This window comes from Pseudomonas oryzihabitans (assembly GCF_024652905.1).
Classification (GTDB): domain Bacteria; phylum Pseudomonadota; class Gammaproteobacteria; order Pseudomonadales; family Pseudomonadaceae; genus Chryseomonas; species Chryseomonas benzopyrenica.
Genome location: NZ_CP102428.1, coordinates 4,561,218 through 4,789,872 on the forward strand (window position 1 = coordinate 4,561,218; position 228,655 = coordinate 4,789,872).

Here is a 228,655-nt window from a genome sequence, read left to right on the forward strand (position 1 = left end):
CAGCACGCGCTGCTGTTCTGCCGTCGTGTTCTGTTCGGACAGGGGCGTCAGCCGCGATGAGAGGGGCATGATGGTCATCCTCGACAGGTAGGGCACTCATCCAATACCACCTCAGGTCTCCAGGGCAAGGTCTCGCTATCGCGCTCAGGCCGCGTGCCAGAGGTCGCAATCAGGCTGGCGGCATTCCCCTGGCTCTGGTCACAATCGGGCTTGACGTTACAGAGGAATCAGCCGATGACGCAGAGTTACACCACCTTCTACCTGGAGATGACCGCGCCGACCGAATTGCGCGAGAAACCGCCACGGCCTGACCTGCAGATCGTCGAGTGCGAGGTGCCGCAACCCGAACTCAATCGCTTCCTCTATGCCCTGGTCGGCCAGGCGTGGGATTGGAGCGATCTCGACAGCTGGAGCGACGCCCAATGGCGCGAACTGGTGGAGCAGGAAGGCCACCGCACCTGGGTCGCCTATCACCGCGGCGCCATCGCCGGTTACTACGAGTTGTACCGCCCCGATGGCCGCAATGCCGAGATCCGCTACTTCGGTCTGGCCGGTGCCTTCATGGGCCTGGGTTTCGGTGGACCGCTGCTGAGCCATGCCCTGCGTTCCGCCTGGGACTGGCCTGGCACCGAGCGCGTCTGGGTGCATACCTGCACCCTCGATCACCCGGCCGCCCTGGCCAACTACCAGGCGCGTGGGCTGCGGCTCTACCGGCAGGAAGACACGGCGCTCTGAGACACCGGCATAGCCGCTCGCCCGCCGAATGCCAGACCGCGGTCTTTGCCTACTCAACGGCTAGGGCGCTTCCGCCGTCGCGGGCGTCACCGCCGAACCGGCCAGCAGGCCGCCGTCCAGATTCAGCTCGCTGCCGGTCATGTAGCCGGCCTCGTCGGAGGCTAGCAGCAGCGCCACGGCGGCCACTTCTTCGGGCCGGCCAAAGCGCCGCAGCGGCGTATCCCGCACCAGCGCCGCCATGCGTGCCTCGCGGTCCGGTCCGGCGCCGAGCATGGGCTCCCACATCGGCGTGAGGATGGCGGCGGGGTGGATGGAGTTGCAGCGGATCGCGAGGCCTTGCTCCGCGCAATAGAGGGCCACCGTCTTGCTGTGGTTGCGCACGGCGGCCTTGGACGAGGCATAGGCCGCCGCGCCGGGGATGCCCACCAGCCCGGAGCGCGACGAGATATTGATGATGGCGCCAGCCCCTGCCGGCCGCATGGCACGGATGCCGTATTTGCAGCCGAGAAAGACGCCATCGAGATTGGTGCGATGCACCGCGTGCCAGTCTTCGAGACTGGCGTTTTCCGGATCGTGGGCCACCAGGCCCTGCTCGAAGCCGGTGATCCCGGCGTTGTTCACCAGCACGTCCAACCGGCCACGTTCTGCGAGGATCTGCCGCGTGACCTGCTGCCATTCGGCTTCCAGGCGCACATCCAGATGCAGGTAGCGGGCACCGTCTCCCAACTCAGCGGCGACGGCGCGGCCGAGGTCAGCGTTGAGGTCGGTGACATAGACGAAGGCACCCTCCGCCACGAAGGTCCGGGCGATGGCGGCGCCTATGCCCTGGGCCGCGCCGGTGATCAGGGCGGTCTTGCCGCTGAGTTTGGCTGCCATACGAGTACGCCCTCCAGATCGTGACTAGCCTCCGAGGGTAGCCCAGGAGGTCGGGTCAGGGGGCCAGCATCACGCTCGAGCGCTGACCCCGCCGGTGCTGTCGCCGGCCTTCTTCAGGGCTTCGGTATAGGCGGCATAGGCGTTCATCAGCGCCGCGCTGGCGGCGGCCACATTGGCCTGGGCGGCTTCGCGCGCGGCCTGGCTGGCCTCGTCAGCCTTACCCTTGCCCTTGCTCTGGGCCTCCACCGCGCGCAACTGCTTTTGCGCCAGCTCCAGTTGCCGCTTGGCCATGTCGATGGCCTTTTGCAGGGTATCCAGGGTCTTGTTGCCGGTGCTGCTCTTCTCGCCGCCAGAGGTGGCGTCGGCTTCGGCCTGGTCCTTGATCTGGTTCAGCGAATTGGGCTTGCCGATCCCCTTGGTCTTGCTGGCTTGCGTGGCCTTGGCCGCTTCATCTTCGGCAGTGGACTTGGCCGGTGCGCCACTCAGCGTGAGCGTGGCCGGGCGCAAGATGCCATGGCCAATGCCATTCACCGACAGCGTGCTGGACATCGCGGACTCCTTGAAAGGTACATCCCAAGGATAACGGCCGCGTGAGGCAAAGATTGAGAGCGGGCGGGGCAGAGAGAACCCGCATACGCTGCCAGCGCGCACGGTGCCCGGCCCCGCTGATCTCAGGTTACTGGGTAATGACGGCGTGGTTGGAGAAGCCGCTCTGGGTGATGCTGATGGCATTGCCCGCCGTGTTCTGGGTCAGATTGGCGGTGTGCTGGTAGCCACTCTGGCTGGCGGTGATGCTGGAGGCGTTGCCCTGCACGAAGGCCGTCACCCCGAGGTCGTTGCCTTGCTGATCGACCTTCAGCTGGCCGTCGTTACCGAGGTAATAGGCGGTGATGCCATTGCCGTCGCCATTGGACACCAGATCCAGCTGGTTGCCCTCGCCCGAGACGGTGGCGGAGGCGCCATTGCCGTTACCGCTCTGCGCCAGGGTCAGCTGGCTGCCGACGCCATAGACATTCACGTCCGCACGGTTGAGGTCACCGCGCTGGGCGATGTCGACGGTGCTGGGCCGCGAATAGCCGCTGGAATGCCGGACCCGGGCATCGTTGCCGTTACCCTGTTGCACCACGGTGGAGTCGGTTCGCTCGCCGGCCTGCTTGAGGCCGATGTAGTTGTCGTTGCCGCGCTGTTCGACGATCGTCGTGGAGTCCTCGCCGTTCTGGCTGACCCAGGCCGCGTTGCGTAGGCCGAAGCTGGTCACCTGCAGGTCCTGGCGGTCACCGTGCTGAGCCAGGTCCAGCTTGCCGTCGAGTCCATCCTGGCGCACCGTCAGGGTGTTCTGGCCCGCGGCATAGCTGTCCTGCTCGATATCGATCCGGTGATTGCCGCCGTCCTGGTGGACATAGGTGTCCTGCCGCAAGCCACTCTGCCGCACCACCGTCTCGTTGCCGCTGCCCGGTCCCTGGTCGACCTGCACCCGGTCATAGCCACCATCGCGCTGCTCGATATCCACCAGACGCCGCGAGCCCCAGGCCTGGTTGACCTCGACAGCGCTCTTGCCATTGGTCTGCAGCACCCGCACGCGGTCATCGGCAGCGTTCTGCTGGGTGACCTGAGCGTTGAGAAAACTGCCGCTCTGCTGAATATCCGCCTGGTTGCGCGCCGACAGCTCGCCGCCTTGGTTCAGGTTCACCACATTGAAACCGCCGTTCTGCTGGACGTTGGCGGCGTGGGATTCGGCCCAGGCGACGCTGGTGTTGGCCAGTAGCAACGCGACCATGAGGGAGCGGGAGGTTTGCATGGGGACGGTCCTTTTAGCCTATGTATAAAAGCAGCCGAAAATTTAAGTGATAAATCAGTTCCGTAGTATCCTCGCTAATAATGTTGAATGTGCAATCAGTCAAAAGTTTGAATTTTTTGAAAGTGCTAGGGTTGCAAGAGGCTAGGACGCAGATTCAATTTCTCTTTGGATTGAGAGTGATAATCTGTCCAGTGTTCTTTGTTGTAATAAAAAATACGGCTCCGATATTTGCGAAAATTGTTTTCCTTCAAAGTCTGAAGTTAGAAATTCAAAATAGCTTTTTGTGGTTGCAGAATTTAGATGAAGGTGGTCTATGTCGTTGCGATAGACCTTTATTCTATGTAGGACTGGCCAAAGGTGTTCATACGAGGTCTTTATGTCATTCCAGAAATATTGTTTTTTGCCTATGTCTGCTCCGTATTTTTCGATGGATTCAACAAAGCATCTGTTTAAAGTGTTTATAAAGGCAGAGAACCCGTCTTTATCTTGAGCTACTTTTGTATCGTATAATCTCCCGCCTTCAGGAAAGGAATTAGCACCAAAGAGCTTGCAAGGTTTTGCCCCTTGGTTTGCTAGTCGCTCTAAGACGCTGAAGTCAGTTGATATTTCTTCAATTCTACGCTTTAGCCAGCTGCTTCTGTTGTCCTTATCTATGAGCGGGTAGAGCAGTTCGCGTCCATCTTTTTTCATCGAGTCGAGGGCAACTCTTTGAGCGATGACAGGGATGTTTATCTCGTAGCCATGGTCGCGTTTTCTTATAAGTTGGTAGCTGCAGAGATGAGATGTGTATGTGGTTTCTTTTGAAAGTTCTTCAAATTCTAGTTCTCGGCCAGTTGCAAGTAGCTCAAATAGGTAATATTCATCTGGATAAAATTCGCGAATTTCGGAAATAGCATGATTGCTATAAAATGTAAGTTCTTGATCGATTCTTGGCTTCAGTGCATTGAATGTATTGGTGTCAACTTTAAATGGGTGGTCTTGTGTTTCCGCCATAAACGAGTTTAGTGTGCTGCACGCTTGGCGAATGAGGAGTGGATGTCCGCCGTACCAGTCTCGAATGCAACCACAAGCATCGTATTCAAAAGTCATTCCCATGCGCTTGCCAAGTTTGCGCAACATGATTTTGGCTTCTTCTTGACTGAAGCCCGTTAGATATTTGTGGGGTACTATGCCAAACAAAGGATTCTGAACGCCATCAACTAAGTCCGACTCAACAACGCTAGGATTAACTCCTGCAATTATGAAGCTAAGGCATTTGAATTGACTTTGCGATGACCATAAGGTCTGCCAAAGTTCTATGTAATCGTCAACCCAGTGTTTGTCTCGAGGCGAGATGAATGAAATGTATTCAATCTCATCAAACATAATGCATATTCGATGGCCAGCATCTCTGCACTCCTTTATGAGTGACACAAAGTTTTTAGATGCTTGACGTTCTGTGTAGTTACCTATTTTTGGTATGCTAAGTTTGTTAGAAATCTCTGCGGCTAGATCTTCAAGCAATTCAAACCAACGAGCCTTCCGCACATGAGGCTGTTTGCAGTCAATATAAAAAACAGAGGCTACTTTTTCTGACTCACATAGGCGCTTTATCTTGAATAAAAGTGATGTTTTTCCCGTTTTTCTCAGTCCAAATATCGCCTTGTTTTCACTCTGCTTGATGGAGCCGTAGTACTCCATTACCGAGTTTTGGCGGCCGAAAAAGTATGTGTCCTCTACAAGTGGTAATGAATAGTTGAATAGGTCTCTTCCAAAAAAAAGTTTGTTGAGGCGATTTCTTACAAACCAGTTATCTCCCTTTGCCTCATCTAGTTCAGAAACGGAAAATGGTACAATTATACGTGCTTCTTGACGTGATGACACATATGAGTCAAGCCATTTCGCTACGTTTTCATCATCTGATACTAAAAAATAGTTAAGTGTTTCGACTCTGCCCTTCGCAGGTGAAGTTGAAAATATCTGCTCTACCGCCTGAAGTGTTCTTGGTTCCATGTGCGAAAATGGAGAATAAATAAGTAGGATTTCATTTTCAAATCCGTAAGACTCTTTATAGTGCTTGTCTGGGGAGAGAAAGTACATCGATACTGTGGCATTGTAAGCTCTGGTCTTTTTTCCCCATGTCACATCAAAGCCATCTAGAAAGGGTAGAAGAATCTCCCTCTCTTTTGGGTGGGTTGAAAGATGTTGCTCTTCAACTTCTATTTTTATACTTCCCATGGGTGTCCTTTATTTGGCTGAAACGCGCAAATTGGTTTTATTTTATTTAAATGCAACAATTTCGAATATCTAATTTAGTTGAGATTTTATATAAATTTCTCTGGATTAGTATTTTTGATATGTTGCTGAGTAAATGGTGGCGCAAAGGTAGGAGTGAGTGTTGTTGATTTTAGTCGGCTAGGCTTGAACTTTATATAATCTTTAAGAGTGCGCTGTTTTTGGTGTTCTATTGGTGGTTTTGTTGGTTTCATAAAATACTCTTATCTTAGGTGACTTCGGTGCTGTATCTACTTGGTTAAGTTAAATCTCTAGCTACTGGGCATGAAGGAGACTGTGATGAATTTTCCAGATGACGCTATAGGCTTTCTGATTACGCAGCGATTCTAGCCAGCCTGATGCTGTTGGATCCAATTTAATTGCCTTGGGCTTTCAGCGGGCAATAAAAATTACAATGCGCGCAAGAGTTGGATCTACTTCTATGCCATGAAATAATTTAAGTAAGAGCAAGGCGGCAAGCAACGGTAGCCAGATAAATAGCAGCGAGATGCAATGAATCTTATGGCGGAGCTAATCAGAAATAGTATCGAACTCGCCGCTAAGAGCGCCGTGATGGTCCTACGTGGTCTTGCCCTAGCAGTGTTTGGTAGGTGCATGGCGGCGTCTTGGCCCAAGGTGAAGAGTATCCTAGTCGATCCCCTCCTTTTTCTGGGTTTCACGTTAGGCGGCAGGTTTGAAAACGTCAAGTCGGGTAGGGCGCCGCATCAAGGGGCTTGCTGCGCTGAAGTCCATCGGTTACTACGGAAAACAACCTAAATCTCGCACGTGCTGCAGTTGCGGCTAACAAAAAAAAGGGAAAATTGGGCAATGTTAAAATGAAATGTCCGACGAACTGCCCCCGCGACCACCCGAGCGGTCGCAGGGGCATGGCTTAATCCACCGCCTTGACCATCTCCTCGATGACCTTCTTGGCATCGCCAAAGACCATCAGGGTCTTGTCCAGGTAGAAGAGTTCGTTGTCCAGGCCCGCGTAGCCGCTGGCCATGGATCTCTTGTTGACGATGATCGTCTTGGCCTTGAAAGCTTCGAGGATGGGCATGCCGGCGATGGGTGACTTGGGGTCGTTCTTGGCGGCCGGGTTGACCACGTCGTTGGCGCCGAGCACCAGCACCACGTCGGCCTGGCCGAATTCGGAGTTGATGTCGTCCATCTCGAACACCTGGTCGTAGGGCACCTCGGCTTCGGCCAAGAGCACGTTCATATGGCCGGGCATGCGTCCGGCCACCGGGTGGATGGCGTATTTCACCGTCACCCCGTTGTGCACCAGCTTCTCGGTCAGCTCCTTGAGCGCGTGCTGGGCGCGGGCCACCGCCAGGCCGTAACCGGGGACGATGATGACGCTGTCGGCGTTGCCCAGCAGGAAGGCGGCGTCGTCCGCCGAGCCGGATTTGACCGGACGCTGCTCCTGGCTACCGCCACTGGCCGCGGCTTCCGTCGCCCCACCGAAGCCGCCGAGGATGACGTTGAAGAAGGAGCGGTTCATCGCCTTGCACATGATGTAGGAGAGGATGGCGCCGCTCGATCCCACCAGCGAACCGGCGATGATCAGCATGGAGTTGTTCAGCGAGAAGCCGATGCCGGCAGCGGCCCAGCCGGAGTAGCTGTTGAGCATGGAGACCACCACCGGCATGTCGGCGCCGCCGATGGGGATGATGATCAGCACGCCGATGACGAAGGCCAGGGCCACCAGCACGGCGAAGGCGCCGAGGTTGCCGCTGAAGGTGAACATCAGGCCCAGGGCGAGAATGGCCACGCCAATGGCCAGGTTGAGGATGTGCTGGCCGGCGAACTGCACCGGGGCGCCCTGGAACAGGCGGAACTTGTATTTGCCCGAGAGCTTGCCGAAGGCGATCACCGAACCGGAGAAGGTGATGGCGCCGATGGCCGCGCCGAGGAACAGCTCCAGGCGGTTGCCGCTGGGGATCGGATGGCCAAAGGTGGCGACGATGCCCAGGGACTGCGGCTCGACCACCGCGGCGATGGCAATGAACACCGCGGCCAGGCCGATCATGCTGTGCATGAAGGCGACCAGCTCGGGCATCTTAGTCATTTCCACGCGCTTGGCCATGATCGCGCCGGCACTACCGCCCACCAGCAGGCCGACGATGACGTAGCCGATGCCCTGCACCGCCAGCTCGCTGCCGAGCTTGTGGATCAGCGCCAGGGTGGTGAGCACGGCGAGGGTCATGCCGGCCATGCCGAAGGCGTTGCCGCGGCGTGAGGTGGTGGGGTGGGAAAGGCCCTTGAGCGCCTGGATGAAGCACACCGAGGCGACGAGGTAGAGCAGGGTGATGAGGTTCATGCTCATGTCAGGGCTTCTCCGCCTGGGCCTTGGGGGCCTTCTTCTTGAACATTTCCAGCATGCGGCGGGTGACCAGGAAGCCGCCGAAGACGTTGACCGCCGCCAGGGCCACGGCCAGGGTGCCCATGGTCTTGCCCAGCGGGGTGACGGTGAGGGCGGCGGCGAGCATGGCGCCGACGATGACGATGGCGGAGATGGCGTTGGTCACGGCCATCAGCGGGGTGTGCAGCGCGGGGGTGACGTTCCAGACCACGTGGTAGCCGACATAGATGGCCAGCACGAAGATGATCAGGTTGTAGATGCCGTCGGAAATCAGATCCATGGGGGCAGTCCTTTAAAGGCAGAGGGGCCGGGCTGGGGCTCAGGCGTTCTTGCGGCGCAATTCGCCGCCGTGGCACATCAGGCAGGCGGCGACGATGTCGTCCTCCAGGTCGAGGTGGAAGGCCCCGTCCTTGAGCACCAGCTTGAGGAAGTCCAGCAGGTTGCGGGCATAGAGCGCCGAGGCGTCCGCCGGTACCCGGGCGGCCAGGTTGCCGTAGCCCACCAGGGTGACGCCGTGCTTGACCACCACCCGGTCCAGCTCGGTCAGCGGGCAGTTGCCACCCTGGCTGGCGGCCAGGTCGATGACCACGGAGCCAGGCTTCATTTCGGCCACGGTGGCTTCGTGCAGCAGGGTGGGCGCGCGGCGACCGGGGATCAGCGCGGTGGTGATGACGATGTCGGCCTGTTTGGCGCGCTCGTGCACGGCCTTGGCCTGGCGCTCCATCCAGGTGGCCGGCATGGGCCGGGCATAGCCGCCGACGCCTTCGGCGCACTGGCGCTCCTCTTCGGTCTCGAAGGGCACGTCGACGAACTTGGCACCGAGGGATTCGATCTGCTCCTTCACCGCAGGGCGCACGTCGGAAGCCTCGATCACCGCGCCGAGGCGTTTGGCGGTGGCGATGGCCTGCAGCCCCGCCACCCCGGCGCCGAGGATCAGCACCCGCGCGGCCTTCACCGTGCCGGCGGCGGTCATCAGCATGGGCATGAAGCGCGGATAGTGGTCGGCCGCCAGCATCACCGCCTTGTAGCCGGCGATGTTGGCCTGGGAGGAGAGCACGTCCAGGCTCTGGGCGCGGGAGGTGCGCGGCGCCGCTTCCAGGGCGAAGGCGGTGAGGCCGCGGGCATTGAGCTGGTCCAGGGTCTCCTGGGCGAAGGGGTTGAGCATGCCGATCAGCACGGCGCCAGGCTTCATCAGCGCCAGCTCGGCGGCATTGGGCGCCGCGACCTTGAGCACCAGGTCGGCGCCCAGGGCCGCGGCGGCATCGCCGAGCTGGGCGCCAATGGCGGCATAGGCCGCGTCGGGCACGCTGGCGCGCTCGCCAGCACCCTGTTGCACCACCACCTGGTGGCCCTGGCCGATCAGTTTCTTGAGGGTTTCGGGGGTCGCGGCCACGCGCGTTTCCCCCGCACCGGTTTCCATCGGGACGCCGATCAGCACGGGTGTTACTCCTTGTTATTCGTGCCGCCACAATGGGACCTGGGGCAGCGGAGTGGCTGTCCGGAAACGACGGGTAGCTTTTGAAAAAGCGACAGGCGCGCCGCTGGGGCGGCCTGTTTGGGACTCAGCTCAGCCCCGGTGAGCGGGGCAGGGCGGCGAACCAGTCCAGGGCGCGGTCCCACAGGGGCTGGGCGCTGGCGCGGAAGTAACCCATGTGGCCAATGGCGCCGCCGTGCTGGCGGGGGTCGAGGTCTTCGCGCTGCAGGTCGACGTTGCGATAGGCCTGCATGAAGGCATCACGCGAGCGCGGCGTGGCCCAGAGGTCGTCCAGGGCGTTGACCGCGACGATGGGCGTGCGCACCTCGGCATAGCCCGCTTCGATGCCCCGCATGGCCGGGTCGTCGAAGAAGTAGTGGGGATAGCTGCACCAGTGGCGCCACTGGCGATAGACGTCGCGTGGCAGGTCTTCGCCCAGGCCCAGGGCGCTCCAGGGGCAGTAGCCTTTCCACCAGGTCAGCACCGGCAGCACCAGCTTCCACATGGCCAGCACCTTGAGGCGTTCGAGCGGCGGCATGTAGCCGTGCCAGCCAGCGCTGGTGCCGAAGACATAGAAGCCGGCGACCTTGGCGTGATTGGGCAGCAGGCCGAAGGCATGGCCGCCATAGGAGTGGCCGACCAGGTAGAGGGGGACGTCGCCCTGGGCCATGGCGTCCACGGCGGCGGCGAGGTCCTGGCGCGCCCAGTCCAGCAGGTCCATGCGAAAGCCCTTGAGCGAGGCGGGTGCGGAGCGACCGACGCCGCGATAGTCCAGGGTCAGGGTCTCGAAGCCGCGGGCCGCGGCGTGCTGGGCGAAGCGCCGGTAGAAGCCCTGGGGCACGGCGGTGGCGCCGGCGACGATTAGCCGTCCCTGCAGCGGCGCCTGGGCGGGATAGCGACTGGTGCTGAGGCGATAACCGTCCGCGGTGATCAGGTCCTCGACGAGGGCGTCGCTAGGCATGGGGTGGTCCCTATGACAGTTGTTATAATGCCTGGACGGTAGATTATGACGACTGTCATAGCAAGGAGAATGAATGACCGAGCAGTCGACGGTGCGGGAACGGGTAGTGGTGGCCGCGTCGGCCATGCTGGCGCAGCACGGCCTCAATGCCACCAGCATCCGCGAGACCATCAAGCGCGCCGAGGCGCCGCTGGGGTCCACCTATCATCACTTTCCCGGCGGCAAGCATCAGCTGGTGGTGGAGGCGGTGGAGCTGGCCGGTGCCCAGGTCAGTCGCGATCTAGAGCGGCAGCTGCAGGCCGGGGCGCTGGCGGGGATCCAGGGCTTTTTGCAGCTGTGGCGCGACATCCTGCTGGACTCGGACTTTCGCGTCGGCTGCCCGGTGATGGCGGTGGCGGTGGAAGAGCCGGTGGACGAGATCGCCCAGCGCGAGCTGGACGCGGCAGCGGGCATCTATCGCCGTTGGGAGGCGCGCTTGCAGGTGGCGTTGGTCGAGCATGGGCATTCGACCGAGGCAGCGACGGGGCTGGCCACGCTGCTGGTGGCGGCGGTGCAGGGGGTGATTCCGCTGTGTCGCGCCCAGCGCAGCATCGAACCCTTCGACCGGGTCGCCGAACGTCTGGTGGCGCTGGTCTAGCGGGAACGCCGCAGGGGCCGGGAGACTCCACCGAAGGCACTTCTTTTATCGGAGTACCTCATGAATCCCGAACCCGCGGACGACAAGCAGACCCCCCACGACTACGACGAATACGGCGACGTGCCGGATTCGGCGAACACCACCACCACCGAAGAGCGCGAGGACCAGGACGACAGTCCCTTGAGTCCCAAGCGATAGCTGATTCGGTGTTTGGCGCGTGGACAAGGCTGCCCCGTTGTCCACCCTACGGGGTGCCACGATGCCGGCCCCTTGTTGGGCTTCGCTGCGCTCAGCGCCAACCTACGTCGAGTCTGGCGTAGGGTGGAAAACCGCATGGCGTTTTCCACGCGTCGCTGCGCTCGGCTAACGCCAAACCTAAAGGCTATCCACGGAGCTGCCCTCTCTCCCTCTGGGAGAGGGCTGGGGTGAGGGTGCTCACCCTTTGTTGGGCTTCGCTGCGCTCAGCGCCAACCTACGTTTAGTCTGGCGTAGGGTGGAAAACCGTAGGGCGTTTTCCACGCATTGCTGCGCTCGGCTAACGCCAAACCTAAAGGCTATCCACGGAGCCGCCCCCCTCTCCCTCTGGGAGAGGGTTAGGGTGAGGGCAGCCGCCCTCCGCTGGGCTTCGCTGCGCTCAGCGCCAACCTGCGTTTAGTCTGGCGTAGGGTGGAAAACTACGCAGCGTTTTCCACGTAGTGAGGTTCTCTGATTACTCCACGCGTGCTCTTCATCGGCATGACCATTTCCTCACCCCCCGTGCCCGTTCAAAACGGGCACGGCGATGTCAACGCGGATGAAGGGAGCTTTCAGTCGGCGGCGACGGTGCGCTGGTGCTGCTCGCCCAGGCCCTGGATGCCCAGGCGCATTTCCTGGCCGGGCTTGAGGTACACCGACTGCGGCTTGACGCCCATGCCCACGCCCGGCGGGGTACCGGTGGAGATGACGTCACCCGGCTGCAGGCTCATGCAGCGGCTGAGGTAGGCAATGATCTGGGCCACCGTGAAGATCATGGTGCGGGTGTTGCCGTTCTGGTAGCGGTGGCCGTCCACCTCCAGCCAGAGGTCGAGGTTCTGCGGGTCGGCCACTTCGTCGGCGGTGACCAGCCAGGGGCCGAGCGGGCCAAAGGTGTCGAAGCCCTTGCCCTTGTCCCAGGTACCACCGCGCTCGATCTGCCACTCGCGCTCGGAGACGTCGTTGACCACGCAATAGCCGGCCACGTGATCCAGGGCATTGGCCTCGTCGATGTAGCGTCCGGCCTTGCCGATCACCACGCCCAGCTCCACTTCCCAGTCGGTCTTGGTCGAGTCGCGGGGGATCTGCACGGCGTCGTTGGGGCCGCAGATGGCGCTGGTCCACTTGTTGAACACCACCGGCTCCTTGGGCACGTCCAGCCCGGATTCGGCGGCGTGATCGGCGTAGTTGAGGCCGATGCAGATGAACTTGCCGACCCGACCCACGCAAGGACCCAGGCGCGGTGAGCCGTCCACCAGCGGCAGACTGTTCGGGTCCAGCTGACGCAGCCGGGCCAGGGACTCGGCGCCGAGCGCCTCGCCAGCGAGATCGGCCACCTGGCCGGAGAGATCGCGAAGCCGGCCCTGGGCATCCAGCAGACCGGGTTTTTCCTGGCCCTGGGGGCCGTAGCGCAAGAGTTTCATCGGAGCTCCTATGAGGGGCGAAAGGGTACAGACGAAAAGCGGCGTCAGACGCTCCAGCCACCATCGATCACCTGGGCGGTCCCGGTGACGAAGGCGGCGGCGTCGGACGCAAGATACAGGGCGAGGGCGGCGATCTCTTCCGGGCGGCCCACGCGACCCATCGGCTGGCGGGCGGCGAAGGCGGCCTGCACCTCGGCTTCGCTGCGGCCTTCACGGGCGGCCTGGTCGGCGATGCGCTGGTGCAGCGAGGGGGAATCCACGGTGCCGGGGCAGATGGCGTTGCAGCGGATGCCCTGGCCGACATAGTCGGCGGCCACCGACTTGGTCAGGCCGATCACTGCCGCCTTGCTGGCGCCATAGGCGCAACGATTGGCCACGCCCTTCAGGCTGGAGGCGATCGAAGCCATGTTGATGATGCAGCCGCCGCCCTGGGCCAGCATGCCGGGTAGCACGGCGCGGATCATCCGGTACATGGCGGTGGCGTTGAGTTCGAAGGAGAAGCGCCAAGCCTCTTCGTCGCAATCGAGGATGCTGCCGGCATGGACGTAGCCGGCGCAGTTGAACAAGACGTCGAAGCTGCCCAGCTCGGCGACCAGAGCCGACACGGCCGCGGCATCGGTGACGTCGAGCACCCGGGTCTGCAGGCCATCCAGGCTGTCCAGGGCGGCGGCATTGATGTCAGTGGCGATGACCTCGGCACCGGCGCGATGGAAGGCGAGGGCGGTGGCCCGACCGATCCCCTGGCCGGCGGCGGTGACCAGAACGCGTTTGCCTGCATGACTCATGCGGGAGACCTCTTGGCTGGCTTTTGTTATGGATCGCCTGACCGCCAATGGTCATGGGTCAGGCCGTCGGTCGTATTGTTTAGACCCCGCCAGGTTCACAGGCAAGGATTTTTTCGCGACACAATGCGCGACCTGAACGAGGCGGCAGTACCCCTTTCGGTGATCGGAAAGGCCAGGTTCCAACGATAGATCGCTGTCCGACTCCGCGTCCTCACCGCCGCCAAGTAGCTGCCGGGCAGCTTCTCTTCCGACACCCATCTGTACGGACCTTTTCGCGGCTTGGCTGTGGCTGGTCCGGCCTGGGCTCCACCGGTGACAATCGGCTCTTTGTCCCCGGAGCCCGCCGCCATGTCCCTCGTCTTTCATCAGGTTGATGTCTTCGCCCAACGCCTCCTGGAGGGCAATGCCCTGGCAGTGGTCTGCGGTGCCGATCAGCTTTCCACCGAACAGATGGCCGCCCTGGCGCGCTGGACCAATCTGTCGGAGACCACCTTTCTCCTCGAACCCACCGATCCAGCCGCGGACTACCGGGTGCGCATCTTCACCCCGGTCCGCGAACTGCCCTTCGCCGGCCATCCGACCCTGGGCAGTTGCCATGTCTGGCTGCGCGAAGGCGGACGACCCAAGGGCATCGAGGTGATCCAGGAGTGCGGCGCCGGCCTGGTGCCCATCCGCGCCGCCGGGGACGAGCTGGCCTTCGCCGCGCCGCCACTGCTGCGGAGCGGGTCGGTGGCGCCCGAGGTGCTGGCGTGCATCGCCCGTGGCACCGGCCTTTCGCCCGAGCGCTTCCAGGCCAGCCAATGGGCCGACAATGGCCCCGGCTGGGTCGCCGTGCTCTTGGAAAGTCGCGAGGAGCTGCTGGCGATCCGCCCGGACTACGCGGCGCTGGAAGGCCTCAATGTCGGCCTGATCGCACCCTGGACGGGCAGCGCTGCCGAGGCGCAGTTCGAGGTACGTGCCCTGATGGGCGAGGAGTTCGCCGAAGATCCGGTCACCGGCAGCCTCAACGCCAGTCTGGCGCAGTGGCTGATCCCGGCGGGCCTGGCCCCGGAGCGCTACCTGGCCAGCCAGGGCACGGCCATGGGTCGCCGTGGTCGGGTGCGGGTGGCCCGCATCGCCGACCGCATCTGGGTGGGCGGCGCGGTGCAGGATTGCATCCGCGGCACCCTTACCCTCTAACCGCGGATCAGAGCCCGACCGAGCGTCCCTTGAAGCCGGCGGCATCGAAGTAGCGGGTGCTGCCGACATTCTGGGTCTTGAGTCCGGCGACCAGGCCGCTCGCCGCCGGCGCAGCACGCCGCACCTGGTGGCTGGCCTTGACCCGCTTGTTGTCCTCCAGACTCTCGCCGAGCACCCGACCAGTTGCCCCTTGGCTGGGATCTCCAGGGGCAGCAGGTGGGCCAGGGCTCTCTACGGAAGCGAAGACAGCAGATATATAACAAGAGACTGCTGAATCTTCATGATGATAGCCCCATGGCAGGGAGCGGCATCCTTTGTGCAGCGTTCCGGCCTCTTCCCAAGGAGCAACCCATGGCCCACGCCTTCGAGAGTACCGACGCCACTGCCCATCAGCTTGATCTGAATACCCCAGCCATCCGCCAGGCGCGCATCGATCTTGCCGCCTGCTTTCGCATGGCCGCCCGCCTGGGGCTGGGCGAAGGCATCTGCAATCACTTTTCCTTCGTGGTGCCGGGCCACGACGAGCTCTTCTTGGTCAATCCCTATGGGCTGGCCTTCGCCGAGGTGACCGCCTCCTCGCTGCTGATCTGCGACTTCGACGGCGGCGTGGTCATGGGCGAAGGCGCGCCCGAAGCCACCGCCTTCCATATCCACGCCCAGCTGCATCGGCTCAATCCGGGCGCACGGGCGGCCTTCCACACCCATATGCCCCACGCCACGGCGCTCTGCCTGCTGGAAGGCGACCCCTTCGTCTGGGCCGGGCAGACCGCGCTGAAGTTCTATGACCGCCTGAGCGTGGACGAGGACTACAACGGCCTGGCGCTGGACGCGGCCGAGGGCGAGCGCATCGCCCGGGCGGCGGGTGACGCGGCGGTGGTCATGCTGAAGAATCACGGACCCCTGGTGCTGGGGCCGAGCATCGCCGAGGCTTGGGACGATCTCTACTACCTGGAGCGCGCCGCCGAGGTGCAACTCAAGGCCATGGCCAGCGGCCGACCACTCAAACCGGTGGCGCCAGCCATCGCCCACGCCGCCTGCCAGCAGATGCTGCAGGGCAATGCCGACAGCGCGCGCCTGCACCTGGACAGCGTGAAGCGTCAGCTCATGCGGTTGGAGCCGGATTATCGGGACTGAGCGGGGCGGTCAGCCGCCGCGGAGGCGGCGCTGGGGCACGGCCTGAGGCTGAGGGGTAGAGCGGTCCAGGGAGTCGATTACGACACTGGGCAGCTGGGCATCCAGCTGCTCGACCAGGCGCTCGCGCAACTGGCGCTTGATCGTGCGGCTCAGGTCGAGCTGTCCATGATGATCCAGGGCCAGAAAGCCCTGCCGGAGCATCTCGATGGACAGGGACGGGGCCTCCGCGCCGAGGGGGCAGACATCGAAGGCGAGCGACGAGGCGGTGGCTGACGGCATCCTGGTGATCATGGCTGTCCCTCCTGGACGAGAGCCTCATGATGCCAGGGCCGGCGAATGTCGCTGCAGTGGCAAAGCGCGGACCCGTGGACTGTTGCGCATTTTGTCGGCGCGAAAAAAAGCCCGGGATCCTCCCGGGCTGAAAGCGCAGATGTCAGCTTCTACGATGCCTTTCGGCACGAGGTATAGCTTGCCATCGTCCGGCTTATGGCTGGCTTAACGTGATTAGCGAATCAACGAGGCCAGCAGGGCCATGCAGGCGATCAGGGTAAAGATCAGCAGCAGGTGAACCAGAGAGCGCTTGTCTATAGGCTTCTCGACAACAGAGGGCACTGAAAGAAGTGATGGCGAATAGTAGCAAAAAGCCATTATTCGTAATCGCTCAGGCTGGGTTCAGCGTTCGTCGAGCAGTAACTGGATGCGTCGCTCCAGCGTATCCAGGGTGAAGGGCTTGGTCAGCACCCGCATGCCCGCCTCGAGATCCCCGGCACCTATGACATTGGCCTCGGCATAGCCGGTGATGAACAGCACTGGCAGCTGCGGCTGCAGGCCGCGCAAGGCATCGGCCAGCTGGCGACCGTTGAGCGCGCCAGGCAGGCCGACGTCGGTGACCAGCAGATCCAGATGGTGGTCGGGCGGGAGCAGCGCCAAGGCGGTGACGGCATCGGCCGCTTCCAGCACCCGGTAGCCCTGGGCGGTCATGGCGTCCACCAGCAGGGTACGGATGGTCGGTTCGTCGTCGACCACCAGGATGGTCTCGCCCTGGCCGGGCAGGTTGGGTTCGGGCTCGGGATGGACCGGGGGGCTGATCACCGGCGCCAGGCCATGGCGCGGCAGATAGAGGTGTACCCAGGTGCCCGCGCCGGGGGCGGAGTCGATGCGGATCTCGCCCCCCGATTGCAGCACGAAACCATGCACCATGGAGAGCCCCAGTCCGGTGCCCTGGCCGAGGGGCTTGGTGGTAAAGAAGGGATCGAACACCCGGGCGAGGACCTCGTCGCTCATGCCGCTGCCGGTATCGCCCACGCTCAGGCGCACGAAGTCGCCCGGGGGCAGCGCCTGGTGCTCGGCCTGGGCTTCGTCGAGACACTCATTGCCCAGGACGATGCGGATGCGACCGCCGTCCGGCATGGCGTCGCGGGCATTGAGGCAGAGGTTGAGCAGGGCGTTTTCCAACTGGGAGGCGTCGATGTGGGTCAGCCACAGCTGGGGATCGGCTTCGCGCTCCAGGGCGATCTGCGGGCCGATGCTGCGCTGGATGAGGTCTTCCAGACCGATCACCAGTCGTTCCAGCGCCACCGGTTGCGGATCCAGAGTCTGGCGCCGGGAAAAGGCCAGCAGCCGGTGAGTCAGGGCGGCGGCGCGCTGGGCGGCGCTGCGGGCGGTGCCGATGTAGCGATCAAGGTCCTGCAACCGGCCCTGGCGCAGACGCAGGTCGAGCATCTCCAACGAGCCGAGGATGCCGGTCAGCAGGTTGTTGAAGTCATGGGCGATGCCGCCGGTGAGCTGGCCGACGGCCTCCATCTTCTGCGACTGGCGCAGGGCCTCTTCCATGACCTGGATGCGCTGTTGTTCTTCAAGGCGCTCGGTCACGTCGTAGGCGAATTGATAGGCACCGATGGAGCGTCCTTCGGCATCGTGCAGCGGGCTGAATTGCAGTTCGTAATGGCGCCGGCCCGGCCCTTCGCCCAGCGAGATGATCTCGCTGAAGGTCTCGCCGGCGAAGGCGCGGCGCCAGTGGGCGAGGATGCCGTCGCGCAATTCGGGCCGCTGCCTGAGGCTTTCGCTGAAGGAATCGCCGATGCGCGGCCGGACCCCGATTTCCTGCTCGAAGACATCGGCGCCGGAGCCGTTGATCGCCAGCCAGCGGAAATCGAAATCCAGCACCTGGATCAGGGCGGCGGCGCCGTCCACCACGTTGGCCAGGATGCGATTGGCCGCCAGGGCGGCCTGTACCCGTTCTTCGAGGGTCTCGTTGAGTTGCCGCAGGGCCGCTTCGGCCCGCTTGCGCGGGGTGATGTCCTGGAACAGCACCGCGACCTGCCGGCGACTGGCCGGCTCGATGCGAAAGGCGGTGACGTCCAGATAGCGGCCGGTGGCCACCAGCTCCTGCTCGAAGCGGATGGCTTCGCCGGTCCGCAGCACATGGCCGTAGCGATCGAGCCAGGCCTGGGCCTCGTCGCCGACCATGTCGCGCAGCTTCTGGCCGACCACGTCGGGGATGCCGGCATGGGCGGTATAGGCCGGGTTGGCCTCGACATGGACATAGTCGCTCAGCGGTCCATGGGGGCCGTCGATGAATTCGATGACGCAGAAGCCCTCGTCCATGGCATTGAACAGGAACTGGTAGCGCTCGCTGGCCAAGGTGACGGCGCCTTCCCGGGGCGCCGCGCACGTGTCCAGTTGCTGACGCAGGTGACGATTGCTCTGCTCCAGCTCGGCGAGGCGCGCCAGCAGGGAGGGGGTATCGGCGAAGGACACGGCAGGCTCGGCAGAAAAGATGAGGCGACGGCTTCGCTTCAAAGATGGGGCATTAGACGTCCGCGGGCGCGAAAGTGCCAGGCGCGTCACAGATCCTTCGCCCTCATATTTCTCGCTTGCCCGCGCCCATTCGAGGCACAGGGAGGACAGAGTCGGGCAGGGTGTTTACCCCCAGACGAGAGGGTTGACCACTCTGCTTTGGGTGGATTGACACCTTTGAAAGTCACTCATACGATGTCATATGAATATCTGGTAACAGCTTTCCAACGACCCCGGTTCACCCCGGTCAATAACAACAAGTCAGGAAGCCCATTCAATGACTATCCAGGTCACTCCCGAGACGGAGTCCGCCCTGCGGCCGCAGGACACGCCCGTCGCCGCTACCTCACAAACCTCTCGTTTCACCCGCTATCGCTGGCTGATCTGCGCCCTGCTGTTCGTCGCCATCGGCATCAACTATATCGACCGCCAGATGATCGGCATCCTCAAGCCCACGCTGCAGGCGGACCTGGGCTGGACGGAGACCGACTACGCCAAGATCGTGTTCTGGTTCCAGTGTGCCTATGCCATCGGCTTCCTGACCTTTGGCCGCATCATCGACAAGGTCGGGGTGCGCATCGGCTACGCCCTGGCCTTCACCATCTGGACCATCGCCAGCATCGGCCACGGCATCGCCCACACCGTCACCCACTTCGTGCTGGTGCGCTTCACCCTCGGCTTCGGCGAGTCCGGCAGCTTTCCGGCCAGCCTCAAGGCGGTCTCGGAATGGTTTCCGCAAAAGGAACGCGCCCAGGCCACCGGGTTGTTCAATGCCGGCACCGCCATGGGACCTATCATCACACCTTTGCTGGTGCCGGCCATCACCCTGGCCTGGGGCTGGCGTGCGGCCTTCATCTCCATCGGCCTGGTCACCGCCCTGTGGCTGATCGCCTGGCTGCTGATCTATCGCCGTCCCCATGAGCACCCCAAGGTGAGTCGCGAAGAGCTGGCCTACATCCAGGCCGACGACGGCTCCCCGGTATCGGCCAAGCCGGCCGTCGAGACCAAGATCTCCTGGTTCAAGCTGCTGACCTTCCGTGAGACCTGGGCCTATGCCGCTGGCAAGTTCCTCACCGATCCGATCTGGTGGCTGTACCTGTTCTGGCTGCCGGACTTCCTCGGCAAGACCTATGGCCTGAATCTGAAATCCTTCGGTCCGCCGCTGATCGCCATCTACATCCTCGCCGATATCGGCTCGGTGATGGGCGGCTGGGGCTCCTCCAAGCAGATGAAGCTCGGTCGCAGCGCCAACCTGGCGCGCAAGACCACCATGCTGCTCTGCGCCCTGGCGGTCATCCCCATCGTCACTGCCCAATTCGTCTCCAGCCTGTGGCTGGTGGTGGGCATCATCGGCCTCGCCGCCGCGGCCCACCAGGCCTGGTCGGCCAACCTGATGACCCTGCCGTCGGATCTCTTCCCCAAGGAAGCCGTGGCCTCGGTGATCGGCATCGGCGGTACCGCCGGCGCCATCGGCGGCATGCTGATGACCACCTACAACGGCTACATCCTGGAGATCTTCAAGTCCTACCAGCCGATCTTCATCGTGGCCGGCAGCGCCTACCTGGTGGCCATCGTGGTCATCCATGTGCTCACGCCGCGCCTCAAGCCGGTGCCGCTGGAGCGCATCTCGGTAGACTGATCGTTAGCGTCCGAGGCACACACAGCCGCCGGGTCATCCCCGGCGGCTTTTTTCATGCCGGTGGCTGTCCGGATCGCGCAGGGCGCTGTCCTGCTCGCGAGCGCAGCGGCCAGGGTGGCCGGTCAGACTCTGGGGCCTAGCCCTGGAGTCTCCCATGCTCAAGCAACCCCAGACCAAGTACCAAGCCTTCGCCGCGCCCCACCTGCCCGATCGCCAATGGCCGGGCCGTCAACTGACCGAGGCGCCGCGCTGGTGCTCCACCGATCTGCGCGACGGTAACCAGGCGCTGATCGAGCCCATGGGACTGGAACGCAAGCGGCGCTTCTTCGCCTTGCTGCTGGCAGTGGGTTACCGGGAAATCGAGGTGGCCTTTCCGGCTGCGTCCCAAACCGATTTCGCCTTCGTGCGCGAACTGGTCACGGCGGACGGGCTGCCGGACGATCTCTGGCTGCAGGTGATGACGCCAGCGCGCCACGAGCTGATCGACCGCACCTTCGCGGCCCTGGTGGGCGTACCCCGGGCCATCGTGCATCTCTACAACGCCACCGCGCCGCTGTTCCGCCGGGTGGTGTTCGACCAGGATCGCGCCGCCACCCTGGCCATGGCGGTCGCCGGGACCCAACGCGTGCGCGCCCGGTGCGATGCCCAGCCGGAAACGGCCTGGACCTACCAGTATTCACCGGAGACCTTCTGTTTCACCGAGGCGGACTTCGCCCTGGAGATCTGCCAGGCGGTCCGCGAGGCCTGGCAACCGTCGGCGGAGCGCCCGCTGATCCTCAATCTGCCGGCGACGGTGGAGGTGGCCACCCCCAACGTCTATGCCGATCAGATCGAGGGTTTCATCCGCGGCCTGGGGCCGGCGCCCCATGTGACCATCAGCGTCCATCCACACAATGACCGGGGCACCGGGGTCGCCTGCGCCGAACTGGCCCAGCTGGCCGGGGCGACGCGGGTGGAAGGCTGCCTGTTCGGCAATGGCGAGCGCACCGGCAACGTGGACCTGGTGACCCTGGCGCTGAATCTCTACAGCCAGGGCATCGCGCCGGGGATCGACTTCTCCCGCCTGGAAGAGGTGGCCAGCGTGGTGGAAGCCTGCAACCAGCTGACGATCCACCCGCGCCATCCCTATGGCGGTCGTCTGGCCCTGGCTGCCCGCTCGGCGCAGCGCGCGGCCCTGGGGCTCATCGATCCAGCCGAGCTGGGCCGGGTGGCGGGCTAGGGACGACGGGCAGTCCCGTCTGGCCCCGATAGGCCGAGGGCGACACGCCCAGCACCTGGCGGAAGCGGGTGGCGAAGGCGCTGGGACTGGCATAGCCGTGATCCAGGGCCACGTCGACGATGGCATGGCCGGCGGCCAGCGAGGTGAGACTGGAATCCAGTCGCGCCCGCTGCAGCCACTGGCCAAAGCTCAGGCCGGTCTCCTTGAGAAACAGCCGGCTCAGGGTGCGTTCGCTGACCGCCAGCCGCGTGGCGGCCCGGGTCAGCGTCCAGCGCTCGCCCGGGTACTGGCGCAGGTGGCGACAGAGGTCGGCGAGCGTGGCATCCACCGGCCAGGGCAGGTGCAGGCCGGCGGTGGGCGAGCCCTGCAACTCGTCGAGCATCAGCTGCAGGATATGCCAGGCGCGACCCTCGGCCGGTCGGTCGACCGGCAGGGGCAGGGCGGCCAGGATGAGTTCGCGCAGCAGCGGCGAGACGGCGATCAGCTGGCAGCGCGTCGGCAGCTCGGCGCGCACCCCGGGATCGACGAACAGGGTGCGCACCTCGACCCGGCCCAGCAGGTGCAGGTCGTGCTCTTCGCCGGCGGGCACCCAGACCCCCCGCCCGGGCGGCACCACCCAGCGGCCCTGGGCGGTGTTGACGATGACCACGCCGCAGAGCGCATGGATCAGCTGCGCCTGGCGATGGCTATGGGGCGGCACCCGTTCGCCATGGGCGTAGTCCTGGGCCACGGCGTGCAGGCCGTTGCATGAGCTGAAGTCGATGAGCCTGGTCATCAGCAGAGTGCGCGACCGGCCAGCCACTTGCCCAGCAGGGCATCCAGCTGCTGCTGCTCGGCCTCGCTGAGGGTGGCCAAGGCGCGGCGTTCGTTGTCGACGTGGGCGGCCATCAGCCCGTCGATCAGGGCGAAGCCCGCAGGGGTGAGCGCCACCAGGGTGCTGCGGCGGTCCTTGGGATTCTTGCGGCGCTCGATCAGGCCGGCACGCTCCAGGCGATCGAGGCGATTAGTCATGCCGCCCGAGGAGATCATGGCCGATTCATAGAGCACCGTCGGACTCAGGGCATAGGGCTCGCCGGCGCGCCTCAGGGTCGCCAGGACGTCGAATTCGCCATAGTGCAGCCGGTGTTCGTCGAAGAAGGGCTGCAGGACATCGCGACTGAGCACCTGGGCCACCTCGCCCAGCCGACCCACCAGGCGCATGGGCAGGGGATCCAGGTCGGGGCGCTCGCGGTGCCACTGGTCCACGGCGAATTCGGCGCGATCGGCCATCGGCTTACCTCGGGAATATATCTTGATGTTAAGATACTTCTCGTCAAGAGAAATACCGCGTCACTTTGGAGATTGTCCATGCTTTCCGCGTCATCATCATCCCCGACCACGCCCGCACCGCGCCAGGATGCTTTCCTCGCCGTGCTCTTGGTGCTGCTGGTCGGCCTCAATCTACGGCCCATCCTAGCCGCCATCGGTCCGCTGCTGGATGGCATTCAGGCTGCGACCGGCCTGGAAGGCAGTGGCGCCGGGGCGCTGACCACCCTGCCCATCGCCGCCATGGGGTTCTGCGCCCTGGGTGGCGCGCGCTTGCAGGTCTGGCTCGGTGAGCGCCGCGGCATCGCCCTCGGCCTGCTGCTGCTGGCCCTGGCCAATGCCTTGCGCTGGGAAGAGCCGAGCGGCCTGGGGCTGATCCTCACCGCCGCCCTGGGCGGTGTCGGCATCGCCCTGGTACAGGCGCTGATCCCGGCCTATATCCGCCGCTGCCATCCGCAGCGCACCAGCACCCTGATGGGGCTCTACACCACCGGCATCATGGGCGGCGCGGCCGTGGCGGCGGCCACCGCGGCACCCCTGGCCGAGCAGTGGGGCTGGGCCCAGGGCCTGGCGCTCTGGACCCTGCCGGTGCTGCTGGCGCTCGGCGTCTGGCTGGCCCTGGCCCGTCCGGATGCGCCGGCGCAGGATGCTGCACCTCGCGCACAACCCTGGCGTCAGCGCCAGGCCTGGCTGTTGCTGGCCTTCTTCGGCATCGGCACCGCGGCCTACACCCTGGTGCTGGCCTGGTTGCCGCCGTACTACACCGGCCTCGGCTGGCAAGCCGCCGACAGCGGGCTGTTGCTGGGCGGCGTGAGCCTGGCCGAGGTCAGCGCCGGTCTCTTGCTGTCGGCGACCATCGCCCGGCTGCGCAATCGCCGGCCGCTGGTGCTGGGCGTGCTCGGCGTGGTGCTGGTGGGGCTGCTGTGCCTGGCGCTGGCACCGCTGCAACTGGCGGTGCCCACCGCCATCCTGCTCGGTCTGGGCATCGGCGCGCTGTTTCCGCTGTCCTTGATCCTGGCGATGGACCAGGTGCGCGATCCCACCGAAGCCGGGGCCCTGCTCGGCTTCGTCCAGGGCGGTGGCTACCTGATCGCTAGCCTGGCGCCGCTGGCCGCCGGCATCCTGCGCGACTACCTGGACAGCCTGGCCAACGCCTGGCTGCTGATGGCGGTGGGCGTGGTGCTGCTGATGGGCCTCGGTCTGCGTCTGACCCGACCCGCGCGGCCGGTCTTGGCGCGCGGTTGCCAGCAGGCCTAGCCGTGTAAACCTAGCCCGCGCGCGGCAGGCGCAACTCCACCCGGAGGCCGCCCCGGGCGCGATTGCTGAAGCTCAGGGCACCGCCCAGCCGGCGGGCGATGGTCTCGACGATGGCCAGCCCAAGCCCGGCGCCCTGGGGATTGCCGGCACTGTAGAAGCGATCGCACAGCCGCGTGAGCTCGGCCTCGTCCACCCCGGGGCCGCGATCCTCCACCCGCAGCAACACGCCGTTGTCCTGGCTGGCCTCGATGCCGACCTCCACCGCACTGCCGGCAGGGGCGAAGGCCAGGGCGTTGGTGACCAGATTCTGCAGGGCGATGGCGATGGCATCCGGATCGCCCAGCACCGGTGGTCCGGCCTGGGCCGCCAGCACCAGTTCCACCTGATGCTTGAGTGCCAGGGGCGTCAATTCCGCCAGCTCTTCGCGCACCAGGGGTTCCAGGTCCAGCGCCTGGACCTGGGCGGCGCCGGGTTCCAGCCGCGCCAGGGTCAGCAACTGGCTGGCCAGACGGGTGGCTCGACCGACGCCCTGGCGCAGATAGCCCAGGGCTTCCTCGCGTTCTTCCGCCGTCTCGGCGTGCTGGGCGTTCTGCGCATGCAGATCGAGGATCGCCAGGGGGGTACGCAATTCATGGGCGGCGTCGGCGATGAAGCGGCGCTCGCGCTCGAGCAGGGCGCGCAACTGGGCGAGCTGGTGATCCAGGGCGCCACGCATGGGCTGCAACTCCGGCGGCAACGGTCCGGCCGGCAGCGGCGCCAGGCTGTGGGGGTCGCGCTCGCGCAGCTTGCGGGCGAAGTGCTGCAGCGGGCGCAGGCCCCAGCCCAGCAGCAACCAGAGCACCCCGACCAGCAGCGGCAGGCCCACCAGGGTCGGCCAGAGGGTATGGCTGACGATGCGCTGGATCAGGTCCTGGCGCAGGTCTTCGCGCTCGCCGACCCAGATGCGCAGGCCGCCATTGGCGGTACGCACCAGCATTCCGCACCATTCGCGACCGTTGTCGAACACCTCGTGCAGCCCCTCGGGCGGCACCTCGGCCAACCGCGGCGCCTGGCCGGACCGGGCCAACAACTGGCCGTCCGCGCTCCAGATCTGGAAGGTCAGCTGATTCTCGTAGGGGTGCGCTGGTACGCTGCCGGGAACGGGTTGCATGGCCCGGTCGAACACCCGGATCAGCTCCGGCCAGCGATCCGCCGCCGGCGTACCGGCCTGCAGCAGGCCTTCCAGCAGGCGCGCGCCCTGGACCAGCTGGGCGTCGTAGATGCCCTCGATCTCGCGATGGCTGTCGCGCAGGGCCAGCAGCGCGAGGGCCAGACTGCCGGCCAGCACCAGGGCCAGGGTGGGGGCGAGGATGCGGGTACGGATGGCGATCATGGCTGACGCTCCAGCAGATAGCCCACCCCGCGCACGGTGCGGATCAAGCCGCTGTCGAGCTTCTTGCGCAGGTTGTGGATGAGCACTTCCAGGGTGTTGCCCGAGGCCGCTTCCTGCCAGCCATAGAGCGCATTGCTCAGCCGCTCGCGGGTGATGACTGCGCCCGGTCGCAACAGCAGCTGGTGCAGCAGTTGATACTCCATGGGGGTCACCATCACCTCGGCGCCGCGATAGTGCACTGCCTGGCTGGCCGGATCGAGGCTGATGCCAGCGTGCTCCAGCAGCGGTTGCGCCCGGCCACAGCTGCGGCGGATCAGGGCCCGCAGGCGCGCCTTGAGTTCGTCCAGGTCGCAGGGCTTGACCAGATAGTCGTCGGCGCCGGCATCCAGGCCCTGGATACGATCGGCCTTGGCATCGCGGGAGGTGAGTACCAGCACCGGCACCTGGCCGTCGGGTCGGCTGCGCAGGCGGCGCAGCAGATCGAGGCCGTCCAGCCGTGGCAGACCCAGGTCCAGCAGCACCAGGTCGAAGCGCTCGGACGCCAGGGCGTGCTCGGCGGCCAGGCCGTCGGCCACCCAGTCCAGGGTATAGCCCTCGCCGCGCAGGGCCATGCGGATGCCCTGGGCCAGGGCCGCATCGTCTTCCACCAGCAGTACCCGCACGCCTGTCTTCCTCGCTCTGCCATGCCGCCAGCCCGTCATCATCGCCGCGAACACCGGGCGCCGGCGAGGGCGACTGTTACCGGGCGTTGCATGCCGGGGCTGGTCTGAACAGTCGCCGAGCGAAGATCAGGCGAGGCGCAACGACCAACGGGAGTAACAACCAATGGCTGGCCCGAAGGGTGAGCCCAGCGAATCACATCCATGATGAAACGGATCGGCCTCGCGCGCGAAGTTACGAGTGGTAAATGAGCATTCCGACCCAGCGGATTTTTAACGCAGCCTGGGCTGGCGCAGGCACTGTTCAGACAAGCCTAGGCGCAGTGCCCGTCGAGGGTGCCGGGCGGATCCACCTGCACCGTCACGTGCTGCAGTCCATGGCGACTGCGCAGCAGCTCGCCCACCAGGGTCGGCAGACGCAGGGGGTCGCTGCCCGGCGCCGGGGTGATGTGCAGGGTGGCGATGCGGGTTTCGTCGGTCAGCGTCCAGACGTGCAGATGACCAACCTCGGCCACCTCCGGCAGGGCACGGACCGCCGCCGTGGCACCGGCCGTGTCGAATTCCCTTGGCGCGGCCTGCAACAGCACCGCGCCGGCATCGCGCACCAGGGTCCAGGCCGATTTGACGATGAGCAGGGCGACCAGGATCGACAGCGCCGGATCCAGCCAGGTCCAGCCGGTCCAGAGGATGCCCAGGGCGGCGACGATGGCGCCCACCGAACCCAGCAGGTCGCCGGCCACGTGGAGCAGCGCGCCGCGCAGATTGCTGTCGTCCTTGTGCCCGCCGTTCAGCACCAGGAAGCCGACGATATTGACCACCAGACCGATCACCGCCACCACCAGCATGGGGCCGGACAGCACCTCGGTGGGCTCGCGCAGCCGTATGATGGCTTCCCAGCCGATCCACAGGACCAGCAGCAACAGCGCGACGCCATTGGTCAGGGCGGCGAGGATGCGTACCCGGTGGAAGCCATAGGTGAAGCGGGCATTGGCCGCCTTGGCCGCCACGCGGTAGGCCACCAGGGCCAGCAGCAGGGCGGCGGCATCCGAGACCATGTGCCCGGAATCGGCGATCAGCGCCAGGGAGCCGGACCACCAGCCGCCCACGGCCTGGACGATGGCGTAGCCAAAGGTCAGGACGAAGACCAGCTTGAGCTTGCGCTCGTTGGCGGCGGTGACCCGCGGGGCATGGGCGTGACCATGGCCGTGATCGTGGCCATGCTGGTGATCGTGATCGTGATCGTGATCGTGATCGTGGTGCGGGGTGGAGCCACTCATCTACAGGTCTCCGAAGGGTTGAGGAGGCAGCGGGCAATAGCCTTTCTGTGACCATCCTGAAGCCTGAAGTGACTTCAGGGTCAAGCCGGCCGCCTACCGGCTGACCGCCTGGTCATCTGTTACCGCGCATGAGCCACTAAGACTTCATTAAGGTTCGCCCCTCAGGGTAGCGGCTTCCTGTCATTGGAGCCCGCTCATGGCCGCTCGCCTTCGCTTCCCCTTGCGCTTGCGCAGGGCCCCCTGATGCTGCTCGCGACGTTTTCCCGCCCCCGCGCCACGGGTTGGCGGCACTGGCGCAATCTGCTGGCCTTGAGCAGCTTGAGTTGCCTGCTGTTGCTGGCCGACGACTTCCTGCAGCAAGGCTTCACCCCCAACAACCGCGCCGAGCTGGAGGCGGGCTATGTCGCCGCGCTCTGGGTGTTCAGCCTGGCGCTCTGGTTGAGCCATTTGCCACGCCTGGCAGTGGCCATCCTGCTGGGGTTCGCGCTGATGCAGCTGCTGCAGCTGGGCAACCTCAGCTTTTTCGGCGAGCCGCTCAGCGCCATCGATATCCAGGCTTTACTGGGCGACACCGCCGAGGTGCGCCACACACTCTGGCTCAGCCTCCCCGAGCACTGGCCAGTGCTCCTCTGCGTGGGCCTGCCCTATGGGCTGCTGATCGCCTTGCATCTCTACCTTCCGAGCCGGGTGCCGCTGCCGGCCAGTCGCTGGGCGCTGCTGTTGATCGCCGCGGTGCTGCTGTCCAAACCCTATCGCGCCACCTATCGCAACCTCGATGCCTTCGTGCCCAGCCCCAGTCGCAGCGGCCTGCACAACAGCCTCAATGCCTTTTCCGCCTGGGCGGTGCGCCTGGCCGGGCGTGACGACGTCGTCCTGCCGCCCACCGCCTATGCGCCCTATGGGCTGGCCCAGGTGCCCAGCACCGCGCGACACGTCTGGCTAGTGGTGGCCGATTCCCTGCGCAGCGATCGGCTGGGCGCCTTTGGTTACGAACGCAATACCACCCCTAAGCTTTCGGCCTACCTGGCGGACAATCCCCAGGCGCTGATCCGGCCCGGGGTAGCGGCAGGGGTGGCCACCGACGTCAGTCTGCCCTATCTATTGAATCCCATCCGCGAGCCGGGCCAGGACCAGCGGTTGCGCAGCGGCGAGATCAATCTGTTTCGCTTCGCTCAGGCCGCCGGCTTTCGCACCCATTGGCTGTCGTCCCAGGAATCCAAGTTGCTGGCGCACCTGGGCAGTCGCCATCTGGACGTTTCCATCACCCGCGAGGACCATCCGCTGCGCTTTCTGCAGCGCCAGGATCGCGCCCTGCTGGAGATCCTCGACGAACAGCAGTGGGCGCCACGCAATTTCGTGGTGCTCAACCTGCGCACCGCGCACCTGCCCTATGCGCAGAACTATCGGCACGAGCCCACGTCCGCGCCCTGGCCGGACAGCGGCGCCGAGGGCCAGGCCAATGCCTACGACAATTCCCTGCACTACCTGGATGGCCTGCTCGCCGAGATTCTCGCCGACTTCGATCGTCTGGACGGCGAGCGCTATCTGATCATCACCGGCGATCATGGCCAGCGGCTGGGGGAGGGGGGGCACTGGGGCCACAACGACCTGGTGCCCGAGGTCAGCGATGTCCCAATGATCGTGGTGGCGCGCGATGCCCCGACCGAGGCCCTGGCCGAGCTGCAGGACGAGCGCTGGATCAGTCACTACGAAGCCGGCAGCTGGCTGGCGGAGCGCCTGGGTACCCGCATCGACAATCCCAATCGCCGCCCGGGCGAGTACTTCGTCCATGGCAAGCTCCTGTTCAGCGATAACTTCGTGCAGCGCGTCTGCGAATCGCCCACCGGCCTGGTGCACCAGGCGCCGCAGCAACTGAGTAAGTTGCTGCTGGACACCTCGGCGGCGCCCTGCGGTTAGTGCCGTTGCCGTCTTACCCTCGGCAACGGGGCACCGCTACACTGCCGGCGCCTTTTCACCTCAGTAGCAGGACCTCCTCATGTCTTCCGCCTCTCCTGTTTCCCGCTATGCGCGCAGCGCCCGCTTGCTGCACTGGCTCATGGCCCTGCTGGTGCTGCTGGCCTATGTGCTGATCACCAACCGCGGCCAGTTCGAGCGGGGTTCCCTGGAGCGCCAGTGGGTGGTGCTCAGTCATTTCTGGGTCGGTCTGCTGGTCCTGGCGCTGGTCCTGCCGCGACTGCTGGTGCGCCATCGCCATCCGGTGCCGCCCATCACGCCGCCGCTGGCTGCGGGGCTCGCGCAGGTGAGCCGACTGACCCACTATGCCCTCTATGCCTTTCTGCTGGCCCAGCCGCTGCTCGGGCTGTTCACCGTCTGGCTGACCATCGGCGCGGTGAAGATTCCTTCCAGCACCTGGGCCTTGCCTTCGCCCTTTCCCGTGGATCCGGAACTGGCCAAGTCGCTCAAGGGCGTGCACCTCTGGCTCGGCCAGGCCTTCTACTGGGTAATCGGCCTGCACGTGCTGGCCGCGCTCTGGCATCACCTGGTGCGCAAGGACGACACCCTGAGACGCATGCTCTAGCGCGGATCGAGGGCGATGATGCGGTCGCGCCCGCCTTCGGCCAGCAGGTAGCCGTCGCCTCGCGGCAGCAGCGCCTGGGGTGCGCGCAGGAAGGTCAGGATGGCGCGCGGGGCTGACTGGCGATCCCAGAGCAGCAGGCGGGCGCGGTGGGTGGAGTCTTCGCTGATCCACAGGCCGCGATGGTCGCAGAGCAGAAAGCTCGGTTCGCGCAGATCGCTCAGCGCCGGCGGATCACGGCCATCGTCGCTCAGCTGGCGCACCAGGCCACGGGATTTCTCGGTATAGAAGGCACTGCCATCCGGGCAGCGGGTAAAGGACTCCGCCTCGTCCAGGTGGTCGCGCAGCACGGTCAGGCTGCCATCGGCGGCGTCGTAGCGCAGCAGGCGTCCCTCGCCCTTGCGGTCTTCCACCGCATAGAGGCGCTTGCCTTCGGCCCAGAGGCCCTGGGCGTTGATGCCGATGAACAGATCACGACTGCCAGTGGCGTCGAACCAGCGGATCGGATGGGTGCCGCCTTCCTGGCTGTAGGCGAAACCCTCTTGGTAGGGCACCAAGCCATCGGGCTTGTACAGGCCCGCGCTGAGCACGCTGCGCCGGCCCTGGGCATCGATGCGCAGCAGGCGACCCTTGCCGTCCTTGAGTTCTTCCGCGGTGAGCAGGGCGTCGCCCTGCCAGGCCAGGGCGCTGGCCTTGGCGATATCGGCATGGGCCACTTCGTAGCGCCAGCCAGGCGCGGCCTGGGCCGGCCAGAAGCGTTGCCAGGCGAGAAAGCCCAAGGCTGCCAGTAGCAGGGCGACCAGGACGAGGAGGGCGCTACGCCACAGCGGGGCCATCAGGCGGCGACAGCGGCCAGGTGTTCATGGAGGATGGCCGCGCCGATCACGATCAGCACCACGCCGCCGAGCATCTCCGCGCGCTTGCCCACAAGATTGCCCATCACCCGGCCCAGCATCACCCCGGTGGTGACCATGACCATGGTGGCGAGCCCGATGGCCAGGGCGGCGGTAATGATGTTGACGTCGATGAAGGCCAGGCCCACGCCCACGGCGAGGGCGTCGATGCTGGTGGCCACGGCGGTCAGGGCGAGCAGCAGGAAGGAGTGCTGGCGGGGCTTCTCGGCTTCGGCTTCGGGCGCGCCGAAGCCGGCCCAGATCATGCGCAGGCCAAGCACGGTGAGCAGGGTGAAGGCGATCCAGTGATCCCAGGGCTGGACGTACTGCGCGGCGGTCAGGCCGATGGCCCAGCCGATCACCGGGGTGATGGCTTCGATGACGCCAAAGATGGCGCCGGTGCGCAGGGCTTCACGCAGGCAGGGCTTGTGCAGGCTGGCACCCTTGCCGACGGCGGCGGCAAAGGCATCGGTGGACATGGCGAAGGCCAGGAACATCAGGGAAGCGGGGTTCATCGTCACAGCGCCGACCGGGCTCGATCCACAAGACACCCCCGCACGCCCGGCATGGCGCGGTGATGCCTCTGGTCTCGCCAACCCTGACCGGCTGTCCTGACCACGGCGGTTGCCGAGTATGTTGATCAGAACGCTTTCCACCGCAGTGGAAGCAGGCTACTCCCCAAAGAGGCCGCCACCTTACCCATCCGGATAGAGAAAGTCTATCTTGTAGATAGTTCTAATATATATAGCCTTGGCTAAATTCCTGCTGCCAATTCGATCGCGCGGATGCGCCGGGAGGCCTGCAAGGCCCGCCATAACTGGATCGCGGCCACAGCATAGGCTGCCGGGACGACCGCGGGCGGCGGACAGGCGTGTCGTCTGGTGACCGCCGGAGGTCGCCGGTGGAAGCCGACCAGAAGGTAGGCGGCCTCTTTGCCATCCGCAGCCTAGGGCGGATGAGTCCGAGCGGTCTGCTGCAAGGCCTGGGTGCGGACACCTTCGCTTGCCAACGCAGGAGCTGTCGCCGCCGCTCTCAATGATGGCGCTCTGCCGTCCCCGTTTCGTCATGCCGCTGACACTTAATTGTCACATTTCGGCAATAGCCTAGCGCCAGCCCTCACTAGGTAATGGAGCCACCATGAAACGCACGTTCAGCCTCTCTCTGTTGTTGTCGGCCTTTTGCCTGAGCACCGCCGCTCACGCCGTGGATGTCACAGGCGCCGGCTCGAGCTTCGTCTTCCCCGTTCTGTCGAAGTGGTCGCAAGGCTTCAGCGAGAAGACTGGCAACCGTATCAACTACCAGTCCATTGGCTCCGGCGGCGGCATTGCCCAGATCAAGGCCGGCACCGTGGACTTCGGCGCCACCGACGCCCCCATGAGCACCGACGACCTGCAGAAGGGTGGCCTGGGCCAGTTCCCGACCATCATTGGCGGCATCGTTCCGGTCGTCAACGTGGAAGGCATCGAGCCCGGCAAGCTGAAGCTCGACGGCCCGACCATGGCCAAGATCTTCATGGGTGAGATCAAGACCTGGAACGACCCGGCCATCGCCGCGCTGAACCCCGGCCTGAAGCTGCCTGAGGGCGCCATCACCGTGGTGCGTCGTTCCGACGGCTCGGGTACCTCCTACAACTTCACCAACTACCTGGCCAAGGTCAGCCCGGAGTGGAAGGAGAAGTTCAACTTCGGCACCACTGTCAACTGGCCGGTTGGTGTGGGTGGCAAGGGTAACGAGGGTATCGCCGCCTACGTGAAGCAGATCAAGGGCTCCATCGGCTACGTCGAGTACGCCTATGCGCTGACCAACAAGATGTCCCATGTGCAGCTGAAGAACGCCGCCGGCAACTTCGTGCAGCCCGACGCCAAGAGCTTCCAGGCCGCCGCCGCCACCGCCGACTGGAAGAGCGCCAAGGACTTCAACCTGCTGATGACCAACGCCCCGGGCGCCGATGCCTGGCCGATCACCGCCACCACCTGGATCGTGATGTACAAGGAACCCAAGAACGAAGAGCGCAGCAAGGTCGCCTTCGACTTCTTCAAGTGGTCCCTGGAGCATGGCCAGAAGGATGCCGCGGCCCTGGATTACGTCCCGGTCCCGGATGCCCTGGTCAAGCAGATCGAAGGCTACTGGGCGTCCGACTTCAAGAAGTAAACACGCCTGTCCCGCCGCCTGGATCCCCTGGGGTCCAGGCGGTTTCGCGCGTCCTTCCAGGTAGACGGAAAGCTCCATGACCGACCAGACCCTGCCCCTCTCCGCCGCTCAGGAACAGCGCATCCGCCGGGATACCCGCGCCGATGTCTGGTTCCGGCGGCTCCTGTTTTCCGCCGCGCTGCTGGTACTGCTGGTACTGGTCGGCGCCGCCGCGTCCACCCTCTGGGGCGGTCGCCACGCCTTCATGACCTTTGGCCTGGACTTCATCACCTCGGCCGAATGGGATGTCGGGGCCGAGAAGTTCGGCGCCCTGGTGCCCATCTACGGCACCCTGATGACCTCCTTCATCGCCCTGCTGCTGGCCGTGCCTACCGCCTTCGGCATCGCCCTGTTCCTCTCCGAGATCGCCCCTACCTGGCTGCGCGGTCCGGTGGCCACGGCGGTGGAACTGCTGGCCGGTATCCCTTCGATCATCTACGGCATGTGGGGCCTGTTCGTCTTCGGCCCCTTCATGGCCGCGCACATCTCGCCCTTCATCAACGACTACCTCGGCGCCATCCCGGTGATCGGCGTGCTGTTCCAGGGACCGCCGCTGGGCATCGGCATGCTGACCGCCGGCATCATCCTGGCGATCATGATCCTGCCCTTCATCACCTCGGTGATGTACGAGGTTTTCCGCAGCGTGCCGGCCCAGCTCAAGGAATCGGCCTATGCGCTGGGGTCCACCACCTGGGAAGTCTGCTGGGACATCGTGCTGCCCTACACCCGCTCGGCGGTGGTCGGCGGCGCCTTCCTCGGCCTGGGTCGCGCCCTGGGCGAGACCATGGCGGTGACCTTCGTGCTGGGCAACGCCCACCAGTTCTCCCTCTCGCTGATGATGCCGAGCAGTTCCATCGCCTCGGTGATCGCCAACGAATTCAACGAGGCCTACACCGATCTGCACCGCTCTTCGCTGATCGCCCTGGGCTTTTTGCTGTTCGTGGTGACCTTCTTCGTGCTGCTGGCGGCACGGCTGATGCTGACGCAACTGTCGCGCAAGGCAGGTAACTGATGCACATCGACGCCTATCTCTATCGCAAGCGGCGGATCAAGAACGGCATCGCGCTGATCTTTGGCAGCGCCGCCGCCGTGCTCGGCCTGGGTTTCCTGGCCTGGATCCTTGGCACCACCCTGATCAAGGGCGTCAGCGCCCTGAGCCCGGCCATCTTCGTCGAGATGACGCCGCCACCCGGCGCCGCCGACGGCGGTCTGGCCAACGCCCTGTTCGGCAGCGTGCTGATCACCCTGCTGGCGACCGCCATCGGTGCACCCATCGGCATCCTCGCCGGCCTCTGGCTGGCCGAATACGCCCGCCACTCCAAACTCGGCCTGGTGGTGCGTTTCGTCAACGACATCCTCTTGTCGGCGCCGTCCATCGTCATCGGCCTGTTCATCTACACCGCCGTGGTGGTGACGCTGAACCAGTACTCCGGTGGCAGCCTGGGCTTTTCCGGCTTTGCCGGCTCCCTGGCGCTGGCCATGCTGGTGGTGCCGGTGGTGACCCGTACCACCGACGAGATGATGCAGCTGCAGCCGCCGGCCATGCGCGAAGCGGCCCTGGCCCTGGGCATCCCCCAGTGGAAGGTGACCCTGCAGATCCTGCTGCGTGCCTCCCGCGCCGGCGTGGTGACCGGGGTGCTGCTGTCGATCGCCCGCATCACCGGCGAGACCGCACCGCTGCTGTTCACCGCCTTCGGCAACCAGTACTGGAACGCCGACGTGCTCAAGCCCATGGCTACCGTGCCGGTGACCATCTTCCAGTTCGCCATGAGTCCGTTCGAGAACTGGCAGCACCTGGCCTGGGCCGGCGCCCTGCTGCTGACGCTGTTCGTGCTGTTCCTGAACCTCTCCTCTCGCTTCTTCTTTCGTAACCGGGATTCCAAGTGACTACCATGCAGACGCAGATACCGGAACTGCAGGCGCGCGACGTCGGCTTCCGTTACAAGGGCCACCAGGCGCTCAAGTCGATCAACCTGGACATCGCGGCCAAGCAGATCACCGCCATCATCGGCCCGTCCGGATGCGGCAAGTCCACGCTGCTGCGCATCTTCAACCGCATCTACTCGGAATACCCGGGGCTGGAAGCGACCGGCGAGATCCTCATGGACGGGGAGAACATCCTCGATCCGAAGTACTCGCTGAGTCGCCTGCGCAGCACCATCGGCATGGTGTTCCAAAAGCCGGTACCGTTCCCCATGTCCATCGCCGACAACGTCGCCTATGGCATTCGCCACCACGAGCGCCTGTCCCGGGTGGAGCTGCAGGATCGGGTCGAGCAGGCCCTGCGTGGCGCGGCGCTGTGGGATGAGGTCAAGGACAAGCTCAATCAGAGCGCCCTGGGGCTCTCCGGCGGTCAGCAGCAGCGCCTGTGCATCGCCCGTACCATCGCCCTGCGTCCGCGGGTGCTGCTGCTGGACGAGCCGACCTCGGCCCTGGACCCCATCTCCACCGCGCGCATCGAGCAACTCCTGGCCGAACTCAAGCAGGAGTTCACCGTGGTCATCGTCACCCACAACATGCAGCAGGCGGCGCGTTGCTCCGACGTCACCGCCTTCATGTACCTGGGCGAGCTGATCGAAGTGGACAAGACCGACAAGATCTTCACCAAGCCGGACAAGAAGCAGACCGAGGACTACATCACCGGTCGCTTCGGCTGAAAATCTCGCCGGATCTCGCCAGATCTCGCAAGGCCACTCCCTGGAGTGGCCTTTTTCATGGGCGGCTGAAAAGCGGCGAGCCAGGGCCTCTAGTCGTCCTCATCCTTCCCGGTCCGCAGCGGAGCCGTTCGGAGCGGATGAATCTTTGGTTAAATTTTGCTTTAGATTCAGTGACTTGAATTAAAACCTTTATGTTCCTGCAAGCAAAACGACATCTCTTCTGCCGAGACTGACCCAGCTTTGTGACGGGCTGCACCGCCAGCCACTACCACCTGGATTGTCTTGAAAGGAGATCTGCCGATGTCTGTTAACCCTTATCGATTCACGGCGCTGTTCTCGGGCTTGCTCCTGGCCACCTGCTCGGCCACCGCGAGTGCCGCTGTCGATGAGAAACTGCTCGACATGCTCAAGGCCAATGGCTCCATCACCCCGGCCCAATACAGCGAATTGCGCGGCGACCTGCAGCAGGAGCAGCAGGCGCGTGCCGCCCAGGTCGCTCAGCAGCAGAAGACCTCCGACTTCGAGAAGAAGCTGGCCTGGGCCGCCAAGACCCAGATCAAGGGCGACGTGCGGGTGCGCCACGAGAGCATCGACATCAGCGGCGAGCCGGACAACGGCCGCGACCGTGACCGCCAGCGTATCCGCGCGCGGCTGGGTGCCTATAGCGAGATCAATCCGCAGGTGAACACTGGCATCCGCATCGCCACCGGCGGTGGCGACGACGCCCGCTCCACCAACCAGGATCTGAACAACTACTTCAACAAGAAGCAGCTCTGGCTGGATCAGGCCTACATCGACTACCACCCCACGGCAGTGCCGAATCTGCACCTGGTGGGCGGCAAGATGGGCCAGCAGTGGGTCAGCACCGGCGACGTCATCTGGGACGCCGACATCAATCCCGAAGGCCTGGCCGGCACCTACAAGTACGACCTAGGCGGCGGCGCCGAGCTGTTCGGCAGCACGGGCTACTATGTGCTCAAGGACAACGTCGACGGCGAAGGCTATGAATTCAAGCATGACCTGCGCCTCTACGCCGGTCAGCTGGGCAGCCGCTTCAACCTGGGCGATGCCGCCAAGCTGATGGTGGGCGGCAGCGTCTATGCCTACGACAAGGAGCAGGACAGCGCCTGCCCGACCACTGGTTCGGTTACCGCGCCCTGCGCCCTGGCGGTCAATGGCAACACCACCGACCGCTTCCAGCTCTACGAGGGCTTCGCCCAGTTGGACCTGACCAAGCTGTGGGTGCCGCTGTCCTTCTATGGCCAGTACGTGGTCAACGACAAGGCCGACGACGGCGAGGACACCGCCTGGCTGCTGGGCGCCAAGACCAAGCTGATGCAGCGGGTCGGGCTGGAATACAACTACCGCGATGTCCAGCGCAACGCCGTGGTGGGTGCCTTCACCGATTCCGACTTCGGCAACGGCTCCACCGGCGCCCGCGGCCATAAGCTCAAGCTCGGCTATGAGATCGATAAGAACTTCGGTGTGGGCCTGACCTACTTCCTCGCCGAGTCCGATACCGCCAGCCGCTTCCGCCGCGATGCGGACGTCAAGACCCTGCAGCTGGACCTGGAAGCCAAGTTCTAACCACGGCCCTAGGTCGTGCTCCTCTTGAACCGCCCTCGGGCGGTTCTTTTTTGCCTGCTCGGTGGAGAGGCTCGCCTGAAAAATGTTGGGCTTCGCTGCGCTCAACCCAACCTACGTTGGAGTCGCTTTGCCCCCTCTCCCTCTGGGAGAGGGCTGGGGTGAGGGAAGCTCCCGCCCACTACCGCTCGACCCTGATCTCCACCAGCTTGCCATCGATGAACTTGAGGTGGCGGGAGGCGCCGTTCTCCGGGCCATAGGTCCAGAACTGGGTCTCGGCCGCATTGAACTTGGGCACGTTGTTGTTGCGCAGGGCAGGGGGATTGACCTTGCGCTCGGCCGGGGCGCCGCAGGCGGCCAGGACCTGCTCGACGCTGTCGCCTTCTTCGACGAGATTCTGCCCGCAGCGCAGGCTGGCCTGGGCCAGCAGGGGCAAGAGCAGGGCAGTCAGCAGCAGGTGACGAGCGCGCATGGGAACTCCGAGAGGTTGTGGCAGAGGCCGTTGCCTTCAGCCTAGCCGTTATCGCTGGCGTGGGGCGCTTTGGCAAAGCCGCGACTCAAATAACGCGAGCTGGCCAGACCGAAACGCCAGGGCACCTCGCGCGCGCGACTGATGCCGATGCGCGGGCCTGCGATCACCGCCACCGCGGCGGTCGCCGGCTCCAGCAGAAAGGGCGGCTCCGCCAGCGACAGGCCGTCGTGACTGCCATCAATGCCCAATGCCTGGCACAGCCGGCCGGGACCGGCGCAGAGCAGGCGATCGGCCAGCCCGCCTCGGCGTTCGCGCATCACCTCCAGCCCCCACAGCGGCTCCAGAGCGCGGATCAGCACCCCCGCGCCATGGCCAGCCTCACGGCAGACCAGGTTGAAGCACCAATGGATACCATAGGAGCGATAGACATAGGCATGCCCGGGCGGACCGAACATGGCCTTGTTGCGCGGCGTAGGGCCGGCAAAGCTGTGAGAGGCCGGATCTTCGCCGTCGTAGGCTTCGGTTTCGACGATCAGGCCGCCCACACCTTCGAGCCTGAGCGTGGCGCCGATCAGTTGCCGGGCGACCTCGTCCACCGGGCGGGTGAAATCCAGGTCGCTCACGCCTCGGGCTCCGGCTCTTCCAGGATCAGCGCCGCATGCACCATGGCCAGGTGGCTCAGGCCCTGAGGGAAGTTGCCCAGGGCCGCGCCGTCACGGGGATCGCGCATCTCGGTCATCAGGCCGACGCCATTGAGACTGGCGGCCAGGACCTCGCGCATCAGCTCGCGCGCCTGGTCCACCTCGCCCAGCACGGCATGGGCCTCGACCATCCAGTAGGAGCAGGCCAGGAAGGCACCTTCTTCCTGCTCGGCACCGCTATAGCGATAGACCAGAGGTCCATGGGCCAACTCGCGGCGGATGGCCGCCAGGGTGCTGACCGAGCGCTCACCGCCGTCGAAGCCGAAACGGATGCCGAGTAACAGCCCGGCGTCCAGGCGCTCGGTACCGGCATAGAAGGTGTAGGCCTGCTTGCGCTCGCTCCAGCAATGTTCGTTGACCCAGTCGCGGATGCGGTCGCGCTCGCGCTCCCAGCGACCGCACATGGCGTCGGGGATATGGCCGTCGCGGGCCAGGGTCACGGCGCGATCCAGGGCGAACCAGCAGCCCAGCTTGGACAGGGTGTAGTGGCGCTCTTCAGGCAATTCCCACATCCCGGCATCCGTCTGCCGCCAGCCATCGGCGCAGAGGTTTGCCAGATCGGTGAGCAGGCTGGCGGTGGCGAAATCCAGCACATGGCCCTTGCTGGCATAGAGGCGGAAGGTCTCCAGCAGATCGCCATAGAGACTCAGCTGACACTGGGCGCTGGCGCGATTGCCGACACGTACCGGCTGGGAGTCGCGATAGCCGGGTACGGGGATGGTGCGCTCTTCCGGTGCCAGTTCGCCTTCCAGGGTGAAGCAGGTGTGCAGGCGATTGCCGTGGCGGCGGATGACGTTCTGAATCCAGGCCAGGGCCGCCTGGGCCTCGCCAAGGGCGCCCAGACGCAGGAAGGCCTTGATGGTAAAGACCGCATCGCGCACCCAGGCATAGCGGTATTCGTAGTTCTTGTCGCCGTCGATGCGTTCCGGCAGCGAGGTGGTGGCGGCGGCGACGATGGCACCGGTGGGCGAGTAGAGCAGCAGCTTGAGCGCCAATGCCGAGCGCTTCACCTCGCTGAGGAATTCGCCCTGATAGGCAAAGCCCTGGGCCCATTCACGCCAGGCCTGATCGCTGCGGTCGATGCGCTGGTCCACTTCGTCCAGGGACGGCACCACGAGGGGTTCGTTTTCGGTCGCGGTCAAGGCCAGGACACTGCGTTGCCCGGCCTCCAGTACCAGTCGCGCCACCAGCCGGCGATCGTCGCATTCGAGTATTTCCAGCCGTTCGCAATAACGCAGGGTGGCCATCACACCGTCGACATGCATGACCTCGCCATTGGGCGTGCTGCGCATCCAGGGCGAGACGGTCTGGCCCTGGGTGCCCGGCACCAGCTCGATACGCAATTCGACCCGTCCGGAGAGGCCTTCGACGCGACGACCCAGTTCGCACCAGGGCAGGCGTCCGGCCGAGCCGCTGTTGAGCGATTCGGTGAGGCGCACGCTGCCCTCGGCGGTGTGAAAGCAGGTTTCCAGGACGTTGCTGTCTTCGCGGTAGGCCCGCTCCACGCGATAGTGGGCGACCGGGGCGATCGAAAAGAAACCGCCCGCTGGGGCGTCCAGCAGGCGGTCGAACAGCGGTGCGGAATCCATGTTGGGGACGCACCACCAATCCAGCGAGCCATCCGGCGCCACCAGGGCGACCGAACGGCCATCGGAGAGGGCGGCGTAGCCCGCCAGGGGCGCGTAGCCGTCCTGGCGAGCGGGGTCGAAGGCCGCCACGGCCGTCAGCCCATGCCTCCGGTAGCGCCATAGACCTCACCGGTCACATAGCTCGACTCCTGGGACGCCAGCAGCACATAGATGGGCGCCAGCTCCGCCGGCTGGCCGGGGCGCTTGAACACCGTCTCGCCGCCGAAGGTGGGGATCTTTTCCTGGGGCTGGCCGCCGCTGGGCTGCAGCGGGGTCCAGAAGGGGCCGGGGGCCACGGCGTTGACGCGGATGCCCTTGCTGGCGACCTGCTTGGCCAGCGCCTTGGTGAAGTTGGTGATGGCCGCCTTGGTCGAGGCGTAGTCCAGCAGGAACTCCGAGGGCTGGGTGGCCTGGATCGAGGTGGTGTTGATGATGGCGGCACCGGCCGGCAGGTGCGGCAGCGCGGCCTTGCATAGCCAGAACAGGGCGTAGACGTTGGTCTTGTAGGTAGCGTCGAACTGCTCGGTGGTCAGCTCGGCGATGTCCTGCACGGCGGTCTGCTTGCCAGCCACATTGACCAGGATGTCGAGGCCGCCCAGGGCCTCCTTGGCCTTGCTCACCAGTTGGGTGCAGAAGGCTTCGTCCTTCAGGTCACCGGGAACGCAGATGGCCTTACGACCCTCGGCTTCCACCAGCTTGACCACTTCCTGGGCGTCGGCCTCTTCCTCGGGCAGGTAGTTGAGCACCAGGTCGGCACCTTCCCGGGCATAGGCGATGGCGGTGGCCCGACCGATCCCCGAGTCCGCCCCGGTGATCAGCGCCTTGCGCCCGGCCAGACGACCGAACCCCTGGTAGCTGGTCTCGCCATGGTCGGGGCGGGGCTGCATGACCTGCGCCAGGCCCGGGGCTTCCTGGGGCTGCTTGGGAAATTCCGGCTGGGGATACTGGGTAAGGGGGTTTTGCATGCGGTATTGGTTGTCGCTGGACATGACATCTCCTGAAGGGGGCCGAAAGGCGCCCGTTTGGCATCTTTTCGATGACGTTCAAGGAAATGGAGCAACAACTCGCGGGAGAGGTTCCCACTGATAGGTGATGGATGTCTCGGCTCGGACGGCTTTATCAACCTGCCTTTAAAGGCTGCGCCGATTTCGGAGCCGCCTCGATTCAGACGTCGAGTGGCTCCAGACGCAAGGCGACACCAGTCCGCTGCAGGGTGAGGATATCCGCCTCGCGGCAACCGATCAGGTGGCCTTCGGCGGTACGCAGCTGATCGTCTTCGAGCTGGGCATAGGACTGCGGTTGCTTTCCATCGCCGGCGACCATGATGTACAGCTGCCCACGCAGCAACTGACCCGCCAGACGTCCGTCGTCCAGGCCGATCAGGCGATAGCTGCGGCGGGCATCGTAGGTAAAGCGCATGGGAGCATCCATTCAGGGGGTTCAGATCAGAGCCGCGCTGGCGGGCAATGTTCAATTCCCCGTCCCAGGGTATTGAACCGGGAGGGCTACCGCTGCGCTTGCGGCCTGCCGCTCACCGGGGTGAGGGCAGGTCGTCCGCTGGTCGGAAGTTTCCTGGATGACCGATCAATAACGGAATTGCGCGACCAGGCCCTGGAAGGAATTGGCCAGTCGCGACAGCTCCTGACTGGACGCGGCGGTCTGCTGGGCACCGGTGGCGGTCTGGGTGGACAGGTCCTGGATATTGACCAGATTGCGGTCCACTTCGCGGGCCACCTGAGCCTGCTCCTCGGCGGCGCTGGCGATCACCAGGTTGCGCTCCTCGATCTGGGCGACCCCGGTGGTGATGCGGTTCAGGGCTTCGCCGGCACGGTTGGCGCGCTCCTGGGTATCCCCTGCCAGGGACTGGCTCTTGTGCATGGCGCTCACGGCTTCTTCGGCACTGCTGCGCACGGCGCTCATCATCCGTTCGATTTCGCCGGTGGACCCCTGGGTGCGATGGGCCAGGGCGCGAACTTCGTCCGCCACCACGGCGAAGCCACGACCCTGCTCGCCGGCGCGGGCCGCTTCGATGGCGGCGTTGAGCGCCAGCAGATTGGTCTGCTCGGCGATGCCACGAATCACTTCCAGCACCTTGCCGATCTCGCGTACCTGGCCTTCCAGGGTCTGCACCTTCTCGGTGGAGTCGGTGATCTCGCGGGTCATCACTGCCATGGCCTGGGCGGCCTGCTGCACCTGTTCGCGACCCTGTTGGGCTTCGCGACTGGTGTCCTGAGAGGCGGTGGAGGTGGAAGCGGCATTGCGCGCCACCTCTTCCACGGCAGCGGTCATCTGGTTGACCGCAGTGGCGGCCTGCTGCACCTCGTCGTGCTGGCGAACCTGGCCACGGGAGGTCTCCTCGGTCACGGCGTGCAGCTCTTCGGCGGCCGCGGCGAGTTGGCTGGAGGCGCCGGCCATGCGCTGCACGGTGTCTTTCAGGCTGGCCTGCATGCCACCCAGGGCTTGCAGCAGCTGGCCGGCTTCATCACGCCGGGAGCTCTGGATCGTCTGGGTCAGATCGCCCTGGGCGACCCGTTCGGCACTGGAGACGGCCTGGCGGATCGGCATGACGATCATCCGCGTGATGACGAAGCCCAGCGTCAGGGCGCATAGCGTGGCCAGCAGCAGCCCCAGGCAGAGTACCCAGAAGGCCTGCTTGTAGGCAGCGTGGGCAGCGTCACCGGCCTCGGCACTCTGGCGCTTGTTGGATTGCATCATAATCTTGAACGAGGCCATGGTCTTGCGGTAGGTGGGTTGCACCTGCTCGTTCAACAGCTTGGCGGCACCGGTTACATCCTTGGCCGCAAGGCGTGCCAGGATGGCGTCGGTACCCGCGACATAGCTCTTCCAGTCCTGCTCGAAGGCATCACCGGCCTGCTTTTCATCGGCCTGCCGCGGCGTGGCGCGATAGGCGGCGAAGGGCTTCTCCGCATCGGCCTGATTGTCACGCATTGAGGTGATGACGGCCTGTTGGTCGCTTTGCGGTGCTTCGCCGTAGGCCATGGACAGCACGCGGAAGAGATCGCGATTGTGGCCGATGACATTGCTCTTGGCATCGTTGAGCAGGGTGATGGAGAGCAGCGTGTCGTTCAACACGTTATCCAGCTGGGCGTTGACGCTTCTGATGCCACTCAGGCCGACGGCGCCGATGCCCAGGGTGATGGCCGTGCACAGGCCAAAGGCCACGGCGAGTTTCTTCGCCAGCGCCAGATTGTTGAACCAGACCATGGAGCCTTCCTTTCTGCGAGGTGGGTTTCAGCCAAGTTGCGCTGGATACCTTCGCTATCGGCACCTGCTGTCCGACCTTTAGGTGAGCAGGTCAGGCTTCGCGATCGTTCGAAATCGCTTTCAGCCGCGTCCATAGAGTCGATCGAGCAGCTGGTTGGCCACGAGCGCATCCGCCAGGGTGGCCAGTTCCGGACGTGGTTTTCCGAGTAACTGATCGAATACCGCCTGGGCCCCCTGAGGCACGCCGGGGTCGACGCCCTCGGCCAACGTCTGGCGATTTCCCTTAGCGTCGTGCAGTACCAGCCGCCTCGCGGAGAGCGCCAGGGTTCCCTCGTTGCCGTCCAGGCGAACGGCCAATCGCGGACCGCGCAGGGTGGCGCTGGCGCGCAGCTGGACTGGCAGGTCGCCGGCCCGGAGCAGCGCCTCGCCGCTGTGATCCAGCGGCCAGCGGGCATCGCGCTCCAGGCGGCAGTACTCGACCGTCAGGGCTTCACCAGTCAGCCAGGCGCTGAAATCCAGCAGATGCACCGCCAGGTCACCAAAGGCGCCATAGCCCATGCGCGTCTCGTCCAGATGCGCGGGCCAATCGCTCAGCCAGCCCTCCAGCAACCCGGGGTGCCCGGCGGTGAGCGACAGGTGGCTGAGGCTGCCGATGGCCCCGTCCCGCGCCAGCTGGCGCAGCTGCCGCAGGGCCGGATCGGTACGCAGATAGAAGCCGCTGAAGCAGGAACGTCCGGCCAGTTGCGCCGCCAGCGCCGTCGCGCGTTCAGCCGAGACGGCCAGGGGCTTTTCCACGAACAGGTGCCGGGCGCGCGGGAGCAGGGCGCTCACCGCCGCTTCGTGATCCTCGATGGCGGTGGTGACGAAGGCCAGATCCACCTCGGGCAACTGGGCGAAATCGTCCAGTACCGGCAGGCCATGGGGGGCGGCAAGGCGCCGGGCGCGGGCGGGATCGCGTTCGCTGGCCACGGCCACCACCCGCACGCGCGGATCGGCCAGGCTGGTGTCCAGGTAGTCCTGAGCGTGGATCTGTTCGCAACCGACGATGGCGACGCTGAGCATGAAAAAGGGTCCTCTAACGGTGGTCGTACCGTTATGGACCCCAGGTGCGCCGTTAGGCTTCGTCGATCAGACCGGCTGGTAGGCCTTGCCGAAGCGGTTGGCCAGGAAGGCGTCCATGTCCACCTGCTCCTGGGCGATGAAGCCGCGCTGTGGCAGCTTGCCTTCGCGGAACAGATCCAGGGCGGTGCAGATGCCAGCGGCGGTGGTGATCTGGATGGCGCTGGTCAGGCGGCCATCACGCTCGGCGGCGAAGATCTTGCGGCTGAACACCTCCTGCACCAGCTTGCCGCCGCGCATCCCGCTGACGGTGACGAACACCAGCACCACGTCCTGCATGGTGGTGGGCACGGCGCCGCGCAGGATGTTCTTGAGTTGCTCCTGGTCACCGGCCAGACGCAGGTCTTCCAGCAGGAACTTCATCAGGTCGCGGTGACCCGGATAGCGCACGGTCTTGTAGTCCAGGGTTTCCACCTGGCCCTGCAGGGTCTCGCAGAGGGTGCCCAGGCCGCCCGAGGTGTTGAAGGCCTCGTATTCCACGCCGTCCAGGGAAAAGTGCTCCAGGCCTTCCAGCGGCTGCACCAGTTGCAGTTCGCCGTTGCGCACCGCTTCGCAGGGGTGGCAGTACTCGTTGACCAGGCCGTCGACACTCCAGGTCAGGTTGTACTTCAGGGCATTGGTGGGAAATTCCGGCAGGGCGCCGACGCGCATCTTCACCTCGCGCACACTGTCGAAACGCTTGGCCAGGGAGTGGGCGGCGATACCGATGAAGCCAGGCGCCAGACCGCACTGGGGCATGAAGGCATTGCTCGCGCCCTCGGCCAGCTGGCGGATGGTCTTGGTCGCCTTGACGTCTTCGGTCAGGTCGAAGTAGTGGGTGTTGGTGGCCTTGGCCGCCTGGGCGACGGGAATCGCCAGGTGGTAGGGCAGGGCGTTGAGCACCACGTCCTGGTCGTCCAGGGCCGCGGTCAGGGCGCTGGCGTCGGACGTGTCCAGGGTGCGGGTCTGCACGCCCAGGGCCGCGATGGCCGCCAGGGCACGTTCGTCACGATCCGCCACCGTCACCCGGTAGTCGCCACTGGCGTGCAGCAATTGCGAAATGGTGTAGCCGATGTGGCCGGCGCCGAGCAGGGTGACGTTCATGGCGGATCCTCCGTGGTTGAGGCTCCAGCTTAAAAAGCGGCGCTGCCAGATGTGAGCGTCAGAGCGTCGAAGTGTCGTCCCTTATTTGACGAAACGTCGAGTACCTCGACGATTCGACCAGGACCTTCTTTTCATCCGTCCTGTTGCTTATCGCTCTAGGCGAAAGGCTGTCGATCCCACCACAGGAATCCGGACACAGGTCTGCACCACTTGGCGACGCCTTCTATAAGCCAGTAGTCGGCCACGGTGGGTGGCCGCTTCAAGGAGGAAAGACCATGGTCGTGGACAATGCAGCGCGGGTGAACGCCTGCTATTGGGGGGTGTTGGGCCGTGCCCCGGACGCGGAAGGCTTCCGTTTCTGGGTCGCCAAACTGGACGAGGGCCTGGGCAATGAGCAACTCGTCCGCCTGTTCCTCAACGGCGCCGAGCGCCTGCAGGCGCAACCGGCCGAGGAGAGCGCCAGCGCCTTCATCGACGGCTGCTATGGCGACCTGCTCGGACGCAACGCCGATGCCGACGGCAAGGCCTTCTGGCTGGGCCGACTGGAGACCCTGGGCAGTACCCAGCAGGACGCCAGGGCAGCGGTCATCGTCGAGATGATCGATTATCTGAGCCGCCCGGATGGCCAGAGCGCCGACCAGCAGCTGTTCCAGACGCGGCTCGAACAATGGCAGCCGCTCACGCCGGGCCTGGCCCTGCACGAAGACACCGGGGTGTCGGCCACTGACGGCATCACCCGCAACGGCCAGGTGGACGTGACCCTGCCGGAAGGGGTGAAGGAGTGGCGTTACAGCCTGGATGGAGGGCAGAGCTGGACCGTGGCGAGCGCCGGCAGTGATACCTTGCAACTAGGCGCGGGCTACTACCAGGCAGGTCAGCTGCAGGTTAGTTATCTTGCTGGCGACGGTAACGGCCGAACCTTGACGAACGAAGCTCAATGGAAGGTCGACCCCCAGGGCGCGCAACTCTATCTGTTCACCACCCGTGGCCCCACCACTGAGAACCTATTGCAGTTCCGCTTCTTCGACGATGGCGACATCGAGCAGTGGCGTAGTTCCAGCGATGGCGGTCAGACCTGGCAGCAGGGGGAGGGAGGCTGGCCCGCACCCAAGCTGGAGCCGGGCTTCTATGCGCAGGGCTCGATCCTGGTGGAGACCACCGATACCGCCGGCAATGTCGCGGTGACGGCCCTGTCGCGTGACCTCGAGGTTCTGCCCGCCGACCTCACGCCGCCGCTGTTGATCGGTATCGATCAGCAGTCCTACTACAGCCCTGGTGCTGATGATCACATCAATCTGTTGTTTGATAGCTCCATCTATCGTGGGACACGGGATCTCTACTCGGAAGCCTATCCGACGCCTGTGAAGGTGGACCCGACGCTATTGGAGAAGGCCTTCCTACTCGATGTCACCACAGGCACGAAGATTGGCTTCGAGCTCGCTACCACGGTGCGTCATCTGACCAACTTGGTAGACATCCGCTTGGCGACTGACCTAGAGCAAGGGCACCAGTACAGCGTCTATCTGCCGGAGGCTTTCGTCTACGACGCCTACAACAATCCCATCGACGAATTGACCCTGCTGGGCGCCAACAACACCTTCATCGCCGTCTGATCGGGCAGTCGGGGTCTCCTGCAGTGGCCCCTTCTACCCCGGTACCACCCGCAACAGCTGGCCGTCCTCCCCATCGGTCAGCAGCCAGAGATTACCGTCCGGTCCGCTGCGCACGTCTCTCAAACGCTGGTCCAGCTCTTGGAACAAGAGCTCCTGCTCGCCAGGCACGCCGTTCACCAGCGGTATCCGCCGCACCGACTTTTCCCGCAGTGCCGCCACGAACAGGCTGCCGCGCCAGGCGGGAAAGCCCTGGCCGTCGTACCAGGTCAGGCCGGCGGGTGCGATGGAGGGTGTCCACTCCAGCAGCGGCGGGGTGATACCTGGCAATTCACGAAAGGGCGTGATGCGCGCGCCGGTATAGTCCACACCACCGGTGGTCAGCGGCCAGCCATAGTTGGCCCCGGCGCGGATCAGGTTGAGTTCGTCGCCGCCCTTGGAACCGTGTTCGTGCTCGTACAGCGCCTGGCGCTCGGCCACCCACACCAGGCCCTGGGGATTGCGATGGCCGAGGCTGTAGATCTCCGGCAGGGCGCCGGGTCGCTTGACGAAGGGGTTGTCCGCCGGCACCTGGCCGTCCCGAGTGATGCGCACGATCTTGCCCAGATGGGTATCCAGCCGCTGGGCGTCGGTGCGCTCGACGTTGCCGTCGCCCAGGGCGATGGCCAGGGTGCCGTCGCCGAGCAGGGCCATCCGCGCCCCGAAGTGCTGGCCGAACGCCTTGGCCGGCTGGCTGGTGAACAGCGGCTGGACGTCCTGCAGGCGTCCGCCGTTCAGCCGCGCGCGCACCACCCTGAGGTGATTGGCCTGGCGCGTGCCTGACGCATAGGAGAGATAGATCAGCTGATTACGGGCGAAATCTGGATCCGGCATGACCTCGAACAGACCGGCCTGGCCTTCGGTACAGAGCTCGGGCAGTCCGCTCACGGCCTCCGCCTGCAGGCTGAGCCGGCCCTGGCCATCCGGCACCAGCAGCCGCAAACGCCCGGCACCCTCGGTCAACAGCGCCCGGCCATCGGGCAGAAAGGCGAGCGACCAAGGCCGCTCGAGTCCGGTCGCTACCGTCTCGATCCGGTAAGCGGGCGCCGCCGTAGCCAACGGGCTTCCCAGCACAACGGTTAGCAACACAAACCAGACCCCACGCCGGGAAGCTTTACGTGACGGCCGAGGTCTACCGCAGGCATCCGCTGTCGTTACCATCACTACCTCTCTTCGAGACTGATCGATCATGTCCAAACCGCTCTGGCGCGCCTTGTTCAGACCCCGCCCGCTACTGGCGTTCGCCGCCGCCCTGTTGCTGGCCACCGCCTGGGGCAGCCTGGTGCAGACCCAGTACAACTTGGCCGCGCTGCAGGGCTTGGGACAGTCGATAGACGCCACCACCCGTTGGCAGACGTCGCTACAGGATCTGCTGGGCTTCGGACCCGTCTACGCCGCCATCGTGCTCGCCGCTTGGTTACCAGCCTTTGCCGCCGCCTTTTGGCTCGGCCGTCGCAAGGGCGCCTATCTAGCCTGCGTGGTGCCGCTAGCCACCAGTGTCAGCCTGATCGCCGCCATTCGCCTGATCGATGCCTTCGCCCCCATGCCGGTGCTCATCTACGCCACCCGTACCCTGGATGGCCTGCTGGCAATGGCCGTGGGCGGCCTGGTGGGAGGCTTGCTGTTCATCTGGCTGGTCCGACCAAAAGCCGACCGAGCAGGGGACCTGCGCTAGGGGGAAAGCGCTCAGGACGACGTCAGCTTCATTAGCACCAGACCACTGACGATCAGCGCCGCGGCCAGGATGCGCAGCGGACTTGCCGCCTCGCCTAGCACCAGGATGCCGATCATGAAGGCGCCCACCGCGCCGATACCGGTCCAGATGGTATAGGCGGTACCCAACGGCAGACTGCGCATGGAGATCGACAGCAGCGCCACGCTGGCCACCATGGCGACCCCGGTGATGATTGTCGGCGTGAGGCGAGTGAAGCCCGCGGATTGCTTCATATAGAACGCCCAGACCACCTCGAGCAGTCCTGCACAGACCAGATAGAACCAAGCCAAGGACGGCCTCCTGTGAAACCGGGCCGTCCCGGAACGCTGCCCACCGATCGCCGGGGTCGTCCCCTGGGCTGGAAGAGAAGGGCGGCAAGGGTCCTTACCGCCTGATCGGTCCCGCTATCCTAGCCGTTCGAGCGGCGGTCTTTCGACCCGTCCTGGCTAGGCAGAGATCACTGTGCCGGACGTGGCTGGCAGATCTGCGCGGCGATCCCGTCGAGTTCCCGATCGAAACTGGCCCGCTCGGCCGCGCTGAGAAAGCCTTGCTGGCTAACGAAGGCATCGGTCTGGCTGCGCACTGCGGCGATGCGTTCGCTTAAGGTCGTCGCCTCTTCCTGACTGATCCGCCGCGCCTTGCGCGCCGTGCTCACATCCGCCAGCAGCACATTGGCCCGCATCGAGACATGCGCCTGCCGCGGATCCGTGATTGATCCGCCCAGTTCTCCGGGCACGGCGCGTTGCTCTTGGAGATTGCAGCTCGGCAGGCCGAGATCGTCCTGCCGAACCGGCTCTCGGGTACAGCCGCCCAGGGCGAGGGGCAGCAGCAGCAGGGGAATCAGGGATTTCATGCGGGTCTCCTCGGGAGTGCCGTGGTGGAAACCTTGAGAGCTCGGGGCGGGCGCTTCGTTCAAGAAGGGCTCTGCGCCGGGCATTTGCAAAATCCTTGCGGCGACCCTGTTCCTAGTCGTCCCGCCGCGCCTGTCGTTCCAGCGCCGCCAGCTGCAGCCGCGCCCCGTCGGCCACTGGCCCTCTGCCGACCGCAGTGCTCTGCAGGAGCGACAGATTGAGGGAATGCGCCGCTGCCTCTATCCCCGGGCACATGGCATGGCCGGCCTGGGCCAGGGCGGTGTCTTCGGTCAGCAGCGGAGCGGCGAGAAAGAGGGTGACCGAGCTGGTCAGAAGGTATTTCATGAGGCGTCCTTGCGAGGTGATCACCAGGGTATCGGCATCCGGCCGGCTGGTTGGAGCGGTTCTAAGGGGCAGAGCTTAGACCAGGATCGCGCGAGGGATGGTGATAATGGTCAGATAATTTTCGCCGGTAATCTGGCTACGTCCCTTTCATGAGCGCTCTTCGCGTCTTGGGAAAGCCTAAGAGACCGCCAGAAACAACAAAGCCCGCGCGATGGCGGGCTTTGCTGAGGTTCACGCGACGGTGAACGGGAGATGGCGCACTCGGCGGGATTCGAACCCACGACCCCTGCCTTCGGAGTCCTAAAAGTCAATGTTTAGAAACAACACGTTAGCGGAAATTAGCTTTCTGATCAAAGAGTTAAGTTAGCTTGCGTTAGCTCGATTTCGCCGTGATTAGCGGGCCGAGTGTGGCAAATTTGTGGCATAGCTTGCCAGCGGATGTCTTCGAGACGTTTGGCTCATCACTAGGAGTGTCTAGCGCCTCGCCAACTGAGTCGATAGGGATTTCCACGGAAATCCAACATTTTCTAGCTCGCGGACTATCTGGGCGTAGCTACCCTATCCTGCGCGGAGACACGCTTTTCTATCGCCCGGCCAGTGGTAGCGCTAGGAAGCGAGAAGGCACGGGTAAGGTCTAATCGTTTGATTCATCCAAGCTAAACTAGCGTTTTTGCTAGCAATTCTTGGAGCTCCTCGTGAACACGGAAAACCATTCTCAGACGGCCGCTTTTCTCTGGTCGATTGCCGACCTGCTACGTGGTGACTTCAAGCAGTCCCAGTACGGCCGCATCATCCTGCCGTTCACGCTGCTGCGGCGGATGGAATGCGTACTGGCGCCAACCAAGGAAAATGTTATCAAGCAGACCTTCACACAGGAGGGGCGTCCCGACGCCGTGCGCGAGATGATCCTGCTGCGCACAGCCGGCCAGCAATTCTTTAATGCGTCGCCGCTCACCCTCGCCACGCTGTCCGACACCCAGACCGCCGCCGACTTGATGAGCTACGTGCAGGCCTTCAGCAAAGATGCTCGCGAGATCTTCGAACACTTCCACTTTGAAGATTTTGTTCAGCAGCTGGCTAGTGCCAACCTGCTGTACCAGGTGGTGCAGCGTTTCGCTGCCACTGATCTGAGCCCCGAGCGCATTAGCAACTTCGGCATGGGCATCATTTTCGAAGAGCTGATCCGTAAATTCGCTGAAAGCTCCAACGAAACCGCCGGAGAGCACTTCACCCCGCGCGATATCGTGCACCTCACTACCTCACTGGTGATCACCGGGCAGGATGGCAAGCTTGCGCCCAACAGCATCGTCACCATTTACGACCCGACCGCGGGCACCGGCGGTTTCCTCTCCGAAGGTGACGAATACATACAGTCCATTAGCGATAAGGTCAGCGTGTCTCTGCACGGCCAAGAGCTCAACCCTGAGTCCTACGCCATCTGCAAAGCGGACATGCTGATCAAGGGCCAAGACGTCACTAGCATCAAGCTCGGCAACACCTTGTCCAACGACCAGCTTGCTGACAAGCGCTTTGACTTCATGCTCAGTAACCCGCCATTCGGCGTGGAGTGGAAGAAGGTTCAGAAGCAGATCACTGACGAATATACGGAGAAGGGTTTCGACGGCCGCTTCGGGCCAGGTCTGCCACGCGTGTCCGATGGCTCGCTGTTGTTCCTCCTGCACCTGGTCAGCAAGATGCGTGACCCGCGCGAAGGTGGCTCGCGCATCGGCATCATCCTCAACGGCTCGCCGCTGTTTACCGGCGGCGCGGGTTCTGGTGAGTCGGAGATTCGCCGCTACCTACTGCAGAACGATCTGGTCGAAGCCATCGTCGCGCTGCCCACCGACATGTTCTACAACACCGGCATCGCCACCTATGTATGGATACTCAGCAACCACAAGGCTGCTGCGCGCCAGGGCAAGGTGCAGTTGATCGACGGCAGCCAGCACTACACCAAAATGCGTAAGTCGCTGGGCAGCAAGCGTCAGTACATCACCGAAGATCACATCAGCGAGCTGGTGCGCCTGTATGGCAGCTTCGAGCAAACAGCACAGAGCAAAATCTTCCCTAGTGAAGCCTTTGGCTACCGGCGCATCACCGTCGAGCGCCCGCTGCGCCTTAACTTCCAGACCAGTGCTGAGCGCATCGCTAAGGTGCTGGAAGAAAAAGCCCTGCAAAAACTAGACAGCTCCGCCCAGCAGCAGCTGCTGGCTGCCTTGCAAACGATCAACGCAGGCGTGCTGCACCGCAACCGCGAGCAGTTCAGCAAGTTGCTGAAAAAGGCCCTTACCGCGCACAGCGTCAGCCTCAGCGCACCTGAGTTGAAAGCCCTGATGGGTGCCCTGAGTGAGCGCGACCCTGAGGCGGATATCTGCATGACCAAAGGCCAGCCGGAAGCCGATTCTGGCCTGCGTGACAACGAGAACGTGCCGCTGGGCGAGTCGGTGTACGACTATTTCCAGCGTGAGGTCATCCCTCATGTGCCGGATGCCTGGATCGACGGGAGCAAGACCGACGCCTTGGATGGCGAGGTCGGTATTGTCGGCTTCGAGGTCCCTTTTAACCGCCACTTCTACGTGTTTCAGCCACCGCGCCCGCTGGCCACGATTGATAGTGACCTGAAGGCCTGCACCGATCGGATCAAGCAGATGATTGATGAGTTGTCGGCATGAAAAATCTGTCGGGAGCAAATTTGAACAATGGCGCAGCCGTTGGCCCCCAGGGCGAGGGCAGGGAAAACTCCAGTAGTTTCCCACGCTATCTGGCGTACAAAGACTCGGGTGCTGAGTGGCTCGGGGAAGTACCGGAGCATTGGGGGGTAAGTCCATTGAAGTGGCTGGCTGAGCAGGTCACTGATAAAGCGACAACATCAAATTTTCAGGTTGGGCTAGAGAACATTGAAGGATGGACTGGGTGTTTTATCGAAACTGATACGGAGTTTGCCGGTGACGGAATAGCATTTCGACAAAAAGACATTCTGTTTGGGAAGCTGAGGCCTTACCTGGCAAAGGTTTGGTTGGCAGATAAGTCGGGACAGGCTGTCGGTGATTTTTTCGTGCTCCGCCCACGTGCGATTAATAGTGAGTTTATTCATAAGTACATTTTGATGCCAACTGTGATTGAGGGCCTTAATGCATCAACCATTGGTGCCAAAATGCCGCGCGTCGGCTGGGAGGACATGGCAGCCCTTGCAGTGACAATCCCGCCACATAAAGAACAAACCCAAATCGCCCGCTTCCTCGACCACGAAACCGCCCGCATCGACGCGCTGATCGAAGAGCAGCAGCGCCTGATCGAACTGCTCAAGGAAAAGCGCAAGGTCGTGATCTCCCACGCCGTCACCAAAGGGCTAGAGCCGACGGTGCCGATGAAGGACTCCGGCGTGGAGTGGCTAGGCGAGGTGCCGGCGCATTGGGAGGTCCGGAAACTTTCAACGATCACTAATAAGATTACGAATGGTTTTGTCGGGCCTACTAGAGACATTTTGGTCGACGAAGGTATTCGCTACTTACAGTCCCTTCATATCAAGGGAAATAGAATTAAATTTGATGTGCCGTACTACGTCCGCGAGGCGTGGAGTCTTGACCACAAGAAGTCGATTCTTGAGTCGGGTGACGTTCTAATTGTTCAGACTGGGGATATTGGGCAAGTGGCGGTCGTAACCGATGAGTTTGCTGGTTGTAACTGCCATGCGCTTATTGTCTGCTCTCCAGTAAGGGATTCGATTAGTGGTGAATGGCTTTCTTGGGTTCTCAATACGAATTATGGTCGCCAGAGTTTGCTTTCTATTCAGACGGGTGCACTTCACCCTCATCTTAACTGTGGAAATGTGAAGGATCTCTATATCCCTGTACCACCACTTGCCGAGCAGGAAGATATTTGCAAGTTCGTCGAAGGTAGTTTGGGTTGCTTCGATTCTTTGATAAGTGAGTCTGAGTCTGCCGGGCTGCTGCTTCGTGAGCGCCGCTCCGCCCTAATCTCCGCCGCTGTCACCGGCAAAATCGACGTACGTGGCTGGCAGCCACCGACCCACGCGCAATCCCCTGAATTAGCCCAAGAGGTGGTGTAATGGCGGACAGCAAGGAAGCTCAGTTTCAATTCGACATTATCGATGCCCTGGCCGCCCAAGGCTGGCTAGTCGGCACCGCCAGTGGCTATGACCAGCGCACGGCGCTGTATACCGAAGATGTACTGGGTTACTTCAAGGTGGCTTGGCCTGAACGTTGGGACAAGTTCGCTAAGGCCAATCCGAATAACCCAGACGATGTACTGGTACAAAAATTGGTGCGGGAGCTGGAGCAGTGCGGCACCCTGGATGTGCTGCGCCATGGCTTCAAGCTGCCAGCAGTTAAGGTTGAGCTGTGCAGCTTCCAGCCTGACCACGGCATGAACCCGGATACCCTCAAGCGCTACCAGTGCAACCGCCTGCGCGTGGTGCCGGAGGTGTCTTACTCGCCGCATTCGCGTGATGCGGGTGGCGGCGGGCAGAGCTATAACCCACGGCTGGATCTGGTGCTATTCGTCAATGGCATCCCCACCGCCACGCTGGAGCTGAAAAGCGAGTTCAAGCAGAGTGTGGAAAACGCCAAGCGTCAGTACCGCTACGACCGCCCGGTGAAAGACCCGCTGACCCGCAAGCCCGAGCCTCTGCTAACCTTTAAACGCGGGGCGCTGGTGCATTTTGCGGTGGGCCAGAACGAGGTGGCTATGACCACCAAACTGGACGGCAAGGACACCTTCTTTCTGCCGTTCAACCTTGGCAGCGCGGAAGGCGGCGCAGGCAACCCGCCGCCGCCCGACGACAGCCAGTACGCCACCGGCTACTTGTGGCATCAATTGTTCCAGCCGGATGCCTGGCTCAAGGTGCTCGGACGCTTCCTGCACCTGGACAAGAAGACCAGCGAGGGTTTTGACGGTACGCTCACCACCAAAGAGACGATGATCTTTCCACGCTACCATCAGTGGAATGTGGTCAACCGGCTAATCGAAACCACTCACACTGAAGGACCGGGCAAGCGATATCTGATTCAGCACAGCGCAGGTTCTGGTAAGTCCAACTCTATTGCCTGGACCGCCCACCAGCTTGCCTCTATGTACAACGATGACGGCCAACGGCTGTTCAGTTCGGTGATCGTGGTCACCGACCGCACGGTGCTGGATAGTCAGCTGCAGAACACCATCTACCAGTTCGAGCACGCTCAAGGTGTGGTGAGGCCAATTACCCGCGACGTTGGCAACCAGAGTAAGTCTGAACAACTGGCGGAGGCGCTGGCTGAGCAGACGCGCATCATCATCGTCACCATCCAGACGTTCCCGGCGCTGTTCGACGCGCTAGAAAAGTATCCAAAGCTGGCCTCAGGGCGCTATGCGGTGATCGCTGACGAAGCGCATTCCTCGCAGACAGGCTCCTCGGCTAGCAAACTGAAACAGATCCTCGCCAGCGATGCGCTCGAAGCTGAAGAGATTAGCGCTGAAGACCTGCTCGACGCTGCCGTGCAGGCGCGCAAGCCAAACGAGCGCATCAGCTATTACGCTTTTACCGCCACGCCCAAGGCTAAAACCTTGGAGCTGTTTGGTCGGGTGCCTGACCCCACGTTGCCACCGAGTGCTAGCAATAAGCCCGAGGCGTTCCATCTGTATTCAATGCGTCAAGCCATTGAGGAGGGCTTCATTCTCGATGTGCTGCAGAACTACACCACTTACAGTACCGCCTGGAAGATCGCCCACCCCGATGGTGAAGACGACGAGGTGGACTCGAAGAAAGCGCGCATGAAGCTGGCACGCTGGGTGCGGCTGCATCCCTACAATATTGACAAGAGAGTCGAGATCATCGTTGAGCATTTCCGCGCCAATATCCTTCATTTGCTCAACGGTCAGGCCAAAGCAATGGTAGTCACCAGCAGTCGTCAGGAGGCGGTGCGGTACCAACTGGCAGTTAAAGAGTATGTACAGCGGATGGGGTATGCCGATGTGCATCCACTGGTGGCCTTCTCGGGTAGCGTGCTGCCTGATGACGTGATTCCAGAGGAGGTAACCGAGACTAGCAACCTGCTCAACGCTGGCCTAAATGGCCGCGACCTAGCCAAGGCCTTCGACACTCAAGATTTCAATGTCATGATCGTTGCCAACAAGTACCAGACTGGCTTTGACCAGCCCAAGCTGTGCGCCATGTACGTTGATAAGAAGCTACAGGGCGTGGACTGCGTACAGACGCTATCGCGCCTTAATCGAACCTTCCCTGCGAAGCAGACCTTCATCCTCGACTTTTTCAACGAGCCGCAGGACATTCTCGATGCTTTCTTGCCTTACTACACCAAGGCCGAGCTGAGCGATGTCACTGACCCGCAGATCATCTATGACCTGCAGAAAAGACTGGATGCTGAAGGGATCTATCACTGGCAAGAGGTCGAGGCGTTTGCCCTGGCGTTCTTCGACCCGAAAGCGGCCGCTAGCAAGCTCAGCTATTACTGTCAGCCGGCGAAGGAACGCTTTGCCAAGCGTTACGCCTTCAGCGTCGAGTCGCGCCAGCAAGCACTGGATTACAAGCGTACCGCTGAGGCCAATGGCGATAGCGCCGGTTTGAAGAAAGCTGAGCATGCTCTCAGGGAGGCCGGCGAGCAGGTGGATCAGCTCGACCTCTTCCGAAAGAACCTGCAAAGCTTTGTGCGCCTGTATGAATTCCTCTCGCAAATTGTCCCGTACGAAGACCGTGAGCTAGAGCAGCTTTGTGTCTTTGCTAAGCACCTGTATCCGTTGCTTCGAGTAGATCGGCTTGAGCGGGACGATGTAGATCTAGGCGAGCTGGAGTTGACCCACTATCGGCTAAGCAAACGTGCAGAACAGATGCTTCAGCTGAGTGCTGATAACGGTGAGTACAAGCTGCAACCAGCGAGTGAGGTAGGCAGCGGCAAGCCTCACGATCCAGAAAAGAAGCGCCTATCGGAGATCGTTAAGGCGCTAAACGATATCTTCGGAGCTGAGGTGAGTGACGATGATCAACTGCACTTTTTAACCGGCATTGCAAAGCGAATTAGTCGGCAAGAAGATGTGATGGCTCAGGTTAACAATCACTCGACCGAGCAGGTTATGCATGGCCTTTTCCCCAAACGGGTATTGGACACGGTGCTGGACTCCATTACTGATCATGAAAAGCTCTCGTTGGAAGTTTTAGATAGTGAAAAAAAGACGAGAGCGTTCGCATTGACGATTTTGAAAATGCTGAAAACGCTTGGAGCAAGCGCTCCTGATCAGAGCTTGTAGGAATAGACAGGGCTTTCTCGAGGCGACTTTAGTGGTTTGAGCTCTGCTAGGCCGCCTTGAAGCAGCTGCGAGGATTTCCTTCGTCTGCCGCAAAAGCCTGCTGCATCCTATTCTTCCTGCTCATAGGGGTTCGGTTTGTTAATCAATCGAATCCTGATGTTGAGCCGTCAGTGCTGATCGCACTCCGCCCACTTTTTCCTAAATCATGTGGCTAAGCGCGTGATGACTCGGCAGTAGGAATAGACCGCTAGAAACAACAAAGCCCGCTCGATGGCGGGCTTTGCTGAGGTTCACGCGACGGTGAACGGAGATGGCGCACTCGGCGGGATTCGAACCCACGACCCCTGCCTTCGGAGGGCAGTACTCTATCCAGCTGAGCTACGAGTGCAACGATTCGGCGACGCTGAATCGGTCGCCATCATACTCACCTTGCCTCCGACCGTCCATGCCCGGATGCACGATGTTGTTGATTTTGAACGACTGTTTCGCGGGGCTCGGCAAGGGCTGGATAAACAAGGAGGAGGGCCGCGCGAAAACCGCTCCGGCGCTCTTGCGCGGGGGTTCAATATTCTCCTAGGATGCGTTCAATATTTCGAACGCCCAGGGCGGTTCGGACATTGCTCGAGCGGGCACTGAACGCTGGCGATGCCAGCGTTTCCAGGCCTGATCCTATCGCAGGCGCAGGGGTGTCATACCCTTGCTTCCGGCCCTTTCAGCCAAGGAGACCGTAATGCAGCTCAAAGACGCTTCCCTGTTTCGCCAGCAAGCCTATGTCGACGGCGCCTGGATCGACGCCGACAGCGGTGCCACCGTCAAGGTGGACAACCCGGCCACCGGCGAGACCCTGGGCACCATCCCCAAGCTCGGCCGCGCCGAGACTAAGCGTGCCATCGACGCTGCCAACCGCGCCCTGCCGGCTTGGCGTGCGCTGACCGCCAAGGAACGCTCGGCCAAGCTGCGGCGCTGGTACGAGTTGATGATCGAGAACCAGGACGACCTGGGCCGGCTGATGACCCTGGAGCAGGGCAAGCCGCTGGCCGAGGCCAAGGGCGAGATCGTCTACGCCGCCTCCTTCATCGAGTGGTTCGCCGAAGAAGCCAAGCGTATCTATGGCGACACCATTCCCGGCCACCAGGCCGACAAGCGCATCCTGGTGATCAAGCAGCCCATCGGTGTCACCGCCGCCATCACGCCGTGGAATTTCCCCACCGCGATGATCACCCGCAAGGCCGGTCCGGCCCTGGCCGCCGGTTGCACCATGGTGATCAAGCCCGCCAGCCAGACCCCCTATTCGGCGCTGGCGCTGGTCGAACTGGCCGAGCGCGCCGGCATTCCCAAGGGTGTGTTGAGCGTGGTCACCGGCTCCGCCGCCGAGATCGGCGCCGAGCTGACCGAAAGCCCCATCGTGCGCAAGATCTCCTTTACCGGCTCCACCGAGATCGGTGCCAAGCTGATGGAGCAGAGCGCGCCCACCATCAAGAAGCTGTCGCTGGAGCTGGGCGGCAACGCGCCCTTCATCGTTTTCGACGACGCTGACCTGGACAAGGCCGTGGAAGGCGCCATTGCCTCCAAGTACCGCAACGCCGGCCAGACCTGCGTCTGCGTCAACCGTCTCTATATCCAGGACGGCGTGTACGACGCCTTCGCCGAGAAATTCAAGGCAGCGGTGGCCAAGCTCAAGGTCGGCAACGGCCTGGAGGAGGGCGTGACCATTGGCCCGCTGATCGACGCCAAGGCCGCGGCCAAGGTCAAGGAACACATCGACGACGCCGTGAGCCAGGGCGCCAAGGTCATCGCTGGCGGCAAGGCCCACGCCAACGGTGGTAGCTATTTCGAGCCGACCATCCTCGCCGACGTGCCCAAGAGCGCCAAGGTGTCCAAGGAGGAGACCTTCGGCCCGCTGGCGCCGCTGTTCCGCTTCAAGGACGAGGCCGAGGTCATCGAGCTGGCCAACGACACCGAGTTCGGCCTGGCCTCCTACTTCTATGCCCGCGACCTGTCCCGCGTGTTCCGCGTGGCCGAGGCGCTGGAGTACGGCATGGTCGGCATCAACACCGGCCTGATCTCCAATGAGGTGGCGCCCTTCGGTGGCGTCAAGGCCTCGGGCCTGGGCCGCGAGGGCTCCAAGTACGGTATCGAGGACTACCTCGAGATCAAGTACCTCTGCCTGGGGATCTGATCCCGTTCGTTGGGCTTCGCGGAGCTCAGCCCAACCTACGGTCGAGGTAGGTTGGGTTGAGACGGCTTCACCGTCGAAGCCCAACAGCCCCTCAGCCTGATCCAAAGTTTTTCCCGGCGCGGACGCCGGGCCGTTGGCAGTCGATCATCGTATGCTGCCCGGAATCCGGTCCGCGCCTTTCCCGTAGCCGGCCGCCACGATGAGCGGCCATCGAGGACTGCAATGAGCCACACCAACGATTCCCTGATGCACCGCCGCAGCGCCGCCGTCGCCCGTGGCGTCGGCCAGACCCACCCGATCTTCGTCGCCCGTGCGGAGAACGCCAAGGTCTGGGACGTCGAGGGCAACGAGTTCCTGGACTTCGCCGGCGGCATCGCCGTGCTCAACACCGGCCACCTGCATCCGCGTGTGGTGGCGGCCGTGCAGGAGCAGCTGACCAAGGTCTCCCATACCTGCTTCCAGGTACTGGCCTACGAGCCCTATGTCGAGGTCTGCGAAAAGCTCAACGAACTGGTGCCGGGCAACTTCCCGAAAAAGACCGCGCTGTTCAACTCCGGCTCCGAAGCCGTGGAGAACGCCGTCAAGATCGCCCGCGCCGCCACCCAGCGCGCCGGGGTCATCGCCTTCTCCAGCGCCTATCACGGCCGCACCATGATGACCCTGTCGCTGACCGGCAAGGTCGCGCCCTATTCGGCCGGCATGGGCCTGATGCCCGGCGGCGTCTATCGCGCGCTCTATCCCTGCGAACTGCACGGCATCAGCGTCGATGACGCCATCGCCAGCGTCGAGCGCATCTTCAAGAACGATGCGGCCCCTGGCGACATAGCGGCCATCATCCTCGAGCCGGTGCAGGGCGAGGGCGGTTTCTATGCCGCGCCCAAGGAATTCATGCAGCGCCTGCGCAAGCTGTGCGACACCCACGGCATCCTGCTGATCGCCGATGAAGTCCAGTCCGGCGCCGGTCGTACCGGGACCTTCTTCGCCATGGAGCAGATGGGCGTCGACGCCGACCTGGTGACCTTCGCCAAATCCATCGCCGGTGGCTTCCCGCTGTCGGGCGTGACCGGTCGGGCCACGGTGATGGATGCGGTCACCCCCGGTGGCCTGGGTGGCACCTACGCCGGCAGCCCCATCGCCTGCGCCGCGGCCCTGGCGGTGATCGAGACCTTCGAGGAAGAGAAGCTGCTGGACCGCTCCAAGGCCGTGGGCGAGCGTCTCACCGCCGGCCTGCGCGAACTGGCCACCAAGCACGCGCAGATCTGCGACGTCCGGGGTCTGGGCGCCATGATCGCCATGGAGCTGGGCAAGGGTGGCGATATCGAGCAGCCCGACGCCGAGCTGACCAGCCAGATCGTGGTCCGCGCACGCCAGAAGGGCCTGATCCTGCTCAGCTGCGGCAGCTACGGCAATGTGCTGCGCATCCTCGTCCCCCTGACCGCCAGCGACGAAGAGCTGGATCGCGGCTTGGCTATTATCGGCGAGTGTTTTGCCGAATTGGCCTGAGTCCTGATCAAACCGCCCTCCACGAGGGCGGTTTTTCTGTGACGCGCTTGGCACAAAGTCCGCTTTGACGCATCATTCGCCGCTTCGCTTTCCTCAAGCAGGAGTGGGTTGGGATGCCGCCCCTGATACTCATCGTCGACGCCAATCCCTGGACCCGTGACCTGCTCAAGTCCCTGGTGCTGGCCGTGCGGGCCGATGCCCTGGTTCACGAGTATGGCCATGGCTATCAGGCCCTCGCCGAACTGGATCGACACAAGAGATGCACGCTGATCATCGTCGAGCGGCCAGCCGACTGCGACGGGCTCGACCTGCTGCGCCGCATCCGCCAGCGCGGCGCCCAGCCGCTGCAGCCAGTGATCCTCCTGTCCGATCAGGCCGATACCGCCTATGTGCGCGCCGCCCTGCGGCTGGCACCCACGGCCTATCTGGTCAAACCCTATGCGGCTGAAGAGGTATTGCGCCGCTTGCGCAGTCTGATGCCACCGGCGGATGACGAGGCTCAGGCGGCGAGGGCTGCGGTCCTGGGTTCGCTGGATGACCATCTGCAGCGCATGGCCGCCGAGATCGATGCGGTGCCGCTGTTCACCGACCTGCCCGCCATCATCCAGCGCTGCCGCGACAGCGCCAGCTGCAGTCTGGGCGAGCTGGAAACCGAGTTCGGCCAGGATCCGCTGGTCACGGCGACCCTGATCGCTGCAGCCAACAGCGCCTCCCAGCGCGTCGGGCAGTCCTGCCAGACCCTCAGCCAGGCCCTACCGCGCCTGGGCGTCGGCTTTACCCTCAATCTGGTATTGGGCCTGAGTCTGCGACGGGCGACGCGTCTGACCGACCCGCTGCTGGCCACGCGCGCCGAAGGCTATCTGCACCTGGCCCAACGTGCCGCCGACTGCGCGCGTCTGCTGGCGCTGCGCTATGCGCGCGAAGACGCCGAGCGCTGCTATACCGCCGGTCTGCTCCATCGGCTGGGTGAGCTGGCCGTATTGCAAGGTGTGCAACGCTGGTGCGACGGGGGCGGCGTTCTCGAGGAGGCAGCGCTGGAGCGCGCTCTGCTGAGCTACAGCCTGGAGTTCTCCGCGGAATTGCAGCGGCACTGGCGGCTGCCGCTGGAGTTGCGCGAACTGGTGACCGCGGTACACAGCCTGCACGGCGTACTGCCCAAGCCATCGCTGATCCTGCACCTGGCGGCGCAGGCGGCGAATCCTGCTCCGGGCGAATCCCTCGAGGCCCTGCTCGAGCACAAGGCCGGGCGCATGCTCGGGCTGGAAGCCGCGGTCTGGCAGCTGGCGGTCACCCAGCTCAAGTTGGGCTAGCGCGCGGTGTCGGGGCGATAGCCGAGGCGCAGTCCACCCCAGTGCCGACCTTTCACCAGGATCGGCACCGAGAGGTCGTGCATCACCTCGCCGGTGTCCCTCATATAGGTCTGCAACAGCAGGCGGCGCTGATGACTGCCGCAGCGCTTGCCAGTGCGATCGCTGAAGAGTCGCTTGCTGCGACTGCGCGCCGTATCCACCGCCACATCGCCGGTGGGCGCCTGGGCGAAAGCGCGGTTGTGGGTGGGCACATAGCCCTCAGGCGTACAGGCGATGGCGAAGACCAGGCCGGGATGCTGGTCCAGCAGCGGCTCCTGGATCGCCGGTAGCACGCCATCGGTGTAGCTGTCGAAGCGGGTGCGGTACTTGGCCGGCTGGCTGCCGGGCACGGGCTGGTACTGGCGGTCGAAGAGGGCGTCCTGGGTGATGCGTCCGGCGGCCAGGTCTTCCTCGAAGCGCCTGCCGATGGCATCCGCGCCCTGGCGTGCCAGTTCGAAGATGCGCTGGTGATAGCTGTCCAGGCCGACCTCGGCCAGGCGTTCGCTGCTGGCTTCGGCCATGTCCACCAATTCATCTGCGGCGCCGCTGAGCCGGCTGGTCTGACGCTCGCTGTCGGCGAGATCGCTGTGCACCTGCTCCACCGCCTGGGCCAGGCTTTCCAATTGGGCGAGATTGGCCGAGGTGCCCTGGGCGATGTCCGCCGCCTGGCGCTCGGCGGTCTGCGCCAGCTGGGCGATCTCCTGGAGGCCTTCGCCCGTGCGTTCGACCTGGCGTACGCCATCTTCCAGCGCCTGGGCCAGTTCCTGGATCTGCGCCACCACGGCCTCGGTCTGCTGGCCGATATCGGCGACGATCACGCCCACCTCGCCGGTCGCGCTGGAGGTCCGCGCCGCCAGGCCACGGACCTCGTCGGCCACCACGGCGAAGCCGCGGCCGTGCTCGCCGGCCCGGGCGGCTTCGATGGCGGCATTGAGCGCCAGCAGGTTGGTCTGGCTGGCGATGGCCTGGATGACCTCGGTGACCTGCTGGATCTTGTCGGTGCGGGCGCTCAGACCCGCGATCAATTCCCGACTTTGGCGGGCATGCTCGCTGAGCGCGCGGATGGCGGTGATCGCCGAGTTCAGGGCTTCCCGGCCGGCCTCGCTGCGCTGGTGCACCTGCTGCGCCACCGCCAAGGCCTGGCGGGCGCTGCCGGCGCTGTCGTGCTCGGTCTGGGTAAGGGACGTGGCGCTGCTGGAAATCTGTGCGGCCGTGCTGGCTTGAGATTGCACCCGGGCCGCCAGTTGCTGGGCGGCGAAGGCCACCCCGGCGATGGCCACGGCGTTGCGCGCCGTGCTGCGCGAAAGATCGCTGGTCAGCTCGTCGAAGGACTGGGGCGGGGCCGGCGGCGCGACAGGTTTGCGCAGCAGCAGTAGCCAAGGCCAGAGGGCTGCCACGAGAACCAGTCCCAGGCCGGCGGTGGAGGGCAGCGCCAGCCCCTGCCAGAGCAGCAGCGCAGCCACGAGGATGGCCAGGTGAAGCAACAGCACGACGGGCCAGCGCCTGGGCATGCGACCTCCTTGTGATTCGGCTCGATCGATTACGAAATGTGACGTGGTCAGCTTCGTCGATCATGGAGCCAGCTTTCCGGAGGTTGCAACCGCTGTCTGATCCAGGCGGCTACGACTTTGGTCTTAGCCGCCTGCTGCAGCTCAGGGCGTACGCGGCAGGAAATGCAGCGGCGCACCGCGTTGCAGGCCAGCCAACGCCGGGTGGTCCTTGACCAGTTCCACCTCGATCACCTCGGTCTGCTCCGGCACCCTCAGGGTCACCCGGGTGATGGCGCCCAGCGGGCGAATGTCGCGCACTTCGGCGGCGTGATAACCCGGCCGTGGCTCGCGCTCCAACTCCACCTCGTGCGGACGGAACAGCACCTCCTGCTCACCCAGGGCCAGGCGGTTGGAGTCACCCAGGAAGTGGTAGACGAAGTCGCTCGCGGGTTGCTCATAGACCTCGCCGGGCGAGCCGACCTGCTCGATCTGCCCCTTGTTCATCACCACGATGCGGTCGGCCACTTCCATGGCCTCTTCCTGGTCATGGGTGACGAACACCGAGGTCAGGTGGATCTCCTCGTGCAGCCGTGCCAACCAGCGGCGCAACTCCTTGCGCACCTTGGCATCCAGGGCGCCGAAGGGTTCGTCGAGCAGCAGGATCTTGGGCTCCACCGCCAGCGCGCGAGCCAGGGCGATGCGCTGGCGCTGACCGCCGGAAAGTTGCTCGGGATAGCGGTCGGCCAGCCAGTCGAGCTGCACCATGTTCAGCAGTTCGTGCACCTTGCTGGCAATCTGCGCCTCGCTCGGCCGCTCCCGGCGCGGCTTCATGCGCAGGCCGAAGGCCACGTTGTCGAACACCGTCATGTGGCGGAACAGCGCGTAATGCTGGAAGACGAAGCCGACGTTGCGATCGCGCACGTCACGTCCGGAGACGTCTTCGCCGTGGAAGCCGATGTTGCCGGTGTCCGGTGCTTCCAGGCCGGCGATGATGCGCAGCAGGGTGGTCTTGCCGCAGCCGGAGGGGCCGAGCAGGGCGACCAGTTCGCCGCTCTCGATGTGCAGGTTGATGTCCTTGAGCGCCTGGAAGGCGCCAAACCTCTTGTTGATATCCTGGATCTCGATACTCATGGCGCCTTATTCCTCGTCACGGTGCTGCAGTTGGTGGCTCAGGCGACTCTCGCTCCACTGCCGCAGCAGCAGGATCACCAGGGCCATCATCAGCAGCAGGATCGCCACGCTGAAGGCGGCGACGATGTTGTATTCGTTGTAGAGAATCTCGATGTGCAGCGGCAGGGTATTGGTCAGGCCGCGGATGTGGCCGGAGACCACCGACACCGCGCCGAACTCGCCCATGGCCCGCGCGGTGCAGAGCACCACGCCATAGATCAGCGCCCATTTCACGTTGGGCAGGGTCACGTGCCAGAACAGTTGCCAGCCACTGGCGCCCAGCAGCCGTGCGGCTTCTTCTTCCTGGGTGCCCTGTTCCTGCATCAGCGGGATCAGTTCGCGGGCCACATAGGGAAAGGTGACGAAGATCGTCGCCAGTACGATGCCGGGCACGGCGAAGACGATCTGCACGTTCACGCTCTGCAGATAGGGGCCCATCAGCCCCTGGGCGCCGAACAGCAGCACATAGATGAGACCGGCGATCACCGGCGAGACCGAGAAGGGCAGATCGATCAGGGTGATCAGCAGGCTCTTGCCGGTGAACTCGAACTTGGTGACGCACCAGGCCGCCGCCAGGCCGAAGGCCAGGTTCAGGGGGACCGAGATGGCGGTGGCGAACAGCGTCAGCTTGAGGGCCGAGATCGCGTCCGGTTCGCTGATGGCGTCCCAGAAGGCGCCGATGCCATTGGCCAGGCCTTGGCTCAGTACCATGTACAGCGGCAGCACCAGGATCAGCAGGAAGATCAGCCAGGCGCTGGCGATCAGCGCGATGGCCACCGGCGTGCGCTGCTTGTTGGCGCGCGCATCCGCCTTGGTCGACGTCATGAGGCTCATGCGGACTCCTTAGATGTTGGGCTGGATGCGGCGCTGCAGGATGTTGATCAGCAGCAGCATGACAAAGGACACCAGCAGCATGAACACGCCGATGCCAGTGGCGCCGGTGTAGTCGTACTGGTCCAGCTTGGAGACGATGAGCAGCGGCAGGATCTCGGTCTTGAACGGAATGTTGCCGGCGATGAACACCACCGAGCCGTACTCGCCCACGCCGCGGGCGAAGGCCAGGGCGAAACCGGTCAGCCAGGCCGGCAGCAGGGTTGGCACCAGCACGTAGCGGAACACCTGCCAGGGGCGCGCGCCCAGGCAGGTGGCGGCTTCCTCGATTTCCTTGGGAATGTCCGCCAGTACCGGCTGCAGGGTGCGCACCACGAAGGGGAGGGTGACGAAGATCAGCGCCAGGGTGATGCCGATCGGGGTATAGGCGATCTTGAAGGGAAACAGCGAACCTATCATGCCGTTGGGCGCATAGAGCGCGGTCAGGGCGATGCCGGCCACCGCGGTGGGCAGGGCGAAGGGCAGGTCGACCATGGCATCGATCAGCTTGCGCCCAGGGAATTCGTAGCGCACCAGCACCCAGGCCAGCAGGGTGCCGAGGATGCCGTTGACGAAGGCGGCGAGCAGGGCGGTGCCAAAGGACAGCTGCAGCGCGGCCAACACCTGGCGACCGGTGATCAGCGACCAGAATTGCCCTAGGCTCAGCTGGCTGGCATGGAGAAACATGGCGCCCAGCGGGATCAGCACGATCAGCGCGAGGTAGGTCAGGGAGAAGCCCAGGGTCAACCCGAAGCCGGGTATGACCGGGGAGAGACGGCGAGACATGAGGCGTCCTTCTGCAAGGCGCCCCGGCGATGCATTCGCCAGGGCGCAGAGGGGTGGAACGATACCTGTTCCGGGCCGGTCAGCGTGAGCCGTCCCGGCTGCGGTGCTACTTGTTGATGTCGGCGAAGATCTTGTCGAACACACCGCCGTCGGCGAAGTACTTGGGTTGCGCCGCTTTCCAGCCGCCGAATTCCTGGTCGATGGTCACCAGCTTGACCGGCTTGAACTGATCCTTGAATTCCGCCGCCACCTTGGCATCGCGAGGACGATAGAAGTTCTGCGCGGCGATGCGCTGACCCTCGGGGCTGTAGAGATACTGCAGATAGGCCTCGGCCTGCTTGCGGGTACCCTTCTTGTCGACCACCTTGTCCACCACGGCTACGGGCGGCTCGGCCAGGATCGACAACGACGGGGTGACGATCTCCAACTGGTCGCCGCCTTCTTCCTTCAGGGACAGATAGGCTTCGTTTTCCCAGGCGATCAGCACATCACCCAATTGGCGCTGCACGAAGCTGATGGTGGCGCCGCGGGCGCCGGTGTCCAGCACCGGGGCGTGGCGATAGAGCTCGGTGACGAATTTCAGCGCCTCGGCATCGCTGCCGTACTTGGCCTTGGCATAGGCCCAGGCGGCGAGGAAGTTCCAGCGGGCACCGCCGGAGGTCTTGGGATTGGGCGTGATGACCTGGACGTCTTTCTTCACCAGATCGTCCCAATCCTTGATGCCCTTGGGATTGCCCTTGCGTACCAGGAAGACGATGGTCGAGGTGTAGGGGGTGCTGTTGTCCGCCAGGCGCTTCTGCCAGTTGGGGTCGACCAGTTGCTGGTGCAGGTTGAGGGCATCGATGTCGCCGGACAGCGCCAGGGTCACCACGTCGGCCTGCAGGCCATCGATCACCGAGCGCGCCTGCTTGCCGGAGCCGCCATGGGAATTCTTGATGCTCACGTCTTCGCCGGTTTCGGCCTTCCAGTGCTTGGCGAAGGCCGCGTTGTACTGCTGATAGAGCTCGCGGGTCGGGTCGTAGGACACGTTGAGCAATTCAACGGCGTGGACCTGGGTGGCGAACAGGGCACCGGCCAGCGCGGCCAGAGCGAAACGGCGAATCGACATGAAAAGACTCCTTGACGTGAGAAAGCCGGACACCGTCTGGCGGGCACCGTGCCCGCTCGTCCGCTGACCTCGAGAATTCAATGCTTGTTGGCTTGGCCGCTCTGGGGCCGGAATTTTTCCTTGCGCTCGATCTGCACCACCTGACCGTTGTGCACGGTGATCTCGATGGCGCCGAATCTCAGCCCGCGCAAAGCCTGCTGAATATCGCGGAGCAGTGCGGTTTCGTCCTGGTTTTCCAGGCTGCGGAACGGAACGGAACTCATGGATGGCGTCCTCGTGTGCAGAGGTGGGCGAAAGAGTGGCGCCATCTTAGGGGGCTGATCTTTATTTCTTAAAATTGCTAATAATGCTTTGTTTATTCGTTTTTAGAATTAACACTCTGTGAAGGACACGTTGTGTAGCAAAAGGGAGGGCTGGATTTATCACCCACCCTGGCAATAATGCGCGAACGCCTGTTCACTGAACTTTAGTTGACAGTTGCACTACACAACCCGCGCGAGGTCCTTTGCGTCCATGAGTTACAACGGCCTGCTCGACCTGTCGGTCTGGCAACTGGTGGTGGTCACCCTGCTGCTGACCCACCTGACCATTGTCAGCGTCACCGTCTACCTGCATCGCTACTCCGCCCACCGCTCGCTGGAATTGCATCCCGCGCTCAAACACGCCTTCCGCTTCTGGCTGTGGCTGACCACGGCGATGAATACCCGTGAATGGACCGCCATTCACCGCAAGCACCACGCCAAATGCGAAACCGAAGAGGACCCGCACAGTCCGGTGCACAAGGGCCTCGCCACCGTGGTCCGGCGCGGCGCCGAGCTTTACAAGGCCGAGGCGAACAACGCCGATACCCTGCGCATCTATGGCAAGAACTGCCCGGATGATTGGATCGAGCGCAAGCTCTACTCCAATCCCCGCACCCGCAACCTGGGTGTGGTGCTGTTGCTGCTGATCGACGTCGCCCTGTTCGGCGCCCTGGGCCTCACCGTCTGGGCCGTGCAGATGGTCTGGATTCCCTTCTGGGCTGCTGGCGTGGTCAATGGCCTGGGCCATGCCGTGGGCTATCGCAACTTCGAATGCCGCGATGCCGCCACCAACCTCATCCCCTGGGGCATCGTCATCGGTGGCGAAGAGTTGCACAACAACCACCATACCTATCCCAACTCGGCCAAGCTCTCGGTCAAGCGCTGGGAGTTCGACATGGGCTGGGCCTGGATCAAGCTGTTCACCTGGCTGCGCCTGGCCAAGGTCAATCGCGTCGCCCCCATCGCCCATCGCATCGAAGGCAAGGGTCAGCTGGATATGGATACCGCCATGGCCATCCTCAACAACCGCTTCCAGATCATGGCCCAGTATCGCAAGCAGGTGATCGGGCCACTGCTGCGGCAGGAGCGAGGCAGTGCCACGCCCTCCCAGCGCCCGCTGTTCCGTCGTGCCCGGGGGCTGCTGGCCCGCGAGACCAGTCTGCTCAAGGCTCGCCATCAGGTGCGCATCGACGAACTGCTCGAGCACAGTCAGGCGCTGAAGCTGATCTACGAAAAGCGCCTGGCGCTGCAGCAGATCTGGGCGCGGACCAGCGCCAACGGCCACGACATGCTGGCCGCGACCCGGCAGTGGATCGGCGAAGCCGAAGCGAGCGGCATTCAGTCCCTGCGCGAATTCGCCGAACAGCTGAAAACCTATTCCCTGCGGCCGGCCGGAACTGCTTGAGAAAGGCTTCACAAAAGCCCACCGAAGCGGTGGGCTGCTCTATGCGGGGATTGAACCAGGCTGGTTTCAGCTGTCTCTAACTCCCTCAGGACCCCGCGTAGGCGCATGTGTATATGGATGAACAACCCTCTCTGTCTGCTCTTCCCACTCCGGAAGAGAATCTGCTGGCTCTCCTGCATTCGCGGGCCGAGACAGATCGCCTGCGTGACCGGGAGCAGCTGTTCAGCGCGCTGCTGGAAAGCGTCAATGCCGTCCTCTGGGCCCTGGACTGGCGCACTCGCCAGATCATCTATGTCAGCCCCGCCTACGAACAGATCTTCGGCCGCTCCCAGTCGCTGGTACTGACCGACTACAGCACCTGGCTTAATAATATCTACCCGGACGACCTCGAATACGCCCAGCGCACCTTGGAACAGGTGATAGAGCAAGGCGCCATAGAGTCGCGCGAATACCGCATCATCCGCGCCGATGGCGAAATCCGCTGGCTCAGCGACAAGTGCTTTGTCAGTCAACGCAGCGAGGCGGGCATGCCGCTCCTGGTGGTGGGCATCGCCGAAGACATCACCGACAAGAAGCGTATGGAGGAGGAGCTGCAGCGGCTCGCCACCACCGACGTCTTGACCCGCAGCAGCAATCGTCGGCACTTCTTCGAAAGTGCCCAGCGCGCCTTCGAATTCGCTCAGAACGAAGGCGAGCCGCTGGCCTTCCTACTGCTCGACATTGATGACTTCAAGAAGATCAATGATCGCTTCGGCCACCAGATGGGCGACCAAGTGTTACAGCGTGTTGCCGAGTGCGGGGTCCAGACCACTCGTCGAGGCGATCTGTTCGGCCGCATCGGCGGCGAGGAATTCGCCCTCTTGTTGCCAGGTTGCGACAGCGACCTCGCACTGCAGATCGGGGGCCGACTACAGCGCGCCGTGCGCCAATTGGCCGTACCCACCGCCGAGGGGCCGCTGAAGGTCACCATCAGTCAGGGTGTCACCGTCCTGCGTGAGGGCGATGAGTCCCTCGACACTCTTTATGTACGGGCCGACGAGGCCATGTACAAGGCCAAGCGCCAGGGCAAGGATCAAGTCGTCCAAGGCTGAAGCCCTTGGCAGACGTTCCAGAGCCGTACCTCCAGGTCTGGCTCTCGGATACCAGCGTGCCAGTTCCGATCATGCCTAGCCTAGCCTGGTCCTCGGTGCCCGGTAGCTTCATCCTCTCCCCAGTCAGCTGGCATGGACTCCTTTCTTCCCCCTCTTGCCCCGGCAGCCTGACGCTATCCACAGCTGTTTGTGGAAGCCGGCAAGTTGGCACCCGCTGAATGGAAAGTCTGTTTCCAAGCCGCTAACGCGTCGTAACCACTGTGATGCGAGATGTCAGGTTTCACGCGGCGGACGAGGCGTGTCATGTGCTGGGCGAGTCGGCCCTGGAAGCCGTAGCAAAAAATTACAAGTCCTTGAAGAGCGCAGGGAATTTCTCTGGATCCAGCATTCGATGACGGACTGCAAGGGTTTTCCAATGCCTTGAAAAGCCCGTCCTAGAGCGGAAAGTCGCAGGCTATGAGCTGGCCTTTTTTCAGGGAAAGGCCAGCCTTTCCGGTGCGGTATGCGGGGAAGGTTCCCTACAGCCATGACCGACCAGTCTAAGGGGAAGACCACAGAGCGGGTTTTCAACGAGGTATCGCTAGACGAAATGCTTTTTTGCAATTAGCTTTCGCAACGTGGAAGACGGTGGCAGGGGACCTGTGCTTGAAGTCGCAAATTAAAAGTCGACCAAGCCCGGGATAATTCTCCAAATTGAAACAAAAGCCCTCTAGCTTTCCCTTCCGCACGGCCCGTCGGGCATACCACCAGCAGACGCTGACACCTCTGGTGGCTGCATAACAACGATTCACCCCTGGAGCACACATGGTCAAGAAGCCACTGGTGGTCGCGGTCTCCGCGGCCTGTCTGAACCTGTCCCTCATTGCCGCCGCCAACGCTGCCGGCTTTATTGAGGACAGCAAAGCAACCCTGAGCCTGCGCAACTTCTACGAGAATCTCGATAACCGCAATGGCACCGCCAACCCGTCGACCAACCGGGAATGGGGTCAGGGCTTCCTGCTCAATTATCAGTCCGGCTTCACTCAAGGCACCGTTGGCTTCGGTGTCGACGCGATCGGCATGCTGGGTCTGCGTCTGGATGGCGGCGGCCGTGCCGGCAAGACCGACGGCTCCAATCAGCCGGGCACCATGTTCCCGCGTGAAACCGACGGCAGCTCCGTCGACGAATTCAGCACCGTTGGCGCTACTGCCAAGATGAAGATCTCCCAGACCGAATTGCGCTACGGCACCCTGATGCCCAAGCTGCCGGTCATCACCTTCAACGATGGTCGTATCCTGCCGCAGACCTTCCTGGGCGGTCAGGTGACCTCCAAGGAAATCAAGGACGTGACTCTGACTGCCGGTCAGATCGAACACGTCAAGGGCCGTGCTTCCAGCAACTACGAAGAAATGTCCATCGCGGGCTCCAACAGTGGTTCCACCGCGCGTGACAGCAACCAGTTCCGTTTCGCCGGTGCCGACTACAAGGTCACCAAGGACCTGACGCTGCAGTACTACTTCGGTCAGCTGGAAGATTTCTACAGCCAGCATTTCCTGGGTCTGACCCACAGCGTCAAGCTGGGTGAAGGTACCTTCAAGACCGATCTGCGCTACTTCGACAGCAACGGCGATGGCGCTAACAAGAATGCCGACACCCAAGGCGCGCTCTATGCGTCCAGCGGTTACTACGGCCGCACCGCCACTGGCGCCGTTACCCGTGGCGAAGTGGACAACCGTCTGTACAGCGCCCTGTTCACCTACTCGATCAAGGGCCATACCTTTGGCGCTGGCTACCAGGGTAGCAATGGCAACAGCGACTTCCCCTTCCTGAACCAGGGTGATGGCGCTTCCGCCTACATCATCACCGACCTGCAGATCAACAAGTTCGCCCGCTCCGGTGAAGACACCTGGCAAGCTCGCTACTCCTATGACTTCGGTCAGCTGGGTATGAAGGGTCTGACTGCCGGTATCATTTACCAGTACGGCGATAACATCCGCACCCGCAATGGCGACTACATGGAGTGGGAACGCGATCTGACGCTGAGCTACGTGGTCCCGGAAGGCCAGCTGAAAGGTCTGGGCTTCACCTGGCGTAACGCTTCGCTGCGCTCCGACCTGCCGGCAGCCAGCACCCAGGGCGTTCCGGGTCAGCGCGATCAGGACGAAAACCGCTTCATCGTCAGCTACACCCTGCCGCTGCTTTAAGCCGCGCTCAGGTCAGAAAAAAGCCCGTCGAAAGACGGGCTTTTTTCGTTTCCGCCGGAAATCAGCGGCCGGTCGGCTGCTGCTGGGTGATGCAGTGGATGTTGCCACCGCCCAGCAGGATCTCGCGTCCGGGGACCTGGATCACCTGGTGCTCCGGGAAGCAGGCCTGCAGGGTACGCAGGGCCTCGGCATCCTCGGGGACGCCAAAGGTCGGCGCTATGATGCCGCCGTTGACGATCAGGAAATTGACGTAGGAGGCGGCCAGACGCTCGCCAGCCCGGCGCGGCTGGGTACCCAGGCAGGCGTCTACGTCGCGGCATTCTTCCTCGCTGGCGAACAGCGGACCTGGGGTAACAATGCGGTGCACTTTGAGGGTGCGGCCGCGGGCATCGGTTTCACGCTCCAGCACGGCCAGGGCCTCGCGGCACCGGCCGTAGTTGGGATCAGCCTGGTCGTCGCACCAGCTCAGCAGCACCTCGCCCGGGCGCACGTAGCAGCAGAAGTTATCCACGTGGCCGTTGGTCTCGTCATTGTAGAGACCGTGGGGCAGCCAGATGACCTTGTCCACCGCCAGGTAGTCGCTCAAGTAACGCTCGATCTGCGCACGATCCAGGTGTGGATTGCGGTTGGCGTTGAGCAGGCATTCCTCGGTGGTGATCAGGGTGCCTTCGCCGTCGACATGGATGGAGCCGCCTTCGAGGACGAAGTCCGGGGTGCGATAGCCCGGCAGATTCTCGATCGCCAGGATCTTGCCCGCTACCTGGTCGTCGCGCTGCCAGGGAAAGTAGAGACCACCGTCCAGGCCGCCCCAGGCATTGAAGCTCCAGTCCACACCGCGCACGCCGCCCTGGTCGTCGCTGACGAAGGTCGGGCCGGTATCGCGGCACCAGGCGTCGTCATTGCTGATTTCCACCACCCGGATGTTCGGATGCTGCAGGCGGGCGCGGGCATTTTCGTACTGCTGCGCCGAGGCACCGATGGTGACCGGCTCGAAGCGGGCGATGGCCTGGGCCACGGCGGTGAAGGCCGCCTGGGCAGGCTTGCCGCCCAGGCGCCAGTTGTCCGGTCGCTCGGGCCAGACCATCCAGATCTGGCGCTGGTCGGCCCATTCGGCCGGCATGTGGAAGCCATCGGCACGCGGCGTGGTGAGGGTGGTCATGGCGAAGCTCTCCGTCCAGAGTCGTCGTGGGTGATAAAGGGAAAGATCGGCAGGGCGCCACGAGCGTGATTACGCGCAGGGCTCCGGCGGTACTGCAGCGCACCTGCCGACCGGTGCAGGACCGGTCGGCAGGCGGTGCTTACACGGTGTGCAGGTACCAGTTGTACTCGAGGTCGGAGATGGAGTGCTCGAACTCCTCCAGCTCGTGCTCCTTGCAGGCGACGAAGATGTCGATGTACTTCGGATCGATGTACTCCGCCATCACCGAGCTGTCGTCCAGGTAGCGCAAGGCATCGCGCAGGTTGTTCGGCAGGCTCTGCTCGTGCTGCTCGTAGGAGTTGCCCTCGGTGACCGGGCCGGGCTCGATCTGCCGGGTCAGGCCGTGGTGTACCCCGGCCAGGACGCCGGCTAGCAGCAGGTAGGGGTTGGCGTCGGCGCCAGCCACTCGATGCTCGATGCGGTGTGCCTCCGGCGTACCGGTGGGGACGCGCAGGGCGGTGGTGCGGTTGTCCAGGCCCCAGCTCGGGGCATTGGGCACGAAGAACTGCGAGCCGAAGCGCCGATAGCTGTTCACGTTGGGACAGAGAAAGGCCATGCAGGCGGGTAGGGTCTCGAGCACACCGCCGATGGCATGACGCAATGCGGCGTTCTGCTCGGGATCCTCGCCGGCGAAGATGTTGCGACCTTCCTTGTCCAGCAGGGAGATGTGCACGTGCAGACCATTGCCCGCCTGGCCCGGATAGGGCTTGGCCATGAAGGTGGTGTCCATCTCATGGTCGTAGGCGACGTTCTTGATCAGGCGCTTGAGCAGTACGGCGTAGTCGCAGGCCTTGATCGGATCGGCGACGTGATTGAGGTTGACCTCGAATTGCGCTGGCGCCGATTCGGCGACGATGGCGTCGGCCGGAATGCCCTGGGCGCGGGCGCCGTCGATGATGTCCTGCAGGCAGTCGGCGTATTCATCCAGATCGTCCATCGAGTAGACCTGGACCGATTGCGGACGCTTGCCGGAAATGGGTGAGCGCGGCGGTTGCGGGCGGCCGTTGATGTTCTCCTGATCGATCAGATAGAACTCCAGCTCGAAGGCGGCGCAGACGGTGAGTCCGAGCTCGTCGAAGCGCTGGACGACCTGGCGCAGGACCTCGCGGGGGTCGGCGAAGAAGGGCTCGCCTTCCATCTCGTGCATGGTCATCAGCAGCTGCGCGGTGGGGCGCTTCTGCCAGGGTTCCATGGAGAGGGTGTCGGTGATAGGGAAACAGACGCGGTCGGCATCGCCGATGTCGAGCCCGAGACCGGTGCTTTCGACGGTGGAGCCGGTGATGTCGAGGGCGAACAGCGAAGCGGGGAGGTTGATTCCTTTCTCGAAGACTTTGGGCAGATTGTTGCGCTCGATGCGTTTGCCACGCACCACGCCATTCATATCCGCAATCAGAAGATCGACGAACTGGACCTCAGGGTGCTCCCTGAGGAAGTCGGTCGCTTCATCCAAACGAACGGCACGCGGGGGTACCGACATGATGAAACACCTTTGCTTTTGGCTGCGCTCGACAAAACGGTTAGCGCCTGATGCGCCTGTTTGCCCAGTGGGCCAACCGCAGTGAGGGCACGAGTGCCCGCTGTCGATCCGACAGCGACCTGAGAGGACGGTCTCGCCTGCGCTCCGACGCTTTGCCAGCGCCCCTGTTAAAAATATCAATCAGCGGAGTTACCACCCTGGAGTCAATCCGAAAGGCGGAGCAAAGTCAACTGGCGGAAAGCCTGCTCAGGGGTGGTGCGCAGGTGCCTGTTTTTGGCGCATTCATGGGCGCTAGAACGCCTCTGTTGCGCCGCTTCTGTGCAGAATCTCGAAACTTTTTACCGGTGGTTGTGAAAAATAACGAACAAGACTAGGCTCGGATGATTCCTGTTCAACCCGGTGCCCCATGTCCGCGCTGCCCCTCATAGGTGTCACAGCCTGTACCAGGCAACTAGGCCTGCATCCCTTTCACATCGCTGGCGACAAGTATCTGCGCGCGGTGGTGGAAGGGGCCGAGGGCATGCCGCTGGTGATTCCGGCCCTCGCCGACCTCATCGCTACCGAGGCCCTGGTGGAGCGTCTGGACGGTCTGCTGTTCACCGGTTCGCCGTCCAATGTCGAACCTCGCCATTACCAGGGCCCGCCCAGCGAGCCCGGCACCCTGCACGATGCGGCGCGCGACGCCGTGACCCTGCCTCTGCTGCGCGTCGCGGTGGCTGCGGGCGTGCCGGTGCTGGGCATCTGTCGGGGCTTCCAGGAAATGAACGTGGCCTTTGGCGGCAGCCTGCACCAGAAGGTGCATGAGGTCGCTTCCCTCATGGATCACCGCGAGCGCGGCGAGACTCTGGAAGAACACTATGGCTTGCACCATCTGGTCGAGGTCCAGCCAGGTGGCCTGTTCGAGACCCTGGATCTGCCGACGCGCTTCGAGGTGAACTCCATCCATGGCCAGGGTATCGAGCGCCTGGCGCCGGGGTTGCGCGCCGAGGCGCTGGCCCCCGATGGCCTGATCGAAGCCGTCTCGCTTCCCGAGGCCCGCGCCTTCACTTGTGGTGTGCAGTGGCACCCAGAGTGGAAGGTACGCAGTCACCCGGTCTATCTCGCTTTATTCAAGGCGTTCGGCAAGGCCTGCAAGGAGCGCGCTGCCGGTCGCTGATGCTGTTCACCCCGCTCGAACCTTCGAGGTCTTTATGAGCACCCCGCTTGACCGGCTCACCGCCTGGTTGAAAGAACGCAAGATCACTGAAGTGGAATGCCTGGTAGCCGACCTGACCGGCATCGCCCGCGGCAAGATTTCTCCCACCGCCAAGTTTCTCAACGAAAAGGGCATGCGCCTGCCGGAGAGCGTGCTCCTGCAGAGCGTGACCGGGGACTATGTCGACGACGACATCTACTATGAATTGCTCGACCCGGCCGACATCGACATGCACTGTCGCCCGGACGATCGCGCGGTGTTCCTGGTGCCCTGGGCGCTGGAACCCACCGCCCTGGTGATCCACGACACCTACGACAAGCGCGGCATCCCCATCGAGCTGTCGCCGCGCAACCTGCTCAAGAAGGTGCTCAAACTCTATGCCGAGCACGGCTGGCAGCCCATCGTCGCGCCGGAAATGGAGTTCTACCTGACCAAGCGCAGCGACGACCCCGACTATCCGCTGCAGCCGCCGGTAGGCCGCTCCGGTCGCCAGGAAACCGGGCGCCAGTCCTTTTCCATCGACGCGGCCAACGAATTCGATCCGCTGTTCGAGGACATGTACGACTGGTGCGAGGCCCAGGAGCTGGATCTGGATACCCTGATCCACGAGGAAGGCACCGCCCAGATGGAGATCAACTTCCGTCACGGCGATCCGTTGCACCTGGCCGACCAGATCTTCGTCTTCAAGCGCACCCTGCGCGAGGCGGCGCTCAAGCATAACGTCACCGCTACCTTCATGGCCAAACCCATGACCGGCGAGCCTGGCAGCGCCATGCACCTGCACCAGAGCGTGGTGGATCTCAAGACCGGCAAGACGGTGTTTTCCAACCCCGATGGCAGCATGAGCGAGCTCTTCCTGCACCACATCGGCGGTCTGCAGAAATACATTCCCGAGGCGCTGCCGCTGTTCGCGCCCAATGTGAATTCCTTCCGCCGCTTCCTGCCCGATACCTCGGCGCCGGTCAACGTGGAGTGGGGTGAGGAGAACCGCACCGTGGGCCTGCGGGTACCGGATTCCGATCCGCAGAATCGCCGGGTTGAGAATCGTCTGGCCGGCGCCGATGCCAACCCCTATCTGGCCCTGGCCGCCAGCCTGCTGTGTGGCTATCTGGGCATGGTCGAGAACGTCTCGCCCAGCGCCCCGGTGCAGGGCCGCGGCTATGAGCGCCGCAACCTGCGCCTGCCGCTGACCCTGGAAGCCGCCCTGGAGCGCATGGAGCAGTCGGCCACCCTGGAGCGTTATCTGGGGAGTCGTTTCACCCGTGGCTACGTCGCGGTGAAGCGCGCCGAACATGAGAATTACAAGCGCGTGATCAGTTCGTGGGAGCGGGAATTCCTGCTGCTCAGCGTCTGACCGCGATTCAAGGAGAGGCTTCGTGACTACCTTTACCACCGCACATTGGCAGGACCTGAGTCGTCGGCACCTGCTGGCGCCCTTCACCGACTATCGCCAGCTCAACGAGAAGGGCGCACGCATCATTACCCGTGCCGAGGGTGTGCACCTTTGGGACAGCGAGGGTCAGCGCATTCTCGACGGCATGGCCGGGCTCTGGTGCGTCAACGTCGGCTACGGCCGTGAAGAGCTGGTCGAAGCGGCCAGTCGCCAGATGCGTGAGCTGCCCTACTACAACCTGTTCTTCCAGACCGCCCACCCGCCGGCGCTAGAGCTGGCCAAGACCATCGCCCAACTGGCACCGGAGGGCATGAATCACGTGTTCTTCACCGGTTCGGGCTCGGAGGCCAACGACACGGTGCTGCGTCTGGTGCGCCATTACTGGGCGACCAAGGGCCAGCCGGAGAAGCGGGTGGTCATCGGCCGCTGGAATGGCTACCACGGCTCGACCATGGCCGGCGCCAGCCTGGGCGGCATGGCGGCGATGCACGAACAGGGCGGTCTGCTGCCCGACATCGTGCATATTCCGCAGCCCTACTGGTTCGGTGAAGGTGGCGAGATGAGTGCGGAGGCGTTCGGCGTCTGGGCGGCCGATCAGCTGGAGCAGAAGATCCTCGAGGTCGGCGAAGAGCGTGTCGCCGCCTTTATCGCCGAGCCCATCCAGGGTGCCGGCGGGGTGATAGTGCCGCCGGAAAGCTATTGGCCGCGAGTGCGCCAGATCCTCGACAAGTACGACATCCTCTTCATCGCCGACGAGGTCATCTGCGGCTTCGGTCGCACCGGCGAATGGTTCGGCAGCCAGTACTACGGCAATGCTCCGGACCTGATGCCCATCGCCAAGGGGCTCACCTCCGGCTACGTGCCCATGGGTGGCGTGGTGGTACGCGACGAAGTGGTCAGGGTGCTCGACGAGGGTGGCGAGTTCTATCACGGCTTCACCTATTCCGGGCATCCGGTGGCCGCCGCCGTGGCCCTGGAAAACATCCGCATCCTGCGTGACGAAGGCATCGTCGACCGGGTTCGCAACGCCACGGCACCCTATTTGCAGAAACGCTGGGCCGAGCTGGCCGACCACCCGCTGGTGGGCGAGACCCGCGGTGTCGGCATGGTGGCGGCGCTGGAATTGGTGCGCGACAAGAAGACGCGGACGCGGTACGAGGGTGGGGCGGGCATGCTCTGCCGTGAGCACTGCTTCCGCAATGGGCTGGTGATGCGTGCGGTGGGCGATACCATGATCATCGCCCCGCCTTTGGTCATCACGCCGGAGTCCATCGACGAGCTCGTCACCCTGGCGCGCCTGAGTCTCGATCAGACCCATGCGGTGCTACGTCAACGTGGCTAATGGCCGGCAAGGCTTGAGCGCGGCGGCGGACCTTGCCAGACTGCGCGCGGGCGCTGGCCGCGCACCGAATCAAAAGACCAACGATGACTTGAGGAGCACCACCGCATGAATGTTTTTGGCAAGACTCTTCTAGCGCTGAGCCTGGCCGGCCTCTTTGCCGGCAATGCCTCGGCGGACCCCAAGGTCCTGCACGTCTACAACTGGAACGACTACATTGCCGAAGACACCATCGCCAACTTCGAGAAGGAGTCGGGGATCAAGGTGGTCTATGACGTCTATGACAGCAACGAGACCCTCGAGGCCAAGCTGCTGGCCGGCCGTTCCGGCTACGACGTGGTGGTGCCGTCCAACTCCTTCCTGGCCAAGCAGATCAAGGCCGGCGTCTACCAGCCGCTGGACAAGTCCAAGTTGCCCAACTACAGCAACCTGGATCCGCAGCTGATGAAGACCCTGGAAGTCAGCGATCCGGGCAACCAGTACGCCATCCCCTACCTGTGGGGCACCATCGGCATCGGCTACAACCCGGCCAAGGTCAAGGCTGCCCTGGGCGACAATGCCCCGGTGGATTCCTGGGACCTGATCTTCAAGCCCGAGAATCTCTCCAAGCTCAAGGGCTGCGGCGTGGCGGTGCTGGATTCGCCCACCGAGATCATTCCCGCCGGCCTGCACTACCTCGGCTACAAGCCGGATAGCCAGGATCCCAAGGAGATCAAGGCGGCCGAAGAGCTGTTCCTCAAGGTGCGTCCGTACATCACCTATTTCCACAGCTCCAAGTACATCTCGGACCTGGCCAATGGCAACGTCTGCGTGGCGGTCGGTTACTCCGGCGACATCGCCCAGGCCAAGGCCCGTGCCGCCGATGCCAAGAACGGCGTGACCGTGGCCTACAACATTCCCAAGGAAGGCGCCGGTACCTTCTTCGACACCATGGCCATTCCCAAGGATGCCGAGAACTCCGAAGGCGCGCTCAAGTTCATCAACTACCTGATGGAGCCCAAGGTTATCGCGGCGGTCAGCGACTATGTGCAGTATCCCAACGGCAACAAGGCGGCCACCCCGCTGGTGGCCGAAGAGATCCGCACCAACCCGGGGATCTATCCGACCCAGGAAACCATGACCAAGCTGTATGCCTTCCCGGATCTTCCGGCCAAGACCCAGCGTCTGATGACCCGTACCTGGACCACCATCAAGTCCGGCAAGTGATTGCTGCCGCCGCGTGCGGCTGAAAGGACGGCACGCCGGAGTCGCTCCGGCGTGCCGTACGTCTGTATGGACCGCTGAAAGGGTGTCGCCGTCGATGCCCATCATGAAAGGAGCCGCCCGTGCTTTCGTTGCGTAAAACCCTGCTGGCCATGACGACCCTGACCGTCATGGGAACCGCTGTCGCCGACCCGACGGTACGTGTCTACAACTGGAGCGATTACGTCGGCGAGACCACGCTGGAAGACTTCCAGAAGGCCACCGGCATTACCCCGGTCTATGACGTATTCGATTCCAACGAAACCCTCGAAGGCAAGCTGTTGGCCGGCCACACCGGCTACGACGTGGTGGTGCCTTCGAGCAACTTCCTGGCCAAGCAGATCAAGGCGGGCGCCTTCCAGAAACTGGACAAGAGTCAGCTGCCGAACTGGCAGAATCTCGACCCGGCCTTGCTCAAGCAACTGGAAAAGAGTGATCCGGGCAATCAATACGGCGTGCCCTACCTGTGGGGCACCAACGGCATCGGGTACAATGTCGACAAGGTCAAGGCCGCGCTGGGTACCGACAAGCTCGATTCCTGGGCCATCCTGTTCGAACCCGAGAACCTCAAGAAGCTGAGCAAGTGCGGCGTCTCCTTCATGGATTCGCCCGATGAGGTCTATCCGGCGGTACTGCAATACCTGGGACTCGATCCCAACAGCACCAATCCTGACGACTACAAGAAGGCCGAGGCACAGCTGCTCAAGGTGCGGCCCTACATCACCTATTTCCATTCCTCCAAGTACATCTCGGACCTGGCCAACGGCAACATCTGCGTGGCCTTCGGCTATTCCGGCGATGTCTTTCAGGCACGTTCGCGTGCCGAGGAAGCGAAGAAGGGCGTCAACATCGGCTACGCGATTCCCAAGGAGGGCGCGAACCTCTGGTTCGACCTCTTGGCCATCCCCAAGGATGCCAAGAACGTGAAGGAGGCCCATGCCTTCATCAACTATTTGCTGCAGCCCGAGGTCATCGCCAAGGTCAGTGACTATGTCGGCTACGCCAACCCCAATCCCAAGGCGGGCGAGCTGATGAATGCCGAGCTGCGGCAGGACGAAACCGTCTACCCGCCTCAGGCGGTGATGGACAAGCTGTACGTCATGAAGGAGCTGCCCCCGCAACTCCTGCGCCTGGAAACCCGTAGCTGGACGCGGGTCAAGTCCGGCAAATAACCAACGCTAAGCGGACCGGCCCGGCCGGTCCCCGATTTTCCTGGGAGATGTACATGGCGACCGCCACCAGTGCCTTCAAGAAAGCCGCCACCGGCGACAAGAAAGCCAAGGAAGTCCTGGTCAAGATCGACCGGGTCACCAAGAAATTTGACGAAACCGTCGCTGTCGACGACGTCTCCCTGACCATCAACAAGGGTGAGATTTTCGCCCTACTCGGCGGCTCGGGTTCGGGCAAGTCGACCCTGTTGCGCATGCTGGCCGGTTTCGAGCGGCCCAGCGAAGGACGCATCTTCCTTGATGGCGAGGACATCACCGACATGCCGCCCTACGAGCGGCCGATCAACATGATGTTCCAGTCCTATGCGCTGTTCCCGCACATGAGCGTGGAGCAGAACATCGCCTTCGGCCTCAAGCAGGACAAGCTGCCCAAGGCCGAGATCGACGCCCGCGTGGCCGAGATGCTCAAGCTGGTGCACATGACCCAGTACGCCAAGCGCAAACCGCACCAGCTCTCCGGTGGCCAGCGCCAGCGGGTGGCCCTGGCGCGTTCCCTGGCCAAGCGACCCAAGCTCCTGTTGCTCGACGAGCCCATGGGCGCCCTGGACAAGAAGCTGCGCTCGCAGATGCAGCTGGAACTGGTGGAAATCATCGAGCGCGTGGGCGTGACCTGCGTGATGGTGACCCACGACCAGGAAGAGGCCATGACCATGGCCGAGCGCATCGCCATCATGCACCTGGGCTGGATCGCCCAGGTGGGCAGCCCCATGGACATCTACGAGACCCCGGCGAGCCGGCTGGTCTGCGAGTTCATCGGCAGCGTCAACATCTTCGACGGCGAGCTGACCGACGATGGCGCCGACCATGCCATCATCCACAGTCCGCAACTGGAGCGGCCGATCTATATCGGTCACGGCATCAGCACCCGCGCCCAGGAAAAGCAGGTCACCTTCGCCCTGCGGCCCGAGAAGCTGCTGATGGGCACCAGCCTGCCGGCGGATCACGAGCATCCCGACTACAACTGGTGCAGCGGCACCGTGCATGACATCGCCTACCTGGGTGGGCACTCGGTCTATCACGTCAAGTTGGGGACCGGGCCCATCGTCCAGTGCTTCATCGCCAACGCCGAGCGTCTCGGCAAACGACCCACCTGGGACGACGCCGTGGTGGTGTACTGGGAAGACGACAGCGGCGTGGTACTGCAAGCATGACCAGACCTCCCTTGCTCAAGCGCCTGCTCGATGGCCGCCGCCTGACCATTGGCGTGCCCTTCGTCTGGCTGTTCCTGTTCTTCCTGCTGCCGTTCCTGATCGTGCTCAAGATCAGCTTCTCGGTGGCGGACGTGGCCATCCCGCCCTATACCGAGCTGTTCAGCTACGCCGATCAGCAACTGGATATCGCGCTCAACTTCGGCAACTACCTGATGTTCGCCGGCGATCCGCTGTATCTGGATGCCTATCTCGGCTCGCTGAAGATGGCCGGCATCAGTACCCTGATCTGCCTGCTGATCGGCTATCCCATGGCCTATGCCATCGCCCGCGCCAGTCGCGAGAAGCAGACGGTGCTGCTGCTGCTGATCATGATGCCGACCTGGACCGCCATTCTCATCCGCGTCTATGCCTGGATGGGGCTGCTCTCCACCAATGGCCTGATCAACAGCTTCCTGATGAATCTGGGCATCATCAACAGTCCGCTGCAGATGCTCAACACCAACTTCGCGGTGTACCTGGGGATCGTCTATTCCTATCTGCCGTTCATGATCCTGCCGTTGTTCGCCAACCTGGTGAAGCATGACCTGACCCTGCTGGAAGCCGCCGGCGACCTGGGTGCCAGTCGTTTCACCAGCTTCTGGAAGATCACCGTGCCGCTGTCCAAGAACGGCATCATTGCCGGCTGTATGCTGGTGTTCATTCCGGCGGTGGGGGAGTTCGTCATTCCCGAACTGCTGGGTGGCCCGGAGACCCTGATGATCGGCCGCGTGCTCTGGCAGGAATTCTTCAACAACCGTGACTGGCCGGTGGCCTCGGCGCTGGCCGTGGTGATGCTGCTGATCCTGATCGTGCCCATCGTGCTGTTCAATCGCAACCAAGCCAAGGAACTGGAGGGCAAGCTGTGAGCCAGACAGCCATTCTGTGCCCATCGTGCTGTTCAATCGGCTCTCCAATCTGGAGCCGAGCCAAGGAACTGGAGGGCAAGCTATGAGAGGCCTCAAGTTCACCAACCTGATGCTGGTGCTCGGACTGCTGTTCATCTATCTGCCGATGGTCATCCTGGTCATCTACTCCTTCAACGAGTCACGCCTGGTGACCATCTGGGGTGGCTGGTCGGTGAAGTGGTACGTCGGTCTGCTGGACAACACCCAGCTGATGAGTGCGGTGTTCCGCTCCCTGGAAATCGCCTTCTATACGGCCATCTCCTCGGTGATCCTCGGGACCCTGGCGGCCTTCGTGCTGACCCGGATCCCGCGCTTCCGTGGCCGCACCGTGTTCGGCGGCATGGTCACGGCGCCGCTGGTGATGCCCGAGGTGATCACCGGTCTGTCGCTGCTGCTGCTGTTCGTCTCCATGGCGCAGCTGATCGGCTGGCCGCAGGACCGCGGCGTGACCACCATCTGGATCGCCCACACCAGCTTCTGCGCCTCCTATGTGGCGGTGGTGGTCTCTTCGCGCCTGCGCGAACTGGACCTGTCCATCGAAGAGGCGGCCATGGACCTGGGTGCCCGGCCCTGGAAGGTGTTCCTGCTGATCACCATTCCCATGATCGCGCCGTCGCTGGCGGCGGGTGGCATGATGTCCTTCGCCCTGTCGCTGGACGATCTGGTGCTGGCGAGCTTCGTGTCCGGTCCCGGCTCCACTACGCTGCCCATGGAGGTGTTCTCCGCGGTGCGCCTGGGCGTGAAACCGGAGATCAATGCCATTGCCAGCCTGATCCTGCTGGCGGTCTCGCTGTTCACCTTCTTCGCCTGGTATTTCACCCGGCGTGCCGAGAAGAAGCGCCTGCAGGGGCTGCAGGAGGCCATGGACGCCACGGCCTCGGAGATCACCCAGCGCGAGCGCGAGACGGCGACCCTCACGGCGCCGCCGGCCAACAGCTAAGAGCTAAGCGACGAGAAGCGGCCTTCGGGCCGCTTTTTTTGTGCCCCGCTGCTGGCTGCGACAAGCGCGACCGCTCCCGCAGGGCGCGATTTGATACCATTTGGCTTTTGCCAGGTAGCGCTCCCGCCATGAAACAGTACCTCGACCTGATGCGCCACGTGCGCGAACACGGCACCTTCAAGAGCGACCGCACCGGCACCGGGACCTACAGCGTCTTCGGCTACCAGATGAGATTCGATCTGGCCGAGGGCTTTCCCCTGGTCACCACCAAGAAGTGCCATCTCAGATCCATCATCCACGAGCTGCTGTGGTTCCTGCAGGGCGAGACCAACATCCGCTATCTCAAGGACAACGGCGTCTCCATCTGGGACGAGTGGGCCGACGAGAATGGCGAACTGGGCCCGGTCTACGGCTACCAGTGGCGCAGCTGGCCGGCACCGGATGGTCGCCATATCGACCAGATCGCCGGGGTGGTGGACATGATCCGCGCCAAGCCCGATTCACGCCGCCTGATCGTCTCGGCCTGGAATCCGGCGCTGGTGGACGAGATGGCCTTGCCGCCGTGCCATGCGCTGTTCCAGTTCTATGTCGCCGATGGCCGCCTGAGTTGCCAGCTCTATCAGAGATCCGCCGACATCTTCCTCGGCGTGCCCTTTAATATCGCCAGCTATGCGCTGCTGACCCTGATGGTGGCCCAGGTCACCGGACTGCAACCGGGCGAATTCATCTGGACCGGCGGTGATTGCCACCTCTATGCCAATCACCTGGAGCAGACCGATCTGCAGCTGACGCGCGAACCGCTGCCGCTGCCGACCATGAAGCTCAATCCGGCGGTACAGGACCTGTTCGCCTTCCGCTTCGAGGATTTCGAGCTGGAGGGCTACCAGGCCCATCCGCACATCAAGGCACCGGTCGCGGTCTGACGCCGTGATCGCAGCGCTCAGGCGCTGCGGTCGTGCTCCAGCACCTCGTCCACCAGTTGCTCCGGCGACTGGCGCACGTCCAGCACCTGGGCCTCCAGGTGGTCGGGCGCTTCCAGGGTGTCGAGCTGGCTCTGCAACAGCTTGGGATCGAAGAAGTGCCCACGGCGGCTGCCGATACGCTCGGCGAGCAGCTCCGGGGAGCCCTTGAGAAACAGCAGACGCACACCTTCGAGGCCGTTCAGCAGGCGATCTCGATAGACTTTCTTCAGCGCCGAGCAGGCGAACACCCGGGTGGTGCCCTCGGCCCGCGCCTGCTGCATGGCATCGTGGATAGCATCCAGCCAAGGCCAGCGATCCTCGTCGGTGAGGGCGATACCCTTGGCCATCTTGTCCTTGTTGGCCTGGCTGTGAAAGGTGTCGGCATCGTCGAAACGGCAGCCCAGTCGGCTGGCCAGGAGTTCGCCCAGGGTGGTCTTGCCACTGCCCGAGACGCCCATTATCAGATAGATCATCGTCGGTACTCCGCGTGAGGGTTCGCCTCGTTATAGAGTCCCTAGAGCGGCGTTTGCTCCGGGGTCAGACGGCTGCTCCAGGTGGCGCCAATCGAGGCGGCGATGATGCAGGCGAGAGCGAACCATTGGGCGACACCCAGGATCTCGCCGAGGAATACCCAGCCGGAAAGGGCGCCCAGCGCGGGTTCCAGACTCATCAGGGTGCCAAAGGTCGAGGCCGGCAGGCGGGTGAGCACGACCATTTCCAGGGCATAGGGAATGGCCGTGGACATCAGTGCCAAGGCCAGTGCCAGTGGCCAGATTTCCGGTTGCAAGAGATTGCTGCCGCTGTGAACGATGCCGATGGGGAGAATCACCAGGGCGGCGATGGAAGCGCCAAAGGCCACCGTGCCGGTGCCATGCACCGCGCCCGCGCGCTTGCCCAGCACGATGTACAATGCCCAGCAGGCGCCGGCGCCCAGTGCCAGGGTGGTACCGAGGGGATCCAGCGCCGAGGCGTTGTGACCGAAGGGCAGGAGCACGGCCAGGCCGGCGACTACCAGGACGATCCACAGCAGGTCCAGCCAGCGGCGCAGGGCGCACAGCGCTACCACCAGTGGGCCGACGAATTCCAGGCCGACGGCGATGCCGATCGGCAGGCGCTGCATGGCCATGTAGATGGTCAGATTCATCACGCCCATGGCGATGCCATAGCCCAGTAGACTGCCCAGCGCCTCGCGGCGGAAGTTGCGCCAGGGACGCAGCACGATCAGCAGGACCAGGGCGGCGAAGATCAGGCGCAGGGTGGTGACACCCACCGGGTCGAGGCGCAGGAACAGCGTCTTGGCCAGACTCGCGCTGGTCTGGATCGAGGTCATGGCGACCAGCAGCAGGGCGACGGCGAACAGCGGCGAACGGGCGGACATTGGCTGAGCTCAACAAGCGGGCCCGCCAGCATAGGTCATCCTATCTGTGCTGCAAGGATGGCTGCGACCTCAACGTGTTTTGGAGCGCAGATGCAGTTGCTCCGCGCCTTCGCGGTTTTCCCGGACCTGCTCGATGAAGCGCTGCTGCTCTTCGCGCTGGGCCACCTGCACACATTGCGCGTAGCCCGCGTCCCAGCCCTGCTGATAGGGCTTCTCCGCGACGAAGCGGCGCGCATCCTTGTGTTCGTACCCAATGCCATTGACTGCCTGCTTGCCGGTCTGGCAGCCGTCGCTGAAGCCGTCGGCATAGGCCGGCGGATAGCCTTTGGCAATCAGTTGGTCGTGATAACTGGTGCAGGCCGCGAGCGCGGACAGCAGGAAGAACAGCTGAATGAAACGACGAGAGCCAGCCATGGGGCCTCCTCACGGGATCCTACGACTGATCCCCCTATAGAGAGCTTAGTAGGCGTCTGGTGAGAATTTCGTCAAAAAACGCTGGGGTCGGAAAATACCGACAGACGTCATGTCAGCCTCTTCGAACCGCTGCGTTTAAATATGCAGGGGAGCGCCGCTTGCCTTGCCTCCGCTGTCATCCCGGTCGCAGAATGCGGACACTGCTTGCATGCCTGACAAGGACTTACGATGCACGATCCCGTCGCGGCCGGTCTCCGGCTCGCTCCCGATGAGCTGACCCGCCCCTTCGCTCCCGAACAATTCTCCTTTGCCGATACCGATCAGCTCGAACCCTTCCGCGGCATCCTGGGCCAGGAGCGCGCGGTCGAAGCCCTGCAGTTCGGGGTAGCCATGCCGCGGCCCGGCTACAACGTCTTTGTCATGGGCGAGCCGGGCACCGGTCGCTTCTCCTTCGTGCAACGCTATCTCAAGGCCGAGGCCAAGCGGCAGCCGACGCCCAACGACTGGGTGTACCTGAATCACTTCGAAGAGCCGCGCGCACCGGGTGCCCTGGAGTTGCCGCCCGGTGAGGGCGAGGCCTTCGTGGCCGACATGGCCCATTTCATCGACAACCTGCTGGCCACCTTTCCGGCGGTGTTCGAACACCCGGCGTTCCAGCAGAAGAAGAACGCGATCGAGCGTGCCTTCAACCAGCGCTACGACCAGGCCCTGGACGTGGTGGAAAAGCTCGCCCTGGAAAAGGAGATCGCCCTCTACCGCGACGCCAACAATGTCGCCTTCACCCCCATGAAGGACGGCAAGGCGCTGGATGAGGCCGACTTCGCCCAGTTGCCCGAAGCCGAGCGCGAGCGCTTTCACGCCGATATCTCCAGCCTCGAAGAACGCCTCAACGAAGAACTGTCCAGCCTGCCGCAATGGCGGCGCGAGTCGAGCAACCAGCTGCGCGCCCTGAACGAAGACACCATCATCCAGGCCCTGCAACCGTTGCTGGCGCCCTTGTCGGAGAAGTACAACGACAACCCTGGGGTCTGCGCCTATCTGCAGGCCATGCAGGTGGATCTGCTCAAGACGGTGGTCGAGCAGCTGGCCGACGACGCCAAGCCCGACATGCAGCGGCGCAAGGAATTGCGCGAGCAGTACGAGCCCAATCTGATCATCGGCCACCACGTCACCGGCGGTGCACCCGTGGTGTTCGAGTCCCACCCGACCTACGACAATCTCTTCGGTCGCATCGAGTACCAATCCGATCAGGGCGCGCTCTACACCAACTATCGCCAGCTGCGCCCGGGCGCCTTGCATCGTGCCAATGGCGGCTTCCTCATCGTCGAAGCCGACAAGCTGCTGACCGAGCCCTTCGTCTGGGACGCGCTCAAGCGCGCCCTGCATTCGCGCCAGCTGAAGATGGAATCGCCACTGGCCGAGCTGGGGCGCCTCACCGCCATGAGCCTGGCGCCCCAGCAGATCCCGCTGCAGCTCAAGGTCATCATCATCGGCTCGCGCAACATCTACTACACCCTGCAGGAGCTGGATTCGGACTTCCAGGAGATGTTCCGGGTGCTGGTGGACTTCGACGAGGAACTGCCGCTGCGTGACGAGAGCCTGGAACAGTTCGCCCAGCTGCTCAAGACGCGCACCTCGGAAGAGGGCATGGCGCCCCTGACCTCGGCGGCCGTAGCCCGTCTGGCCACCTACAGTGCCCGCCTGGCCGAGCACCAGGGGCGGCTGTCAGCGCGTATCGGCGATCTCTTCCAGCTGGTCAGCGAAGCCGATTTCATCCGCCATCTGGCCGGGGACGAGCGCACCGACAAGGGCCATGTCGAGCGCGCGCTCAAGGCCAAGGAAACCCGCACCGGACGCGTCTGTGCTCGGGTGCTGGACGACATGCTCACCGGGCTCATCCTCATCGACACCCAGGGCGCCGCGGTGGGCAAGTGCAACGGCCTGACGGTGCTGGAAGTGGCCGACTCCGCCTTTGGCATGCCAGCGCGCATCTCGGCCACCGTCTATCCGGGCGCCAGCGGCATCCTCGACATCGAGCGTGAGGTCAGCCTGGGCCAGCCCATCCACTCCAAGGGGGTGATGATCCTGACCGGCTACCTGGGCAGTCGCTATGCCCAGGAATTCCCCCTGTCGATCTCGGCCAGCATCGCCCTGGAACAGTCCTATGGCTACGTCGATGGCGACAGTGCCTCCCTGGGCGAGGCCTGTACCTTGATCTCCGCGCTGTCGCGCACCCCGCTCAAGCAGTGCTTCGCCATCACCGGCTCCATCAACCAGTTCGGCGAGGTCCAGCCGGTCGGCGGCGTGAACGAGAAGATCGAAGGCTTCTTCCGCCTCTGCCAGGCCCGCGGCCTGACCGGCGAGCAGGGCGTGATCATCCCGCGCGCCAATGTCACCAACCTGATGCTCGACGAAACCGTGCTGGAAGCGGTCCGTGAAGGGCTGTTCCATGTCTATGCCGTACGTCAGGCGGACGAGGCCCTGTCGCTGCTGGTGGGCGAGCCCGCCGGGGCGCCTGATGCCAAGGGCCGCTTCCCCGACGGCAGCGTCAATGCGCGCGTGGTACAGCGTCTCAAGGAAATCGCCGAGCTCGAGCTGGAAGATGAACTGGCCGACAAACTCAGTGATAACTCCAAGGCAAAAGGGAAAAACAACGAAGCGGAGGAGAACTGAGGTCCAGGGGGCAGGTCGGATTTTGTACAAGGCGTCGCAGCCCAAGTAGCACGGCGCCCAGACCCGCTTGCCCCCTGTTGACCAACAGGGTTGTCCACAGCCTTTGTGGATACCTCTGGCCTAGGACCGGCGAGCATTGAGCGCTTCGAGAGGATGACGCCATGTCCCGCACCATTACCCTGATCCGTCCCTGCCTGGGCCTCGTCACCCGTATCGAATGCGAAATCAAACCGCTCGGTCAGGAACAGGGCCTCTGGACCCTGCTGTGCGCTGCCGGCCTCAATGGCCAGCAGCCCACCGCCATCAAGGCCCAGGGGCCTTTCCACGGGCCCAAGGCGGCCGAAGGCGTCATGACCGCCATCGCCGAGAACCTGGTCGAACAGGGCTACATCCAGGTTGAAGAGACCCAGATCTGGCGCCTGCACATGCAGAGTGAGCTGCGCAAGATGAATGGCGAACGAGCCCATCAGCAGGTTCGCTTCCAGGTCGGTCCCGACGCCTGAGCAACGGTACAACCTGCCGCATTGGTCCGTCCGCAACGCCCCGGTATACTCGCCCGGCCCTGGTAAACCGAGCGAGTCTGCATGGAACGTCTGATCGAAAAAGCCCTTTACGCCTCCCGCTGGCTGCTGGCGCCCATCTATCTGGGATTGTCGTTGGCGCTGGTTCTGCTGGCGCTCAAGTTCTTTCAGGAAGTCTTCCACGTCCTGCCGCATATCTTCGAATCCACCGAAGCCGAGCTGATCCTGCTGGTGCTGTCGCTGATCGACATGGCGCTGGTGGGTGGTCTGCTGGTCATGGTGATGATCTCCGGCTATGAGAACTTCGTGTCCCAGCTGGACATCGACGAAGGGTCGGAAAAGCTCAGCTGGCTGGGCAAGATGGATTCGGGGTCGCTCAAGAACAAGGTGGCCGCCTCCATCGTCGCCATCTCCTCGATCCACCTGCTGCGCATCTTCATGGATGCCCAGAACACCAATCCCGAATACCTCAAGTGGTACGTGATCATTCACCTAGTGTTCGTGGTCTCGGCCTTCGCCATGGGTTACCTGGATCGGCTGACCAAGCACTGACCGGCAGGGCGGCCACTCGTCCGCCGTCGGCATCTTTCGCTTACGCTTTGTGGATTGCGCCGCTGCGCTTGCCTGTCCTAGGTTGTCGAATGCTCACAGCTGCCAATCGACGTCATCCCGGATGTCGATCTCGACCCGGAGGTTCCCATGCAATTGCCGGAATTGACCCAGCGCGCCCAGGCCGGCGAGGTCCGTGAAATCAACCTGCTGTCCATCGAAGGCGGCTTCTATGTGCTCGAGGTGCTCACCCAGGACGGTCGCACGCGACTGACTGGACGGGACGGGCACTTCTACCGCCTGGGCTCGGCCGCCCAGGCCCGCCGCCTGCTGGCCGATCTGCCGGCACTGCCGTGCTTTCTCATCCAGCACAGTGCCTACGACGAGATGGTCGGCATGGCGCCACGCTCGACCGAGCCGCTGAAGATCCCGCTGAACTACCGGAACGCCTCTTGAACGAGGGCGCCGTCCGGCGCCTGCTACCGGTCTTCGGCGATCAGCTGTCGCCCCAGCTGGCGTCCCTGCGCGACGCCGATCCCGCGCAGGACGTCTTGCTGCTCGCCGAGGTCATGAGCGAGGCCAGCTATGTGCCTCACCATCCGCGCAAGATCGCCCTGATCTTCAGTGCCATGCGCCATTTCGCCATCGAGATGCGCGCGCGTGGCTTCCAGGTCCACTACCGTACCCTGGAGGACCCGGACAACCAGGGCTCGCTGCCGGCCGAGATCGCCTGCTGGGTCAGGGCGTCGGGCGCGCACGAGGTCCATCTGACCGAGACCGGCGAATGGCGACTGGAGCAGGCGCTGCACGGGCTCGATCTGGCGGTGCCTGTGCGCTGGCACGGCGACGACCGATTTCTCTGCAGTCGCGCCGCCTTCGCCCGCTGGGCCGGAACCCGCACCGAATTGCGCATGGAGGCCTTCTACCGCGGCATGCGCCGGCGCCACGGCTGGCTGATGGAGGGTCCAGACGAGCCTTGCGGTGGCGTTTGGAATCTGGACAAGGACAATCGCAAGGCGCTGCCCAGGGGCCATCCTGTTCCCGAGCCCTTCAGCTGTCCGCCCGACGCCTGTACCCAAGAAGTGCTCGAGCTGGTCGGGCAGCGCTTCGCTCACCACTATGGCCGGCTCGACGGCTTCGACTATCCGGTGACCCGCGCGGATGCCGAGCGCCTCTGGCGGCACTTCCTGGATGCAGGGCTGCGCGACTTCGGTACCTACCAGGACGCCATGGCCCGCGGCGAGCCCTATCTGCATCACGCCCGGATCAGTGCGGCGCTCAATATCGGGCTGCTGGACCTGCGCCAGCTCTGCGCGGAGGTGGATGCCGCTTATCGTGAGGGGAGGGTGCCGCTCAACAGCGCCGAGGGCTTCCTGCGCCAGCTGATCGGCTGGCGGGAGTATGTCCATGGCGTCTACTGGCTGCGCATGCCCGAGTATCGGGAGCTCAATGTGCTGGGCAATACCCGGGCGCTACCGGACTTCTACTGGACCGGAGCCACTGACATGGCCTGCATGCGCCAGGCCATCGGCCAGACTCTGGCGCTGGGCTACGCCCACCATATCCAGCGGTTGATGGTCACCGGCAATTTCGCCCTGCTGGCCGGTATCGCGCCCCAGGCCATCGGCGAGTGGTATCTGGCGGTCTACCTGGATGCCTTCGAGTGGGTCGAGCTGCCCAACACCCAGGCCATGGTGATGCATGCGGACGGTGGCTATCTGGCGAGCAAGCCCTATTGCGCCAGCGGCCAGTACATCCGTCGCCAGTCCGACTACTGCAAGGGCTGCCACTATCAGGTCGGCGAGGCCCTGGGCGAGCGGGCCTGCCCCTTCAATGCCCTCTACTGGCACTTCCTGATCCGCCATCGCGAGCGGTTCGCCCAGTATCCGCGCATGCTCAATCTCTATCCCAATCTCGATCGCCAGGCCCCCGAGCGCCAGCAGGCCCTCTGGCGGCGTGGCGAGGCCCTGCTGGCGCGTCTCGACGCGGGAGAATCCCTATGAAGAAGGGCGATCTGCCCACCAAGGTCTGTCCGGTCTGCCAGCGGCCCTTCGCCTGGCGCAAGAAATGGGAGCGCAACTGGGACGAGGTGCGCTACTGCTCCGAGCGCTGTCGCCGGCAGCGCGGCAGCCTCGGCGGCGAGCCGGGACCCTGATGTGCTAGGCTCGGCTCCTTTTTTCACGATGGAAAGGCTGCTATGAACGACATCCTGCTCGATACCGACGAGGCTCGCGTCAGCTACGGCATCGGCCGCCAGCTGGGCGATCAGCTGCGCCAGAATCCGGTCCCCGGCATGCAACTGGCTGCCGTGCTCGCCGGCCTCACCGAAGCTTTCGATGGCCAGGATTCCCAGGTGGACGTCGAGTCGCTGAATGCCAGCTTCCGCGTTATCCGCGAGCGCATGCAGGCGGAAGCCCAGGCCAAGGCCGCCGCAGCGGCCCAGGAAGGCGTCGACTACCTGAAGGCCAACGCCGAGCGCCCCGGCGTCGTGGTGCTGCCGTCCGGTCTGCAATATGAAGTGCTCACCCAAGGTGAGGGCGCTACGCCAACCCGCGAAGACCAGGTACGCACCCACTACCATGGCACCCTCATCGATGGCAGCGTGTTCGACAGCTCCTACCAGCGCGGCCAGCCGGCCGAGTTTCCGGTCGGCGGCGTGATCGCCGGCTGGACCGAAGCCCTGCAACTGATGCCCGCCGGTAGCAAGTGGCGCCTGCATGTGCCCAGCGAACTGGCCTATGGCGCCCAAGGCGTCGGCGGCATCCCGCCGCACAGCGTGCTGGTGTTCGACGTCGAGTTGCTCGACGTTCTCTAACGCTAGCAGTCCAGGCGTAGCGCCTCGTTTTCCGGGCGCAGCGCCAGGGCGTAGCTGAACAGGAAGACCTGGCGGATCTGCTCCTTCACCACCCGCGGTTCGCTGGAAGTGAGGCTGTGCAGATCCAGCTCGCCTAGGTCCTTGAGCTCTTCCAGGGCCGTCTCGTCCAACTCCGCGCAAACCTTGCCGGTTTCCCGATTGAGGATGCGCAGATAGGGATGAGGCCGGTCCAGCCAGGCGTCGATCAGATAAGTCATGGCAAGGCTCCTACTGTGCTATTTATGAGAATAATTCTTATTCAATAAATAGCAAGGGGTTACCTGACTTTTTTGGTCGGACATGAAAAAGCCCGCAGTCTGACGACGGCGGGCTTGATCAGTCAGCGCCGGGCGTCAGTGGGTACGGGCCACCGAGAAGCGACCCAGTTCGGCCAGGGCGTCGCGATATTCACTGGCGGGCAGGGCGTCCAGGCAAGCGATGGCCCGCTCGGCGAATTCCTGCGCCTTGCGCGCCGTGTAGTCGAGGGCGCCGGCGGCTTCGACGGCGGCACGCACGCTTTCCAGGTCCTGGCTGCCGCCCTGGCGGATCGCTTGGCGCACCAGCGCCGCCTGTTCGGCAGTGCCTTCGCGCATGGTCACGATCAGCGGCAGGGTCGGCTTGCCCTCGGCGAGGTCGTCACCGACGTTCTTGCCCAGGGCCACGGCGTCGCCTTGGTAGTCGAGCAGGTCATCGACCAGTTGGAAGGCCACGCCCAGGTGATCGCCATAGCGGCGCAGGGCTTCGGCCTGCTCGGCGTTGGCGCCGGCCAGGATCGCCGCGCTGTGGGTGGAGGCTTCGAAGAGCATGGCGGTCTTGCCGCGGATGACCTCCATGTAGATCTCTTCGGTGGTGCTGGCGTCACGGATCTTCGACAGCTGCAGTACCTCGCCTTCGGCGATGACGCGGGTCGCCTGGGAGATGATGCGCATCACCTCCATGGAGCCCAGCGCCACCATCATCTCGAAGGAGCGGGCATAGAGGAAATCGCCGACCAGCACGCTGGGCGCATTGCCCCAGAGGGCATTGGCGGTGGAACGGCCGCGGCGCATCCCCGAGGCATCGACGACATCGTCGTGCAGCAGGGTGGAGGTGTGTAGGAATTCGATGGTGGCCGCCAGCAGCTGCAGATCGTGGTCGGCGCGCCCGAGGGCCTTGCCGGCCAGCAGGACCAGCAGCGGACGCAGGCGTTTGCCGCCGGCGGAGACGATGTAGTCGCCAATCTTCTCGACCAGCGGCACGCGCGAGGTCAGCTGCTGGCGGATGATGCCGTCTACGGCGGCGAAATCGTCCGTCACCACGCGATAGAAGGACTGGGATTGCTGCGTCATTGAGAGGTGTCCACTGGAGGTCCGGGCAATATTCAGGCGGCCGGATGGCGCATGACCGCCAGACTATGCCCTAGGGACCGGCACCAGTGCCATGCCCAGGGATTGCCATCGCGCTCCCGCGGCTCGCCGCTCCTGCCGATTCGGTTGGGCACCGGCCGGGCATGGCCGCTGAACGAGGTTGCGCGGCATGCTAGGGGTGGGGTGGGGGACTGTCAAGGCGCGGGCGGGCGGCTCTTGCCTCCGGGCCTTGGCTTGCGTAGAATCGCGGGCCCTGAACATTCCTAGGGTTAACCCCCTGTCTTACGCAATTGCGCGGCGCTCCTTCCGGTCCCGTGCAGCCATGCCGGTCGACGATACCTCCTATAAAGCACCGGGTGAGCAGGTTTAACGGAGATTTACCATGTCCTACGCAGTTATCGTTACCGGTGGCAAGCAATACAAGGTCGCCGAAGGCGAGTACCTGAAGGTCGAGAAGCTCGACATCGCCACCGGTGAAACCGTCACCTTCGACCAGGTTCTGCTGGTTGGCAACGGTGACGACGTCAAGATCGGTCTGCCGGTCGTTGATGGTGCCAAAGTGACCGCCGAAGTGACCGCCCAGGGCCGTCACGACAAGGTCACCATCATCAAATTCCGTCGTCGTAAGCATCACATGAAGCGTCAGGGCCACCGTCAGTGGTTCACTGAAATCAAGATCACTGGCATCCAGGCCTGATCTCGCCTCTAACGGAGAATTGACTCATGGCACACAAAAAAGCGGGTGGTTCTACTCGTAACGGTCGCGATTCCGAAAGCAAACGCCTTGGCGTGAAGCTGTACGGCGGCCAGGTCGTCAAGGCCGGTAACATCATCGTGCGTCAGCGCGGCACCCAGTACCATGCCGGTTACGGCGTGGGCCTTGGCAAGGATCACACCCTGTTCGCGAAAGTGGACGGCGTGATCAAGTTCGACGTGAAGGGCGCCTTCGGCCGTCGTTACGTGAGCATCGTCGCCGCCGCCTAAGGCCCGTGACGAAAGAAAAGCCCTGTCTACCCGACGGGGCTTTTTCGTTTGTAGTTAAGCTATTTCCCTTGTAGTTAAGCTATTTCCTTGTTTGCAGCGGCCCGCGAGCGCGGGAGGTCCAGATGAAATTCGTCGATGAAGTATCCATACACGTAAAAGCGGGTGACGGCGGCAACGGCATGATGAGTTTCCGCCGGGAGAAATTCATCGAGAAGGGTGGCCCCAATGGCGGTGATGGCGGTGATGGCGGGTCGATCTGGCTCGAAGCCGACATCAACCTGAACACCCTGGTCGATTACCGTTACACCCGGCGTTTCACCGCGCAGAACGGTGAGAAGGGCGGGAGCACCGAGTGCACCGGCGCCAAGGGTGAAGACCTGGTGCTGCCGGTTCCCGTGGGCACCACGGTGATCGATGCGGCGACCCAGGAAATCATTGGTGACCTGACCCAGCCCGGTCAGCGCATCCGTGTCGTCCAAGGCGGCTGGCACGGCCTGGGCAACACCCGGTTCAAGTCCAGTACCAATCGCGCGCCGCGGCAGACCACCCCCGGCAAGCCCGGTGAAGAGCGCGACCTCAAGCTGGAGCTCAAGGTGCTGGCGGACATCGGTCTGCTCGGCCTGCCCAATGCCGGCAAGAGCACCTTCATCCGTGCGGTGTCGGCCGCCAAGCCCAAGGTGGCGGACTATCCCTTCACCACCCTGGTGCCGAACCTAGGCGTGGTCAGCGTCGGGCGTTTCAAGAGCTTCGTGGTCGCCGACATTCCGGGGCTGATCGAAGGCGCTTCGGAAGGCGCGGGCCTGGGGATTCGTTTCCTCAAGCACCTGGCGCGCACCCGCCTGCTGCTGCACCTCGTCGACATGGCGCCCCTGGACGAGAGCGATCCGGCCGAGGCTGCCGAGACCATCATCAACGAGCTGACCAAGTTCAGCCCGGCGCTGGGCGAGCGTGATCGCTGGCTGGTGCTGAACAAGGCCGACCAGCTGCTCGATGACGAGCGCGAAGAGCGCCTCAAGGCGGTGGTCGAGCGGTTGGACTGGCAGGGTCCGGTCTTCGTCATCTCCGCCCTGGAGCGGGAAGGCACCGAGCAGCTCTGTCAGGCGATCATGCAGTACCTCGACGAGCGTACCCTGCGTCTTGCCGAGGATCCGGCCTATGCCGAGGCGCTGGAAGAACTCGATCAGCGCATCGAGGACGAGGCGCGTGCGCGGCTGCAGGCGCTGGACGACCAGCGTGCGCTGCGTCGTTCCGGAGTCAAGGCAGTGGACGATGCCGATGACGACTTCGATGACGAAGACGACGGCGACGGTCCGGAAATCTTCTACGTACGGTAAGAAAGGAGCTTGCCCATGCGTGATCAGGTGTCTGGCGCCCAGCGCTGGGTGGTGAAGATCGGTAGTGCCCTGCTGACCGACGACGGTCGTTGCCTGGACGGCGGGGCCATGGCCGGCTGGGTCGAGCAGATGGTGGCGCTGCACCAGGCCGGCATCGAGCTGGTGCTGGTCTCTTCGGGGGCGGTGGCGGCTGGTATGAGTCGGCTCGGCTGGGCGCAGCGCCCGACCGCCATCAACGAGTTGCAGGCCGCGGCGGCGGTGGGGCAGATGGGGCTGGTGCAGGCCTGGGAATCCAGTTTCGCCGAGCATCAGGTGCAGACCGCGCAGATCCTGCTCACCCATGACGACCTGTCCGATCGCAAGCGCTATCTCAATGCCCGCAGCACCCTGCGCACCCTGGTGAGCCTGGGTGTGGTGCCGGTGATCAACGAGAACGATACCGTCGTGACCGACGAGATCCGCTTTGGCGACAACGACACCCTGGCTGCCCTGGTGGCCAACCTAGTCGAGGCCGATCTGCTGGTCATCCTCACCGATCGCGATGGCATGTTCGACGCCGATCCGCGCAACAACCCCGACGCCAGCCTCATCAGCGAGGCGCGCGCCGACGATCCGGCCCTGGATCTGGTCGCTGGCGGTACCGGCGGCGCCCTGGGGCGTGGCGGCATGCAGACCAAGCTGCGCGCGGCTCGTCTCGCGGCGCGCTCCGGTGCCTATACCGTCATCGTCGGTGGCCGTATCCAGCAGGTGCTCAGTCGCCTGCAGCAGGGCGAGCAGCTGGGCACCCTGCTGTCACCCGAGCGCGGCCTGGTGGCGGCGCGCAAGCAGTGGCTGGCCGGGCATTTGCAGGTGCGTGGCACCCTGCGCCTGGACGCCGGTGCGGTGCAGGCCCTGGTGGGCGGGCATCGTAGTCTGCTGCCGGTGGGTGTGCGGGAGTTGGAGGGCAGCTTCCGGCGTGGCGAGATGGTCGCCTGCGTCGGTCCGGATGGGCGCGAAGTGGCGCGTGGTCTGGTCAACTACAGTGCGACCGAGGCGCGACGCATCCTAGGAAGACCTTCGGATGCCATCGTCGTCGAGTTGGGTTACGTCTACGAACCCGAACTGATCCATCGGGACAATCTGGTCCTGGTCTGACGATCGTCGATCCTGGCGCCTCTTCGGAGGCGTTGTGTTCTCAAATCGCAGGCAATAAAAAACCGGCCGAGGCCGGTTTTTTATTCGAACGCTGATCAGGCGGCGGCGGGGGTAGCCAGGGCCTTGATGTGAGCGTTCAGGCGGCTCTTGTGGCGAGCGGCCTTGTTCTTGTCGATGATGCCCTTGTCGGCCATGCGGTCGATGACCGGAACGGCAGCGATATAGGCGGACTTGGCTTTTTCCAGGTCCTTGGCGTCGATCGCCTTGACGACGTTCTTGATGTAGGTGCGCACCATGGAGCGCAGGCTCGCATTGTGGCTGCGACGCTTCTCAGCCTGTTTGGCGCGTTTTTTGGCGGAGGGGGAGTTAGCCACCGTGGAGCTCCTTCGAAAAAGACTGTATTGGGTACAGAGCGAACTCTGTAGCGAGTACAGAGCTAAATTAAGGTCGCGAATCTTGACGCCCCTAGCGGCGGCTGTCAAGGCTGTCTGGATGGATATCCGGCTGGTCGCCGATGAAGTGCGTCGTTACACTCGATCGCTTGTGCCCATCGCGCGACTGCGCTCACGCGCATCTTTCGTCACCTCCCGCTGCGTTCACCGAGTGCTCTCTCAGTCATGAATCTGCTCAAGTCCCTGGCCGCCGTCAGCTCCATGACCATGCTGTCCCGCGTGCTGGGTTTCGTGCGCGACACCATCGTCGCCCGCACCTTTGGCGCCGGCATGGCCACCGATGCCTTTTTCGTCGCCTTCAAGCTGCCCAATCTCTTGCGGCGTATCTTCGCCGAGGGCGCCTTCTCCCAGGCCTTCGTACCCATTCTGGCCGAATACAAGGCCCAGCAGGGCGAGGAGGCCACCCGCACCTTCCTGGCCTACGTCAGCGGCCTGCTGACCCTGGTGCTGGCCGTGGTCACGGTGCTGGGCATGCTGGCCGCGCCCCTGGTGATCTGGATCACCGCGCCGGGTTTCGCCGACACCCCGGAGAAATTCGCCCTCACCTCCAGCCTGCTGCGGGTGACCTTTCCCTACATCCTGCTGATCTCCCTGGCGTCCCTGGCCGGCGCCGTGCTCAACACCTGGAACAGGTTCAGCGTACCGGCCTTCGTACCGACCCTGCTCAACATCAGCATGATCATCTTCGCGCTGTTCCTGACGCCCTATTTCGATCCGCCGATCATGGCGCTGGCCTGGGCGACCCTGGTGGGTGGCCTGGCGCAGTTCCTCTATCAGCTGCCGCACCTCAAGCGCATCGGCATGCTGGTGCTGCCGCGGCTGAATCTGCGCGACGCCGGTGTCTGGCGGGTCATGAAACAGATGGGGCCGGCGATCCTAGGGGTCTCGGTCAGCCAGATCTCGCTGATCATCAACACCATCTTCGCCTCCTTCCTGGCCGCCGGCTCGGTGTCCTGGATGTACTACGCCGATCGCCTCATGGAATTGCCCTCGGGGGTGCTTGGCGTGGCCCTGGGGACCATCCTGCTGCCGGCGCTGTCGCGGACCTATGCCAAGGCCGATCGCCAGGAATACTCGCGGCTGCTCGACTGGGGCCTGCGGCTGTGCTTCCTGCTGGTGCTGCCCTGTTCCGCGGCCCTGGCGCTGCTGTCCGAGCCGCTGACCGTCTCGCTGTTCCAGTACGGTCGCTTCGATGCCCATGACGCCCTGATGACCCAGCGGGCGCTGGTCGCCTATGCCGTGGGACTGCTCGGCATCATCCTGGTCAAGGTGCTGGCGCCGGGCTTCTATGCCCAGCAGAACATCAAGACGCCGGTAAAGATCGCGCTCTTCACCCTGGCGGTGACCCAGGTGCTCAACCTGATCCTGATCGGGCCGCTGCAGCACGTCGGCCTGGCCCTGGCCATAGGTCTGGCGGCCTGTCTCAACGCCGGCCTTTTATTCTGGCAGTTGCGCCGCCATAACCTGTTCATTCCTCAGGCCGGCTGGACGGGCTTCCTGCTGCGACTGCTGATCGCGGTGGCGGTGATGAGCGCCGTCCTGTTCGGCCTGATGCAGCTGCTGCCCAGTTGGAGCGAAGGGCTGATGTGGCAGCGCCTGCTGCGTCTGGGCGGCCTGGTCGCGGCGGGCGTACTGGCCTATTTCGCCAGCCTGTTCCTGCTCGGTTTCCGCCTGCGCGACTTCAATCGGCGGGCGGTGCTGTGATTGCACATGGCCGGGTGTGCGCCTGTCCTCGCGGCGGGCATCCGGATATAATCGATTAATTTCTGAGCAATCCCTACCCATGCAGCTGTTTCGCGGTCTCCATCATCTCGACGCCTTTCCCAAGGGCTGCGTTGCCACCATCGGCAACTTCGACGGGGTTCACCTGGGGCACCAGGCCATCCTCGCGCGGCTGCGTGAGCGGGCGGCGGAGCTCGGGGTGCCCAGTTGCGTGGTGATCTTCGAACCGCAGCCCCGGGAATTCTTCCTGCCTGACATCGCGCCGGTGCGCTTGACCCGCCTGCGCGAGAAGCTGGAATGCTTCGCGCGCCTGGGCGTCGACAACGTGCTCTGCCTGAATTTCAATCGGCGGCTGCGCGAGTTGTCCGCCGAGGCCTTCGTCCAGCAGGTGCTGGTGGACGGCCTGGGGGTGAAGCACCTGGAGATCGGTGACGACTTCCGTTTCGGCTGCGACCGTGCCGGCGACTTCACCTACCTGAATCTGGCCGCTCGCGACCACGGTTTCACCCTGGAAGCCGCCACCACCGTCGAGTTGGATGGCCTGCGGGTAAGCAGTACCCTGATCCGCCAGGCCCTGGCCGATGGCGATCTGGCCCTGGCCGCGCGCATGCTGGGACGACCCTACAGCCTTTCGGGGCGGGTGTTGCATGGCCAGAAGCTGGCGCGTCAGCTGGGTTGGCCCACCGCCAACGTCCAGCTCAAGCGGCGTCGGCCGCCGCTACGCGGCGTCTATCTGGTCAGCAGCCTGATCGATGGGCGGGTGGTGCCAGGGGTGGCCAACATCGGCCAGCGGCCGACGGTGCAGGGCGATGGCCGTCCGCACCTGGAGATCCATCTGCTGGACTTTGCCGGCGACCTCTATGGCCGCCACCTCAGCGTGACCTTCGTGCAGAAGGTCCGCGACGAACAGAAATTCGCCTCTCTGGAGGCCCTCAAGGCGGCGATCGAAGCGGACGTCGCCACGGCCCGCGCCTACTGGCAGGGGCAACCGTCAACGAGCCTGGACTGACATGACCGATTACAAAGCGACGCTCAATCTGCCGGAAACGGCATTCCCGATGAAAGCCGGCCTGCCGCAGCGCGAGCCGGAAGCGCTCAAGCGCTGGCAGGACATCGACCTGTACGGGAAGCTGCGCGCCATCGGCAAGGGCCGGCCGACCTTCATCCTGCATGACGGTCCGCCCTATGCCAACGGCAGCATCCACATCGGTCATGCGCTGAACAAGATCCTCAAGGACATCATCACCCGGTCCAAGACCCTGGCCGGCTTCGATGCCCCCTATGTGCCGGGCTGGGACTGCCATGGCCTGCCCATCGAGCACAAGGTGGAGACCACCTTCGGCAAGAATCAGCCGGCGGACCTGACCCGCGAGCGCTGCCGCGCCTATGCCAGCGAGCAGATCGAAGAGCAGAAGGCCGGCTTCGTCCGCCTGGGCGTACTGGGTGACTGGAGCAATCCCTACCTGACCATGAACTTCGCCAACGAGGCCGGCGAGATCCGTGCCCTGGGCGAGCTGGTCAAGAAGGGCTTCGTCTTCAAGGGCCTTAAGCCGGTTAACTTCTGCTTCGACTGCGGCTCGGCCCTGGCCGAGGCCGAGGTGGAGTATCAGGACAAGCGTTCCGACGCCATCGACGTGGCCTTCCCGGTCGCCGATGCTGGCAAGCTGGCGGCCGCCTTCGGCCTCGGTGCGCTGGCCAAGCCCACCGCCATCGTCATCTGGACCACCACCCCCTGGACCATCCCGGCCAACCAGGCGCTCAACGTGCATCCCGAATTCACCTATGCGCTGGTGGATGTCGGCGACCGCCTGCTGCTGCTGGCCGAAGAGCTGGTGGAAAGCTGCCTGGCGCGCTACGGCCTGCAGGGCGAGGTGATCGCCACTGCCCCGGGTACCGCCCTGGAACTGATCAACTTCCGCCACCCGCTGTACGAGCGGCTGTCGCCCATCTACCTGGCCGAGTACGTCGAGCTGGGCGCCGGGACCGGTGTGGTGCACTGTTCGCCCGCCTATGGCGAGGACGACTTCCGCATCTGCAAGCAATACGGCCTGAGCAACGACGACATCCTCAATCCGGTGCAGAGCAATGGCGTCTACGCCGAGTCGCTGCCGCTGTTTGGTGGCCAGTTCATCTGGAAGGCCAATCCGGCCATCGTCGCCACGCTGCAAGAGGCGGGCGCGCTGCTCAAGCACGAAGCGATCAATCACAGCTACATGCACTGCTGGCGCCACAAGACTCCGCTGATCTATCGCGCCACCGCCCAGTGGTTCGTTGGCATGGACAAGCAGCCCAACGAAGGCGCCACCCTGCGCGAGCGCTCCCTGGAGGCCATCGAGCAGACCCAGTTCGTCCCGGCCTGGGGCCAGGCGCGGCTGCACGGCATGATCGCCGGACGTCCCGACTGGTGCATCTCGCGCCAGCGCAACTGGGGTGTGCCGATTCCCTTCTTCACCCACAAGGAAAGCGGCGAGCTGCATCCGCGCACCGTCGAGCTGATGGAAGAGGTCGCCCAGCGCGTCGAGCGCGAGGGCATCGAAGCCTGGTTCAAGCTCGATCCCGCCGAACTGCTCGGCGAAGAAGCCGGCCAGTACGACAAGAGTCGCGACACCCTCGACGTCTGGTTCGATTCCGGCACCACCCACTGGCACGTGCTGCGTGGCTCCCATGCCGAGCTCGCCCATGACCAGGGTCCGGTAGCCGATCTCTACCTTGAGGGTTCCGACCAGCATCGCGGCTGGTTCCACTCCTCGCTGTTGACCGGTTGCGCCATCGACGGCCATGCCCCCTACAAGGAGCTGCTGACCCACGGTTTCACCGTGGACGAGCAGGGCCGCAAGCAGTCCAAGTCGCTGGGCAACGTGGTCGCTCCGCAAAAGGTCATCGACAGCCTGGGCGCCGACATCCTGCGCCTCTGGGTCGCCTCGACCGACTACACCGGCGAGATGGCGGTCTCCGACCAGATACTGCAGCGCAGCGCCGACTCCTATCGCCGCATCCGTAACACCGCGCGCTTCCTGCTCTCCAACCTGTCCGGCTTCGATCCGGCGGTTAATCGGGTCGCCCCCGAGGACATGATCGACCTGGACCGCTGGGCCGTGGATCGCGCCCTGTTGCTGCAACGGGAAATCGAGCAGGCCTACGCTGAGTACCGCTTCCTCAACGTCTACCAGAAGGTGCACAACTTCTGCGTGCAGGAGCTGGGTGGCTTCTACTTGGACATCATCAAGGACCGCCAGTACACCACCGGCGCCGACAGCCTGCCGCGGCGTTCCTGCCAGACCGCGCTGTACCTGATCGCCGAGGCCCTGGTGCGCTGGATCGCGCCCATCCTGTCCTTTACCGCCGACGAGATCTGGCAGTACCTGCCGGGCGAGCGGGAAGAGTCGGTGATGCTGACCACCTGGTACGACGGCCTCTTCGCCCTGCCCGAGGGCGCGACCCTGGATCGCGCCTACTGGGATCAGGTCATGGCGGTCAAGGCCGCGGTCAACAAGGAACTGGAAAACCAGCGTGCGGCCAAGACCCTCGGCGGCAGCCTGCAGGCGGAGATCACCCTCTACGCCGACAGCGCTCTGCAGACCGTGCTGGAGGCCCTGGGCAACGAACTGAGGTTCGTGCTGATCTCGTCCCAGGCGGCTGTCCAGCCGCTGGAACAGGCCCCGGAAGGCGCCGTGGTCAGCGAGCTGAGCGGGCTCAAGCTGGTGGTGCGCAAGTCCGAGGCACCCAAGTGCGCCCGCTGCTGGCACCACAGCCACAGCGTCGGCCAGGATGCCGCACACCCGGAGATCTGCGAGCGTTGCGTGACCAACGTCTACGGCGCAGGCGAGGTGCGTGAGCATGCGTGACGCCCAGCGTTTCGGTGCCTTGCCCTGGTTGGCCCTGAGTGTGTTAGTGATCCTGCTGGATCAGCTGACCAAGCTTTACTTCCAGGCCAACCTGTCGCTTTACCAGCAGGTGCCGGTGATTCCGGACATCCTCAGCTGGACCCTGGCCTACAACCCTGGCGCGGCCTTCAGCTTCCTGGCCGATCACTCCGGCTGGCAGCGCTGGTTCTTCGCTGGCATCGCGGCGGTAGTGAGCGTGGTCCTGGTGGTCTGGCTCAAGCGCCTGCGCAACGACACCTGGACCGCCATCGCCCTGGCCCTGATCCTTGGTGGCGCCCTGGGCAATCTCTATGACCGCTTGGTGCTGGGCCATGTCGTCGACTTCATCCTGGTGCACTGGCGTCAGGAGTGGCGCTATCCGGCCTTCAACCTGGCCGACAGCGCCATTACCGTCGGTGCCATCATGCTGGCGCTGGACATGTTCCGTAAGAAGAAACCCGAGGAAGCCCATGGCTGAGATAACCATAGGTCCGGATACCCGGGTCACCCTGCATTTCGCCATCAAGCTGCAGAACGGCGACGTGGTGGACAGCACCTTCGACAAGGCGCCGGCCACCTTCACCGTTGGTGACGGCAATCTGCTGCCTGGTTTCGAGCAGGCGCTGTTCGGCCTGGAAGCCGGTACCAAGACCAGCCTGACCATTCCGCCGGAGCGTGGCTTCGGCCAGCCCAATGACGGCAATCTGCAGACCATGGCCCGGGACGACTTCAGCGACATGGAGCTGTCGCCCGGCCTGCTGATCATCTTCAGCGACGCCGCCGGCGGCGAGATGCCTGGCGTGGTCAAGAGCTACGACGACGAGCAGGTGATCATCGACTTCAACCACCCGCTGGCCGGCCGTGTGCTGACCTTCGACGTGGAAATTCTGGCCATCGAGCCTGCCGTCTCCCATTGATCCAACGCCGCCCGTGAAGCGGGCAGAGGAGCCTATGCAGATCAAGCTCGCCAATCCCCGCGGCTTCTGCGCCGGCGTGGACCGCGCCATCGACATCGTCGACCGGGCGCTGGACGTTTTCGGTCCGCCCATCTATGTGCGTCACGAAGTGGTGCACAACAAGTTCGTGGTCGACAACCTGCGCGCCCGCGGCGCCGTCTTCGTCGAAGACGTGGCCGACGTACCGGACGACGTCATCCTCATCTTCAGCGCCCATGGCGTCTCGCAGGCCGTGCGCCGCGAGGCCGCCGCGCGTGGTCTGAAGGTCTTCGACGCCACCTGTCCACTGGTGACCAAGGTGCACATGGAAGTCGCGCGCTACAGCCGCGACGGCCAGGAGTGCATCCTCATCGGCCACACCGGGCACCCGGAAGTGGAGGGCACCATGGGTCAGTACGACGATCGCGCCGGTGGCGCCATCTACCTGGTGGAAGACGAGGACGACGTGGCAAAGCTCGAGGTGCGCAACCCCGAAGCCCTGTTCTACGTCTCCCAGACCACCCTGTCGATGGACGACACCCGCAAGGTGATCGACGCCCTGCGCGCCAAGTTTCCCCAGATCAACGGCCCGCGCAAGAACGACATCTGCTACGCCACCACCAACCGCCAGGACGCGGTGAAGACCCTGGCGCTGGAAAGCGACGTGGTACTGGTGGTGGGCAGCCCCACCAGCTCCAACTCCAACCGCCTGCGCGAACTCGCCGAACGCCTGGGCACCCCGGCCTATCTCATCGATGGCGCCGAGGATATGCAGCAGAGCTGGTTCGAAGGCGTGCAACGCATCGGCGTCACCGCCGGTGCTTCGGCCCCCGAAGTCCTGGTACGCGGCGTCATCGACCAGCTGCAGAGCTGGGGCGCCACTGGCGAGGTCGAGCTGGAAGGTGAGCCGGAACACATCACCTTCACCCTGCCGCGAGAGCTCAGGGTAAAGGCGGTATAGGACGTCGCTGGCGCCCTAGCGGCGCCAGCAGTCGGCAGTGGTGACCCCGGCGCCGCTTTGGCCCTTCAAGCCGGTGTTGGTGAGCGTCAGATTCCCGCACCTGTCGTTGGCCATCGTGCCCGGGTTGTTCGGCGTCGCCGTCGCCGTATAGGACGTACCTGCATTTCCTATAGTGATCGAGAAGGTATAGCCGGTACCCGTGGGGTAGGGCGGGGCCGGATTATCCGGCACATCCGTCTGGCCGAGTGTCTTCGAATAGCGCCCTGTACCTGTGTTGTAGCGCTCCATGAATTGCGCCAACTGCATCAGGGATGCCTCGGCGTCGGTACGATTCGTCCTTCTGACATGCTCCATATAGGAGGGGTAGGCGATGGCCGCAAGAATGCCCGCGATGGCCACCACTATCATTAGCTCTATCAGGGTAAAGCCACGCTGTTGGCTTCTAGGTCGCATTCCAATTATCTCGTTCATCTGATTTCACGCCAGGAAGCGCGTTCTGAAACGCGGGAGCCTTTATTGACAGGTTCGCATTGGGGTTGCCCTGTTGCTGAGCCGGTATAGCAGATAAGGTCGGTATCAGCACTGTCTCCCCGATTTATATAGGTCGGAGTCTTCACGATGCCTTGTTGAGTATCGATGAGGCCTGAATAAGGAATCTTGGTACCGTCAGCGGCCAGGTAGTAGTCCTGATCATTGATCACGCCATCGCCATTGAAGTCGAGGGGGCTATAGGTCAGGCGTGAGCCGGTTTGAGCATCAATGATCATTAGCGCGCTGATCCCACCTCCTTTGCAAGCATCAGGAGAGGGAATAAGTGAAGTGAAGGTCAGGGCCCCATTCCTGAGTTTTGAGCGGGCGATAACGCGTTCCCCCTGGCGGTTGTTGTTGAAGGCTAGATCCAAGTACCAACCCGACTTGTCCGAAGGGATATCGTTGCTGCTTACCACTCGAAGAGTTCTGGTGCCTGACGACTGTTGTGCGATGAAGGTCTGTTGTACCAAGGCGCTGCGCTGGATCGTCACCCCTTTGTCAATCAGGCCGTAGTAACTCTCGAGACGCGGGGAGGCCGGCACATCGCTATCGCCCGTCTGGTAGTAGCTCCCTGTGCCAAAAAGCACAACCGGATTTCCGTACTTGTTTAGGGTTACGGAGAGCGCCGAGGTGATGGGCTGCACTGCATCAGTAGCCGTATTGCCTGCTCTCGCAGTAAACAGGGGGCTACTGCCAAGGGTGCTGGGAATGCCCCAGTTAGCCGGATCGGCGCCTTTTAGGTCAAAGCGCCAGATATTTCCATTGGTGTCAGGTACATAGAGCCGGTCGGCAATGCGGTCGTTAGTCAGGTCGACAGCTACAGCTTCTCCCAATCCACCACTGGTGTTGACGGTGAAACTGGCCATTACACTGCCGTTGGCAGCATCGAGAATCCAGACTTTACCCGATGTGGCGGTGCCATTGACAAAGCCGCTGGTTACAATCACCCCGAATTTTCCATTTTCCAAGGCCACCAGTGAAGGGCGTTGGATAGGGTAGTTCATTTGCGAAGACGAGAACTCCCACTTCACACTTGGTGCGCTCGGATCCGTAACGTCGAGCGCGAAGACGGAGTTGCCACCAGCGCCGGCGGTGCCTACGGCTAGGCTTTTCCAAGCGCTATCCACCCAGGCGTGCCCAACTGTTATCCCACCGTCGACATAGTACCGATGGCTGTAGTCTCGCTGCGTTAGGCGATAAAGCTGCCCAAGGAGGGTTCGGGGAATAAAAGCAAACAGTTCATTACCGCCACCACTTGTGGAGGTGTCAAATGCGTGCAGCATGCCGTCGTTAGCCCCAACCACGACAAAGGGTTTGTTGTCCTTTATGGTTTGACGGAAGGTCAGGTAGCCAGGGCCCGCTTGGCCCCAGGAGGCGCCGCTGAGCAGGTTGTAGCCGAAATCCATGGGACCCGCATAGTAGGGGTCTGAGTTTACGATATCGCCTAGCCGATTTTTCCGTGTCCGCATGGGATTGCTCAAGCGTGTTTCATAGGAGCGATCGCCACGCAGATAGTTGAGTCGTGCCTCGCCTTCAGCATCGCTAACGAGCGTTGTTCCATCTGCGGTCTGACGCAGGGCATTTTTGGCGTCACTGTCCAACACGCTCCACTTGAAGCTCTTGCCACCACTTGAATAGGTGACATTAGCGTCAAGTGCCCGAGTGCTTGAGGCCAGTGCGTTGCTGGTCAATATGGTGCGCCCATCAGGCGAGGCATTGTCTAGTTGGGCAGCTGCGCTCCAGGTGGCGATATTGCTGGCGACTCCTGAACTGTTGATGCTTACCGACTGCAGGTCACCGCTCCAGTACTTTGGCTCGAACGAGCTTCTAAAAAGGGCGCTGCCGGTTTCCAGTTCGGTACTGTTGCTGCCAAGAGAGGTGCTGGTTGTGCTTGTATCTTGGACAATTTTAGAAAAGGCGTTCTTGAGGCCGCTGACCATGGCGTCGGCATCGCCACCTACGAAGAAATTGTCGGGTCGCTTATCTCCGGTTGAAAGGGTCTGACCGTTGGTCGTCCACATGGACTCAGTGATACTGGATGAGGTGGCCTTGTCAGGATCAAAGTCTTGAGGGACGGTGAAGCCACCATATTTGGTGGCGAGCCAGTACTGATTGCTAGCCTTGGCAGTGAGTTGCTGATTTTCCCTGACATCTACCCAGTAGGTAGAGATAGTTTGTTTGCCGGGCAGGTCTCCACGTTGGTCCCTTACGTGAGCGTCATAAGCAAGACCTGCAATATAGGCCGAGTTTCCGCGTCCCGTAAATGGCGTATTGATGGTGATCCCTTCCAATGCAGCGACTTTGGCGGTCCATTTGCTCACGCCTACTCGCTTGTTCGCATCTGCCTTGTCTCCGTCCGAATTGTCCGCTTTCACCTCTGGTGGAACATCGGGTTCCGAATCACGGACAGTATTTCCTGGAAGGTTTTTGTCGTTCCACGTATTAACATCGCCAATGCCAAGGATGACGTTCTTTTGGCAGGAATAGGTGATGGGATCATTCCAATTATTAACAACAGGAAATCCATCCGCCTGAGCATAACGGCTGTCACTATCTCCCGACAGCTCGCTATAGGCGGCTACATTTCCTTGGTTCTTAAAGTAGCGTATTGCGGTGTAGTACAGTTCGCTAACGGGGTCGTAGTCTTTGAGGTTTTTATAAGTGCTGCCGCTATATGGCATGGATCCAAATTTGTTTATGTAGTTTATTATGCCGCTGTTGATTATGCGGTTGCTGCTATCTATTTTTAAACTCGTTGCACTGGCTTCTGCGGGAGAAGGGTTGGTAAACAGTATGCCTGTTGTTGGGCTCCATTCTGCCCTGTTTGTTGCCTGGTCTGGAGGGTTTGGACCTATATACGCCTGATTGGCTCGCAAAACCCCGCCATCTCGTAACGGGTCGCCATCATTGAGGTAGCTAAATGCCGAATAACGCAGGCGATCGGAATATTGTTGTAAAAGCCCCTCGGGTTTGTATTGGCCGTTGGGATACAGCTTGCAATTAGCCTCCTTGAGTGCTTCTGAAACACAAACTTTTACTTGAACTTTCAATCGGTAGACGCTTTTGACGGTTTGTCCACGTGGCGTATAGGCATTATTGAGTTTTCCTGCCGACCATTGTGCAGAATTTTCCGGGTCATAATCGACCCATTCAGCCTGACCTTCGCCTGAGGACCCGCCGCCACCTATTTTATCGGACCAATTGGAAATCAACATGTCGAAGTTGAGTCCCTGTAGGCGAATATTCAAATTTGCCCAGTTATTTAAAGGCAGCGCTCCCGTCAATTGCGCCATGTTCTGGCCGGTATTGATTCGGTTGCCGGCTGAGTTTTGACCGCTGTGACGGGCTTTTTGCAGGATGGTCGAGGTAGTGCTGTCGACAATTCGATTACCGCCCGTCAGGGCGCTGCGGAAAGGGTCGATCGTAGGGGTGGCGGCCCAGTTGAGAAAGTTTCCGCTCCATTGCTTGTCGCCAGTGCAGCGGAAATTAGAGGCGCTGCTCGTTGTGCCTACCGGATAGAAATAACGATCAACGTCTTGGGTGCCGTATTGATAGAGGTAGCATTTTTCCGAGTCAAAGTAGCCGCTGTAGCGAGTCGAAGAAATATAATTTCCTATATTGGCTACGGACAAGACGGTAGGCCACTCGACGGAGGGCACCAGCGCAAGACTGCCAGGAATGTCACTGCCAATGATAAGCGGACTTTGGGAAACAGCTGCTTGAGCTATGGGTAGAGCGCTGCCAAACAGGCCCAATGCAAGAGCTGTAGAGCAAAACCTGGCGGCAGATAGTGACGAGAGAGGATTCATTGCCGGATCTCCGAACGCTAACGCCTGATGTAGAGGGTGCTTATATTGACCGTGGAGCTGGCAGCTGGCGTGCTCGCACTATCCTGTGAGCTCCCGAGCCCCCTGCTTTCGATGCGAATGACGCTGGTAGTGACAGGTACACCAGCCTCAATACTGTCGCCGGCTTTGCGGATGGTAACGCCAGGCAGGGGATTCATACGATAAGTCGCCTGTCCTTGGTTAGAGAGGGTTGTTGCATTGGTCCAGGCTGTGGTGAGCGCAGCCGTTTGCCAGTCGGCTACAGAGCGATTCCTTGCTGCCTGCTCTGCATCTCGCTGGGCCATTTCGGCAGTCTGGAAGGCAAGGTTCTCATCGCGCAGGTTTCCGGCCATACGCTCTTGCAAGACCGTGCCTCTCATGCTGCCAATGGCGATCAGCGTCATCAGGAGCAACATGACCAGCGTCACGATGAGTACCGCGCCATTTTGTCGATTCGAGGAGTTTTTCATGGCAGGTGATTACGAATCCCAACGGTAAGCGTGAAGGCCTGGGCGAGTCGGCCATCGGCGATCGTCCTGTCACTACCCATGAAACGAAGGGTTTGATTGGGCGAAACCACATTCTTCTGGCGACTGACCGCGAGGAGATTCACCCGAACGGAAACGACACTCTGCCAATTGCCAGTTAACCTGGCGTCATTCGCCTCGAGGTAGTCACCCGTTATCTGGCCGTTGGCGTCACCTAGGGCGTATTGGATTTGCAAATCCTGAATGCCTCCGGTCAGCTCCTCCGGTATTTCGCTGGCAGCCGAAGTGTTGGTAGCTCCGTAGCGAGTACGCCATAGAGAGGGCGCACCGCTGGTAGGGTCGTCCCTCAGATAATAGAGGACGCTCTGATAGCTCAGAACCTGGGCTGTATCGTTATAAAGGCGACTGAAGCTATTTCCGGTAGGAAGTGAGACGGATGTGCCTGAAGTGCTTTGATTGACGAAAAAATCGCAGGCCACTGGATCCGACACAATGATGAGACTACCTTTTCTAGCGCCATTGTCCGCAGTGCCAGTGGTGAGACTCGTCGCCGTAGCCACGGTGCCGGTGGGTAGTGCCATGACTACCGGATTCACCGCGTGTTTGAGCAGAACAACATCGGTGGCCGCGGTGCGCGCATTGTATGTCGGACTTAACCAGGCAGGTACCGTGCCTGGATTGGTATTGCTCCAGCCTCTGATACCGCTACCGAGAACGTATCTTTCGTCTTCTATGCCATTTGTATCCCTGGTTAGGGTGGTGGGCGTCAGATCATTCAGTTGGCTCAGGCACTCGCCTCGATAACCCGCATTACGAAGGTCGAAGGCTAAGAACTCCAAGGCGAAGCGACCGGATTCTTGAACCTGTGATAGAGCTGCATTGGTTTGATATGTCTGGCGTGATGAAAGAAAGAGCTGAAGCACCCCGCCTATGAGAACCAGACCCAGCAGTAGAGCAATCATCAGCTCGATAATCGACAGTCCAGCCTGACGATGAAACGCTGTGCGGTTCATAGGCGGGTCCTGTAGGCAAAGGTTTCCGTTTTTCGAGCGGTTAGCTGGTCGCTTGTTTCATTGGCGCTTTTGATCCGCCCCCGCCCGTCATCCCAACGAATACTTACTGTAACGATGTTGCTGTCAGTCACTATGGTGCCAGTGCCCTGAGGTAAACTATTCGCCAGGTTATTCAACCACTCTGCGAGGTCGCGCTTGTCTTGGGTGCCTTCAACCGCATGAGTATTGGAGGACGTAGGAAAGGTACTGGTAGTGTAATTGCCGGCCAGCGCCATTTTTCTATTCGCACGCATTCGCTCCACGATGTCACTGGCTAGAACGGTCGCCTGCGAGCGGTAATAAGCCCCCTGATTGCTCTGCGTACTGACGGCTTGCAGACCAGCCAGCCCCAACAGACCAATAGCAAGAATGAACATTGCTATCAGAACTTCGATCAGGGTGGCGCCGCGCTGCCGGTATTTAGGGCTCATGGCTGTTGACACCCGTTTTGATTGACGGAAGCGCTACCTGTGAGGTTGATCGAAACGGTGCGTGTGCAGCTAGGTGTACTGAGTGTGAAAGTCTGATTTGCGGTCAGGGTGGTCAGGCCATTGCTGCGAAAGGTTATGCCAGCGCTTGGTCCGGTAAGGGTGATACCGTTGATGCTCTCCCAGACTTGAATCACCAGATTGCCCTGGATCAGTAGCCATCCAGCGGCCCAGTCGGTGCCGTTTTCACAGGCATTGCCCTGCGTATTGCGACGACAAAGCGTTACATCGGCACGACGTTTTAGTCCCTCTGAACGTGCTATCTGGAGCGCACCGACCAGTTCATTGCTGGCCACGGCAGCTCTGTTGCTTTGTACTGTCCTATTGAAAGAAGGCGCAGCAATGCTGACCACGATCGCCAGAATGGCGAGCGCTACCAGGGTTTCGATCAGGGTAAAGCCGTACTGGGTCCGCATCGTCGGTTTCGCCGGGCTGGAAGGCCAAGCATGGGGGATCATGCCTGGCTGGACCAGCGTACGGCGGATATCCGGTCGAAACGGGAAGGTGTCTGGTCGGGGCGTTCAGGCGCAGCGATCGCTGTCGCGAAGATCCGCTGTCTCGATTCGTCCGGCCTTGTTCAGAACGAGTCGTGCGCGCGGCTCGGCGCCTTGGCAGAGGATGAAGCTGCCGTTCAGGGCGTTGGTCACGCCACTGTTTAAAAACGTCAGATGAGGTAGCGTACGGAAATTGTTCCACCGCCAGTGCAGGCCCTCGGGGAGCTGACTGATCAGCAGGGTGGGCTCTTCGACTGATTGAAGGCCATCGCGATCCCAGTCGCGGAAGACGCGGGTGGTAGCCGACCAGAGGTTCGAGCTGTCGCACTCGCCGGTCGGTGCATGACAGATGGACACACTGCCATGGCCATTGATCGCAGCCGCCCGTGCGAAGTTGACCGTCTCCCTGAGTTGCTGAATGGCCAGCTGCTGGCGATTGATCTGCAGCATTCCCCTAAAGGCGGGGACGGCCAGGGAGGCAACGATACTCAGTATGCTGAGGCAGATCAGGGATTCGAAAAGGCTGAAGCCTCGCGAGGTGCGATAGGTCATGTTGACGTCCTTGTGGGTAGGCGGCCGTCCTGGCCACAAGAGCCGTTTTGCGCCAAGACGGCGGAACAGTCAATTCCAGGATGTAGAGGTATGACGTGATCTTTGATGTAGCGGTGGTCGGGGCGGGTGCGCTAGGGCTGATGTCGGCCTATTGCCTGTCCTTGAGCGGTCGGCGGGTAGTGGTGATCGAGCGCGGCGAGCCGGGGCGGGAGGCGTCCTGGGCCGGCGGGGGGATCGTTTCGCCGCTGTATCCGTGGCGCTACCAGCCCGCGGTGACGGCGCTGGCGCACTGGTCGCAGGATTTTTATCCGGTGCTGGGGGAGCGGTTGCGGCAGGAGACGGGCGTGGACCCCGAGGTCGAGGTGACCGGGTTGTACTGGCTCGATCTGGAGGACGAGGCCGAGGCGCTGGAGTGGGCGCGACGCAATGTGCGACCGCTGGCGTCGGTATCGGTCGCGGAGGTGCGGCAGCGGGTGCCGGTACTGGGGCCGGGCTATGAGCGGGCGGTCTTCATGGCGGGAGTGGCCAATGTGCGCAATCCCCGGCTGGTGCGCTCCCTGCGCGAAGCCCTGCTAGACATGCCGAATGTGACGCTGGTGAGCGAGTCGCCGGTGACCGGCTTCCTGCGCCAGGGCGAGCGCGTGGTGGGCGTGCAGACCGCGCGCGAGGACATCCATGCCGAGTCCGTGGTTGTCTGTGCCGGGGCCTGGAGCGGGGAATTGCTGCAGACCCTGGGGCTTGCTGTGCCGGTGCGGCCGGTGAAGGGACAGATGCTGCTGTATCGCCAGCCGGTGGGTTATCTGACCAGCATGGTGCTGGCCAAGGGGCGCTACGCCATTCCGCGGCGGGATGGGCATATCCTCATCGGTAGTACCCTGGAGCACGCCGAATTCGACAAGACGCCGACCGCCGAGGCGCTGGCCAGCCTGCAGGCCTCGGCCGCCGAGTTGCTGCCGGCGCTGGCCGGCCAGGCGCCGGTGGCGCACTGGGCGGGACTGCGGCCAGGGTCGCCGGATGGCGTGCCCTTCATCGGGCCGGTGCCGGAAATGCCCGGGCTGTGGCTCAACTGCGGGCACTATCGCAATGGTTTGGTACTGGCACCGGCCTCCTGCCAGTTGCTGACCGATCTGCTCACCGAGCGCACGCCGATCATCGATCCGGCGCCCTATGCGCCAGGCGCGCGGCTGGCAGCGGGCTGATCAGTCGATGCCGAGCTTTTTCAGGCGGTAGCGCATCGAACGGAAGGATAGACCCAGGCGTTCCGCGGCGGCGGTGCGGTTCCAGCGGGTCTCTTCGAGCGCCTGCATGATCAGCTGGCGCTCGATGGACTCCAGGTGGTCTTCGAGGTTGGCGATGTTGGCCAGGCTGGCTTCGCCGGTGGCGGTGGCCGCCGGGGTGTCGGCCAGGCGCAGGTCGGCCGGGCGGATGACATCGCCTTCGCAAAGGGTGTAGGCCCGCTCCAGCATGTTTTCCAGTTCGCGCACGTTGCCGGGAAAGCGGTAGCTCTTGAGCCTGGCCAGGGCATCTTCGCCCAGCGTGGCCGGGGCGAGGCCTGAGTCCCGCGCCAGGCGTTCGAGCATGTGATTGGCCAGGACGCCGATGTCTTCACGGCGCTCGCGCAGGGCCGGTACCTGCAATTCGATGACGTTGAGGCGATAGTAGAGATCCTGGCGGAAGGTGCCGGCGGCGACCTCGGCGGCGAGATCCCGGTGGGTGGCGCTGAGGATGCGCACGTCCAGGCTGAGCTCCTGCTGGCTGCCTACCGGGCGCACGGCCTTTTCCTGGATGGCGCGCAAGAGCTTGACCTGCATCGGCAGCGGCAGGTCAGCCACCTCGTCGAGGAACAGGGTGCCGCCCTGGGCGGCCTGGAACAGGCCCTGCTTGTCTTCAATGGCGCCGGTGAAGCTGCCCTTGCGGTGGCCGAAGAATTCGCTCTCCACCAGTTCCGAGGGAATGGCGCCACAGTTGACCGGGACGAAGGGCCGTCCGGCACGGGGGCCTTGCTCGTGAATCAGGCGCGCTACGCGCTCCTTGCCGCTGCCCGATTCGCCACTGATGTAGACCGGCGCCTGGCTGCGCGCCAGCTTGGCGATCTGGCCGCGCAGGGCGCGCATGGGGGGCGATTCGCCGAGCAGCTGGGTTTCACTGGCACCGGCTGTCGCCGGGGTGGACCCGGACAGGCGCAGGGCGGTGCCCACCAGCTCGCGCAGGCGCGGCAGATCCACCGGCTTGGTCAGGTAGTCGAAGGCGCCGGCCTTGAGTGCCTGGACCGCGGTTTCCAGGCTGCCGAAGGCGGTGATCATGGCCACCGGCAGTTGCGGGAGCCGCTGCTGGATGAACTGGATGAGGTCGAGGCCCGAACCGTCGGGCAGGCGCATGTCGGTCAGGCAGAGGTCGAAGCTTTCCCGTTCGAGGATGGCCCGGGCGTCGGCGATGTTCTTGGCGCTGGCGGTGTCGAGTTTCATCCGCCCCAGGGTGATTTCCAGGAGTTCGCGGATATCGGGTTCATCGTCGACGATCAGGACTTTCTGTCGGGCCATGCTCAGCTCATTGTGCGGGGATGGGCGAAGGTGATGCGAAAACAGCTGCCGTTCGCCAAAGGATGATAGCCAAGTCTGGCTTGGTTGCTCTCGCAAAGCTCACGGGAGATGTACAGGCCCAGCCCGGTCCCCTTGTTCTCGGTGGTGAAGAAGGGTTCGAACAGGTGGTCGAGTTGTTCGGCGGCGACGCCTGGGCCGTCATCGACCACCTCGAGGATGGGCAGATCGCTTTCCGGGTCGCGGTAGGTGCTGAGCCAGACCTGGCCGGTGCCGTGTTTCTGGCAGCTGTAGCGCAGGCCGTTCTGTACCAGGTTGGTCAGGATCTGGCCCAGCTGGTGGGGGTCCATGTGGGTCTGCAGGGTACCGGCTTCGGTCTTGACGTGCAGCGTCTGGCCGGCGGGCAGGGTAGGGCGCAACTCCCCGGCGAAGCGGTGCGCCCAATAGCGCAGATCGATCAGCTGCGGCGCGGCCTGGCGTCGGCGCGACAGCTGCAGAACGTTTTCCACCACCCGATTCATTCGTCGTGACTGGTCCTGGATGATCTGCGCCAGGCGCCGATCCGGTGTGGTCAGTTCTTCGGATTCCTGCAGCAGTTGCGCGGCGTGACTGATGGCCCCCAGCGGGTTGCGGATCTCGTGGGCGATGCCGGCGGTGAGACGACCAAGGGAGGCGAGCTTGAGTTGCTGGGCCTGCTGCGCGATGCGCGAGACGTCTTCGAGAAAGGTGAGTACCCGTTCGCCCTCGCCTTGCTGCAGCCGGGCGAAGCTGGGTTGCAGCAGCGGGCCGTTGGCATGGGCGCGCCAGGGCGTGGGACGGATGCTGGGATTGCGCTCCCATTCCTCCAGCCGCTGGGCGAGGCCCAGGGTCAGGGGCGTGATGGTGGCCTCGTCGTCCACCCCGAGCAGGCGCCGGGCTGCTGGATTGGCCAGCAGCACCTGGTACTCGGCATCGAACACCAGGATGCCGGTACGCATGCGTTCGAGGATCAGGGCATTGAGGGCTTCCAGTTCGGCCACTGCAGTGGCGCGGGTTTCGGCCAGGGCCTGGCTGTCCAGCAGCCGCCGGACCAGGCCCTGTACCAGCAGTGCCGTGGCGAAACAAAGAGTGCCCAGACCTGCCGCCTGCACATAGCCGCTGCCGCTGTCGCCACGGCGTAGGTCCAGGTAGCCGGTCGCCAGCAGCAGGGCGATGGCGGCCAGGGCGGCGATCAGCAGGCCGCGGCGTCCGCGGATCAGGACGTTGGAGACCCCGACGGTCACCACCAGCAGACTGCCCATGCCGCTGGCGATGCCGCCGGCCAGGAAGAACAGGCCGCCTAGGGCGAGGATATCGATCAGTGCCAGGGCGAAGGCGCGACCGCGCAGCAGCCGATGGCCGACCGCGAGCACTACGTTGGTGGCCAGATAGGCCCAGCTGGCCTGACGGAACAGCAGGCCGTCGACGGTGCGCAGCCAGTGCTGATCCAGATCGCTGGAAATCAGCACCACCAGCGCCAGACCGATGACGATGCGATAGAGATGATAGAGCCGCAGGACCGCGTCGGCTCTCAGGATGCCTGGATCAGTTGCGGTGCTCATGCTGCAACCGGCGATGTTCGGCGCTGCAATACCAGCGCTGGCCTTCGCCGTCGGCCAGGGCTCTTTCCTGGGGCACATGCACGCCGCAGTGGGCGCAGCGCACCATGGCATTGGGCGGCAGCGGAGGCGCCTTGGCAGCGGGCTTCTGCGTCTTGCCGCGCCACCAGCGTCTGATCATCCAGAACAGCGCGCCCAGGAGGACGAGCCACAACAGCAGGCGAAGCAGACCCATGGCGATCTCGCAGCGTGAAGGAGGGTGGAGTTTAGCAGGGCCGCCGCAGTGGGTGAGCCCCCCGCAGGGCATCGATTGTCCCGCTTCGCTGCATGCAGGAAAATGCAGCGATGAATCGGGCAAGGAAGAGTGCATGAGTCAGCTGCTGAAGGTCGTGATGGCGCAAGTGAACCTCAAGGTCGGCGACATCCACGGCAATGTGGAACGGATCATCACCGCGGCCCATGAGGCCCGGGACCGGTTGCAGGGGGATCTCATCGTCTTCCCGGAGTTGTCGCTGTGCGGTTATCCGCCGGAGGACCTGCTGCTGCGTTCGAGCATGCAGCGCCGCATCGAGCAGGGCTTGCAGCGGATCCGCCAGGAGATCGCCGGCATCCATGTGCTGGTGGGCTTTCCCTGGCTGGAAGAGGGGCGGCGTTACAACGCCTGTGCGGTCTATCGCGATGGCGCCGAGCTGGCCTGCTATCGCAAGCAGCAACTGCCCAACTATCAGGTGTTCGACGAAAAACGCTACTTCGAGCCGGGCGACAGTGCCGCCGTGTTCGACTACCAGGGCGTGCCCATCGGCGTCACCATCTGCGAAGACATCTGGTTCGCCGAGCCCATGGCCAAGGCCCGTGCCGCCGGGGCGCGGCTGATGCTCAATCTGAACGCTTCCCCCTTCCATGGCGGCAAGCAGCTGGAACGTGAGGCCGTGGTAGGCGAACGTGCCCGGGAGGGCGGCATGCCGGTGGTCTACGTCAACCAGGTGGGTGGCCAGGACGAACTGGTGTTCGATGGCCACTCCTTCGTGGTGGATGCCCAGGGGCAGGTCAGCCAGCGCGCGCCGGCCTTCGTCGAAGGCCTCTATCCGGTCAGCTTCGACCAGGACCTGACCCCGCAGCCGGCCGAACTCACCCCCGTGGCTTCGTTGGAAGCCAGCGTCTATGACGCCCTGGTGCTGGGGGTACGCGACTACGTGCGCAAGAACGGCTTCAAGGGCGTGGTCCTGGGCCTGTCCGGTGGTATCGATTCGGCGCTGGTCCTGGCAGTCGCGGCGGATGCCCTGGGCGCGGAACAGGTGGAGGCGGTGATGATGCCCTACCACTACACCGCGCAGATCAGCCTGGACGATGCCGAAGCCGAGGCGCGGAAGCTGGGGGTACGCTACAGCGTCTTGCCCATCGCGGCCATGGTCGAGGCCTTCCAGCAAACCCTGGCCGGCGAATTCGCCGGACTTGGGCGCGACACCACCGAGGAGAATCTACAGGCGCGCTGCCGTGGCACCCTGCTGATGGCCATTTCCAACAAGAAGGGCTATCTGGTGCTGACCACCGGCAACAAGAGCGAGATGGCGGTGGGTTACGCCACCCTCTATGGCGACATGGCCGGTGGCTTCGATGTACTCAAGGACGTGCCCAAGACCCTGGTGTTCCGCCTCTGCGCGTACCGCAATCGCCACGGTGAGGTGATTCCCCAGCGGGTGATCGACCGGCCGCCGTCGGCGGAGCTGTCGCCGGACCAGAAGGACGAGGACTCGCTGCCGCCCTATCCGGTGCTCGACGAGATCCTGCGCCTGTATGTCGAGCAGGATCTCTCGGCCGTGGACATCGTCGCCGCTGGCTTCGACGAGGAAACGGTGCGCAGGGTGCTGCGCCTGGTGGATCTCAACGAATACAAGCGGCGCCAGGCGGCGGTGGGCGCCCGGGTCACCCAGCGCGGTTTCGGGCGTGACCGGCGCTATCCGATCACCTCGGGCTGGCGCATCGGCGACTAGCTCCTCGGGCGCCGGACTCCCATGATCCGGCGCCAGAGAGATGCGCCAGCCATTGCGGGCAATAAAAAAGGGGAAGCCACTGGCTTCCCCTTTTCACGTCTGCTGTCGGATCAGTCGAACAGACCAAAGGTCAGGCGGCTGAACCAGGAGCGCTTGGCCGGCGCCGGCGTCGCGCCGCCGGCCTTCTCGGCCTCGGCCGGGTCGACGATGCGCAGCTCGGGCGCCAGGTTGTCGCGCTCTTCCTGGTACTTGCGCTGGATGTCCTGGCTGGCACGGGTCTCGCCGGGCGGCAGCGGATCGCTCGGGCGATCGATCAGGCCCAGGGTCGCACGGGTCAGCCAGGAGCGCTGCTGATCCTTGTCGTCCGGCTCGCGCAGCTGGAATTCGCCATCCTTGAGGCTGACGTTGTCCGGGTAGTTGAGCTTGAGGGTTTCCAGGCTGGTGGCCGCCAGGTCGTTGAGACCCAGGTGCTTGTAGGCTTCGGTCATGATCGCCAGGCCATCGCCCACCGACGGGGTACCCTGGAAGTTCTCGACCACGTAGCGACCGCGGTTGGCGGCGGCCACATAGGCCTTGCGGGTCAGGTAGTAGTGGCCGACGTGGACGTCGTAGGCCGCCAGCAGGTTGCGCAGGTAGACCATGCGCGCCTTGGCGTCCGGGGCGTAGCGGCTGTTGGGGAAGCGGCTGGTGAACTGGGCGAAGTCGTTGAAGGAATCGCGCGCCGCGCCCGGGTCACGCTTGGTCATGTCCAGCGGCAGGAAGCGTGCCAGCAGGCCGCGGTCCTGTTCGAAGGAGGACACGCCCTTCATGTAGTAGGCGTAGTCGACATTGGGGTGCTGTGGATGCAGGCGGATGAAGCGATCCGCCGCCGTGCGCGCCGCCTCGGGCTCGCCATTCTTGTAGTTGGCGTAGATCAGCTCCAGCTGGGCCTGTTCGGCATAGCGGCCGAAAGGATACCGCGACTCCAGGGCCTTCAGCTTGCTGATAGCGTCCGTGTAGCTGCTGTTGGAGATATCGCGCTGAGCCTGGGTATAGAGCTCGCCTTCCGGCAGATTTTCCGGAACCTCGGGCGCTTTCGAAGAGCAGGCGGCGGTGAGGACTAGGCTGGTGACCAGCAGCAGGTGCTTCAATTGCATGGCGGCTTGGATTCCCCGAAACGGTCGGCGGTGCAGGGATGAGCGCGGAGAGCGCTCACCTAGCCTGTGACGGGGCCGGAACCGTCCTGTTATGATGATCGACCCGGAATGCCGGGGCAAAAAAGTCGCCGTATTTAACCACAGGGTCGGGCCGATTCCAAAAGCCCCGCCATTGCCCGCGCAGATCCATGTCCGAATCCATCGTTCTCAATGCCGAAGTCCCCTACGAACTCGGTGGCCAGCGCCTCGATCAGGTCGCTGCCCAGCTGTTCGCCGAACATTCCCGCTCGCGTCTCGCCGCCTGGATCAAGGACGGTAGCCTGACCGTCGACGGCGCCGTGCTGCGTCCGCGTGACTCCGTCCATGGCGGCGCCCAGCTGGCGCTGCGTGCCGAGCGCGAGGCCCAGGGCGAGTGGGTGGCCCAGGACATCGAGCTGGACATCGTCTACGAAGACGATCACCTGCTGGTGCTCGACAAGCCGGCCGGGCTGGTGGTGCATCCGGCCGCCGGCCATGCCGACGGCACCCTGCTCAATGCCTTGCTGCACCATGTACCGGGACTGGAAAGCGTGCCGCGCGCCGGCATCGTCCATCGCCTGGACAAGGACACCACCGGGCTCATGGTGGTGGCCAAGACGCTGGAGGCCCATACCCATCTGGTCGCCCAGTTGCAGGCACGCTCGGTGAGCCGCATCTACGAAGCCGTCGTTGCCGGGGTGATCGTTGCCGGCGGCACCGTTAATGCGCCCATCGGGCGTCATTCCCAGCGTCGTCAGCAGATGGCTGTGATCGCCGGGGGCAAGCCAGCCGTCAGTCACTATCGGGTACTGGAGCGCTTCCGCGCCTATACCCATACCCGGGTCAAGCTGGAGACCGGCCGTACCCACCAGATCCGCGTGCACATGACCCACGTCGGTTTCCCACTGGTCGGCGATCCGGTCTATGGCGGTCGCTTCAAGATTCCGCCAGCGACCAACCCGACCCTGATCAAGACCCTGCGCGAATTTCCGCGCCAGGCGCTGCACGCGCGCTTCCTCGAACTGGATCATCCGGTGACCGGCGAGCGCCTGCGCTGGGAGTCGCCGCTGCCGGAAGACCTGGTCTGGCTGCTGGATCTGTTGCGCCAGGACCGGGAATCCTTCGAGTGACAGGCGCCGACTGGCTGCGGCCGGACTGGCCGGCGCCGGTCGGCGTCCAGGCCTGCGTCACCACCCGCATGGGCGGTGTCAGCCAGGCGCCCTTTGACAGCTTCAATCTGGGCACCCATGTCGGGGATGACCCGGCGGCGGTCGCCGAGAATCGTCGACGGCTGGGCGAGGCCCTGGGGTGCCAGCCGGCCTGGCTCGAACAGGTTCATGGCACCGCGGTGGTCGAAGCCGACCCGACCCAGGTGCTGCGTGCCGATGCGGCTTGGAGTGCTACGCCTGGTATCGCCGTGACCATGATGACCGCCGACTGCCTTCCGGCGCTGTTCTGCCGGCGGGACGGTTCCCGCGTCGCGGCAGCCCACGCCGGCTGGCGCGGTCTGGCCGGTGGGGTGCTGGAAGCGGCTGCCGCCAGTCTGGCCGTGCCGCCCGCCGAGGTGCTGGTCTGGCTGGGGCCGGCCATTGGCCCAGCCAGCTTCGAGGTGGGTGTCGAGGTGCGTGAGGCTTTCCTCGCCCAGCACGGTGACGCCGGGCAGTGCTTCGTGGCCAAGGGCGGGGACAAGTACCTGGGCGATCTCTATGCTCTGGCCCGTCTGCGTCTCGCCGCCCAGGGCATCACGGCGGTCTATGGGGGTGGCTTCGATACCTTTGTCGATCACCAGCGCTTTTTCTCCTACCGGCGCGCCTCTCGCACCGGTCGCTTTGCCAGCCTGATCTGGATCAAGCCCTAGGCATTTTTTTGGGATGTCAAGCCTTCCTGGCTTGAATCGTTACGCATCGCCCCTATCTAAAGGTCATTCCCGCGGGTAATCGAAAGCGCCTTCTGTTGCGCCATCCCGCGTTTCAGATAAGGACCTTGCCCATGCGTATAGACCGTTTCACCAGCAAACTGCAGCTCGCCCTGGCGGATGCCCAATCCCTGGCCGTCGGCCACGACCATCCGGCCATCGAGCCGCTGCACCTATTTTCCGCCTTGCTCGACCAGCAGGGTGGCTCCATTTCCCCGCTGCTGCGCCAGGTCGGCTTCGACCTCGCCAGCCTGCGCAAGACCCTCGGCGAAGAGCTGGATAAGCTACCCAAGATCCAGAATCCCACCGGCGACGTGAACCTGTCCCAGGACCTGGCGCGCCTGCTCAATCAGGCCGATCGCCTGGCCCAGCAGAAGGGTGACCAGTTCATCTCCAGCGAACTGGTCCTGCTCGCCGCCATGGACGAAAACACCCGCCTCGGCAAGTTGCTGCTGGGGCAGGGCGTCTCGCGCAAGGCGCTGGAGAACGCCATCAACAACCTGCGCGGCGGCGAAGCGGTCAATGACCCCAATGCCGAAGACAGCCGCAAGGCGCTGGACAAGTTCACCGTCGATCTCACCAAGCGCGCCGAAGACGGCAAGCTCGACCCGGTGATCGGCCGGGACGACGAGATCCGCCGCACCATCCAGGTCCTGCAGCGCCGCACCAAGAACAACCCGGTGCTGATCGGCGAACCCGGCGTCGGCAAGACCGCCATCGCCGAAGGGCTGGCCCAGCGCATCATCAACGGCGAGGTGCCCGACGGCCTCAAGGACAAGCGCCTGCTCGCTCTGGACATGGGCGCCCTGATCGCCGGCGCCAAGTTCCGCGGTGAATTCGAGGAGCGCCTTAAAGGCGTGCTCAACGAACTGAGCAAACAGGAAGGCCGCATCATCCTGTTCATCGACGAGCTGCACACCATGGTCGGCGCCGGCAAGGCCGAAGGCGCCATGGATGCCGGCAACATGCTCAAGCCAGCCCTGGCCCGCGGCGAGCTGCATTGTGTGGGCGCCACCACTCTCGACGAGTACCGCCAGTTCATCGAAAAAGACGCGGCCCTGGAGCGGCGCTTCCAGAAGGTGCTGGTGGACGAGCCGAGCGAAGAGGACACCATCGCCATCCTGCGTGGCCTCAAGGAGCGCTACGAGGTGCACCACAAGGTAGCCATCACCGACGGCGCCATCATCGCCGCGGCCAAGCTGTCCCATCGCTACATCACCGATCGCCAGTTGCCGGACAAGGCCATCGACCTGATCGACGAGGCGGCCAGCCGTATCCGCATGGAGATCGACTCCAAGCCCGAGGCTCTGGATCGCCTGGATCGCCGGCTGATCCAGCTCAAGGTGGAACGCCAGGCGCTGAAGAAGGAAGAAGACGAGGCGGCGCGCAAGCGGCTGGAAAAGCTCGACGAGGACATCGCCCGCCTCGAACAGGAGTACGCTGATCTGGAGGAAATCTGGAAGGCCGAGAAGGCCGAGGTCCAGGATTCCGCCCAGTTGCAGCAGCGCATCGAGCAGGCCCGCACCGAGCTGGAGGCCGCTCGCCGCAAGGGTGACCTCAATCGCATGGCCGAGCTGCAGTACGGCACCATCCCTGACCTGGAGCGCAGTCTGCAGATGGTGGACCAGCACGAGAAGCCGGCCAACCAGCTCCTGCGCAACAAGGTCACCGAAGACGAGATCGCCGAGGTGGTCTCCAAGTGGACTGGTATCCCGGTCAGCAAGATGCTCGAAGGCGAGCGTGACAAGCTCTTGCGCATGGAAGAGGCCCTGCACAACCGGGTGATCGGTCAGGACGAGGCGGTCACCGCCGTGGCCAATGCCGTGCGCCGCTCGCGGGCCGGGTTGTCGGACCCCAACAAGCCCAGCGGGTCCTTCCTCTTCCTCGGCCCGACCGGGGTCGGTAAGACCGAGCTGTGCAAGTCGCTGGCGGAATTCCTCTTCGATACCGAGGACGCCATGGTGCGTATCGACATGTCCGAATTCATGGAGAAGCACTCCGTGGCTCGTCTGATCGGTGCGCCGCCCGGCTACGTCGGCTACGAGGAGGGCGGCTATCTGACCGAGGCCGTGCGGCGCAAGCCTTACTCGGTGGTCCTGCTGGACGAGGTGGAAAAGGCCCATCCGGATGTCTTCAACATCCTCCTGCAGGTGCTCGACGATGGGCGCCTGACCGACAGCCAGGGGCGTACTGTGGACTTCCGCAATGCGGTGATCGTCATGACCTCGAACCTAGGCTCGGCACAGATCCAGGAGCTGGTGGGCGATCCCGATGGCCAACGCGCCGCGGTGATGGATGCGGTGGCCGGTCATTTCCGCCCCGAGTTCATCAACCGGATCGATGAGGTGGTGGTGTTTGAGCCCCTGGGTCGCGAACAGATCGCGGGTATCGCCGAGATCCAACTGCAGCACCTGCGGCAGCGCTTGGCTGAGCGCGATCTGCAACTCGAGCTGACGCCGGAGGCCTTGGACAAGCTGGTCGCCGTGGGCTACGACCCGGTCTATGGTGCGCGTCCGCTCAAGCGGGCTATCCAACGCTGGATCGAGAATCCCCTGGCGCAGCGCATCCTGTCGGGTGCCTTCGCGCCAAACGCGCGGATCCACGGCAGCGTAGAGGGCGACGAGATCGTCTTCGCCTAGGAAAAGACCGGGTGACCTCAGGGTTGCCCGGCTTTCCGCATAAATTTGTGAAAAAACAGCAGGCTAGGTGTTGACGTCTGTTTCTACTTCCGTAAAATGGCGCACCTCACTTACGGCAAAGCTCGAAAGGCACTGACGTAAGAGGGGTTGGAAGATCGAAATTCCGCGATAGCTCAGTCGGTAGAGCAAATGACTGTTAATCATTGGGTCCCTGGTTCGAGTCCAGGTCGCGGAGCCACTTCCATTCTCGGGGTATAGCGCAGCCCGGTAGCGCGCCTGCTTTGGGAGCAGGATGTCGGGAGTTCGAATCCCCCTACCCCGACCATATTTGGGTCGTTAGCTCAGTTGGTAGAGCAGTTGGCTTTTAACCAATTGGTCGCAGGTTCGAATCCTGCACGACCCACCATTTTTACCAGGAACCCTCCGCAAGGAGGGTTTTTGCGTTTTGGCGCATTACTTTTTTCCTTCGAGATCCAATTTGTGCTGGAAAGGGGCTGATCCCGCCAGTACGCCAGACAAGGCGCGCGTTCGACGTCCTTCTGCTTCACAGGGAGGCCGTGAAAAAGTCGCGCCTAGGTTGGCCTGCCTCGCTTCCATCACGTCGCGCTCTATTCCGCTCATCTCCGGCAAACGCCGTCATCCAGGCTGCGTCCCGCGCCTATCAAGGCGATAGCCGGTCATAGCGACCGTCTGAGGCCTTACTACTATCAGGTGAAGTAACGGGTTTTCAGGCGGCGGGAATGCAGTCGAAACGCCTCTCGGGCTTCACGCTTATCGAGGTCTTGATCGTCGTGGCGCTGCTGGGCATCGTCACGGCACTGGCGGCGCCGGGCTTCGCCGGTCTGGTTCAGAGCAACCGCGTCCAGGCGGCAGCGGGAGAATTACAGCGCGCGCTCTATTACGCGCGCAGTGAAGCCATGAGTCGCGGCGTGAATGTCGTCGTCACGACCGATCCTGTGGACGCCAACGGCTGGATGGGCGCGCTGAGGATCAGTACCGTCAGTACGGTGGTACTGCCGACAGCCGAGGTACTGCGGCAATACAGTGGTGGGCTGGGCAATGGCGTCAATGGGACCGGAGCCGTGGGCGGCACTCCGCTCGCCAGTCTGACGTTCCAGCCCAACGGCAGTTTGAAATTGACTGGCGAGGCCACCATTCGCGTCTGCGCCACCAATGCCCTTGCCCAGGGTAAGCAATTCACGCTCAGCCAGGGGGGCGTGCTGAGCGTGGCCGACTACGTGCCTACCCGCCCAAGCGCTGTGGGGTGCAGCTAAATGAAGCCACAGCAGGGTGGGTTCAGCATGATCGAGGTGCTGGTCAGCTTGGTGATCATCTGCATCGGTGTGCTGGGCATGGTGGCCTTGCAGACGCGCAGCGTGGCCCTGTCCCAGGATTCGGTACAACGCAGCAATGCCATGGTACTGGCCAACGACCTGCTCGAACTGATGCGCAGCAATCGCGATCAGGTGGTGGCGAGTGACAAGGTCAAGATCGACGGCGCCTATATCAAGCAACCGGGGACCAATTTTCGCATCAGGGCGCTCGATGCCGGCAAGACCTGCCTGACCCGGGATCGCTCTGCGGGAGGTGACACGGTAGCGGGACAGGATCTGGGGTGCTGGTTGAATCAGGTGAAGGCCTTGCTGCCGGTGACGGATGCCTTGATCGCCAGCAGTTTCGCGGTCTGTCCGGCATCCGGCGTACCGCCGTTGCCCGCCAGTGATACCTCCGGCAATACCACGCCGCTCAAGGCCTGCGAGACCACGGCGGTGGCACCGGTAATGGTGGTGGTGGCCTGGCAGGACGTCAGCAACGATTCGCTGAATTGTCCCAAGGGCGTCTGCTACTACGCCTTGCGCTCGGAGCTGTAGGCCATGCTCATCATGTCGCGTGGACAGAAGGGTTTTTCACTCATCGAGATGATGATCGCCCTGACCGTGGGTACCTTCCTGGTGGTGGGCGTCTCGCAGATCTATATCAACAACAAGCGCAGTTTTCTCTTCCAGCAAGGCCAGACCGGCAATCGCAACAATGCCCAGTTGACCTTGCAGGTACTTGATCGGCAACTGGCGAGAACCGGGTTCCGCGCCAACATTCGTAACCAGAGCACCCTGTCGTCGGCGTTTCCCGCCATCAATGCCGTAGCGGACAACGATGGTGTCAGCTGTCCCGCCTTTGACGCGGGCGTCACCTTCGCTGCCACTACGGACAATGTCGACGCGCCTACCGGCGTCTGCATCCGCTATCAAGGTGCGCTGGACAACAAGGACCTGGATTGCCTGGGCAACGTCATTCCCCGGGTCAATCTCAATGTCGGCGGCAATGTCCTGCTCAAGCTGCGTTATACCGCCGGCGCGACACCTGGTGCCGGTACCTTGAGCTGCACCGTTTGGAGCGAGCAGTCCGGGGCTCTGACACGCAAGGGCAGCGCGGTGCTGGTGCAGGGGCTGCAAGATTTTCGCTGGTCTATCCCGTTGAAATCCGATGTGCAGAAGGCCAGCAGCGCGGCGGTACGCTATGCGGCGCTGCTCAGCACTACCGAGGCACTCACGAGCGATGTCGCCAGTAACGCCGCCGCCAATTGGAAGACGCTGACGGGCCGGCAGATCGATGACGCGAGTCGACCAATGCAGATGCTGCAGAGCACCGTCATGCTGAGGAATCTCGCGCTATGAAAGCCTACCGCCGTCCTGGGCAGCGGGGTGCGACCTTGTTGATCGCCTTGGTGATGTTGCTGCTGCTTTCGCTACTGGCCGCCTCGAGCATGCGTCAGACCTTGCTGCAGGCCCGCAGTGGTGGCGCGGCGCTGGAAAACACCCAGGCCTTCAATGCGGCGGAGGCAGCGCTACGGGAGGGGGAGCGCCGCCTGGTCGCTCTCAGTCAACAGCCTTCCTTCACTGCCTTCAGCGCCGGTTTTGCCAGCTGCACGGAAAGCGTGCCAGCCGTGCGGAGCGCGTTCGCCAAGGCACAGACCGGTGATCTTTGCATCCTGACCAAGGCCAGTGATCTCAGCACCAGTAGCCTGACCCAGACCTGGGCGGCCACCGCCTTGCAGGCGACTGGAAGTGCGCCCACAACCCGTACGGTCGCCTATCGCGGCTCCGATGGCAGCGCTTCTTTCAGCCAGACGCCGCGCTGGGTGGTGACCGCCATGGGGAGTAACTCAGTCGATGTGTCTGCACCGGCCACCAACCTGTTCCGCATCACCGCCGTCGCCCAGGATCGAGGCCGGCGCTTCCCGGTGATCCTGCAGAGCGTCGTTGCCCTGGAGGTGCCATGAGTCGAGCCGTATCAGGCCTTGGGGCGCTGACCCTGCTCCTGACCTTCGCTGCGCCAGCCGCTCAAGCCGCGGCGCTGAATCTCAGCCAGCAGCCGCTGTTCCTGACCAACAGCATCGGTCCCAATCTGTTCGTCACCCTGGACAACTCCACCAGCATGCAGATGGCGGTGGTGCCGGATGCGTCCAATACCGAGGTCATCAGGCCAACCCGCCGTGCCAAGTCGGCGGCCTTCAACAGTCTCTACTACAATCCGGCGATCACCTATCCGGCACCCTATGCGGTCAGCTACAGCACTGCCGGGGGCCTGACTCGCACGCGGCTGACCACCAGCTTTACCAGTGCCTACGTCAATGGCTATCGATCCAGTCTGGGCAGCGTCAATCTGGCCAGCGACTACCGGGTGAGCTGGAGCTACAACTCCAACTTGGTGACCACTGATCCCAATGTGGCACGCGGCAATACCTACGGGAACCCGGGATTGCAGAACAACAGTCCAAGTATGCTGGCAGAGAATCCGTCGCAGGATTTCCAAAGCGCGGGTACCTACCAGGGAACCAGTCGGAGTTATGGGCGGCTGACCCTGCTGGACATACTCCTGGGCGCCGGTTTCACCGAAATCATCAATGGCGCACAGGTTTCCATCAGCGATTCGTCCTTGCTTGGTTGGTTACTGTTTGGGCAGTCGCTGACGGGCGGATGCGCGGCAAGCATCGCCAATACGTCGACTGTTACCTATAGCAACGTCACCTGCACGCGCAATGTGGACTATGGGCTATTCGGAGTGATTTCTTCGGTCAACTACACCGTTACGGCCAACACCAACGTCTCGGCCGCCATCACCGGTGTACAGGCCTATTACTATCTTTACGACACGACGCTTAGTACCTGTCTTCCCGCCACCCTGCAGACCGAAGGCTGCTACCGGCGGGTGCTGGTAGGCGCCTCTTCGGGTCCCAACAACACGGACGAGCGGCAGAACTTCGCCAACTGGTATTCCTTCTATCGTAGCCGAGCGCTGGCTGCGCAGACGTCGACCAATCTGGCGCTGGCGGACGCCTCGGAGAATATCCGGCTTGGCTGGCAGGCATTGGGCACCAGTGACAGCTGCATTCTGGTAACCGCCAATGCCAACTGCCGCGGCATTAGCAACTCCAGTTCCACGACCTATGACAACCGGCTGAGGCCCTTCACCGGGGCGCACCGGGCCGCCTTTTTCACCTGGCTGGGCGACGTCTACTACAACCAGAGTACGCCCTTGCTGCAGGCGGTCGCCCGTGTCGGCGAGTTGCTCAAGACCACAGGCAGTGAAAGTCCCTATGCCTTCCAGCCTGGCAGCAGCGAAGCGCCGGTCTATGGCTGCCGGGCCAGCTACAGCCTGGCGGTGACCGACGGCATCTGGAATGCGGCTTTCGCTTCGAGCAACGTGGATGGTAGCGCTGCTACCTTGCCGGATGGCCAGCAGTATTCCCCACAGGCGCCGTTTCAGGACACCACGGCCAATACCCTGGCGGATCTTGCCTTTCTCTATTGGCGTACCGATGCCCAGCCCAATCTCGATAACAAGGTGTCTCCCTATAACACCACCACCAGTGACGAGAAGCAGGGCAGTCGGACCCTTTCGCCCTATTGGAATCCGCGCAATGACCCCGCCACCTGGCAGCACCTGACCGGCTTCTATGTCGGTATCGGACTGAGCAGCGCCCTGGTCAATCCGGCCTGGGGCGGGGATACCTTTTCCGGAGGCTATTCCGGGTTGGCGGCCGGTACCACGCTCTGGCCAGTGGCCGGCGCGGACAATTCGGTCAATCAGAACAACGTCTATGATCTCTGGCACGCGGCGATCAATTCCCGGGGTGAGTTCTTCAGTGCCGAAAACGCTAGCGATCTCATCAACTCCCTCGGCAAGGTGATCACCCGGATCAATCAATCCACCAGTGTCGGCGCCAGCCAGACCCTATCCCCGACCCAGGTGGGAGATACCACCTCGCTCTATACCTATGAGCCCTCCTTTTCCAGTACCGACTGGAGCGGGGATGTCATCAAGTATCAACGCACCGCCACCACCAAGACCCGCATCTGGAGTGCGGCTCAGCAGCTCGATAGCCGGTTTGTCGCGGGCAATACCGCTTTTGCCGCTCGAAAGATCTATATGGCCAAGGGCGGCACGCTGACTGATTTTGCCTGGGCCAATCTGAACGTTGATCAACAGATCAGCCTCAATCGAACATCGGGCGGCGCTACCGATACCTACGGCAGTCGCCGTGTGGACTATCTGCGTGGAGATCGCAGTCTGGAAGCGCCGAATGCGACGCCCTCGTTCCGACCGCGTAACCATGTTCTGGGGGATATCGTGAATTCCTCGCCGGCGGTGGTAGACATGCCCAGCAGTCCCATCGCCTTGATGAATGCCATGGTCGGTGACAATTCCTATGCCACCTTTCGCACCGCCAACCTCGCTCGTGAGCGCCGTATCTACGTCGGCGCCAACGACGGCATGCTGCATGCCTTCAACGATCAAGGGCAGGAGGTCTATGCCTTCGTTCCCAGTGCGGTCATTGGTAATCTCACCCGGCTTACCGAGCGCAGTTATACCGGCGGTGGACATCAATCCTATGTCGATAACACGCCGGTGATAGGTGAGGCCTACCTTGGCGGTGCCTGGCGTACGGTTTTGGTCGGGACGTTGAGGGGGGGAGGGCAGAGCATCTTCGCCCTGGACATCACCAATCCCAATGTCCCGGTACTGCTGTGGGAAAAGTCCGCAGCCGATCCCGATTACAAAGACCTGGGCTTCACCTATGGCCAGCCGGTCATTACGCGCTTGCACACGGGCGGTTGGGGCGTGGTGGTGAGCAACGGCTACAACAGCGCTCAGGACAATGCCGTGCTGTACGTGATGAACCTCGCTGACGGTAGCCTGGTGAAGGCGTTGCCTGCTAGCGACAATCTCGCCACGCCTAATGGGCTGGGTTCACCCTTCGTGGCTGACGTCGATGGCGATTTGATCGCCGATTACGCCTATGCCGGTGATCTGCGCGGAAATCTCTGGCGCTTCGATCTGATAGGCACTTCCTTGACCGCGTCTGCGACCAAGGACAATTTTCGTGTGGCCTTTGGCGGTCGACCGCTCTACACCGCTCGGGCCAGCAGCCTGACACCAGGCACCACCAACCTGGTCCAGCCGATCACCGCCAGTCCGTTGGCGGTTACCCACCCCAGTGGCACGGGGCACCTGGTGCTGTTCGGAACTGGCAAGTACCTCGAGGTCAACGATGCCATAGCCAATACCAGCAAGGCCATGACCCTCTACGGTATCTGGGATCGGCAGACCGATGGTTCGCCAGCGGACAGTACGCCGCTATTGACCACGGCCAATCTCCAGCAGCAGACCCTGGGTACCGATCAACGCATCAGCTATACCAGCTCCGCCGGTTCCAGTGCCAGCAGCACTGCGAACACCGTTTCCACCACGGCGGTGAACTATGATCCTGTCACGGCTGCTAACGGCAAACAGGGCTGGTACCTCAATCTGCCGCTGAATGGCGAGTTGGTGATCAATAAGCCCCAGCTGTTCAGCGGCGCGCTGTTGATGAGCTCTTTGATACCCAGCACCGACGCCTGTACCGCTGGTGTGACCACCTACCTCTATGCCCTGGATCCCTATACCGGCGGCAGCAACAGGGGACTGTTCAACCTTGGACTGGATACGGTCTACGGGCGCTTCCAGATGGATGGTTTGCTGGGAGGGATCGTGCCCTTCGTCTATGGCGATGGCACCTTCAGCATGGAGGGCACCTTGGCCGATTCCGCGATCTATGGCAGCGATACGCCGCCCAGAGACGGAAAAGGCGGTAATTTAAGTCCTAGCCGCCGCCAGACCTGGCGTGTCATCACCAACCAGGACTATCCCGATCCTTAGGAATCGAGAACTCATGAAAAAGCCCGGCACTAGGCCGGGCTTTTTCATGGAACGGTGCGTCTCAACGCGCGTAGGTCAGCAGCACGTCGCCCGGAATCTGGAAGTCCACCGACATCATCACGCTCAGGGCGGTGATGGCGATGATGGAGAACCCGAACAGCTTGCGTGCCCATTGCACGTCGTTCTCGGCCTGATAGCCCATGAAGGCCAGGCGCAGCCACCAAGCACCGATCACGGCAGCCACTGCCAGGTAGACGTAGCCGGCGTAGCCGAGCACGGTCAGCAGCAGGGTAGCGGCCATGAAGGCCACGGTGTACCAGACGATGTGACGCTTGGTCACCGAGATACCCTTGGCCACCGGCAGTACCGGAATCGAAGCCGCGGTGTAGTCCTTGAGACGGAAGATGGCGATGGCGTAGGAGTGCGGCATCTGCCAGAGGCAGAAGATCAGCAGCAGCACCGCAGCACCGCTGTCGAACTGGCCGCTGGCGGCGCAATAACCGATTACCGGCGGAGCGGCACCGGACAGGCTGCCGACCAGGGTGCCGTGGACCGAGGCGCGCTTGAGCCAGAGGCTGTAGAGCCCCACGTATACCACAAAACCCATCACCGCGAAGGCGGTGGCGACCAGATTGGTCGCCACGTACAGCAGCCCCACCCCGGCCAGGCCGAGGAGGGTGGCATAGGCCAGCGCTACCTTCGAGGAGATCGTGCCCTGAACCAGGGCACGATTGCGGGTTCTTTCCATCTTCTGATCGATGTCCCTATCGATCACGTTGTTGAACACACAGCCGGAAGCAATGACCAACGACACCCCGATAGCCGTCGCCAGCAGCAACAGCGGGTCGATGCTCCCTTTGGAAGCCAGGAAGAACCCGCCAGCAACCGAGATCAGGTTGCCGAAGATGATGCCCGGCTTGGTCACGAGAAGGTACTTCTTGATCATCACGTCGGCCCGGTTCAGTGGATCATCATGTTGTGGTGCATGTGGTACATGATCCACAGGGATCCCACGACCAAGATACCGACGATGACCACGGTGAAACCAAAGGAGATCACGTTCCAACGCTGCTCTTCGGAGGTGTTCAGGTGCAGGAAGAAGTACAGGTGCACCAGCAGCTGTACCACCGCCATGATCACCACGATCGCCAGGGTCGCGCCCTTGGAGAAGGTGGGGAACATCACCAGGCCGAAGGGAATGACCGTCAGGATGACCGACAGGATGAAGCCGACCATGTAGCTCTTGAAAGTGCCATGGCTCTCGGCGGTATGCCCGTGGGCATTATGATCGTGCGCCATTACAGAACCCCCATCAGGTAGACGATGGTGAAGACGAAGATCCAGATGATGTCCAGGAAGTGCCAGAACAGGCTCAGGCACGACAGGCGGGTCACGTTGGTGGTGGTCAGACCCTTGGAAGAGATCTGCAGCATCAACACGATCATCCAGATCAGACCCGAGCTCACGTGCAGACCGTGGGTGCCGACCAGCGCGAAGAACGACGACAGGAAGGCACTGCGATCCGGACCCCAGCCCTCATGGATCAGGTGGTTGAACTCATAGAGCTCCATGCCGATGAAGCCGGCACCGAACAGCCAGGTGACCGCCAGCCACCCCAGGACGCCGCCCTTGCTGCCCTTGTGCTGGGCGATCATGGCGAAACCGTAGGTGATACTGGAGAACAGCAGCAGGAAGGTTTCGACCAGCACGAACGGCAGTTGCACGATGTCGTGATGGGTCGGGCCGCCCGCATAGGCGTTGCTCAGCACTGCATAGGTCGCGAACAGGGTTCCGAACAGGATGCAGTCGGTCATCAGGTAGGACCAGAAACCGAAAGTGGTCAAGGATCCCGCGTCGTGGTGCCCATGCTCCTCGGCATGGGCGACTTCGTTATGCATAACTTGATTCGCCATTGGTTAGGCCTGCTTCAATTTCGCCAGGGACTGAATGCGTGCGTTTTCAATGCGCGCCACTTCTTCCGCCGGTACGTAGTAGTCGGTGTCTTCGTCGTAGCTACGGATAACGAAGGCGACGATCGAACCCACGAAGCTAGCGATGGCCAGCCACCAGATGTGCCAGATCAGAGCGAAGCCAAGCGCCAGGGCGAACAGGCTGATCACGATGCCAGCAGCGGTATTGCGCGGCATGTGGATCTGCTTGTAGTCCGCATCCTTCTTCTCGGTGATGCCTTTTTCCTTCATGCCCCAGTAGGCGTCGATGTCGTGTACTTCCGGCACTTCGGCGAAGTTGTAGAAGGGCGGCGGCGAGGAGGTCGACCATTCCAGGGTACGGCCATCCCACGGATCGCCCGTCACGTCCACGTTCTCCGGCAGATTGCGATCGCGGATACTGACGTAGAACATCCACAGCTGGCTCAGGATGCCGAGGGCGATGATGCCGGCGCCGATGGCGGCGGTCACCAGGAAGGGGTGCCAGTCGGGGTTGTCGTAGTGGTTCAGACGACGGGTCATACCCATGAAGCCCAGCATGTACAGCGGCATGAAGGCGACATAGAAACCGATCAGCCAGCACCAGAAGGCCTGCTTGTTCAGCTTCTCGTTCAGCTTGAAGCCGAAGACCTTCGGGAACCAGTAGATCATGCCGGCGAAGTAGCCGAACACGGCGCCGCCGATGATCACGTTGTGGAAGTGAGCGATCAGGAACAGGCTGTTGTGCAGCACGAAGTCGGCACCCGGTACCGCCAGCAGGACGCCGGTCATGCCGCCGATGCTGAAGGTCACGATGAAGCCCAGGGTCCAGAGCATCGGCGAGGTGAACTGGATGCGACCCTGGTACATGGTGAACAGCCAGGTGAAGATCTTCACACCCGTCGGGATCGCAATGATCATGGTCGCGATGCCGAAGAAGGCGTTGACGTTAGCGCCCGAGCCCATGGTGAAGAAGTGGTGCAGCCAGACGATAAAGGACAGCACAGTAATGGCTACCGTGGCCCAGACCATCGAGACGTAGCCGAACAGACGCTTCTTGCTGAAGGTGGAGGTCACTTCCGAGAACACGCCGAAGGCCGGCAGGATCAGGATGTATACCTCGGGGTGGCCCCAGGCCCAGATCAGGTTGGTGTACATCATCTGGTTGCCGCCAGCTTCCGCGGTGAAGAAGTGGAAGCCCAGGTAACGGTCCAGGGTCAGCAGTGCCAGGGTCACGGTCAGGATCGGGAAGGCCGCCATGATCAGGATGGCCGTACACCAGGAGGTCCAGGTGAAGATCGGCATGCGCATCAGGGTCATGCCCTTGGTGCGCATCTTCAGCACGGTCACGAAGAAGTTGACGCCGGTCAGGGTCGTACCGATACCGGAGAGCTGAAGCGCCCAGATGTAGTAGTCCATCCCTACGCCTGGACTGTACTGGATGCCTGACAGCGGCGGATAGGCCACCCAGCCGGTCGCGGCGAACTCGCCCACGAACAGCGACATCATGATCAGCACGGCGCCGGCCACGAACAGCCAGAAGCTCAGCGAGTTCAGGAAGGGGAAGGCCACGTCGCGGGCACCGATCTGCAGCGGTGTCACCACGTTCATCAGGCCGGCCACGAAGGGCATCGCCACGAAGAAGATCATGATCACGCCGTGGGCGGTGAAGATCTGGTCGTAGTGATGGGGTGGCAGGTAGCCCTCGGCGCCGCCGGAGGCGATGGCCTGCTGGCTACGCATCAGGATGGCATCGGAGAAGCCACGGAGCAGCATGATCAAGGCGACGATGAAGTACATCACGCCGATCTTCTTGTGGTCGACGGTGGTCAGCCACTCTTTCCAGAGGTAGCCCCACTTGCCGAAGTAGCTGAGTGCCCCGATGAGCGCCAGGCCACCCAGGGCGACCACGACGAACGTCACGAGAATGATCGGCTCGTGATACGGAATATCCGCGAGAGTTAATTTACCGAACATGACTTATTCCTCGGTACCGTGTTGACCGCCGTGCTGGCTCATGTCCATCACGTGATCGGTCTGCTTGCTGAAGTCGGACTTCATGAACTTCTTGATGACCGTTCTGAACAGATCCGGCTCGACCGTCGAGTAGTAGGCGACCGGCTGCTTCTCGCTGGGCTTGGCCAGCTCGGTGTAGCTCGCCTGGTCCAGAGTCTTGCCACCCGACTGCTTGACCTTGTTGACCCAGGCGTCGAAATCACCGGCGGTGGGTACCGCGTGTACGGCGAAGATCATGTCGGAGAAGCCGGCGCCGCTGTAGTTGGCCGAGCGACCTTCGAATTCGCCGGGATGATCGGCGATCAGGTGCAACTGGCTCTGCATGCCGGACATGGCGTAGATCATGCCGCCCAGGGCCGGGATCGACAGGGTGTTCATGACCGATTCGGAGGTGATCTTGAACTGCACTGGACGATTGACCGGGATGGCGATCTCGTTCACCGAGGCGATGCCCTGCTCGGGATAGATGAACAGCCATTTCCAGTCCATCGAGACCGCTTCGATCACCAGCGGCTGCTCGGGATGATCCAGCGGTTTGAAGGGATCCAGCTCGTGGGAGGTCTTCCAGTTCAGGATGCTCAGGAACACCACGATGGCCAGGGGGACCAGCCAGACCACGGCTTCGATCTTGTAGGAGTGGGCCCAGTTCGGAGTGTACTTGGCGTCCTTGTTAGTCGCGCGGTACTTCCAGGCGAACAGGAAGGTCATCACGATGACCGGGATCACCACGATCAGCATGAGGCCGAACGCTGTGTAGATGAGGTTGCGTTCTTGCACGCCGATGGAGCCTTTCGGATCCAGCAGCACGGCGTCGCACCCGCTGAGCAGCAGCGCGGCGGCACCGGCCAGAAGCCAACCGGTTGGTTTTAGATACTTCGTTAGTTTCATCTCACGACCTCAGTAGAGCGGCTCATCGTGGTTATTCTCTCAACGTGCCTGTCGCCAGCCTCATGCTCCGCAACGGACAGGCATCCGTGCGGCAGGCTGATGGATTGCAGAAATTGCGGGATTTCGCAGCGCGGTATGGTGCCACAGAGGGGCTGGATATTCGACCCTTTGGTCAGCCGCTGTTCAGGTGTTATCGGTCGTCAAGAAAGCCGAAAACAGGCGGGGTAAGGCACTGTCATGCGCTGGGTAAGAGTAGTCGAGGGTTGCGGAGTCGCCAGTTCTCGGAGCAGGTAACGGACTGCTCGAAGGCAGGGGGAGCAACTGGCAAGCGACCCAGGAAGGCGCGGCCCAAGGCGGCTAAAGCCTTGAAGGCTTTGGAAAGATGAGGAGAAGACGACGCGGAAGGATGGTGCCGGAGATAGGAGTCGAACCTACGACCTTCGCATTACGAATGCGCTGCTCTACCAACTGAGCTACACCGGCACGAAGCTTTCAATGATAAGACTTCGGTTATCTGCTATGCAAGCCTGGTCGCTGCCCCTGTGCGACGGCCTGTGGCGATGTGTCGCACTGCTGCCTGCTGCGAATTTGGGGTTCGCCAACGCCTCCCGGCCTGACGATATTGGTCGAGAGGAAGGTCAGTGGTCAGGGTATGGCTCATTCAGGAAACCTTTATCGAAGTCGTCATACCTAATCCTTCGCGGATCCAGCCTTGCCGCAGCTTCGCCCCACCCATACTGCAAGCTGATAGCTGCCCATGCGGAGAGCCACGATGACCGATTACTCCCTCACCCGTCGTAATGTCCTCGTCGGCTCCGCCGTGGGGCTAGCCGCTGCAGCTTCAGGCGCTGCCGTCGCCCAGGAAGGCAGCAGCGCGGCCCGTCCCGCCAAGCCGCTACAGGACCCGCGGACCAAGTACACCCGCGAGCCCTTCAAGGAGCAGCGCCAGGAGTGGCCGGCGCTGACCAGCAAGATGGAGCCGCGCCCCGACCATGGTGAGACCAGCTATCACGGCTCGGGTCGCCTGGCCGGGCGCAAGGCGCTCATCACCGGCGGCGACAGCGGTATCGGTCGCGCCGTGGCCATCGCCTTCGCCCGCGAGGGGGCGGATGTAGCCATCAACTATCACCCGTCCGAAGAATCCGACGCCCAGGAAGTGGTCAAGCTGATCCAGGAGGCCGGGCGCAAAGCCATCACCCTGCCGGCCGATATCCGTACCCAGGAGGCTTGCGAAGAGGTGGTGAACAAGGCCATCCAGCAACTTGGTGGTCTGGATATCCTGGTGAACAACGCGGCCTACCAGCAGAGCAAGGCCGACATCCTCGAAATCACCGACGAGCAATTCGACCGAACCTTCAAGACCAACGTCTATCACGTCTTCCGCTTCAGCAAGGCCGCCATCCCGCACCTGCCGCCAGGCGCCAGCATCATCAATACCGTCTCGGTGAATTCCTACGATCCCGGCGAAGAGCTCATCGACTACGCCTCGACCAAGGCCGCCATTCTCAATCTCGCCAAGGGCATGGCCAAACAACTGGCGAAGAAGGGCATTCGCGTCAACGCCGTGGCACCAGGTCCGGTATGGACGCCGCTGCAGGTGGCGGGTGGGCAATTGGAAGGGCAGATGAAGGAATTCGGCCAGGACACGCCTCTGGGAAGGGCAGGGCAGCCGGCGGAGTTGGCGGGGCTTTATGTGGCGCTGGCGGAAGAAGATGCGAGTTTTAGTACGGGGACAGTAGTGGGGGCATTTGGGGGGAAGGGGATGCCGTGAGTCAAACTTGATAAGAATAGTGAATTTTTCTCAAATAAAAAATGCCTTCAGGTATTTAGCCTGAAGGCATTTTTTATTAAAGGTATATCAACTGCATCCAGTAGGCTTAAATTTTGCGTCGGAGAAGTTGCTAGTAACGCAACTATAGGTGCCGCCGGAAGACGCGGCGGTGGTTCCCGATGCAGCTGTTGCTGCCGAGCGGCTGATTTTAATCGTTGCGTTCGCGCCCAAGCGACCCGGGTTGGCAATGGTGCAAACAATGGCATCGGCCTGACCGCCATCAGTGGCACTGGGCGCTGCAACCGTAATTGCAGAACAATTGCCAGTCGAAGCCTTAAGGCCGGTCGCATTAAGATCTACTGTGCTCCCATTCACAAATGCATACTCGTATCCGGTTTTTCCGGCGCTGATATCAGCATATGCGGCAGATGCTTTAGCCTTTGCTACATAGTCTTGGTATGCAGGAATTGCGATAGCAGCCAAAATACCAATGATCGCGACCACGATCATCAGTTCGATCAAGGTGAAGCCTTTTTGAGCTTTCATTCCAAATCTCCGAGGTTGGATCAGGCCAACATGCCTGTCAGGACTTAAGCATAGGCCGTGCCAAGGAAAAGTGGCGACTACAGCACGTTTTCTTTGCGATAGATGTCAACAAAGGGGCAGCTCGTGACAAAAAATGTCAGCTGTCTGACGCCATTTTGCGGGCGGTCTGGGTGGTGCTATAACGCCGGTTGTAGCCAAAGGCAGGAATGACGATGAACGAGACGGTGATGTTGTCGGGGCTGGCGCGACAGTTGGTGGATGCTCAGCTGTTGGCGGAGGCGGCAGCGCAACAGGCGGTGGTCAAGGCCAAGCAGGCCAAGGTGCCGCTGGTGACCTATCTCGTTCAGCAGCGGCTGGTGCAAAGCCGGCCGCTGGCAGAATTGGCTGCTCAGGAGTTCGGTGTGCCCTTTTTGGATCTATCGGCCATCGACAAGGAGCAACTGCCCAAGGACATCGTCAATGAAAAGCTGATGCAACAGCATCACTTCTTGCCGCTGAGCAAGAGAGGTAACAAGCTTTTCATCGCGCTCTCGGATCCGACCAACCAGCAGGCCATTAACGATGTGTCCTTTGGCAGCAAGCTGGCGGTCGAGGTCGTGCTGGTCGAGGACGACAAGCTCCATCAGGCCATCGAGCGGTATCTGGATACGGGTACGGGTGGTTTGGATCTGGGTGACATTGATCTCGACCTGGAGACAGATGGCAGCGAGCGTCCTCAAGAAGCCGTAGCCGGCACCGATGCCGACGATGCGCCCGTGGTGAAGTTCGTCAACAAGATGCTGCTTGATGCCATCAAGAAGGGCTCGTCCGACCTGCACTTTGAGCCCTATGAAAAGATGTACCGGGTGCGCTTCCGCACTGACGGCGTCCTGCACGAGGCGGCGCGGCCGCCGGTTCAGCTGGTGTCACGGATATCGGCGCGGCTCAAAGTGATGTCCAATATGGATATCTCCGAGCGGCGTAAACCTCAGGATGGGCGGGTCAAGCTCAAGGTCTCCAAGACCAAGTCTATCGACTTCCGGGTCAACACCCTGCCCACGCTCTGGGGCGAGAAGATTGTGATGCGGATTCTGGACTCCTCCAGCGCCCAGATGGGGATTGATGCCCTGGGCTACGAGGATGCGCAGAAGGAGCTCTATCTGCAGGCGCTCAAGCAGCCGCAGGGGATGATTCTGGTGACCGGGCCGACCGGTTCGGGCAAGACGGTCTCCCTCTATACCGGCCTCAATATCCTCAATACCGAAGACATCAATATTTCCACCGCGGAAGACCCGGTGGAGATCAACCTGGAAGGCATCAATCAGGTCAACGTCAATCCTCGTCAGGGACTCGACTTCTCCCAGGCGCTACGGGCCTTCCTGCGTCAGGATCCTGACGTGATCATGGTCGGTGAGATTCGGGATCTGGAAACGGCGGAAATTGCTATCAAGGCAGCCCAGACCGGTCACATGGTGATGTCGACCCTGCACACCAACAGCGCGGCGGAAACCCTGACCCGCTTGCGTAACATGGGCGTGCCGGCCTTCAACCTGGCGACTTCGGTCAACTTGATCATTGCCCAGCGTCTGGCGCGCAAGCTGTGCAATAAATGCAAGAGAATCCATGAGGTGCCCCGTGAGGCTCTCTTGGCCGAGGGATTTCGCGAGGAAGAGATCGGTAGCTTTACCCTCTACCAACCCATTGGCTGTGAGGACTGCAATGCCGGTTATCGCGGACGCGTGGGTATCTATGAGGTGGTGAAGGTCACCCCGGCGCTGCAGCAGATGATCATGGAGGAAGGCAACTCCATCGAGATCGCGGCGCGGATGCGGAAAGAGGGCTTCAATGATCTGCGGCGGTCGGGACTGGTGAAGGCGATGCAGGGGATTACCAGTCTGGAAGAGATCAATCGGGTGACCAAGGACTAACGGACGCCCTCACCCTAGCCCTCTCCCAGAGGGAGAGGGGGGACTTGATCGGAACGGGGGTTGTTGATCGCGCATAAGGCCTCAGCATCACAGAGCATCTATAACTCCGGGATATGGCGCGATGCTTGCCTCTAAAGCCACAACCCGCTCTGCACAGAGCATTCTTTTGACAGGTCCGCCAAGGCGGGCCGAGTCTTTGACGAGTCAAGGCCATGGCCGATAAAGCTATCAAGATGGGCAGCTTCACCTGGGAGGGGACCGATCGCAAAGGGACCAAGGTGAAGGGTGAGATGACGGGCTTGAATCCTGCGTTGATCAAGGCGCAGTTGCGTAAGCAGGGGATCAACCCGACCCGGGTGCGCAAGAAATCGGTGTCGCTATTCGGCAAGGGCAAGAAGATCAAGCCCATGGACATCGCCCTGTTCACCCGACAGCTGGCGACCATGATGAGCGCGGGTGTGCCCCTGCTGCAGGCCTTCGACATCATTGGCGAGGGCTTCGACAATCCCAACATGCGCAAGATGGTGGACGACATCAAGCAGGATGTCGCCGCGGGTAACAGCCTGGCCAACTCTCTGCGCAAGCAACCCCAATACTTCGACGATCTCTATTGCAACCTGGTGGACGCTGGCGAGCAATCCGGTGCCCTGGAGACCTTGCTGGATCGAGTGGCCACCTACAAGGAAAAGACCGAGGCGCTGAAAAAGAAGATCAAGAAGGCCATGACCTATCCTGCGGCGGTGATTGTCGTCGCGGTAATCGTCTCGGCCATTCTGTTGATCAAGGTAGTGCCTCAGTTCCAGTCGGTGTTCGAAGGCTTCGGTGCTCAGTTGCCGGCGTTCACCCTTATGGTCATCGCCATTTCCGAGGTCTTGCAGGAATGGTGGTTGTTGGTACTGGGCGGGCTCTTCGTATTGGCGTTCGTCCTGCGGCACTTCTATAAGAAATCGGAGAAATTCCGCGACGCGGTCGACCGTGGATTACTGAAGATCCCATTGATCGGCTCCATTCTCTATAAATCGGCCATTGCCCGTTATGCTCGCACGCTGGCCACCACCTTCGCGGCCGGTGTGCCGCTGGTGGATGCTCTCGATTCGGTGGCGGGTGCGACCGGCAACGTGGTGTTCCGCAATGCCGTGGAGAAGATCAAGGGCGATGTCTCCACCGGCATGCAGCTCAACTTCTCCATGCGTACCACCGGGGTGTTCTCGTCCATGGCCATCCAGATGACGGCGATCGGCGAGGAGTCCGGCTCCCTGGACGAGATGCTGTCCAAGGTCGCGACCTTCTATGAAGACGAGGTCGACAACATGGTCGACAACCTCACCACCCTGATGGAGCCGATGATCATGGCGGTTCTGGGGGTCCTGGTGGGTGGTCTGATCATTGCCATGTACCTGCCCATCTTCCAGCTCGGCTCGGTGGTTTGATGGCGCTGCTGGAGTTCCTGGCCGGCGCGCCGCTGGCCGCGGCGCTGTGCGCGCTGATCCTGGGGTTGCTGGTAGGCAGCTTTCTCAATGTGGTGGTCTATCGCCTGCCGGTGATGCTGAGGCGCGACTGGCAGGCGGAGGCGCGTGAGGTGCTGGAATTGCCGCCCGAACCGGCGGGAGCGCCTTTCAATCTGGCGCGACCCGCTTCCCGCTGCCCCCATTGCCAGCGTGCCGTGCGGCCCTGGGAAAACGTGCCAGTGTTGAGCTATCTGCTCTTGCGCGGTCGTTGCAAGGGCTGTCAGTCGAGCATCAGCCTGCGTTATCCAATAGTGGAGTTGGCCTGCGGACTGCTATCCGCTTGGGTGATCTGGCATCTAGGCCTCACCTGGCAGGGCGGGGCTTTCCTGCTGCTGACCTGGGGGCTGCTGGCGGCCAGTCTGATCGATGCCGATCATCAGCTGTTGCCGGATGTGATCGTCTTGCCGCTGTTGTGGCTGGGGTTGATCGTCAATCAGTTCGGGCTGTTCACCACCCTCAGCGATGCCGTCTGGGGGGCGGTGGTGGGCTATCTGAGTCTCTGGCTGGTGTTCCAGCTGTTTCGCCTGGTGACTGGCAAGGAGGGCATGGGTTATGGCGACTTCAAGCTGCTGGCGCTACTAGGTGCCTGGGGTGGCTGGCAGATCCTGCCGCTCACCATCCTGCTGTCGTCGCTGGTGGGCGCCATCCTGGGTGTCATCACCCTGCGGCTGCGGCGGGCGAAAACCAGTACGCCCTTGCCCTTCGGTCCCTATCTGGCCGTGGCGGGGTGGATTGCCTTGCTCTGGGGTGATCAAATAACCGGCCTGTACCTGAATTTCGCCGGATTCCGATGACTTCTGCCTGGACCCTCGGCCTGACCGGGGGCATCGGCAGTGGCAAGAGCGCCGCTGCCGAACATTTCGCCCAGTTGGGCATCACCTGTGTCGACGCCGACCAGGCCGCCCGCTGGGTGGTGGAGCCGGGCCGACCGGCGCTGGCCGAGATCGCCAGGCATTTTTCGCCGGCTGTCTTGCAGCCGGACGGCAGCCTGAACCGGGCGGCGCTACGGGCGGCGATCTTTGCCGATCCGGCCGAGCGGCGCTGGCTCGAAGCCCTGCTGCATCCCCTGATTCGCCAGGAGATCCTGGCGGCCCTGGCCCGGGCCGCGTCGCCCTATGCCATCCTGGTGTCGCCGCTGCTGTTCGAATCCGGGCAACGGGCACTGGTCCGCCGCGGGCTGGTGATAGACGCGCCGGAAGCCCTCCAGCTTGAGCGAGCCATGCGCCGTGACGGGGTGGACGAGGCTCAGGTACGAGCCATCCTGGCGGCCCAGCTGCCGCGGGCCGAGCGCCTGGCCAAGGCGGATGACGTCATCTGCAACGACGGCGATCTCGCCATGCTCCACACCGAAGTGGAGCGCCTGCATTCCTTTTATCTGACCCTTGACGGAGGCCAAGCATGAGCACTCTCACCGTGGACTGCCCCACCTGTGGCGCACCCGTGGAATGGAGCGAGAAGAGCGCCAATCGGCCCTTCTGTTCCGACCGCTGCAAACTGATCGACCTGGGGGCCTGGGCGGCGGAAGAACATGCCATCCCGGGCAATGAGCTGGAAGACGATCTCTATTCGGAAAACCTTAATCGGCGCGGCCACTAAGCTTTGTTTGAAACGTGCCTGCGCTCGGTCATGCGGCGTTAAAAATTCGTTCGGAATGCTCATTTACCACTCGTAAACTCCGCTTCCTCACAAATTTTTGCCTTGCCTGACCTTCGCTCGGCGACTTTTCAGACAAGCTTAGGACGCGCCTTCCTCTATAGCCGTTGCGTCCACGCCTGGGCGGTGGCCAGGGCCGCCTGGCGCAGCTTGGCCGCCAGTTCGGGTTTCTCGTATTCCAGCGGACTCGACGCCGTCACCGTATGGATGCGGTCGCGCTTGATAAAGAACACCTGGGTGCCCAGCAAGGGCTTGCTGCAGGCACTGGCGCCTTCGCCGAGGCCGTCGATGGCCTTGCACTCCAGTTGCTCGCTGAGCGATTGCACCTGTCGCCGCAGCTTGGGCAGCGCCCTGCCACCGTTCTCGTAGCCCGCCGACAGGCCCAGCAGATAGTTGGCCGGCTGGCCGGTGTCGCGATCAGTGAAGGCGCAGCCGCCGGCGATCTGCCGGGCATAGGCCAGGGGCAGGCCGGAGGTCTGCTGGAGCAGCGGCAATGGCAACTGGGCCTGCAGGCTGGCGCAGTCGACGGGTTCGCCGTTATCGGCATGGGCGAGGGCAGCGCCCAGGAGCAGGGGAAGGGCAACGAGGAAACGCATGAAAACATCCTGTCGATGGCCAGCGGCCGATAGAGGCCGAGTCTACCGGCTGGAGCCCCGTCTCAGGCGGGAAGACGGGAGCGGCTGTGCGCTGCGTCATGCGTCGGTCAGCACATTGCGGACTAGTATCCGGCGCGGGTGATCCTTACCCTGGCCGCAGACAGCGAACAGCGAGGCGTAGGATGTCCGAGGCGCTCACTCCCGGATTCATGGTGGTACACGGCAACCGGCTCGAAGAGCTGCGCGGCCTGGCGGTCGGCTGGATGCGGCGCTATCCCCTGGCGCCACTGGAAAACGAACAGGTGCTGGTGCAGAGCAATGGCATCGCCCAATGGCTCAAGCTGGCTCTGGCCGAGGATCCGCGCGGGGACGACGAGGGCGGCTGCGGGGTGGCCGCAGCCCTTGAGGTGCAGTTGCCGGCGGCCTTTCTCTGGCGGACCTATCGCCAGGTACTGGGTCGTGACCAGGTACCGCCATCCTCGCCGCTGGACCGCGCGCCCCTGACCTGGCGCCTGATGCGGCTGTTGCCGACGCTGCTCCTACAGCCGGACTTCGCCGCGCTGCGGCGCTTTCTCGATGATGACGGCGATCTGCGCAAGAGATACCAGCTGGCCGAACGGCTGGCCGATCTCTATGACGGCTACCAAGTCTATCGCGCCGACTGGCTCAACGACTGGGCGGCGGGTCGCGATCTGCTGGCCAGCCTGCGCGACGGTCGGCGTCCCTTGCCGGAAAGTTGCCGTTGGCAGGCGCAGCTCTGGCGGGCGCTGCTGGATGATGTGGGCGATGGTGGTCTGGCCCGCAGCCGTGCCGGTGTGCACCGGCGCTTTTTGGAGGTGATGCAGGCGGCTACCGAAGCGCCGGCCGGTCTACCGCGGCGGGTGGTGATTTTTGGTCTGTCGGCGATCCCGGCGCAGACCCTCGAAGCTCTGGCTGCCCTGGCCCAGTTCAGCCAGGTACTGCTCTGCGTACACAATCCCTGTCGCCATCACTGGTCCGACATCGTTGCCGACCAGGATCTCCTACGGCAGAACTATCGGCGCCAGCAGCGCAAGCCGGGCATGCCCCAGACGCTGGATGCCGAGGCGCTGCATCAGCATGGTCAGCCGCTGCTCGCGAGCTGGGGCAAGCAGGGCCGCGACTACATCCACCTGCTGGACGAGTTCGACGAGCCCGACGGTTATCGTCGGCTGTTCGAGGACCTCAACGGCGGACGCATCGACCTCTTCGCCGACACCGAACCCCAGCATCTGCTCGGTCAGTTGCAGGACGATATCCTCGAATTGCGTCCGCTGACCGAGACCCGCGAGCGTTGGCCGGCGGTCGATCCGGCGCGGGACAGATCCATGCGCTTCCATGTGGCCCACAGTCCCCAGCGCGAGGTGGAGATTCTCCACGACCAGCTCCTGGCGCGCTTCAACAGCGACAGCAGCCTCCGGCCGCGCGACGTCATCGTCATGGTGCCGGACATCGACGCCTATGCGCCGCACATCCGTGCGGTGTTCGGCCAGCTCGACCGCCAGGATCCGCGCTTCATTCCCTTCAGCCTGGCCGACCAGCACCAGCGCGGTTTCCAGCCCCTGCTGATCGCCCTGGAGCATCTGCTGCAATTGCCCGACAGCCGCTTCGCCCTGAGCGAGATCCTCGATCTGCTGGATGTCCCGGCGCTGCGTGCCCGCTTCGGCCTGCGTGAGGGCGATCTGCCGACCCTGCACCTCTGGCTGGAAGGCGCCGGCGTGCGCTGGGGGCTGGATGCCGAGCAGCGCAGTCGCCTTGACCTGCCCGAAGGCCTGACCCAGAACACCTGGCGCTTCGGCCTGAGGCGCATGCTGCTGGGCTATGCCGTGGGTAGCGGCGCCGCTCTGGGCGATATCGAGCCCTTCGACGAGGTGGGTGGCCTGGACGCGGCGCTGGTCGGGCCGCTGGTGGATCTGCTCGATGCGCTGGATGCGGCCCAGGCGGCGCTGGCCCAGTCGGCCCGGCCGGCGGAGTGGGGCGCCCGCCTGCAGGCGCTGCTGGCGCTGTTCTTCAGCGCCCAGGACGAGCATGACGAATACCTGCTGGAGCAGCTGGAAAATCTACGCGAGCGCTGGCTCGAACTGTGCGAGGACGTCGCCCTGGACGAAGAGCTGCCGCTCACCGTGGTCCGCGAGGCCTGGCTGGCCGGACTGGACAGCGGGGGCCTGGCCCAGCGCTTTCTCGCCGGGGCGGTCAATTTCTGCACCCTGATGCCCATGCGCGCCATCCCCTTCCGCGTGGTCTGTCTGCTGGGCATGCACGACGGTGCCTACCCGCGCATCCAGTCGCCGCTGGATTTCGACCTTATGGCCCAGGACTATCGCCCCGGTGACCGCTCGCGGCGCGAGGACGATCGCTATCTGCTGCTGGAGGCGCTGCTCTCGGCGCGCGATCAGTTCTATGTCAGCTGGGTGGGGCGCAGCATCCGCGACAACAGTGAGCGCCCGCCGTCGGTGCTGGTCGCCCAGTTGCGTGACCATCTCCAGGCCGGTTGGCGGCTGGCGGGGCATGAAGAGGAACCGGAGCGCCTCCTGGCGGCTCTGACCCAGGCGCATCCGCTGCAACCCTTCAGCGCCCGTTACTTCCGCGGCGAACGTGGGTATTTCAGCTTTGCCGCTGAATGGCTGGGCGTGCATGACCGCACCACGCGCAATGAGGATGCCCTGCTGCCGCTGCTGGTACCCGAAGAGCCCCTGGGCCTCGATGATCTCGCCCGCTTTCTGCGCGGACCGGTGGATCTGTTCTTCGCCAATCGCCTCAAGGTGCACTTCGCGGCGCCCGATGCACCGGCGGAAAACGAAGAACCCTTCGGCCTGGACGCCCTGACCCGCTACCAGTTGGGCGAAGACCTGCTGGCGGCGGCGCTGGCCACGCCGGCCGAGGCGGATCAGGCGCTGATGGCCGCCGCCGAGCGCCTGCGCGGCAGCGGTCGTTTGCCGCTGGCGGGCTTTGGCGAACGGGCCGGGCGGGCCTTGCGCGAGCCTCTGCCTGCCGTGGTCGCCCAGGTCGAGGCCCTGACGCTACGCTGGCCCGAACCCCTGGAAGAGGCCGTGACCCTGGATCTCGAACACAAAGCGCTGCAATTGGTGGCCAACCTCGAACGCCTGCGTCGTGGTCCTGAAGGGCTGCTGGCCCTGACCGCTCAGGCCAATGGCCTGGGCAGCACCCGTACCCGCAAATGGCACCGATTGCTACGGCCCTGGGTGCAGCATCTGGTCGCTGCGGCGGGTGGCCTGAAATTGACCACCGCGGTGGTGGCGACCGATCTGACCCTGCTGCTGGCGCCGCTGGACGCTGAGCTGGCCCGGCGGCAGCTGGATGAATTGCTTGATGCCTGGGCACTGGGCCAGCGGCGTCCGCTGCCGGTGGCGCCGCGCACCGCCTTTGCCTGGCTGGCCAATGAGCCGGACAAGGCCCTGGCCGCGGCCGAGCAGGCCTATCAGGGCGAGGCGGCGACCCATCCGGCGCTGCGTCGGCAGTATCCGGACTTCGCTGCGCTGCTGGCCGACGAGGAATTCGACGGCTGGTGCCAGACCCTCTATGCGCCGGTGCATACCGCCGGCTGGCAGGTGGTTGGTGGGGAGGGACAGGCATGAGCCAGCGTCCGCTCGCCCTGCGCTTTCCGCTGCAGGGCAATCAGCTCATCGAAGCCAGTGCCGGCACCGGCAAGACCTTCACCATCTCCGCGCTCTATGTGCGTCTGGTGCTGGGCCACGGTACGTCCGAGACGGCCTTTGGCCGCGACCTGTTGCCGCCGCAGATCCTGGTGGTGACCTTTACCGAGGCCGCCACCCAGGAGTTGCGCGACCGCATTCGTCATCGCCTGGCCGAGGCGGCGCGCTTCTTCCGTGACGAGATCGTGGCGCCCGATCCTTTGCTTGCCGAATTGCGCGAGGACTTTCCCGCCGAGGCCTGGGCCGATTGCGCCCGGCGCCTGGACATCGCCGCCCAGTGGATGGACGAGGCGGCCGTCTCCACCATCCACAGCTGGTGCCAACGCATGCTGCGCGAGCACGCCTTCGACAGCGGCAGTCTCTTCGTGCAGAACCTGGAGCAGGACCAGAGTGAATTGCTCGCCCAGGTGGTGCGCGACTACTGGCGGCGCTTCTGTTATCCGCTGGAGGGCGAGGCGCTGGACTGGGTGATCGAGCACTGGGGCGAACCCCGCGCCCTGGCCTTGCGCCTGCGACCCCTGTTGAGCGAGGCCTTGGGTGCGCCCAGGGGCGAACCCGCCGCCTTGCTGGCCACCGCCCTGGCCGAACGCCGAGAGCGGTTGGCACGGCTCAAGGCGCCCTGGGCCCAGTGGGCGGAAGAGTTGCGCGATCTCTGCCAGGCCGGCTGCGACGCCAAGGTGGTCGATGGTCGCAAATTGCAGAAGCGGTTCTTCGGGCCCTGGTGCGACAAGCTGGTCGCCTGGGCGGACAACCCCACCGGTGAAGACCTCGATATCGGCACCGGCTTCACCCGGCTGACCGAGGAGGGCTTCGCCGAGGTCTGGACCAAGGCCAGCCCGCCGGATCATCCGGCCCTGGCGGCCATGGCGCGCCTGCCCGGGCAACTGGCCGAGCTGCCCAGTCCCGAGGTGCCCCTGCTGGAACACGCCGCGGCCTGGGTGCAGCAGAAATTCGAGCGCGAGAAGCTGCGCCGCGCCGAGCTGGGCTTCGACGACATCCTCACCCGTCTGGATCGGGCACTGCAGGCCGATGGCGCCGGGGCGCGGCTGGCGGCGCTGATCCGCGAGCAGTTTCCGGTGGCGCTGATCGACGAATTCCAGGACACCGATCCGGTGCAGTACCGCATCTTCAGCACCGTCTACGGCGCAGGAGAGGGCGCCGGGCTGTTCCTGATCGGCGATCCCAAGCAGGCCATCTATGCCTTCCGCGGCGCCGATATCCATACCTATCTGCAGGCCCGCCGCGCCAATGCCGGCCACCTGCATTCGCTGGACACCAACTTCCGCTCCACCGCCGCCATGGTCGCGGCGGTCAACCAGGTATTCCAGCATGGCGAGATGACGGCACCGCGCGCCGCCTTCCTGTTTCGCCAGGGCGAGGACAATCCGGTGCCCTTCGAACCGGTCCGTGCCCAGGGCCGGCGCGAAGCCCTGGAGATTGACGGCGTACCGGGCGCGGCCCTGACCTTCTGGCAACTGGCGGGCGACGAGCCGCTGGCCGGTACCGCTTATCGCGCCACCCTGGCCGAGAGCACCGCCAGCGAGATCGTCCGGCTGCTGAGCCTGGCCGCCGAGGGCAAGGCTGGCTTTCGCCGTGAAGACGGCGAACTGGTGCCGCTGCGGCCCGCCGATATCGCCATCCTGGTGCGCGCCGGCAGCGAGGCCCAGGCGGTCCGCCAGGCCCTGGTGCGCCGTGGGGTGCGTAGCGTCTATCTGTCGGACAAGGATTCGGTGTTCACCGCCCAGGAGGCCCGCTGCCTGCTGGACTGGCTCAAGGCCTGTGCCGAGCCCGATGTGGATCGCCGGCTGCGCGCGGCCCTGGGCAGCCTGACCCTCGACCTGCCGTTGGCCGAGTTGGATGCCCTCAACCACGACGAGCAGGCCTGGGAGTCGCGGGTGCTGCAATTCCGTGGCTATCGCCAGCTCTGGCGCACCCAGGGCGTGTTGCCCATGTTGCGCCGCCTGCTGCAGGACTTCCGCCTGCCGCAGCGGTTGATGGCCCGTGCCGATGGCGAGCGGGTGCTGACCAATCTGCTGCACCTCGCCGAACTGCTGCAGCGCGCCGCTGGCGAGCTGGACGGCGAACAGGCGCTGATCCGCTACCTGGCCGAGCAACTGGCCGCCCAGGGCGCCGCCGACGAGCAGATCCTGCGCCTGGAAAGCGACGCCGAGCTGGTCAAGGTGGTGACGGTGCACAAGTCCAAGGGCCTGGAGTATCCGCTGGTGTTCCTGCCCTTCGCCTGCGCCTATCGCGCCGAGGAGGGCGCCAGCCTGCCACTGCGCTATCACGACGACCAGGGCCAGTTGCGCCGTACCTTCAAACCCTCCGCCGAGGAGCTGGCCCGCGCCGACGACGAACGCCTGGCTGAAGACCTGCGGCTGCTCTATGTCGCCCTGACCCGGGCCCGCCACGCCTGCTGGGTCGGGGTGGCCGATCTCAAACGTGGCCGCAGCAAGGAGTCCGGCTTCGCCCGCAGCGCCCTGGGTTATCTGGCCACCGGCGGCGAGCCCCTGGCCAGTTCAGCAGCCCTGGGAACGGCGTTGGCCACCCTGATCGGCGCGCAATCCGACACCCTTATCCTGCCGCTGCCCGAGGCGGATCCGACCCGGCTGCCGGAAGCCCGCGAGGCCCCGGTGACCCTCAGGGCGCTGACGGCCCGTCGCGCGGCCCGCGAGGACTGGTGGATCGCCTCCTACAGCGCCCTGCGCATCGGCACGCGCCTAGGCGAAGCGCGGGAGGAAGGCCAGCTGAACCTGGAACTGGATCTGGATACCCCGGCGGCCCAGAAGCTGTTCGACGATGACCGTCTCGCCCCGGACGAGGCTCGCCAGCCCGCGGCCGGCGAAGACCTGCATCGCTTTCCCCGCGGCCCCGGTCCGGGCACCTTCCTGCACAGCCTGTTGGAGTGGGTCGGCGAAGAAGGCTTCGCCGCCATCCAGGCCGCGCCCGAGCGGCTGGATGACCTGATCGCCCGGCGTTGCCAGCGACGCGGCTGGAATCACTGGATTCCCATCCTGCAGGGCTGGCTGCGCCAGTTGCTGGAGCTGCCGCTGCCCTTGCCGGGGGGAGGCCAGCGCCTGGGCGAACTGGCGCGCTATCAGGTGGAGATGGAGTTCTGGTTCGCCACCCATGGCGTCGATCTGGAGCGGCTGGACGATCTGGTTCGCCGCGGCACCCATGGCGGCCAGGCACGGCCGATGCTGGAGCCGGGCCAGCTCAATGGTCTGTTCAAGGGCTTCATCGACCTGGTGTTCGAGCACGAGGGGCGCTATTTCGTAGTGGATTACAAGTCCAACTGGCTGGGCGCCGAGGCCGGCGCCTATACCCGCGCGGCCATGGAAGCCGCCGTCCTGGCCAAGCGTTACGACCTACAGTACGTGCTCTACAGCCTGGCCGTGCACCGCCTGCTCAAGGCGCGGCTGCCCGGCTACAGCTACGAGCGCCACTTCGGCGGCGCCGTCTACCTCTTCCTGCGCGGCTGCGATCCTGCCGGCCACGGCGTCTTCGTCGATCGTCCCGCCCAGGCCCTGATCGAGACCCTGGATTTGCTGTTCAGCGGTGCGGAGATTGCCCATGTCTGATTTCAGCCCCGCTACCGAACGGCTGCTGCGCCTGGCGTCCCTGGCCCAGGAGCGCCCCCTGGCACCGCTCGAACAGCGCGATGACCTCTTTCGCCTGCTGGAGCTCTGGGTGCAGCGCGGCTGGCTGCGCCAGGTGGACCGGGCCTTCACCAGCTTTCTCGGTGAACTCGATCCCCAGGGCGACTCGGCGGTGCTGCTGGCCGCGGCCCTGGCCAGCCATCAGCTCGGCCATGGCCATGTCTGCCTGGATCTCGCCGCCACCCTGCGCAATCCCGATGCCGCCCTGTCGCTGCCGCCCGAGGGCGACGAGGCGCGTGCGTCGCTGTTGCCGTCGCAGTTGCTGCACGGCCATACCCTGGAGGCCTGGCGGCAGGCGCTGCTGGCCAGCGTGCTGGTCGATGCCGACGGCAGCTGTCCGGAGCGACCGCTGGTGCTCGGCGGTGAGCGCCTCTATCTGCGCCGCTACTGGAATTACGAGCGCGCGGTGGCCGCCAGCCTGCGCCAGCGCCTGGCCACCCCGGAGCCGTTGCCGGCGGATCTCGCCGAGCGTCTCGACCGGCTGTTTCCGCCGGACCCCGACGCGGGCGGCGAACCCGACTGGCAGAAGCTGGCTTGCGCCCTGGCGGTGCGTGGTGCCTTCAGCATCGTCACCGGCGGCCCCGGGACCGGCAAGACCACCACCGTGGTGCGGCTGCTGGCGCTGCTCCAGGCGCCGGCGGTGGCGGCCGGTCGGCCCCTGCGTATCCGCCTGGCCGCGCCCACGGGCAAGGCGGCCGCGCGGCTCACCGAATCCATCGGCGGCCAGGTCAGTCGCCTGCCGGTGGACGACGAACTGCGCCGGCACATCCCTACGGGAGTGACCACGGTGCACCGGCTGCTGGGCAGTCGGCCCAATACCCGTCACTTCCGCCATCACCGCGGGCATCCCTTGCCGCTGGACGTGCTGGTGGTGGACGAAGCCTCGATGATCGACCTGGAAATGATGGCCAGCCTGCTGGCGGCCCTGCCGCCGCGGGCGCGACTGGTGCTGCTCGGCGACAAGGACCAGCTGGCCTCGGTGGAGGCGGGCGCGGTGCTGGGCGATCTCTGCCGGGATGCCGAAGCCGGACGCTACAGTCCGGCCACCCGGGCCTGGCTGGAAGGGGTGAGTGGCCAGTCGCTGGCCCAGGCGGCGCTGGCGGTCGGCGACGACCAGGGTGACGCCCTGGCCCAGCAGGTGGTGATGCTCAGGCGCTCGCGCCGCTTCGGCGCCGGCAGCGGTATCGGCCAACTGGCGCGCCGGGTCAATGCCCAGGACGGCATGGGCGCGCAGCAGGTGCTGGTCGACGGCGGCTACGCCGACCTGCACCGGGTGCTGCTCAAGGGGCCGGAGGATCGCGCCCTGGAGCGTCTGGTACTGGAAGGACGTGGGCGCGCCCGTGGCTATCGTCATTATCTTGAGGTCCTGCATGAGACGCGGCCGCAACTCGACAGCGTGCTGGAGGATCCGGTCTGGACGCGCTGGGCCGGCCAGGTGCTGGCCGCCTTCGACGACTTCCAGCTGCTCTGCGCCGTGCGCAAGGGCCCCTGGGGCGTGGAGGGCCTCAATCTGCGCATCGCCAACGCCCTGTTGACCGCCGGTTTGCTCACGGGCGAGCACGGCTGGTACGAAGGCCGTCCGGTGCTGGTGACGCGCAACGACTACAGCCTGGGGCTGATGAACGGTGACATCGGCATCACCCTCTGCCTGCCGGACGCCAATCAGCCGGGGCGCAAGGTCCTGCGGGTCGCCTTTCCCCGCGGCGATGGCAGCGGCGGTCTGAGATTCGTCCTGCCCAGCCGGTTGGCGGCGGTGGACACGGTGTTCGCCATGACCGTGCACAAGTCCCAGGGCTCGGAATTCGCCCACACCGCGCTGCTGCTGCCCGAGCAGCTCAGTCCGGTGCTGACCAAGGAGCTGGTCTATACCGGCATCACCCGGGCGCGCGATGATTTCACCCTGATCGAGGCCCGCGGCGGCATCTTCGCCGAGGCCGTGGCCCGTCGAGTCCGCCGTGTCAGTGGCCTGGACCTGGATTTGCGAAACACTGTGTAAATGTACAGATAAACGCTGGACGCTCCTCCTGCGCCTGCCTAAGGTGAGGGGAGCCGTCCGCGATGAGAGCGCCATGACTTCCCTGCCTTTCGTTTCCCTTGTGCTTCCCCTGTTGCTGCTGGCCGGCTGGGCGGGTTCGGCCGTCTGGCTGACCGGGCGCCAGCGCTATCTGCAACAGCAACTCGACAGCGCCGCCGAGCGCTACGACATGCTGCGCGACGACCTGCAGCGGGCCGAGCTGGCCAACGGTCGCCAGGTGGTGGAGTTGGGCGCCGAGCGCGAACGCACCGCCGCCCTGCAGCGCCAACTGGAGGCCAATCGCGAGCTGGAAGCCGAGTTGCGCCAGCAGACCCGCCAGGCCCAGTTGCAGGCCGCCGAACAACACGCCCTGGCCGAGGCCGCCCGCGCCCAGCTGCAGGGTAGCCAGGAGCAGCTCGCCGAACTGCGCGAACGCCAGCACCGCGAGCAACAGCTGCACGCCGAGGTACAGGAGCGCCATGCGCGTCTGGCCGAAGAGCATGCGACGCTCAGGACCACCCTGGAGCAGAAGGAAGAGCACTTCCAGGCGCAGCAGCTGCTGCTGCGCGAGAGTCGCGAGCAACTCAAGCTGGAATTCGAACAACTGGCCGGACGCATCTTCGACGCCAAGGGCCAGGCCTTCGCCCAGCACAGCCAGCAATCGCTGGATGCGCTGTTGCGGCCGTTCCGCGAGCAGATCGAAGGCTTTCGCGCCAAGGTCGAGGACATCCACCACAAGGATGTCCAGCAGCAGGCGGCCCTCGGCCAGCAGTTGCTCGATCTCAAGGAGCTCAACCGGCAGATCACCCAGGAAGCCCATGACCTGGCCACCGCCCTGCGCGGCCAGAAGAAGGCCCAGGGCAACTGGGGTGAACTGATCCTGGAAAATGTGCTGGAGCGTTCCGGCCTGCGCGAGGGTCGCGACTTCGTCCGCGAGCGCAGCTTCACCACCGAGACCGGGCGGCGACGGCCGGACGTGCTGGTCCATCTGCCGCAGAAGAAGCACCTGGTGGTGGACGCCAAGGTGTCGCTCAATGCCTATACCCGCTACGTCAACAGTGAGGACGAAGGCGAGCGTCGCCTGGCCCTGGGCGAGCACGTGCGCGCCGTGGGCGACCGCATCCGCGAGCTGGCCGATCGCGAGTACTTCAGCCTGCCGGGGCTGAATTCGCCGGAGATGGTCTTTCTCTTCATTCCCATCGAATCGGCCTTCGTCGAAGCGCTCAAGGCCGACGAGAGCCTGTTCCAGCGCGCCATCGAGCAGAACGTGCTGGTGGCCACGCCGACCACCCTGCTGACCAGCCTCAACATCGTCCGCCAGCTCTGGCGCTTCGAGGACCAGAATCGCCATACCGCCGAGCTGGCCGAGCGCGCGGGCAAGGTCTACGACAAGCTGCGTACCTTTCTCGGCAGCATGGACGGCATCGGCAAGAGTCTGGACAAAGCCGGCGAAGCCTATCGCAAGGCCTGCGGCCAACTGGTGGGCGGCCCGGGTAACCTGGTCAAGCAGGTGGCCGACTTCAAGGAACTGGGCGTGGCGGTACGCACCGAACTGGACGGTCAGTGGACCGAGCGGGCGGAGCTGGAGCTGACGATGGTCGAACTGGAAGCCGCCGCCGAATCTTCCGACCAGGGCTGAGCTGGCGCTACGGGTTCAGGGGGAGGGCAGGTACGCCTGACCGGTATCAGGCGCACCGGTCAGGACGATAGCGCTTAGTGGTGCTCGCGGGTGGCGCGGAATTTGATCTCCGGCCAGCGCTCTTCCATCAGCGCCAGGTTGACCCGGGTTGGCGCCAGGTAGGTGAGGTGACCGCCGCCATCCATCGCCAGGTTCTCGAAGGCCTTGTTCTTGAAGTCTTCGAGCTTCTTCTTGTCATCGCACTCGATCCAGCGCGCCGACCAGACGTTGATGGCCTCGTAGGCGCACTCCACCTTGTATTCTTCCTTCAGTCGGCTGGCGACCACGTCGAACTGCAGCACGCCCACCGCGCCCAGCACGATGTCGTTGTTGCGCTCGGGGAAGAACACCTGGGTGGCGCCTTCCTCGGCCAGTTCCTGCAGACCCTGGCGCAGCTGCTTGGATTTCAGCGGATCCTTGAGCCGCACGCGGCGGAACAGTTCCGGGGCGAAGTGCGGGATCCCGGTGAAGCCCAGCAGCTCACCTTCGGTGAAGGTGTCGCCGATCTGGATGGTGCCGTGGTTGTGCAGACCGATGATGTCGCCAGCGAAGGCCTCGTCCAGGTGCTCACGCTCACTGGAGAAGAAGGTCAGGGCGTCGGCGATCTTCAGGTCCTTCTTGATGCGCACGTGGCGCAGCTTCATGCCCTTCTCGTACTTGCCCGAGCAGATGCGCATGAAGGCGATGCGGTCGCGGTGCTTGGGGTCCATGTTCGCCTGGATCTTGAACACGAAGCCGGAAAATTTCTCTTCCACCGGCTCCACCACCCGCTCGTGGGCGGCGCGCGACAGCGGGCGCGGGGCCCAATCCACCACGGCGTCGAGCACCTGGTCGACACCGAAGTTGCCCAGGGCTGTACCAAAGAACACCGGAGTCATCTCGCCACGCAGGAAGGCCTCGCCATCGAATTCGTGGCAGGCGCCCTGTACCAGTTCCAGCTCCTCGACGAAGCGGTCGTAGAGATCGCCCAGGTGCGCGCGGGCTTCATCGGAGTCCAGCTTGTCGATGGTCTTGGTGGCGATGCGCTCGTGACCATGGCCGGGGGTGTAGACGTAGATGCGGTCGTCCGAGAGGTGATAGACGCCCTTGAAGTCGCGGTAGCTGCCGATCGGCCAGGTGATGGGGGCGGCCTTGATCTTGAGCACCGCCTCGATCTCGTCGAGCAGTTCGATGGGGTCGCGGATGTCGCGGTCGAGCTTGTTGATGAAGCTGACGATGGGGGTGTCGCGCAGGCGGCAGACGTCCATCAGGGCGATGGTGCGAGGTTCGACGCCCTTGCCGCCGTCGAGCACCATCAGCGCCGAATCCACCGCGGTCAGGGTGCGGTAGGTGTCTTCGGAGAAGTCTTCGTGGCCGGGGGTGTCGAGCAGGTTGATCATGTGCTCGCGGTAGGGGAACTGCATCACCGAGGTGGTGATGGAGATGCCGCGCTGCTTTTCCATCTCCATCCAGTCGGAGGTCGCATGGCGATCGGATTTACGCGACTTCACCGTACCCGCGACGGCGATGGCCTGACCCATCAGCAGCAGCTTTTCGGTGATGGTGGTCTTGCCCGCGTCGGGGTGGGAAATGATGGCGAAGGTACGGCGCTTGGCGACTTCGGCGGCCTGGGTGGTCATGGATGAACCTGGGCGGGAAGAAAAAAGAGGGGGCGGAGTATAGCAGAGCGCAGCCCCACCGACTTGGGTCGGTGGGGCTGCCGGGGCTCCGCTCAGCGCTGCGGCTGGATGGTGCCGTCGCAGCAGGGTGGGGTGCGTTTGCGGCGGACCAGACGCTTGCCCAGGGCCATGCCCGGGATCTCGATGTACCTGTGGGTCAGGCAGGCGAAGGCGAAGACCACTCCCAGCTCCAGCAGTACCACCAGGTTGTCCAGCACGGGGCTGCCGGTGGCGATGTAGCGGATCATGAAGGGCACCGGCACATCATGGGAGGGCGCCACCACCGTGAGATCATGGTGCAGCAGCTTGCCCAGCACGATGAAGGCGCTCTTGAACACGAAGATCACCGCGGCGTGGCAGAGGTAGATCGAGTAGGACAGTACGCCCAGGCGGACGAAGAACCCCTGATGCAGCACGCTGGAGACCAGGCCGCGCTCGAAGGCGAAGGTGAGGATGGTGACGCAGAACACCAGGGTCGCCAGCACGCCCTTCTTGGGCACCGGCAGATCCGAGGTCATCACCGCGACACCCGCGATCAGGCACGCCAGCTCCAGCAGGGTGCCACCGAATTGCCCCTGATTGTGCTGCTTGATCCAGACATAGAGGCGATAGGTGCAGGCGCCGGCGAAAAAGCACGACAGGCCACGAAAGATCTCGGTCTTCAGCGGCAGGATGGGAAACAACAGCTGCACGAAGGCCAGCAGGGCGATCGCCAGGAACCACTGGCGCTGATGACCCTGGCCCTTGAGTACCAGCAAGCCGAATACCAGATAGAGGTAGTACTCGATGCTGATGCTCCAGGAGGGGTAGTTGAAGGAGCCGGTGATGGCCTCGCCCAGCCAGGATTGCAGCAGCAGCAGATTGGGCAGGAATTGTTCGGGCGCGGTGGCGCCGCTGAAGGCCGGATCGTTGAAGCCGATCCCCAGTTTTTCCGCCAACAGGCGACCGCTCTCCAGCAGCACATAGAGGCCCAGCATGGCCAGGTGCAGTGGCAGGATCCGCGCCGAGCGACTGATGGCGAAGTCGCGATAGTCGTCCAGGGTGCGCAGCCGATTTTCGTAGGTGTGCATCAGCACGAAGCCGCTCAGCACAAAGAAGAATTCGACGAACAGGTAGGCATTGGCTATCAGCGGATTTTCCGAGGCAGCCTGAGCGACATAGGTGTGGAAGAGGACAACGGCGACGGCCAATAGACCGCGAAAGCTATCCAGAGCGACGAATCTTTCCATGGGAATTCCCTGACGGTGCAGCAGGACGAGGCAAGCGGAGGCAGCGCAGCCGCTAGGGGGAAAGAGAAGGGAGCAGAGGGGTGAACGGTGGCATGGCATCCTAGCTCTTGTGGTCGTGCAAGCATCTTAATAGTCGAACTATTACTTGCTGTAACAATTTGATCGCATAAAGCCAGCAAGTTCTTGCCTGGCCGTCCATGGCCCTGGCTTTTGTGACGGCAATCACCTGTTTTCAGGCAAATCGCTGACGGGTGGCAGTGGGCGCCGTTCGGCTTCGGCCGTGGCGCCCTTGTCTCAGCGAGGACCCAGGTCGGTGCAGTCGGCCGGCTTCACGTACTTCTGCAGCACGGTCCATTGCGGTCGGGGTTTGCCCTTGACCGGCTCGATCGCCAGCGGATAGTCGCCCCAGTTGGGGCCGGCTGCCCAGTACATGGCCGGAATGCATTCCTTGCGCAGACGGGCCAGCAGCCGGTCCATTGCCGCCAGCCAGCGGGGATCGTTGTCCGGTACGCCGAATTCACCGATGTGGCCACGCTTGCCGTGCTGCTTGAGCCAGGCGATGAAGGGCTCGACCCGGCGGATGCCGACGTCCGGGTCGAAGTCGGTCATGTCCTTCTTGAGGTATTTGCCGCCACCGTCGTTGTCGAAATAGACGTGTGCCGAATAGATCAGGTTGTCGGCCGGGTCCTTGAGGCCAAGCAGCTTGGCGTTGTAGCGCGGCCATAGATAGCTGCTGGACCAGCCATTACCCTCGATCAGGATCGGGCGCGCCCGGTCCACGTCGCGTACCGCATCGATGCCGTGCTGCGCCGCGATCGGCCACTGCTCAACCGCATCGTGGGGCTCGTTCATGATGTCGTAGGCGGCGAGGGCGGGGTGCTCGTGCCAGCGCTGGGCGATCCGCTGCAGGACATCGGCATAGGCCGGGTAAGGCACTGCCGCGCTGCCGATGATCTGCCCGCGGTATCTCATGTAATTGTGCAGATCCAGGATCACGTGCATGCGATAGCGCTTGGCGTTGTCCAGGGTCTTATCGATCAGCTTGGCATAGGCAGGATCCAGCGGCTGCCCCAGGCGGGGCTGCAGGCGTTCCCAGATGACCGGGAAGCGGATCACGCGGATGCCTTTGGCAGCCCAGCGTCGGTAGTGACCGGCGTCGGGAAAGAAGTAGTTGGTGCCGGGCTTGCCCGGCAATACATGAGGAGCGAAGCCGGCACCGGAGAAGTTCAGTCCGACCAGATCGGTGGGGAAGTCACGCGTATCGGCACGGGTGGCCGGCACGATGGTCAGGCAGAGGAGAGTGAGCAGGGTCGTGAGAGCGGTTTTCAGGCGTAGCGTCATCGGCAAGGTCCCGGACAGTGACGGAAGACGGTAGGAGCACGGGTCGCGGTGACCCGATTCGCCATGAGGCCCGAAGAGACGTCAGGAAGTTGCGCTGTATTGCTCAGAAGGTGCGCCAGGCGACGTTAATGCCAGGCGAAAGCCGCAGAAATGCGAGCTAGGTAGGGCTGGGAGTTAGCCTGTGCCAGGACGACGCGGGGTCTAGATCCGGGAGGGACGATCAGCCGAACGGAGGGAAAGGGCATTGGAGCGAGCAATGAACTGCCTGTGACTGCTTTCCATCTTTCCATGGCGCAGGCAGATCATTCGAAAGCGGTCTTTAGCGACGCAGGCAGATTCCAGCCCACTGCTCGGCTTCGCGGCGGGCTGAGGCCTCGTCATCGAAGTCGGCGATCAGGCCACCGTGCGCATACACCACCACCCAGTTTTCCACCTTGGGTTGCAGCAGCATTACGGGGGTAGAGGATAGAACAGCGGAGTCCAACGATGCACAAGCCGTCATGTCATTCATAACGTTCCCTTTGAAGTTAGCTCGGTGAATAGTCTGTTTTTATAGCGGTTCCAGAAACGGCGCTTGGTGCTATCACTGGGCCACCTATTGACCGTGTTATGGCTGAATGATCCCTCAAAGCGTCAGCCACTCGTCGGCATGATAAAGAGGTGCCAAAACATCGGCATCGCACTGGCTCACACAAAGATGTTTCAGTTATGACCGTACGTCAGCTGAGCTGTGTCACGCTCCACGAAACCGAGCCGGTCTGCCGTGGCATCTGTGACAGATATCGCGTCGAGTCTGCAAAGCAGCTAACAGTAAAGGTATTAAATTTATCGTCACATATTCGCCGGCTGCTCTAGCACGCGATTCTCGCTTTTCTCCGGGTATCCGAGCCTCTCGCCTGGGCCTTTCACCCTGTCAAGGTGTGTCGCTTTCCGCGATTGGGTTGGCATTGAGCGAGTCTATTGGGTTAGCCTGAAAAGGAGCTGACGAACTATCGACTGCGATGGACGTCAATCTCTTCGGTCGAGGCAAAGCGCCATGTCGCTACGAGAGAGCGACACCCAAGGGCTAGGCAGATCCCGAGATCCGCACCGCCCCGTTGGTCCAGCCGGCATACCCGCCATGCCCTGCTGTGTCTCGACCCTGAACCCGGACAGCCGTCCTGCGCCTCGCCCCTGTCGCGAGGTCCGCACTCGGAAGGCATGCGGCCTGTCCGCCCGTTGAAGGAGCCTGACATGGCGAAGTTCAAGACCCTCCTGCTCGGCTCGGCCGTGGGAGTGGTGATCCTGGCACTGCTGGTGCACTGGATCGGTAGGGATACCCTCAGTACCTATCGCGCGGATCTGCTGTTCTATCTCCAGGCCCACCTCTACCTGGTGGCCGTCTCCATGGTCCTGGCGCTGCTGGTGGGCATTCCCGCCGGGGTATTGCTCAGCAGGCCGCGCTTCGCCCGCAGTGCCGAGCGCTTCATGCAGGTGTTCAACATCGGCAATACCGTGCCGCCGCTCGCGGTGCTGGCCATCGCCCTGGGCGTCGTCGGCATCGGTGACGGGCCGGCGATCCTGGCGCTGTTTCTCGCTTCGCTGCTGCCCATCGTGCGCAACACCTACGAGGGGCTGAAGAACGTGCCGGGCTCGCTCAAGGAAGCGGCCACCGGTATCGGCATGACCCCCACCCAGGTGCTGACCAAGGTGGAGTTGCCCAATGCCGTGCCCATCATCGTCGGTGGGGTGCGGGTGGCCCTGGCGATCAACGTCGGCACCACGCCGCTGGTGTTTCTCATCGGCGCCAACAGCCTGGGCAGTCTGATCTTTCCCGCCATCGCCCTGGAGAACCAGTCACAGCTGCTGCTGGGCGCGGCCGCTACGGCGCTCTTGGCGCTGCTGCTGGATGGCCTGGTGCTGCTCGCCAGTCGCCTCTGGCTGGAACGCGGCCTGGCCCGCTAAGGAGACGAGATGAAGAAGTTGCTTATCGCCCTGGGCGCCGCCTGGTTCGGACTGGCGCTGGCCAGTGGTGCCCAGGCCGAGCCCATCCGCATCGGTGCCAAGGTCTTTACCGAGCAGGCCATTCTCGCCGAGCTCACCGGGCAGTACCTGTCCAGGCACGGCTACCAGCCGGAGATCGTCGGCGGCCTGGGCAGCACCATCGCCTGGAACGGCGTGAAGAACGCCCAGCTCGACCTCACCTGGGAATACACCGGTACCTCGCTGGTGGCCTACAACCATGTCACCGAGCGGCTGGACAAGGACGCCTCCTACCAGCGGGTCAAGGAACTGGACGCCAAGGTCGGGCTGGCCTGGCTGGCGCCCACCCGCTTCAACAACACCTATGCCCTGGCGCTGCCGGAAAAGGTCGCCCAGCAGCATCCCGAGCTGAACAGCATCAGCGACCTGGCCCGGCTGCTCAAGGCCGAGGCCGGCAAGCGCCACCTGACCGCGCTGGACATCGAATTCGCCAACCGTTCCGACGGCCTCGCCGGCCTGGTCAAGGCCTATGGCCTGAACTACACCCGTGACGACATCCGCCAGATGGATCCGGGACTGGTCTATACCGCGCTGCGCAACGGCCAGGTGTTCACTGGACTGGTCTACACCACCGACGGCCGCCTGGATGCCTTCAAGCTCAAGGTGCTGGAAGACGACAAGGGCTATTTCCCCGACTACACCGCCGCGCCGGTGGTGAACGCCGGGTACCTGGCCAAGCACCCGGATCTCGCCGCGTTGCTGAGGCCCCTGGCGGAAAGCCTGGATCAGGCCACCATGCGCCAGCTCAACGCCAAGGTGGACATCGAGCGGCAGACGCCGGCCCAGGTGGCCCGCGACTTTCTCGCCCAGCACCCCCTAAGCGGAGGGCAATGACCCCATGGATTTCGTCACCTCCTTCAATCACATCGACTGGCTGCAGGTCCTCGACCTGACCCGCCAGCACATCACCCTGGTGGGCATCGCCGTGACCCTGGCGATCCTGGTAGGCGTGCCTCTGGGCATCCTCATGACCCGCTACCCCGAGCTGGCCGGACCGCTGCAGGCGGTGGCCACGGTGGTCATGACGCTGCCTTCGATCGCCCTGTTCGGCCTTCTGCTGCCCTTCTACTCCAAGTTTGGCCAAGGCCTCGGTCCGCTGCCGGCCATCACCGCGGTGTTCCTCTATTCGCTGCTGCCGATCCTGAGAAACACCTACCTGGCGTTGACCAGCGTCGAGCCCGGCATTCGCGAAGCGGGCGCCGGCATCGGCATGACCTTCTGGCAGCGCCTGCGCATGGTCGAACTGCCCATCGCCTTGCCGGTGATCCTCGCCGGGGTACGCACCGCCGTAGTCATGAACATCGGTGTCATGACCATCGCCGCCACCATCGGCGCCGGCGGCCTGGGCGTGCTCATCCTCACCGCCATCAGCCGCAGTGACATGGCCACCCTCATCGTCGGCGCCGTGCTGGTCAGCCTGCTGGCCATCGTCGCCGACCTCGTCCTGCAGTGGCTGCAACGCCGCCTCACCCCGCGCGGCCTGCGCAGCGCCCTTTAAGGAGCCCCAGATGATCGAACTCGACCGCCTGACCAAGACCTTCAAGCAGCACGGCAAGGACGTGACCGCGGTGGATGCCGTGAGCCTCACCGTGGAGGAGGGCCAGATCTGCGTCTTCCTCGGCCCCTCCGGCTGCGGCAAGACCACCACCCTGAAGATGATCAACCGCCTCATCGAGCCCACCTCGGGGCGGGTACTGATCAACGGCGAGGACACCACCGGCATCGACGAGGTGACCCTCAGGCGCCATATCGGCTATGTGATCCAGCAGATCGGTCTGTTCCCCAACATGACCATCGAGGAAAACATCACCGTGGTGCCCAAGCTGCTGGGCTGGGACAAGAAGAGATGCCGCGAGCGCGCCACCGAGCTGATGAGCATGGTGCAGCTGGAGCCCAAGCAGTACCTGTCGCGCTATCCACGCGAACTGTCCGGTGGCCAGCAGCAGCGCATCGGGGTGATCCGTGCCCTGGCGGCCGAGGCGCCGCTGTTGCTGATGGACGAGCCCTTCGGCGCGGTGGACCCGATCAACCGCGACGCCATCCAGAACGAGTTCTTCCAGATGCAGCGCGCGCTGAACAAGACGGTGATCATGGTCAGCCATGACATCGACGAGGCCATCCGCCTGGGCGACAAGATCGCCGTGTTCCGCGGCGGGCGCCTGGTGCAGTTCGATCATCCGGACACCCTGCTGGCCCATCCCAAGGATGAGTTCGTCAGCAACTTCGTCGGCCAGGACAGCACCCTCAAGCGGCTGCTGCTGATTCGTGCCGAGGACGCCGCCGACAACGCGCCCGCGATCCAGGCCGAGACGCTGATCGGCGATGCCGTGGAATTGATGGAAGAGCACGATCGCCGCTACCTGGTGGTGACGGATGCGGCCAACAAGGGCCTGGGCTACGTGCGCCGCCGCGACCTGCGCGGTCAGAGCGGGCCGGTGGCGCCCTTCGTCACCCCGTTCAAGGCCACCGCGGCCTTTGACGAGCACCTGCGCATCCTCTTGTCGCGCATGTACCAGTTCAACACTTCCTGGCTGCCGGTACTCAGCGCCGACAACGACTTCCTCGGCGAGGTCACCCAGGAATCCATCGCCGACTACCTCAGCAGTGGTCGTTCGCGGGGCAAGACCACCATCGTCTCGCCCGCGGAGCAGGTGGCGGGGTAGGGCACGGGAAGCCTAGCGGCGCAGAGGCTGTTCAAAGGCTCGCGAGCTAGAGCCAAACAAGGCGAAAAGGCCTGAGGAAGCGGAGTTTACGAATTGTAAATGAGCATTCCGAAGGCCTTTTCAACGCAGTCTGGCCGACGCGCAGCAGCCTTTGGATAGGCTCTCAAGGGCGGATCTCGATCATAGTGCCGTCCTTGACCAGCCCCCAGACCTCGCGCATGTCGTGGTTGGTCAGGGCGATGCAGCCCTCGGTCCAGTTCAGCGAGTTGAAGTACCACTCCGGGTACTCCTCGTCGATGGGGGTGCCGTGCAGCATGATCATGCTGCCGGGACGCACGCCGGCCTGGCTGGCGCGCGCCAGGTCCTCACGATTGGGATAGGAAATGTGCATGGCCAGGTTGAATTTGTCGCTGGTCTTGCGCCAGTCGATCCAATAGAAGCCTTCCGGGGTGCGCTTGTCGCCCTCGCGCAGCTTGGGACCGCGGGGATTCTTGCCCAGCGAGATGCGGTAGGACTTCATCACGGTGTCGCCGCTGAGCAGTTGCAGCTGATTGCGCGACTTGATGACCAGCACCTTGTCGATCAGCGGCGCGGCCGGCTGGCGGATCACCGTGACGCTGGTACTGGCCTGGGCCAGCTGGGGAAGCAACGAACCGCACAGCACATAGCAGAGCGCCAACAACAGGTGCAACGGACGCATGTCGAGAAGATCCTCGGAAGAGCTCAGAGCCTGTTCAAGGTCTCGCGAGCAGACGTTGAACAGGCCCTTAGGCAGGCTTGGGTGCGACCACCATGGGCGCCATGCCCTCATGGCGCAGTGAAAACTCGCCGCGGCGGCGGTCAGCGAAAAAGCATTCTAGTGTTCGCTTGATGGTCGGAAAAGCCAGAGACGACCAGGGGATGTCGGCTTCGTCCAGAAGGCGCACGTCCAGGCTTTCCTCGCCGACGCCAAAGCGTCCGTCGACCAGCTCGCCGCGGAACAGCATGTAGATCTGGTCGATGTGCGGCAGATCGAAGAGCGTATAGAGCTCCAGGTCCTGCACCTGCGCGCCGGCTTCCTCGAAGGTCTCGCGGGCGGCGGCCTCGGTGGTGGTCTCGCCGTTTTCCATGAAGCCCGCCGGCAGCGTCCAGTAGCCCTTGCGCGGCTCGATGGCGCGCTGGCAGAGCAGCACCCGGCCTTCCCAGGTCGCCAGGCAGCCGGCCACCACCCGTGGGTTCTGGTAATGCACCGCGCCGCACTGGCTGCAGACCAGGCGCATGCGGTTGTCGCCCGCCGGAATGCGTTCTTCCAGCAGGCCGCCACAGTGGTTGCAATGCTTCATGGTTCATCCTCGTTTTGCTGCAGTGTGCCGGGGCGGTCGCGGGCCTCGCAAGCGATGGCTGGGCTTGGGATTGCCCGGCGGGCGTGCCATGATCCAGGGGATACGATGAGCAAGGGAGAATTCCGGCGTGGATGAGTTGCTCCAGCGCCTGCGTCACTATCGGCCGCGCACCCTGAGCGGCACCGAGAACCATCAGGAAGCGGCGGTGCTGGTGCCCATCATTCGTGGCGAGCATCCCGAGTTGCTGCTCACCCTGAGGGCCAGCAACCTGTCCACCCATGGCGGCGAGGTGGCCCTGCCGGGCGGCCGGCGCGATCCCGAGGACGTCGATCTGATCGCCACCGCCCTGCGCGAGGCCGAGGAAGAGGTCGGGCTGCCGCCAGGCCTGGTGGAGGTGATCGCGCCCCTGAGTCCGCTGGTGTCACGCTACGGCCTGGCGGTGACGCCCATCGTCGCCCTGATTCCCGATCAGCTCGAATACGTCCCCAGCGAAGCCGAGATCGCCGCGATCTTTACCGTGCCCCTGCAGTTCTTCTGCGAGGTGCCGCCGGATTACACCCTCAGGGTCGACCACGACGGCCTGCGTTGGCAGGTGCCCAGCTATCAGTATGGCGAGCACCGCATCTGGGGACTGACCGCGGTGATCATCGTCGAGCTGGTCAACCTGCTGTACGACGCCGGTATCGTGCTCAAGGCACCGCCCAGGCGGGATTGAGCGGTAGGCTCTGTACGAAAAGTCGCCGAGCGAAGGTCAGGCGAGGAGAAAAGCGCTGAGGAAGCGGACCGTGCTCGCGAACGAGTTTACGAGTGGTAAATGAGCATTGCGACGGGGCCGCCCAGGCCGGGCTGGCGATCCAGGCGTTTTTCAACGAAGCATCACCGAGCGCAGGCCTTTTCGTGCAGAGCCTAGCGACAAGGTAAAGGCACATGCCAAGTCGGACGTTAACGGGCACAATGCGCGGCCATTCGAGGGAAGCCGCATGACCACCGCCAATTCACCCGTGCGTTCGCCCTGCGTCCATGTCTGTGCCCTGGACGAACAGGACATCTGCATCGGTTGCCAGCGCAGCGCCGCCGAGATCACCCGCTGGATGTCCATGAGCGACAGCGAGCGCCGCGAGGTGCTGGTGCGCTGCGACGAGCGGGCGCGGGCGGGCGGTGCGGCCTTCCTGACCTGATATCAGCCGGAGAGATCTGTCATGCCCCGTATCGGTACCCCCCTGTCCCCCAGCGCCACCCGCGTGCTGCTCTGCGGCTCCGGCGAACTGGGCAAGGAAGTCGTCATCGAGCTGCAACGTCTGGGCGTCGAGGTCATCGCCGTGGATCGCTACGCCGATGCCCCGGCTATGCAGGTCGCCCACCGCAGCCACGTCATCGACATGCTCGACGGCGCCGCCCTGCGCGCGGTGATCGAGCGCGAGCAGCCGCACTTCATCGTGCCGGAAATCGAAGCCATCGCCACCGCCACCCTGGTGGAGCTGGAAGGCGAGGGTTACACCGTGGTGCCCACTGCCCGCGCGGCCCAGCTGACCATGAATCGCGAAGGCATCCGTCGCCTCGCCGCCGAGGAGCTGGGCCTGCCCACCTCGCCCTATCACTTCGCCGATACCTACGAAGACTACGCCGCCGCCGCCGAGGCGCTGGGCTATCCCTGCGTGGTCAAGCCGATCATGAGTTCCTCGGGCAAGGGCCAGAGCCTGCTGCGCAGCGCCGATGAGCTGCAGGCCGCCTGGCAGTACGCTCAGGAAGGCGGTCGCGCCGGCAAGGGCCGGGTGATCGTCGAGGGCTTCGTCGACTTCGACTACGAGATCACCCTGCTGACCGTGCGCCATGTCGGCGGCACCGCCTTCTGCGCACCGGTCGGGCATCGTCAGGTCAAGGGCGACTACCACGAGTCCTGGCAGCCCCAGGCCATGAGCGACAAGGCTCTGGCCGAATCCGAGCGGGTCGCTCGCGCCGTCACCGAGGCCCTGGGCGGTCGCGGCCTGTTTGGCGTGGAGCTGTTCGTCAAGGGCGACCAGGTCTGGCTCAGCGAAGTCTCGCCACGTCCCCATGACACCGGTCTGGTGACCCTGATCTCCCAGGACCTGTCCGAATTCGCCCTGCACGCCCGCGCTATCCTCGGTCTGCCGATCCCTACCATCCGCCAGTTCGGCCCCTCGGCCTCGGCGGTGATCCTGGTGGACGGCGAGTCGCGGCAGACCGCCTTCGGCAACCTCGGCGCGGCCCTGGCCGAACCCGACACCGCGCTGCGCCTGTTCGGCAAGCCGGAGGTCAAGGGGCAGCGGCGCATGGGCGTGGCCCTGGCTCGCGACGAAAGCATCGAGGCGGCGCGCGCCAAGGCCGTGCGTGCTTCCCAGGCGGTGAAGGTCGAGCTGTAACGCCGTCTCGCGCCACGAAAAAGGGCCCTGCGGGGCCCTTTTTCATGCGCTGAAGAATCTACAGTGACTGATCGCGGGTTTCGCGCATGCAGAGCACCGCCAGCAGGCTGATGGCCGCCGCCGCCGAGACGTAGCCGCCCACCCAGCTCAGGCCGCCGGCTTCCACCAGTTGCTGCGCGGCATAGGGCGCCAGGGAGGCGCCAAGGATGCCGCCCAGGTTGTAGGCCGCCGAGGCGCCGGTGTAGCGCACCTGGGTCGGGAAGATTTCCGGCAGCAGGGCACCCATGGGGCCGAAGGTCATGCCCATGAGAAACAACTCCAGCGCCAGGAACAGGCCGACCGCCTGGCTGGAGCCATGGGTCAGCAGCGGCTCCATGGCGAAGCCCGACAGCAGGGCGGCGATGGCGCTCACCGCCAGCACTGGCTTGCGGCCGAAGCGATCCGCCAGCCAGGCCGACAGCGGCGTGGCCAGGGCCATGAACAGCACCGCGATGCACAGCAGGCCGAGGAATTCCTGCCGGCTGTAACCAAGATTCTTCACCCCGTAGCTCAGCGAGAACACCGTGGAGATGTAGAAGAGGGCGTAGCACACCACCATGCTCAGGGCGCCCAGCAGCACCGCCTTGCCGTGCTTGCCGAAGGTTTCGACCATGGGTAGGCGCAGTTTCTCGCGGCGGGCCATGGCCTCGGCGAACACCGGTGTCTCGTGCAGCGACAGCCGCACATAGAGGCCGACCACCACCAGCAGCGCGCTGAGCAGGAAGGGAATGCGCCAGCCCCAGGCGCGGAATTGCTCGTCGTCCAGCAGCAGCGCCAGAGCCAGGAACAGGCCGTTGGCCATGAGGAAGCCGATGGAGGGGCCGAGCTGGGGGAACATGCCGAACCAGGCGCGCTTGCCGGGCGGGGCGTTCTCGGTGGCCAGCAGCGCCGCACCACCCCATTCGCCACCCAGTCCCAGGCCCTGGCCGAATCTCAGCAGACACAGCAGGATGGGCGCCCAGACGCCGATGCTGGCGTAGCCGGGCAGGAGGCCGATCAGGGTGGTGGAGATACCCATCAGCAGCAGCGAGGCCACCAGGGTGGACTTGCGGCCGATGCGGTCGCCGAAGTGGCCGAACAGCAGCGAACCCAGGGGGCGCGCCAGGAAGGCGATGCCAAAGGTGATGAAGGCGCTGAGGGTCTGGGCCATGCCCGAGCCCTGGGGAAAGAACACCGGGCCGATCACCAGGGCCGCGGCCGTGGCATAGACATAGAAATCGTAGAACTCGATGGCGGTGCCGATGAAGCTGGCGGTGGCCACGCGGGTGGGGGAATTGCGCGGCACGGAAGTGGGCGCGTCGAAGGCGGCAGCGGTTGTGGACATGCAGAGATACCGGGCAGTCGTTTTTGTAGGAGGCGTCTGCCGGAGCGGCCCGATGGGGCAGCGGCTGTCCGAGGATGGGGACGGGCGTGACGACCTGTTATGACGTGCCGGGCGCGACCTGGCTGTTGGCCGGGTCGCGCCGAACGTGGTTCGGTCGTCTGATTATGCAGGTAGCGGAATGAGGACTGTCAACGATGCAGGATGAATTCCCGCACCAGCTTGCTCCCGAAGTAGGCCAGCATCAGCAGGATGAAGCCCAGCAGGGTCCAGCGGATCGCCCGGTGGCCGCGCCAGCCCAGCCGATTGCGCCCCCACAGCAGGATGCCGAACACCACCCAGGCGATGCAGGAGAGCACCGTCTTGTGCACCAGGTGCTGGGCGAACATGTCCTCGACAAAGAACCAGCCGGAGATCAGCGACAGCGACAGCACCACCCAGCCGGCCCAGAGAAAGCCGAACAGCAGGCTTTCCATGGTCTGCAGCGGGGGAAAGCTGCGGATCAGGCCGGATGGATGCTTGTTCTTGAGCTGGCGATCCTGGATCAGCAGCAGCAGCGACTGCAGCACCGCCAGGGTGAAGAGGCCGTAGGCGATGATCGACAGCAGCACGTGCACGACGATCTTGGGCGAGACGTCCAGCGGGGTCACGGTGCCGGGCGGTACGAATTCGGCCAGCAGCGCGGTGATGGCGCCGAGGGGATAGATCAGCACCAGCAAGGGTTGCAGCGGCATGCGCAGGCAGCCGATCAGCATCAGGGCGATGGCGGTCGCCGAGATCAGACTGGAGGCGTCGAAGAAGTCCAGGCTGAGGGTCGGTTCGAGGATCAGCTGCAGATAGACGGCCAGGGCATGGGGCAGCAGGGCCAGGATGCCGGCGCCCAGGACCAGGGGCTTGCTCGACGGCTGTTTGCGCAGCAGGCAACTGCCCTGGTAGAGGGTCGCGAGCAGATAGAGGGCAGCGGCCAGGAGGGTGGGCAGCAGGGCGTGCATGGTCCGGTTTCAGCAGAGCGGAAAGCAGGCGAGTGTGGCACAGACAGGGCGGTACAGAAAGTCCGAGCCACGCCCTGGTGCTGGCTGGCTGGATCGGGCGAACCCTGGCCGCTGTCGGGTGGTCCCATGAAGTACATATCTAGAAGAGGTCGCGACCATGCTTAAATTTCTCGGCGGTACCATGGGCATCATCTTTCTGATCGGCCTGGTGGTGGTCATCGGCATCTTCTCGCTGATTTTCTGATCCCGTCCCCTCGGGCACCGGCCCTGATGCCGGTGCCTGTCCTTGCTTCCTCAGCTGCTCGCCAAAGCGGGCGCTGCTGACGGATTCACGCGGTAACCGGCCCCAGCGGCTATCCCTGGTCAGGCGGTCTTTCGTTATACTTGTCGGTCAGCCGCCGTTTCTGCCCTGGATGTCCGCATGTTCGAGAATCTCACAGACCGCCTGTCCCAAAGCCTGCGCCACATTACCGGCAAGGCCAAGCTCACCGAAGACAACATCAAGGACACCCTGCGCGAGGTGCGCATGGCGCTGCTCGAGGCGGACGTCGCCCTGCCGGTGGTCAAGGAATTCGTCAACCGGGTCAAGGAGCGGGCGGTCGGCACCGAGGTGTCCAAGAGCCTGACCCCGGGCCAGGCCTTCGTGAAGATCGTGCGCGCCGAACTCGAAGCCATCATGGGCGCGGCCAACGAAGACCTGGCGCTCAACGTGGCGCCGCCGGCGGTCATCCTCATGGCCGGTCTGCAGGGCGCGGGCAAGACCACCACCGCGGGCAAGCTGGCGCGCTTCCTCAAGGAGCGCAAGAAGAAGACCGTCATGGTCGTCTCCGCCGACGTCTATCGTCCGGCCGCCATCAAGCAGCTGGAAACACTGGCCGGGGAGGTGGGGGTCACCTTCTTTCCCTCCGACATCAGCCAGAAGCCGGTGGAGATCGCCCAGGCCGCCATTCGCGAAGCCAAGCTCAAATTCATCGATGTGGTGATCGTCGACACCGCCGGTCGTCTGCACATCGACAGCGAGATGATGGCGGAGATCCAGCAGGTCCACGCTGCCACCAAGCCGGCCGAGACCCTGTTTGTGGTCGACGCCATGACCGGTCAGGACGCCGCCAACACCGCCAAGGCCTTCAACGACGCCCTGCCGCTCACCGGCGTGATCCTGACCAAGGTCGACGGTGACGCCCGTGGCGGTGCCGCCCTGTCGGTCCGCCACATCACTGGCAAGCCGATCAAGTTCATCGGCATGGGCGAGAAGAGCGAAGCCCTCGATCCCTTCCACCCGGACCGTGTCGCTTCGCGCATCCTCGGCATGGGCGACGTCCTCTCGCTGATCGAGCAGGCCGAACAGACCCTGGATCGCGAGAAGGCCGACAAGCTGGCCAAGAAGCTCAAGAAGGGCAAGGGCTTCGATCTCGAGGACTTCCGCGATCAGCTGCGCCAGATGAAGAACATGGGCGGCCTGGGTTCGCTGATGGACAAGCTGCCGACCATGATGGGTGGCATGAACATCCAGCAGATGGGCAACGCCCAGGGCGCGGCGGAAAAGCACTTCAAGCAGATGGAAGCCATCATCGACTCCATGACCCCGGCCGAGCGCCGCGATCCGGAACTGATCAGCGGCTCGCGCAAGAAGCGCATCGCCCTGGGCTCCGGTACCCAGGTGCAGGACGTCGGCCGCCTCATCAAGCAGCACAAGCAGATGCAGAAGATGATGAAGAAGGTCACCGCCAAGGGCGGCATGGCCAAGATGATGCGCGGCATGGGCAGCATGTTCCCTGGCGGCGGCATGCCCAAGATGTGATTTCCCGGTGCCGCCCGTCGCCAGATGGCCGGCATTGGAAAGGGCTCTGCGTGGGGCGTTGGCACCAGTGCTGATGCACCTTCGCGAGCGATGAGGCTCCGCTGCTGGAGTCTCCAGGCTGCCGCAATGCCGAGGGTACCGTTTAAAGCCATTGGCAAACCGGGTGACAGCCCTTAGAATATGCGGCCTTTCGGGCCATGTGGCCCAGTGTGCCCACAGCTACAAGCACCGACTACAGGAACGAAGTTCAATGGTAACCATCCGTCTAGCCCGTGGCGGCTCCAAGAAGCGCCCCTTCTACCACCTGACCGTGACCAACAGCCGCAATGCGCGTGATGGTCGTTTCGTCGAGCGCATCGGTTTCTTCAACCCGGTGGCCAGCGGCGCCGAAATCCGTCTGTCGGTGGACCAAGAGCGTGCCAGCTACTGGCTGTCGCAGGGCGCCCAGCCGTCCGAGCGCGTCGCTCAGTTGCTGAAGAGCGCTCAGGCTACCGCCTGAAGACCATGAGTACGCCGACCTCCGCCCCCGACCTGGTGGTCCTGGGCAAGATAGTTTCGGTCTTTGGCGTACGTGGTGAGCTCAAGATCTACTCCTTTACCGATCCGCTCGACAATCTGCTGGACTATCGGACCTGGACGCTGCGGCGCGAAGGCGAGACCCGGCAGGTCAAGGTGCTCGGCGGTCGGTTGCACGGCAAGGTCCTGACGGTACGGCTGCAGGGCCTGGACGATCGCGAAGAAGCCCGGCTGATGGCCGGTTTCGAGATCTGCGTGCCGCGCAGTGAATTGCCCCAGTTGGGCGCCGGTGACTACTACTGGCATCAGCTGGAAGGTCTCAAGGTGATCAATCGCGAAGGCCAGTGGCTGGGTGTGGTGGATCATCTGCTGGAGACCGGGGCCAACGACGTCATGGTGGTCAAGCCCAGTGCTGGCAGCCTCGACGATCGTGAGCGTCTGTTGCCCTATCTGCCCGACCAGTACGTGCTGGCGGTGGATCTGGCCAAGGGTGAGATGCAGGTCGACTGGGACGCGGATTTCTGATCCATGCGTATCGATGTCATTAGCCTCTTTCCCGAGATGTTCGAGGCCGTCAGCGCCTATGGCGTGAGCGGCCGCGCGATGAAGCAGGGGCTCCTGGAGCTGACCTGCTACAACCCGCGCAGCTATACCGAGGATCGCCACCAGACCGTGGACGACCGGCCCTTTGGCGGCGGTCCCGGCATGGTGATGAAGATCCAGCCGCTGGAGCGTGCCTTGGCCGATGCCAAGGGTGATTCGGCGGCGAAGGTGATCTACCTGTCGCCCCAGGGTCGCACGCTCGACCAGGCGGCGGTACGGGAACTGGCGCAGGAGGAGCATCTGATCCTCATCGCCGGGCGTTACGAAGGCATCGACGAGCGTTTCATCGAGACGCACGTGGATGAAGAATGGTCGATTGGCGACTATGTGCTGTCCGGCGGTGAATTGCCGGCCATGGTGCTGATCGATGGGGTTACGCGACTGCTGCCCGGAGCCTTGGGGCATGTGGATTCCGCCGAGCAGGACTCGTTTACCGACGGCCTGCTCGATTGCCCGCACTACACCCGACCCGAGGTGTACGAGGGCCGTCGCGTACCCGACGTGTTGCTCAGTGGTAATCACGAGCATATCCGGCGCTGGCGCCTGCAGCAGTCCCTGGGACGCACTGCGGAGCGACGCGCCGATCTTCTGGATAGCCGCTCGCTTTCTGGGGAAGAGCAGAACCTGTTGGCGGAATACCTTCGTCAGCGGAACGATAGTTAGGTATCGATGGCGGGCCGCGGCCTGTCTTAGGAGCAGAGTGACATGACCAACAAAATCATTGCCCAGATCGAAGCTGAGCAGATGAACAAAGAAATCCCGGCGTTCGCCCCCGGCGACACCGTGATTGTCCAGGTTAAGGTGAAGGAAGGCGACCGTCAGCGTCTGCAGGCCTTCGAAGGCGTGGTGATCGGCAAGCGTAACCGCGGCCTGAACAGCGCCTTCACCGTACGCAAGATCTCCAACGGCGTTGGCGTCGAGCGTACCTTCCAGACCTACAGCCCGCTGGTCGACAGCCTGAGCGTCAAGCGTCGCGGTGACGTGCGTAAGGCCAAGCTGTACTACCTGCGCGAGCTGTCCGGCAAGGCTGCCCGCATCAAGGAAAAGCTTTCCTGATCGCGGCGTGACCAGAAAAAAGCAGCTTCGGCTGCTTTTTTCGTTTCTGAGGTTCGAGGTAAGACATGACGACCCGCGAAGCGGAAATCCAGCGGCGCACGGCGCTGTCGGAAACCCGGGTGGCCAAGGCAGTGTTCCCGCCCACCACCAATCATCACGACACCCTGTTCGGCGGCACTGCCCTGGCCTGGATGGACGAGGTATCCTTCATCACCGCGACGCGCTTCTGTCGCAAGCCGCTGGTCACGGTCTCCACCGACCGGATCGATTTCAACCACCCCATTCCCGCCGGCTCCATCGTCGAGCTGATCGGCCGGGTGGTGAAGGTTGGCAACACCAGCATCAAGGTGCAGGTGGAGGTGTTCGTCGAAGGCATGCTGGCGGAAGGGCGCGAGCGCGCCATCAACGGCGCCTTCAGCTTTGTCGCGGTCGATGACGAGGGTAAGCCGACGCCGCTGCTGCCAGGCTTCGCCGCGTGAGCGCCGAACGGCTGATCGAGGAATTCCTCGACGCCCTGTGGCTGGAAAAGGGACTGTCGCCCCATACCCGCAGCGCCTATCGCACCGATCTGCTGGCCTTCGCCCGCTGGCTGGAGGGCAGGGGACTGACCCTGGAGAACCTGGGTCGCGACGCCGTGCTCGATCACCTCGGCTGGCGCCTGAGCGAGGGCTACCAGGCGCGCTCCACGGCGCGTTTTCTCTCCGGTCTGCGCAGCTTCTACAAGTATGCCGTGCGCGAGGGGCGGGTCGCCGAGGACCCGACGCTGCTGGTGAGCATGCCGCAACTGGGCGCGCCGCTGCCCAAGAGCCTGTCAGAGGCGGACGTGGAAGCCCTGCTGGCCGCACCAGATACCGAAGACACCCTGGGCCTGCGCGATCGCACCATGCTCGAGGTGCTCTATGCCACCGGGTTGCGGGTGACCGAGCTGATCAGCCTGACCCTGGACGAGATCAACCTGCGCGAGGGCTCGTTGCGGGTCTTCGGCAAAGGCAGCAAGGAGCGGCTGATCCCCTTGGGCGAAGAGGCCATCGCCTGGCTGGAAGACTATTTGAAGACCGCGCGCCCGCTGCTGCTGGGCGGCCAGCCCGGCGATATCCTCTTTCCCAGCCAGCGGGGCACGCCCATGACCCGGCAGACCTTCTGGCACCGCATCAAGCTGCATGCCCAGGTGGCGGGCATCCGCACTTCGCTGTCACCGCATACCCTGAGGCACGCCTTCGCCACCCATTTGCTCAACCACGGCGCGGATCTGCGCACGGTGCAGATGCTGCTCGGCCATACCAGTCTGTCCACCACCCAGATCTACACCCACGTCGCCCGCGTGCGGCTGCAGCAACTGCACGCCCAGCACCATCCGCGCGGCTAGGGCCCACCGCCGTAGCCGGCAGGTCTGTGGTAGGCTTGCCGGCGTCTCAACAGGAGTCAAACATGCGTATTTCCCAACTGTTGCTCGCCGCTTGCCTGGGGCTCGGCGTGCAACTGGCTCAGGCCGAACCTGAGCAGGCCATTCGTCAGAGCCTGACCGCGCTGCAGCCCAATCTCGCCATCGAGTCCATCGCCAAGAGTCCGCTGGAAGGTCTCTACCAGGTCCAGCTCAAGGGCGGCCGGGTGCTCTATGCCAGCGGCGACGGCCAGTTCGTCATGCAGGGCTATCTGTACCAGGTCAAGGACGGCAAGGCCTCCAACCTGACCGAGAAGGCCGAGAACGTTGCCGTGGCGCGGCAGATCAACGGCCTCGACCGCAACCAGATGATCATCTATCCCGCCCAGGGCGAGACCAAGGCGCACATCACCGTCTTCACCGACACCACCTGCCCCTATTGCCAGAAGCTGCACGCCGAGGTGCCCGAGCTGAACAAGCGTGGCATCGAGGTGCGCTACCTGGCCTTCCCGCGCCAGGGCATGGGCTCGCCGGGCTCCAAGCAGCTGGAGGCGGTGTGGTGCGCCAAGGACAAGCCGGCGGCGCTGAACCAGATGTTCACCGGCCGTGAGGTCAAGTCCGAGAGCTGCCAGAATCCGGTCGCCCAGCAATTCGCGCTGGGGCAGAACATGGGTATCCAGGGCACGCCGGCGATCATTCTCGCCGATGGCCAGATGATCCCGGGCTACCAGCCGGCCGACCAGCTGGCGGAAGCGGCAATCGGCGCCCGCTAGGCGTCTCAATCAGAGCTATGAACGGGGCCGCGGAGCGGTCCCATACGACATGGGGATAAGGGTGTGAAGCCGGTCAAAGTAGGCATCTGTGGTCTGGGTACCGTGGGCAGCGGGACCTTCAACGTACTCAAGCGCAACGCCGAGGAAATCGCCCGGCGCGCCGGACGGGGTATCGAGGTGGCGCAGATCGCCCAGCGCCGACCCAATCCCCAGTGCAATACCGGCAGTACGCCGATCACCGCCGAGGTCCTGGCGGTGGCCGACAATCCCGAGATCGACGTGGTGGTGGAGCTGATCGGCGGCTACACCCTGGCCCGCGAACTGGTGCTGCGCGCCATCGCCAACGGCAAGCACGTGGTCACCGCCAACAAGGCGCTGATCGCCGTGCATGGCAACGAGATCTTCGCCAAGGCACGTGAGCAGGGCGTGATCGTCGCCTTCGAGGCCTCGGTGGCCGGCGGCATCCCGGTGATCAAGGCGCTGCGCGAAGGCCTGGCCGCCAACCGCATCAACTGGGTGGCCGGCATCATCAACGGCACCGGCAACTTCATCCTCTCCGAGATGCGCGAGAAGGGTCGCACCTTTCCCGATGTCCTGGCCGAAGCCCAGGCGCTGGGCTATGCCGAGGCCGATCCGACCTTTGACGTCGAAGGCATCGATGCTGCCCACAAGCTGACCATCCTGGCCTCCATCGCCTTCGGCATTCCGCTGCAATTCGACAAGGCCTACACCGAGGGCATCACCCGCCTGACCACCGCCGATGTCGGCTACGCCGAGGCGCTGGGCTATCGCATCAAGCACCTGGGCGTGGCGCGCAGCACCGACCAGGGCATCGAGCTGCGGGTGCACCCGACGCTGATCCCGGCCGATCGCTTGATCGCCAACGTCAACGGCGTGATGAACGCGGTGATGGTCAATGGCGACGCCGTCGGCTCGACGCTGTTCTACGGCGCCGGTGCCGGCCAGGAGCCGACCGCCTCGGCGGTGGTGGCCGACCTGGTGGACGTGGTTCGCGCCATGACCTCGGATCCCGAGAATCGCGTACCGCACCTGGCCTTCCAGCCCGATGCGCTGTCCGACCATCCGGTGCTGTCGATCGAGTCCTGCGAGAGCGCCTACTATCTGCGTATCCAGGCCAAGGATCACCCGGGCGTGCTGGCCCAGGTGGCGAGCATCCTCTCGGCGCGCGGCATCAACATCGAGTCCATCATGCAGAAGGAAGCCGAGGAACATGACGGCCTGGTGCCCATGATCCTGCTGACCCACCGCGTGACGGAGCGCCACATGGTCGAGGCCATCACCGCGCTGGAAGCCCTCGATGACGTCGTCGGCGATGTCGTCCGCATCCGTGTCGAGCACCTGAACTGAGCAGCCTGGCGGCGCCCGGCGCCGCCGTCTTTCCCGAGGTCGAGTCATGCGTTACATCAGTACCCGCGGCCAGGCGCCCGCGCTGAATTTCGAAGAAGTGCTGCTGGCGGGTCTCGCCAGCGATGGTGGTCTCTATGTGCCGGAGAACCTGCCGCGCTTTTCCCTGGAAGAGATCGCCTCCTGGGCCGGTCTGCCCTACCACGAGCTGGCCTTCCGGGTGATGAAGCCCTTCGTCGCCGGCTCCATCGCCGATGCCGAATTCAAGGCCATCCTGGAAGAGACCTACGCCGGTTTCGCCCATAGCTCGATCGCGCCGCTGCGTCAGCTGGATGCCAACGAGTGGGTGCTGGAGCTGTTCCACGGCCCGACCCTGGCCTTCAAGGACTTCGCCCTGCAACTGCTGGGACGGCTGCTCGACCATGTGCTGGCCAAGCGCGGCGAACGCGTGGTGATCATGGGCGCCACCTCCGGCGACACCGGCTCGGCGGCCATCGAAGGCTGCAAGCGCTGCGAGAACGTCGACATCTTCATCCTCCATCCGCACCAGCGGGTGTCGGAAGTGCAGCGCCGGCAGATGACCACGCTGCTGGGCGACAACATCCACAACATCGCCATCGAAGGCAACTTCGACGACTGCCAGGAGATGGTCAAGGCCAGCTTCGCCGACCAGGGTTTCCTCAAGGGCACCCCGCTGGTGGCGGTCAACTCGATCAACTGGGCGCGGATCATGGCCCAGATCGTCTACTACTTCCATGCGGCCCTGCAGCTGGGCGCCCCGGCGCGCTCCATCGCCTTCTCGGTGCCCACCGGCAACTTCGGCGACATCTTCGCCGGGTACCTGGCGCGCAACATGGGGCTGCCGGTGAGCCAGCTGGTGGTGGCCACCAACCGCAACGATATTCTGCACCGCTTCATGTCCGGCAATCGCTACGACAAGCAGCAGCTGGAAGCCACCCTGTCGCCGTCCATGGACATCATGGTCTCGTCCAACTTCGAGCGCCTGCTGTTCGACCTGCACGGTCGCGATGGCCTGGCCCTGGCCGAGCTGATGGCGAACTTCCGCAGCAGCGGCACCCTGACGGTGGCGGACGATCGCTGGACCGAAGCGCGCAAGCTGTTCGATTCCCTGGCCGTGAACGACGAGGAGACCTGCGCCACCATCGCCGAGGTCTTTGCCGCCACCGGCGAGGTGTTGGATCCGCACACCGCCATCGGTGTGCGCGCCGCTCGCGAATGCCGCCGCAGCCTGGCCACACCCATGGTGGTGCTGGGTACCGCCCATCCGGTGAAATTCCCCGAAGCGGTGGAAAAGGCCGGCATCGGCGCGACCCTCAGCCTGCCGACCCACCTGGCCGATCTGCTGCAGCGCGAAGAGCGCTGCACCGTGCTGCCCAACGACCTGGCCGCCGTCCAGGCCTTCGTCAGCCGCCACGGCAAGCGTGGTCAGCCGCTGTAAGGGGGTTCGTCCAACCTGCGACTGTAGGTTGGGCTGAGACGGCTCCCTCGTCGAAGCCCAACACGGCGGACTCCAACCGTCTTTGTTGGGCTTCGCTGCGCTCAACCCAACCTACGCTGACCTGTAGGTTGGGTTGAGACGGCTCCATCGTCGAAGCCCAACACGGCGGACTCCAACTGTCTTTGTTGGGCTTCGCTGCGCTCAACCCAACCTACGCTGACCTGTAGGTTGGGTTGAGACGGCTCCATCGTCGAAGCCCAACAAGGCGGAGTCCAACCGTCGCTGCTACGCTCAACCCAACCTACGGATCCACGGTCCCAAGCCCCCCGGCCTTTTCCGGTACAATGCCCGGCTTTCCCTGCCGGTGACCCGCCCATGGCTCTGCAAGCCACGCCCTACAAAGTCGAACTCAACCTCACCGATCTGGATCGCGGGGTCTACGAGAATCTGCGCCTGACCGTGGCGCGGCATCCCTCCGAGACCGAGGAGCGAATGGCGGTGCGGTTGCTGGCCTATGTGCTCTGGTACAACGAGCAGCTCACCTTCGGCCGCGGCCTGTCCGACGTCGACGAGCCGGCACTGTGGGAGAAGAGTCTCGATGGCCGGGTGCTGCACTGGATCGAAGTCGGCCAGCCCGATGCCGAGCGCCTGACCTGGTGCAGCCGTCGCACCGAGCGCACCAGCCTGCTGGCCTACGGCAACCTGCGCGTCTGGCAGACCAAGGTGGTGGACGCGGTCAGGACGCTGAAGAATCTGCACATCGCCGCGGTTCCCGCCGAGCCCCTTGCCGAACTGGCCCGCGATCTGCCGCGCAGCATTTCCTGGCAGGTGATGATCAGCGAAGGCACCCTGTTCGTCACCGACGACCGCGGTCAGCACGAATTGCAGCTGGAATGGCTGCTGGGCGAACGTTGATGCGCCTGGAGCCCCGTCCGCTACCGGCGGTATTGCCCGACCTGGGCGATCTGCCGCCGCTGCTCACCCGGCTCTATGCCGCGCGCGGCGTGACCCTGCCGGAAGAACTGGACAAGGGCCTGGCGCGGCTGGTGCCCTATCACCAGCTCAAGGGCATCGAGGCGGCGGTGGAGCTGCTGGCGCGCGCTCTGGAAGAGCGCCGGCGCATCCTCATCGTCGGCGATTTCGATGCCGATGGCGCCACCGCCAGCGCCGTGGGCGTGCTGGCCCTGCGCCGCCTGGGCGCGGCCTGGGTCGACTACCTGGTGCCCAATCGCTTCGAATACGGCTACGGCCTGACGCCCGAGATCGTTGCCGTGGCCCTGCAGCGCGAACCCGAGGTGCTGCTCACCGTCGACAACGGCATCTCCAGCCTGGACGGCGTGGCCGCGGCCAAGGCGGCCGGGCTGCAAGTGGTCATCACCGACCACCACCTGCCGGGCACCGAATTGCCCGCCGCCGATGCCATCGTCAATCCGAATCAGCCGGCCTGCGCCTTTCCCAGCAAATGCATCGCCGGGGTCGGGGTGATCTTCTATGTGATGCTGGCCCTGCGCAGTCGCCTGCGCGAGAACGGCTGGTTCGCCCGTCAGGGCCTGGCGGAGCCCAATCTGGCCGAGTTGCTGGATCTGGTCGCCCTCGGCAGCGTCGCCGACGTCGTGCCGCTGGACGCCAACAACCGCATCCTGGTGCACCAGGGGCTGATGCGTATCCGCGCCGGCCGGGCACGACCGGGGCTCAAGGCGCTGCTGGAAGTGGCCGGGCGCCAGCCGGGCAAGGTGGCCTCCAGTGACCTGGGTTTCATTCTCGGCCCGCGGCTCAATGCGGCGGGGCGCCTGGACGACATGTCCATCGGTATCGAGCTGCTACTCTGCGAAGACCCGCAACTGGCGCAGGAATACGCTCAGCAGCTGGACGACTTCAACAAGGATCGCAAGAGCATCGAGCAGGGCATGCAGCGCGAGGCGCTCAAGCAGCTCAAGGAGTTGCCGGAAGACAATCTGCCCTTCGGTCTCTGTCTGTTCGACCCGGAGTGGCACCAGGGCGTGATCGGCATCCTCGCCTCGCGCCTCAAGGAAAAGTATCACCGCCCGGCGCTGGCCTTCGCCGACGACGGCAGTGGCAACGGCATGCTCAAGGGCTCGGCGCGTTCAGTACCCGGGCTGCACATCCGCGATGCCCTGGACGCCGTGGCGACCCGTCATCCGGGGCTCATCACCAAGTTCGGCGGTCACGCCATGGCCGCCGGCCTCAGTCTGCCCCAGGCGCATTATGAGACCTTTGCCAGCGCCTTCGACGCCGAGGTCCGTCGCCATCTGCAGGCCGACGACCTCAATGGGCGCCTGCAGACCGATGGCTGCCTCGCTCCGAGCGAATTCCAGCTCGATCTGGCCCAGGCCCTGCGCCAGGCCGGCCCCTGGGGGCAGCAGTTCCCCGAGCCGCTGTTTCACGGCACCTTCGAGATTCTCTCCCAGCGCTTGCTCAAGGAACGGCACCTCAAGCTGACCCTGCGCAGCGAGCAGGGCGGCCCGGAGCTGGACGGCATCGCCTTCAACATCGACCGTGACACCTGGCCCGATCCCAACATCTGCTGGGCCGAGCTGGCCTATCGGCTGGACGTGAATGAATTCCGCGGCAACGAGAGCGTGCAGCTGCTGGTGGTGCACCTGGCACCGCGTTAGTCGGAACAGCGACCTATTCTGTTCGGGAACACTCCAATGCGGTGAATCCCGACTAGACGAGGTCCGCCATGAGTCTCCTGTTCCAGCCCCTGACCCTGCGTCAGCTGACCCTGCCCAATCGCGTGGTGGTCTCCCCGATGTGTCAGTATTCCAGCGAAGACGGCTTCGCCAACGACTGGCACCTGGTTCACCTGGGCAGTCGCGCCACCGGTGGCGCCGGCCTGGTGATCTTCGAGGCTACCGCGGTCACCGCCGACGGGCGCATCACGCCCCAGGACCTGGGGTTGTGGAAGGACGAGCAGATCGAGCCCCTGCGCCGTATCACCCAGTTCATCGAAGGCCAGGGCAGCGTCGCCGGTATCCAACTGGCCCATGCTGGCCGTAAGGCCAGTACCTGGCAACCCTGGCTCGGCAAGCACGGCAGCGTGCCCATCGCCGAGGGCGGCTGGGTGCCGGTGGCGCCCTCGGCCATCGCCTTCGATCCCCAGCACACCCGGCCCACCGCCATGGATCGCGACGACATCGCCAGCATCCGCCGGGCTTTCGTGGACACCGCCGAGCGCGCCCTGGCGGCCGGCTTCAAGGTGGCCGAGGTCCATGCCGCCCACGGCTATCTGCTGCACCAGTTCCTCTCGCCGCTCTCCAATCGCCGCGAGGACGATTACGGCGGCAATTTCGAGAATCGCATTCGCCTGTTGCTGGAAGTCACCGCCGATGTACGTGCGGTCTGGCCGGAAGCGTTGCCGCTGTTCGTGCGGGTCTCGGCCACCGACTGGGTGGAAGACGGTTGGGATGTCGATGAGACGGTGGAATTGGCGCGGCGGCTGAAGACCCTGGGCGTCGACCTGATCGACGTCTCCTCCGGCGGCACCGCCGCCCAGGCCGACATTCCCACCGGGCCCGGCTACCAGACCCAGTTCGCCGAGCGGGTGCGCAAGGAAGCCGGGATTCCCAGTGGCGCGGTGGGCATGATCACCGATGCGGCCCAGGCCGAGCACGTGCTGCGTACCGGTCAGGCCGATCTGGTGCTGCTGGCCCGCGAACTGCTGCGCGATCCCTATTGGCCGCTGAATGCCGCCGAAGCCCTACGGGAAAAGGTCTCCTGGCCGCCGCAATACGTGCGCGCCGCGCACCGGGATACGCCGCTGCGCAAGCCGTTCGGGGAGGAATAGGGCGCGGGACGGAGCCATCCGTGCGGATGGCTCCCGAGTCAGGGCTTGACCGGGCGCAGCATCGCCTCCAGGGCGTCGCTGTCGTAGTAGTCGCCCAGATACCAGATGCGGCCGTCGCGGATCTTCATGATGCTGGCGCCGCGGATCTTGACCGGTTGCTTGCCGGTGGCGGTGACGCGGTTGCCGGTCAGTTCCCATTCGAAGGCGATGCTGCGCGGGCCGATGACCGGCTTGTGCACCATCTTTACCTGTAGATCCGGGACGGCCTTGAGGGTGACCTTGACGATCCTGTCACGGGCCTGGGTGCGGCTGGTCTCGGTGGTGGCGGCGCCACTGTCGAAATACTGCACCTTGGGGTCGAGCAGGGCGCTGGCGGCCTCGGCATCGTGATCGTTCCAGGCATCGAGATAGCGATTGGCGATGAGGCGGGCGTCCTCGGCGGCGGCCTGGACCTGGCCGGCAGTGAGGGCGAGCGAAAGCGCGAACAGCACAGCCAGACGCGAGCGCATGGGGTGTCTCCGGCAACTGCAAGGGAAAGGCGCAAGAGTAGCGCCGTGGGCGGCCCGCGGTCAGCAATATTTTGTATCAACCGGCTGGTCGCGACGGCGACCCCGGCAACATTCGGTAAGCAGGTGCCGGGAGCCAGACGGTGTGGTCAGCGGTCCTAAAGGGCTGAATCCTGACTCTGTGGAGGTCATCCATGAACACCCGCGGTTTGCTTGATCAATTGCTCAAGGCGGGCCAGCAGGCGCTGGCCAAGAAGACCGGTCACTCGGCCCCCCGATCCGGCACGGCGTCCACCGGCAAGGATTCCCTGGGCGGTCTGCTCTCCGGACTGGGCAACAGCGGCCTGGCGGCTGGGGCCCTGACCGCGCTGCTGGGCAGCAAGCGCGGTCGCGCCATGGGTGGCAAGGCGGTCGGCTATGGCGGTCTGGCGGCGCTGGGTATGGTGGCCTACAAGGCCTATCAGTCCTGGCAGGCCAATCAGGCCCAGGGGACGGCGGCCGTCGAGCCCCGTACCGTGGATCGGGTACCGGAGCACGAAGCCGAAGCCCATGGCCGGGCGGTGCTGATCGCCCTGATCGCGGCGGCCAAGGCCGATGGTCATGTCGATGACCAGGAGCGCCAGGCCATCGAGGCCGAGATGGCCAAGCTGGATGACGATCCCGAGTTGCGCAGCTGGCTGCAGCGGGAACTGGAACAACCGCTGGATCCGGCCAAGGTCGCCGCGGCGGCGGAAACGCCCGAGATGGCCGCCGAGATGTACCTGGCCAGCCTGATGCTGATCGACGATCAGCAATACATGGAAAAGGCCTACCTGGACGAGCTGGCACGCCAGCTGCGCCTGGAGCCCGGCCTGCGCGCCGAGCTGGAGCGTGAGGCCGCGGCGGTCTAACGGCTAGGCGAGCGGGCGTTCATCGCCCAGCAGGACGCTCCGCTCCGCCGCGCAGAGGTGCAACAGGAAATCCCAGACCACGCGCAGGCGCGCGGAGCGGTGCAATTCTCGGTGGGTCGAGATCCAGTATTCCCGGGTGAAGGAGCGCTCCGGCAGCACGCCCTCCAGGGGTGTGCCCTGACCCACCAGATAGCACGGCAGCACGGCGATGCCGACGCCGGCGCAGGCCGCTTCGCGCTGGGCGATGACACTGGTGCTGCGAAAGACGATGCGCGGATCCGAACAGAGTCCCTGGATGAATTGCAGTTCGCGGGTGTACAGCAGGTCGTCGACGTAGCCGATGAAGGTCTGTTCGCCGAGGTCGGCTTCGGCATCCAGCGCCGGTGCTCGATCCAGGTAGGCGCGACTGGCATAGAACCTCAGACGATAGGGCGTCAGTCGCCGGCCGATCAGGCCTTCGGCGGTGGGCCTTTCCAGGGTGATGGCGATGTCCGCTTCGCGGTTGGTGACGCTGACGAAGCGCGGCACCGAGACCAGCTCCACTTCCAGGCCCGGATAATCGCGCAGCAGCGCTCCTAGGCGCTGGGCGAGAAAACCGGTGCCCAGGCCTTCGGTCACCCCGACCCGTACCTGACCCAGCGGATTGAGTCGCTGGGTCACGGCCTCCTGGGCCAGCAGTGCGGCTTCTTCCATCGCCTGGGCATGCGCCAGCAGGGCCTGGCCGGCGGGGGTGAGCTGATAGCCGCTGGCCTGTTGCACCAGCAGCTGACTGCCCAGGGCGCGTTCCAGCGCCTCCAAGTGACGGGCGACGGTGGCATGACTGACGCCCAGGCTGCGGGCGGCGGTAAGCAGGCGGCCATGGCGCTGGACCTCCAGAAAAACCCGCAGATCGTTCCAGTCGAACATCCCTTTTCCTCGTCTAGGCCTGTCTGCCCGGCCGCTTGCTGGTCACTGTTCAGAAATGCACAGCCGTTGCCCGTTTTCTGCGACTGTTGTTCGCGGATGACGACACTAGGATAGGGACCACAACAACAAAAAAGCGAGGGAACGTCATGCCCGGTCCTGCTGCGGAATATGACTTCATCATCGTCGGCGCCGGTCCGGCCGGCTGCCTGCTGGCCAATCGGCTGTCCGCCGATCCGGCCCATCGCGTGCTGCTGCTGGAAGCCGGCGGCCGTGACAACCATCCCTGGATCCACATCCCCGTCGGCTATCTGTTCTGCATCGGCAATCCGCGCACCGACTGGTGCTTCAAGACCGAGGTGGAAGCGGGCCTGGGTGGCCGCGCGCTCAACTATCCGCGTGGCCGGGTGCTGGGTGGCTGCTCGTCCATCAACGGCATGATCTACATGCGCGGCCAGGCCCGTGACTATGACGGCTGGGCCGCCGCTGGCAATCCCGGCTGGGGCTGGCAGGACGTACTGCCGCTGTTCAAGCGTATGGAAGATCATTGCGACGGCGCCTCGGCCGTTCATGGTGCCGGGGGTGAATGGCGGGTCGAGCGGCAGCGCCTGCACTGGACCCTGCTCGATGCCTTTCGCAGTGCCGCGGGTGAAACCGGCATCGCGCCGGTGGAAGACTTCAACACCGGCGACAACGAAGGCTGCGGCTACTTCCAGGTCAATCAGCGTAATGGCGTGCGCTGGAATGCCGCCAAGGCCTTTCTCAAGCCCATCCGCCAGCGTGCCAATCTGCAGGTGCTGACCGGGGTGCAAGTGGAGCGGGTGCTGCTGGAGGAGGGCAGGGCACGGGCGGTGCTGGCGCGGCTGCCGGGCCATGCCGAACCCCAGCGCCTGGTGGCGCGGCGGGAGATCGTGCTCTGCGCCGGCGCCATTGGCTCGCCGACCCTGTTGCAGCGCTCCGGCATCGGTCCGCGCGGCCTGCTCGAAGGGCTGGGCATCGGTGTCCAGCATCGGCTGGAAGGGGTCGGCGGCAACCTGCAGGATCACCTGCAACTGCGGCTGATCTATCGGGTGCACGGCGTGCCGACCCTCAATGCCCTGGCCGGCAGTCTCTGGGGCAAGCTGGGCATGGGCCTGGAGTATCTCTGGAGTCGCAGTGGTCCCCTGGCCATGGCGCCGAGCCAACTGGGCGCCTTCGCCCGTTCCGATCCCGGGCAGCCCTCGGCCAATCTGCAGTATCACGTGCAGCCGCTGTCGCTGGAGCGCTTCGGCGAGCCCCTGCACGGCTTTCCCGCCTTTACCGCCTCGGTGTGCAACCTGCGCCCGGCCAGTCGTGGCCAGGTGGCCATCCGCAGCGCCGACCCGCTGGCCGCGCCGCTGATCCAGCCGCGCTACCTCAGCGCGCCGGAGGATCTCAAGGTGGCCGCCGACGCCATCCGCCTGACCCGGCGCATCGCCGCCGCGCCGGCACTGGCCGCTTACCGGCCCGAGGAGTATCTGCCAGGCCCGGCCTATCAGAGCGAGGAAGAACTGCAGCAGGCCGCGGGCGCCATAGGCACCACCATCTTCCACCCTTCCGGCACCTGCCGCATGGGGCAGGGCGCCGACGCCGTGGTGGACGCCCGCCTGCGGGTGCATGGCATTCCCGGGCTGCGGGTGGCCGACGCCTCCATCATGCCGACCCTGGTCTCGGGCAACAGCTGTTCGCCAACCCTGATGATCGCCGAACAGGCGGCCACTTTCATGCTGGCGGAGGCGCGGGAGCAGGGCAGCCACGAGCTGCCCGTCGCAGTCGCCCGGGCCAGCGCCGTCTCGGCTGCCTAAACTCGTCCATCCGGTTCCACCGACGGCGGAGCCTTCCGCCGTTTCCACCGTAGTAGCTGTCGCCCATAACAACAATCAGCCCGGCGATCCCGGGTCAGGAGAACGTGCGATGTCCGACTATGCCCAACCCCGGGTCCAACCCAGCGCGGCCAGCAGTCGCCGCGAAGAACGCAAGGTGATCTTCGCCTCGTCCCTGGGAACCGTCTTCGAGTGGTACGACTTCTTTCTCTACGGCGCCCTGGCGGCGGTGATCAGCAAGCAGTTCTTCGCCGGCGTCAACGACACCACCGCCTTCATCTTCGCCCTGCTGGCCTTCGCCGCCGGTTTCGTGGTGCGGCCCTTCGGTGCCCTGGTGTTCGGCCGCCTGGGCGACATGGTCGGGCGCAAGTACACCTTTCTCGCCACCATCATCCTCATGGGCATCGCCACCTTCGGCGTCGGCCTGCTGCCCACCTATGCCAGCATCGGCGTGGCCGCACCCATCATCCTGGTGGTGCTGCGCCTGCTGCAGGGCCTGGCCCTGGGCGGTGAGTACGGCGGCGCCGCTACCTACATCGCCGAGCACGCGCCGCCCGGCAAGCGCGGTGCCCACACCAGCTGGCTGCAATCCACCGCGACCCTGGGGCTGTTGCTGTCGCTGGTGGTGATCCTGGTCTGCCGCTACCTGACCGGTGACCAGTTCGAGGTCTGGGGCTGGCGCCTGCCGTTCCTGCTGTCGATCTTCCTGCTGGCCATCTCCACCTGGATCCGCCTGTCGATGCACGAATCGCCGGCCTTCCTGCGCATGAAGGCCGAAGGCAAGCAGAGCAAGGCGCCGATCCGCGATTCCTTCACCAACTGGAGCAATCTCAAGGTGGTGCTGATCGCGCTGTTCAGCATCAACGGCGGCCAGGCGGTGACCTTCTACCTGTCGCAGTTCTATGTGATGTTCTTTCTCACCCAGACCCTCAAGCTGGATCCGGTGCTGGCCAACAACCTGCTGATCGTCAGCGTGATCCTGGGCGCCCCCTTCTTCGTCATCGCCGGCTGGCTGTCGGACAAGGTCGGCCGCAAGCCGATCCTGATGCTGGGCCTGCTGCTGGCCACGGTGCTCTACTTTCCGCTGTTCAAGGCCCTGACCCACTACGCCAATCCACAGATCTACCAGGCCAGCCAGCAGGCGCCCATCGTGGTGACCGCCGATCCGGCCACCTGCACCTTCCAGTTCGACCCGGTGGGCAAGGCGCGTTTCGACAGCCCCTGCGACCGGGTCAAGACCCTGCTGGCCAAGAGCGGACTGCCCTACCGCAGCGTGGCGGCGGCGCCGGGGGACGCGGTGCAGGTCAACGTCGGCGACAAGGTCATCGTCGGCTTCGACGAGCCGGCCCTGCGCGCGGCGGTACAGGCCGCCGGCTATCCGGCCAAGGCCGATGCGGCGCAGGTCAACAAGCCCATGGTGGTGGCGGTGATCTTCGCCCTGATCCTCATCGCCACCCTCTGCTACGGGCCGCTGGCGGCACTGATGGTGGAGCTGTTTCCCACCCGCATCCGCTACACCTCCATGTCGCTGCCGTACCACATCGGCAATGGCTGGTTCGGCGGCTTCCTGCCCACGGTGTCCTTCGCCCTGGTGGTCTATACCGGCGACATCTTCTACGGCCTCTGGTACCCGGTACTGGTGACCGGCGTCAGCCTGGTGGTAGGCCTGCTGTGTCTGCCGGAAACCCGCCACCGCGATCTCGACGCCGATTGAGACCCAGCAGGCGGCGAATCCCCGTCGCACTCTGAGTTTCGCCGCCGATTGGGTTATACTCGCGAGCTTTTCCACAGCTTTTCTCGCGAGTGTTTCCCCCATGGAAATCAACCCGATCGTCACCAGCATCAAGGACCTCTCCAGCCGCACCGAGACCATTCGGGGGTATCTTTGACTACGATCTGAAAAAGGATCGTCTCGTCGAAGTCGAGCGCGAGCTCGAAGACCCCGCTGTCTGGAACAAGCCCGAATACGCCCAGAACCTTGGCCGCGAGCGCGCGCTGCTGGCCCAGGTGGTCGGTACCCTGGACGAGCTGAACGGTGGCCTGGCCGATGCCAGCGACCTGCTGGAAATGGCGGCCGAAGAGGAAGACCAGAGCGCGGTCGATGATGTGGCGGCCGAGGTGGAGCGCCTGCGCGGCATCCTCGAGAAGCTGGAATTCCGCCGCATGTTCAGCGGCGAGATGGACCCCAACAACTGCTACCTGGACATCCAGGCCGGCTCCGGCGGCACCGAGGCCCAGGACTGGGCCAACATGCTCTTGCGCATGTACCTGCGCTGGGCCGACCAGCACGGCTTCAGCGCCGAGATCGTCGAGTTGTCCGAAGGCGAGGTCGCCGGCATCAAGGGCGCCACCGTGCACATCAAGGGCGAATACGCCTTTGGCTGGCTGCGCACCGAGATCGGCGTGCACCGCCTGGTGCGCAAGAGTCCCTTCGACTCGGGCAACCGTCGCCACACCTCCTTTACCGCGGTGTTCGTCTCGCCCGAGATCGATGACAACATCGACATCGAGATCAACCCGTCCGATCTGCGCGTCGACACCTACCGCTCCTCCGGTGCCGGCGGCCAGCACGTGAATACCACCGACTCCGCGGTGCGGATCACCCACGTGCCCACCAACACCGTGGTGGCCTGCCAGAACGAGCGCTCCCAGCACGCCAACAAGGACACCGCCATGAAGATGCTGCGGGCCAAGTTGTACGAGTTGGAGATGCAGAAGCGCAACGCCGCCTCCCAGGCCCTGGAAGACTCCAAGTCCGATATCGGCTGGGGCCACCAGATCCGCTCCTACGTCCTCGACGCCTCGCGGATCAAGGATCTGCGCACCGGCGTGGAACGCAGCGACTGCGACAAGGTGCTCGACGGCGATCTGGACGAATACCTCGAAGCCAGCCTCAAGCAGGGCGTTTAATCCATCATTTCCTGTAGGAGCGGTCGCATCGGCGCACCGCCATGGCCGCGATAAAACTCTATCGCGGCCATGGGCCGCTCCTACGGTCAGCACCCCAGGTAAAGAGCAGACATGAGCGAACAACCCCTAGATCCCCAAGCCCAGGAACAGGAAGACAACAAGCTGATCGCCCAGCGCAAGGAAAAGCTTTCCGCGCTGCGTGACCAGCAGGCCATTCCCTTCCCCAATGACTTCCGCCGTGACAGCCTGGCCGGTGACCTGCAGCAGCAGTACGCCGACAAGACCAAGGAAGAGCTGGAAGCCGCGGGCATCAAGGTCAAGGTGGCCGGCCGCATCATGCTCAACCGCGGCGCCTTCATGGTGCTGCAGGACACCAGCGGGCGCATCCAGGTCTACGTCGACCGCAAGACCCTACCGGCCGAGACCCTGGAAGCGGTCAAGACCTGGGACCTGGGCGACATCATCGCCACCGAAGGTACCCTGGCCCGCTCCGGCAAGGGCGATCTCTACGTCAACATGAGCGATGTGCGCCTGCTGACCAAGTCGCTGCGCCCGCTGCCCGACAAGCACCACGGCCTGACCGACACCGAGCTGCGCTATCGCCAGCGCTATGTCGACCTGATCGTCAACGAGGAGGTCCGCCAGACCTTCCGCGTGCGCTCCCAGGTCATCGCCCACATCCGCCGCTTCCTCATGGAGCGCGGTTTCCTCGAAGTGGAAACGCCCATGCTGCAGACCATTCCTGGCGGCGCGGCGGCCAAGCCCTTCGAAACCCACCACAACGCCCTGGACATGGCCATGTTCCTGCGTATCGCGCCGGAGCTGTACCTCAAGCGGCTGGTGGTCGGTGGCTTCGAGAAGGTCTTCGAGATCAACCGCAACTTCCGTAACGAAGGCGTCTCGACCCGGCACAATCCCGAGTTCACCATGCTCGAGTTCTACCAGGCCTATGCGGATTATCGCGACAACATGGACCTCACCGAGGAATTGTTCCGCGAACTGGCCATGGCCGTGCTCGGCACCACCGACGTGCCCTATGGCGACAAGGTCTTCCACTTCGGCGAGCCCTTCGTGCGCCTGTCGGTGTACGACTCCATCCTCAAGTACAACCCGGACATCACTGCGGAAGACCTGCAGGACGTCGAGAAGGCCCGCGCCATCGCCAAGCAGGCCGGCGCCAAGGTCCTCGGCCACGAAGGCCTGGGCAAGCTGCAGGTGATGATTTTCGAGGAGCTGGTGGAGAGCAAGCTGGAGCAGCCGCACTTCATCACCGAGTACCCCTTCGAGGTCTCGCCGCTGGCCCGGCGCAACGACGACAATCCCAGCGTCACCGACCGCTTCGAGCTGTTCATCGGTGGCCGCGAGATCGCCAACGCCTACTCCGAGCTCAACGACGCCGAAGACCAGGCCGAGCGCTTCATGCTGCAGGTCCAGGAAAAGGACGCCGGTGACGACGAGGCCATGCACTACGACGCCGACTTCATCAACGCCTTGGAATACGGCATGCCGCCCACCGCCGGCGAAGGCATCGGCATCGACCGCCTGGTGATGCTGCTGACCAACTCGCCGTCGATCCGCGACGTCATCCTCTTCCCGCACATGCGTCCGCAATAAGCGCCGCGCCTCCTTTTCGAGGGCGCCGCTGGCACCTGCTGACTCGGGGCTCTGTCATCAAAGGTTCATCCGGACCTGCTAACAGAGCCCTGATGTCGCGTTCCCTCCGCAGGTAGCCATGACCAACACCCTGATCCCCCTGCATCCGGCTGCCGAACGGCTGGGGCTGCTCTACGCCTACCATTTCACCTCCGGTCAGCCGGGGCGCGCCCTGACCATGGCGCCGGAAGATCCCTGGGACGCGGAAGAGGGTGGCTTTCGCTGGCTGCACTTCAACCTGGCCCATGCCGCCGCTGAGCGCTGGATGCGCGAGCACCTGGGGCTACCGGAGGAATTCTTCGAATCCCTGCACGCCGGTTCCCATTCGACCCGGCTGGAGCCAGCCGACGACACCCTGCTCGGGGTGGTGAACGACGTGACCCTGGCCTACGGGCAGGTCTCGGTGGACGTCGCCACCCTCTGGGCCTGTGCCCGTCCGGGACTGCTGGTGACCGCCCGGGCCCAGCCGCTGCGCTCGGTGGATCGCCTGCGCCACGCGGTACGCCGGGGTGAGGGCTTCGGCTCGACCCTGGAATTGCTGGTGCATCTGCTACGCGACCAGGCCGATGTGCTGACCGGCATCATCCGCGACACCACGGTCAAGGTGGATGCCATCGAGGATCGCCTGCTGTCCCAGCGGCTGTCCGCCAGTCGCGCCGAACTGGGCAGCCTGAGACGCGCCCTGGTGCGGCTGCAGCGATTGCTGGCCCTGGAGCCGGGCTCCCTGCTGCGGCTGCTCAACCGGCCACCGGCCTGGCTGCGCCGCGACGACATCCAGACCCTGCGCGAGGCCACCGAGGAATTCGACCGGGTGCTGGACGACCTCGCCGCCCTGGTGGAACGGCTCAAGTTGCTCCAGGAAGAGATCGCCGCCGCCTCCGCCGAGCAGACCAACCGCACCCTGTTCACCCTGACCCTGGTCACGGTGCTGGCCCTGCCGATCAACATCATCGCCGGCTTCTTCGGCATGAACGTCGGCGGTATCCCGCTGGCCGACTCGCCCCATGGCTTCTGGATCCTGGTGGCACTGGTGGCGACCTTCACGGTGCTGGCCGGCAGCCTGGCCTTTCGCAAGCGAGGCGACTGACCGGCTGCATGCAACCCCCAGGCTTGTGCCACGGTCTCTAGGAAAGCCCCCCACTGGAGACCGCGATGGACTTCAAGGACTACTACGAGGTGCTCGGCGTCGCTCCCGACGTCGATGACAAGACCCTCAAGACCGCCTATCGCAAGCTGGCGCGCAAGTACCACCCCGATGTGAGCAAGGAGGCCGATGCCGAGGCCCGCTTCAAGGAGGTGGCCGAGGCCTATGACGTCTTGCGCGATCCGCACAAGCGCGCGGAATACGACCAGGTTCGCCTCTATCAGCAGCAGGGCGAGCGCTTCCAGGTGCCGCCGGATTGGCAACCGGGCTCGGGTGCCGACTACAGCGATCCCCATGCCGGCTTCGGCCAGGATTATTCGGACTTCTTCGAGTCCCTGTTCGGTGCCGCCGGACGCTCGCAGCAGGGTGGCTTCGCCCGCCGTGGCCGCGACGTCGAGCTGGAATTACCTCTGTTTCTCGAAGAGAGCCAAGCCGGCAGCACCAAGCCGCTGAGCTTTTCGTTGCCGCAGCGTGACGAGCTGGGCCGGCGCGTCGGCGAGACCACCAAGACCCTCAACGTCAAGATTCCCGCCGGCAGCACCGATGGCGAGCGTATCCGCTTGAAAGGGCAGGGCGAGCCGGGCATCGGTGGCGCGGAGCCGGGTGACCTCTACCTGGTCATCCGTCTGGTGCCCCATCCCCTGTTCGACGTGGACGGCCAGGATCTGGTGGTCAGCGTGCCGCTCGCCCCCTGGGAGGCGGCCTTGGGCGCCAAGGTGCAGGTGCCGACGCTGGATGGGCAGATCGTGCTCAGCATCCCGCCCGGCAGCCAGAACGGTGCACGGCTGCGGGTACGGGGCAAGGGTCTGGCCGGCAAGAACGGGCAGGGCGATCTGCATGCATTGCTCAAGGTGGTGATGCCGCCCAAAGGTGATGAAGCAACCCAGGCGCTGTGGCGCCAACTGGCCGAGCGGGCGGCCTTCGATCCCCGTCAAGACTGGAGGAATGTCTGATGAGCAGTCTGATCGTCCTGCAGGAATTCTGCGTGCTCTGCGAGGTGAGCGAGCCGGTGGTGGTGGAGATCGTCGAACATGGCATCCTGGCCCCCCAGCGCGGCAAGCGCCCGGCCGAGTGGCATTTCGACACCGGTGCCCTGCATCGCGCCCGCCGCGCCGTGCGTCTGCGCCACGAGCTGGACCTGGACTGGTCCGCGACCGCCCTGGCCCTGCACCTTTTGGATGAGGTAGAAGAGCTGCGCCGCGAGAACCAGCGCCTGCGTAGACGGCTGGAGCGCTTCGCAGGAGAGCTGCGAGACGTCTGACCGGCCTACGCAGATTGGGTTGAGACGGTTCCATCGTCGAAGCCCAACAGTGGGGGGGTGTCTGGTTGTTGGGCTTCGCTGCGCTCAACCCAACCTACGGAACTCTCGTCTGCACCGAAACGCCCCTCTCCCTCTGGGAGAGGATTGGGGTGAGGGAGCCGGATAGAGGGTTCCAACGTATGGTTTCTATCTAATCACGGGCATGCCGGGACGCCGTAGCGACCGCTCCTACAGGAGCATCGGCCTACGTAGGAGCAGCCCATGGCCATGATGTCCTTGTCGCACCAACACCTAAAGAAACTATCCCGCCGCGATCAAGCCCCTTCGCTGCATCGCCTGTTCCTGACTGAGCCGCTCGATCCGCACCGGCAGAGACTTCGACGCCGGGGTATGGCTGCGGGTGTCGTGGTTGGCCAGGGGCGCCAGGCTGTTGGTTTCGGGGTAGTAGGCCGCGCAGCAACCGGCCGGCACGTCGTAGGCGATCACCTTGAAGGGCCCGGCGCGGCGCGAGATGCCGTCCAGGGCATCACCGACAAAGTCGATGAAGTCACCCTCCTGCACCTCGTGGCGGCGCATGTCCTCCGGGCTGAGCATGGCCACCATGCGTTCGTCGATGTCGCGGTAGCGATCGCGATTGGAATAGATGGTGGTGTTGAACTGGTCGTGGCTGCGGATCGTCATCAGCTGCAGATGCTCGGCATCCGGCGGGCTGTCGTCCTCGTCCAGCACGTCGCCGGGAAAGAGGAAGTTGGCCTTGCCGTTGGGGGTGTCCCATTTCCGTTCACGGGCCGCATTGGGCAGGCGGAAGCCGCCAGGCTGTTCGATACGGGCGTTGTAGTCGGCGAATTGTTCGGGCAGCACCGCCTCGATCTTGTCGCGGATGAGCGCGTAATTGCCAACCAGGGCGTCCCAATCGATATGGGGATAGCGCTCGCCCAGGGTCGCCTTGGCGATGCCAGCGACAATGGCGATCTCCGACAGCAGTTCCGGCGAGGCCGGTTCCAGGCTGCCGGTTGAGCCGTGCACCATGGACATGGAGTCCTCCACGGTAATGGTCTGCACTCCGCTGGCCTGGACATCGCGTTCGGTGCGGCCCAGGCAGGGCAGCAGGAAGGTGCTGCGACCGTGCAGGGTATGGCTCCAGTTGAGCTTGGTGGCGATCTGCACCGTCAGGCGCAGGTTGGCGACATGGGGCGCTACCCGGTCGATGTCGGGAATGGCGCGGAAGAAGTTGCCGCCCAGGCCGATGAAGGCCTGGGGTTCGTCGCGCAGCAGGGCTTCGCAGCACTCCACCACGTCGTCGCCGCCCTCGCGTGGCGCCTGGAAGTCGAACGCCTGGTCCAGCCTCGCCAGAAAGGGTTCCTTGGGCTTCTGGTAGATGCCCACGGTGCGGTCGCCCTGGACGTTGGAGTGGCCGCGTATGGGACAGGGGCCGGCGCCAGGCTTGCCAACATTGCCGCGCAGCAGCAACAGATTGATGATCTGCTGCAGGACATCGCCGCCGCGGCGGTGCTGGGTCACGCCCATGCCCCAGCAGGCGATCACCCGGTCGGCCTTCATGTAGACCTTGGCCGCTTCCGTCATGGCCGCTCGGGTCAGACCGGAATAGCGCTCCAGGCGCTCCCAGCTCAGCCCTCGGCAGTGTTCGGCGAAGGCTTCCAGGCCGACGCAATGCTGTTCGATGAACGCCACGTCGAGGATGCGGGGGGCACCACTGCGGCGCGCCTCGTCGTCAGCCTCGATGACGACCTTGCACAGCCCCTGCATGGCCGCCATATCGCCGCCGATACGCACCTGATGGTACTGGGAGCTGATGGCCACGCCGCCGCCCGGCAAGGCCATGTCGCGCACCGCCTGGGGCGAGGCGAAGCGCACCAGGGCCTTTTCCCGCAAGGGATTGAAGGTGACGATGGGTACGCCGCGGTGCACGGCGTCGTGCAGCTCGCCCATCATCCGCGGACTGTTGGTGCCGGGATTCTGGCCGATGATGAAGATGGCATCGGCCTGGGCGAAGTCGTCCAGATCCAGGGTGCCCTTGCCCACGCCGATGCTTTCCGGCATGGCCGTGGTGGTGGTCTCGTGGCACATGTTGGAACAGTCAGGGAAGTTGTTCATGCCGTAGAGGCGGCCGAACAGCTGGTAGAGAAAAGCCGATTCGTTGGACGAGCGCCCCGAGGTGTAGAGCTCCAGCTTCCAGGGATCGTCGAGAGCGCGCAACTCGGCGCCGATCTCGGCGAAGGCGTCCGCCCAACTCACCGGGCGATAGGTATCGCTGGTGGCGTCGTAGCGCATGGGGTGGGTGAGGCGGCCCTGGTCTTCCAGGTCGTGGTCGGTCCAGGTGCGCAATTCGCTCAGGGTATGGGCGGCGAAGAATTCCGGGGTGGTGCGCTTGCGCGTGGCCTCCCAGGCCACCGCCTTGGCGCCGTTCTCGCAGTATTCGAAGGTGTGCGGCGTCTTGGGATCGGGCCAGGCGCAACTCGGGCAGTCGAAGCCGCCCGGCTTGTTCATGGTCAGCAGGGCCTTGTTGCCGCGCATCAGCACCTTTTGCCGGCTCAGGTGCTGGGTCACGGCATTTAGCGCGCCCCAGCCCCCGGCGGTGCCTTTTTCCTGGGTGCCGTGCAGGGGTTGCGCGGAAGATTGGACGGCGTGCTTGGTCATGTTCACCTCTGGAGCGGAGTCGGCCAGGCGCCGACAGGTACCTAGAGGGGAACCCGGAAAACGGGCGGGTGTTCCACCGCCTGGCTTACCGCGCCGACGAGCGCGAGGGACCGGCAAACCGCTTCGTTCCAGCGCTCCCGGGCGCGCCAAAGCGGTCGGCGACTGCTAGGCTGGACGCCTACTCAGCCACCAGGAAAGCCCACCATGGCCAGCCATGTCCTCGACCATCGCATCCTCGGCGAATTCCTGCAGGCGGTGGAAATCGGCCTCGATCCGGGCGAGACGGTGATCGCCGAGGCCGGCGCCATGACCTACATGGAGGCCGACATCGATTTCACCGCACGCATGGGCGACGGCTCCGCCGGCCTGCTCGGCAAGCTGTGGGGCGCCGGCAAGCGGATGCTCGGCGGCGAGTCGCTGTTCATGACCCATTTCACCAACGACGGCCGCGAAAAGCGCCACGTCGCCTTTGCCGCGCCCTATCCGGGGCAGGTGGTGCCCCTGGATCTCGCCGCCCTGGGCGGCACCCTGTTCTGCCAGCGCGATTCCTTTCTCTGCGCGGCCAAGGGTACCCGCATCGGCGTGGCCTTCACCCGCCGCCTGGGCGCCGGCTTCTTTGGCGGCGAAGGCTTCATCCTGCAGCGGCTGGAAGGCGATGGCATGGCCTTCGTGCATGCCGGGGGCACGGTGATCCGCAAGGAACTCAGGGGCGAAACGCTGCGCCTGGACACTGGCTGCCTGGTGGGTTTCACCAGTGGCATCGACTACAACATCAAGCTGGCCGGGGGGCTGCGCAGCATGCTGTTCGGCGGCGAGGGCCTGGTGCTGGCGACCCTGAGCGGCCACGGCACCGTGTGGATCCAGACGCTGCCCTTTTCGCGATTAGCCGGCCGGGTTCAGGCCGCGGCCGGCGGCGGTGTCGGCGAACGCCGCGCAGGTGGCGACTGATTCTCCCTGTCTCCTAGGCCCGTTGCAGGGCGCTCTGGGGCGCCATGCGCTCCAGCCAGTCGCGCCAGCGCACCCGGCTGTCGTGGACCAGCCAGCCGTCCTGGCGGGCGAAGCTTTCCGACAGCCAGAGGCCGCGGGTCGGCACCGGCAGGCGCTGGCCGACCGACAGGGTGTAGAGCTCGCCGGTGGGTTTGCCGTCGTCCAGGGCGACCAGATAGAGATCCGGTCGCTGGCGGGCCAGACGCGCGAGCAACTGGCCGTTCTCGATCTTCTCGTCGACGTGGAACAGACTCGGCGCCTTGCACTCTTTGGGCAGTTCCAGTAGCAGGTCATAGACCAGTTGCAGCGAGGCGGTGGGGGTGTGCACATAGGCGCGCGGACGCTCCAGCAGCGCCAGGCTGCCGCAGCGCACCGGCCGTGCCGCCCCCGAACGCGGGGTCAGGCGAAAGGCCACGTCCTCGCGATAGGGCAGGGCCGGGGCATAGGGCGTCGGCAGCCAGGTGTCGGCGAAGCGTCCGGCCAGCCAGCCGCGCGGCGTCTCGATCAGGCACTCCTCGGCCACTTCCTGCACGGCGGTGAGCAGTGGCAGGGCCAGTTCGTGGGTCGGGATGTAACCGGAGATCAGCTTGAGCACCACGTCGCCGCGATCGGGACGGCGCTGGCGCACCAGCAGCCAGTGGTCCTGGCCCTGCCAGTTCAGCGTGAGGCGCACCGAGACGCCCAGGTTGGCGAGCTTCGCACTGAAGTGCTGGGCATCCTCGATCTCGATGGGCTTGCGTCGCTCCAGCATCTCGCTGAAATTCAGCGGTTGGCCGAGGGCTTGGTAGGTGAGGCCGTCATGATTGGCCTCGACCGAAAGGGGCAGGGTCTTGAACGCCTTGGGATTGTGGCGGGCGATGAGCTGGGGCATGGCCGACTCCTGTTGTAGTGTGCCGCGGACGCGCCGTCCCAGGCGATCGGGCAGGGCGTCCAGTGGACGAAGGCAAGGGTTCAGCGAAACGCTCTGGATCAGGGCCGAGCGGTGATCACTTCGGCCAGGGTACGGACATTATGTGACAGGTGCAGGGGATCGATAGTGCCGACTATCGCACTGCTCACCCCGGGCTCGCCGAACACCCGGGCGAAGCTGGCCCGCACCGGATCCTGGCCGGCGCCGAGTACGGAGTGACCGCTGGCCAGGGCCTTCTTGATCAGGATGCCCTTGCCCTGGGCGGCGGCGGCCTGGATCACCGGGATCTCGGCGTCTTCGTTGAGGTTGAAGGTGACCATGGCGCAATCACCGCGCTCCAGGGCCTTGAGGCCGCCGGCGACGGTCTTGCCGGAAAAGCCGAAGGCGCGGATCAGGCCTTCGCGCTTGAGTTCGGCCAGGGTCTCGTAGCAGCCGCTGTCTTTGAGAATGCTCAGGTCGTTGCCGTCGGAGTGCACCAGCACCAGGTCCAGCCAGTCGGTTTCCAGACGCTTCAGGCTGCGTTCCACCGAGCGGCGGGTATGGGCCGGGCTGAAGTCGAAGCTGGACAGTCCGCCTTCGAATTCCTCACCGACCTTGCTGGCGATCACCCAGTGCTGGCGCTGGCCACGCAGCAGCGGACCCAGACGCTCTTCGCTGCGGCCATAGGCCGGGGCGGTATCCAGCAGGTTGATGCCCAGCTCGCGGGCCAGGCTGAGTAGGTCGGCGGCGGTGCGATCGTCGGGGATGGTGAAGCCATTGGGATACTTCACGCCCTGGTCGCGGCCGAACTTGACCGTGCCCAGGCCCAGGGGGGAAATCTCGAAGCCGGTGTTGCCCAGGGGGCGGTGCAGGCCGTGCAGGGTGCGCAGGCTCATGGCAGCAGCTCCTCCCAGAAGGGCGCGGCCACCGGCGGTTGCGGATGGACGGGCAGGGTGGGGTGCTGTCCCGGCCGGATACCGTCACGGTCGAGGTGGGCGAGTACCCGGTCGGCCAGATCTGGCGACAAGGCCAGCTTAGTCGGCCAGCCCACCAGCAGACGGCCTTCCTCGGCGAGGAAGGCGTTGTCCGGGCGTACTAGGCCGGATTGCGCTGGTTCGGCGCGGTCCACCCGGAGGGTCGCCCACTTGGCGCCGTCGAAGTCGATCCAGGGCAGCAGGCGCTGCAGTTCTTCCCGCGCCGTGGCGATCTGCGCCGCTGGCTCACGGGCCACGCCCTCGGCCTCGGCCAGGTCGCCGCCCAGGTACCACAGCCACTGGCCGTCGGCGGTGGGGTGGCTGGTGATGGTCACCCGCGGCTTGGGGCCGCCACCCAGACAGTGCGCATAGAGGGGTTTGAGCATGGGGCCCTTGACCACCACCATGTGCAGCGGGCGGCGCTGCATGGCCGGTTGTTCCAGATGGAGCGCCTGGAGCAGATCGGCCATGCCGGCGCCGGCGGTGAGCACGATGCGGCGGGCGCGGATGGCCTGGCCGTCCACCACCAGACCGGTCAGCTCGCCGTCCTCGCGCAGGGGCTGGAGGTCATGCCCGGCCAAGAGGCTGTCGCCGGCCAGTTCGGCCAGGCGTGCGACCAGGCTGGGTACGTCCAGCACCAGCTCGGCCAGGCGATAGACCTTGCCCTTGAAGGCGCGGTCACGCAGGGCCGGGGGCAGTTCGTCGCCCTTGACCGCATCCACCCGGCCGCGCACCGCCTTGCTGGCGAAGAAGCTGGTGAGGTTGCCGGCCAGGCTGCCGGGTGACCAGAGGTAATGGGCTTCGGAGAGCAGCCGCACGCCGGAAAGATCCAGCTCGCCGCTGCCGGCCAGGCTCTCGCGCCAGCGTCGCGGCATGTCGGCGATGGCCTCGGAGGCGCCGGTGAGCATGCCGGTCAGGGCATATTTGGTGCCGCCGTGGATGATGCCCTGGGACTTGCCGCTCTGGCCGCCGCCCAGGGCGCCGGTCTCCACCAGCACGGTGGCGTAGCCGGCGCGCCGCAGACGGGCGTTGAGCCAGAGGCCGGCGACACCGCCGCCGACGATGAGGATATCGGTGGACCAGGGTTGGGACATGAACGGCCTACTGGGTAATCGGCAAAGGAGTGATTTTACACGCTCCTCGCCGCCGCTGGTCTCAATGCCCGGTGCTGCCGGAAAACAGTTGGATCACCACCACCCCGGCGACGATCAGCCCCATGCCCAGCATGGCCGGCAGGTCCAGCTTCTGGTCGTAGAGCACAGCCGCGGCGATGCTGACCAGCACGATGCCCAGGCCGGCCCAGATGGCGTAGGCGATGCCCACGGGAATGCTGCGCACCACCAGGGTCAGCATCCAGAAGGCCAGGCCGTAGCCGGTGATGACCAGAAACAGCGGCAGCGGCTTGCTGAAGCCATTGATGGCCTTCATGGAGGTGGTGGCGACGACTTCGGCGGCGATGGCGATCGCCAGGTAGATGTATCCGCTCATGGTGATTCCTCCTGTCGAATGCGCCCATTCTTCGCTTAGTCTGCGATAGGTAAAAGTTGATACCTATCCGTTGGGGAGATGGGTCGTGCAATGGAATCTGGAGCAATTGGAGATATTCGTCGGCATTGCCGAGGGCGCGAGCTTCTCGGCCATGGCGCGCCGTCTGGGACGGGCGCAGTCGGCGGTGAGCACCGCCATCGCTCTGCTGGAGACCGATCTGGGCGTCGCGCTGTTCGAGCGCAGCAATGGCCGTACGCCGGTCATCACCGCGGCCGGTCTGGCCTTGCTGGAGGAGGCGAGGGAGGTCCTGCGTCAATGCCAGCGGCTGGACAGCCGTGCCCAGGCCCTCTGCGCCGGTCAGGAGCCTTTGTTGCGCCTGGCGCTGGACGAAGCCATGCCCTACCAGCCGGTGCTCGATGCGCTGGACGCCCTGGCGGCGGCCTTCCCACACCTGGAAGTCCAGCTCACCAGCGGCGCCCAGGGCGATGTGGCGCGCAAGCTGCTCACCGACCAGGCCGACCTCGGCCTGCTGTTTCGCCATGAGCACATGCCCCAGGCCCTGGAGCGCCAGGCCCTGGGTGATGTCGCCCAGGTCACCGCCTGCGGCGCCCAGCATCCCTTGGCCAGCCAGCGTGGGGTAGGGCGGCGCGAACTGGCCCGCCACCGTCAGCTGCTGATCGCGCCGCTGGAGAATCCCTATCCCGGTGGCGAGCAAATCGCGCCCCAGGTCTGGCGCGCCGACAGCTTCTATCTGCTCGCCGAATTGCTGATGCGCGGCCTGGGCTGGGGCTGGTTGCCGCGGCACGTGGCGCGCTATCCCTCCTACCAGGGCTTGCTCGCCGAACTGGCCTGCGACTGGGTGCCGCCGGCCTTGGTGGTGGAGCTGGCCTGGCGCCGCAACGCCGCACCGGGGCCGGCCGCGCGCTGGCTGGCGCAGCGGCTGGCGGAGGAGCTGCGAGCGATTGGTTGAAATCGATGTGTTGGGCTTCGCTGCGCTCAGCGCCAACCTACGGGCGCTCCGCGTAGGTTGGGTTGAGCGCAGCGAAGCCCAACAAGACGGACCTTCAGCGCTCGCCCACGACCCATGCCAACGAAAGTCCCATTCTGGCCAGATCCGTGGGGCAGCTTGACCAGCGCCAGGTCGCCAGGACTGCAATACTCGACTCATCCCTTCCCCGCTCGTGACGATCGCCATGACCACACCTCCCGCCCTCGGCCAGCGCTATGTCTTCGTCGTCCTGGCGCTGATCTTTCTCGCCCTGCTGGTCTCGGCCGGGGTGAGGTCCACCCCTGGTGTACTGCTGCTGCCGTTGCAGGAGACCTTTGGCTGGAGCCGCGAAAGCGTGTCCTTCGCCGCCGCCGTGGGCATCTTCCTCTACGGCCTGGTCGGGCCCTTCGCCGCCGCCCTGATGCAGACCTTCGGCATCCGCCGTACCCTGCTCGGCGGCCTGACCCTGATCAGCCTGGCCACCGCCCTGAGCACCCTGATGCGCGAACCCTGGCACCTGGTGGCCACCTGGGGCGTGCTCAGCGGCCTGGGCACGGGCTGCGTGGCCATGGTGCTGGGCGCCGCCATCGTCAATCGCTGGTTCGTCGCCCGGAGGGGGCTGATGATGGGCCTACTGGCCGCCAGCACCGCCACCGGCAACCTGGTGTTCCTGCCGCTGCTGGCCCATCTCGCCAGTCAGGAAGGCTGGCAGACCGTGGTGTTGACCGTGGCCGTGGCCAGCGCTGCCCTAATCCCGCTGGTGGCCTGGCTGCTGCCCGAGCGGCCGGCGGATGTTGGCCTGCGACCCCATGGCGCCCCGGCGGACTATCAGGCGCCGGTCGCCACCGCACCGGGCAATCTGTTTCGCGTGACCCTCGGCACCCTGGCCATGGCCAGTCGGCGCCGCGATTTCTGGCTGCTGTTCCTGACCTTCTTCGTCTGCGGCTTCACCACCAATGGCCTGATCGGCACCCACTTCATCGCCATGGGCCACGACCACGGGCTGTCCCAGGTGCAGGCCGCCGGCATCCTCGCGCTGATGGGCATCTTCGACCTGGTGGGCACCACCGCCTCCGGCTGGCTGACCGACAGATACGATCCGCGCCGGCTGCTGTTCGTCTACTACAGCCTGCGCGGGCTTTCGCTGATCTACCTGCCGTTCTCCGGCTTCGCCCCCGAGCAACTGCTGCTGTTCGGCATCTTCTACGGCCTGGACTGGATCGCCACGGTGCCGCCCACGGTCAAGCTGACCAACCAGAGCTTTGGCGAAAAAAGCGCGCCGGTGGTGTTCGGCTGGGTGTTCTGCGGCCACATGCTCGGCGCCGCCTGTGCGGCCTTTCTCGCCGGGGCCTTGCGCGAGCACTTCGGTTCCTACCAGGAGGCCCTGGTATTGGCTGGGCTGACCGGCATCGTCGCGGCGGTGATGGCGCTGGGGATCGGGCGACCGAGCGCCGCGGGAGCCGGGCGCTCGGCCGTGCCCGAGGCGGGCTAGGCGGGCTTGAGGTCCAGCGGCACGGCGGTCGGCGTGCGCTGCAGCATCGAGGCCGGGATCGCCAGGATCAGCAGGCCGCTGACGAACAGGCAGGCGCCGAGCACATAGGTGCCATTGTTGATGTCGCCGGTGAGGGTTTCCATGGTCGCGGTGATCATCGAGCCGGTGAAGCCGGAGAGGTTGCCGATGGCGTTGATCATGCCAATACCCGCCGCTGCGGCGACGCCGGAAAGCAGGGTGCCGGGCAGCGACCAGAAGATCGGCATCAGCGCCAGCAGCCCCGAGGCGGCCACGGTGAGGAAGAAGATCGACAGCACGATGTTGTGGATGAACCAGGCGCTCAGCACCAGCCCCAGGGCGCCGACGAAGGCCGGTACCGCCGCATGCATGCGCTGCTCGCCGGTGCGCGCCGAATGACGGGCGTTGAGCAGCATGACCACCAGGGCGACGCTGTAGGGGATGGCGGTGAGCAGGCCGATCTGCAGGCTGCCGCTGACCCCGGCGTTCTTGATGATCGAGGGCATCCAGAAGGCCAGGCCATAGAAGCCGGTGTTGAAGGTCAGCAGGATGAACACCAGCAGCCAGACCCGCGGGTTGAAGAACACCTCGCTCAGCCGTGAAGCCTTGCCGGCGTTCTGCTGCTCCAGGTTGCGCTTGAGCAGGGCCTTTTCCCGGGCGTCCAGCCAGGGCGCCTTGTCGATGTTGTCGCTCAGGCAGCAGAACACCACCACCGCCATGATGATCGAAGGCACCCCTTCCACCAGCAGCATCCACTGCCAGCCGGCCAGGCCGTGCCAGTTGTGCAGGCTGCTCATCAGCCAGCCGGAAAGCACGCCGCCAAAGCTCAGGCTGAAGGGCAGGGCGACCAGGAAACCGGACATCACCCGACTCTGCCGGCGGGTCGGAAACCAGTAGTTGAGATAGAGGATCACCCCGGGAAAGAAGCCCGCCTCGCAGACGCCCAGCAGGAAGCGCAGCACATAGAAGAGGGTGCTCGACTGCAGACTGAAGAATTGCGCCAGCGGCTGGGTGAAGGCCACCGCCATGGACACGATGGCCCAGGTCAGCATGATGCGGGCGATCCAGAAGCGCGCGCCGTAGCGATGCAGCAGCAGGTTGCTGGGGACCTCGAAGAGGAAATAGCCCCAGAAGAACATGCTGGCGCCAAGGGCATAGATGGTGTTGCTGAAGCCCAGGTCATCGAGCATGTCCAGCTTGGCGAAGCCGACGTTGACTCGGTCCAGGTAGGCGGCGATGTAGCACAGCAGCAGGATCGGCAGGATACGCAGCACCACTTTTCGGTAGGTGCGTTCTTCGAAGGCGTCGCCAGCGGCGCCCTGGGGAGCGGTGGTCTCGAACATGGGAATGACCTTCGGGGCCTTGGGGCCCGTTGTTGTTATTGAAGAGGTCGGAGGCGGCCGGGGATGCGGGGTGGCCGTCTGGATCGCCTGGCCACTCTAGGAGCGGGAGCGATTCTTTCCCAATGGCATTTGCGGATCATTCGATAACGGCGCGTTATCGAGCTGTCTAGGCTGCGGACTCCTCGCGACCGGCATGGCTCAGCAGGATGGTGGCGAATTCCCGGGCGGCCTCGCCGAGGGCTTCGCCCTTGCGGGTGAGGATGCCGTAGTCCTGCGCCGGCAGGTGCAGCGGCAGCTCCAGCGCACTGAGCGCGCCGCTGGCGAGATAGGGCTCGACCATGGCCTCCGGCAGCATGCCGATCATGGGGCCGGCGCGCAGCACCTGGAGAAAGGTCTGCATGGAGATGGTGTCGATGGTGTTGCTCGGCACCGGCAGGCCGGCGGCGGCAAAGGCTCGCTCCATGCGCCCGCGGATGGGCGTGCCCTTGGGATAGAGGATCCAGGGCCAGGCCAGCACCTGGTCGAGGCCCACGGGCCCGCTGCCCACCAGCGGGTGATCGGCGTTGACCACGAAGCGGAAGGGCTCCGGCGCCAAGGGCTGGAAGTCGAAGCGCTGGGCCTGGGCTTCGTCGGTGAAGCGCGCCACCGCCAGGTGCAGCAGCTTGTCGTCGAGCATCTCCATCAGGTGATCGCTGGTCTGCTCCACCACCTCGATGGCCAGCAGCGGCCAGCGCTGCTTGATCGCGACGATGGCCTGGGGCAGCGCCACCGCCGTGGCGGCGAAGATGCCGCCGACCTTGAGCTGGCCGTGGCCGCCGCGTCTCAGGCTGTCGATCTGCTCGGCGAAGTCGCGGGCATCGTTGAGCGCCACCCGGGCATAGCGCAGCACGTGCTCGCCCAGCGCCGTGGGCGGCATGCTGCGCGGCTGGCGCTCGAACAGGGCGAAGCCCAGCAGGTGCTCGAGCTCCTTGAGCATCTTGCTGATGGCCGGCTGGCTGAGGTTCATCTGCTGCGCCGCCAGGTGCATGTTGCGGGTGCGCCCCAGGGTGTCGATCAGCAGCAGGTGGCGAAACTTGAGCCAGTGGCTGATCTGGCTGAACGACGGCTCGGACACGTATGCCTCCCAGGCGATAAGTGCAGGTTATCGAATGATGAAATAAGCCCATTTGAGTTTATCAGTCTGGCTGCCTAGCGTGGACCCATCAGCCCTGGAGTCCTGCCCATGTCCCTTCGTCTCTCGCCTGGCAACACCCTTCCCACCGATGGCCTGGCCGGCACCCTGGTCGGTCGTGCCTGGGTGCCCGGTCCGCTGGCCGGTCCCTCGCCCGTGGTGCTGCGCGAGGACGGCGTCTTCGATGTCTCGGCACGCTTCGCCACGCTGAGCGCCCTGTTCGAGGAAGAGGCGCCGCTGCAGGCCCTGCGCGATACCCCCGGGCGCTACCTCGGCAGCCTTGATGACCTGCTGGCCAACAGCGGCGAACAGGCCGATCCGAGCCGCCTGCGCCTGCTGCCGCCGGCCGATCTGCAGGTGATCAAGGCCGCCGGAGTGACCTTTGCCGCCAGCATGCTGGAACGGGTGATCGAAGAGCAGGCCGGCGGCGATGCCGGGCGCGCTGTGGCCATCCGCGAGCAGGTGCAGGCGGTGATCGGCGCGGATCTGCAGGGCCTGGAGCCGGGTAGTTCGCGCGCCCAGGCGCTCAAGGCGCTGCTGATCGAGAAGGGCATGTGGTCGCAATACCTGGAGGTGGGCATCGGCCCGGACGCCGAGATCTTCACCAAGGCGCCGGTGCTGGCCGCGGTCGGCAGCGGCAGCGCCATCGGCATCCACCCTGTGTCCCAGTGGAACAATCCCGAACCCGAGGTGGTGCTGGTGGCCGACAGCCGCGGTCGCCTGCATGGCGCCACCCTGGGCAATGACGTCAACCTGCGCGACATTGAGGGCCGCAGCGCCCTGCTGCTGAGCAAGGCCAAGGACAACAACGCCTCCTGCGCCCTGGGGCCCTTCATCCGTCTGTTCGACGAGACCTTCGATCTCGACCAAGTGCGCCAGTGCGTGGTGACCCTGGAGGTCCAGGGTGAAGACGGCTTTCACCTCAATGGCAGCAGCTCCATGGCGCAGATCAGTCGTGATCCCACCGATCTCGCCGCCCAGACCCTCAATGCCAACCACCAGTATCCCGACGGCTTCGTGCTGTTTCTCGGCACCCTGTTCGCCCCGACCCAGGACCGTGACGCCCCCGGCGGCGGCTTCACCCACAAGGTGGGTGACGTGGTGAGCATCGCCAGCCCGCTGCTGGGCACCCTGCACAATAGGGTGACCACCAGCGACCAGGCCCCGGCCTGGCGCTTCGGCCTCGGTGCCCTGATGCACAACCTGGCCGCCCGCGGCCTGCTGGGTCGCTAACCGCTCTTTCCTAATAACAACTAGAGACCATCATGACTTCCGCCAAACGCCCGCTGCGCAGCCAGCAATGGTTCGATGACCCTGCCCACGCCGACATGACCGCGCTCTATGTCGAGCGCTACATGAACTACGGCCTGACCCGCGACGAACTCCAGTCCGGTCGTCCCATCATCGGCATCGCCCAGACCGGCAGCGACCTCACGCCCTGCAATCGTCATCACCTGGAGCTGGCCCAGCGGGTCAAGGCCGGTATCCGCGATGCGGGCGGCATCCCCATGGAATTCCCGGTGCACCCCATCGCCGAGCAGAGTCGCCGCCCCACCGCGGCCCTGGATCGCAACCTGGCCTACCTCGGCCTGGTGGAGATCCTGCACGGCTTTCCCTTGGACGGCGTGGTGCTCACCACCGGTTGCGACAAGACCACGCCGGCCTGCCTGATGGCCGCGGCCACCACCGACCTGCCGGCCATCGTGCTGTCCGGTGGGCCCATGCTGGACGGGCATTTCAAGGGTGAGCTGATCGGCTCCGGCACCGTGCTCTGGCACGCGCGCAACCTGCTGGCGACCGGCGAGATCGACTACGAGGGCTTCATGGCCCTGACCACCGCCGCCTCGCCTTCGGTGGGCCACTGCAACACCATGGGCACGGCCCTGTCGATGAATGCCCTGGCCGAGACCCTGGGCATGTCGCTGCCCGGTTGCGCCAGCATCCCCGCGCCCTATCGCGAGCGCGGGCAGATGGCCTATGCCACCGGCAAGCGCATCTGCCAGCTGGTGCTGGACGACGTCCGCCCCTCGCAGATCATGACCCGCGAGGCCTTCGAGAACGCCATCGTGGTGGCCTCGGCCCTGGGCGCTTCCAGCAACTGCCCGCCGCACCTGATCGCCATCGCCCGGCACATGGGCATCGAGCTGTCGCTGGACGACTGGCAGCGCCTGGGCGAGGACATCCCGCTGCTGGCCAACTGCATGCCGGCCGGCAAGTACCTGGGCGAGGGCTTCCACCGCGCCGGCGGGGTGCCGGCGGTACTCCACGAACTGCGCAAGGCGGGGCGCCTGCATGGCGACTGCCTGACGGTATCCGGGCGCACCATCGGTGCCATCGCCGAAGGTGCGGCCAGCTTGGATCCCGCGGTGATCCAGCCCTACGAAGCGCCGCTCAAGCACCGCGCCGGCTTCATCGTGCTCAGCGGCAATTTCTTCGACAGTGCCATCATGAAGATGTCGGTGGTGGGCGAGGCCTTTCGCCAGACCTACCTGGCCGAACCCGGCAAGGAAAACAGCTTCGAGGCGCGGGCTATCGTCTTCGAGGGGCCGGAGGACTACCACGCGCGCATCGATGACCCGGCCCTGGACATCGACGAGCGCTGCATCCTGGTGATCCGCGGCGCCGGGCCGGTGGGTTATCCGGGCAGCGCCGAGGTGGTCAACATGGCCCCACCGGCGGCGCTGATCAAGAAGGGCATCGACTCCCTGCCGTGCCTGGGCGACGGTCGTCAGAGCGGTACCTCGGCCAGTCCGTCGATCCTCAACATGTCGCCGGAAGCGGCGGTGGGCGGTGGCCTGGCGCTGCTCAAGACCAACGACCGGTTGCGCGTGGACCTCAATGCCCGCAGCGTCGATGTGCTGCTGGATGATGCCGAACTGGAGCGCCGTCGCGCTGAGTGGACGCCCAATCTGCCGCCGGCCCAGACCCCCTGGCAGGAGCTCTATCGGCAACTGGTGGGCCAGCTTTCCACCGGCGGCTGCCTGGAACCGGCCACCCTGCACCTCAAGGTGATCGCCCGCGAAGGCGGGGTGCCGCGGCATTCGCACTAGAGTGAACAGGCTCGCACTGGCGGCCGGGCTTCATTAAGCTCTGCCGCCATGAACCGTACCCTCTATAGCCTGATCTTCACCCTGGCCTTGCCCTTCATCCTGCTGCGCCTGCTCTGGCGCGGACGCAAGGCCCCCGCCTATCGGCAACGCATCGGCGAGCGCCTGGCGCTGGGCTTGCCAGAGGTGCCGCCCGGCGGCATCTGGGTGCATGCGGTGTCGGTGGGGGAGAGCATCGCCGCCGCGCCGGTGATTCGCGCGCTGCGCCAACGTCATCCCGAACTGCCGATCACCGTGACCTGCATGACGCCCACCGGCTCGGAGCGCATTCGCGCCCTGTTCGGTGACGAGGTGCACCACTGCTATCTGCCCTACGACCTGCCGGGGCTGGCCGGGCGCTTCCTCGATCGCCTGCGGCCAAGCCTGGGCGTGGTGATGGAAACCGAGCTCTGGCCCAACCTCATCCACCAGGCGGCGCGCCGCGACATTCCCATCGCTCTGGCCAATGGCCGGCTGTCCGAGCGTTCCGCCCGTGGCTACGGGAAACTGGGCGGGGTGACCGGACCGATGCTGGCGGAACTGGCCTGGCTGGCGGTGCAGACACCGGTGGAAGCCGAGCGCTTTCGCGCCCTCGGTGCCCGTGCCGAGCGGGTCATGGTGACCGGTTCCATCAAGTTCGACCTGCGCATCGATCCCGAGCTGCCGGCCCGCGCGGCTGCGCTGCGCCAGGGCTGGGGCCGTCGCCCGGTGTGGATCGCCGCCAGCACCCACGCCGGCGAAGACGAGATCCTGCTCCAGGCCCAGCGCCAACTGCTGGCCACCCGCCCCGATGCCCTGCTGATCCTGGTGCCGCGTCATCCCGAACGCTTTCCCGAGGTGCTGGCCGAGGTGCGCCGCGAAGGCTTCAGCGTGATCCAGCGCTCGACGGGGGAGGCGGTGCAGCCGCAGACCCAGGTCCTGCTGGGCGACACCATGGGCGAGTTGCTGTTTCTCTACGCCCTGGCCGACGTGGCCTTCGTCGGTGGCAGCCTGATCGAGCGCGGCGGGCACAATCCGCTGGAGCCGGCCGCTCTCGGCATGCCGGTGCTCAGCGGTCCGCACGTGTTCAACTTCCTCGACATCGTCGCCCAGTTGCGCGACGCCGGCGCCCTGGAAACGGTAGCGGAAGCCTCGGCCATCGCCGCCGCCGTGGCCCGACTGTGGGCCGAGCCGGCGGAAGCCGAGCGGCGCCGGCAGGCGGGTCTGGCGGTGTTGGCCGCCAATCAGGGCGCGCTGGAGCGCCTGCTCTCCGGACTGGATAAATTGCTCACGCCCTGAGCCGAGCGCGCCGGCAGGACGTCGGCGCGGGTCTTGGCCAGGTCCGGCGGCAGGAAGTCGCGATCCGGGTCGTAGTGGGGGTCGAGATAGCCCGACAGCGCCAGCAGGTCGTTGGGCGCCAGGGTGCCGGCCGCCTGCTTGAGTCTCAGGGTATCCAGGATGTAGTTGTAGCGGGCATCGTTGTACTGGCGCACGGCGTTGTACAGCAGCCGCTGGGCGTCGAGCACGTCGACGATGGTGCGGCTGCCCACTTGGTAGGCGATCTCGGTGGCTCTCAGGGCGCGCTGGCTGGAGGCGATGGATAGCCGTCGGGCACGCACCTGCTCGATATCGGTGTTGATCGCCCGATGGGCATTGCGGGTGTTCTGCACCACCTGGCGGCGCAGGCTTTCCTGCTGCTGTTCGCTCCGGTCCAGCTGCTGGTAGGCCTGACGCGCCTGGGAGCTGGTGGCGCCGCCGCTGTACAGCGGTAGCTCCACCTGGATACCGATGCTGCGGCTGTTGACCGGGCTGCCGAACAGCGCCAGCTGCTCGGCGTTGGGCAGATTCACCGCATCGTTGTCGCTGTGGCTGTAGCGCGCCACCGCATCCACCGTCGGCAGGTGCCCGGCGCGGCGCTGGCGCAGGGTTTCCTGGGCCGCATTCACGCCCTGGCCGGCGGCCAGCAGCTGCAGATTCTGGCGCATGGCGGTGTCCACCCACTGGCGCGCATCGTTGGGCTGCGGCGGCAGGATCGGCAGGTCGTGACGAATGCCGGCGATGCTGCCGTAGTCGCGATCGGTCAGGCGAGTCAGGGCCTGGAAGGCATCGGCCACCTGCTGCTCGCTCTGCGAGCGGTTGGCCTGGGCATTGTCGAAGCTGGCCTGGGCCTGGAGCACGTCGGTGTCGTCGGTCAGGCCGACCTTGTAGCGCTCGCGGGACTGGTCCAGCTGGCGGTACAGCGCCTTTTCCTCGGCACGGGCGGTGGCCAGGGCGTCCTGGGCGCGCAGGGCGCTGAAGTAGCCCTCGGCGGTCTGCAGGATCAGTTGCTGCTGGGCGGCGGAAAACTGCAGCTCGGCCTGCTCGGTGGCGGCCTGGGCCGCCTTGAGCTGGAACCAGCGGTCGGCGCGGAACAGCGGCTGGCTGAGGGTGGCCTGGATCAGCTGGCTGCTGCGATCGCTGCTGTAGCGGCCACCCTGGACGCCCAGTGCGGGATTGTCCTTCAGCTCCAGGCTGGTGTGGGTGTCGTTGAACTGGGCACCGAGGCCGAGTTGCGGCAACAGGCCGGCCCGCGCCTGGGGCACCGCTTCGCGCTGGGCGCCGAGACCGGCGCGCTCGGCGGCCAGGTCGGCGTTGTTGTCCAGCGCCTCGCGGTAGACGTCGAGCAGGCCATTGCCGGCCACCTGGGCCTGGGCCAGACCAGCCATGGTGCAGAGCGCCGCGAGCAGCAGGAATCTTCGCATTCTGGGAGCCTTCCTTGAGGGACCGGGCCAGTGTAGTGACTTCGTCCGAATCCGCCATAGGAGAGGAAATAGCGGTCGAAGTTTCTGCCAGTCTGGGTTTACACTGGCCGCGTTCTTGTCGGGGTGCGCTACGAGGCGCTGAGATCGGGTAGTCCCGGATCCCGTTGAACCTGATCAGGCTAGGCGCGCCGCATGGCGGTGCGTCAACCTGCGTAGGGAACAAGAGGGCGTCCGCATCCGTCTCCGTGGTCGCCATCCGTCCGGGCTTGCGTCTTCCTGCGTGCCCACCCCTTCGTCCAGGTTCTTCCCTCGGCAACGCGCCCACCAGGAGAGCCTCGATGAACAAGCAGAACAACGTCACCGACTTTACCCGCGTCGACCGCCAGTCCACCCAGCCGTTGCCCAATTCGCGCAAGGTCTATCTGACCGGCTCGCGTCCCGACATTCGCGTGCCGGTGCGGGAAATCTCCCTCGCCGATACCCCCACCGCCTTTGGCGGCGAGCAGAACGCTCCGGTGTTCGTCTACGACACCTCCGGTCCCTACACCGACCCGACCGCCCGCATCGACCTGCGCAAGGGCCTGCCGGACGTGCGTTCGCGCTGGATCGAAGAGCGCGGCGACACCGAACTGCTGGCCGGGCTCTCGTCCGAATTCGGTCAGGCGCGGCTCGCCGATCCGAGCCTCGCCGCCCTGAGATTCGACCTGGCGCGCCAGCCGCGCCGGGCCAAGGCCGGGCGCAACGTCTCCCAGATGCACTATGCCCGCCAGGGCATCGTCACGCCGGAGATGGAATACATCGCCATCCGCGAGAACATGAAGCTGCAGGAGGCCCGCGCCGCCGGCCTGCTCGGCAACCAGCACCGCGGCCAGAGCTTCGGTGCCAGCATTCCCCAGGAGATCACGCCGGAGTTCGTCCGCGACGAGGTGGCCCGCGGCCGCGCCATCATCCCGGCCAACATCAACCACCTGGAGCTGGAGCCGATGATCATCGGCCGCAACTTCCTGGTGAAGATCAACGGCAACATCGGCAACAGCGCCCTGGGCTCTTCCATCGAGGAAGAGGTGGAAAAGCTGACCTGGGGCATCCGCTGGGGCGCCGACACCGTGATGGACCTGTCCACCGGCAAGCACATCCACGAGACCCGCGAGTGGATCATCCGCAACTCGCCGGTCCCCATCGGCACCGTGCCCATCTACCAGGCCCTGGAAAAGGTCGATGGCGTCGCCGAAGAACTGACCTGGGAGCTGTTCCGCGACACCCTCATCGAGCAGGCGGAGCAGGGCGTGGACTACTTCACCATCCATGCCGGGGTGCGCCTGCACTATGTGCCCCTGACCGCCAAGCGCGTCACCGGCATCGTCTCCCGCGGCGGCTCCATCATGGCCAAGTGGTGCCTGGCGCATCACAAGGAGAACTTCCTCTACACCCACTTCGAAGACATCTGCGAAATCATGCAGGCCTACGACGTGAGCTTCTCCCTGGGTGACGGCCTGCGCCCGGGCTCCATCGCCGACGCCAATGACGCCGCCCAGTTCGGCGAACTGGAAACCCTCGGCGAGCTGACCAAGATCGCCTGGAAGCACGACGTCCAGACCATGATCGAAGGCCCGGGCCATGTGCCCATGCAGCTGATCAAGGAAAACATGGACAAGCAGCTGGAGTGCTGCGACGAGGCGCCGTTCTATACCCTCGGCCCGCTGACCACCGACATCGCCCCCGGCTACGACCACATCACCAGCGGCATCGGCGCCGCCATGATCGGCTGGTTCGGCTGCGCCATGCTTTGCTACGTGACGCCCAAGGAGCACCTGGGCCTGCCCAACAAGGACGACGTCAAGACCGGCATCATCACCTACAAGATCGCCGCCCATGCCGCCGACCTGGCCAAGGGGCATCCCGGCGCCCAGATCCGCGACAACGCACTAAGCAAGGCGCGCTTCGAATTCCGCTGGGAAGACCAGTTCAACCTGGGCCTGGACCCGGATACGGCGCGCGCCTTCCATGACGAGACCCTGCCCAAGGACTCGGCCAAGGTGGCGCACTTCTGCTCCATGTGCGGCCCCAAGTTCTGCTCCATGAAGATCACCCAGGAAGTCCGCGACTACGCCAAGGAAAACGGCCTGACCGACGAGCAGAAGGCCATCGAGGCCGGCTTCCAGGAACAGGCGGCGCGCTTCAAGGACGAAGGCGGGGTGATCTACAAGCAGGTCTGACACCCGTAGGTTGGCGCTGAGCGCAGCGAAGCCCAACGTTGTCCAGATCGACCCCGCACCGTTGGGCTTCGACGATGGAGCCGTCTCAACCCAACCTACGGTTCCAGACAAACCACCGTAGGTTGGCGCTGAGCGCAGCGAAGCCCAACGATGCGCAAGTCGACCTCGTACCGTTGGGCGTCGGCGATGGAGCCGTCTCAACCCAACCTACGGTTCCAGACAAACCACCGTAGGTTGGCGCTGAGCGCAGCGAAGCCCAACGATGCGCAGGTCGACCTCGTACCGTTGGGCGTCGACGATGGAACCGTCTCAACCCAACCTACGGTTCCAGACAAACCACCGTAGGTGGGTGCTGAGCGCAGCGAAGCCCAACAATGCCCAGCGTCACCCAACGACGTTGGGCGTCCTCAACCCCTTGTTCACGAGACCCATCATGGCCCAGGCCCCCGGCCTCTATACCCCCACCGTCGCCGTTCCGGCGGACCGCCGCATCCTTGGCGGGCGCGATCTCTTCACTCTCTGGTTCTCCCTCGGCATCGGCCTGATGGTGGCCCAGGCCGGCGCGCTGCTGGCGCCCGGACTGGGCCTGGCCGACGGCCTGCTGGTGCTGGTGCTCGGCACCGCGGTCGGGGTGCTGTTGCTGGCCGCTGCCGGCCTGGTGGGCAGCGACACGGGCCTGGCCGGCATGACCGCCCTGGGCCAGAGTCTCGGCCAGCGCGGCGCGCTGTTGCCCGCGGTGCTCAACATCACCCAGCTGATCGGCTGGGGTGCCTTCGAACTGGTAGTGATGCGCGAGGCGGCCAGTGTGCTGCTGGGCAGCTGGGGCCTGCAGAGCTGGGCCTCGCCGGTGCTCTGGACCCTGGTCTTCGGCGCCCTGGCCACGGCGCTGGCGGTGGCCGGTCCCCTGACCTTCGTGCGCCGTTTCCTCAGCCGCTGGGGTATCTGGCTGCTGTTGGGCGCCTGCGGCTGGTTGACCCTGGACCTGTTCCTGCGCGCCGACCTGGCCGCGCTCTGGCAGCGCCCGGGCGATGGCTCCCTGACCCAGGCCCTGGGCTTCGACCTGGTGGTGGCCATGCCGCTGTCGTGGCTACCGGTGATCGCCGACTACACCCGCTTCGCCCGCACCGGGCGTAGCGCCGGGCGAGGCGTCATGCTGGGCTATTTCTGCGGCAACCTCTGGCTGATGGGCCTGGGCTTCGCCTACACCCTGGCCTTCGCCAGCGGCGGTGAGGCCGACGCTCTGCTACGCGCCCTGGCCGTGGCCGGCCTGGGCCTGCCACTGCTGCTGATCCTGCTAGACGAATCGGAAAATGCCTTTGCCGCCTATCACTCGGCGGCGGTGGCCACGGGTTTCCTGGCCCAGGTGAAGATCTGGCAGCTGACCCTGGCCATCGGCATTCTCTGCACCCTGCTGGCGCTGCTGGTGCCCCTGGCCCAGTACGAGCACTTCCTGCTGCTGATCGGCTCGGTGTTCGCGCCGCTGTTCGGCGTGGTGCTGGTGGATCACTTCCTGCTGCGCCGCCGCAAGGCTCCGCAGCGGGTACGGGCGTTGCGCCTGGAATCCCTGATCGCCTGGGCCCTGGGCGTGGCCGTCTACCACCTGCTGCCGACCCTGCTGCCAGCCTGGGGCGCGACCCTGCCGGCCATCGTGGTGGCCGGTACCGCACAGGCGCTGCTGGGGTTGAAGCGAGTTTAGGGTCCGGCCTGTTGGGCTTCGTTGCGCTCAGCGCCAACCTACGAGAACAGTGTGCTGGCTTAGCAGGCGTAGGTTGGGCTGAGACGGTTCCATCGTCGAAACCCAACGGTGCGCTGCTGAATAGGGCCTGTTGGCTTCGCTGCGCTCAACCCAACCTACGTCGGTCGCGGTCCGAGGTGACACCGTAGGTTGGGCTGAGACGGCTCCACCGTCGAAGCCCAACAGGGCGGACTACGGCTGGCGACTCTTCCCGCGCCCCGGGAAATACTCGCCCTTGAGGATGCCGTTGAGCTTGGGATAGGGGATCTTCAGCTCCGGATGGCCCATGGCATAGGGGGCGATGCTGCCGATGTCGTACTTGAGCGTCAGGGCGCCGAAGTCCAGGGCCACGTTGTTGGTCTTGAGGAAGGGCCACTGCTGACGGAATTCGGCATCGCCGACACCGTTGCTGAGCATCCAGGCCTCCCGCGACAGCTGCGCCAGGCGCCAGAATTCGGCTTCCTGCCCCGGCACCAGCATGTCGCCCAGGGTGATCTGCCGATCGAGGTGGCGATCCCAGGTGACGAAGTCGCGGCCGGCCAGGCCATGGGCGCCGCCGTTGGCCAGGTAGCTGGAGAATTCGATGATCACCAGACCGTCATGCTGTTCGCGCACCTTGGCCTGCAGATAGCTGCTCCAGCGCGGCTGGGCCTTGGCGAGGAAATCCCGCTCGTAGCTGGCCAGCGAGGCGGGGATGGGCGCGCCCGGCTCGGCACGGGCCAGGCCCAGCAGGTGGCGTTGCACCAGGGCGTCCAGCGCCGGTTCGCTGAACTCCACGTAGTCGATGTTGATCAGTGGGCAGTCTTCGCCCTGGCAGCCGGCGGGGCGGTGCTCCCAGGCCTGGTGGCGAGGCGTGAGGGGTTTGTCGAGGTTGGGGCCGAAGACGCTTTGGCAACCACCGAGCAGCAGGCCGGCGAGCAGGAGGAGCGGGCGGATACGCATGGGATTCCTTGTCCTGGAAACAGAGAACGACGGCTTTCGAACCCGTCTGGCCCCATAAGTTTGCCAGGGGTAGGCGCAGGTTTCCCGGCTTGTTGTCCTTTTCGCGACTTGGCGCGCCGGGGGCTGCACGAGCGCAGGCGGCACGCTACGATGATCTGATTACCTGCAATCAGCGCTGGAGCGCCCATGACCGAAGCCAACGAATCCCAGGCGCCCGCCGTTGAAATCCTGAGCCGCGAGATCTGCTTTCAGGGCTTCTACCGCATGGCCCGTTTCCGGCTGCGCCATCGCCAGTTCTCCGGTGATTTGGGCCCGGAACTGGAGCGCGAGGTCTTCGTGCGTCCCGATGCCGTCTGCGTGCTGCCCTACGATGCGGTGCGCGACGAGGTGGTGCTGATCGAGCAGTTTCGCGTCGGCGTCATGGAAAAGACCGCTCATCCCTGGCTGCTTGAGCCGGTAGCGGGCTTGGTGGACAAGCAGGGCGAGGCCGTCGAGGCGGTCGCTCATCGGGAAGCCGAGGAAGAAGCCGGGCTGACCTTGCAATCGCTCTGGCCCATCTCCACCTACTTCCCCTCGCCCGGCGGCAGTGACGAACAGGTCTATCTCTACCTGGGCCGCTGCAGCTCCGCGGACGCCGGTGGCGTCCATGGTCTGGAGGAGGAGGGCGAGGACATTCGCGTCCATGTCTGGTCGCTGGACGAGGCACTGGCAGGGGTGCGCGACGGTCGAATCAATAACGCAGCGGCAATCATCGCCCTGCAATGGTTGGCGCTCAATCGCGCCGAGGTACGGGGGTTATGGGGCTGAAACTGCGAGATCGCTATCGAGTTGACCTGCCGGGCCTGCAGGCCACGTGCGAGGCCAACTACGTGCGGCTGATGCGGCTTCTGCCCAAGATGCGCGAAGCCGTGGTATCGCGCCGCGTCATGTTGTCGCAAGGCGAGCGCCCCTTGGGGGTGCTGGCGCTGGAGGTCACCGAGGCCTGTCCCTATACGACGGTGCTGCGGGTCCGCCAGGAACTGGGGCTGCCCTGGCTGCCGGTTCCCGAGCTGGAAGTGCGGGTCTATCACGACGCGCGGATGGCGGAAGTGGTGTCGGCCGGGGCCTCCCGGCACCTGCTCGGACGCTATCCCTATCCCAACCAGGCGATGCATCAGCCTGACGAAAAGAACCAGCTCAATCTGTTTCTCGGCGAGTGGCTGAGTCACTGCCTGGCCTGTGGCCACGAGGCTGAACCCATCCTGCAGCGATGAGTACCAGGGCGCAACGCTGACAGCCGCGACTTCCTTCTCGCTCGCCAAGCTGCGAAAATGTGATGCATGCACGCAAGTTCCCGGGAACTTTTCTGCACCCTGCCTGCGCTCGTTGTCCCCTTATGCCTAGGAGGCTTTGGTGAGTTTGCCGGATAGTGTCAACGCTCCCCTCGTCGTCCAACTGACCGACAGCCATCTGTTTGCTCGTGCCAATGGCCGGCTGTTGGGCATCGATACGGCGGCCAGCCTGCAACAGGTGGTCGCCCAGGTGGTACGGGAGCAGCCACGCATCGATCTGCTGCTGGCCAGCGGTGACCTCTCCCAGGATGGTTCCGTGGCGTCCTATCAGCGCTTTTGCGCGCTGACCGAGCCGCTGGACGCGCCCATGCGCTGGCTGGCCGGCAACCATGACGAGAACGCGCCCATGGCCAAGGCCTGTGGCGATCGCGATTTTCTGGAATCCGTCACCGACCTGGGCGCCTGGCGTCTCATCCTGCTCGACAGCACCGTGCGCGGCTGCGTGTTCGGTGAGCTGGAGCAGGCGCAGCTGCTGGCCTTGGACGAGGCCCTGAGCGCCGCGCCCGAACGCCCCGCGCTGATCTGCCTGCACCATCACCCGGTCCCGGTGGGCTGTGGCTGGATGGAACCCCTGGGGCTGCACCGGCCGGACGAGCTGTTCGCCGTGCTGGATCGCCATCCTCAGGTCAAGGTCGTGCTCTGGGGTCACATCCACCAGGAATTCGATCAGCTGCGCAACGGCGTGCGCCTGCTGGCCTCGCCGTCCACCGGTCTGCAATTCGAGCCGGGCAGCGAGGATTTCAAGGCGGGCGACCAGGCCCCGGGCTATCGCTGGTTGCGCCTGTTGCCCGATGGCACCCTGGAAACCGGTGTCTCGCGTCTGCAACAGCATGCCTTCACTGTGGATCACAGCGCGGCGGGCTACTGACGCCGACGCCGGTCGGCTGCCTTGGTCGCGCGGGTCGAAACGGGTTACCCTTTACCTGTTTTTTTATCCAGTAGGAGCGGCCCGATGCCGTCGATCCTCTATATCCATGGTTTCAACAGCTCACCCGCGTCCTTGAAGGCGCGGCAGCTGACCGCCTGCATGACCCGACTCGGCCTGGCGGACCGCCTGCGTGCCCCGGCGCTGCCCAACGATGCCGATGCCGCCTTCGCGCTCCTGGAGCGCGAACTGGCCGAGCTGGACGCCCCCTTGCTGGTCGGCAGCTCCCTGGGCGGCTACTATGCCACCGTCCTGGCCGAGCGCCACGGGCTCAAGGCCGTGCTGATCAACCCCGCGGTCCGGCCCTGGCGCTTCATGGAGCATTACCTGGGGCTTCAGCGCAATCACCATACCGGCGAGACCTGGATCCTCACCGAGGCCCACGTCGAGGCCATGCGTGCGCTGGAAGTCGCGGCGCCGGCGGATCCCGAGCGCTTCCACGTCTGGCTGCAGACCGGCGACGAGACCCTCGACTACCGCGACGCCGAACGCTACTACGGCGCCTGCACCCTGCGTATCGAGCAGGGCGGCGACCATGGCTTCCAGGGCTTCCATCGCCAGCTGCCGCTGCTGCTGGAGCTGGCCGGCTTCGATCCGGCGCTCTGGCGCGAGCTGGATTTCAACACCTTCGAATAGAGACCCCATGGCCACGCAGAACGCCTATAACGCCGACGCCATCGAAGTCCTCTCCGGACTCGATCCGGTGCGCAAGCGCCCTGGCATGTACACCGACACCTCCCGGCCCAACCACCTGGCCCAGGAAGTCATCGACAACAGCGTGGACGAGGCGCTGGCCGGTCATGCGCGCCAGGTGCAGGTAATCCTGCACGCCGACAATTCCCTCGAGGTGCTCGACGACGGGCGCGGCATGCCGGTGGACATCCATCCGGAAGAGGGCGTCTCCGGCGTCGAATTGATCCTGACCAAGCTGCACGCCGGCGGCAAGTTCTCCAACAAGAACTACCAGTTCTCCGGCGGTCTGCACGGCGTGGGCATCTCCGTGGTGAACGCCCTGTCGACCCGCGTCGAGGTGCGCGTCAAGCGCGACGGCAACGAATACGGCATGGCCTTCGCCGACGGCTTCAAGGCCAGCGAACTGGCCGTGGTCGGCAGCGTCGGCAAGCGCAATACCGGCACCAGCGTGCACTTCTGGCCGGATCCCAAGTACTTCGATTCGCCCAAGTTTTCCGTCAGCCGTCTGAAGCACGTGCTCAAGGCCAAGGCGGTGCTCTGCCCAGGCCTGGCGGTGAGCTTCCTCGACGAAGCCAGCGGCGAGCGCAGCGAATGGCATTACGAAGACGGCCTGAGATCCTATCTGATCGACACCGTGGGCGATGCCTTGCGGCTGCCCGAGGCCCCCTTTCACGGCAGCCTGGCCTCGGCCCGGGAAGCGGTTGACTGGGCGCTGTTCTGGCTGCCCGAGGGCGGCGAGTCGGTGCAGGAAAGCTACGTCAACCTGATTCCCACCGCCCAGGGCGGCACCCATGTGAACGGCTTGCGCCAAGGTTTGCTGGATGCCATCCGCGAATTCTGCGAATTCCGCAACCTCTTGCCGCGTGGCCTCAAGCTGGCCCCGGAAGACGTCTGGGAGCGCATCGCCTTCGTCCTCTCGATGAAGATGCAGGAGCCGCAGTTCTCCGGTCAGACCAAGGAGCGGCTGTCGTCCCGCGAGGCGGCCGCCTTTGTCGCCGGGGTGGTCAAGGACGCCTTCAGCCTCTGGCTCAATGCCCATCCGGAGCTGGGTCAGCAGATCGCCGAACTGGCCATCAACAACGCCGGCCGCCGCCTCAAGGCGGGCAAGAAGGTCGAGCGCAAGAAGATCACCCAGGGTCCGGCGCTGCCTGGCAAGCTGGCCGATTGCGCCGGCCAGGATCCCATGAGATCCGAGCTGTTCCTGGTGGAAGGTGACTCCGCCGGTGGCAGCGCCAAGCAGGCGCGCAGCAAGGAATTCCAGGCCATCATGCCGCTGCGCGGCAAGATCCTGAACACCTGGGAGGTGGACGGCAGCGAGGTGCTGGGCAGCCAGGAGGTGCACGACATCGCCGTGGCCATCGGCATCGACCCGGGCAGCGCCGACCTGAGCGGCCTGAGATACGGCAAGATCTGCATCCTCGCCGACGCCGACTCCGACGGCCTGCACATCGCCACCCTGCTGTGCGCCCTGTTCGTGCAGCACTTCCGCCCGCTGGTGGACGCCGGCCACGTCTATGTGGCCATGCCGCCGCTGTACCGCATCGACCTGGGCAAGGAGGTCCATTACGCCCTCGACGAGGCCGAGCGTGACGGCGTCCTCGATCGCCTGGCGGCGGAGAAGAAGCGCGGCAAGCCCCAGGTCACCCGCTTCAAGGGCCTCGGCGAGATGAATCCGCTGCAGCTGCGCGAGACCACCATGGATCCCAACACCCGGCGCCTGGTGCAGCTGACCCTCGAAGACGTGCCCGGCACCCTCGAGATGATGGACATGCTGCTGGCCAAGAAGAGGTCCGCCGATCGCAAGAGCTGGCTGGAATCCAAGGGCGATCGCGCCGAAGTGCTGCTCTAAATATGTTGGCTGCGCTTATCGCGGCCATGGGCCGCTCCTACAGGTGTATCGAGCGCCTGTAGGAGTGGTCCATGACCGCGATGGACCGGGCCCCCCGATCAAAGACGTAACACCAAAGGACTCCCATGAGTGCACCCCTCGACCTGAGCCTGGATGGCGTCGAACGCCGTTCGCTGGCCGACTTCACCGAGCAGGCGTACCTGAACTACTCCATGTACGTCATCATGGACCGTGCCCTGCCGCACATCGGCGACGGTCTCAAGCCGGTCCAGCGCCGCATCGTCTATGCCATGAGCGAACTGGGCCTGGACGCCGACGCCAAGCACAAGAAATCCGCCCGTACCGTGGGTGACGTCCTCGGTAAGTACCACCCCCACGGCGACTCGGCCTGCTACGAGGCCATGGTGCTCATGGCCCAGCCGTTCTCCTATCGCTATCCGCTGGTGGATGGCCAAGGCAACTGGGGGGCGCCCGACGATCCCAAGTCCTTTGCCGCCATGCGCTACACCGAGGCGCGGCTGTCGCGCTATTCCGAGGTGCTGCTCAATGAACTGGGGCAGGGCACCGTGGACTGGGTGCCCAACTTCGATGGCACCCTGAACGAACCGGCGGTGTTGCCGGCACGCCTGCCCAACCTGCTGCTCAACGGCACCACCGGCATCGCCGTGGGCATGGCCACCGACATCCCGCCGCACAACCTGCGTGAGGTGGCGGCTGCCTGCGTGCGCCTGCTGGACGATCCCATCGCCGGGATTCCCGAACTCCTGGAGCATGTGCCGGGTCCGGACTTCCCCACCGAAGCCGAGATCATCACCCCGCACGCCGACCTGCGCAAAATCTACGAGACCGGGCGCGGCTCGGTGCGCATGCGTGCCGTCTACCGCCGTGAAGACGGCGACGTGGTCATCACCGCGCTGCCGCACCAGGTCTCCGGTTCCAAGGTGCTGGAGCAGATCGCCGCCCAGATGCAGGCCAAGAAGCTGCCCATGGTGGCCGACCTGCGTGACGAGTCGGACCACGAGAACCCGACCCGCATCGTCATCGTGCCGCGCTCCAACCGCATCGATGCCGACGAACTGATGCAGCACCTGTTCGCCACCACCGATCTCGAATCCAGCTACCGGGTCAACCTCAACGTCATCGGCCTGGACGGCAAACCCCAGGTCAAGGACCTGCGGCAGATCCTCCAGGAGTGGCTGATCTATCGCATCGGCACGGTGCGTCGCCGCCTGCAGTTCCGCCTGGACAAGGTCAACCGCCGCCTGCACCTGCTGGACGGCCTGCTGATCGCCTTTCTCAACCTGGACGAGGTGATCCACATCATCCGTACCGAAGAGCATCCCAGGCAGGCATTGATGGCCCGCTTCGAGCTCTCCGAGGACCAGGCCGACTACATCCTCGAAACCCGCCTGCGCCAGCTGGCGCGGCTGGAAGAGATGAAGATCCGTGGCGAGCAGGCCGAGCTGCTCAAGGAGCAGAAGCGCCTGCAGACCCTGCTGGGCAGCGACAAGAAGCTGCGCAATCTGGTCCGCGACGAATTGATCAAGGACGCCGAGACCTACGGCGACGCTCGTCGCTCGCCCATCGTCGTGCGTGCCGAGGCCAAGGCCCTGTCCGAAACCGAACTCATGCCCACCGAGCCGGTGACCGTGGTGCTGTCCGAGAAGGGCTGGGTGCGCCAGGCCAAGGGCCATGACGTCGATCCGACCGGGCTGTCCTACAAGGCCGGCGACGGCTTCAAGGCGGCAGCCCTGGGCCGCTCCAATCAGTTCGCCGTCTTCATCGACTCCACCGGGCGCAGCTATTCGGTCGCAGCTCACTCCCTGCCGTCGGCGCGGGGTCAGGGCGAACCCCTGACCGGACGCCTGACGCCGCCGCCAGGGGCCAGCTTCGAGTGTCTGCTCCTGCCGGACGACAGCAGCCTCTATGTACTGGCCTCGGATGCCGGCTACGGCTTCGTGGTCAAGGGCGAGGACCTGCAGGCCAAGAACAAGGCCGGCAAGGCGCTGATCAGCCTGCCCAACGGTGCCAAGGTGCTGTCTCCGAAGCCGGTGGCCTCCCTGGAGGACACCTCCATCGCGGTGGTCACCAACGAGGGGCGCCTGCTGGTATTCGCCATCACCGAGCTGCCACAGCTGGCCAAGGGCAAGGGCAACAAGCTGATTTCCATTCCTGGCGAGCGGGTGGCCAAGCGTGAGGAATACGTAGTCGATCTGGCCGTGGTCCCGGCCGGCGTGTCCCTCACCCTGCAGGCGGGCAAGCGGCCCTATACCCTCAAGGGCAGCGACCTGGAACATTACCGTGCCGAGCGCGGGCGGCGAGGCAACAAGCTGCCGCGTGGCTTCCAGCGGGTGGACTCGCTGCAGGTGGAAACTTGAGCCGTCTGCAGTCAGCCGCTAGCATAGCCCGGATTTTTTCGACCAGGACTCGCCGGGCCATGGTGCCCGTCGAGAGAGAGCCTCGATGAAACGGATATGTCTCGCCAGGTTGGCGCTCGTTGGCCTGCTGGCCGGCCTGGGTGGCTGTGCCAGCCTCGGTCCCAGCCACTACTACCAACTCGACGGCGGCAATGCGCGCGCGCCGGCGAGCAGCGAGCGTGGCCTTGCGGTGTGGATCGAAAGCCTGCAACTGGCCGACTACCTGCAGCGCGACGTGCTGCTGGAGCGCCAGCCCGATGGCAGTCTCAAGACCACGGGCGATCACTGGGCCGGACCGCTGAATGCCAATGTGCGGCAATTGCTGCAGCGCCAACTCGCCAGCCGCCTGAACAGCGGTCGGGTGGTGGTGGGTGAGCAACCCGCCGGCTTCGATCCCCAGTATCGCGTGGAGCTGGTGGTGACCCGCCTCGATGCGGGCGATCAGGCACCTGCGGCACTGGATGCCAGCTGGCAGCTGCGCGATGGCCAGGGCCGCCTGCTGGATAGCGAAGTGGTCCATCTGCAGGCGCGTCATGCCGGCGACCGCGCAGCCCAGGTGCGGGCCCAGAGCGAGCTGCTGCAGCAACTGGCCGCACGCCTGGCCACCGATCTCACCAAGGTCGCCCAGCGCGGCCGGCGTGGAACCGAGGTGGCGCGCAAGGAGCCGAAGAAACTCGTCGAAGAGGCCCAGGCCCGGCCGACGCTGCCAGCCGTGGTGCCCATTCGCACCGGCGCCGAGGTCTATCGCTTCTGATCCGGTCGGGCTCCGCGCGTCGCCGCGCGGGAGCCTTCGGCGGCGCTCGATGTTCTATCCAGCAGGACCCTCAAGCCCTGGAGGTTGCATGACGCTGCCCCTGTTTCCCCTGAACACCACCCTGTTTCCCGGTTGCCGCCTCGATCTGCAGCTGTTCGAAGCCCGTTATCTGGACATGCTCGGTCGTTGCCTCAAGCGGGGCAGCAGCTTTGGCGTGGTGACCATCCTCGAAGGCCACGAGACCGGTGCGGCGCCCAATCGCCTGGGCGCCTACGGCTGCGAGGCGCTGATCCGCGACTGGCAGCAGCAGAGCAACGGCCTCTTGGGCATCCGTATCGAAGGTGGCCGGCGCTTTCGCCTGCTGAGCCAGGAAGAACAGCCCGATCACCTGGTGGTGGGAGAGGTGGAGTGGCTCCCCGAAAGCGAGCCCCAGCCATTGCGCGATGGCGACGCCGATCTCATGGCGCTGCTGGTGGCCCTGGCCCAGCATCCCATGGTCGCCAGCCTGGACATGGGCGGTGAAGTCGCCGACCGCCAGGCCCTGGGCTACCAGTTGGCCTACCTGCTGCCGTTCGAGGCCCACCTCAAGCTGGAATGGCTGGGCATGGGCGATCAGGGTCAGCGCCTGGCCGCTATCGACCGCCATCTGGTGGATCTGCAAGGTGACTTCCAGGCTTGAGGCCAAACGCCAGGCAAAAGAAAGCCCGCCGGGCAGGGCGGGCTAAAAGTGCTTTGGGGGCACTCGATAAGACCCTGGCACTTTGCCATAAGTTCAGTCTTATGAGATCAAAGTGCCATTCTCCGAGGGTCAGCCTGCCAGCAGCTTGATGAACTCGCGATTGAAGGCTGGAATGTCGTCCGGCTTGCGGCTGCTCACCAGTTGACCGTCGACGATGACCTCCTGGTCCTGCCAGGTGGCGCCAGCGTTCTTGAGGTCGTCGATCAGCGAGGGCCAACTGGTCAGGGTCTTGCCCTGCACCAGGCCGGCGGAGATCAGCAGCCAGGCGCCATGGCAGATGACGGCCACCGGCTTGCCGGCATCGGCGATCTGTTTGGTCAGCTGCTGGGCCTGCGCGTCGATGCGGATGGTGTCGGCATTGACCACACCACCGGGCAACAGCACGGCGTCGTAGTCACCGGCATTGGCTGCGGCGAAGGTGAGGTCGACCGGAAAGCTGTCGGCCGGCTCGGTGCCGTCCCATCCGCGCACCTCACCGCTCTCGGCGGAGATGATGTGGGTCTGGGCGCCGGCCTGTTCCAGGGCCTGCTTGGGGCCGGTGAGCTCGGCCTGTTCGAAGCCGTCGGTGACCAGGATGGCGATTTTCTTGCCGTTCAGGGATGTAACCATGGTTGCGGATACCTCGATTGGAATTCGGTCGGGCTAGCCTTTTGCCAGCGCTCCTAAATCCGTCTCGCTTTACCCCTCTGAAGTTCCTTCGTCGCGCCCGATGGCATCGGCGCACGGCGCGGAGTAAATTTGCGACATCCATCGCAGAGTAGTCCCCATGTCCCAAGCGTCCCCTCAGCTGACCGAGGAGCAGATCCGTCAGGCTCTGCAAGGCATCAGCATTCCGCCGCAGCCGCAGATCATGGTGGATCTGCAGCTCGAACAACTCATGCCCAGCCCCGATCTCAAGGTCATCTCCCGCTTGATCGGTCAGGACCCGGGGCTGTCGGGCGCCCTGCTCAAGCTGGTGAACTCGCCGTATTTCGGCCTCAGCAATCGCATCACCTCGATCCAGCGCGCGGTCAATCTGCTGGGCAGCCAGTCGGTCATCAACCTGATCAACGCCCAGTCGATCAAGGGCGAGCTCACCGACGAGACCATCGTCATCCTCAACCGCTTCTGGGACACCGCCCAAGACGTGGCCGAGACCTGCCTGAGCCTGGCCAAGAAGACCGGCTACCCGACACCGGACGAGGCCTA

202 protein-coding genes, 5 tRNA genes, 1 pseudogene and 2 riboswitches (2 of these 210 only partly in view) are annotated in these 228,655 nt (G+C 64.2%); of the genes and pseudogenes, 120 read left to right on the forward strand and 88 right to left on the reverse strand.

The annotated features are described in order from the left end of the window. Nucleotides 1-69 carry the 5' end (the start) of a carboxymuconolactone decarboxylase family protein gene (locus tag NRG74_RS21115; RefSeq protein ID WP_257705236.1) on the reverse strand. Its footprint begins 492 nt before the window's first position, so the window shows 69 of its 561 coding nt (coding positions 1-69); it begins with the start codon at nt 67-69; its stop codon lies off the left edge, out of view. Nucleotides 70-234: 165 nt separating this feature from the next. On the opposite strand from NRG74_RS21115, the gene NRG74_RS21120 reads away from it, so the two are divergent. Beyond that, nucleotides 235-735, forward strand: coding sequence for a GNAT family N-acetyltransferase (locus NRG74_RS21120; RefSeq protein ID WP_257705237.1), 501 nt, complete (start codon nt 235-237; stop codon nt 733-735). A 60-nt stretch (nt 736-795) separates the two neighbouring features. Here the strand turns inward: NRG74_RS21120 and NRG74_RS21125 are convergent, their stop codons facing one another. The 8 genes from NRG74_RS21125 to NRG74_RS21160 form a co-directional block, all read right to left on the reverse strand. Further along, a complete protein-coding gene (locus tag NRG74_RS21125) occupies nt 796-1,611 on the reverse strand; it encodes an SDR family oxidoreductase (RefSeq protein ID WP_257705238.1) in 816 nt (271 codons plus the stop codon). A 69-nt stretch (nt 1,612-1,680) separates the two neighbouring features. Then, the gene (locus NRG74_RS21130) at nt 1,681-2,160 is read right to left on the reverse strand and encodes a hypothetical protein (RefSeq protein ID WP_257705239.1); all 480 of its coding nucleotides are present in this window, start codon (nt 2,158-2,160) and stop codon (nt 1,681-1,683) included. Nucleotides 2,161-2,287: 127 nt separating this feature from the next. Beyond that, nucleotides 2,288-3,409 (reverse strand): hypothetical protein, encoded by a 1,122-nt coding sequence (locus tag NRG74_RS21135; protein WP_257705240.1) that lies wholly within the window; start codon nt 3,407-3,409, stop codon nt 2,288-2,290. A gap of 141 nt (nt 3,410-3,550) precedes the next feature. After that, entirely contained in the window at nt 3,551-5,626 is a 2,076-nt protein-coding gene (locus NRG74_RS21140) for an ATP-binding protein (RefSeq protein WP_257705241.1), read from the reverse strand. 928 nt (nt 5,627-6,554) lie between these two features. Next, nucleotides 6,555-7,991 (reverse strand): NAD(P)(+) transhydrogenase (Re/Si-specific) subunit beta, encoded by a 1,437-nt coding sequence (locus tag NRG74_RS21145; RefSeq protein ID WP_257705242.1) that lies wholly within the window; start codon nt 7,989-7,991, stop codon nt 6,555-6,557. A gap of 1 nt (nt 7,992) precedes the next feature. Beyond that, the gene (locus NRG74_RS21150; RefSeq protein WP_059316180.1) at nt 7,993-8,307 is read right to left on the reverse strand and encodes an NAD(P) transhydrogenase subunit alpha; all 315 of its coding nucleotides are present in this window, start codon (nt 8,305-8,307) and stop codon (nt 7,993-7,995) included. 39 nt (nt 8,308-8,346) lie between these two features. Next, the gene (locus tag NRG74_RS21155) at nt 8,347-9,465 is read right to left on the reverse strand and encodes a Re/Si-specific NAD(P)(+) transhydrogenase subunit alpha (RefSeq protein WP_257705243.1); all 1,119 of its coding nucleotides are present in this window, start codon (nt 9,463-9,465) and stop codon (nt 8,347-8,349) included. Nucleotides 9,466-9,589: 124 nt separating this feature from the next. Then, nucleotides 9,590-10,462, reverse strand: coding sequence for an alpha/beta hydrolase family protein (locus NRG74_RS21160; RefSeq protein ID WP_257705244.1), 873 nt, complete (start codon nt 10,460-10,462; stop codon nt 9,590-9,592). A gap of 73 nt (nt 10,463-10,535) precedes the next feature. Here NRG74_RS21160 and NRG74_RS21165 point away from each other — a divergent pair, with 73 nt between their 5' ends. Together NRG74_RS21165 and NRG74_RS21170 are read left to right on the forward strand one after the other, a co-directional pair. Then, a complete protein-coding gene (locus tag NRG74_RS21165) occupies nt 10,536-11,099 on the forward strand; it encodes a TetR/AcrR family transcriptional regulator (protein WP_059316177.1) in 564 nt (187 codons plus the stop codon). A gap of 60 nt (nt 11,100-11,159) precedes the next feature. Further along, nucleotides 11,160-11,297: a hypothetical protein gene (locus tag NRG74_RS21170; RefSeq protein WP_167348568.1), complete on the forward strand. Its 138-nt coding sequence runs from the start codon at nt 11,160-11,162 to the stop codon at nt 11,295-11,297. 608 nt (nt 11,298-11,905) lie between these two features. Here NRG74_RS21170 and NRG74_RS21175 read toward each other — a convergent pair. Together NRG74_RS21175 and NRG74_RS21180 are read right to left on the reverse strand one after the other, a co-directional pair. Continuing rightward, on the reverse strand, nt 11,906-12,754 hold the full coding sequence (locus NRG74_RS21175) for an ureidoglycolate lyase (protein WP_017638686.1): 849 nt from the start codon (nt 12,752-12,754) through the stop codon (nt 11,906-11,908). Nucleotides 12,755-12,798: 44 nt separating this feature from the next. Continuing rightward, on the reverse strand, nt 12,799-13,539 hold the full coding sequence (locus tag NRG74_RS21180; RefSeq protein WP_017638687.1) for an SDR family oxidoreductase: 741 nt from the start codon (nt 13,537-13,539) through the stop codon (nt 12,799-12,801). Nucleotides 13,540-13,887: 348 nt separating this feature from the next. Between NRG74_RS21180 and NRG74_RS21185 the strand changes: the two genes are divergently transcribed. Beyond that, nucleotides 13,888-14,718 carry a PhzF family phenazine biosynthesis protein gene (locus NRG74_RS21185; RefSeq protein ID WP_257705245.1) on the forward strand — a complete coding sequence of 277 codons (831 nt, stop codon included), beginning with the start codon at nt 13,888-13,890 and terminating at the stop codon, nt 14,716-14,718. Nucleotides 14,719-14,725: 7 nt separating this feature from the next. Here NRG74_RS21185 and NRG74_RS21190 read toward each other — a convergent pair whose 3' ends face one another. After that, nucleotides 14,726-14,893: a hypothetical protein gene (locus tag NRG74_RS21190; protein ID WP_257705246.1), complete on the reverse strand. Its 168-nt coding sequence runs from the start codon at nt 14,891-14,893 to the stop codon at nt 14,726-14,728. Nucleotides 14,894-15,069: 176 nt separating this feature from the next. Between NRG74_RS21190 and NRG74_RS21195 the strand changes: the two genes are divergently transcribed. Then, nucleotides 15,070-15,852, forward strand: a complete 783-nt coding sequence (locus NRG74_RS21195; RefSeq protein WP_231355931.1) for an aldolase — start codon at nt 15,070-15,072, stop codon at nt 15,850-15,852. 9 nt (nt 15,853-15,861) lie between these two features. Here NRG74_RS21195 and NRG74_RS21200 read toward each other — a convergent pair whose 3' ends face one another. After that, a complete protein-coding gene (locus tag NRG74_RS21200) occupies nt 15,862-16,143 on the reverse strand; it encodes a hypothetical protein (protein WP_017638691.1) in 282 nt (93 codons plus the stop codon). Nucleotides 16,144-16,524: 381 nt separating this feature from the next. Continuing rightward, on the reverse strand, nt 16,525-18,612 hold the full coding sequence (locus NRG74_RS21205; protein ID WP_257705247.1) for a PAS domain-containing protein: 2,088 nt from the start codon (nt 18,610-18,612) through the stop codon (nt 16,525-16,527). Nucleotides 18,613-18,928: 316 nt separating this feature from the next. Here NRG74_RS21205 and NRG74_RS21210 point away from each other — a divergent pair, with 316 nt between their 5' ends. Beyond that, nucleotides 18,929-20,290: an MFS transporter gene (locus tag NRG74_RS21210; RefSeq protein ID WP_017638693.1), complete on the forward strand. Its 1,362-nt coding sequence runs from the start codon at nt 18,929-18,931 to the stop codon at nt 20,288-20,290. Between the two features lie 154 nt (nt 20,291-20,444). Then, complete coding sequence (locus tag NRG74_RS21215) at nt 20,445-21,509, forward strand: 2-isopropylmalate synthase (RefSeq protein ID WP_307773988.1); 1,065 nt, start codon at nt 20,445-20,447, stop codon at nt 21,507-21,509. Here NRG74_RS21215 and NRG74_RS21220 read toward each other — a convergent pair. Both NRG74_RS21220 and NRG74_RS21225 read right to left on the reverse strand, forming a co-directional pair. Next, entirely contained in the window at nt 21,472-22,284 is an 813-nt protein-coding gene (locus NRG74_RS21220) for an AraC family transcriptional regulator (RefSeq protein ID WP_257705248.1), read from the reverse strand. The genes NRG74_RS21215 and NRG74_RS21220 overlap by 38 nt on opposite strands. Continuing rightward, nucleotides 22,284-22,778 (reverse strand): MarR family winged helix-turn-helix transcriptional regulator, encoded by a 495-nt coding sequence (locus NRG74_RS21225; RefSeq protein ID WP_257705249.1) that lies wholly within the window; start codon nt 22,776-22,778, stop codon nt 22,284-22,286. The genes NRG74_RS21220 and NRG74_RS21225 overlap by 1 nt, the downstream gene beginning before the upstream one ends. 78 nt (nt 22,779-22,856) lie before the next feature. Here NRG74_RS21225 and NRG74_RS21230 point away from each other — a divergent pair, with 78 nt between their 5' ends. Then, nucleotides 22,857-24,071 carry an MFS transporter gene (locus NRG74_RS21230; protein ID WP_257705250.1) on the forward strand — a complete coding sequence of 405 codons (1,215 nt, stop codon included), beginning with the start codon at nt 22,857-22,859 and terminating at the stop codon, nt 24,069-24,071. 10 nt (nt 24,072-24,081) lie between these two features. On the opposite strand, the gene NRG74_RS21235 is transcribed toward NRG74_RS21230, so the two are convergent. The 3 genes from NRG74_RS21235 to NRG74_RS21245 form a co-directional block, all read right to left on the reverse strand. Further along, nucleotides 24,082-25,443, reverse strand: coding sequence for an ATP-binding protein (locus tag NRG74_RS21235; RefSeq protein WP_068383600.1), 1,362 nt, complete (start codon nt 25,441-25,443; stop codon nt 24,082-24,084). Next, the gene (locus tag NRG74_RS21240; RefSeq protein ID WP_064308114.1) at nt 25,440-26,105 is read right to left on the reverse strand and encodes a response regulator; all 666 of its coding nucleotides are present in this window, start codon (nt 26,103-26,105) and stop codon (nt 25,440-25,442) included. Before NRG74_RS21240 ends, NRG74_RS21235 begins: the two co-directional genes overlap by 4 nt. 311 nt (nt 26,106-26,416) lie before the next feature. Continuing rightward, complete coding sequence (locus tag NRG74_RS21245) at nt 26,417-27,379, reverse strand: cation diffusion facilitator family transporter (RefSeq protein WP_257705251.1); 963 nt, start codon at nt 27,377-27,379, stop codon at nt 26,417-26,419. A gap of 243 nt (nt 27,380-27,622) precedes the next feature. Between NRG74_RS21245 and NRG74_RS21250 the strand changes: the two genes are divergently transcribed. Continuing rightward, nucleotides 27,623-29,296 carry a phosphoethanolamine transferase gene (locus tag NRG74_RS21250; protein ID WP_257705252.1) on the forward strand — a complete coding sequence of 558 codons (1,674 nt, stop codon included), beginning with the start codon at nt 27,623-27,625 and terminating at the stop codon, nt 29,294-29,296. A gap of 79 nt (nt 29,297-29,375) precedes the next feature. Then, nucleotides 29,376-29,918 (forward strand): cytochrome b, encoded by a 543-nt coding sequence (locus tag NRG74_RS21255; protein WP_257705253.1) that lies wholly within the window; start codon nt 29,376-29,378, stop codon nt 29,916-29,918. Here NRG74_RS21255 and NRG74_RS21260 read toward each other — a convergent pair. Both NRG74_RS21260 and mntP read right to left on the reverse strand, forming a co-directional pair. Continuing rightward, nucleotides 29,915-30,751 carry a hypothetical protein gene (locus NRG74_RS21260; RefSeq protein ID WP_064308110.1) on the reverse strand — a complete coding sequence of 279 codons (837 nt, stop codon included), beginning with the start codon at nt 30,749-30,751 and terminating at the stop codon, nt 29,915-29,917. The two genes, NRG74_RS21255 and NRG74_RS21260, sit on opposite strands and share 4 nt — an antisense overlap. Beyond that, nucleotides 30,751-31,323 (reverse strand): manganese efflux pump MntP, encoded by a 573-nt coding sequence (gene mntP / locus NRG74_RS21265; RefSeq protein WP_017638704.1) that lies wholly within the window; start codon nt 31,321-31,323, stop codon nt 30,751-30,753. Before mntP ends, NRG74_RS21260 begins: the two co-directional genes overlap by 1 nt. 9 nt (nt 31,324-31,332) lie before the next feature. Then, nucleotides 31,333-31,495, reverse strand: a riboswitch (yybP-ykoY riboswitch). A gap of 450 nt (nt 31,496-31,945) precedes the next feature. Between mntP and pstS the strand changes: the two genes are divergently transcribed. The 5 genes from pstS to NRG74_RS21290 all read left to right on the forward strand — a co-directional run bounded on the left by pstS (nt 31,946) and on the right by NRG74_RS21290 (nt 37,242). After that, the gene (pstS, locus tag NRG74_RS21270; protein WP_017638705.1) at nt 31,946-32,959 is read left to right on the forward strand and encodes a phosphate ABC transporter substrate-binding protein PstS; all 1,014 of its coding nucleotides are present in this window, start codon (nt 31,946-31,948) and stop codon (nt 32,957-32,959) included. Nucleotides 32,960-33,035: 76 nt separating this feature from the next. After that, entirely contained in the window at nt 33,036-34,010 is a 975-nt protein-coding gene (gene pstC, locus NRG74_RS21275; protein WP_007160736.1) for a phosphate ABC transporter permease subunit PstC, read from the forward strand. Then, entirely contained in the window at nt 34,010-34,885 is an 876-nt protein-coding gene (pstA, locus tag NRG74_RS21280; RefSeq protein ID WP_064308109.1) for a phosphate ABC transporter permease PstA, read from the forward strand. Before pstC ends, pstA begins: the two co-directional genes overlap by 1 nt. A gap of 5 nt (nt 34,886-34,890) precedes the next feature. Then, on the forward strand, nt 34,891-35,655 hold the full coding sequence (pstB, locus tag NRG74_RS21285) for a phosphate ABC transporter ATP-binding protein PstB (protein WP_017638707.1): 765 nt from the start codon (nt 34,891-34,893) through the stop codon (nt 35,653-35,655). A gap of 300 nt (nt 35,656-35,955) precedes the next feature. Beyond that, nucleotides 35,956-37,242, forward strand: a complete 1,287-nt coding sequence (locus tag NRG74_RS21290) for a putative porin (RefSeq protein WP_184290349.1) — start codon at nt 35,956-35,958, stop codon at nt 37,240-37,242. Between the two features lie 178 nt (nt 37,243-37,420). Here the strand turns inward: NRG74_RS21290 and NRG74_RS21295 are convergent, their stop codons facing one another. The 9 genes and pseudogenes from NRG74_RS21295 to NRG74_RS21330 form a co-directional block, all read right to left on the reverse strand. Then, a complete protein-coding gene (locus NRG74_RS21295; protein WP_064308107.1) occupies nt 37,421-37,711 on the reverse strand; it encodes a DUF2845 domain-containing protein in 291 nt (96 codons plus the stop codon). A gap of 41 nt (nt 37,712-37,752) precedes the next feature. Beyond that, a complete protein-coding gene (locus tag NRG74_RS21300; RefSeq protein WP_184290351.1) occupies nt 37,753-38,334 on the reverse strand; it encodes a DNA-3-methyladenine glycosylase in 582 nt (193 codons plus the stop codon). Continuing rightward, nucleotides 38,331-40,130, reverse strand: coding sequence for a glycoside hydrolase family 15 protein (locus NRG74_RS21305; RefSeq protein ID WP_257705254.1), 1,800 nt, complete (start codon nt 40,128-40,130; stop codon nt 38,331-38,333). The genes NRG74_RS21300 and NRG74_RS21305 overlap by 4 nt, the downstream gene beginning before the upstream one ends. Nucleotides 40,131-40,135: 5 nt before the next feature. Further along, nucleotides 40,136-41,029 (reverse strand): SDR family oxidoreductase, encoded by an 894-nt coding sequence (locus tag NRG74_RS21310; protein WP_257705255.1) that lies wholly within the window; start codon nt 41,027-41,029, stop codon nt 40,136-40,138. Between the two features lie 175 nt (nt 41,030-41,204). Continuing rightward, nucleotides 41,205-41,459: a hypothetical protein gene (locus NRG74_RS21315; protein WP_257705256.1), complete on the reverse strand. Its 255-nt coding sequence runs from the start codon at nt 41,457-41,459 to the stop codon at nt 41,205-41,207. Nucleotides 41,460-41,624: 165 nt separating this feature from the next. Further along, nucleotides 41,625-42,488, reverse strand: coding sequence for a methyl-accepting chemotaxis protein (locus NRG74_RS24785; RefSeq protein ID WP_437181202.1), 864 nt, complete (start codon nt 42,486-42,488; stop codon nt 41,625-41,627). 42 nt (nt 42,489-42,530) lie between these two features. Further along, nucleotides 42,531-43,265: pseudogene (locus tag NRG74_RS24790) on the reverse strand (MCP four helix bundle domain-containing protein); the annotation flags it as partial. Nucleotides 43,266-43,385: 120 nt separating this feature from the next. After that, entirely contained in the window at nt 43,386-44,327 is a 942-nt protein-coding gene (locus NRG74_RS21325; RefSeq protein WP_257705258.1) for a Gfo/Idh/MocA family protein, read from the reverse strand. A gap of 66 nt (nt 44,328-44,393) precedes the next feature. Beyond that, entirely contained in the window at nt 44,394-45,467 is a 1,074-nt protein-coding gene (locus NRG74_RS21330; RefSeq protein ID WP_093255351.1) for a saccharopine dehydrogenase family protein, read from the reverse strand. 275 nt (nt 45,468-45,742) lie between these two features. Between NRG74_RS21330 and NRG74_RS21335 the strand changes: the two genes are divergently transcribed. Next, nucleotides 45,743-47,080 carry a DUF4214 domain-containing protein gene (locus tag NRG74_RS21335; protein ID WP_257705259.1) on the forward strand — a complete coding sequence of 446 codons (1,338 nt, stop codon included), beginning with the start codon at nt 45,743-45,745 and terminating at the stop codon, nt 47,078-47,080. A gap of 33 nt (nt 47,081-47,113) precedes the next feature. Here NRG74_RS21335 and NRG74_RS21340 read toward each other — a convergent pair whose 3' ends face one another. Beyond that, nucleotides 47,114-48,205 carry a PQQ-dependent sugar dehydrogenase gene (locus tag NRG74_RS21340; protein ID WP_257705260.1) on the reverse strand — a complete coding sequence of 364 codons (1,092 nt, stop codon included), beginning with the start codon at nt 48,203-48,205 and terminating at the stop codon, nt 47,114-47,116. 100 nt (nt 48,206-48,305) lie between these two features. Here NRG74_RS21340 and NRG74_RS21345 point away from each other — a divergent pair, with 100 nt between their 5' ends. Continuing rightward, a complete protein-coding gene (locus tag NRG74_RS21345) occupies nt 48,306-48,791 on the forward strand; it encodes a hypothetical protein (RefSeq protein ID WP_257705261.1) in 486 nt (161 codons plus the stop codon). Nucleotides 48,792-48,802: 11 nt separating this feature from the next. Here NRG74_RS21345 and sugE read toward each other — a convergent pair whose 3' ends face one another. The 3 genes from sugE to NRG74_RS21360 form a co-directional block, all read right to left on the reverse strand. Beyond that, nucleotides 48,803-49,120: a quaternary ammonium compound efflux SMR transporter SugE gene (gene sugE, locus NRG74_RS21350; RefSeq protein ID WP_093255365.1), complete on the reverse strand. Its 318-nt coding sequence runs from the start codon at nt 49,118-49,120 to the stop codon at nt 48,803-48,805. A 167-nt stretch (nt 49,121-49,287) separates the two neighbouring features. After that, nucleotides 49,288-49,683, reverse strand: coding sequence for a hypothetical protein (locus tag NRG74_RS21355; RefSeq protein ID WP_257705262.1), 396 nt, complete (start codon nt 49,681-49,683; stop codon nt 49,288-49,290). A gap of 112 nt (nt 49,684-49,795) precedes the next feature. Continuing rightward, nucleotides 49,796-50,026 (reverse strand): hypothetical protein, encoded by a 231-nt coding sequence (locus NRG74_RS21360; protein WP_257705263.1) that lies wholly within the window; start codon nt 50,024-50,026, stop codon nt 49,796-49,798. Nucleotides 50,027-50,721: 695 nt separating this feature from the next. Between NRG74_RS21360 and NRG74_RS21365 the strand changes: the two genes are divergently transcribed. The 3 genes from NRG74_RS21365 to NRG74_RS21375 are packed head-to-tail and all read left to right on the forward strand — an operon-like array spanning nt 50,722 to nt 57,286. Continuing rightward, a complete protein-coding gene (locus tag NRG74_RS21365) occupies nt 50,722-52,698 on the forward strand; it encodes a type I restriction-modification system subunit M (RefSeq protein WP_257705264.1) in 1,977 nt (658 codons plus the stop codon). Continuing rightward, on the forward strand, nt 52,695-54,095 hold the full coding sequence (locus NRG74_RS21370; RefSeq protein ID WP_257705265.1) for a restriction endonuclease subunit S: 1,401 nt from the start codon (nt 52,695-52,697) through the stop codon (nt 54,093-54,095). The genes NRG74_RS21365 and NRG74_RS21370 overlap by 4 nt, the downstream gene beginning before the upstream one ends. Further along, on the forward strand, nt 54,095-57,286 hold the full coding sequence (locus NRG74_RS21375) for a type I restriction endonuclease subunit R (protein ID WP_257705266.1): 3,192 nt from the start codon (nt 54,095-54,097) through the stop codon (nt 57,284-57,286). Before NRG74_RS21370 ends, NRG74_RS21375 begins: the two co-directional genes overlap by 1 nt. A gap of 311 nt (nt 57,287-57,597) precedes the next feature. Here NRG74_RS21375 and NRG74_RS21380 read toward each other — a convergent pair. After that, nucleotides 57,598-57,674, reverse strand: a tRNA-Arg gene (locus tag NRG74_RS21380). A gap of 342 nt (nt 57,675-58,016) precedes the next feature. On the opposite strand from NRG74_RS21380, the gene gabD reads away from it, so the two are divergent. From gabD to NRG74_RS21395, 3 genes are all read left to right on the forward strand, one after another. Then, complete coding sequence (gabD, locus tag NRG74_RS21385; protein WP_257705267.1) at nt 58,017-59,465, forward strand: NADP-dependent succinate-semialdehyde dehydrogenase; 1,449 nt, start codon at nt 58,017-58,019, stop codon at nt 59,463-59,465. A gap of 222 nt (nt 59,466-59,687) precedes the next feature. Beyond that, nucleotides 59,688-60,968 carry a 4-aminobutyrate--2-oxoglutarate transaminase gene (gabT, locus tag NRG74_RS21390; protein ID WP_064308097.1) on the forward strand — a complete coding sequence of 427 codons (1,281 nt, stop codon included), beginning with the start codon at nt 59,688-59,690 and terminating at the stop codon, nt 60,966-60,968. 113 nt (nt 60,969-61,081) lie between these two features. Beyond that, nucleotides 61,082-62,278, forward strand: a complete 1,197-nt coding sequence (locus NRG74_RS21395) for a response regulator (protein ID WP_257705268.1) — start codon at nt 61,082-61,084, stop codon at nt 62,276-62,278. Here the strand turns inward: NRG74_RS21395 and NRG74_RS21400 are convergent. From NRG74_RS21400 to oscA, 6 genes are all read right to left on the reverse strand, one after another. Continuing rightward, a complete protein-coding gene (locus NRG74_RS21400) occupies nt 62,275-63,828 on the reverse strand; it encodes a methyl-accepting chemotaxis protein (RefSeq protein ID WP_257705269.1) in 1,554 nt (517 codons plus the stop codon). The two genes, NRG74_RS21395 and NRG74_RS21400, sit on opposite strands and share 4 nt — an antisense overlap. 141 nt (nt 63,829-63,969) lie before the next feature. Then, nucleotides 63,970-64,938, reverse strand: coding sequence for a sulfate/molybdate ABC transporter ATP-binding protein (locus NRG74_RS21405; RefSeq protein ID WP_257705270.1), 969 nt, complete (start codon nt 64,936-64,938; stop codon nt 63,970-63,972). 6 nt (nt 64,939-64,944) lie between these two features. Next, complete coding sequence (cysW, locus tag NRG74_RS21410) at nt 64,945-65,811, reverse strand: sulfate ABC transporter permease subunit CysW (protein WP_068383547.1); 867 nt, start codon at nt 65,809-65,811, stop codon at nt 64,945-64,947. A 9-nt stretch (nt 65,812-65,820) separates the two neighbouring features. Then, nucleotides 65,821-66,633, reverse strand: a complete 813-nt coding sequence (gene cysT / locus NRG74_RS21415; protein ID WP_257705271.1) for a sulfate ABC transporter permease subunit CysT — start codon at nt 66,631-66,633, stop codon at nt 65,821-65,823. A 106-nt stretch (nt 66,634-66,739) separates the two neighbouring features. After that, nucleotides 66,740-67,741, reverse strand: a complete 1,002-nt coding sequence (locus NRG74_RS21420; RefSeq protein WP_017640884.1) for a sulfate ABC transporter substrate-binding protein — start codon at nt 67,739-67,741, stop codon at nt 66,740-66,742. 77 nt (nt 67,742-67,818) lie between these two features. Then, complete coding sequence (gene oscA / locus NRG74_RS21425; protein ID WP_017640883.1) at nt 67,819-68,004, reverse strand: sulfur starvation response protein OscA; 186 nt, start codon at nt 68,002-68,004, stop codon at nt 67,819-67,821. Nucleotides 68,005-68,254: 250 nt separating this feature from the next. Between oscA and desA the strand changes: the two genes are divergently transcribed. The 3 genes from desA (at nt 68,255) to NRG74_RS21440 (ending at nt 72,723) form a co-directional block, all read left to right on the forward strand. After that, nucleotides 68,255-69,448 (forward strand): delta-9 fatty acid desaturase DesA, encoded by a 1,194-nt coding sequence (desA, locus tag NRG74_RS21430; protein WP_068383545.1) that lies wholly within the window; start codon nt 68,255-68,257, stop codon nt 69,446-69,448. A gap of 113 nt (nt 69,449-69,561) precedes the next feature. Continuing rightward, on the forward strand, nt 69,562-70,539 hold the full coding sequence (locus NRG74_RS21435) for a GGDEF domain-containing protein (RefSeq protein WP_064308092.1): 978 nt from the start codon (nt 69,562-69,564) through the stop codon (nt 70,537-70,539). Between the two features lie 804 nt (nt 70,540-71,343). Then, nucleotides 71,344-72,723, forward strand: a complete 1,380-nt coding sequence (locus NRG74_RS21440) for an OprD family porin (protein ID WP_017640880.1) — start codon at nt 71,344-71,346, stop codon at nt 72,721-72,723. A gap of 61 nt (nt 72,724-72,784) precedes the next feature. Here the strand turns inward: NRG74_RS21440 and aguA are convergent, their stop codons facing one another. Together aguA and NRG74_RS21450 are read right to left on the reverse strand one after the other, a co-directional pair. Next, nucleotides 72,785-73,882 (reverse strand): agmatine deiminase, encoded by a 1,098-nt coding sequence (aguA, locus tag NRG74_RS21445; RefSeq protein ID WP_173149100.1) that lies wholly within the window; start codon nt 73,880-73,882, stop codon nt 72,785-72,787. A gap of 139 nt (nt 73,883-74,021) precedes the next feature. After that, on the reverse strand, nt 74,022-75,398 hold the full coding sequence (locus tag NRG74_RS21450; protein ID WP_007160769.1) for a glutamine synthetase family protein: 1,377 nt from the start codon (nt 75,396-75,398) through the stop codon (nt 74,022-74,024). Between the two features lie 406 nt (nt 75,399-75,804). On the opposite strand from NRG74_RS21450, the gene NRG74_RS21455 reads away from it, so the two are divergent. The 9 genes from NRG74_RS21455 (at nt 75,805) to NRG74_RS21495 (ending at nt 85,754) form a co-directional block, all read left to right on the forward strand. Beyond that, the gene (locus NRG74_RS21455) at nt 75,805-76,554 is read left to right on the forward strand and encodes a gamma-glutamyl-gamma-aminobutyrate hydrolase family protein (protein ID WP_257705272.1); all 750 of its coding nucleotides are present in this window, start codon (nt 75,805-75,807) and stop codon (nt 76,552-76,554) included. Between the two features lie 34 nt (nt 76,555-76,588). Beyond that, nucleotides 76,589-77,947, forward strand: coding sequence for a glutamine synthetase family protein (locus tag NRG74_RS21460; RefSeq protein WP_017640877.1), 1,359 nt, complete (start codon nt 76,589-76,591; stop codon nt 77,945-77,947). Nucleotides 77,948-77,969: 22 nt separating this feature from the next. Beyond that, nucleotides 77,970-79,328 carry an aspartate aminotransferase family protein gene (locus NRG74_RS21465; protein ID WP_257705273.1) on the forward strand — a complete coding sequence of 453 codons (1,359 nt, stop codon included), beginning with the start codon at nt 77,970-77,972 and terminating at the stop codon, nt 79,326-79,328. A 105-nt stretch (nt 79,329-79,433) separates the two neighbouring features. Then, a complete protein-coding gene (locus NRG74_RS21470; RefSeq protein WP_017640875.1) occupies nt 79,434-80,531 on the forward strand; it encodes a polyamine ABC transporter substrate-binding protein in 1,098 nt (365 codons plus the stop codon). A gap of 149 nt (nt 80,532-80,680) precedes the next feature. Then, nucleotides 80,681-81,739, forward strand: a complete 1,059-nt coding sequence (locus tag NRG74_RS21475) for a polyamine ABC transporter substrate-binding protein (protein WP_173149200.1) — start codon at nt 80,681-80,683, stop codon at nt 81,737-81,739. Between the two features lie 53 nt (nt 81,740-81,792). Then, entirely contained in the window at nt 81,793-82,947 is a 1,155-nt protein-coding gene (potA, locus tag NRG74_RS21480) for a polyamine ABC transporter ATP-binding protein (protein WP_017640873.1), read from the forward strand. Then, nucleotides 82,944-83,852: an ABC transporter permease subunit gene (locus tag NRG74_RS21485; RefSeq protein WP_064308087.1), complete on the forward strand. Its 909-nt coding sequence runs from the start codon at nt 82,944-82,946 to the stop codon at nt 83,850-83,852. Before potA ends, NRG74_RS21485 begins: the two co-directional genes overlap by 4 nt. 82 nt (nt 83,853-83,934) lie before the next feature. Next, a complete protein-coding gene (locus tag NRG74_RS21490) occupies nt 83,935-84,831 on the forward strand; it encodes an ABC transporter permease subunit (protein WP_257705274.1) in 897 nt (298 codons plus the stop codon). Between the two features lie 128 nt (nt 84,832-84,959). Further along, nucleotides 84,960-85,754, forward strand: a complete 795-nt coding sequence (locus tag NRG74_RS21495; protein WP_017640870.1) for a thymidylate synthase — start codon at nt 84,960-84,962, stop codon at nt 85,752-85,754. A gap of 17 nt (nt 85,755-85,771) precedes the next feature. Here the strand turns inward: NRG74_RS21495 and NRG74_RS21500 are convergent, their stop codons facing one another. From NRG74_RS21500 to NRG74_RS21510, 3 genes are all read right to left on the reverse strand, one after another. Then, nucleotides 85,772-86,266, reverse strand: a complete 495-nt coding sequence (locus tag NRG74_RS21500) for a gluconokinase (protein WP_017640869.1) — start codon at nt 86,264-86,266, stop codon at nt 85,772-85,774. 41 nt (nt 86,267-86,307) lie between these two features. Further along, a complete protein-coding gene (locus tag NRG74_RS21505) occupies nt 86,308-87,171 on the reverse strand; it encodes an EamA family transporter (protein WP_257705275.1) in 864 nt (287 codons plus the stop codon). Between the two features lie 69 nt (nt 87,172-87,240). Then, entirely contained in the window at nt 87,241-87,585 is a 345-nt protein-coding gene (locus NRG74_RS21510) for a hypothetical protein (RefSeq protein ID WP_257705276.1), read from the reverse strand. A gap of 228 nt (nt 87,586-87,813) precedes the next feature. Here NRG74_RS21510 and NRG74_RS21515 point away from each other — a divergent pair, with 228 nt between their 5' ends. From NRG74_RS21515 to NRG74_RS21545, 7 genes are all read left to right on the forward strand, one after another. Continuing rightward, nucleotides 87,814-90,258, forward strand: coding sequence for a Lon protease family protein (locus NRG74_RS21515; protein ID WP_017640866.1), 2,445 nt, complete (start codon nt 87,814-87,816; stop codon nt 90,256-90,258). Between the two features lie 161 nt (nt 90,259-90,419). Further along, nucleotides 90,420-90,761 carry a hypothetical protein gene (locus NRG74_RS21520; RefSeq protein ID WP_007160783.1) on the forward strand — a complete coding sequence of 114 codons (342 nt, stop codon included), beginning with the start codon at nt 90,420-90,422 and terminating at the stop codon, nt 90,759-90,761. Between the two features lie 81 nt (nt 90,762-90,842). Next, nucleotides 90,843-91,331 carry a TIGR00645 family protein gene (locus tag NRG74_RS21525; RefSeq protein ID WP_017640865.1) on the forward strand — a complete coding sequence of 163 codons (489 nt, stop codon included), beginning with the start codon at nt 90,843-90,845 and terminating at the stop codon, nt 91,329-91,331. 147 nt (nt 91,332-91,478) lie between these two features. Beyond that, entirely contained in the window at nt 91,479-91,784 is a 306-nt protein-coding gene (locus NRG74_RS21530; protein WP_160923909.1) for a DUF6482 family protein, read from the forward strand. Continuing rightward, nucleotides 91,781-93,331, forward strand: a complete 1,551-nt coding sequence (locus NRG74_RS21535; RefSeq protein ID WP_257705277.1) for a cryptochrome/photolyase family protein — start codon at nt 91,781-91,783, stop codon at nt 93,329-93,331. Before NRG74_RS21530 ends, NRG74_RS21535 begins: the two co-directional genes overlap by 4 nt. Further along, nucleotides 93,328-93,483: a DUF2256 domain-containing protein gene (locus NRG74_RS21540; protein ID WP_081737463.1), complete on the forward strand. Its 156-nt coding sequence runs from the start codon at nt 93,328-93,330 to the stop codon at nt 93,481-93,483. The genes NRG74_RS21535 and NRG74_RS21540 overlap by 4 nt, the downstream gene beginning before the upstream one ends. Nucleotides 93,484-93,525: 42 nt before the next feature. Then, entirely contained in the window at nt 93,526-94,143 is a 618-nt protein-coding gene (locus tag NRG74_RS21545; protein ID WP_064308080.1) for an FKBP-type peptidyl-prolyl cis-trans isomerase, read from the forward strand. 2 nt (nt 94,144-94,145) lie between these two features. Here NRG74_RS21545 and NRG74_RS21550 read toward each other — a convergent pair whose 3' ends face one another. Continuing rightward, nucleotides 94,146-94,400 (reverse strand): PA4570 family protein, encoded by a 255-nt coding sequence (locus tag NRG74_RS21550; RefSeq protein ID WP_017640860.1) that lies wholly within the window; start codon nt 94,398-94,400, stop codon nt 94,146-94,148. Nucleotides 94,401-94,535: 135 nt separating this feature from the next. Next, entirely contained in the window at nt 94,536-95,510 is a 975-nt protein-coding gene (locus NRG74_RS21555; RefSeq protein WP_160923906.1) for a polyprenyl synthetase family protein, read from the reverse strand. Between the two features lie 400 nt (nt 95,511-95,910). On the opposite strand from NRG74_RS21555, the gene rplU reads away from it, so the two are divergent. The 4 genes from rplU to proB all read left to right on the forward strand — a co-directional run bounded on the left by rplU (nt 95,911) and on the right by proB (nt 98,980). Further along, entirely contained in the window at nt 95,911-96,225 is a 315-nt protein-coding gene (gene rplU / locus NRG74_RS21560; protein ID WP_007160791.1) for a 50S ribosomal protein L21, read from the forward strand. 26 nt (nt 96,226-96,251) lie between these two features. Beyond that, nucleotides 96,252-96,512: a 50S ribosomal protein L27 gene (gene rpmA / locus NRG74_RS21565; protein WP_007160792.1), complete on the forward strand. Its 261-nt coding sequence runs from the start codon at nt 96,252-96,254 to the stop codon at nt 96,510-96,512. Nucleotides 96,513-96,634: 122 nt separating this feature from the next. Then, a complete protein-coding gene (cgtA, locus tag NRG74_RS21570; RefSeq protein WP_017640857.1) occupies nt 96,635-97,846 on the forward strand; it encodes an Obg family GTPase CgtA in 1,212 nt (403 codons plus the stop codon). 15 nt (nt 97,847-97,861) lie between these two features. After that, nucleotides 97,862-98,980: a glutamate 5-kinase gene (gene proB, locus NRG74_RS21575; RefSeq protein ID WP_017640856.1), complete on the forward strand. Its 1,119-nt coding sequence runs from the start codon at nt 97,862-97,864 to the stop codon at nt 98,978-98,980. Nucleotides 98,981-99,075: 95 nt separating this feature from the next. On the opposite strand, the gene rpsT is transcribed toward proB, so the two are convergent. Beyond that, nucleotides 99,076-99,354, reverse strand: coding sequence for a 30S ribosomal protein S20 (gene rpsT, locus NRG74_RS21580; protein WP_017640855.1), 279 nt, complete (start codon nt 99,352-99,354; stop codon nt 99,076-99,078). A 243-nt stretch (nt 99,355-99,597) separates the two neighbouring features. Here rpsT and murJ point away from each other — a divergent pair, with 243 nt between their 5' ends. The 6 genes from murJ to ispH all read left to right on the forward strand — a co-directional run bounded on the left by murJ (nt 99,598) and on the right by ispH (nt 106,913). Further along, nucleotides 99,598-101,136: a murein biosynthesis integral membrane protein MurJ gene (gene murJ, locus NRG74_RS21585; protein ID WP_257705278.1), complete on the forward strand. Its 1,539-nt coding sequence runs from the start codon at nt 99,598-99,600 to the stop codon at nt 101,134-101,136. 79 nt (nt 101,137-101,215) lie between these two features. Continuing rightward, complete coding sequence (gene ribF, locus NRG74_RS21590) at nt 101,216-102,163, forward strand: bifunctional riboflavin kinase/FAD synthetase (RefSeq protein WP_017640853.1); 948 nt, start codon at nt 101,216-101,218, stop codon at nt 102,161-102,163. Nucleotide 102,164: 1 nt separating this feature from the next. Continuing rightward, a complete protein-coding gene (ileS, locus tag NRG74_RS21595; protein WP_257705279.1) occupies nt 102,165-104,999 on the forward strand; it encodes an isoleucine--tRNA ligase in 2,835 nt (944 codons plus the stop codon). Next, the gene (gene lspA / locus NRG74_RS21600) at nt 104,992-105,495 is read left to right on the forward strand and encodes a signal peptidase II (protein WP_257705280.1); all 504 of its coding nucleotides are present in this window, start codon (nt 104,992-104,994) and stop codon (nt 105,493-105,495) included. Before ileS ends, lspA begins: the two co-directional genes overlap by 8 nt. After that, entirely contained in the window at nt 105,488-105,934 is a 447-nt protein-coding gene (locus NRG74_RS21605; RefSeq protein ID WP_007160800.1) for an FKBP-type peptidyl-prolyl cis-trans isomerase, read from the forward strand. Before lspA ends, NRG74_RS21605 begins: the two co-directional genes overlap by 8 nt. 34 nt (nt 105,935-105,968) lie before the next feature. Continuing rightward, complete coding sequence (ispH, locus tag NRG74_RS21610) at nt 105,969-106,913, forward strand: 4-hydroxy-3-methylbut-2-enyl diphosphate reductase (protein ID WP_257705281.1); 945 nt, start codon at nt 105,969-105,971, stop codon at nt 106,911-106,913. Between the two features lie 15 nt (nt 106,914-106,928). Here the strand turns inward: ispH and NRG74_RS21615 are convergent, their stop codons facing one another. The 7 genes from NRG74_RS21615 to NRG74_RS21645 all read right to left on the reverse strand — a co-directional run bounded on the left by NRG74_RS21615 (nt 106,929) and on the right by NRG74_RS21645 (nt 114,345). Next, nucleotides 106,929-107,384: a type IV pilin protein gene (locus NRG74_RS21615; RefSeq protein WP_307773989.1), complete on the reverse strand. Its 456-nt coding sequence runs from the start codon at nt 107,382-107,384 to the stop codon at nt 106,929-106,931. Continuing rightward, nucleotides 107,381-111,253, reverse strand: coding sequence for a pilus assembly protein (locus NRG74_RS21620; RefSeq protein WP_184290405.1), 3,873 nt, complete (start codon nt 111,251-111,253; stop codon nt 107,381-107,383). Before NRG74_RS21620 ends, NRG74_RS21615 begins: the two co-directional genes overlap by 4 nt. Before the next feature lie 17 nt (nt 111,254-111,270). Continuing rightward, nucleotides 111,271-111,741: a pilus assembly PilX family protein gene (locus NRG74_RS21625; RefSeq protein ID WP_184290407.1), complete on the reverse strand. Its 471-nt coding sequence runs from the start codon at nt 111,739-111,741 to the stop codon at nt 111,271-111,273. After that, nucleotides 111,738-112,772, reverse strand: coding sequence for a PilW family protein (locus tag NRG74_RS21630; protein WP_257705282.1), 1,035 nt, complete (start codon nt 112,770-112,772; stop codon nt 111,738-111,740). The genes NRG74_RS21625 and NRG74_RS21630 overlap by 4 nt, the downstream gene beginning before the upstream one ends. Beyond that, nucleotides 112,769-113,242, reverse strand: a complete 474-nt coding sequence (gene pilV, locus NRG74_RS21635) for a type IV pilus modification protein PilV (protein ID WP_184290411.1) — start codon at nt 113,240-113,242, stop codon at nt 112,769-112,771. The genes NRG74_RS21630 and pilV (NRG74_RS21635) overlap by 4 nt, the downstream gene beginning before the upstream one ends. Beyond that, nucleotides 113,239-113,757, reverse strand: a complete 519-nt coding sequence (locus tag NRG74_RS21640) for a GspH/FimT family pseudopilin (RefSeq protein WP_257705283.1) — start codon at nt 113,755-113,757, stop codon at nt 113,239-113,241. Before NRG74_RS21640 ends, pilV (NRG74_RS21635) begins: the two co-directional genes overlap by 4 nt. 63 nt (nt 113,758-113,820) lie before the next feature. Next, complete coding sequence (locus tag NRG74_RS21645) at nt 113,821-114,345, reverse strand: GspH/FimT family pseudopilin (protein WP_257705284.1); 525 nt, start codon at nt 114,343-114,345, stop codon at nt 113,821-113,823. Nucleotides 114,346-114,485: 140 nt separating this feature from the next. Between NRG74_RS21645 and NRG74_RS21650 the strand changes: the two genes are divergently transcribed. Further along, nucleotides 114,486-115,544, forward strand: coding sequence for an NAD(P)/FAD-dependent oxidoreductase (locus NRG74_RS21650; RefSeq protein ID WP_437181203.1), 1,059 nt, complete (start codon nt 114,486-114,488; stop codon nt 115,542-115,544). Here NRG74_RS21650 and NRG74_RS21655 read toward each other — a convergent pair whose 3' ends face one another. The 3 genes from NRG74_RS21655 to NRG74_RS21665 are packed head-to-tail and all read right to left on the reverse strand — an operon-like array spanning nt 115,545 to nt 118,694. Next, nucleotides 115,545-116,885 carry a sigma-54-dependent transcriptional regulator gene (locus NRG74_RS21655; RefSeq protein ID WP_257705286.1) on the reverse strand — a complete coding sequence of 447 codons (1,341 nt, stop codon included), beginning with the start codon at nt 116,883-116,885 and terminating at the stop codon, nt 115,545-115,547. 2 nt (nt 116,886-116,887) lie between these two features. Further along, nucleotides 116,888-118,462 carry a sensor histidine kinase gene (locus NRG74_RS21660; RefSeq protein WP_017640840.1) on the reverse strand — a complete coding sequence of 525 codons (1,575 nt, stop codon included), beginning with the start codon at nt 118,460-118,462 and terminating at the stop codon, nt 116,888-116,890. Continuing rightward, nucleotides 118,446-118,694, reverse strand: a complete 249-nt coding sequence (locus NRG74_RS21665; RefSeq protein ID WP_068383507.1) for a PP0621 family protein — start codon at nt 118,692-118,694, stop codon at nt 118,446-118,448. The genes NRG74_RS21660 and NRG74_RS21665 overlap by 17 nt, the downstream gene beginning before the upstream one ends. 133 nt (nt 118,695-118,827) lie before the next feature. Here NRG74_RS21665 and NRG74_RS21670 point away from each other — a divergent pair, with 133 nt between their 5' ends. Beyond that, entirely contained in the window at nt 118,828-120,450 is a 1,623-nt protein-coding gene (locus tag NRG74_RS21670; protein ID WP_257705287.1) for an NAD+ synthase, read from the forward strand. Nucleotides 120,451-120,560: 110 nt separating this feature from the next. Here NRG74_RS21670 and NRG74_RS21675 read toward each other — a convergent pair whose 3' ends face one another. Continuing rightward, nucleotides 120,561-121,586: an outer membrane protein assembly factor BamD gene (locus NRG74_RS21675; protein ID WP_007160812.1), complete on the reverse strand. Its 1,026-nt coding sequence runs from the start codon at nt 121,584-121,586 to the stop codon at nt 120,561-120,563. A gap of 188 nt (nt 121,587-121,774) precedes the next feature. Between NRG74_RS21675 and rluD the strand changes: the two genes are divergently transcribed. The 11 genes from rluD (at nt 121,775) to NRG74_RS21730 (ending at nt 133,358) form a co-directional block, all read left to right on the forward strand. Next, nucleotides 121,775-122,734 carry a 23S rRNA pseudouridine(1911/1915/1917) synthase RluD gene (gene rluD / locus NRG74_RS21680; RefSeq protein ID WP_017640836.1) on the forward strand — a complete coding sequence of 320 codons (960 nt, stop codon included), beginning with the start codon at nt 121,775-121,777 and terminating at the stop codon, nt 122,732-122,734. Continuing rightward, a complete protein-coding gene (pgeF, locus tag NRG74_RS21685; RefSeq protein ID WP_068383503.1) occupies nt 122,731-123,462 on the forward strand; it encodes a peptidoglycan editing factor PgeF in 732 nt (243 codons plus the stop codon). The genes rluD and pgeF overlap by 4 nt, the downstream gene beginning before the upstream one ends. Nucleotides 123,463-123,593: 131 nt before the next feature. Continuing rightward, complete coding sequence (gene clpB, locus NRG74_RS21690; RefSeq protein WP_257705288.1) at nt 123,594-126,158, forward strand: ATP-dependent chaperone ClpB; 2,565 nt, start codon at nt 123,594-123,596, stop codon at nt 126,156-126,158. 162 nt (nt 126,159-126,320) lie between these two features. Next, nucleotides 126,321-126,396, forward strand: a tRNA-Asn gene (locus tag NRG74_RS21695). A gap of 10 nt (nt 126,397-126,406) precedes the next feature. Beyond that, nucleotides 126,407-126,483: transfer RNA gene (locus NRG74_RS21700), tRNA-Pro, on the forward strand. Nucleotides 126,484-126,488: 5 nt separating this feature from the next. Further along, nucleotides 126,489-126,564, forward strand: a tRNA-Lys gene (locus NRG74_RS21705). 334 nt (nt 126,565-126,898) lie between these two features. Continuing rightward, on the forward strand, nt 126,899-127,432 hold the full coding sequence (locus NRG74_RS21710) for a GspH/FimT family pseudopilin (RefSeq protein ID WP_017640833.1): 534 nt from the start codon (nt 126,899-126,901) through the stop codon (nt 127,430-127,432). Then, nucleotides 127,433-128,029: a type IV pilus modification protein PilV gene (gene pilV / locus NRG74_RS21715; RefSeq protein ID WP_257705289.1), complete on the forward strand. Its 597-nt coding sequence runs from the start codon at nt 127,433-127,435 to the stop codon at nt 128,027-128,029. A gap of 3 nt (nt 128,030-128,032) precedes the next feature. Further along, nucleotides 128,033-128,833 (forward strand): PilW family protein, encoded by an 801-nt coding sequence (locus NRG74_RS21720; RefSeq protein ID WP_257705290.1) that lies wholly within the window; start codon nt 128,033-128,035, stop codon nt 128,831-128,833. After that, the gene (locus NRG74_RS21725) at nt 128,830-129,438 is read left to right on the forward strand and encodes a pilus assembly PilX family protein (RefSeq protein WP_257705291.1); all 609 of its coding nucleotides are present in this window, start codon (nt 128,830-128,832) and stop codon (nt 129,436-129,438) included. Before NRG74_RS21720 ends, NRG74_RS21725 begins: the two co-directional genes overlap by 4 nt. Then, nucleotides 129,435-133,358 carry a pilus assembly protein gene (locus NRG74_RS21730; RefSeq protein WP_257705292.1) on the forward strand — a complete coding sequence of 1,308 codons (3,924 nt, stop codon included), beginning with the start codon at nt 129,435-129,437 and terminating at the stop codon, nt 133,356-133,358. Before NRG74_RS21725 ends, NRG74_RS21730 begins: the two co-directional genes overlap by 4 nt. Before the next feature lie 61 nt (nt 133,359-133,419). On the opposite strand, the gene cyoE is transcribed toward NRG74_RS21730, so the two are convergent. The 6 genes from cyoE to NRG74_RS21760 all read right to left on the reverse strand — a co-directional run bounded on the left by cyoE (nt 133,420) and on the right by NRG74_RS21760 (nt 138,673). Continuing rightward, entirely contained in the window at nt 133,420-134,307 is an 888-nt protein-coding gene (gene cyoE / locus NRG74_RS21735; protein ID WP_257705293.1) for a heme o synthase, read from the reverse strand. Between the two features lie 11 nt (nt 134,308-134,318). Continuing rightward, complete coding sequence (cyoD, locus tag NRG74_RS21740; protein WP_064307849.1) at nt 134,319-134,657, reverse strand: cytochrome o ubiquinol oxidase subunit IV; 339 nt, start codon at nt 134,655-134,657, stop codon at nt 134,319-134,321. After that, nucleotides 134,657-135,271: a cytochrome o ubiquinol oxidase subunit III gene (locus tag NRG74_RS21745; protein WP_064307850.1), complete on the reverse strand. Its 615-nt coding sequence runs from the start codon at nt 135,269-135,271 to the stop codon at nt 134,657-134,659. Before NRG74_RS21745 ends, cyoD begins: the two co-directional genes overlap by 1 nt. Nucleotides 135,272-135,274: 3 nt before the next feature. Continuing rightward, nucleotides 135,275-137,263 carry a cytochrome o ubiquinol oxidase subunit I gene (gene cyoB, locus NRG74_RS21750; RefSeq protein WP_017640825.1) on the reverse strand — a complete coding sequence of 663 codons (1,989 nt, stop codon included), beginning with the start codon at nt 137,261-137,263 and terminating at the stop codon, nt 135,275-135,277. A gap of 3 nt (nt 137,264-137,266) precedes the next feature. Further along, nucleotides 137,267-138,190 (reverse strand): ubiquinol oxidase subunit II, encoded by a 924-nt coding sequence (gene cyoA, locus NRG74_RS21755; protein WP_017640824.1) that lies wholly within the window; start codon nt 138,188-138,190, stop codon nt 137,267-137,269. Nucleotides 138,191-138,597: 407 nt separating this feature from the next. Continuing rightward, nucleotides 138,598-138,673 (reverse strand) — tRNA-Thr (locus NRG74_RS21760). Nucleotides 138,674-138,962: 289 nt separating this feature from the next. On the opposite strand from NRG74_RS21760, the gene NRG74_RS21765 reads away from it, so the two are divergent. After that, the gene (locus NRG74_RS21765; protein ID WP_257705294.1) at nt 138,963-139,961 is read left to right on the forward strand and encodes an SDR family oxidoreductase; all 999 of its coding nucleotides are present in this window, start codon (nt 138,963-138,965) and stop codon (nt 139,959-139,961) included. A gap of 87 nt (nt 139,962-140,048) precedes the next feature. Here the strand turns inward: NRG74_RS21765 and NRG74_RS21770 are convergent, their stop codons facing one another. Then, on the reverse strand, nt 140,049-140,507 hold the full coding sequence (locus tag NRG74_RS21770) for a pilin (protein WP_307773990.1): 459 nt from the start codon (nt 140,505-140,507) through the stop codon (nt 140,049-140,051). Nucleotides 140,508-140,719: 212 nt separating this feature from the next. Here NRG74_RS21770 and pilB point away from each other — a divergent pair, with 212 nt between their 5' ends. From pilB to yacG, 5 genes are all read left to right on the forward strand, one after another. After that, nucleotides 140,720-142,414 carry a type IV-A pilus assembly ATPase PilB gene (pilB, locus tag NRG74_RS21780; RefSeq protein ID WP_257705296.1) on the forward strand — a complete coding sequence of 565 codons (1,695 nt, stop codon included), beginning with the start codon at nt 140,720-140,722 and terminating at the stop codon, nt 142,412-142,414. 212 nt (nt 142,415-142,626) lie between these two features. Then, entirely contained in the window at nt 142,627-143,844 is a 1,218-nt protein-coding gene (locus NRG74_RS21785) for a type II secretion system F family protein (protein ID WP_027600839.1), read from the forward strand. Continuing rightward, nucleotides 143,844-144,716 (forward strand): prepilin peptidase, encoded by an 873-nt coding sequence (locus NRG74_RS21790; protein ID WP_257705297.1) that lies wholly within the window; start codon nt 143,844-143,846, stop codon nt 144,714-144,716. Before NRG74_RS21785 ends, NRG74_RS21790 begins: the two co-directional genes overlap by 1 nt. Further along, the gene (coaE, locus tag NRG74_RS21795; RefSeq protein WP_017640819.1) at nt 144,713-145,324 is read left to right on the forward strand and encodes a dephospho-CoA kinase; all 612 of its coding nucleotides are present in this window, start codon (nt 144,713-144,715) and stop codon (nt 145,322-145,324) included. The genes NRG74_RS21790 and coaE overlap by 4 nt, the downstream gene beginning before the upstream one ends. Then, on the forward strand, nt 145,321-145,518 hold the full coding sequence (gene yacG / locus NRG74_RS21800; RefSeq protein ID WP_257705298.1) for a DNA gyrase inhibitor YacG: 198 nt from the start codon (nt 145,321-145,323) through the stop codon (nt 145,516-145,518). Before coaE ends, yacG begins: the two co-directional genes overlap by 4 nt. A gap of 155 nt (nt 145,519-145,673) precedes the next feature. Here yacG and NRG74_RS21805 read toward each other — a convergent pair whose 3' ends face one another. Next, nucleotides 145,674-146,171, reverse strand: a complete 498-nt coding sequence (locus NRG74_RS21805) for a hypothetical protein (protein WP_173149049.1) — start codon at nt 146,169-146,171, stop codon at nt 145,674-145,676. Between the two features lie 182 nt (nt 146,172-146,353). On the opposite strand from NRG74_RS21805, the gene recC reads away from it, so the two are divergent. The 4 genes from recC (at nt 146,354) to rmuC (ending at nt 157,175) form a co-directional block, all read left to right on the forward strand. After that, nucleotides 146,354-149,785, forward strand: a complete 3,432-nt coding sequence (gene recC / locus NRG74_RS21810; protein ID WP_257705299.1) for an exodeoxyribonuclease V subunit gamma — start codon at nt 146,354-146,356, stop codon at nt 149,783-149,785. Further along, entirely contained in the window at nt 149,782-153,444 is a 3,663-nt protein-coding gene (gene recB, locus NRG74_RS21815; RefSeq protein WP_257705300.1) for an exodeoxyribonuclease V subunit beta, read from the forward strand. The genes recC and recB overlap by 4 nt, the downstream gene beginning before the upstream one ends. Further along, on the forward strand, nt 153,437-155,518 hold the full coding sequence (gene recD / locus NRG74_RS21820; protein ID WP_257705301.1) for an exodeoxyribonuclease V subunit alpha: 2,082 nt from the start codon (nt 153,437-153,439) through the stop codon (nt 155,516-155,518). The genes recB and recD overlap by 8 nt, the downstream gene beginning before the upstream one ends. Before the next feature lie 73 nt (nt 155,519-155,591). Beyond that, a complete protein-coding gene (gene rmuC / locus NRG74_RS21825) occupies nt 155,592-157,175 on the forward strand; it encodes a DNA recombination protein RmuC (protein ID WP_017640814.1) in 1,584 nt (527 codons plus the stop codon). Between the two features lie 74 nt (nt 157,176-157,249). Here rmuC and NRG74_RS21830 read toward each other — a convergent pair whose 3' ends face one another. The 4 genes from NRG74_RS21830 to NRG74_RS21845 all read right to left on the reverse strand — a co-directional run bounded on the left by NRG74_RS21830 (nt 157,250) and on the right by NRG74_RS21845 (nt 161,953). Next, nucleotides 157,250-158,833, reverse strand: coding sequence for a peptide chain release factor 3 (locus NRG74_RS21830; RefSeq protein WP_257705310.1), 1,584 nt, complete (start codon nt 158,831-158,833; stop codon nt 157,250-157,252). A 92-nt stretch (nt 158,834-158,925) separates the two neighbouring features. Next, on the reverse strand, nt 158,926-160,101 hold the full coding sequence (locus tag NRG74_RS21835) for an acyltransferase family protein (RefSeq protein WP_017640812.1): 1,176 nt from the start codon (nt 160,099-160,101) through the stop codon (nt 158,926-158,928). 294 nt (nt 160,102-160,395) lie between these two features. Next, nucleotides 160,396-161,442 carry a glycoside hydrolase family 5 protein gene (locus NRG74_RS21840; protein ID WP_257705316.1) on the reverse strand — a complete coding sequence of 349 codons (1,047 nt, stop codon included), beginning with the start codon at nt 161,440-161,442 and terminating at the stop codon, nt 160,396-160,398. A gap of 319 nt (nt 161,443-161,761) precedes the next feature. Further along, a complete protein-coding gene (locus tag NRG74_RS21845) occupies nt 161,762-161,953 on the reverse strand; it encodes a hypothetical protein (RefSeq protein ID WP_143075287.1) in 192 nt (63 codons plus the stop codon). Between the two features lie 722 nt (nt 161,954-162,675). On the opposite strand from NRG74_RS21845, the gene NRG74_RS21850 reads away from it, so the two are divergent. From NRG74_RS21850 to NRG74_RS21865, 4 genes are read left to right on the forward strand one after another with little or no spacing between them, the layout of a single operon-like run. Next, nucleotides 162,676-163,386 (forward strand): ABC transporter permease, encoded by a 711-nt coding sequence (locus NRG74_RS21850; protein WP_017640809.1) that lies wholly within the window; start codon nt 162,676-162,678, stop codon nt 163,384-163,386. 9 nt (nt 163,387-163,395) lie between these two features. Further along, nucleotides 163,396-164,298 carry a glycine betaine ABC transporter substrate-binding protein gene (locus NRG74_RS21855; protein WP_017640808.1) on the forward strand — a complete coding sequence of 301 codons (903 nt, stop codon included), beginning with the start codon at nt 163,396-163,398 and terminating at the stop codon, nt 164,296-164,298. 4 nt (nt 164,299-164,302) lie between these two features. After that, on the forward strand, nt 164,303-164,962 hold the full coding sequence (locus NRG74_RS21860) for an ABC transporter permease (RefSeq protein WP_257705318.1): 660 nt from the start codon (nt 164,303-164,305) through the stop codon (nt 164,960-164,962). Between the two features lie 10 nt (nt 164,963-164,972). Beyond that, nucleotides 164,973-166,127, forward strand: coding sequence for an ABC transporter ATP-binding protein (locus NRG74_RS21865; RefSeq protein WP_231356022.1), 1,155 nt, complete (start codon nt 164,973-164,975; stop codon nt 166,125-166,127). Nucleotides 166,128-166,290: 163 nt separating this feature from the next. Here the strand turns inward: NRG74_RS21865 and NRG74_RS21870 are convergent, their stop codons facing one another. Further along, nucleotides 166,291-166,764, reverse strand: coding sequence for a L,D-transpeptidase family protein (locus tag NRG74_RS21870; RefSeq protein WP_437181204.1), 474 nt, complete (start codon nt 166,762-166,764; stop codon nt 166,291-166,293). A 130-nt stretch (nt 166,765-166,894) separates the two neighbouring features. Then, a complete protein-coding gene (locus NRG74_RS21875) occupies nt 166,895-167,449 on the reverse strand; it encodes an NUDIX hydrolase (protein ID WP_064307865.1) in 555 nt (184 codons plus the stop codon). A 127-nt stretch (nt 167,450-167,576) separates the two neighbouring features. Between NRG74_RS21875 and NRG74_RS21880 the strand changes: the two genes are divergently transcribed. The 3 genes from NRG74_RS21880 (at nt 167,577) to purT (ending at nt 169,830) form a co-directional block, all read left to right on the forward strand. Continuing rightward, nucleotides 167,577-168,164 carry a CoA pyrophosphatase gene (locus tag NRG74_RS21880; RefSeq protein WP_017640803.1) on the forward strand — a complete coding sequence of 196 codons (588 nt, stop codon included), beginning with the start codon at nt 167,577-167,579 and terminating at the stop codon, nt 168,162-168,164. Between the two features lie 265 nt (nt 168,165-168,429). Then, nucleotides 168,430-168,627, forward strand: a complete 198-nt coding sequence (locus NRG74_RS21885) for a DUF1289 domain-containing protein (protein ID WP_068383470.1) — start codon at nt 168,430-168,432, stop codon at nt 168,625-168,627. A gap of 21 nt (nt 168,628-168,648) precedes the next feature. Next, nucleotides 168,649-169,830: a formate-dependent phosphoribosylglycinamide formyltransferase gene (gene purT / locus NRG74_RS21890; RefSeq protein ID WP_257705323.1), complete on the forward strand. Its 1,182-nt coding sequence runs from the start codon at nt 168,649-168,651 to the stop codon at nt 169,828-169,830. A 58-nt stretch (nt 169,831-169,888) separates the two neighbouring features. Here the strand turns inward: purT and NRG74_RS21895 are convergent, their stop codons facing one another. Both NRG74_RS21895 and NRG74_RS21900 read right to left on the reverse strand, forming a co-directional pair. Further along, complete coding sequence (locus tag NRG74_RS21895) at nt 169,889-171,193, reverse strand: MFS transporter (protein ID WP_017640800.1); 1,305 nt, start codon at nt 171,191-171,193, stop codon at nt 169,889-169,891. Nucleotides 171,194-171,381: 188 nt separating this feature from the next. Beyond that, entirely contained in the window at nt 171,382-172,182 is an 801-nt protein-coding gene (locus NRG74_RS21900; RefSeq protein ID WP_017640798.1) for a cytochrome C assembly family protein, read from the reverse strand. Between the two features lie 421 nt (nt 172,183-172,603). On the opposite strand from NRG74_RS21900, the gene ffh reads away from it, so the two are divergent. From ffh to NRG74_RS21965, 13 genes are all read left to right on the forward strand, one after another. Beyond that, nucleotides 172,604-173,983 carry a signal recognition particle protein gene (gene ffh, locus NRG74_RS21905; RefSeq protein ID WP_007160953.1) on the forward strand — a complete coding sequence of 460 codons (1,380 nt, stop codon included), beginning with the start codon at nt 172,604-172,606 and terminating at the stop codon, nt 173,981-173,983. Between the two features lie 250 nt (nt 173,984-174,233). After that, nucleotides 174,234-174,482, forward strand: a complete 249-nt coding sequence (rpsP, locus tag NRG74_RS21910; RefSeq protein ID WP_017640797.1) for a 30S ribosomal protein S16 — start codon at nt 174,234-174,236, stop codon at nt 174,480-174,482. A 5-nt stretch (nt 174,483-174,487) separates the two neighbouring features. Beyond that, nucleotides 174,488-175,024: a ribosome maturation factor RimM gene (rimM, locus tag NRG74_RS21915; protein WP_257705333.1), complete on the forward strand. Its 537-nt coding sequence runs from the start codon at nt 174,488-174,490 to the stop codon at nt 175,022-175,024. Between the two features lie 3 nt (nt 175,025-175,027). After that, nucleotides 175,028-175,765: a tRNA (guanosine(37)-N1)-methyltransferase TrmD gene (gene trmD / locus NRG74_RS21920; protein ID WP_257705334.1), complete on the forward strand. Its 738-nt coding sequence runs from the start codon at nt 175,028-175,030 to the stop codon at nt 175,763-175,765. 42 nt (nt 175,766-175,807) lie between these two features. Next, entirely contained in the window at nt 175,808-176,158 is a 351-nt protein-coding gene (gene rplS, locus NRG74_RS21925) for a 50S ribosomal protein L19 (protein WP_007160957.1), read from the forward strand. A 65-nt stretch (nt 176,159-176,223) separates the two neighbouring features. Further along, a complete protein-coding gene (locus NRG74_RS21930) occupies nt 176,224-176,637 on the forward strand; it encodes an acyl-CoA thioesterase (protein WP_017640794.1) in 414 nt (137 codons plus the stop codon). Beyond that, nucleotides 176,634-177,524, forward strand: coding sequence for a site-specific tyrosine recombinase XerD (gene xerD, locus NRG74_RS21935; RefSeq protein ID WP_017640793.1), 891 nt, complete (start codon nt 176,634-176,636; stop codon nt 177,522-177,524). The genes NRG74_RS21930 and xerD overlap by 4 nt, the downstream gene beginning before the upstream one ends. Before the next feature lie 62 nt (nt 177,525-177,586). Then, entirely contained in the window at nt 177,587-178,312 is a 726-nt protein-coding gene (locus NRG74_RS21940) for a thioredoxin fold domain-containing protein (RefSeq protein ID WP_257705335.1), read from the forward strand. Nucleotides 178,313-178,375: 63 nt separating this feature from the next. After that, nucleotides 178,376-179,680 (forward strand): homoserine dehydrogenase, encoded by a 1,305-nt coding sequence (locus NRG74_RS21945; RefSeq protein ID WP_257705336.1) that lies wholly within the window; start codon nt 178,376-178,378, stop codon nt 179,678-179,680. 46 nt (nt 179,681-179,726) lie between these two features. Beyond that, nucleotides 179,727-181,136 (forward strand): threonine synthase, encoded by a 1,410-nt coding sequence (thrC, locus tag NRG74_RS21950; RefSeq protein ID WP_257705337.1) that lies wholly within the window; start codon nt 179,727-179,729, stop codon nt 181,134-181,136. Nucleotides 181,137-181,511: 375 nt separating this feature from the next. Then, nucleotides 181,512-182,051, forward strand: a complete 540-nt coding sequence (locus tag NRG74_RS21955; protein ID WP_257705338.1) for a YaeQ family protein — start codon at nt 181,512-181,514, stop codon at nt 182,049-182,051. After that, a complete protein-coding gene (recJ, locus tag NRG74_RS21960) occupies nt 182,051-183,772 on the forward strand; it encodes a single-stranded-DNA-specific exonuclease RecJ (protein ID WP_257705339.1) in 1,722 nt (573 codons plus the stop codon). The genes NRG74_RS21955 and recJ overlap by 1 nt, the downstream gene beginning before the upstream one ends. A gap of 68 nt (nt 183,773-183,840) precedes the next feature. Then, entirely contained in the window at nt 183,841-184,944 is a 1,104-nt protein-coding gene (locus NRG74_RS21965) for an NADH:flavin oxidoreductase/NADH oxidase (RefSeq protein ID WP_093256104.1), read from the forward strand. 38 nt (nt 184,945-184,982) lie between these two features. Here NRG74_RS21965 and NRG74_RS21970 read toward each other — a convergent pair whose 3' ends face one another. Further along, nucleotides 184,983-185,453 (reverse strand): nuclear transport factor 2 family protein, encoded by a 471-nt coding sequence (locus NRG74_RS21970; protein ID WP_093256106.1) that lies wholly within the window; start codon nt 185,451-185,453, stop codon nt 184,983-184,985. A 191-nt stretch (nt 185,454-185,644) separates the two neighbouring features. On the opposite strand from NRG74_RS21970, the gene NRG74_RS21975 reads away from it, so the two are divergent. Next, nucleotides 185,645-186,340, forward strand: coding sequence for a tellurite resistance TerB family protein (locus tag NRG74_RS21975; protein ID WP_160923863.1), 696 nt, complete (start codon nt 185,645-185,647; stop codon nt 186,338-186,340). A gap of 3 nt (nt 186,341-186,343) precedes the next feature. Here the strand turns inward: NRG74_RS21975 and NRG74_RS21980 are convergent, their stop codons facing one another. Continuing rightward, entirely contained in the window at nt 186,344-187,246 is a 903-nt protein-coding gene (locus tag NRG74_RS21980; RefSeq protein WP_257705342.1) for a LysR family transcriptional regulator, read from the reverse strand. 146 nt (nt 187,247-187,392) lie between these two features. Here NRG74_RS21980 and NRG74_RS21985 point away from each other — a divergent pair, with 146 nt between their 5' ends. The 7 genes from NRG74_RS21985 to NRG74_RS22015 all read left to right on the forward strand — a co-directional run bounded on the left by NRG74_RS21985 (nt 187,393) and on the right by NRG74_RS22015 (nt 196,052). Then, a complete protein-coding gene (locus tag NRG74_RS21985) occupies nt 187,393-189,066 on the forward strand; it encodes a GMC family oxidoreductase (protein WP_257705343.1) in 1,674 nt (557 codons plus the stop codon). 109 nt (nt 189,067-189,175) lie between these two features. Then, the gene (locus NRG74_RS21990) at nt 189,176-190,798 is read left to right on the forward strand and encodes an MFS transporter (protein ID WP_257705346.1); all 1,623 of its coding nucleotides are present in this window, start codon (nt 189,176-189,178) and stop codon (nt 190,796-190,798) included. A gap of 100 nt (nt 190,799-190,898) precedes the next feature. Beyond that, nucleotides 190,899-191,994, forward strand: a protein-coding gene (prfB, locus tag NRG74_RS21995) for a peptide chain release factor 2 (protein ID WP_143075288.1) whose coding sequence is annotated in 2 segments (ribosomal slippage) — nt 190,899-190,970 and nt 190,972-191,994 — 1,095 coding nt in all. Because the reading frame shifts where the segments join, the coding sequence is not laid out codon by codon here. A 111-nt stretch (nt 191,995-192,105) separates the two neighbouring features. Further along, nucleotides 192,106-193,608: a lysine--tRNA ligase gene (lysS, locus tag NRG74_RS22000; RefSeq protein ID WP_068383451.1), complete on the forward strand. Its 1,503-nt coding sequence runs from the start codon at nt 192,106-192,108 to the stop codon at nt 193,606-193,608. A gap of 118 nt (nt 193,609-193,726) precedes the next feature. Beyond that, nucleotides 193,727-194,734: a transporter gene (locus tag NRG74_RS22005; protein WP_059316035.1), complete on the forward strand. Its 1,008-nt coding sequence runs from the start codon at nt 193,727-193,729 to the stop codon at nt 194,732-194,734. A 65-nt stretch (nt 194,735-194,799) separates the two neighbouring features. Next, on the forward strand, nt 194,800-195,744 hold the full coding sequence (cbpA, locus tag NRG74_RS22010) for a curved DNA-binding protein (protein WP_257705347.1): 945 nt from the start codon (nt 194,800-194,802) through the stop codon (nt 195,742-195,744). Continuing rightward, a complete protein-coding gene (locus tag NRG74_RS22015) occupies nt 195,744-196,052 on the forward strand; it encodes a chaperone modulator CbpM (RefSeq protein WP_017640778.1) in 309 nt (102 codons plus the stop codon). The genes cbpA and NRG74_RS22015 overlap by 1 nt, the downstream gene beginning before the upstream one ends. A 300-nt stretch (nt 196,053-196,352) precedes the next feature. Here the strand turns inward: NRG74_RS22015 and NRG74_RS22020 are convergent, their stop codons facing one another. Further along, on the reverse strand, nt 196,353-198,710 hold the full coding sequence (locus NRG74_RS22020; protein WP_257705348.1) for an FdhF/YdeP family oxidoreductase: 2,358 nt from the start codon (nt 198,708-198,710) through the stop codon (nt 196,353-196,355). 204 nt (nt 198,711-198,914) lie between these two features. On the opposite strand from NRG74_RS22020, the gene NRG74_RS22025 reads away from it, so the two are divergent. Continuing rightward, nucleotides 198,915-199,658, forward strand: a complete 744-nt coding sequence (locus NRG74_RS22025) for a TIGR00266 family protein (protein WP_257705349.1) — start codon at nt 198,915-198,917, stop codon at nt 199,656-199,658. 13 nt (nt 199,659-199,671) lie between these two features. Here NRG74_RS22025 and NRG74_RS22030 read toward each other — a convergent pair whose 3' ends face one another. The 4 genes from NRG74_RS22030 to NRG74_RS22045 form a co-directional block, all read right to left on the reverse strand. Then, a complete protein-coding gene (locus tag NRG74_RS22030) occupies nt 199,672-200,568 on the reverse strand; it encodes a hypothetical protein (RefSeq protein WP_064307881.1) in 897 nt (298 codons plus the stop codon). A 98-nt stretch (nt 200,569-200,666) separates the two neighbouring features. Then, on the reverse strand, nt 200,667-201,482 hold the full coding sequence (locus NRG74_RS22035) for an aldo/keto reductase (RefSeq protein ID WP_257705351.1): 816 nt from the start codon (nt 201,480-201,482) through the stop codon (nt 200,667-200,669). Next, a complete protein-coding gene (locus tag NRG74_RS22040) occupies nt 201,479-202,654 on the reverse strand; it encodes an FAD-dependent oxidoreductase (RefSeq protein ID WP_257705352.1) in 1,176 nt (391 codons plus the stop codon). The genes NRG74_RS22035 and NRG74_RS22040 overlap by 4 nt, the downstream gene beginning before the upstream one ends. Nucleotides 202,655-202,715: 61 nt before the next feature. Then, nucleotides 202,716-203,048, reverse strand: coding sequence for a DMT family transporter (locus NRG74_RS22045; protein ID WP_257705353.1), 333 nt, complete (start codon nt 203,046-203,048; stop codon nt 202,716-202,718). An 85-nt stretch (nt 203,049-203,133) separates the two neighbouring features. Here NRG74_RS22045 and NRG74_RS22050 point away from each other — a divergent pair, with 85 nt between their 5' ends. Together NRG74_RS22050 and NRG74_RS22055 are read left to right on the forward strand one after the other, a co-directional pair. Next, nucleotides 203,134-204,018, forward strand: a complete 885-nt coding sequence (locus tag NRG74_RS22050) for a LysR family transcriptional regulator (protein WP_257705354.1) — start codon at nt 203,134-203,136, stop codon at nt 204,016-204,018. Between the two features lie 223 nt (nt 204,019-204,241). Continuing rightward, nucleotides 204,242-205,528, forward strand: a complete 1,287-nt coding sequence (locus tag NRG74_RS22055) for an MFS transporter (protein ID WP_257705355.1) — start codon at nt 204,242-204,244, stop codon at nt 205,526-205,528. On the opposite strand, the gene NRG74_RS22060 is transcribed toward NRG74_RS22055, so the two are convergent. Both NRG74_RS22060 and NRG74_RS22065 read right to left on the reverse strand, forming a co-directional pair. Continuing rightward, nucleotides 205,525-206,889 carry an MFS transporter gene (locus NRG74_RS22060; protein ID WP_257705356.1) on the reverse strand — a complete coding sequence of 455 codons (1,365 nt, stop codon included), beginning with the start codon at nt 206,887-206,889 and terminating at the stop codon, nt 205,525-205,527. The genes NRG74_RS22055 and NRG74_RS22060 overlap by 4 nt on opposite strands. Before the next feature lie 166 nt (nt 206,890-207,055). Beyond that, entirely contained in the window at nt 207,056-208,003 is a 948-nt protein-coding gene (locus NRG74_RS22065) for a LysR family transcriptional regulator (protein WP_257705359.1), read from the reverse strand. Between the two features lie 108 nt (nt 208,004-208,111). Between NRG74_RS22065 and NRG74_RS22070 the strand changes: the two genes are divergently transcribed. Genes NRG74_RS22070 through waaA form a run of 3 tightly spaced genes read left to right on the forward strand, consistent with a single transcriptional unit; the run spans nt 208,112 to nt 212,424 of the window. Further along, nucleotides 208,112-209,293, forward strand: a complete 1,182-nt coding sequence (locus tag NRG74_RS22070; protein ID WP_257705360.1) for a fumarylacetoacetate hydrolase family protein — start codon at nt 208,112-208,114, stop codon at nt 209,291-209,293. Between the two features lie 32 nt (nt 209,294-209,325). Further along, the gene (locus NRG74_RS22075) at nt 209,326-211,110 is read left to right on the forward strand and encodes an IlvD/Edd family dehydratase (protein ID WP_257705362.1); all 1,785 of its coding nucleotides are present in this window, start codon (nt 209,326-209,328) and stop codon (nt 211,108-211,110) included. Nucleotides 211,111-211,158: 48 nt separating this feature from the next. After that, a complete protein-coding gene (waaA, locus tag NRG74_RS22080) occupies nt 211,159-212,424 on the forward strand; it encodes a lipid IV(A) 3-deoxy-D-manno-octulosonic acid transferase (protein ID WP_257705363.1) in 1,266 nt (421 codons plus the stop codon). On the opposite strand, the gene NRG74_RS22085 is transcribed toward waaA, so the two are convergent. After that, a complete protein-coding gene (locus tag NRG74_RS22085; RefSeq protein ID WP_437181163.1) occupies nt 212,370-213,866 on the reverse strand; it encodes a TolC family outer membrane protein in 1,497 nt (498 codons plus the stop codon). The two genes, waaA and NRG74_RS22085, sit on opposite strands and share 55 nt — an antisense overlap. A 109-nt stretch (nt 213,867-213,975) precedes the next feature. After that, nucleotides 213,976-214,102, forward strand: a riboswitch (TPP riboswitch). Between the two features lie 102 nt (nt 214,103-214,204). On the opposite strand from NRG74_RS22085, the gene thiC reads away from it, so the two are divergent. Together thiC and cytX are read left to right on the forward strand one after the other, a co-directional pair. Then, entirely contained in the window at nt 214,205-216,082 is a 1,878-nt protein-coding gene (gene thiC / locus NRG74_RS22090; RefSeq protein WP_064308572.1) for a phosphomethylpyrimidine synthase ThiC, read from the forward strand. 433 nt (nt 216,083-216,515) lie between these two features. Then, entirely contained in the window at nt 216,516-217,778 is a 1,263-nt protein-coding gene (cytX, locus tag NRG74_RS22095) for a putative hydroxymethylpyrimidine transporter CytX (RefSeq protein WP_257705365.1), read from the forward strand. Between the two features lie 231 nt (nt 217,779-218,009). On the opposite strand, the gene NRG74_RS22100 is transcribed toward cytX, so the two are convergent. Beyond that, on the reverse strand, nt 218,010-218,759 hold the full coding sequence (locus NRG74_RS22100) for an RsiV family protein (protein ID WP_257705366.1): 750 nt from the start codon (nt 218,757-218,759) through the stop codon (nt 218,010-218,012). Between the two features lie 186 nt (nt 218,760-218,945). On the opposite strand from NRG74_RS22100, the gene NRG74_RS22105 reads away from it, so the two are divergent. The 8 genes from NRG74_RS22105 to NRG74_RS22140 all read left to right on the forward strand — a co-directional run bounded on the left by NRG74_RS22105 (nt 218,946) and on the right by NRG74_RS22140 (nt 227,407). Beyond that, complete coding sequence (locus NRG74_RS22105) at nt 218,946-219,566, forward strand: NUDIX domain-containing protein (RefSeq protein WP_017640756.1); 621 nt, start codon at nt 218,946-218,948, stop codon at nt 219,564-219,566. Then, the gene (locus tag NRG74_RS22110; RefSeq protein WP_017640755.1) at nt 219,557-220,012 is read left to right on the forward strand and encodes a DUF1249 domain-containing protein; all 456 of its coding nucleotides are present in this window, start codon (nt 219,557-219,559) and stop codon (nt 220,010-220,012) included. Before NRG74_RS22105 ends, NRG74_RS22110 begins: the two co-directional genes overlap by 10 nt. A gap of 139 nt (nt 220,013-220,151) precedes the next feature. Further along, nucleotides 220,152-220,958, forward strand: a complete 807-nt coding sequence (gene cpdA / locus NRG74_RS22115; protein ID WP_064308569.1) for a 3',5'-cyclic-AMP phosphodiesterase — start codon at nt 220,152-220,154, stop codon at nt 220,956-220,958. Between the two features lie 84 nt (nt 220,959-221,042). After that, nucleotides 221,043-221,651, forward strand: a complete 609-nt coding sequence (locus tag NRG74_RS22120; protein ID WP_064308568.1) for a YqiA/YcfP family alpha/beta fold hydrolase — start codon at nt 221,043-221,045, stop codon at nt 221,649-221,651. A 7-nt stretch (nt 221,652-221,658) separates the two neighbouring features. Further along, nucleotides 221,659-223,557: a DNA topoisomerase IV subunit B gene (gene parE, locus NRG74_RS22125; protein WP_093256148.1), complete on the forward strand. Its 1,899-nt coding sequence runs from the start codon at nt 221,659-221,661 to the stop codon at nt 223,555-223,557. A gap of 125 nt (nt 223,558-223,682) precedes the next feature. Beyond that, complete coding sequence (gene parC, locus NRG74_RS22130) at nt 223,683-225,935, forward strand: DNA topoisomerase IV subunit A (protein ID WP_257705368.1); 2,253 nt, start codon at nt 223,683-223,685, stop codon at nt 225,933-225,935. Nucleotides 225,936-226,020: 85 nt separating this feature from the next. Next, nucleotides 226,021-226,728, forward strand: a complete 708-nt coding sequence (locus NRG74_RS22135) for a PqiC family protein (protein WP_257705369.1) — start codon at nt 226,021-226,023, stop codon at nt 226,726-226,728. 88 nt (nt 226,729-226,816) lie between these two features. Then, a complete protein-coding gene (locus tag NRG74_RS22140; RefSeq protein ID WP_017640749.1) occupies nt 226,817-227,407 on the forward strand; it encodes an LON peptidase substrate-binding domain-containing protein in 591 nt (196 codons plus the stop codon). A gap of 129 nt (nt 227,408-227,536) precedes the next feature. On the opposite strand, the gene NRG74_RS22145 is transcribed toward NRG74_RS22140, so the two are convergent. Then, nucleotides 227,537-228,076, reverse strand: coding sequence for a type 1 glutamine amidotransferase domain-containing protein (locus NRG74_RS22145; RefSeq protein WP_257705371.1), 540 nt, complete (start codon nt 228,074-228,076; stop codon nt 227,537-227,539). 220 nt (nt 228,077-228,296) lie between these two features. Here NRG74_RS22145 and NRG74_RS22150 point away from each other — a divergent pair, with 220 nt between their 5' ends. Beyond that, on the forward strand, nt 228,297-228,655 hold the 5' end (the start) of the coding sequence (locus tag NRG74_RS22150; protein ID WP_173149192.1) for an HDOD domain-containing protein. It continues 466 nt past the right edge of the window; 359 of the gene's 825 nt are visible here — the first part of the coding sequence; it begins with the start codon at nt 228,297-228,299; its stop codon lies beyond the right edge, outside the window.

Coding starts and splice junctions, on each gene's coding strand:
- NRG74_RS21120 (WP_257705237.1), top strand. CDS start 235: ATGACGCAGAGTTACACCACCTTCTACCTGGAGATGACCGCGCCGACC.
- NRG74_RS21125 (WP_257705238.1), bottom strand. CDS start 1,611: ATGGCAGCCAAACTCAGCGGCAAGACCGCCCTGATCACCGGCGCGGCC.
- NRG74_RS21130 (WP_257705239.1), bottom strand. CDS start 2,160: ATGTCCAGCACGCTGTCGGTGAATGGCATTGGCCATGGCATCTTGCGC.
- NRG74_RS21135 (WP_257705240.1), bottom strand. CDS start 3,409: ATGCAAACCTCCCGCTCCCTCATGGTCGCGTTGCTACTGGCCAACACC.
- NRG74_RS21140 (WP_257705241.1), bottom strand. CDS start 5,626: ATGGGAAGTATAAAAATAGAAGTTGAAGAGCAACATCTTTCAACCCAC.
- NRG74_RS21145 (WP_257705242.1), bottom strand. CDS start 7,991: ATGAGCATGAACCTCATCACCCTGCTCTACCTCGTCGCCTCGGTGTGC.
- NRG74_RS21150 (WP_059316180.1), bottom strand. CDS start 8,307: ATGGATCTGATTTCCGACGGCATCTACAACCTGATCATCTTCGTGCTG.
- NRG74_RS21160 (WP_257705244.1), bottom strand. CDS start 10,462: ATGCCTAGCGACGCCCTCGTCGAGGACCTGATCACCGCGGACGGTTAT.
- NRG74_RS21165 (WP_059316177.1), top strand. CDS start 10,536: ATGACCGAGCAGTCGACGGTGCGGGAACGGGTAGTGGTGGCCGCGTCG.
- NRG74_RS21170 (WP_167348568.1), top strand. CDS start 11,160: ATGAATCCCGAACCCGCGGACGACAAGCAGACCCCCCACGACTACGAC.
- NRG74_RS21175 (WP_017638686.1), bottom strand. CDS start 12,754: ATGAAACTCTTGCGCTACGGCCCCCAGGGCCAGGAAAAACCCGGTCTG.
- NRG74_RS21180 (WP_017638687.1), bottom strand. CDS start 13,539: ATGAGTCATGCAGGCAAACGCGTTCTGGTCACCGCCGCCGGCCAGGGG.
- NRG74_RS21185 (WP_257705245.1), top strand. CDS start 13,888: ATGTCCCTCGTCTTTCATCAGGTTGATGTCTTCGCCCAACGCCTCCTG.
- NRG74_RS21195 (WP_231355931.1), top strand. CDS start 15,070: ATGGCCCACGCCTTCGAGAGTACCGACGCCACTGCCCATCAGCTTGAT.
- NRG74_RS21200 (WP_017638691.1), bottom strand. CDS start 16,143: ATGATCACCAGGATGCCGTCAGCCACCGCCTCGTCGCTCGCCTTCGAT.
- NRG74_RS21210 (WP_017638693.1), top strand. CDS start 18,929: ATGACTATCCAGGTCACTCCCGAGACGGAGTCCGCCCTGCGGCCGCAG.
- NRG74_RS21215 (WP_307773988.1), top strand. CDS start 20,445: ATGCTCAAGCAACCCCAGACCAAGTACCAAGCCTTCGCCGCGCCCCAC.
- NRG74_RS21220 (WP_257705248.1), bottom strand. CDS start 22,284: ATGACCAGGCTCATCGACTTCAGCTCATGCAACGGCCTGCACGCCGTG.
- NRG74_RS21225 (WP_257705249.1), bottom strand. CDS start 22,778: ATGGCCGATCGCGCCGAATTCGCCGTGGACCAGTGGCACCGCGAGCGC.
- NRG74_RS21230 (WP_257705250.1), top strand. CDS start 22,857: ATGCTTTCCGCGTCATCATCATCCCCGACCACGCCCGCACCGCGCCAG.
- NRG74_RS21235 (WP_068383600.1), bottom strand. CDS start 25,443: ATGATCGCCATCCGTACCCGCATCCTCGCCCCCACCCTGGCCCTGGTG.
- NRG74_RS21245 (WP_257705251.1), bottom strand. CDS start 27,379: ATGAGTGGCTCCACCCCGCACCACGATCACGATCACGATCACGATCAC.
- NRG74_RS21250 (WP_257705252.1), top strand. CDS start 27,623: ATGCTGCTCGCGACGTTTTCCCGCCCCCGCGCCACGGGTTGGCGGCAC.
- NRG74_RS21255 (WP_257705253.1), top strand. CDS start 29,376: ATGTCTTCCGCCTCTCCTGTTTCCCGCTATGCGCGCAGCGCCCGCTTG.
- NRG74_RS21260 (WP_064308110.1), bottom strand. CDS start 30,751: ATGGCCCCGCTGTGGCGTAGCGCCCTCCTCGTCCTGGTCGCCCTGCTA.
- mntP (WP_017638704.1), bottom strand. CDS start 31,323: ATGAACCCCGCTTCCCTGATGTTCCTGGCCTTCGCCATGTCCACCGAT.
- pstS (WP_017638705.1), top strand. CDS start 31,946: ATGAAACGCACGTTCAGCCTCTCTCTGTTGTTGTCGGCCTTTTGCCTG.
- pstC (WP_007160736.1), top strand. CDS start 33,036: ATGACCGACCAGACCCTGCCCCTCTCCGCCGCTCAGGAACAGCGCATC.
- pstA (WP_064308109.1), top strand. CDS start 34,010: ATGCACATCGACGCCTATCTCTATCGCAAGCGGCGGATCAAGAACGGC.
- pstB (WP_017638707.1), top strand. CDS start 34,891: ATGCAGACGCAGATACCGGAACTGCAGGCGCGCGACGTCGGCTTCCGT.
- NRG74_RS21290 (WP_184290349.1), top strand. CDS start 35,956: ATGTCTGTTAACCCTTATCGATTCACGGCGCTGTTCTCGGGCTTGCTC.
- NRG74_RS21295 (WP_064308107.1), bottom strand. CDS start 37,711: ATGCGCGCTCGTCACCTGCTGCTGACTGCCCTGCTCTTGCCCCTGCTG.
- NRG74_RS21310 (WP_257705255.1), bottom strand. CDS start 41,029: ATGTCCAGCGACAACCAATACCGCATGCAAAACCCCCTTACCCAGTAT.
- NRG74_RS21315 (WP_257705256.1), bottom strand. CDS start 41,459: ATGCGCTTTACCTACGATGCCCGCCGCAGCTATCGCCTGATCGGCCTG.
- NRG74_RS24785 (WP_437181202.1), bottom strand. CDS start 42,488: ATGCAGGCCAGCCTGAAAGACACCGTGCAGCGCATGGCCGGCGCCTCC.
- NRG74_RS21325 (WP_257705258.1), bottom strand. CDS start 44,327: ATGCTCAGCGTCGCCATCGTCGGTTGCGAACAGATCCACGCTCAGGAC.
- NRG74_RS21330 (WP_093255351.1), bottom strand. CDS start 45,467: ATGAACGTCACCCTGCTCGGCGCCGGCCACATCGGCTACACCATTTCG.
- NRG74_RS21335 (WP_257705259.1), top strand. CDS start 45,743: ATGGTCGTGGACAATGCAGCGCGGGTGAACGCCTGCTATTGGGGGGTG.
- NRG74_RS21345 (WP_257705261.1), top strand. CDS start 48,306: ATGTCCAAACCGCTCTGGCGCGCCTTGTTCAGACCCCGCCCGCTACTG.
- NRG74_RS21355 (WP_257705262.1), bottom strand. CDS start 49,683: ATGAAATCCCTGATTCCCCTGCTGCTGCTGCCCCTCGCCCTGGGCGGC.
- NRG74_RS21360 (WP_257705263.1), bottom strand. CDS start 50,026: ATGAAATACCTTCTGACCAGCTCGGTCACCCTCTTTCTCGCCGCTCCG.
- NRG74_RS21370 (WP_257705265.1), top strand. CDS start 52,695: ATGAAAAATCTGTCGGGAGCAAATTTGAACAATGGCGCAGCCGTTGGC.
- NRG74_RS21375 (WP_257705266.1), top strand. CDS start 54,095: ATGGCGGACAGCAAGGAAGCTCAGTTTCAATTCGACATTATCGATGCC.
- gabD (WP_257705267.1), top strand. CDS start 58,017: ATGCAGCTCAAAGACGCTTCCCTGTTTCGCCAGCAAGCCTATGTCGAC.
- gabT (WP_064308097.1), top strand. CDS start 59,688: ATGAGCCACACCAACGATTCCCTGATGCACCGCCGCAGCGCCGCCGTC.
- NRG74_RS21395 (WP_257705268.1), top strand. CDS start 61,082: ATGCCGCCCCTGATACTCATCGTCGACGCCAATCCCTGGACCCGTGAC.
- NRG74_RS21400 (WP_257705269.1), bottom strand. CDS start 63,828: ATGCCCAGGCGCTGGCCCGTCGTGCTGTTGCTTCACCTGGCCATCCTC.
- NRG74_RS21405 (WP_257705270.1), bottom strand. CDS start 64,938: ATGAGTATCGAGATCCAGGATATCAACAAGAGGTTTGGCGCCTTCCAG.
- cysW (WP_068383547.1), bottom strand. CDS start 65,811: ATGAGCCTCATGACGTCGACCAAGGCGGATGCGCGCGCCAACAAGCAG.
- cysT (WP_257705271.1), bottom strand. CDS start 66,633: ATGTCTCGCCGTCTCTCCCCGGTCATACCCGGCTTCGGGTTGACCCTG.
- NRG74_RS21420 (WP_017640884.1), bottom strand. CDS start 67,741: ATGTCGATTCGCCGTTTCGCTCTGGCCGCGCTGGCCGGTGCCCTGTTC.
- oscA (WP_017640883.1), bottom strand. CDS start 68,004: ATGAGTTCCGTTCCGTTCCGCAGCCTGGAAAACCAGGACGAAACCGCA.
- desA (WP_068383545.1), top strand. CDS start 68,255: ATGAGTTACAACGGCCTGCTCGACCTGTCGGTCTGGCAACTGGTGGTG.
- NRG74_RS21435 (WP_064308092.1), top strand. CDS start 69,562: ATGGATGAACAACCCTCTCTGTCTGCTCTTCCCACTCCGGAAGAGAAT.
- NRG74_RS21440 (WP_017640880.1), top strand. CDS start 71,344: ATGGTCAAGAAGCCACTGGTGGTCGCGGTCTCCGCGGCCTGTCTGAAC.
- aguA (WP_173149100.1), bottom strand. CDS start 73,882: ATGACCACCCTCACCACGCCGCGTGCCGATGGCTTCCACATGCCGGCC.
- NRG74_RS21450 (WP_007160769.1), bottom strand. CDS start 75,398: ATGTCGGTACCCCCGCGTGCCGTTCGTTTGGATGAAGCGACCGACTTC.
- NRG74_RS21455 (WP_257705272.1), top strand. CDS start 75,805: ATGTCCGCGCTGCCCCTCATAGGTGTCACAGCCTGTACCAGGCAACTA.
- NRG74_RS21460 (WP_017640877.1), top strand. CDS start 76,589: ATGAGCACCCCGCTTGACCGGCTCACCGCCTGGTTGAAAGAACGCAAG.
- NRG74_RS21470 (WP_017640875.1), top strand. CDS start 79,434: ATGAATGTTTTTGGCAAGACTCTTCTAGCGCTGAGCCTGGCCGGCCTC.
- NRG74_RS21475 (WP_173149200.1), top strand. CDS start 80,681: ATGACGACCCTGACCGTCATGGGAACCGCTGTCGCCGACCCGACGGTA.
- potA (WP_017640873.1), top strand. CDS start 81,793: ATGGCGACCGCCACCAGTGCCTTCAAGAAAGCCGCCACCGGCGACAAG.
- NRG74_RS21485 (WP_064308087.1), top strand. CDS start 82,944: ATGACCAGACCTCCCTTGCTCAAGCGCCTGCTCGATGGCCGCCGCCTG.
- NRG74_RS21490 (WP_257705274.1), top strand. CDS start 83,935: ATGAGAGGCCTCAAGTTCACCAACCTGATGCTGGTGCTCGGACTGCTG.
- NRG74_RS21495 (WP_017640870.1), top strand. CDS start 84,960: ATGAAACAGTACCTCGACCTGATGCGCCACGTGCGCGAACACGGCACC.
- NRG74_RS21500 (WP_017640869.1), bottom strand. CDS start 86,266: ATGATCTATCTGATAATGGGCGTCTCGGGCAGTGGCAAGACCACCCTG.
- NRG74_RS21505 (WP_257705275.1), bottom strand. CDS start 87,171: ATGTCCGCCCGTTCGCCGCTGTTCGCCGTCGCCCTGCTGCTGGTCGCC.
- NRG74_RS21510 (WP_257705276.1), bottom strand. CDS start 87,585: ATGGCTGGCTCTCGTCGTTTCATTCAGCTGTTCTTCCTGCTGTCCGCG.
- NRG74_RS21515 (WP_017640866.1), top strand. CDS start 87,814: ATGCACGATCCCGTCGCGGCCGGTCTCCGGCTCGCTCCCGATGAGCTG.
- NRG74_RS21520 (WP_007160783.1), top strand. CDS start 90,420: ATGTCCCGCACCATTACCCTGATCCGTCCCTGCCTGGGCCTCGTCACC.
- NRG74_RS21525 (WP_017640865.1), top strand. CDS start 90,843: ATGGAACGTCTGATCGAAAAAGCCCTTTACGCCTCCCGCTGGCTGCTG.
- NRG74_RS21530 (WP_160923909.1), top strand. CDS start 91,479: ATGCAATTGCCGGAATTGACCCAGCGCGCCCAGGCCGGCGAGGTCCGT.
- NRG74_RS21540 (WP_081737463.1), top strand. CDS start 93,328: ATGAAGAAGGGCGATCTGCCCACCAAGGTCTGTCCGGTCTGCCAGCGG.
- NRG74_RS21545 (WP_064308080.1), top strand. CDS start 93,526: ATGAACGACATCCTGCTCGATACCGACGAGGCTCGCGTCAGCTACGGC.
- NRG74_RS21550 (WP_017640860.1), bottom strand. CDS start 94,400: ATGACTTATCTGATCGACGCCTGGCTGGACCGGCCTCATCCCTATCTG.
- NRG74_RS21555 (WP_160923906.1), bottom strand. CDS start 95,510: ATGACGCAGCAATCCCAGTCCTTCTATCGCGTGGTGACGGACGATTTC.
- rplU (WP_007160791.1), top strand. CDS start 95,911: ATGTCCTACGCAGTTATCGTTACCGGTGGCAAGCAATACAAGGTCGCC.
- rpmA (WP_007160792.1), top strand. CDS start 96,252: ATGGCACACAAAAAAGCGGGTGGTTCTACTCGTAACGGTCGCGATTCC.
- cgtA (WP_017640857.1), top strand. CDS start 96,635: ATGAAATTCGTCGATGAAGTATCCATACACGTAAAAGCGGGTGACGGC.
- proB (WP_017640856.1), top strand. CDS start 97,862: ATGCGTGATCAGGTGTCTGGCGCCCAGCGCTGGGTGGTGAAGATCGGT.
- murJ (WP_257705278.1), top strand. CDS start 99,598: ATGAATCTGCTCAAGTCCCTGGCCGCCGTCAGCTCCATGACCATGCTG.
- ribF (WP_017640853.1), top strand. CDS start 101,216: ATGCAGCTGTTTCGCGGTCTCCATCATCTCGACGCCTTTCCCAAGGGC.
- ileS (WP_257705279.1), top strand. CDS start 102,165: ATGACCGATTACAAAGCGACGCTCAATCTGCCGGAAACGGCATTCCCG.
- lspA (WP_257705280.1), top strand. CDS start 104,992: ATGCGTGACGCCCAGCGTTTCGGTGCCTTGCCCTGGTTGGCCCTGAGT.
- NRG74_RS21605 (WP_007160800.1), top strand. CDS start 105,488: ATGGCTGAGATAACCATAGGTCCGGATACCCGGGTCACCCTGCATTTC.
- ispH (WP_257705281.1), top strand. CDS start 105,969: ATGCAGATCAAGCTCGCCAATCCCCGCGGCTTCTGCGCCGGCGTGGAC.
- NRG74_RS21615 (WP_307773989.1), bottom strand. CDS start 107,384: ATGAACGAGATAATTGGAATGCGACCTAGAAGCCAACAGCGTGGCTTT.
- NRG74_RS21620 (WP_184290405.1), bottom strand. CDS start 111,253: ATGAATCCTCTCTCGTCACTATCTGCCGCCAGGTTTTGCTCTACAGCT.
- NRG74_RS21625 (WP_184290407.1), bottom strand. CDS start 111,741: ATGAAAAACTCCTCGAATCGACAAAATGGCGCGGTACTCATCGTGACG.
- NRG74_RS21630 (WP_257705282.1), bottom strand. CDS start 112,772: ATGAACCGCACAGCGTTTCATCGTCAGGCTGGACTGTCGATTATCGAG.
- pilV (WP_184290411.1), bottom strand. CDS start 113,242: ATGAGCCCTAAATACCGGCAGCGCGGCGCCACCCTGATCGAAGTTCTG.
- NRG74_RS21640 (WP_257705283.1), bottom strand. CDS start 113,757: ATGATCCCCCATGCTTGGCCTTCCAGCCCGGCGAAACCGACGATGCGG.
- NRG74_RS21645 (WP_257705284.1), bottom strand. CDS start 114,345: ATGACCTATCGCACCTCGCGAGGCTTCAGCCTTTTCGAATCCCTGATC.
- NRG74_RS21650 (WP_437181203.1), top strand. CDS start 114,486: ATGTCGGCCTATTGCCTGTCCTTGAGCGGTCGGCGGGTAGTGGTGATC.
- NRG74_RS21655 (WP_257705286.1), bottom strand. CDS start 116,885: ATGGCCCGACAGAAAGTCCTGATCGTCGACGATGAACCCGATATCCGC.
- NRG74_RS21660 (WP_017640840.1), bottom strand. CDS start 118,462: ATGAGCACCGCAACTGATCCAGGCATCCTGAGAGCCGACGCGGTCCTG.
- NRG74_RS21665 (WP_068383507.1), bottom strand. CDS start 118,694: ATGGGTCTGCTTCGCCTGCTGTTGTGGCTCGTCCTCCTGGGCGCGCTG.
- NRG74_RS21670 (WP_257705287.1), top strand. CDS start 118,828: ATGAGTCAGCTGCTGAAGGTCGTGATGGCGCAAGTGAACCTCAAGGTC.
- NRG74_RS21675 (WP_007160812.1), bottom strand. CDS start 121,586: ATGCAATTGAAGCACCTGCTGCTGGTCACCAGCCTAGTCCTCACCGCC.
- rluD (WP_017640836.1), top strand. CDS start 121,775: ATGTCCGAATCCATCGTTCTCAATGCCGAAGTCCCCTACGAACTCGGT.
- clpB (WP_257705288.1), top strand. CDS start 123,594: ATGCGTATAGACCGTTTCACCAGCAAACTGCAGCTCGCCCTGGCGGAT.
- NRG74_RS21710 (WP_017640833.1), top strand. CDS start 126,899: ATGCAGTCGAAACGCCTCTCGGGCTTCACGCTTATCGAGGTCTTGATC.
- pilV (WP_257705289.1), top strand. CDS start 127,433: ATGAAGCCACAGCAGGGTGGGTTCAGCATGATCGAGGTGCTGGTCAGC.
- NRG74_RS21720 (WP_257705290.1), top strand. CDS start 128,033: ATGCTCATCATGTCGCGTGGACAGAAGGGTTTTTCACTCATCGAGATG.
- NRG74_RS21725 (WP_257705291.1), top strand. CDS start 128,830: ATGAAAGCCTACCGCCGTCCTGGGCAGCGGGGTGCGACCTTGTTGATC.
- NRG74_RS21730 (WP_257705292.1), top strand. CDS start 129,435: ATGAGTCGAGCCGTATCAGGCCTTGGGGCGCTGACCCTGCTCCTGACC.
- cyoD (WP_064307849.1), bottom strand. CDS start 134,657: ATGGCGCACGATCATAATGCCCACGGGCATACCGCCGAGAGCCATGGC.
- NRG74_RS21745 (WP_064307850.1), bottom strand. CDS start 135,271: ATGGCGAATCAAGTTATGCATAACGAAGTCGCCCATGCCGAGGAGCAT.
- cyoB (WP_017640825.1), bottom strand. CDS start 137,263: ATGTTCGGTAAATTAACTCTCGCGGATATTCCGTATCACGAGCCGATC.
- cyoA (WP_017640824.1), bottom strand. CDS start 138,190: ATGAAACTAACGAAGTATCTAAAACCAACCGGTTGGCTTCTGGCCGGT.
- NRG74_RS21765 (WP_257705294.1), top strand. CDS start 138,963: ATGACCGATTACTCCCTCACCCGTCGTAATGTCCTCGTCGGCTCCGCC.
- NRG74_RS21770 (WP_307773990.1), bottom strand. CDS start 140,507: ATGAAAGCTCAAAAAGGCTTCACCTTGATCGAACTGATGATCGTGGTC.
- pilB (WP_257705296.1), top strand. CDS start 140,720: ATGAACGAGACGGTGATGTTGTCGGGGCTGGCGCGACAGTTGGTGGAT.
- NRG74_RS21785 (WP_027600839.1), top strand. CDS start 142,627: ATGGCCGATAAAGCTATCAAGATGGGCAGCTTCACCTGGGAGGGGACC.
- NRG74_RS21790 (WP_257705297.1), top strand. CDS start 143,844: ATGGCGCTGCTGGAGTTCCTGGCCGGCGCGCCGCTGGCCGCGGCGCTG.
- coaE (WP_017640819.1), top strand. CDS start 144,713: ATGACTTCTGCCTGGACCCTCGGCCTGACCGGGGGCATCGGCAGTGGC.
- yacG (WP_257705298.1), top strand. CDS start 145,321: ATGAGCACTCTCACCGTGGACTGCCCCACCTGTGGCGCACCCGTGGAA.
- NRG74_RS21805 (WP_173149049.1), bottom strand. CDS start 146,171: ATGCGTTTCCTCGTTGCCCTTCCCCTGCTCCTGGGCGCTGCCCTCGCC.
- recC (WP_257705299.1), top strand. CDS start 146,354: ATGTCCGAGGCGCTCACTCCCGGATTCATGGTGGTACACGGCAACCGG.
- recB (WP_257705300.1), top strand. CDS start 149,782: ATGAGCCAGCGTCCGCTCGCCCTGCGCTTTCCGCTGCAGGGCAATCAG.
- recD (WP_257705301.1), top strand. CDS start 153,437: ATGTCTGATTTCAGCCCCGCTACCGAACGGCTGCTGCGCCTGGCGTCC.
- rmuC (WP_017640814.1), top strand. CDS start 155,592: ATGACTTCCCTGCCTTTCGTTTCCCTTGTGCTTCCCCTGTTGCTGCTG.
- NRG74_RS21830 (WP_257705310.1), bottom strand. CDS start 158,833: ATGACCACCCAGGCCGCCGAAGTCGCCAAGCGCCGTACCTTCGCCATC.
- NRG74_RS21835 (WP_017640812.1), bottom strand. CDS start 160,101: ATGGAAAGATTCGTCGCTCTGGATAGCTTTCGCGGTCTATTGGCCGTC.
- NRG74_RS21840 (WP_257705316.1), bottom strand. CDS start 161,442: ATGACGCTACGCCTGAAAACCGCTCTCACGACCCTGCTCACTCTCCTC.
- NRG74_RS21845 (WP_143075287.1), bottom strand. CDS start 161,953: ATGAATGACATGACGGCTTGTGCATCGTTGGACTCCGCTGTTCTATCC.
- NRG74_RS21850 (WP_017640809.1), top strand. CDS start 162,676: ATGGCGAAGTTCAAGACCCTCCTGCTCGGCTCGGCCGTGGGAGTGGTG.
- NRG74_RS21855 (WP_017640808.1), top strand. CDS start 163,396: ATGAAGAAGTTGCTTATCGCCCTGGGCGCCGCCTGGTTCGGACTGGCG.
- NRG74_RS21860 (WP_257705318.1), top strand. CDS start 164,303: ATGGATTTCGTCACCTCCTTCAATCACATCGACTGGCTGCAGGTCCTC.
- NRG74_RS21865 (WP_231356022.1), top strand. CDS start 164,973: ATGATCGAACTCGACCGCCTGACCAAGACCTTCAAGCAGCACGGCAAG.
- NRG74_RS21875 (WP_064307865.1), bottom strand. CDS start 167,449: ATGAAGCATTGCAACCACTGTGGCGGCCTGCTGGAAGAACGCATTCCG.
- NRG74_RS21885 (WP_068383470.1), top strand. CDS start 168,430: ATGACCACCGCCAATTCACCCGTGCGTTCGCCCTGCGTCCATGTCTGT.
- purT (WP_257705323.1), top strand. CDS start 168,649: ATGCCCCGTATCGGTACCCCCCTGTCCCCCAGCGCCACCCGCGTGCTG.
- NRG74_RS21895 (WP_017640800.1), bottom strand. CDS start 171,193: ATGTCCACAACCGCTGCCGCCTTCGACGCGCCCACTTCCGTGCCGCGC.
- NRG74_RS21900 (WP_017640798.1), bottom strand. CDS start 172,182: ATGCACGCCCTGCTGCCCACCCTCCTGGCCGCTGCCCTCTATCTGCTC.
- ffh (WP_007160953.1), top strand. CDS start 172,604: ATGTTCGAGAATCTCACAGACCGCCTGTCCCAAAGCCTGCGCCACATT.
- rpsP (WP_017640797.1), top strand. CDS start 174,234: ATGGTAACCATCCGTCTAGCCCGTGGCGGCTCCAAGAAGCGCCCCTTC.
- rimM (WP_257705333.1), top strand. CDS start 174,488: ATGAGTACGCCGACCTCCGCCCCCGACCTGGTGGTCCTGGGCAAGATA.
- trmD (WP_257705334.1), top strand. CDS start 175,028: ATGCGTATCGATGTCATTAGCCTCTTTCCCGAGATGTTCGAGGCCGTC.
- rplS (WP_007160957.1), top strand. CDS start 175,808: ATGACCAACAAAATCATTGCCCAGATCGAAGCTGAGCAGATGAACAAA.
- NRG74_RS21930 (WP_017640794.1), top strand. CDS start 176,224: ATGACGACCCGCGAAGCGGAAATCCAGCGGCGCACGGCGCTGTCGGAA.
- NRG74_RS21940 (WP_257705335.1), top strand. CDS start 177,587: ATGCGTATTTCCCAACTGTTGCTCGCCGCTTGCCTGGGGCTCGGCGTG.
- thrC (WP_257705337.1), top strand. CDS start 179,727: ATGCGTTACATCAGTACCCGCGGCCAGGCGCCCGCGCTGAATTTCGAA.
- NRG74_RS21955 (WP_257705338.1), top strand. CDS start 181,512: ATGGCTCTGCAAGCCACGCCCTACAAAGTCGAACTCAACCTCACCGAT.
- recJ (WP_257705339.1), top strand. CDS start 182,051: ATGCGCCTGGAGCCCCGTCCGCTACCGGCGGTATTGCCCGACCTGGGC.
- NRG74_RS21965 (WP_093256104.1), top strand. CDS start 183,841: ATGAGTCTCCTGTTCCAGCCCCTGACCCTGCGTCAGCTGACCCTGCCC.
- NRG74_RS21970 (WP_093256106.1), bottom strand. CDS start 185,453: ATGCGCTCGCGTCTGGCTGTGCTGTTCGCGCTTTCGCTCGCCCTCACT.
- NRG74_RS21975 (WP_160923863.1), top strand. CDS start 185,645: ATGAACACCCGCGGTTTGCTTGATCAATTGCTCAAGGCGGGCCAGCAG.
- NRG74_RS21980 (WP_257705342.1), bottom strand. CDS start 187,246: ATGTTCGACTGGAACGATCTGCGGGTTTTTCTGGAGGTCCAGCGCCAT.
- NRG74_RS21985 (WP_257705343.1), top strand. CDS start 187,393: ATGCCCGGTCCTGCTGCGGAATATGACTTCATCATCGTCGGCGCCGGT.
- NRG74_RS21990 (WP_257705346.1), top strand. CDS start 189,176: ATGTCCGACTATGCCCAACCCCGGGTCCAACCCAGCGCGGCCAGCAGT.
- lysS (WP_068383451.1), top strand. CDS start 192,106: ATGAGCGAACAACCCCTAGATCCCCAAGCCCAGGAACAGGAAGACAAC.
- NRG74_RS22005 (WP_059316035.1), top strand. CDS start 193,727: ATGACCAACACCCTGATCCCCCTGCATCCGGCTGCCGAACGGCTGGGG.
- cbpA (WP_257705347.1), top strand. CDS start 194,800: ATGGACTTCAAGGACTACTACGAGGTGCTCGGCGTCGCTCCCGACGTC.
- NRG74_RS22015 (WP_017640778.1), top strand. CDS start 195,744: ATGAGCAGTCTGATCGTCCTGCAGGAATTCTGCGTGCTCTGCGAGGTG.
- NRG74_RS22020 (WP_257705348.1), bottom strand. CDS start 198,710: ATGACCAAGCACGCCGTCCAATCTTCCGCGCAACCCCTGCACGGCACC.
- NRG74_RS22025 (WP_257705349.1), top strand. CDS start 198,915: ATGGCCAGCCATGTCCTCGACCATCGCATCCTCGGCGAATTCCTGCAG.
- NRG74_RS22030 (WP_064307881.1), bottom strand. CDS start 200,568: ATGCCCCAGCTCATCGCCCGCCACAATCCCAAGGCGTTCAAGACCCTG.
- NRG74_RS22035 (WP_257705351.1), bottom strand. CDS start 201,482: ATGAGCCTGCGCACCCTGCACGGCCTGCACCGCCCCCTGGGCAACACC.
- NRG74_RS22040 (WP_257705352.1), bottom strand. CDS start 202,654: ATGTCCCAACCCTGGTCCACCGATATCCTCATCGTCGGCGGCGGTGTC.
- NRG74_RS22045 (WP_257705353.1), bottom strand. CDS start 203,048: ATGAGCGGATACATCTACCTGGCGATCGCCATCGCCGCCGAAGTCGTC.
- NRG74_RS22055 (WP_257705355.1), top strand. CDS start 204,242: ATGACCACACCTCCCGCCCTCGGCCAGCGCTATGTCTTCGTCGTCCTG.
- NRG74_RS22060 (WP_257705356.1), bottom strand. CDS start 206,889: ATGTTCGAGACCACCGCTCCCCAGGGCGCCGCTGGCGACGCCTTCGAA.
- NRG74_RS22070 (WP_257705360.1), top strand. CDS start 208,112: ATGTCCCTTCGTCTCTCGCCTGGCAACACCCTTCCCACCGATGGCCTG.
- NRG74_RS22075 (WP_257705362.1), top strand. CDS start 209,326: ATGACTTCCGCCAAACGCCCGCTGCGCAGCCAGCAATGGTTCGATGAC.
- waaA (WP_257705363.1), top strand. CDS start 211,159: ATGAACCGTACCCTCTATAGCCTGATCTTCACCCTGGCCTTGCCCTTC.
- NRG74_RS22085 (WP_437181163.1), bottom strand. CDS start 213,866: ATGCGAAGATTCCTGCTGCTCGCGGCGCTCTGCACCATGGCTGGTCTG.
- thiC (WP_064308572.1), top strand. CDS start 214,205: ATGAACAAGCAGAACAACGTCACCGACTTTACCCGCGTCGACCGCCAG.
- cytX (WP_257705365.1), top strand. CDS start 216,516: ATGGCCCAGGCCCCCGGCCTCTATACCCCCACCGTCGCCGTTCCGGCG.
- NRG74_RS22100 (WP_257705366.1), bottom strand. CDS start 218,759: ATGCGTATCCGCCCGCTCCTCCTGCTCGCCGGCCTGCTGCTCGGTGGT.
- NRG74_RS22105 (WP_017640756.1), top strand. CDS start 218,946: ATGACCGAAGCCAACGAATCCCAGGCGCCCGCCGTTGAAATCCTGAGC.
- NRG74_RS22110 (WP_017640755.1), top strand. CDS start 219,557: ATGGGGCTGAAACTGCGAGATCGCTATCGAGTTGACCTGCCGGGCCTG.
- NRG74_RS22120 (WP_064308568.1), top strand. CDS start 221,043: ATGCCGTCGATCCTCTATATCCATGGTTTCAACAGCTCACCCGCGTCC.
- parE (WP_093256148.1), top strand. CDS start 221,659: ATGGCCACGCAGAACGCCTATAACGCCGACGCCATCGAAGTCCTCTCC.
- parC (WP_257705368.1), top strand. CDS start 223,683: ATGAGTGCACCCCTCGACCTGAGCCTGGATGGCGTCGAACGCCGTTCG.
- NRG74_RS22135 (WP_257705369.1), top strand. CDS start 226,021: ATGAAACGGATATGTCTCGCCAGGTTGGCGCTCGTTGGCCTGCTGGCC.
- NRG74_RS22140 (WP_017640749.1), top strand. CDS start 226,817: ATGACGCTGCCCCTGTTTCCCCTGAACACCACCCTGTTTCCCGGTTGC.
- NRG74_RS22145 (WP_257705371.1), bottom strand. CDS start 228,076: ATGGTTACATCCCTGAACGGCAAGAAAATCGCCATCCTGGTCACCGAC.